The sequence below is a fragment of the Maribacter stanieri genome (assembly GCF_900112245.1).
In the GTDB taxonomy this organism is placed as follows: domain Bacteria; phylum Bacteroidota; class Bacteroidia; order Flavobacteriales; family Flavobacteriaceae; genus Maribacter; species Maribacter stanieri.
Map to the genome: position 1 here is coordinate 994242 of NZ_FOYX01000001.1, position 230686 is coordinate 1224927.

Below are 230686 nucleotides of genomic sequence, written 5' to 3' on the forward strand. Positions count from 1 at the left end.
GGCTCGTAACTTCTCTCAATGCGATTCTTTGTTAATGGGTAACGAATGTGGTGCACATACCTTCCCGTATATTGAGGCAAAGAACAAAACTGCAATGATAGAGCATGAGGCTACTACTAGTAAAATTGGTGAAGACCAAATTTTCTATTGTAACCAAAGAGGTATAGATACAGAAAAAGCAATTGCATTGATCGTTAACGGATTTAGTAAAGAGGTACTGAATAAACTACCAATGGAATTTGCTGTAGAAGCACAAAAACTATTGGAAATTAGTTTAGAGGGTTCTGTAGGATAAAAAGCAATTAAGATTATAATAAAACGCCGTAGGCACGAGAATATTTAAAGTAACATATTATGTTGAAAATTAAAGATCTACATGCTAATGTAGAGGGTAAGGAAATATTAAGAGGAATTAACCTAGAGGTAAAAGCAGGTGAGGTACATGCTATAATGGGACCTAACGGTTCTGGTAAAAGTACATTAGCTTCTGTAATTGCTGGTAACGATAATTTTGAAGTTACTCAAGGTTCAGTTGAGTTAGAAGGAGAAGATTTAGAAGATGTTTCTCCTGAAGAAAGAGCGCATAAAGGTGTTTTTCTTTCTTTTCAGTATCCTGTTGAAATTCCTGGTGTTTCTGTAACCAACTTTATGAAAACGGCTATTAATGAGTCTCGTAAGGCGAAAGGTTTAGAAGATATGCCGGCAAAAGATATGTTGAAATTGATTCGTGAAAAATCTGAGTTATTAGAGATTGATCGTAAGTTTTTATCAAGATCTTTAAACGAAGGTTTTTCTGGTGGAGAAAAGAAGCGTAACGAGATTTTTCAAATGGCAATGTTAGAGCCAAAAGTGGCAATTTTGGATGAAACCGATTCAGGATTGGATATCGATGCATTACGTATTGTTGCTAGTGGTGTTAATAAATTGAAGAGTAAGGATAATGCAGTAATCTTAATAACGCACTACCAACGTTTGTTAGAATATATCGTACCTGATTTTGTTCACGTTTTACACAATGGAAAAATTGTAAAATCTGGAGGTAAAGAACTTGCCCTAGAGCTTGAAGAAAAAGGATACGATTGGTTAAAGCAAGAAACTGCGGTATAATTAAGTATACAGTAGCAGCGAACATTCTGTAGAATGATTTTCTGCCACTGCCAACTGGCAATTGAAAAAATATGGATTTAAAAGATAAATTAATTTCCTCTTTTATGGCGTTTGAGAACAACGTGGATGTGGAGCATCCCGTACATGATGTTCGTATGGCCGCCATTAAGAATTTTGAGGAAAAAGGATTTCCTTCTAAAAAGGAAGAGGCTTGGAAGTATACTTCATTAAATAATATTCAGAAAATAGATTTTAGCATTTTTCCTAAACAGGAAAATTCGTTGGAGTATAAAGATGTAAAACGCTATTTTATTCACGAAATCGATACCTATAAAATTGTTTTCGTAGATGGTATTTACAGTTCTTACTTGTCTGAAACAACTCATGATGGTGTAGATATCTGTTTAATGAGTGCAGCGCTTACAAAGCCAATGTATAAGCAGGTAATTGATGTGTATTTTAATAAAATTGCATCTAAAGACGAGTCTTTAACAACTTTGAATACAGCATTTAGTAGAGAAGGGGCTTACATATATATCCCTAAAAATAAGATGCCTAAAAAGCCAATTGAGATTTTACATTTCTCAACAGGTAATGAGGCTTCTCTTTTGTTACAACCAAGAAATTTAATTGTAGTAGAAGAAAATGCCGAGGTTCAGATTATTGAGCGTCACCAGAGTTTAACTTCTAACGAAGTACTTACTAATGCGGTAACCGAAATATTCGCTGCTAAAAGTGCTATCGTTGATTTATATAAAATACAGAACGATGTTGCTACGGCATCATTGATCGATAATACGTATGTAGATCAGAAAGATAAGAGTCTTGTAAAGATTCATACCTTCTCTTTTGGTGGTAAATTAACGCGTAACAATCTTAACTTTTATCAGAATGGGGAGTATATAGACTCTACAATGAAAGGGGTTACTATTTTAGGAGAAAAGCAACATGTGGATCACCATACATTAGTACATCACATTCAACCTAACTGTGAAAGTCACCAAGATTATAAAGGTATTTACGGAGATAGTTCTACTGGTGTTTTTAATGGTAAAATTATAGTAGATAAGATTGCCCAAAAAACAAATGCTTTTCAGAAGAATAATAATATTCTTATTAGTGATAAGGCAAGCATCAATTCAAAACCACAATTAGAGATTTTTGCAGATGATGTAAAATGTTCTCACGGTTGTACTATTGGTCAATTAGATAAAGATGCATTGTTCTACTTGCAATCTAGAGGAATTCCAGAAAAAGAAGCTAGAGCATTATTAATGTATGCTTTTGCAAATAACGTATTGTCTTCAGTTCGTATTCCTGAATTAAAAGCTAGAATCAATAAATTGATAGCGAAGAAGTTAGGGGTAAACCTTGGGTTCGATTTGTAGAGACGTGAATTATTTAGTCAATAAAAATTAACGGTTCGTTAGGTTATTCTTAACGAACCGTTGTATTTTCCTACGCCAGTATAATCTATTTTAGCTTTGTTAATTGTCAACTAAACTAAATATGAACAAAGTTATTCTAGCCTCTTTTTTAGTTTTCTCTTCTTTTATAGTGCACGCTCAAGACCAGAAATGGAGTGTTGAGGCTAATTATCCATTAGTTGCTAATAGTAATCTGCAAAATGATTTCAACGGAGTTTTGGATTTGGGTATCAAATACAGATTTGCAAATCTTGGTCCTGTTATTTTGGGCGCAGGATTCAATGCAGCTTATTTGAAAAACTTTGACAGTTTTACTTACGGTGGTCCAGGATTTCAGGATCAAGAATTCGATTATAAAGCAAAACAATTCCTATTTCAACCCAAAATTTTTGCAGAAGTGGCGATACCAGGGTTGGCAAAACTTAAGCCTCAAATTGGAGTGGGTTACGCCAAAGTAATAGATGATGTTTATTTGAAAGATGGTGTCGATGTGCAGACAGATGATTCAAAAACAGATGGGGGATTGAATTTAAATTTTGGCATTAGTTATGACCTTTCCGATAAATTTTTTATACAAGTTCAGTATGATTTTTTAAATGTTCATAGAAAAGGAGAGAATACTAGGGACAATCAAACTTTTACCTACGATTTTAATGAGAAAATAGGTCTTATTAAAGCTGGTGTCGGTTTTCGATTCTAATTCTCTGTAAATACATATTATCACAAAAGGATAATGCACTATACCCAATATGTTTTCATTATCGGGTATCTTTGTATATAAGAAGATTGACTATGTTAGATATTAAAAAAATAAGAGAAGATTTTCCAATTCTTAAGCGAGAGGTAAATGGTAAGCCATTGGTCTATTTAGACAATGCCGCTACATCGCAAACTCCGCAACAGGTTATAGATGCGATTGTAGATTACTATCAAAACTACAACGCAAACATTCACCGTGGTGTTCATACACTTTCTCAAGAAGCTACGGATAAGTATGAGCAGGCTAGATTAAAGATTCAAAAGCATTTTAATGCTGCGAAGTCTTATGAAATCATATTCACGTCGGGAACTACCCACAGTATAAATCTAGTTGCTAACGGATTCTCTGCCTTGATTAAAAAAGGAGATGAGGTTTTAGTTTCTGCTATGGAGCATCATTCTAACATTGTGCCATGGCAAATGTTATGCGAACGAACCGGAGCAATCTTAAAAGTAATTCCGATGAACCAAGATGGGGAATTGCGAATGGATGTTTATGATGAATTACTTTCAGATAAAACAAAACTGGTTTTCTGTAACCATATTTCTAATGCGTTAGGAACCATTAACCCTATTGAAGAAATTATTGAAAAAGCTCATAAAGTTTGTGCTGCAGTTTTAATTGATGGCGCACAAGCTGCTCCACATTTGGTTGCCGATGTACAAGCTTTAGATGTAGATTTCTATACCTGTTCTGCACATAAAATATGTGGACCAACCGGTGTTGGTATGTTATATGGTAAAGAAGAGTGGTTAAATAAGTTACAGCCATACCAAGGTGGTGGTGAAATGATAGCCGAGGTTACTTTTGAAAAAACAACTTATGCCGATTTACCTCATAAATTTGAAGCTGGTACACCTAATATATGTGGTGGTATCGCTTTTGGTGCTGCATTAGATTATATGAATGCTATTGGCTTTGAAGAAATTGCCAAGTATGAGCATGAATTATTGGAATATGCTACACAAGAGCTATTAAAAATAGAAGGTTTAAAAATATACGGTACAGCAAAGAATAAAACATCTGTTATCTCTTTCAATATAGAAGGTATTCACCCATATGATATGGGTAGTATTTTAGATAAACTAGGTATTGCAGTGCGTACAGGACACCATTGTGCACAACCCATAATGGATTTCTTTAAAATACCTGGAACAGTACGTGCAAGTTTTGCTTTTTATAATACAATAGAAGAAGTAGATATTCTTGTTGCTGGTATTACTAAAGCTAAAAGTATGTTGTTGTAAACCAAAGAGTCATAGATAATGTTAAGGTTTGAAATGCTACAATTGTTATCGTATTTTTGCATAAAATAAAGCAATGGAAATTAAAGAGATACAGGAAGAGATTATAGATGAATTTTCTATGTTCGATGATTGGATGCAGCGATATGAGTACATGATCGATCTTGGCAAATCACTTCCATTAATTAACAAAGAGTTTAAGACAGACGATAACATTATTAAAGGTTGTCAAAGTAAGGTTTGGGTGCACGCCGAATTAGAAGATAATAAACTGATTTTCACTGCAGATAGTGATGCTATTATTACAAAAGGTATTATTGCCATTCTAATACGTGTATTTAGTAACCAAAAACCGCAAGATATCTTAGATGCCGATACGAATTTTATTGATGAAATTGGGTTGAAAGAGCATTTGTCGCCAACACGGGCAAATGGTTTGGTTAGTATGATCAAACAATTAAAATTATACGCAGTAGCGTATCAAACACAAATTGAAGATTAAGATTATGAGTGAAGAAAATATAGCTGAAGGCAGTGCAGATTTAGGGGAGAAAATCGTTAAGATTTTAAAAACCATATATGATCCAGAGATTCCTGTAGATATCTATGAATTAGGGTTAATTTATGATGTTTTGGTCAATGAGGATAATGAAGTTAAAATTCTAATGACGCTTACATCACCTAATTGTCCGGTTGCTGAGTCTTTACCTGCAGAGGTAGAGGAGAAGGTAAAATCGTTAGATGCGATAAAAGATGCAGAGGTAGAAATTACCTTTGATCCACCTTGGACACAAGATTTAATGAGCGAAGAGGCAAAATTAGAGTTAGGGCTACTTTAAGTTAGTGCTGATTTAAAAGAAGCTTATGCAAGATGAAATTGTAAATAAAGTTGCTCAAAGCAAACTGATTACTTTTAACCTAGAGGATTACTACCCTAAAGGAGACAGAATGGTATTGGATATCAAAGACTGGCTTTTTGAGGGTTTTATCTTAAAGGAGAAAGAATTTAGAGCTTTTGTAGAAGAACACGATTGGTCTCAATATGAAGGGGCTTATGTTGCTATGCATTGTTCTACTGATGCTATAGTACCTGGTTGGGCTTACATTTTATTAAGTGTTAAACTTAGCGGAATAGCCAAGAAAATTATCCAAGGTTCATTAGTAGATTTAGAGACTAGTATCTATCAATCAATCATAGAACATCTTGATATTTCTGAGTATCAAGATCAATTGATTATTATTAAAGGATGCAGTAAAAAGCCTGTACCTGCAAATGCATATCTATTTCTTGCTGAGCGTTTAAAACCAGTGGCAAGGTCCATTATGTATGGCGAAGCATGCTCTTCAGTACCGTTATACAAAAGAAAATAACATAATCCTACTTATAGAAGTTGCGACTTATTATTACCTTTGCGCCACTATAAACTATAAACATTAATTATTATGAAGAAAATTGTATTAACACTAGCACTTGCATTTGTTGCAACCGTTGGTTTTTCTCAGACAGAAGAAGAACTTAAAGGTCAATTAGGTGCTGCTAAAGATTCAATAGCTGCTATTCAAGGAAGAGCTGATGCTATTCAAGGCGCTATAGATGCATTACCAGGATGGAAAAAAGGTGCATTTGGTACTATTGGTGCTAACTTAAGTAGCTTTAACAACTGGTACGGTCAAGGTACTCCAGATTTATCTTCTGGTAACATTGGTGTAACTGTAAATGCTTTTGCTAATTTGAACCAAGAGAAATTCTTCTGGAGAAACTCTGGTAACATCAATTTAGGTTGGGTAAAGTTCGACGATAAGAATGACGATACTGACGATGACAGTTTCAAACAAGGTACTGATGTATTCAATATTAGTTCTCTTTACGGAAGAAAGCTTAATGAAAAATGGGCTATTTCTGGTTTAGGTGAGTACAGAACGACAATATTGAACAACTTTAACGATCCTGGATACCTTGATTTAGGTGTAGGTGCTACTTGGACTCCTATTGCTGATTTAGTTGTTGTAATTCACCCATTAAACTACAACTTTGTATTTAGTAATAACGATGCAGTTTTTGAATCTTCATTAGGTGCTAAGATTGTTGCTGATTATACGAGACAAATTGGTGCGGTTAACTTTAAGTCTAACCTTTCTATGTTTCAAAGCTATAAAAGCGGTGACCTTTCTAACTTAACTTGGATCAACTCTTTTGGTTACACGTTATGGAATGGTATCGGTTTAGGTTTTGAATTCGGTTTACGTGATAACAAGCAAGAAGCTTTAAATTTCGCATTAACTGATACGCCTACTGAAACGTTTGATACTGTTGACAACAAGTTACAGACATACTTCTTAGTTGGTCTTAACTACTCTTTGTAGTCTTAAAACGTATTTTTAGAAAATAGTGTATAATAAAAAAGCCCTCTTTATAGAGGGCTTTTTTCGGTTAAGTAATTATCGTAAAATTTGGGATTTTACTTTGTAGTTTTCATAAGTTAAATATCGATTTGGGGTCAAGACTTATACTTATTTACACTGTAAAATTAATGCATAAGGTCTTGTTGAGAACAATTTATGTTGTGAACTGAACTCAAAATGTGGTGAGATTTACCAACGGTTTCATTTCATCGATAAACTACACGAAATCCATTAAAATCGGCATTTAATACTCGTCTAAATGTTCTGGATAAAGGAAGTTGTTATATGGGAAACGAGTAATGTGAATATCTCTTACCTCATCATAAACACGTTTTCTAAATTCATCTAGATTTTCCTTATTTAAGGCAGATATAAATATAGCACGGTCACCAACCTTTTCCATCCATGTTTGTTTCCAATCATTAATGGTAAAATGTCTACCGGTACGTTCTGTAATTAAATCATCATCATCAATGGTTTCATGCTCATATTGATCAATCTTATTAAAGACCATAATCATTTTCTTATCAGAACTTTTAATTTCTGAAAGAATTTGATTTACAGAGGCTATATGCTCTTCAAACTGAGGGTGGGAAATGTCTACTATATGTAATAGCAAATCTGCTTCACGCACTTCATCTAAAGTACTTTTAAAGCTTTCTACTAGCTGTGTTGGTAGTTTTCTAATAAATCCTACCGTATCACTTAATAGAAAAGGTAGGTTGCCTATAACAACCTTTCTTACTGTGGTATCTAATGTTGCAAATAACTTATTCTCTGCAAAAACATCACTTTTGCTGACAACGTTCATAAGTGTAGATTTACCCACATTGGTATACCCTACCAAGGCAACTCTTACCAAAGCACCACGGTTACCTCTTTGGGTTTCCATTTGGCGATCTATCTTTAGAAGCTTCTTCTTTAATAAGGTAATACGGTCACGTACAATACGTCTATCTGTTTCAATTTCCGTTTCTCCAGGACCACGCATACCAATACCACCTTTTTGACGCTCAAGGTGCGTCCAAAGTCCGGTAAGTCTAGGTAATAAGTACTCGTACTGTGCAAGCTCTACTTGTGTTCTAGCATAACTTGTTTGTGCACGCTGTGCAAAGATGTCTAGTATTAAACTGGTACGGTCAATAATTTTACAACGCAATTGTTTTTCAATATTACGTTGTTGACCAGGCGTTAGCTCATCATCAAAAATTACAGATCCTATTTCATGCTCTTCTACATACTTCTCAATTTCTTCCATTTTCCCAGTTCCGATCATGGTTTTGGGGTTGGGTATATCCATTCGTTGGGTAAAGCGCTTGTACACTTCTCCACCAGCGGTATAGGTTAGGAACTCTAGTTCATCTAGATATTCTTTAACCTTTTCCTCATTCTGCTCTTTATTGATTATACCAATAAGAACCGCTTTTTCATAATCTACCTTCTTCTTTTCTATCATAATAATGTAAAGTGCAAAATTAAGCAATTACCGATAAGCTATTTCGTATTTTTATTGACTCGATAATCGAGATTTTATGCTCTGAAACTTATCGTGGCGTTTTAAATTAACTTTCCCCGATATTTTCTTTGCATCCTTGGTGCGAATTATTCATTAATATAATACATGCGATTTCCATTCTTCAAGAAAAAGACAAAAAAGCAGCGTTATACGGTTGCGTTCTACAATTTAGAAAATCTATTTGATCCAAAGCGTAATTCTAAAATTCTAGATAAGGATTATACGCCAGATGGTGCTAAAAAGTGGACTGTAGAGAGATATCAACGTAAATTGGCTAAACTCGCCAAAACAATTGTCAATATTGGTGAAAAGGATCATCCATATCCTCCTGCTTTAATTGGTGTTGCTGAGGCAGAAAATAATAGTGTTTTAACAGCGCTATTACATACAGATCCTATGGATGATTTAGATTACGGATTTATTCATTTTGATTCGCCAGATGAACGCGGTATAGATACAGGGTTAATTTACAGAAAACGTTTTTTTAAAGTTTTACACTCAGAACCATTGGTTTTATTGGTAGATAACCCAGGGGGCGTTAGAGATACTACTAGAGATATACTATATGTAAAGGGAGAATTAAATAAAGAATTGGTTCATGTATTCGTAAACCATTGGCCTTCTAGAAGAGATGGTGATGTAGCAACGGAGTATAAGCGGGTTATAGCTGCTAAAGAGATCGTTCTAAAAATAGAGCAAATTAGGTTGGAGGAATTAGATCCTAATATTATTGTTATGGGAGATTTTAATGATGACCCTTCTTCAAAAAGTCTACAAGATTTAAAAGAAGGTGCAGCGCTATTCAACCCAATGGAGACATTACATATTCCAGATAGCCAAGGTTCATCGGTTTATGGGAACAAGTGGAATATGTTCGATCAGATCTTGGTATCCAATTCCTTTTTCAACTATGAAAAGAATACACATAGTTTTGATTCTGCAGCTATATATGATGACAAATCGTTGAAGGAGAAGAAAGGGAAGTATAAAGGGTCGCCCTACAGAACATTCGTTTCAGATAGATATATGGGTGGTTACAGCGATCATTTTCCGGTCTATGCTATGTTTACATTTAATTCTTGATAGGTTTTAAAATAGAAAGAAAAATCTTACACAACAGAAATTGACGTTTTCACAACAAGGTCAACGTAATGTTTAGGTAATTCATCGAATAAAAGTGTTCATTCACCGAACACAGCATATGGTTTTTATATTTGTAGTCCAAATCCTACAATCTTAACCTAACGATGAATACCTATAATTTCACCTACCGTACAAGTAGTATTCTAATACTACTATTTTTAGTGTTTTCTGCAGCGAATATCGTTAATGGACAAACTTCTAAGCAACGATTAAGTATCGCAGCAAATGATAAGAAGACCGAATTGGCAAATTTCAAATCTAATTTAGTTTCTGAGTATGCTCTTGAAAAGACGCGTCTTCATGAGGTTGCAAAGCAAAACAATTGGAAATTAAAGGAAACACTTGCAAGCGGTAAAAAAATTGAATTGCAAGGTATTGGTACAGATGGTAGTCCTTTATACTATGAAACGTATTCAGATGAAGCTGGTTTGGTTTCTAGAGCAAGCACATTAAATACGGATGGTATGATGGGATTGCATTTAGATGGTGACGGAATGAAAGTTGGTGTTTGGGATGCTGGTGTTGCTTTAAGTAACCATATTGAATATACTTCTAGATTAACAATTGGTGATGAAAATGCTGATGTAGATCCACATGCTACAAGAGTTTCTGGTAGTATTATCTCAACCGGACTTAAAAAAGATGCTAAAGGTGTTGCTAGTATGGCTAAGATTGTTTCTCATGATTGGACAAGAGATAAAATAGAAGTTGCCGATGCTGCTGCTGATGGTCTTCTTCTTTCTAACCACTCTTACGGTATTAAAGCAGACCGTGTGCCAGATTGGTATTTTGGGGCCTATACTAAGGTTGCTCAAGATTGGGATAAAATAATGTATAATGCTCCTTATTATTTAATGGTAACCGCTGCTGGTAATGCACAGAAAAGTAGAGATAATGAAACACCTACTTATGGTAAGACTGCTGATGGTTTTGATGTTTTATTAGGCTTTACCATTTCAAAAAATAATATTACGGTCGCAGGTGCAAATTCTGATATAGATAAAAATGGAAATTTAAAAAGTGCCGATGTTTCTACTTACAGTAGTTTTGGTCCTGTTGATGATGGGCGTATTAAGCCAGACATTGCAGGTAACGGTGGTTCTGTTCTTTCTACAGATTCTGCTAGTAATACAAGTTATAACACATCTTCTGGTACTTCTATGGCAACACCGGGCGTTACTGGTTCTTTATTATTATTGCAACAGTACAACATGGAGTTATACGGTTCATATATGAAAGCAGCTACCTTAAAAGGGCTGGCTTTGCACACGGCAGATGATATAGATGCTCAAGGACCTGATTATAAAATGGGTTGGGGTATCATGAATTCTAAAAATGCCGCTGAGGTATTAAATAATAAAGATTTTTCTAGTCATGTTGCCGAGGAGTCTTTAGAAAATGGCGAAGAGTTTTCTTTTGAAATTACAGCAAATGGTAATGAAACATTAATTGCTTCTATTTCTTGGACAGATGTAGAATCTAGTTTTATCAATTCTGGTGAATTAAACAATACTACTGCTGCATTGGTAAATGACTTGGATATTAGAATTACTAAAAACGGACAAACATTTTTACCTTGGAAATTAAATGCTGGTCAGGCTAACAATGCTGCTACTAAAGGAGATAATAGAGTTGATCCTTTTGAAAGAATTGAAATTCCTAATGCAGAGGGTACATATACTATTACGGTATCGCATAAGGGAGACCTTGTAAATAACGCACAAGATTTTTCATTGATTGTTTCTGGTGTTCAAATGACTACATGTTCTATTAATGCTCCTGAAGATATTAGTCTTGAGGAAACTGAAGCATCTAGTGTAAACTTAACTTGGAATGCTTCTGAAGATGCGCTTTATGAAATTCAGTACAAAGAAGTACACCAACAAAATTGGACTACAGAATACATTTCAGTAAATAATTTTAGCTGGAATGGGTTATTACTTGATACTACGTATTCTTTTAGATTGAGAACTTTCTGCTCTCAGAACATCGCTTCTGAATTTAGCGAAGTAGCTACATTTACTTTTAGCGGAGAAGATACAGTATTAGAAACGCTTAATGCTTTGAGTGCAGATTCTGAAATTCCTTTCAGTGTGTATCCAAACCCTGCGGTAGATGAAATTCAATTAAACGTTCAAACTTCAGAAACCTCGGTTTATAGAATAATGAGCACTAGCGGCGTAGAATTGAAAATGGATTCAGCTACAAATGCAAGGATAAATGTTTCTGATCTTCCATCTGGACTTTATGTATTACAGATTCAAGATTTCAACGTAAACAAAAGCACTAAATTCTATAAGTACTAAATAGCGTTAATTTATTCTTCTTGATTGTGTAGTAAAAGAAAGACCTTGTTGACCAACGGTAGAGTTCATAACACCTTCAAATAATGGCTCTGGGCAATCTTTTGGTGCTTGCCATTCGAAAATAAAGTTAGAACCGGTACCACCTTCCACGTCCATTTCGTCAATAATAATTTCAGCCGTTTCTAAAGGTGCTAAATAAATAGGGTGGTTAAAGTAATTTCTTAACGAAACCCCATGTGTGTCAAAATACTCAGCTTTAGAAAGGTAAATAGTATCTACATCACTTGTATTTCGTAAACTGACCATAGCAGTTAGATTATGGGTTTTATGTTCAGAGCTACTATAGATTTGAGAATAGATAGATAAATAAGACTTACCATGCTCTAAAGAATCTTGAACCTTCATGGTAATTTTTCTCTTCGCCCAATTTTCAGGATGTATAGAGCTTATCTCTTTTTCTTGTATACAGCTAATAAATACGGTAACTATGGAGAATAATAAGATGATTTTTTTCATAAATATGGCTCGTTTTTGAACAAATGACGTTACTAACAAAATTACATCATTAGTGCTGTTTTTATATGGATAGATGCTAATTTTAACGCGATTCTATTCATTAGCAACTTTCTTTACTTCATTATCGGCTAAAAGTTCTTGATTTCTTAATCTTAAATAGACCTGTGCGGTAGTTAATACGTCTAATTCGCAATAGGTGACAATACGGTTTAAATCATTTTCTTCATAATAGACTACACGTACCATACTACCATCAATATCTTCTTTAGGGGAAGGTATACCCAACACATGCGCCATTAATTTTAATGAAGTAAAATGCTTGTAATCACCAAATTTCCATAGCTCCATGGTGTCTATATGCGGTATCTCCCATGGTTTTTTACCAAATAGATCTAGTTTTTGAGGTAAAGAAATACCATGGATAATCATTCTTCTAGCGATGTACGGAAAATCGAATTCTTTACCGTTATGGGCACAAAGCACGTTTTTAGCATGATTAAAGTGCTCGTCTAATAAGATTTTAAAATCAGCTAACAGCTTGGCTTCATCTCCGTGAAAAGTGGTTATTCTAAAATTTCTAACACTGTTTTGAAACGTAAAATAACCAACGGATATGCAAACAATTTTACCGAACTCCGCCCAAATACCGGCACGCTCGTAGAACTCCTCGGCAGTTATATTATCTTTTCTTTGATATTGAGATTTGTGTGCCCACAGTTCTTGCGTGGTTGCATCTAACTGGTCAAAAGAGCTTTTTTCTGGTACGGTTTCTATATCTAAGAAGAGTATATTTTCTAATTGTAATTTATCAGGCATAGAAAAGTAAGTTACTAATAAGTAGTAAATTATGATAATTTCTTTGCTATCCTTCTTAATATAATATAAAGTTCTTCAGCTCTTACTAATAGAAATTTAAAATATGTTGCCAAATTTGAGGTTAATGATTTGGATTCTGTAATTGAAATCTATTGTTCCTTTTGGATTGTTATTGCAGTTTTTCCATTTATTAAACCTGTATTAATCAATGTACCATAACCAAATTCATTATTTGTTATCGCAGCTAAAAAAATAGTTGGCATTCTTTTATCGCCTAAATAGGCAAATACCGCGTCATTTTGTTTTGATATGCCCATAGAACCTTGTATTCTTCCTTTAGAAACAGAGGCTTTAGAATTTAAATTGGTAAAATTTATTATTGTATTTGCAGGTATGACTTCATTTCCATTTATCCATATAAGGTCATTTTCATCAAAACCAAAATGATTTCCATTCCATTCAGAATCTGTAAAACGAATTTTTAAATTTGGTGAGATGTCTACGTTAGTTCTAATAGAAAATCCATCATTATTTGTTGATTGCATTGAAACGAAAGAAATACTTCCTGTTTTTAATAAATTATTAGTGCTATTGAAATTAATATTGGATAACATAATGATTAAAACTAGAAACACGGATATTATATTTAGTTCTTTCACTTGTAATAGTTATTTAAAGCGAAAATACTTGGCATTCTTAATTTGAAGGTTACGTAGAAATCATTAAATAATTAATTTATTTTCCAAGTGTTTCTTTAATGTTATTTAAATATAGACTTTGCTGTCTTATCAATGGATGATTTGAGTGTCCTTCCCAAAATTTTATAAATATTCCAAACACCAATTTCCTCATTTTGATATTTTATGTATAACCCTCAAATTATGAATGGTTTAGGTCAAAGAAAACAATTTCGTTTCGGTCTGTACCTGAAACTAAAGCTTATTGTTTAAATTTTTTTCTTGTCGATAGTTAAATCCATGAGATTTAGATGTAAAGTCCGCATTACGTTTTGGCTTTGTTGAACACGAGTTTTTTAACCCAATAAATCTGTTAAGTAAACAATTCCGAAAATCCAACCAAGATACAATGTCGTATAACCGAGAGAATAAATTGCTGAAATTCCTATATCTCCTTTAGTGTCTTTTGATTTAGAGAAAACAAATTTTAGCGCTCTAAAAAACACCCAATAGAGCATTGTCAAAATTATAAATATTGAAATCCAGAAAACTGCTTCTATAAGAATAAGAAGAACGAAGAGAATTATTGTCATTGCAATCCATAGTAGTATTGACATTATAACTCCGCTAATGCCATCACCAACCTCTATACTTGGTAAATTTGCTCCATTTCCTGAATTTGCAATCAACTCACCAGTTTTAAATTCTCTGAATTTTGGAAAGTTGTCAGTTAATCCTATTCCTTTATAAAGACCATAGGTGATAAACAAGAAAAGAGCTGTTCCAATTACAAACAAGGATAAATAAAGATTTGAAGTTATAGTTCTGTTATAGTTTTCGCCTGTTAGGTAAACGGTCGTTATTGTAATTACAATAACGACTAATGAAACTTTAAAAATTGACTTTCCTTTTAGATATGTTTGTTTGGCTTTCAATAGTTTTTTAGCTTGTGCTTTCGTTAATTTTCTGAATTGATTTTATCAATCTCCATAGTTGCCAATTCTAAGGATTCTAATTACCATTCTATTTGTTTGTAATGATGATAAACTTCATCAAGAAATTCAGTCAATTGTTCTGGTTCTATTTCACGAAATTTTCCAGTTCTTCTTTCGAAACTATATTTTTACTTTAAAATGCTATGCAACGTTCAGGTATGGCACGTGTTATATCATCTGTTAGTAGCATTACTTTTCAATAGTTATTTGTTCATTGAGCCAGTTGTCAATATTGTATTCTAAAACATCTAATGGAAGTGATCCACTACCAAGAACAACATCATGAAATGCTCTAATATCAAACTTATCTTTCAGAGTTGTTTCGGATCGGTTTCGAAGTTCTTTGATTTTTAGTTCACCAATCTTATAAGCTAAAGCTTGCCCTGGCCAAGCAATATATCGATCTACTTCAACCGTAATATCATTTTCGCTTTTTCCTGAATTCATTTTAAAATAATCTATGGCGTCTTGTCTAGACCATCCAAAAGAATGTATACCAGTATCAACAACCAACCGTATGGCGCGCCACATTTCATAAGTTAATTGTCCGTATTTAGAATATGGATCATTGTACATTCCAAGAGTTGGACCTAGGCTTTCGGAATAAAGTCCCCAACCTTCTATAAATGCAGTGAAGTTTAACATGGTTCTAAACTCTGGTACGTTCTCTAATTCTTGAGCAAGAGCAATCTGTAAGTGATGACCAGGAACTGCTTCATGAATACTTAAGGCTTCCATTTCCCATTTGGGGCGACTTTTTAGATTGTAGGTATTGGCAAAGAAATATCCTGGTATTCCCGCTTGCAATGAACCCGGATTATAATATGCCGTTGTGTTCCCTTGTTCCGAATATGCGGGAACTCTCTTTACGCCATAAGTGAGCCTTGGCAGTTTGCCGAAAAGTTTAGGTAAAACAGGGTCGATTCTTTTACATATATCGCGGTAAGCAGCTAATAATTCTTCAGGGGTATCAAAATAAAATTGAGGGTCTTCCCTTAAGAAATCGTTGAAATCATTAATATCTCCATCAAATTTAAGTTCTGATATAATCTTTTGCATTTCAAGTCTGATGCGTGCTACTTCAGAGAGTCCTAAATCGTGAATCTCCTTAGCGGTCATATCTGTGGTGGTATTATACTTTATGCGTTCATTGTACCATGCCTCTCCGTTTGGTAATTCCTTGAGGCCATAGGTTTCACGTGTGTTTGGCAGGTATTTTTCTTCTATAAAAGAGGTGAAGCGATTTAATGCAGGATTAATGCTCGTAACAATTATTTCCCTAACATTCTTTTGAATAGGCTCCTGGTCTTCCAGATTGGCGAAAGGCATATAAAACACACTTTCCTCTGGTTTTTCAGCATTGATGTTTCTTAATTGGTCAGGAACTAATTCCACCGTATTTTTTGGCATTACAATTCCTTTTTCAATTCCTTCTGAAAGGATCGTTTCAACTCCTTCTAAAAGAGCTGGAATCCCCTTAAGTCTAGATATGATGTTTTCAATAGCTTCTGGAGAATTGGTGGGCATCATTTGAATAATCGTAGGAATGATAGTATGAATGCCCTGAATTTGATCTAAGATTAAGTATTGTTCTGGAAATTGACTGTTAAGAGAATATTGGTTGCCTATGGATATATTAAAGATGTTGAAATTGACTTTGTCATCTTCTGTTAATTCATCGAGGTTAAACCAATCTTTAGATTCGTCAAAAATTTTCAGGACAGATAAATTTTTCTCAAATCCATCAGGTGAAATATCATCCCAAAGGTGATCATATCCGGGTTTGCCAAAAAATGTAGCCAGTACTGGAGAAGACTCTATTTGGTATTGAGAGTACGTTTCAAAAAGTAGTTTTAGACGCTCGCTCTCACTATTGAAATTCTTAGGATTCTTAATAAAGTTAAGCTTTTCAATAATTGTACCTTCTGGCAATGCTGTAGGTAGCGTACTTATTGGAGCATAAGAAAACAGTAGTAAAGCCAGTGCTACTACGGTAAGGTTTAAAAGGCGATTATTCATAAGATTTATTTTTTGCTGCTAACGCCTGAGCTAAGCATAGCGGGGGAGGTAAGGAAACTTTTCGTTTCCGTCTGTGCAAGGAGCTAAAGCTTACTGCCCGCCCGTATCGAAAAGGCACGTTCGGGCGGGTTTAGTTTTTTCTTGTCGAAAGCTAAATCCATAAGATTTAGCGGTCGTCATAAAAATACAAAAACCTTTCGATTATGTGCAAAGATCGTATTGTTTATATGTTGTGTTACAGGTGGTTATTCATTTTTATTAAAGGGCAGACAATAAATGACATATATAATTTCGCTATCTTCAATAAAAATAAAAATGGCAAAAAACTCGAAGGCAGACTATAAAGTAATTCAAATATTAATTGTGTTTTGGTTTACATTTATCAGCACACAAACCAATGCCCAAGATAGTGAAGCAGTAAGCATTAATGAAAAGCTTGATGTGATACGCAACTATCCATTTGATATGCCGTTCGAGCGAAGTGATATCAATCTCCTTAATTGGCAGTATTGGCCTTATAGCCGTTATGCAAGTCATCACCCACGAGAGTTTATACCAATGGCTACCATCCACGCTGACCCTGAAGCAGTAGCACTTGAAGAAATAAAAAATGACCCCTTCAATCTTATGGAGCTAAACGTTTCTGTTGATACGGAAAAAGATGTGCTATTACCAGACCTTCTGAAGTCAATACAAATGAAAGGTTTTGCAGTGATGCATGAGGGGAAACTAGTTTTTGAAACCTACGACCAAGGCATGCAAAAACATGATATTCAAATTTTACAATCTACTTCTAAAACATTCACCGGTATGTTAATCCATAAGTTGGCAAGCGAGGGCCTATTAGATTTAGGCGCTAATGTGGACGAATATTTACCTGACTTGAATGCCGATGTTTTCAAGGGTTCTACGCTGCAAAATATGCTTGATATGGAAGTGGGGTTTCCTGACTTTGGTAGCTACCACAAGACAGAAGATTTTGGCTTTATGAGTGAAGTTCATATGGGGCTGAAGCCAAAGGCGCTAGGCGTTGAACATCGTTCAACTTTGTTATTTATTCAACAGTTTCAAAAACCATCGTTCGCAGCTGGCAGCAAATTTTCATATAATGATATGAATACTCAGGTGTTGGCTATGATTGCTGAGCAGGTTACAGGTAAGCAATATGCACAGTTGATAGAAGAAAACTTCTGGCGCCCCTTACAAGCCCGCTATGATGCAGCTATTTCGATTGATGAAGACGGCAATGCAGGCGCTAGCTGGGGTATGGCAATAACACTAAGGGATGCTGCTAGGTTTGGCCAAATGATGTTAAATAGAGGTAGTTTTAAAGGTAAAAGGGTAATCCCCGAGAGTTATTTTGAAGCAACATTTGACCAACCACCTACAGAACCCTTATCGCCTTATTTCGTACTTGGACAACAGGAAGATTACAGAAATCAAGTCTGGATGCTGCGAGATGATGGGTTGATGCATACGATAGGTTCATTTGGCCAGTTTATTTTTGCGGATTACAAGAACGAAATCGCCATAGTTTTCATGGCAAATTGGAAGCATACTAGTCACTTAGAAAGCAAAGAGCATTTGATCCGAATTGTCCGTGCAGTAGGCGAACAAATTAATCGTTAACCATTTTATTAATACTTTCTCTATGCAGGGTTCTTTAGCGCTTTGTTAAGTTCTCTGATGTAATTTAGTATTTTCTAACCTGTAACGTCTCGGCTATGGCAAGTAGGGCAGGCAAGGAAACTTCTCGTTTCCGTCTGGTCTGCGAGCCAGAGCTTTTTGTTTTGTAATTATTTTTTCTTTTTTAATTGCCAAATCCAAAAGATTTTGCGGACTTAGTAAACAAGCCCAAGCCTTTAAATATAGCGCTTTTTGCCCTATTTGCTATAGCCATTGTTACCAACTGTTTTTCTCCGTGTGAGTGAGCACGTTTTAGTCCGTTTTAATTCCATCCGAGTGAAGTCCATCTTAGGTTCGATTGAATTCTAGTCATAACCTTCTACCTTTTTAACTTCAAGGTTTTGGATGTTTTTACGTTCAAAAATTTTATTTGACCCTTTTACACTATCATGCAAAAAAAGGAAGTTTTGCGTCTGTCCAATATATAAAATGCTGCTTGTAGTTGAGTATTCTTTATTTAAATATTCAAATTCCACTTGGTATTTTCCCACTTTTGAATATCCGATATCCTTTATAGCTGAAGATATAGAACCCCAAATAAAGAACATTAGAACATAGCTTAAAATAGAAAAATACGAGTGATTTTTAATCTTCTGTTCAGTTACTAGGTATATGCTAATTTCTTCCCAGATTATGGTCCAGAAAATAACTACAGGATATAGTAACAAGAAAGTCATTTCAAATTTTTCTCTAGGTTTATGTCCTGAAATATCAAAAATAAAGTCATGTGGTATTATGAAGAAAATTAAAATTAATACTGCCAAAGGAAACAGAAAGCTAGTTTTCTTTACATGAATTATTAATCTATTCCAAAAAGGCAAGGAACTAAGTTTGTCATAATCGGTACTAGTTTTATTTCCTATATGTCTTGTGAAAATTAAACCACCCACAATGCCTATAACTATCATTAGGAAATACTTTAAAATGTCGGGCATGAATAATGTCAATATTTCTTTTATTTCTAAATACTCGTTTATTCTTATTCCAAAATGTGAGTACACAATCCATAAATTCATGTAGCCACAAATAATTAAAAATCCTGTTAAGATTGGAATGGCAACTCCAAATTGTTTTAAAATATCATTCATTATTGGTTGTGAAGTTGGTTGCTTTAAAATAGTTGGTAACGTACGTATAAACTGACCAGGGAACGTTTATTTCTTGTTTTGGCGGTTAAAGCGTACCTAGCTAATATACTATTAAAGAATAAACCTACAATTAACATCTCAGATTCCAATACGGAAAACCATAATCGCTATAAAATCTATGGAGGTATTTGGTATTCATAGAACTCAGAATAGAATTGCTCTAAAAATAACGAACCGACCACGTAGTCGGTTTTATACTTGTAGCATATGTTTACAATTATGGATAGTAACGACAGCACTCGCAATTGTATCGATAAAATGCAACGAGTACTAGGTTTAGAGGGTGTTTTGGGCGCTTAACAAACCAGGTGGTTTGTTCTTTAATCGGCTAAACTGACTGTTTTAGAACAAACTTTGCTGTTTAAACGGACTCTCATGGTTTAATAACCACTGTTTTCTGTGTAAGCCTCCGGCATAGCCCGTAAGAGAACCATCAAGACCAATAACTCGGTGACATGGCACAACAATCCATAACGGATTTCGAGCATTTGCCGAGGCGGCTGCTCTGGTGGCATTGGGATCTCCTAAAGATTTTGCCAGTTCTAAATAAGATGTAGATTTCCCGTACGGGATGTTTTGCAACGCTACCCAAACCTTCTTTTGAAATGTTGTTCCTTCAGGGTTTAGTTTTAAATCGAAGTTGGTTCTTATCCCTTCAAAATATTCGTTTAATTGATAAACGGCATCTTCTAAAGATTCAGGAATAACATCGGTAAGAGGTTCGTCGGAATTCAGTACGGTTATAGAGGTAAGTCCGTCAGCATCGCCAATAATTTTGGCAACTCCTAAAGGTGTATTTATATAAGCAATATCCTCTTCCATGGCATTCTTGAAGTTTATTCGTCTGGCGAAGTAGGCTTTTCGATCACTCCGGTTGCCTGAGCACGTTTTTCCCAGTTTTTACGAGCAAGACTCTGCAAATCGGCAATATTGTCGCTCTCATCCATTATTTCAAGTCCTAGAAGCGTTTCTATAACATCTTCCATAGTTACAATTCCACTAACTGAACCATATTCATCAACAACCAACGCAATAGCTTCACGTTTTTCAATGAATATTTCAAATAGGGTAGGTATTGGCGTACTTCTTCGCGTTACCAGAATTTCGCGCTTAATATCTTTCAACGGAATTTCTCCGTTCTGATTGATCATTTCTTCTAGAACATTATCCTTCAAAACAAAACCGGTAATATTATCAATGTTTTCAGTATAAACAGGAATTCTAGAAAATCGCAATTTTGGGTTGTCATTAAAGAAATTTGCAATCGTTTTTTCGTCAGATGCTACTTTCATAACCGCTCTTGGCGTCATAATATCTTTCACCAAAACTTCATCGAACTTTAGTAAGTTTTTAATGATGGTAGATTCAGATTTTTCAAAAACACCTTCTTCATGTGCCATATCTGTCATGGCATGAAAATCTTCTCTACTTAAAACACTACCATGGTGTTGGCCACCGCCTACCATTTTGGTAAAAAGACGTAATAACCATAACAAGCCAGTGTATTTTAAGCCTAAAACCATAATGTTCAGAGCTTTTGTAGAGAAATTAGCAAGTTGTTTCCAGTATGTTGCTCCAATAGTTTTAGGTATAATTTCAGACGCTACCAAAATAAGTATGGTCATAATGGTAGAAACTACCCCAACCATTAGATCTTCTGTAAAAGATATACCAAGTATTGTTTTGGTTTCGCTACCGTATAATTCGGCGTATGCCACTTTTGCTTGTACACCAACTAAAATTGCGCCAACAGTATGGGCAATAGTATTTATGGTTAAAATAGCAATTAAGGGTTGGTCTACATCTTTTTTAAGTGCCTCTAAGGTTTTGGCATAAGAATGGCCTTCTTTCATTTTTACATTTATGAAAGTAGGAGTAATACTCAATAATACTGCTTCTAATATAGAACACAGAAAAGAGAAGAAAATAGAAATAAACGCGTAAAATAGTAGTAAGCCCATAGGGTTGTTTTATAAATCGAAGATATTAATAAATATACTAAGGTTTGTGCTGTTTTGATTTATCAAATGCCTGATAAAAAATTTGTTGTATTGCTGGTCTAATATTTAAGTCGTAAATATTACGATTTTCTCTAGTAGGATACACTCTATTCGAAAGAAATATATAAATCAATTGATTCTCTGGATCTGCCCAAACAAAGGTGCCTGTAAAACCACTGTGTCCAAAACTTGTTGCACTAACTTCTGGAGCGGGATAAGCATTTGCCAATGTAAATTGATGATTATTAAAATAAGGCTTATCGAAACCTAAACCTCTTCTATTGTCATTTTCTGGATATTGAACTTGAATAAATTCCTCGATGGTTTTTTTTGAGATGTATTGCTTTCCTGCATACAACCCATTTTGCGCGAACATTTGCATAATAATAGCCAGGTCATTTGCCGTACCAAAAAGACCTGCATTACCAGAAACTCCTCCTAATAATGATGCATTTTCATCATGAACCCAACCTTGTGTTAAGGTATGTCTGAAAATAGTATCTTCTTCTGTAGGGACAATTTTATTCGAGAAATCTTTAGTACTTGGTAGAAATCCAAAAGTTTTCATATCAAGTGGTTTGTAAAACTCCTCGTCCATATATTCTGCATAGGGCATACCCGTGATTTGAGAAATTAACTCGGGAAAGATTAGAAAAGATAAGCCAGAATATTTGTATTTTTTATCTGCTGAAACTTCAGAACGAATTATGATTCTGTACATTTTTCTATGGAATCTATTTTTTACGTAGATACCTTCAAATGCTTGGTTTTTGAATTTTTTATTCGATTTCTTACGAATAAACCTTTTTTTAAACCGACCGTTATTTTTTAAAGTTTCACTGAGAAAAACAATGTAAGGTTGCAAGCCAGCCTGATGTGCTAAAATCTCGCGAAGCGTAATATTTACTTTGTCTTTCTGTCTTCTCCAAGGTTTCCAGTAGGTACTAAAAGGAACATCTAAATCTAACTTGCCTTCATCAACCAATTTCATAATTGCAGGCAACGGACCTAAAATTTTGGTGATAGATGCCAGATCATAAATATCATTTAATGCAACTGGTTGAATACTATCATAAGTGTGAAAACCGTAAGCATTATGAAAAATAATATTACCCTCTTTTGCAACTAAAATTTGAGCACCTGGAAAAGCTTTATTTTTTATACCATTTGTTATAATGCTATCTACTTCTTTATAAATCTGCACAGAGTCTAGTGCGTATTTAGCCATGTTGGATTCCTGTAAACTGGAACCAATAGGTAGAAATAGCTGGTTATTCTTTTCTTCTTGTGCCACAAGAATTAGACTGAATAAACCAAATAGTATAAAAAATATTTTATTCATTAATTATATATGAACTTTATCCTAGAAGCTTAACGGCATCTTTAGCAAAGTAGCTTGCTATAATATTTGCCCCCGCTCGTTTAATAGCAGTTAGTTGTTCCATCATTACAGCATCATGATCTAACCATCCTTTTTCGGCAGCAGCTTTTACCATGGCATATTCACCAGAAACTTGATAAACGGCAACAGGTACATCTACTTCATTTTTAATTTCACGTACAATATCTAAATAGCAAAGTCCTGGTTTTACCATAACGATATCTGCGCCTTCTTCAATATCCATTTGGGTTTCTCGAATAGCTTCAAATCTATTCGCGTAATCCATCTGATATGTTTTTTTATCCTTAGGTACATTTTTAATATCTACAGGGGCAGAATCTAGCGCATCTCTAAAAGGACCATAAAAAGCACTGGCATATTTAGCGCTATATGCCATAATACCGGTGTTTAAATATCCTTCGTCTTCCAAAGCTTCACGAATGCTAAGAATACGACCATCCATCATATCGCTTGGGGCAACAAAATCTGCACCAGCTTTGGCGTGAGATACACTCATTTCTGCTAAAACTTCAACACTTTCATCGTTTAAAATCTGTCCGTCTGCAACAATACCGTCATGACCATAAGAAGAATAGGGGTCTAAGGCAACATCGGTCATCACCAACATTTCAGGACACGCATTTTTAACCGTTTTAATGGCTAATTGCATTAATCCGTTTTCATTCAGAGCTTCAGAACCGCTGTTGTCTTTTAAATTATCTGGGACTTTTACAAAGAGTAAAACAGAACGTAAACCCATTTTCCAAAGTTCTTTTACTTCTTTCGTTAAGTTGTCAAGACTTAAGCGGTAGTAATTGGGCATTGAGGCGATTTCCTCTTTAATACCTTTACCTTCAACAACGAAAAGCGGGACTAAAAAATCACTTGGCGAAATTATAGTTTCTCTTACCAAACTACGTATAGCTTCTGAACTTCTAAGTCTTCTATTTCTAATAAGTGGGTACATAATTCTATTATTATTTCAATATTTATTCAGATTCCTTACTTTTTCTGATAATGCTTTTTAACCGTTCTTTTCTAAGCGCAGCTTCTTTTTTCAATTTGTTCTTCTTCCTATCCATTAGCTTGGCATGCTTTGCTTTGTTCAACGTATTTTTAGCCTTGCCTTTTTTTGCCATATCCGAACATTTATATTCAAACGCTTTATTGCTTTTTGTCCGCAAAGTTTAGACTTTACTTCATCAAAGCATATATATCTTGAAGTTCTACAAAAATAGGGGAATTTGAATAATAGCTACAGCCGTTGTCACTTATTTTTATGTGGTAGTCGCTAAATGATTCTTATAAGAGATGCCTATTAAAGCAGTTTACTTTCAATTTAAATGACTTTTACGATTTGAATAAGAATAATTACCGCTATTTTGTAAGTGAAGTAATATGAAATAAGTAAAATTCTTATTCGCTGGTGTAACTTTTTGATAATTTTAAACACATATTAGATATCTAGATACTAACCTTGAAAACCAATTAAATTATGCTTTCAATTACCAATTTAAACAAAACCTATCCTAACGGAACAAAAGCCTTAAATAATGTCAACTTAGAAATAGGCACCGGTATGTTTGGACTACTTGGACCAAACGGAGCTGGTAAATCATCTTTAATGAGAACTATTGCTACGTTACAACAAGCAGATAGTGGTGATATTAAATTTAATGATATTAACGTTTTTACCGAGCCAGATGAACTTAGAAAGGTATTGGGGTATTTACCTCAAGATTTTGGAGTATACCCAAAAGTTTCTGCCGAGATGATGTTAAATCATATTGCGAAAATAAAAGGGATACAGAGTAAAACGGATCGTAAGGCATATGTTGCCGATTTATTGAACAAAGTAAACCTCTACAAATTTCGCAAACGTAATCTTGGTGATTATTCAGGTGGTATGAGACAGCGCTTTGGTATAGCGCAAGCATTGATAGGTAACCCTAAACTGATTATTGTAGATGAGCCAACTGCCGGTCTTGATCCATTAGAACGTAACCGTTTTCATAATTTATTAAGTGAGCTTGGTGAAGATGCCGTAGTAATATTATCAACACATATTGTTGATGATGTAATTAACTTATGTACGAATATGGCTGTTTTTAATGAGGGTAGTGTAGTGGTGCAAGGGCATCCGTTAGAACTCTCAAATACATTAAATAACAAAGTATTTCGTAAAAATATTGCTAAGGAAGAAGTTGAAATATACCAGTCAGAATATAATGTGTTATCTACTTATTTACGTAGTGGAAACCTATATATAAATGTATATGCAGAAGGCGTGCCAGGTGAAGGGTTTGAAGAAGTTGCCAATAATTTAGAAGACTTCTATTTCTATAGTATTAACCAACCTCAAACTGTTTAATATGAAAGAAATATTCTTATTTGAGCTAAAGTATAGGCTTAGACGACCGGTCACTTATATCTACATATTTATTATGTTTCTAATACCCTGCTTACTTGGTGTATTTGATGAATCTGTAACTGCAGAATTCACGAATAGTCCGAATAATATAACTGGTGTTTTTGGAGTGTTAAGTGTATTTGCATTGTTCTTTTATGCCGCGATTATGGGTGTACCTGTGTATAGAGATGAAGAACATAAAACTGCCCAGACCTATTTCACTTTTCCTATTTCTGAAAAGAACTATATATTGGGTCGTTTTTGGGGTAGTTTTACTATCGTCACTATAATGAACATTGCCGCTATGCTTGGTGCAATGTTTGGTTATGTATTAGGTGCATTATTAGATAGGCCCGACTATGGTACGTATATCGATTTTAATTTTTGGTCTTACTTTTTTCCCTTTTTATACCTATTAGTTTTTAACTCCTTTTTTATAGGTAGTCTTTTCTTTTGTCTGATGACGTTTTTTAAAAGAATGCCAATCTTATATTTAGGAGGTATTTTAATATTTATTGGTACATCGGTATCGGGGCAATTACTATCTAGTTTAGATACAGAATGGCTTAGTATTTATGTTGATCCTTTTGGGCAATCTGCTTATAGTTTTTTAACAAAATACTGGTCTGTAGACGAGTTAAACACTACCCAATTGGCTTTAACAGGTAAGTTTATGCTAAATCGTTTACTATGGTTGTCTTTAGGTATTTTGATATTTGTATTTACACTTTTTAAATTTTCATATAAAGGGTTTTTATCCTCTAAGAAAAAGAAGAATGTAAAAGAAGATAATGATCTAATGGGAACTACAGAAACAATTAGTGTTGTTCAAGAGTTTAGTGAAAAAGCGCAAAGACAAAATCTATGGTCTTTAAGTAAAATAGAATTTTTATCTATCGTTAAAGAACCTGTATTTCTTGTGTTAATCATAATAGGGGTTATAGTAGCAGGATTTATAACCTATCAAAATAATCAATATAATGGTACGCCGTCATTACCGCTTACTAGGTTTATGGTTGCCTATGTTTCTGGCGGGATAGCTTTATTTTCCACAATTATTCTAATTATTTATTCTGGTGAAGCAGTGCATCGTACAAGAAGTAATAAGACTTTTGAATTTTATGATGCGCTACCGGTAAGTAATACTACACTGTATCTTTCAAAGATTATTTCACTTATTGGTGTTGCCGTTTTGTTGACATTAATTAACATACTGGTTGGTATTATGTATCAGACAGGTAATGGTTATTTTGATTATGAATTGGGTATGTATCTTACCTATAATTTTACGACTCTTTTTCCTTTGTATGTTTCTACATTGTTATTGGCATTTTTTATTCATGTACTGGTAAACAATAAGTTTTTAGGTCATTTTATTGTGATTATAATTTATGTAGGTATACCTATTTTGGTGGGTTTAGTGTTAAAAATAAATAACCCACTTTTAGCTTTTGGAGAAACAACACCCGGTTTTATAAGTGATTTAAATGGATTCGGACATTACTTAACTGGTCAATTTTGGTTGAACTTATATTGGGTTCTTTTTACAGGTACATTGGCTGCTATTGGTAGTGTATTCTGGAGTAGAGGGTTTTATTCTTCAGCGAAAGAGCGCTTAAAATTAGCTAAAAGTAGATTTAAGGGTAAAACAGTTGCCTATACTTTATTCTTCTTATTCGCTTTTATTTCTGTAGGTGCTTATAGCTTTTATAATATAAAAGTTCTGAACCATATGGAAGATAGCGATTCTAGTGAGAAGCTTTCTGCTGATGCTGAAAAGACATATGGTAAGTATATAGATAAGCCCCATATTCAAGTAATCGATTTAAAAGCTGATATAGATATTTATACAGATACACGTGGTGTCGATGCAAAGGGAGTGTTTACAGTTATTAATCCTTCAGAAGTGCCAATTGATACGGTTTTAATGGAAATTATGTTTCCTACTTATGATACTAAGATTACAAAGGTGGTTTATAATGACCAAGAGTTAAAACCGTTTTTAAGCGATTCATTGTATCGTTTGTTCATTTACAAACTACCAGAATCTTTACAGCCGAAAGACACTGCTAATTTGGTTATTGAAACTAAGGCAAGAACACATGGGTTTGCTATGGATAGGGAAACTGCAGTGTTGAATAATGGTTCTTTCTTTAATGATGCTATTTTTCCAAGCTTTCATTATGATATTGCTTTGACAGAGAATGGTGCTCGTGAAAAATATGGGTTGGAGAAATTAGACTTTCTTTTTCCGCCAAGAACAGATAGCATTGCTTTGAAAAAGAATTTATTTAATGAGGATAGTAATTATATGGATTTTGAAGCAACGATTAGCACATCAAAAGGGCAAACAGCTGTTGCGCCAGGTGTATTAGTTGAGACATGGGATCATGAAGATAGAAGCTATTTTAATTACAAAATGGAAGATAAATCTGATTACTTCTTCAATTTTGTTTCTGCAACTTATGATATTGAAAAAGATGTTTGGATTGCACCTAGTGGAAAGAAAGTGACTATTGAAGTGTATCACTCTCCGAAACACAAGAAAAACTTAGCTTCATTTATAAAAGGGATTAAAGTTTCGTTAGATTATAATTCTAAAAACTTTTATGAATATCCATATTCTGTAATTAGAATAATTGAGTTTCCGGCACACACGACATTTGCACAATCTTTTGCGACAACGATACCTTACTCAGAAGATTTTGGCTTCGTAGCAGATTTTTCTAACGAAGGAGATTTTAATTATGCTTTCAGGGTAACAGCTCATGAAATTGCACACCAATGGTGGGGTCATATCGTTACGCCAAGTAAAACAAGAGGAGCAAATATTATTTCTGAAACTTTAGCAGAGTATGTTTCATTAATGGCTTTAAAGCATGAATATGGTGAAAATGGTATAAAAGGATTTTTAAAGCCTTCTTTAGATACCTATTTGTCTAGAAGATCATTCAGTTTTAAGCCAGAGCGTTCTTTGATGGATGTGGAAACTGGCCAGCATATTTGGTACCAAAAAGGATCAATGATTATGTATGATTTGCAAGATGTCATTGGTGAGGATGTTATAAATGCGGGACTTAAAACATTCTTGAATGAATATAAGTATTTTGAAAAGGGAGTATATGCTACTTCTGAAGATTTCTACAAAGCTATTTATAATGTTACTCCAGATTCCTTAAAATATAAGGTTGACGATGGTTTCAAAGAGATTGTTCTTTATGAGAATCGCGTAATGGATGCTAAAACCAAAAAGCTAGATAATGGCAAATGGGAAACTACATTCACGGTAAATTCTAAGAAAATTTATTATGATGATACGGGTAAAGAGAAATTGATTGATGATAAGAAGAACTTAGTAGATGTAGGTCTCTTTGGAGAAGATATTACCGGTGACGATGGTGTTACTATCAAGAACCCATTTTACTTCGAAATAAAGTGGCTTTCTGCGGGTGATAATACTTTTACTATCGTAACTGATGAAAAACCATTAAAAGCGGGTATAGACCCGTACAATAAATTAATTGATCGTAATTCTGATGATAATTTAGAAACGGTAGAAGAGTAATTTTTTCAATTTAGTTAAGTATAAACCTGTTCGTAAATGGCAATTGTCATAAAACGGACAGGTTTTTACTTTTTTATTGTACTATTTTCGTCGTTTTCATGTTTAATAGAAGTATCAAATCAACCATGTTGTATTGCAAAAATTAAGTGATAATCTAAAATTCAAATATACCTGGCGAAACTACCAGCAGAAGTTTTTAGATGGTTTTCAAGAGCATATAAAAGACGGACATTTACATGTTATTGCACCACCTGGTTCGGGGAAAACTATACTAGGTTTAGAAATTTTAAAACGGATAGGAAAACCTACCTTGGTTTTATCACCAACGTTGACCATTAGAAATCAATGGCGAAGTAGGTTGTTGGAGTTTTTTACGGTTAATGGCAATTTTGATAACTACTCATTAGACATAAAATCTCCTGAACTAATTACTTTTTCAACATATCAATCCTTATTTGCACTTTCTAAATCTTTCGGTGAAAATAGTAAAGAGCAATTATTGGCGTATATAAAAAAGCATCAAATTGAAACGTTGGTTCTAGATGAAGCACATCATTTAAAGAATGAATGGTGGCATTGTCTGTTTCACTTAAAAGCAATTGAGGGGTTAACCGTAGTATCGCTAACGGCAACGCCACCTTATGATAGTACGGCAACAGAAATTCATCGCTATTTTAGTTTGTGCGGTGCTATAGATGACGAAATCGCTGTTCCTGACCTTATTAAGAACGGAGACCTTTGTCCGCATCAAGACTTTATCTACTTCTCAAAACCAGAAGAGGCGCAAATTAAATATATTGTCAATTATCGTGAACGGATATTGAATTTTACCAATAACCTTCTTGCAAATACAGATTTGCAAGAAAAATTAATTACACAAGATTTCTACGTGAACCCTAAGAAGTCTCTAGATTATATTTATCAATACCCAACTTTTTTTTCGTCGATAATTATTTATCTGAATTCTTGTGGCTTTGCCTTAAATGAGATGAATCTTAAAATACTAGGCTTCGCTAATAACGATGTAACCTTTCCAAGTTTCAACTATGAATGGTCAGAAATTTTGTTACAGCATTTATTAGTAGATCAACGAGAAAAATTTATTTCTTTTGAGGATGTTTTAATGCCTTTGGAAAAGGATTTAAAGCGAATTGGTGTGCTTGAGAACAAGCGGGTCAATTTTATTGGTGATGAGGTTTTGTATCGAAATCTATCTAATAGCCCAAGTAAATTAGAAAGTATATTTAAAATTGTTAACCACACAGACCTTAGTTTACAAGAAGGTGCCCGAACCGTTATTTTAACTGATTTTATTCGAAAAGAATTTTTAAATCTTGAAGGTGACGATACTAAGCTTATAAATAAACTAGGCGTTGTTCCTATTTTAAAATATATACTTGCTAAGCAACCTAACAATGCTTCATTAGCGGTTTTAACGGGTTCTTTAGTAATTGTTAATGAGAATGCCCTATCACATTTAAAGGAATTACTGGCAATAGCGCAACTTGTTGTAAAACCTTTAGAAGGTTCTGCGGGGTATATGTTCATTCAAGTTCCTGATGCACTAAAGAATAAAATTGCGGAATCTGTTACCCAGCTTTTTAAGGAGGGAATCATTAAAACACTTATTGGCACAAAAGCTTTCTTAGGTGAAGGTTGGGATGCTCCGTGCATAAATACGTTAATACTTGCTTCTTATGTGGGCTCTTTTGTTTCTTCTAACCAAATGCGAGGTCGTGCTATTAGAGTTGATGCTGATAACCCAAATAAAACCGGTGCCATTTGGCACCTTGCCTGTTTAGACCCAACTGCAATTGATGGTGGTAAAGACATGGAAAAGCTTCAGCAACGTTTTGAGGCTTTTAACGGTGTTTCAATCCGTGATGAAGCTTATATTTCAAATGGAATAGACCGATTGGTATTACCTTTGAACTGGTCAGAAACATCCGATTTATCGGCGATTAATGAAGATATGCTCTCTAGAGCGCAACAAAAATCTGTTTTTACAGAAAGATGGAATGAAGCTATTGCTAATGGAAATGTTTTGGTACGCGAATTAAATATTCCGTTTTCCGAGGCACAGTCTTTTGCCAGACAAAAACAATTAAATGCATTAAATGCAGGCAAGTATGTAATACTTGAAGTTGTGTTAGGTGTTTCCTTATTTATTCCTGAATTTTTAATAAAGAATTTTGGTGCGGTTTTGAATAAAGGAATAGTTCAGGTTATTTATTTATTCTGTGCTGCTCTTATTTTTGGCTTTGGTCCTAAAACGTTTAAAGCATTGAAAATCTATTTCTTATTCGGTAATCAATACAAGAAAACTAAGAAAATAGGAAAAGCACTATTACATTATCTGTTGCATGAAAAAACATCAAATTTTGAGTCTAAAAACGCAAAAATTTTTGCAGAACAGAATTTGAAGGGAACTTTTTCTATTTACTTAAAAGAAGCTAGCCAGCATGACTGTAATGTTTTTATTTCTTTATTAGAGGAAGTTATTGCACCTATCGACAACCCTAGATATTTATTGGTCAATGGTAATTTTATAAAGAGAAGACTCGGTATTAGAAATTATTATGTAGTGCCAAAGGATATTGGAAAAAACAAAATCGAAGCATTAAGGTTCAAGGGATATTGGAACAAACATGTTGATGGTTCTAAAATTTTATTTACACGAACATTAAAGGGTAGAAAAGAGTTGTTGAAGGCTCGTTTTTCCCACCTTAAATATCAATTTGAAGAGGTTTCTAAAAAAACAATTACTTGGAAATAATTACGTGGAATATATTTCTATTTCACCTACTAAATAGCAAACTCCATGTCCAGATATTTTTACTCTATCTCCATGAAATTCACATTCTAATTCGCCACCACGTTCAGATAATTGTTTGGCGGTTAATATTTTCTTACTCAACTTCTCTGACCAATACGGTGTTAAAGTTGTATGCGCAGAACCGGTAACCGGATCTTCTGGAATGCCACATTGTGGCGCAAAAAAACGAGATACAAAATCAACATCGTTTCCCTTAGAAGAAACGATAACTCCTCTACAATCTAATTCATTTAATAAATGAAAATTTGGGGCAATAGCTTCTATTTCAACCTGAGATTCATAAATAAGCATGTAGTCAGTTTTGCCTTTATAGGTTTCTAAAGGTTGTTTTCCTATTGCTTTTGAAATGTTGAGTTGTTCTGGTACGGTAATTAAATCGTCCGTTGGGAAGTCCATTGTTAATAGTCCCTCGTTATTTTTTTGCACTAATAATTCTCCACTTCTTGGAGAAATAAACCTAAGCGTATTTTCTGTAAAACCGTAGTAGTTAAAGATAACAAAGGCAGTTGCTAGGGTTGCATGGCCACAAAGGTCAACTTCAATTTCTGGTGTAAACCAACGCAATTCATAATGGTCATTTTTATTGACAGCAAAAGCAGTTTCGGCTAAGTTATTTTCTGCCGCTATTGTTTGCATCAATTCAGTATCTAACCAGTTGTCAAGAATACAGACTGCTGCCGGATTTCCACCGTACAATTTAGTTGTAAATGCGTCTATTTGATATATTTTCTGTTTCATGGATAGCTAATATTATTCTATCCCAAATTTACGACTTATCTCATCGGCCTTGGCAATCCACTTTTTTGGAGCATCAAAACGGTATCCTACATAAAATTCTAGAAAACTAATAGAATCATCTAAAATAAAGTTGTCTGCTGAGGTGTGTGTTAGAAGTTGTGTATTAATATTTACGCCACTAAAAAAAGATTCTGAGTTATAACCGCCTGTTAATCGAAAAACCAATTGTGCCAATCCGTTAAAGGAAGTTACCCCTTGAGATTTTGATAGGTTAAAGCCTAAACCACCAGTTGCACCGGCAGATACAAGATAGTTCTCGTCAAAAACCCAATTGTAATAATATCCAGGACCAATAGCAAGTTTGAAAGAATGTTCCAATTGATTTTCTATGATAGGGTCTTCTAATTTAAACTTGGTGTAATAGTAAGAAATACTAGGGATAAAACTGCCTACACTTTCTTTCTGCCATTCGTTTTGAAACCCGATAGCACGAAAAGAAAAATCTGAATTAAAAATATAACTAGATGTCCCACCTATTTTAAACGTTTTCAAATCATTTATTGGCAAGGTCAGATCTGAGGTACGAATAAAGAACCCCTTCTGTTTATAGATATCTACGGTCTGCATGTATTGACCGAAAAAGGTGCGAATATTAAACGTAATTAACTTAGAGTCGCCGTTATCTTTGTTTTCTGATAAAAAGTTAGGAGCATAACCAAAATCGACTTCTAAAAACCGAAATAAAACGGACAAGCCTAAATAGCTTTTATCATTAGGTATAAATTCGGTTTTACTACGTGTTATCTTGTCTCTAAGCGTGAAATTATTAGAAGTGGTCTGTAAGGACAGTCTAAGGGTAATCTTATCAGGAAACGCTTCTTTGTAATGAGAGTTTTGGGCAGAACAAAAATGTAATGCGCAAAACATGCACATAAAAAGAACTGTTCTTATACCCATTCTTTTGGAGCACTTAGAATGTTCAATAACCTTTCTTCTTCACTTCCTTCCTCAGGTTGATGGTCATATACCCATTGCACATGTGGAGGTAGGCTCATTAGAATACTTTCTATTCTTCCGTTGGTCTTTAAACCAAATAAGGTGCCCTTGTCATGAACTAGATTGAATTCTACATATCTACCTCTTCTAATTTCTTGCCAATCCCTTTGTTCCTTACTGTATTCAAGGTCTTTTCTTTTTATAACAATTGGTACATAACTGTTTAAAAAGCTATTGCCAACTTCGGTAACAAAATTATACCAGTCTGGTATACTTGTAGTTTCGGTAGCTTTGCAATAGTCGAAAAATAAACCTCCAATACCACGCGCTTCGTTTCTATGTGTATTCCAGAAATATTCATCGCAGCGTTTTTTATAGGTGCTGTAAAATGTTGGATTATGTTTATCGCAGGCAGATTTGCAGATTTCATGAAAATGTTTGGCGTCTTCATCAAATAAGTAATACGGAGTTAAATCTTGACCTCCTCCAAACCATTGATCTACTATTTCTCCATTTTTTCCATACAGTTCAAAATAGCGCCAGTTCGCATGAACCGTAGGTACCATTGGGTTTTTTGGGTGAAGCACTAAGCTAAGGCCGCAGGCGAAAAAATTAGCATCTTCAACTTTGAAATAAGCTTTCATGCTATCTGGAAGTTCTCCATGTACACCAGAAATATTTACGCCACCTTTTTCGAAAACGGCACCATTTTCAATAACACGTGTACGGCCACCACCACCTTCTGGACGCACCCAAATGTCTTCTTTAAAAGTGGCTTTACCATCTACCTCTTCTAATTTTGCGGTAATGGTATCTTGAAGTTGTTCTATATAAGCGTAAAATCTATCTTTCATTCTTTAAAACGTAAAGTTCCATATCTAATGGGTCTTCATTAGGCGGAGTATGTTCTTTCAATAAGGTTTCTTTCCAAAGATAACCACATTTTTCTGCGACCCTAATGCTACCAATATTCGTTTTGTATACAATAATCCGTAGCGTATGGATATTCGGCAATTGTAATGTCCATTTAGAAATGGTTTCTACCGCAATAGTGGTGTATCCTTTATTGGCTTGGTTATAATCTATGCAATAGGCTAATTCTGCTTCATTTTTAGCAAGATCAATAGCTTTTACATACACCAGCCCAATTATGTTACGGTTTTGAGGCTCTTTTAGGGTGAATAGATATTCCTCGTTTTTAATAAACTCGCTGACTTTCTTTTCAACAAAGAGCTTGGACAAGGTTGGATTTAAATTTGACGCAAGTGTACTAGGGAAAAATCTGCTTAAGTGATTTTCGTTTGCACAGCAAAAATCGCATAATCGCCACCCATCTCGCTCCGATATAGGGTTAATTTCGAAAAAAGCAAATGTAAAGTTACCCATGCTTTATTTAAAGGTTATATTGCCAAATCCTCTTCGGATACAACATTGTATTTGTTCTTACTTTTTTTATACCATAGTGCTAATCCAAAAGTCAAAACTCCTAAGCGTCCTATAAACATTAATATAGATAGGATTATTTTACCAAAATTGTCCAAGTCTCCTGTAATCCCTGTACTTAGACCTACGGTACCCAATGCAGAAGCTACCTCAAAAAGAATATTTTCAAATTTAAAATTGTTGGTATAGCATACCAGCAGTGTACCCAATACTAATAGAAGTGTATAAAAAATGAAGGTGGATATGGCAATCTGTAAGCGTTCACTAGGAATTTTCCTACGCATAAAAGTAACGGTTTTTTTGCCTTGTAAACCACTTTTCATTATTGCTAAAACGGCGGTCAATGTGGTAATCTTGATTCCACCAGCAGTACCGGAAGGAGATGCACCGACATACATTAAAAATATTGTAACCATGAGTATGGCTTGAGAAAATAGACCAATATCTACCGTATTAAATCCTACTGTGGTCATAGCACTCATTGCTTGGAAGAATGATGCCATTAAACGTTCATTTTCATTTATAATGGAGAGCGAAGGCTCTGCAAAATACAGGAGTACAGTTCCCATTATCAATAAAATTATGAAACCATAGAAGATAATTTTGGTGGTAAAGCTCAATTGGTGCGATTTATTTTTTATCCATAAAAAGATGTCGGTAACAACAATGAATCCCATAGAACCACAAATGGCAAGCATACTGGTTGTGAAATTAATAAGTCCGTTGTCAAGATATGAGGTAAAACCATTAGGGTCTAGACTAAAGCCAGCAGTGCAAAAAGCACTGATACTGTGAAAAATTGATGACCATACTGCATTCCAAAAACTAAACCCTGCACCTTTAAAGGCAACAAAATACAATATTGCTCCAATAGTTTCCATGACCATTGTAAAAATTGCGACAGATTTTATGAAATCCTTTATATGTAAAGTATTGGGCAATGCAAATTCTGTCTTTAGAATTTTTTGATGCCAATGCGTCATTTTTCTAGTGGTGGACAATATTATAAAAGTGGTAAATGTCAAGTAGCCAATACCTCCCAACTGGAATAAAACCATTATGACCAACTGCCCTAAAAAGGTATATGATTCCGTTAACGGTATAGTAAGTAATCCTGTGGTTGAAACGGCAGAAGCTGCCGTAAACAGATTGTCTACCCAACTAACCGGTGTTTTTTGTAAAAGGGGTATGCACAGTAATATAAACCCAAATGTAATATAGGTAAAGAACCCATAAAACAAAGTTTGTTGTGGTGTTAAGCCTAATTTAAATTTCTTGTAGGTCTTTCCAATATTTTTGAAATACCCCATACGGTACGTATTAGCCTACTTTATATTCCTTTACAGCATCAATAAACGCTTTTGCATTTTCAACTGGTACATTTGGTAATATACCATGCCCTAAATTTACAACATAGCTATCCTTACCAAACTCATTGATCATTTGGTGTACCATCTTCTTAATATCGGAAGGTGGGGATAACAATCGTGCTGGATCAAAATTACCTTGTAACGTAATTTTTCCACCACTTAAGTAACGCGCATTTCTTGCGGAACAGGTCCAATCTACACCTAATGCAGAAGCACCTGATTTTGCCATATCACCTAAAGCGAACCAGCATCCTTTACCGAAAACAATTACAGGGGTTTCATCTTTCAGCGCGTCAATAATTTGTTGAATATACTGCCAAGAGAACTCTTGATAATCGATAGGAGATAACATACCGCCCCATGAGTCAAATATTTGCACAGCATTAACGCCTGCAGCAACTTTTGCTTTTAAGTATGCAATAGTAGTATCTGTAATTTTTTGCAATAATTCATGTGCAACTACTGGTTGTGTAAAACACAATTCTTTGGCTTTATCAAAAGTTTTGCTTCCTTGACCTTGTACGCAGTAGCATAAAATGGTCCAAGGAGAACCTGCAAAACCAATTAAAGGAACTTCATCGTTCAATTTTTCCTTGGTTGCCTTTATAGCTTCCATAACGTATCCTAATGTTTCATGAACATCTGGTACAATTACACTATCTAAATCTTTTTGAGTACGAATTGGATTTGGTAAATATGGTCCAAAATTAGGCTTCATTTCTACTTGAATGTTCATTGCCTGTGGTATTACCAAAATATCACTGAACAAAATTGCGGCATCCATACCATATCTACGAATAGGTTGTACGGTAATCTCTGATGCCAATTCCGGAGTCTGACATCTGGTGAAGAAGTCATATTTTTCTTTGATTGCCATAAATTCTGGCAAATATCTACCTGCCTGACGCATCATCCACACTGGTGGTCTTTCTACAGTCTCACCTTTTAAGGCTTTTAGAAATAAGTCGTTTTTTAAGCTCATATTCTTTTATTAGCTGCTAGCCATTAGCTTTTAGCTATTTTTTATTTTACTAATTAGACTATTAATCATTTTAGATTCTATTGAAATTAATTCAAAAATTACCTTCAAGTCTTTGCTGTCTAAAAATTTTAATTCTTTTGATATTATTAATTGAGTTTCAACTTCAAAAAGGGAACCTAGTGCAATCTCTAAAAAGCGTTTAAATTCAATTTCACTATTTCGACTGCATCCTTCCGCAATATTAGAAGGAACTGAAACTGCTGCTCTTGAAAGTTGACTTTTAAGTCCGAATTTTTCTTCGCTTGGCAATTTTTGCACTAAACCATAAACATGCTTAACTATGGTGATTCCATTTTTCCATATTTCAAGCTTTTTAAAGTCCCTCATAATTTATTAAAAAAGCCAAAGGCTAGCAGCGAAAAGCTAAAGGCGATTTATTGATCAACATAATCTCCATTCACCAATTCTATAACACTTTCTACAGTTGGTATTTTAGCAACCTTAACTTCCTTGAAATGTTCTCTAGCTACTTTTGCCGTGGTTTCACCAATACAATAAGCAACTTTATTTGTTGGATTCTCTTTTAGATAACTTTCAACATTAGACGGACTATAGAACATGATACCTTTTGTGGATTCTGGTATAGATTTACCAGAAAGTTTTGTTCTATACGCTTCTATTGCATTCACCGTAATATTGTTCTCTTCTAAAATGCTAGGCAATTCATCTAAACTTAAATTTCCGTGGAAATACGTAACCTCAGCACCATCAATGAATTCTACCAAGTGGTTTGCTAAATCTTTAGCATTGTTTTCAAAGTGAGTAATTTTCCCAAACTTGTTTTTAATGAATCGGCGGGTTTTTCTGCCAACACAGTAAATGTTTTCAAAGTCCAATTCTGCCGCACTTCTACTAGATAACACGGCCTCTACAGCATTTTTGCTGGTAAAAACAACATTTTTATGCGCCTTCTTAAGAATGATTGGTGAAATACGGTTCGGATTAATTTTTATAAAATCATCTGAATCTGCATTTACAGAAATGTTCAATAGTAATTGTTGTGGCGGAGTCAGCTTTTTAGTAGAAAAGATGTTTATTTCTAAATTAGCATTAGCCAACTCGGTCATAAGTCTTTTACCGCCTCTTGCTAAAATACTCTTAGCGCAATCAATACCTAAATTTTGATGTTTGCCTAAAGGTGCAGTTAATTCTGCCTCTAACTTTTTACTTCCATCAACATTAAGTAAGACACCTTTAAGGGTAACAATGTTTTCTTTATTGATATACGATAACGCTCCGATCGGTGCGCTACAGCCACCTTCCAGTTCTCTAAGAAATTCTCTTTCTAAGGTAACACAGGTATCTGTTTCTTCATGGTTTAATTGGGCGCATGCTTCACGGATTTCTTCATCCTCCTCCATTGCAACTACCATAATGGCACCTTGGGCGGGAGCAGGTAACATCCAAGTTAAACCAATAGTGTTTTCTGGTTCCAAGCCAATACGTTCTAAACCTACCGCAGCGAAAATAGCGCCGTTCCAGTCATTGGTATATAGCTTTTCTAAACGGCTATTAATATTTCCCCTTAAATCAACAACAGTATGTGTTGGGTATCTATTTAACCATTGTGCTTGCCTACGTAAACTACCAGTTGCAATTACAGCGTCACGAGAGCCTAAAAACTCTTCGTTATCATTGAACGCCATAATGTCCATGTAGTTACCGCGCTTTAAAACAGCGGCCTTTACAATACCTTGTGGTAATGCAGTAGGTACATCTTTCATGGAGTGTACGGCAATATCAATGTCGCCATTGATCATGGCAACATCCAATGTCTTTGTAAAAACACCTGTAACACCTAATTCGTATAGGGGTTTGTCTAAAATTAAGTCGCCAGTAGATTTTACCGGAACTAATTTAACAGTGTGTCCTAAATCTTGAAGTTGTTTTTTAACGGTATTCGCCTGCCATAGCGCTAATTCGCTATCGCGTGTGCCTAATCGTATTACTTTACTCATTTTTCGTCCAATTCTAATTGAAATACTTTTTGGATAAATTCTAAACTTGAATTGGAATCTACCGAGTCATCTTTAAGATGATTTGCAAATTGCTTGGTTATTTTTTGAATGATGCGATTTGTAACCACATCTGCTTGGTGCGAATTAAAATCGACCGTTTTTTTGGATTGGTAGTCAAGCTCCTCATCCTTTATAGTCTTCAATTTCTTTTTTAAAGCTTTAATAACAGGAGCAAATTTTCTAGTTTCTAACCATTGGTTAAAATCATTCTTAACTTCTTCGTTTATTGCTTCTGCCTCAGGAATAAATTGTTTTCTACGCTCTAAAGTTTCATCGGTCATTTGAGATAAATGATCTAAATGAATTACCGTAACATTTTCCATATCTGAAATGGATGCGTCTACATTTTTAGGAACCGAAAGGTCTAAAATCAATAACGGTTTGTTCGTATAGATCAATTCTTTGGTAATCGTAGGTTTTTGAGCTCCTGTGGCAACTACCAAAATATCTGAAGTCCTTATTTCCGATTGTAAATCTCCATAATTTTTTACCATAAGGTTAAACTTACCAGCTATTTGCTCGGCTTTACCTTTGGTTCTATTGATTAGGGTAATATGCGGATTTTTAGTGTGCTTAATTAAATTTTCACATGTATTGCGGCCAATTTTTCCTGTTCCGAATAAAAGAATATTCTTCTCCGCTACATTTTCAACATTGCGTAAAATATATTGAACCGATGCAAAAGCTACAGATGTAGCTCCGGATGAAATTTCGGTTTCATTTTTAATACGTTTACTTGCTTGTATAATGCTGTTGCAAAGACGTTCTATAAAAGGATTGGCAATACCCAATTCTTTTGAACGCTTAAAACTCTGTTTTAATTGACTTATAATTTCAAAATCTCCTAGAATCTGACTATCCAATCCTGTTCCTACTCTAAATAGGTGGTTGATAGCTTCTTTATTTTTATATACATATGCAACTTCTTGAAATGCCTCAACGGTTCCGTTAGAATGATCACATAATAATTTGATAAGTTGAAAAGGATGTTGAGCAAAACCGTGCAATTCTGTACGGTTGCAAGTAGACGTAGCCAGCAAACCATCTATACCTTGGTTCTTAGCTTCTACTAAAAGTGAATTTACAGCGACCTCGTCTAAACTGAATTTACCACGAGCCTCAGCATCAGCCTTCTTATAGTTGAGGCCAATGGTGTAAAAGGAGTTGTGTTTAGAAATGTGATAGTCCTTCATAAAGCGGATACAAAAGTATGGGCATACTTTCAATAAAAACAACGCTAGAGGTACAATTAATGTCGTCTGCCGAATTTTTAGACAAAAAATGATATTTATCAGTTAATTAGCTATAATTTTATGGAGCTGTCAGAGAATTTCATGTATTTTATTTAGATGCTTTCTAAATAGATTAAAATAGAATTAATAAAATGGAGGTTAAAAGTAACGCTCAAGGGTCGTATGATGAAGTTTTGATTGAGGACGGATTTTACGTACTCAAATTTCAAAATGAAGAGGATGCTGTAGTACAGTATACACGAGAAATTAATAAACGTTTCATTCAATTTCATTTCTGTTTAAAGGGTAGCGGAACCTATATTTTTAATCAGGGGAATTATAGTTTAAATGTAAAGGAAGAGAATTCTTTATTGTTGTATAACACGCAGTTAGACCTTCCTTTGAATTTAAAACTAGAACCAAAATCATCTTTGGTATCTGTGGTAATGACGTTGCGAAAATTTCATTCCCTATTTACTGCAGAAGCAGATTATATTCCGTTTTTAAGTGCAGATAATACAGAGAAAAAGTACTATGCTCAAGAACCTTTTTCACCTTCAATAGCAGTTATTTTAAGTCAGATTGTCAATTTCAACTTACACCCTTCCATAAAATCTTTATATGTAAAAGGGAAGATTTATGAATTAATAGCATTGTATTTTAATAGAAGCCCCAATGCAGATATTGAGCAATGCCCATATTTGGCAGATGAAGAAAATGTCAAGAAAATAAAAAAAGCAAAAGAAATTATTTTAGCGAATATGGCAGAACCTCCAACGTTAGCAGAATTATCTAGCGAAATAGGATTAAGCTTAAAACGCTTAAAAGAAGGCTTCAAACAGATTTATGGCGATTCGGTGTACAGTTTTTTATTTGATCATAAAATGGATTATGCGAAACGTCTTTTAGAAACCGGTCAGTATAATGTCAATGAAATTGGGCTAAAGGTAGGGTATAGTACCTCAAGTCATTTTATAGCGGCATTTAAGAAAAAGTACAATACTACGCCAAAGAAATATTTATTGGCATTAGCGGGTAGTTAGATTTTACAAGGGTCTTGCCACCATTATACCTGTATTGCTTTTAATGCCTTTAAGGTAATCTGCAAGTGGTAATTTGGAAACCTCAACTTCCATAGATCCGGTAGATGCATGTAATAAATGAATTCTACCATCTTTTTCGCGGGTTGCAATTCCTGTATGGGTAACATCTAGTCCATTTATTGATGTTGCCAAAGCTATTATATCTCCTGACTTAATTAAATGCTCGTTCTCGGCAATTTTACCTTGTGCTAATACACAAATAGCCTGGCTGTTCAAATAATTTTCTGAAGCTTTAATTTTACCAAAGTTGACATCATCACTTAAAAATGGATAGAGGTCTCTATGGGTACTCATGAAATTGATGTCTTTGGTAATTTCTGCACCACCAATTTCTCCGGTGATATCTTTAAGAAGTCCTTTCTCCGCATTGTTGGCAATCCATTCAGAAAAGTAATGCAATCTAGAGGCGTATCCATCTAGTTCCCCATCTTTATATCGAACAACTTCTAAGTTTTTTACGAATGCTTCAAAAGAATCATCCTCTTTTCTTAGCAGCTTTGAGAATGCCAGTACATTTTCTACAAAGGTTGTGCAATCTAAACCCTGAAGGTTTACTACAAGAGTTTCGGTATCACCAATTTCCAACGTTTTGGCTACATATGGCGTTTTCATGAAAGTTTTACCAACATTAACCATGGTTTCTCCGAAGTTGTCCTGATACATTCCGTCAATTTCTAAAAGCTTGTTTTCAACAGCTGCTTTGTCTTTTGGTGAACAGGTTATTTGTTGGGAATAGCTAAAAGAAAGGAACCCCAAAAGAAAGAAGAATGTTAATATCTGTTTCATTTTGCTAAATTATGAATTGTTACTTTCATCCGAAGATTTTTCCAACAAAACCCTGTTCCTCGCAATACTCTCTGGGTAGTTTTGTTGCAAGAAAGTGATTAATTTTTCACGTACAAGAACACGTAAATCCCATGCGGTAGGCGAATCTTTGGCACTCATTAAAGCTCTTATTTCTACACTGTTTTGTTTGCTTTCAGTTACTTGTAAAACATTTACCTCTTTGTCCCAAAGGTCTGTACTTTCCAATATTTTGGTTAATTCTTCACGAATAGCATCAAAGGGTACATTGTAATCGGTGTAAAGAAAAACGGTCCCTAAAATATCTGAAGAAGTCTTGGTCCAATTTTGAAAGGGTTTTTCAATAAAATAGGGGGTAGGGACAATCAATCTACGTTTGTCCCAAATTTTTACGACAACATAGGTCAGGGTTATTTCTTCAATTCTGCCCCATTCTCCTTCAACAATTACAACATCATCAATTTTAATAGGCTGTGCTATAGCAATTTGTATACCTGCTAACACTGTCCCTATCATTTTTTGGGCAGAGAAACCAATGATAATTCCTGCAACACCTGCAGAGGCAAAAATACTTACACCTAGCTCTCGTATACTTTCAAAACTCATTAATACTGCACCAATGGCTAATAGAACAATGACAAACATGAAAATGCGTTCCAGAATATTGAACTGTGTATATATTTTTCTTGCTTTTAAATTGTTTTCCACATGAACATCATAATTGCTAACGATAATTTTTTTGATGATTTTCAAAAGATTCAACATTAGCCAAGTAACCGAGAAAATAAATAGAATGGTACTTGTCTTTTTAAAGAAGTATTGGTGTTCGTTAAGATTTAATATGGTGCGTAATGCTTCAGAACGAATGAGTATTGAGATAAAAACGAAAAATATAGGCCAACTCAGTTTTCTGAAAGTGCCTTCTGGCAATAAGTATTTAGGGTCTCTACCAAATTTTCTAAGAAAGTAGGATATGAGCCAATACGCAAATAGGATGGCTATGAGGGAAACTAGAAAGAGATAAAGTTCACTTCTGGGGACGGTATCAAAAAATGTATTCATTTAAAATAAGTTGTGGTTTTTGATCTTCTACAACTTACTAAAATTAAATAGGACTAAAAATTTATTGGTCAGTTATTAGATTGCTTTATGAGAGTATAGAAAAACTATTGCCTAAAATTAAAATTTCATCGATTTGCATGTGTTATTTTTGCAATCGAATAACAAACATATACGCTATGAAAGGAGTATTATTGGTCAATTTGGGTTCGCCAGAGAGTCCTACCGCAAAAGATGTTAAGCCGTATTTAGATGAATTTCTAATGGATGAGCGCGTAATTGACGCTCCTAAATGGTTAAGAACTATACTTGTAAGAGGAATAATTTTACAGACTAGACCAAAAAAATCTGCAGAAGCATATGCTAAAATATGGTGGGAAGAAGGTTCGCCGTTAGTTGTTATTTCTGAGCGTTTCTCCAATAAACTAAAAACACAGACTGAAATGCCTGTGGCTTTAGGTATGCGTTATGGCACCATGTCTATTAAAAAGGCTATGCAAGAGTTGAAAGATAAGGGAGTTGATGATGTGTTATTGGTACCACTATACCCACACTACGCAATGTCTAGTTTTGAAACTGTAGTAGTAAAGGTTTTGGAAGAACAAAAGGCTGGTTTTCCAGAAATGAAAATTACCACATTACCTGCTTTTTATAAGCATCCAGAATTTATTAAAGCCCTCTCTGAAAGTATTAAGGACGGATTAGAAGGATTTGATTATGATCATATTTTATTTTCATACCACGGTATTCCTGAGCGTCATATCCGTAAAAGTGATCCTACCAGTTTCCATTGTAAAATAGATGGCACTTGTTGTAACGTAAATTCTGTTGCGCATAATACGTGTTATAGACATCAAGTATATGATACAACAGAAATGGTAAAAGCATATTTGGGATTAAAGGAAGAGCAAGTGAGTTCTTCGTTTCAATCGCGTTTGGCCGGTGATCCATGGTTGAAACCATATACCGATTATGAGTTTGAACGATTAGCAAAAGAAGGCAAGAAAAAATTAGCTGTTATTACTCCTGCCTTCGTAAGTGATTGTTTAGAAACCTTGGAGGAAATTGCTATGGAGGGTAAAGAACAGTTTATGGAAGCCGGTGGTGAAGATTATAAGCATATTCCTTGTATGAATGATAATGATGCTTGGGTTAATGTAATGGCTAAATGGGTGAATGACTGGCAAGCAACTAATAAATTAGATGTAGTGCCAAGCACCTAATAAAATTAAAATTCTAAGAAAATCACTGCTATGAAAATCGAAGAAATAGAAATTATATTACAACCGTTAAGAGAAAAATTAAGAAATCATGCGCTTTATGCGGAGTTGAAATCAGTATCTGATATCCAGATATTCATGGAGAGCCATGTGTATGCCGTATGGGATTTTATGTCGCTTTTAAAGGCATTGCAAATTAACTTGACCTGTACTTCATTGCCGTGGAAACCGGTAATCAACACAAATACCGCTCGGTTTATTAATGAGATAGTTTTGGAAGAAGAAACTGATGTTAATGAACTTGGAGTTTTAAAAAGTCATTATGAAATGTATTTGGACGCTATGGTTGAAGTAGGTGCAGATACTACTAAAATATCAGAATTTCTCAATAGCATTGATGAGTTGGATAGTGTTTTGAAAACAATTCAAAATTCTGATTTAAACGCTGCCGTTAAATCTTTCTTGAGCTTCACTTTTGAAATGATTAATACGCAACAACCACATAAAATTGCCGCTGCCTTCACTTTTGGTAGGGAAGAGTTAATACCAGATATGTTCTTGAAGATTGTAGAAAGTGCAGGTAAAGATGCATATCCTAAACTTGAATATTATTTAAGAAGGCATATAGAGTTAGATGGTGATGAACATGGTCCGCTTTCCATTAAAATGATAAAGGAGTTGTGTGGTGATGATGAGGTTAAGTGGCATGAAGTTCTAGAATGTTCAGAAAATGCATTACAACAACGCATCAATTTATGGAATCATATTGTAGAAGCTATTCAAGAACGTCAACAAATTACAGCCTAATTTGCGATGGTGTTTTAAACAAAATCAGTAATCAATAAATTCAACAAATAATGGCAAACGTTTCCGCAGAACAACTGGGTACGGAATCAATTTCGAGTTTGCTCATTAAACAAGCAGTACCCGCTAGTATAGGCATTTTGGTAATGTCGTTGAATGTTTTGGTAGATTCTATTTTTGTAGGTAATTGGATAGGGTCAATTGCAATTGCGGCAATCAACGTGGTTCTTCCAATTTCTTTCTTTATTGGTGCTTTAGGTATGGCAATTGGTATTGGTGGAGCCAGTATTATATCTCGTGCATTGGGTTCGGATAATAAAGAGAAGGCATTGCGCACTTTTGGTAATCAAATATCCTTTACCATTTTGATTACCACCATTATGGTTACAGTGGGTCTTACATTTGTAGATACACTAATTCCTGCATTTGGTGGCAAAGGTTCTATTTTCGAATTTGCTAAAATCTATTATGTTATCGTTCTATATGGTGTGCCTTTTTTGGCACTTAATATGATGGGTAATACGGTTATACGGGCAGAGGGCAAACCTAAATTTGCCATGATTGCCATGATAATTCCGTCCATAGGAAATCTTGTATTAGATTATCTATTTATTAATGTACTTGATTATGGAATGGAAGGTGCTGCTTGGGCTACTACTATTAGTTACTTTCTTTGCTTTAGTTATATCCTATATTTCTTTCTGTCAAAGCATTCAGAACTAAAACTGAATCTACAGTATTTTAGAATTGATTTTTCCATTTTAAAAGAAATTAGTTCCCTTGGATTTGTGACCCTTTCTAGGCAGGCGGTTGTAAGTATTATTTATTTGTTGATGAATAATATTCTCTTTGATTTGGGTGGCGAGGCAATGGTAGCGGTATATGCTATAATTGGAAGAATGCTAATGTTTGCACTGTTTCCGGTGTTTGGTGTTACACAAGGTTTTTTGCCAATTGCAGGATTTAATTACGGTGCGGGCAAATATGATAGGGTAAAAGAGTCAATTTACACAGCCATAAAATTTGCGGCTATATTAGCAACTATAGTTTTCACGGGACTCATGATTTTTCCGGCAGATATTGCAGGGCTCTTTTTAAGCCAAAAGGCAGACATGAGCGATTTGGAAATAGCAACAAACGCTTTTGTTCTTGAAAACACACCTTCTGCCATGCGTTGGGTGTTTGCCGCTACACCAATTATAGCACTACAACTTATTGGTGCTGCCTATTTTCAAGCAATTGGTAAGGCTGTACCGGCATTACTATTAACGCTATGCCGACAAGGTTTTTTCTTTATCCCATTAATTCTAATCTTGCCGAATTATTTGGGAGAGTTAGGTGTTTGGATCTCTTTTCCTATTGCAGATGTGCTTGCTACAATAGTAACTGGTTACTTTTTGCGAAAAGAAATCAATACCAATTTGGTTAAATCCACATAAAAAGCAAACCTAAGTGGACATTTATCGTAGATAGCTTTAGAAATACTAAAGAATACTATCATGAATTTTATTTTGTCACAATTAATCGCTGCTGCCATTTTCTTATTGATATGGAAACTTAAAGAATTGGTTAATAATCAAAATGTATATGTCGAACTACTAAGGGAAGAGTCCCCTAGCAATTCAAAATTTAAATAATGTGATTAGTTTGCTGGTTTAGCATGCAGCAACTCCATACCGGTTGAAGATCTAGGTTTAAAACCCGTCCAGTCCTTGTCATTAGAATTTTCTTGAATATCTAAGAACTTGGCATTATCTTGATTTTTAAGGTGTTTACCTATAAATGCAGTTACAAAATGTTGATTTACATTGTTTAGCTTACGCTGGTCCCATGAAGGTTCTGCATATCTATAGTATTCATCTATATGTAAACTTGGTGCCAATGCTTCTACTGGTGGAGGGTTTGGTGCAACATTATGTCTTGCATTTTTATAAGTCAATAAATAACGATCTGCATTTACAGCACCTTCGTAAATTGCTTTGATACCTTTTTCATAACCAGATATGTCATCTTGGCTTCCTGCAATAAAGAATGTGGGTGTTTTTAGCCCTTTTAATCCTTCTGCATCCCAAACACCACGTTCCATTCCCCATGGGGCAAAAGCTACGATGGCTTTAATTCTAGAATCAGCCTTTTTTTCGTATTCTGCGTTACCTGCTATATTTATCGTGATTGCAGTACTGCCACCTGTCATGCCTGTAAAAAACTGAGCTAAACCTTGACTATATCCCGCTCCGCCCACATTTAAAACTCCGTAACCACCCATAGAATACCCTATAATCGCCGTGTTATTGGCATCTACAAGTCCCGCTATTTTATTTTTGGAGCCTTTTGCTCCTAATTTTTCCATTTCGTTAATTACGAAGCGAATGTCATTTGGTCTATTTAAAAGGGTGCTTTGAAATGCGTTGGCATCTTTAAATGTTGAATCTGTATGGTCAATTGCTGCTACAATATATCCTTTAGATGCCAAATTTTCGGTCAGGTAAGTCATCAAATATCTTGAGCCAACATAACCGTGAGATACTACAACCAATGGAAATTTGCTTCCTTTTAAAGCTTCAGCATCTCTATATGCTCGTCCTTTAAAAGTAAATGGTGTTATGGGCCGCAATGTGTCGCCTGCTGTTCCCATTACTTCGTTGTAGATTACCGTTTTTGCGTTATTATCTACACTGGCAGGATACCAGATTTCTATAGTTATCGGTCTGTCGTAGCTAGGGTCTTTACCATCTTTAGATTTTAAAATATCGACTTGGTTTGTATTGATAAGGTTTACTGTTTGTACGCCCACAGCATATTCTCCTTTTTTACTTAATTCAGGCGCATCAGGTAACGCATCGCCGTACAAAAAGTCTTGAGTTTGGGCGTTAATTGAAGTAAGAGCAAGTCCGTTAAAAAGAAAGGCTAATAAGAATAAGGAAAATAATAGCGGTCTAATTTTCATAATTGTTAGTTTGTTGCCTTAAATATAGGAATACTTTAAATATCGAATATCTTTTTTTCATTTTGTTGAACTTAACTACTTTGGTTAAAAATGCTTTTAATTACACTTGACTATCACCAGCGGTTGAATGTATAATTTATTTAATCATATATCAGAATTTTAAAAACAGCTTTTGATAATTAATAACTAAAAGAATACTTAGATTGATGATTTGATAAATATGATTCTATACCACTCCCAATAAAATCTTAAAATCAACATTTTTACAACTATTTGTTTAATTTTAGAGGAGACTAATATCAAACTATCAAAATGAAAAAGCACCTTACCAATGCTAGCATTATCATGCTAGCACTTTTACTATTGCCCCTATCCTTGTTATCTCAAAGAAGGAATAAATCTCAAAATAACACACCAACGTATCCAGAAGAATTATATTCTAGTTTAGAGTATAGGTCCATTGGTCCGTTTCGTGGTGGTCGTTCTGCAGCAGTAACTGGTGTGCCAGGCGAGCCTAATTTATTTTACTTCGGTGCTGCCGGTGGTGGAGTATGGAAAACATTAGATGGAGGACGTTCTTGGGATAATATTTCTGACGGACATTTCGGTGGAAGTATTGGTGCTATTGAGGTTGCTAAAAGCGATCCAAATGTTATTTACGTAGGTGGTGGTGAAAAAACCTTAAGAGGTAACGTTTCTTCTGGCTACGGAATTTGGAAAACAGAAGACGGTGGTAAAACATGGGCTACCGCAGGTTTAGAAAAAAGTAGACATGTACCAAGACTTCGTGTACATCCTACAGATTACAATACTGTTTATGCAGCGGTCTTAGGTGATATTTATAAACCAACAAAAGAACGTGGTGTTTATAAAAGTACAGATGGTGGTAAAAACTGGAAGCAAGTTCTTTTTGTAAATGAACAAGCTGGTGCGGTCGATTTGACTTTTGATCCTAATAATCCAAGAATTTTATATGCATCTACATGGCATGCACAACGTACACCATATAGCTTAATTAGTGGTGGTGATGGCTCTGCATTATGGAAAAGTATGGACAGTGGAGAAACTTGGACAGAAATTTCTAAGAACGAAGGTTTTCCTAAGGACACATTAGGAATCATTGGTGTAGCAGTTTCGCCAAAAAATTCAGAGAAAGTTTGGGCTATAGTAGAGAATAAAGAAAAAGGTGGTTTATACCGTTCAGAAGATGGTGGTAAAACATGGGCTGTTGTTAATGAAGAGCGAAAAATTCGTCAACGTGCTTGGTATTATACTAGAGTATATGCAGATACACAAGACGAGGATGTAGTTTATGTGTTGAATGTAAACTACCACAAGTCTACCGATGGTGGTAAATCGTTCAATACGTTTAATGCACCACATGGCGATCATCATGATTTGTGGATATCTCCAGAAGACTCTCAACGTATGATTATTGGTGATGATGGTGGTGCGCAAATTTCTTATGATGGTGGAGAAACGTGGAGCACGTATTACAATCAGCCTACGGCACAGTTTTATAGGGTTACCACAGATAATTCTTTTCCATATAGAATTTACGTAGCACAACAAGATAACTCAACATTACGTATAGATCACAGAAGTGATGGGCGTACTATTGATGAAAGTAACTGGGAGGAAACTGCTGGTGGAGAATCTGCATGGATAGCTGTTGATCCTAAAAATGATGATATTGTTTATGGAGGTAGTTACGGAGGATTTTTAACTCGTGTAAATCATGAGAGAGGTACTGTTAGAGGTATTAATGTTTGGCCAGATAACCCTATGGGTGCTGGGGCAGAATCTATGAAATATCGTTTTCAATGGAATTTCCCTATCCTATTTAGTAGACATAATCCTAAAAAATTATACACCTTTTCTAACTACGTACATGTATCTGAAAATGAAGGTCAAAGTTGGGAAGTATTAAGTGGGGATTTAACCAGGAACGATCCAACAAAACTAGGGTCTAGTGGTGGTCCAATTACTCAAGATAATACGAGTGTTGAATATTACTGTACCATTTTTACGGCTAATGAGAGTCCTTTAAAAGAAGGTATTCTTTGGGTAGGTAGCGATGACGGATTAATTCATGTATCAAAAGATGCTGGTGCCACTTGGGATAATGTGACCCCACCTAATATGCCAGAATGGAATATGATCAATAGTATTGAGCCTTCTAATTTTGATGAAGGTACATGCTATGTAGCTGCTACTAGATATAAGTTGGGCGATTTTCAACCATATCTATACAAAACCACTGATTACGGTAAAACTTGGACAAAAATAACGAATGGTATTAATTCAGAACATTTTACAAGAGTAGTTCGTGAAGACCCAAAGAAGAAAGGGTTGTTATATGCAGGTACCGAAACAGGAATGTATGTTTCTTTTAATGACGGTGCTAGTTGGTCTCCTTTTCAGATGAATTTACCTATCGTTCCTATAACAGATTTAACCATTAAAGATGATAATTTAATTGTAGCGACCCAAGGTCGTAGCCTTTGGATAATTGATGATTTGACTGTGTTACATCAGTTAGATGATAGTAAGAAAAATGCTAATTCTATTCTTTTTAAGCCTAAAGATTCTTATCGTACAAAAGGGAGGTCGGCTAAAACACCATCTAAGACTAGTGGTCAGAATTTAGCAAATGGAGTAATTACTCATTTTATGCTTAAGAATTATACAGAGAAAGACACTGTTCAGCTTACTTATACAAGTATGGCAGGAGATACTTTGGCAAAGTATAGTACTTCGGCAAAGAAAAAAGAGGAAAAGTTAGCTATTAAAAAAGGTGGTAATACTTTTGTTTGGGACACTCGCGGTAAAGGTGCAGAGAAGTTAAAGGGTATGATTTTATGGGGTGCAAATTTAGATGGTGCAAAAGCAGTACCTGGTAATTATAAAGTCCATTTGAATGTTAATGGAAATAATAGCTCTGAAACATTTACAATTTTGCCTGATCCAAGAGCAGAAAGTACGGTTGCTGAAATGCAAAAGCAGTTTGATTTCATTACCGATGTTAATACTACTATAGATAATGCGCACCAATCTATAAAAAAGATTAGAAATGTAACCGAACAATTGACTGCGTTTATGGAGCAGTATAAAGATGATGAGAGAACGAAAGATTTAAGAGAGAAGGCTATGACCATGAAAGATAAGTTGGGTGAAGTTGAAAAGGCATTATACCAAACTCAAAATAGAAGTGGTCAAGATCCTCTGAACTTTCCTATTAAACTGACGAACAAATTAGGTCATTTGAATAGATTGGTTTCTATGGATAATTTCCAGCCTACAGATCAAGATGTTGCAGTTAAAAATGAGTTGACCACGGCAATTAACAAGGAACTTCAAATTTTTGATAATGTAATATCATCTGAACTTCAAGAATTTAATAAAGGGTTTAACGAACTGAAATTAAATTACTTGTTCATTGACGAAAGCAAATAATTAAAATTTAAAATCCTCTCCATTACAAGAGAGGATTTTTTATATAATCTATCCAGATAGTATTGACAACAACCAATCATTGAATAATGAAAAAACTACTACTTTTTTTTATGGCGGTTATACTGACTACCATAACATTCGCTCAAGCTGCTAATGATTATTTTCAGCCTTTAAAATATCGAAATATTGGTCCGTTTAGAGGAGGGCGATCGGTAACCGCAACAGGGGTTATTGGTGACCCAATGACCTATTATATGGGAACAACTGGTGGCGGAGTTTGGAAAACCGAATCTGCAGGGCAACGGTGGGAAAATATTTCTGATGGATATTTTGAAATGGGTTCCGTTGGTGCTGTTTCGGTATCGGCATCTAACCCTAATATTGTGTATGTTGGTATGGGTGAACATGCGCCACGTGGGGTAATGACTTCTTACGGAGACGGAGTATATAAATCTACTGATGCCGGTAAAACATGGAAGAAAATGGGTCTTGAAAAAACCCAGCATATTTCACGAATTATCATCCATCCTACAAATCCTGATATCGTTTATGTGGCTGCGCAAGGTGCACTTTTTGAAGGTAATGCCGAACGTGGAATATATAAAACTACAGATGGAGGTAAAACGTGGACAAATACCTTATTCGTAAACAATCTTACGGGTGCATCAGAACTTTCTATGGATGCGAATTATCCTGAAATTATGTACGCTGCCATGTGGGAGCATCAACGTATGCCAAATATGGTTGTAAGTGGAGGACCAGGTAGCGGACTTTATAAATCTACGGACGCAGGCGAGACATGGAAGAAAATTCATGAAGGTCTACCTGAAGAAAAAGGAAAAATGGCAATCGCTGTGAGTCCTTCGAATTCTAACAAGGTATATGCATTAATAGAAAGTGATTCAGATGCCGATAAAGGCGGGTTATTCGTTTCTAACGATGCAGGTGAGTCTTGGTCAATGGTAAGTGGAGATAATAGATTGGTACAGCGTGCTTGGTATTATATTGAGGTTTTTGTGGACCCTAATGATGAGGAGACTGTTTATGTTTTAAGTGCACCGGCATTACGTTCTGAGGATGGTGGAAAAACATGGGAGAATGTTGAGGTTGCCCATGGAGATACACACGATTTATGGATTAACCCTAGCAATTCTAAGAATATGGTTTTGGCAGATGATGGTGGTGCTTCTGTTTCTTTTGATTATGGTAAAACATGGTCTACACAAAGCAATATGCCTACTGCTCAGTTTTATAGAATTAGTGTAGATAATTTGTTTCCTTATAATATTTATGGCGGTCAGCAAGATAATAGATCGGTAAGAATAGCAAGTTTGTCTACCGGAAGCGGTAGTATTACAACAAGGGATTGGACAGATTCTGCAGGTGGTGAAAGTGCTTTTTTAGCATTTGATCCAGATAATCCAAGATATGTAATGGGCGGTCAATATTTAGGGACTGTTGAAGTTATGGATATGGAGTCTAAAGCTGCAACACAGATTATGCAAGCACCTATTCAATATTTAGGTCGTGAGGCGCGAGACATGAAATACTTGTTTAATTGGAATGCTCCTATTATTGCTTCTACTCATGAATTGGGCACCTTTTATCACGGAGCACAATATGTTTTTAGAACTCGAGATATGGGTCTAACTTGGGATAAAATTTCTGATGACCTTACTCGAGATATCGATGCAAAACAAGGCAATGGTGGCGAACCATATACGAACGAGGCTGTGGGTGCTGAGAACTATGGTACGCTTGCGTATATTTTAGAATCTCCACATGAAAAAGGATTTATCTGGACCGGTAGTGATGACGGATTGGTGCACTTGACAAAAAACGGAGGGGAGACATGGGAAAATGTAACGCCTAAAGGATTAAAAGAATGTTTGATCAATGCAATTGAGGTTTCTCCGCATGACCCTGCCACTGCTTATATTGCTACAACTAGGTATAAGTTTAATGATTATACGCCAGGTTTATATAAAACAACCGATTACGGTAAAACTTGGACTGCTATCAACTCCGGTATTCCTTACGGTGCGTTTACACGTGTAGTTCGTGAAGATGAACTTAAGAAAGACTTGTTATATGCAGGTACCGAAAAAGGAATATATGCCTCTTGGAACGGGGGTAAATCTTGGGAGCCATTTCAATTGAATTTACCAAAGACTCCAATAACGGATTTAAAGGTTCACAAAGGTGATTTGGTAGTTGCTACATCGGGTCGTTCATTTTGGATTCTTGATGATATTGTTGCTCTTGGACAGTATCAACCTTCAAAAACGGGACTTCAGATTTTGAAACCAAAAGACGCTTATAATGGTTCTTGGGGAAGCCCTTTAAATGGTAATTCTGAAAAGTTTACGGGTAGCGATGCTTTTGAAGGTATTAATCCTGCTAATGGTGTTGTGTTGTATTATGAACTTCCAAAGTTGAAGGACAGTACAGCTATAACTTTAGAAATATCAGATGCTAAAGGAAAAGTAATTAGAACTATAAGCTCAGAAAAAGACCCTAGTTATATTCCTCATAATGGTGGTGGTGCTCCACCTGCACCGGTTTTAAGCAAAGAAGAAGGGTTAAACCGTTTTGTTTGGGATATGAAATACCCAATTATGCCTAGTATACCAGGTGTTTATATTGAGGCAGGTTTTAGCGGACATAAAGTATCTCCTGGTACGTATACTTTTAAATTAAAGGTTGATGACCAAACAGTTTCTACTACAGGTACAATTAATGAAGTGCCCACCTATGAAACCAAGCCAGGTCAGTACGAAGAGTATGATACTTTTATGACCATAGCAGAAGCAGAAATGACCGAAATGCACAATATGATTAATCAGTTATATGCTGTACAAAACGATTTAGCTGAAGTATTGAAAAAGGTAACCGATACTACAGCCAAAGCAGCTGGTGAAAAACTACTTGCAGAAATGAAAACATGGGATGGTGATATGGTACAACGTAAATCGCAAGCGTATGATGATGTTGAGAATTTCCCTAATAAGTTTTCTGCCGAATATATATTTATGATTAATCAGACGAATAGTGATATTCCAAGATTGAACAAAGCGAGTAAAGACCGTAAGGCTGAATTAGACGCGCAATGGGCGGGTTTAAAAGCCAAAGGCAATCAATTCATAAACACGGCCATACCTGCATATAATAAAACATTGTGGGAAGCGGGAATTGGCGCTATAAGATTATAAACTAAGTTCTGTTCGCTTTTGTTAACTTTGGGCTTAGTTTAAGACTAGAATTGAAAAATAAGAATTGAGAAAAGAGAAATGAGTTTTACACTTGAACTTGTTTCTTGCTCTTGAACTTTTATTTTGCACTTGCACTTGCACTTGAATTTGTTTTTTAACTCTATGACAGAATATTACAATTATATAAAATCCCTGCATCTCATCTTCGTTATAACGTGGTTTGCAGGGCTTTTTTATATTCCTAGATTGTTCATTTATCATATTGAAGCCAATTTAAAACCCTCTCCTGAAAAGGAAATTCTATCAAAGCAATTGAAGTTAATGACCAAACGGCTATGGTTTATTATTACCTGGCCATCTGCAGTTTTAGCAATATTCTTTGCTATTTGGTTGCTTGTCATTTATCCTGGTTGGTTAACACAACCTTGGATGCATGTAAAACTTGGTTTTGTGCTATTATTGATTTTGTACCATTTAAAGAACCATCAAATTTTTAATAGATTTCAGCGTGATGATATTAGATATACTTCTAACTATATGCGTATGTGGAACGAAGGTGCAACTCTTATCCTTTTTGCTATCGTATTCCTTGTAATGCTAAAACATACCTTCAACTGGATTTTTGGAGTCGTAGGAATCATTGTATTGGGTATATTGCTAATGCTGGGGATTAAGCTCTACAAGAGAATTAGAAACAAGAACCCAGAAGCATAACAGATCTTAATTTTTTTCGCTTTAAGAAGTCAATGATATTTTTGCTAATTGTGCAGCAATTTTAGCTTTTGGTAGAATTAGCTTAAAGGTTGTTCCTTTTCCTTCACCTTCAGATTCTGCAATTATGGTTCCACCATGGGTAACAGCTATTTGTTTAACCATATAAAGTCCTAGTCCAGTTCCCTTGATATTCTCATGAAAACGCTCGAAAGGTGTAAATAGTTTTTTTAATGCACGTTCATTCATTCCTAGTCCGTTATCTCGTATAAGGAAGCTATTCGTTTCGCCATTATCCTCGTAATCTACAGATATTAACGGATTTGGTTGGTCTCCCATATATTTAACTGCATTGTCTAAGAAATTACCAAAAACTTGAATTATTCTATTGCGATCACCAAAAATGTCGGGTAAATTATCGGCTATATTAAGCGTTATGTTTTCCTTTTTAAGCTTACTCTTGATGAGGTTTCTTGAGAGGTCTAATATCTCATTGGTTTTTAATAACTCGTTTTTATTCTCTACTTTACCAAGTCTTGCTATTTCGGTAATATCTAAAATTAATTCGTTCATATTAGTACATGAAATATTAATAAGGTTCAGATACTCTTCTACATTTGGATACTCCTTAACCGGAATTTCTATAGGAATAAGACTAGCGAGTCCTTTTATATTATTTAATGGACTTTTTAAATCGTGAGAAACCGCATAGGTAAATCGTTGTATTTCCTCATTTTTTGATTCTAGATTACTTGCAGCTTCTATGAGTTTGTTCTTTTGAAATTCTAACTCTTTTGTTCGTTGTGCTACGTTAAGTTCAAGTCTTCGTTGATTTTTTTTAATGTTTCTCAGTTTAATATGATGGGCAATATAGAATAACAATAAAATTAGAGCAATCATTAAGAACTTAAACCACCACGTCTGCCAATAAGGAGGGGTTATGGTAATAAATAGGTCTTTTTCGTTATCGATCCAGACTCCATCAGAATTAGTAGATTTAATCTTTAATGTGTATTCTCCAGGATTTAAGTTTGTATATGTAGCACTCGGTTTATTGCCTACATAATTCCAATCCTTTTCAAAACCTTCTAAATAAAAGGCGTAATTAACACTTTCCGGATGCCTAAAAGTTAGTGCCTTGAAATCAATATTAATTACCGATTGTTCATAGTTAAAGGTCAGCGAATCTACTTGAGAGATATCCTTTTTTAATACTTTAAAATCGTCGTTAGGAAGCACAGGTTTATTGAAAATTTTAAGTCCAGATACAAATAATGTAAGTTTATCTTTCTGTTTTTCTACGTCGCTAGAAGTGAATATGTTAAATCCATTTATGCCACCAAATATATACTCCCCTTTACTAGTGGTTATAGATGAACTTGCAATAAATTCTTTAGATTGTAACCCATCGCCTACATCATAATTAATTGTTTCTCCTGTTTGGGTATTATATCTTATAATACCATTTTCTGTACTTAACCATAGGTGTTTGTCTTTATCGTCAATAATTCCTTTTATGGCATCATTCTTTAAGCCATCGGATTTTGTTATAGATAAGAAAGAATCGGTTTCGGGCAAATATTTGTTTAGACCTCCTTGTGTACCTACCCAAATGGTATTCTTATTATCTTGAATTATTGCATTAATGAATCGATTGCTTAGGCTATTATTGGTATGGTAGTGGGTACTTGACCATGTTTCGTTATTTTCGGTCAACTTGAATAAACCAGAGTTTAATGTTCCTATCCAAATGTTACCTTGGTTGTCTTCGAATATCTGATATAATGAATTAATGTCAGTTTTATCTATCTCTGACTTAAGAGTTATGTTTTCATGTGTATTTGTAGCAGGGTCGTACACTTGTACTCCCGAGAAGTAGTTTACAATCCAAATTCTTCCTTTTTTATCCTTTAAAAGGTCAATTATTATATTCGATTTTAGAAATGAATTTTCTGCTGTTAATACTTTAAATTTTTTGGTATTTGTGTTGAGTACGGCTATACCATGAGTCCATGTTCCCGCCCATAATTCATCTTCTTTTGTCTGTAAAATTGAGAGAACTACATTACTATTTAATGTTTTGTCCTTTAATGAGTAGTTGTCGAATGTATCTAAAGATCTGTTCCAGTAATCTATACCGCCACCATCTGTTCCAATCCATAAATTGCCCTTTTTATCTTCAATAAAACAGTTTACCAATTTATTACTTAAAGATTTAGGGTTGAAAGGGTCAGAATTTATATGTTGAAATTTGAAAAAGTCCTTATCATAAATATTAAGTCCGCTTTTATAAGGGGCTATCCACATGGTGCCATTGCGCGTACATAACAATGACCAAATTGAATCGCCTGAAAGTGAGTTGGGTCTTTTAACACTGTATTGAATGTGTCTAATAATTTCTAGGTCGTTAGAATAAATATATAGACCGTTGTTTTCAGTACCTATCCAAAGTTCATTATCTAAGTTTTTTTCTAAAGAGCGTATAGCAAAACCTGGACTCACATCTTTTTCTTTGGAAATAAATGTTGAATTGCCATTTATAATTAACTTATATAAAGAGCCCATGCCTGACCCCAGTAGATAGGTGTTTTTTGTTTTCTCAATACTGGTAATGATTTCATCGGTTTCTTTAATATCACTAATGATCTCCATGTCAAAATTCATGATCATGGTATTATAAGTGAAAACAACAAGTATTCGTTCAGAATCTAGAATCTCTATTTTTACAACTTTGTTTAACCTAGGATTTTCTAGGTTAACATGCTCATTTGGTGGTGGAAAATGTTTTAGTTCACCTGTTTTTACATCGTATCTGTAAAGACCCATAGATTCAGCACCTAGCCAAAGCATACCATCTTTTTTAACTATTGTTTCAAATACTACGTTTTTAATGGAAGTACCTTCATTCTTGAATGGGTAAGGAGTTATAATATTTAAACTGCGATTATAAAGACTTAGGCCTTCATTTGTGCCGATAATAATATTTTGACCATCCTCATATAAAGCAACAATGTATTCATGATTAAGACCAGTCTTGCCATCTAAACTTTTACTGTATATTTCAAAATCTTTTCCATCATATCTGTTCAATCCATTTCTGGTTCCTATCCATATAAAACCAAAATTATCTTCCAGAAGCACGGTAGCGCTACTTTGAGACATGCCTTCTTGAATATGCTGAAAATTAAGCGGTTCTGTATATTGAGATTGTGCTTTAAAGAGGGAAAGAACAACAATAAAAAGAATGATAAACTTAAAATAATATTTTGACCTCATGCCAGACCTTTAATGATATACATTATATTAACGTAAATAAATGTAAGAAATTACCTTCAATTATTTTTTGTTATGTAATTTTAACCTCTTATTATAAAAGAATTGATTCTAGAAATGAGTTTAATAATTATACCTAAGCGATATATGATTTAATTTAATCAATCTACAATTGATTAATCTGCTATTTTATAAGTGTCACAGACTTAATTCATTTCGCTATAAGGTATCCGATGATATCTGTTCCACTTTAACAAGTTGTTCTGTCGGATATACGAGCGGACCAAATTGATTGAAAATAGCAACATCGGCAGCATCACGTCCGAAACCAAGTATAACATACCCGCCAGGCGAATTTATTTGTGTTGCATCAAATGTATACCATCGATCTCCAACATAAGCTTCAAACCAAGCATGCATGTCCATAGGCTCTAAGCCATACAGATAACCAACAACAATACGGGCAGGAATGCTTAAACTGCGGCACAAGGCAATCCCCAAGTGAGCAAAATCTCGACAAACACCAAACCTTCTAATATTAACCTGACTTGCAGATAATGGTTGATTATTGCTTCCTGGTAAATAGCTAATATTGTCACGTAACCAATTGGTAATTGCAGAAACTTGATTATAACCGTATAAATGACCATTAGTTATACTTGAACTCATTTCATAAAAACAATCAGATTCGCAGTATCTGCTTGGTAATAGGTAACTAAGAACAGCATCTGGTAAATTCTGTATATCTACAAATGATGCACCAAAACCTTGGTCAATAAAATTTGAGGTTACAATTTCTGAAGAAGTCGATATTAAGAACTGCCCTGGTTGAGCAATTAATCGTTGACATAGATTGCCGTAGTTATCGGTAAATTCCATTACTGGAATACTCGGGGTGATTTTATATTCCTCTCTTTCTACCCATTGTTGGCTGCCACTACGCGGTCTCAACATAAGAATAAATGGTGTTGGTTCAGAAATCTCGAACTTTATAATGCAACTGGTACGTAAACGCATATATCTGAATTTTTGAATACTTAAATTATGGCGCATCGACGAACCTAGTATTGAAGATAACATTTAAAGTAACACCTTATACTTCTCGCCATTAAACCTTAAAAGCTTATTTAATATTTTTGGTGCGATATTTGCTAACTTTAAACGAAATAACAGAAACTTGTTAACGAGAGTATCTTTACGGTCACGCATTTTCTTATCCATGATATTTTTGGTGCTTATTGCATCGGTATTAATTGCCGGGGTAACGGTGTATCAATATCGCGAACAGTCTAAGGATTACCATGAAAATAGAATGGAACGTAAAGAGGAGCAAATACGACAAAGTATTGACCTCGCTATTCAAAAAACAACGTATCCCGTTACAACGGAGAACCTAGATCTAATTTTTAAGAATGAGATTTATGAAATTGCCGTAGTGCAGAACATGAATTTCAATATCTATAGTTTAGAAGGAGAACTTATAAAAAGTTCGCGACCTAAATTTGCCAACGATTCTATTTCTATGTGCTTAGATCCTGAGGTATTGAACAAATTGGAGATAAGTCCAGATAAACGTTACATACGTGAAAATGCTTTGGCAGGTGATAAATACCAAGCTTCATTTACCTATATCGCAGATCAAAAATTTAAACCTATTGGTATTCTTAACCTCCCTTATTTTGAAGACAATTCTTTCAACGATTATGAATTGAAAGAGTTTTTATTTCGCTTGTCTGGTGTGTACTTGTTAATGCTGTTATTGGCTATTGCATTTGCTTTTATCATATCTAAATACATTACCCGTTCCTTAGAAACCATTTCAACTATGATGGGGCGTACCAATCTAAATAAACAGAACAAAAAGATTTACATAGACAACCCGGGGGAAGAAATAGAAAAGCTAATTGCAGCTTATAATGGTATGATTGACGAGTTAGGTCAAAGTGCCGTAAAATTAGCTCGTAGTGAACGAGAACAAGCATGGCGCGAAATGGCAAAACAAGTAGCGCATGAAATTAAAAATCCGTTGACGCCTATGCGATTAACAGTTCAAAGTTTTGAACGAAAGTTTGATCCAAACGACCCGCAGATTCATGAAAAATTAAGGGAATACTCAGACACTTTAATTCAGCAAATAGATACTATGAGCAGTATTGCATCTGCTTTTTCAAATTTTGCAGAAATGCCAGCGCAGCAAAATGAGACATTAAATGTGGTGAAAATAGTAAAATTAGCGCTAGATATTTTTAACGAAGATTTTATACATTTCATTGCTGATGAAGAAGAAATTATTGCGAAATTAGACCGTACACAACTTATTAGGGTGGTTACTAATTTGGTTAAAAATGCCATACAAGCTGTGCCAGATGTGGAATCGCCTAGAGTTTTGGTAAGCGTAGCATCAGAAGGTGATATGGTTAAAATATCTGTAGCGGATAACGGTCATGGTATTGAAAAAGATAATGAAGAAAAAATCTTTGAACCTAAGTTTACTACCAAAACTAGTGGAATGGGATTAGGATTGGGAATGGTGAAAAATATTGTGGAAACGTATAAAGGAACCATCAAATTCACATCTCAATTAGGTAAGGGAACTGTTTTTTGTGTAAAGTTTCCAAAAGAGAACTTATAAAATTTAAAAATTACTGCTATGTCATACGAGACTATTTTAATAGAAAAAGATGCATCAACTGCAATAGTGACAATTAACCGTCCAAATAAATTGAATGCGTTAAACAAGGAAACTATTGGTGAATTACATGATGCATTTAAAGATTTGCAGAAAAATAAAAACATCAAAGCCATCATTTTAACGGGAAGCGGGGAAAAGGCATTTGTAGCAGGTGCAGATATTTCAGAGTTTTCGAACTTTAGTGAAAAGGAAGGAAAAAAATTAGCCGCAAAAGGTCAAAAACAATTGTTTGATTTTGTTGAAAATTTAAATACTCCTGTAATTGCTGCAGTTAATGGTTTTGCCTTAGGTGGCGGACTAGAATTGGCAATGGCATGTCACTTTAGAGTTGCAAGCGATAATGCTAAAATGGGTCTTCCAGAAGTGTCTTTGGGGGTAATACCTGGTTATGGTGGTACACAGCGCTTACCTCAATTAGTAGGTAAGGGTAGGGCTATGGAAATGATTATGACTGCAGGTATGATTTCTGCAGAACAGGCACATGCATATGGTTTAGTAAACCACGTAACTACGCAAGAAGATTTATTGCCGTTGTGCCATAAAATAATTTCAAGAATAACCAATAACTCATCAGTTGCTATTTCTCATGCAATAAAAGCAGTAAATGCTGGTTTTAAGAATACTGTAAATGGTTATGAGCAGGAAATTGAGGCTTTTGGTGCCTGTTTTGGAACAGATGATTTTGCCGAGGGTACTACTGCATTTTTAGAAAAAAGAAAAGCAGATTTTCCAGGTTCATGACATAAACCAAACTGGTTATGTTAAAACGTAGCGCTTTCTTATTTCTGTTCATTATCAATGTTTTAAGTTCCTTTGCTCAAGAAGAGCTTGTTTCCTATACCATTGGCGAAAAATTCCACGATAAATATCGATATTCAAACATGCTTGCCATCTCAGATGATGGAAATGAAGGTACCGTGGTAGTTCGTGCATATTACACGGGAATTGTTTTAAAGCCTAAGGGATATTTTATTGAGCATTACAATAAAGATTTAGAACTGGTTTCTGAGTATAACTATAAGTTGAAAAATGCCAATTTTATAGATGCATATGTTAGAAACGGTCAGGTCTACTTATTGTTCTTAGAGTACAATTATAATAACAGAAGCTACCAATACGAAGTTCATAGAAGTCCGTTCTCTCAATTTCAATTTACAAAAGAAACTATTTTATCTATTGCATCTGAACCTGTAGAGCAGCCTTTAGATAGAAATTTTTATAATAGAAATTTTTCATCTGGCTTTACAACATCTATTTTATTCAATGACGAAAAATCAGCATTTGCTATAACTACCCATTATAAGAAAAGAAAAGTAGATCAACACATTATTCATGTGTTCAATGCTAATTTGAACAAGATAATGGAGCATGATTTTTCTGATGAGGTGGAGGAAAAGAACTATGCTTTTGAAAATATAGCATTTTCTAAAGATTTACAGAATGTATACCTGGTAGGTAAAGCCTACTTCAAGAAAAAACGTTTTAATGCAACAGAGCGTAAGTTTCAATATGAAATGGTAAGAATTTCTAACAGTAGTAGAAGTGTACAGTCTTTCTATACTCCGGGGAAGTTCCCAGAAGCCTTGAAACCTATTTTTAGAGGTGACGAACTACTTTGTGTCGGGTTTTATGCAGATAGAAAAGATAGTAGATATAATGGTATTTCATTCTTTAGTTTAGATTCAAAATCTCTAGAAATCAAAACCGAAAAATTCAATCCGTTTTCTGAGCAGTTTATGATGGATAAATTTGGAAGGGAAGATGATAAGGCTATTAAAGATTTAGTTTTTAAAGGAATGGACATTACCAAAGAGGGAAACATCCTCTTTAATGCCGAAGAATATTTTACTAGTAATAGTGTACAGTCTAACTCTAGTGGAGGTCGTGTAATGGTAACTAGATATCACCATAATGATATTATTAGTGCAAAGCTTAGTGTTAATGGAGATTTGGTTTGGGCTAGAAATATCAATAAAACAGAAGTTACCCAAGGTGACGGTGCTTATGCATCTTACAGCTCTTACACTAAAAACAATACAACATACTTTTTTATTAGTACCTCTTCAGAAAATCCGCAGCAGCTCAGTGATGATCGTATTATGTTTAAACAAGGTTTAAGCAGAAACAGAAATGTTTTCTTAATACGTTTGGACGAAAACGGACATATGAAGTACAGTAAGGTTATAGATGATACTGAAGCTCGTTTACCTTTAATGGTTTCTGTACCATACATTAATCGCCTGAATGATGAATTAATGTTCTACGCTAAAAGAGGAACTAAAAAACAACTGGTTCAAGTAGGTGTTAAATAAGCACAATATTAGGATTTATTCCATAATTTTGGAATAAATCCTAATATTAATGAATTCTGTTTCTCCGGTTAAGGGCAGAGGTGCCCAAAAAAACACGAACAATAAATTTTCTGCGTACAGTTATGAAACCCGAGACGATTTTCTCGAATTCTGCCGTATAGAAGGGGAAATTGCCGATAGGAACAAAACTCAATACATTCCCATTTTTCCAAAATCAATAGTGAATAAAGTAACTAGCCCAGATGTGGGTATGAGTTACTCTATGAATATGTATCAAGGTTGTGAGCATGGGTGTATCTATTGTTATGCCAGAAACGCTCATGAATTTTGGGGTTATAGTGCCGGATTAGATTTTGAACGGAAAATTTTAGTAAAACATGATGCTCCAAAACTTTTAGAAGCGAAACTTAAAAGCAAAAAATGGAAAGCTTGCACTATTGTAATGTCTGGGAATACGGACTGTTATCAGCCAGCTGAACGGGAATTTGAATTAACTCGAAAATGTTTAGAGGTGTTTTTAAAGTATAGACACCCCGTAGGTATCATCACCAAGAATGCTCTTATTTTACGAGATTTGGATATACTTAAGGAATTAAATGCACACGGATTAATTGGAGTAAATATTTCCGTTACCTCATTATCTGAGGAAACAAGAAGAATATTAGAACCTAGAACTACAACAATAAAAAAAAGGCTTGAAGCTATTAAGGTGCTGTCAGAGGCTGGTATTCCTGTAAATGCAATGCTCGCTCCTATTATTCCGGGTATAAATAGTCATGAAATATTGAATTTGGCAAAAGCCGTTTCTGAACATGGTGCTGTTTCAATGGCATTTACCGTAGTACGATTAAATGGAGCTATCGGTGAAATATTCACAGATTGGATTCGTAAAACTCTACCTGACAAAGCAGAAAAAGTATTACATCAAATTCAAGATTGTCACGGTGGGTCTTTAAACGACAGTAGGTATGGGGTGCGAAGTAGAGGAGAGGGTATAATTGCTACTCAAATTCATGATATGGTAAGTTTAGCCAAACGTAAATATTTTAAAGGAAGAAACTTTCCTAAACTGAATGTCAGCTTACACGAGTCTTATAAAGACGGTCAATTAAAATTATTTTAAAACTATTGCATCTTTCTTGGGTGAATAGATTGGCCTACCAACTTCCAACTACCTTCTATTTTTTCCAGAATGCGTATTTCATAAGTGTAAGCTTTTATACCTTCTGTATTGGTAGATTCCTCATCATGACTGACCCAAGCATGATTACCATTAATATTCATTTTGTAATTAGAATTCTTAGATGTCCCACCTTGACCCATCATATTTTCTGATGGATTGATCATCATTGCTGGGGGTACATCTATACTATTTCCATCTCCCGTAGATACAAATATTCTACTATATGGTTGTATTGACCAACAATCTGCATGAGCAGCTACATCGCCAGAACGCCAAGTGGCAGATTCTTTCTCAAGAAGTGAAATAATCAGTTGTTCATCAGTTTGTCCATATCCCAAAGAAACGGTTAAAAGAAGTAGTAGAAATACGTGTTTCATTTAAAATTTATTTATGTTTTTTAAATATAGGTTAAAATGGGGTATTTCATAAACAATTGATTTAACTGTATGATAATGAGAGAAATATTTGGAATAAGTTAAAATTTTACTGTTTTAAATTAGCATGTTAAGATTAAATAGTGTGCAATAGTTTAGTACTAAAAAAATCTTTAAAAACTTTTGTTAAAATAAAGTCCAAAAGCGGAGTACGTGCGTAAATAGGTGGAATGTTATAAATATTAGAACTATTTATGAAAACCAAGAACACTACCAAAAACGATATGAAAACGTTAAAAAATAATACCGAAAAAAATGAGAAGAAATCTTTCTTTTCTAGAATCAAACATCTAATTGAAAATGCCAATGCATGGGGTATTTTCGTAATGGGTAGCACTTTTGTGCTAATGTTCGGTTCGGCTTACTTAGCTTATATATTACAAAACGATTTTACTCAATTACATCTAGAGAGAAGAAGCACAATGATTGGATTAATTTTCATGATTGTGGCCGCTGTTTTTTTCGTTTTTAAATTGAGTTTCTTCATTTATACTTTTATAAGATTTTTAAAATATAAAGCAATACCATCGGTATCAGACGAAGAATTACCAACGGTTACGGTAATTGTACCTGCATACAATGAAGGAAAACAAGTTTGGGCAACTTTAAAAAGTTTGGCTGAAAGTGATTATCCAGAACACAAAATTCAATTATTAGCTATCGACGATGGTAGTAAAGATGATACTTGGAACTGGATGTTAGAAGCTAAGAAAGAATTAGGAGATAGAGTTTCAGTTTGTCAGCAACCTAAGAATATGGGTAAGCGTCACGCCTTGTACAGAGGTTTTAATGAAGGTACAGGTGAAATATTTGTAACGGTTGATAGTGATTCTATTGTAGATAAGGATACGTTGAGGAATTTAGTAAGTCCTTTTATTGTAGATGAAAACTGTGGTGCTGTTGCAGGTAACATTCGTGTTTTAAATAATGACAAGATTTTACCTAAGATGTTAGACGTTAGTTTTGCACTTAGTTTTGAATTTGTTCGTTCTTCTGAAAGTACTTTAAATTCAGTTTTATGTACTCCAGGTGCTTTAGCAGCTTATAGAGCTACTGCAGTATTCGGTTGCTTAGATGAGTGGATCAATCAAACATTCATGGGTCAAGCATCAGATATTGGTGAAGATAGAGCAATGACAAACATGATTTTAAAGCAAGGTTTCCACGTATTATTTCAAAGAAATGCATTTGCTTATACTAATGTTCCTGAAAAATATCAAGGACTTTATAAAATGTTCATTAGATGGGGTAGAAGTAATGTACGTGAGAACATTCAAATGTCTAAGTATGTATTTACTAACTTTAGAAAAGGACCAAAAACTGGTACAAGATTATTATTCTTTAGCCAATTCTCAAGAATTGTACTTTGTTACCCATTTGTGTTGTTCATGTTAGTATTTGTACTTACACATCCATTATTATTCTTAAGTTCTACTTTCGTAAGTATATTGGTTTTATCAACTTTCCCAGTAATATTCTATGCAAAAAGATATTCTTTTTCAGAATCTATATGGGCATATTCTTACAGCGTACTTTTTACGTTCGGTTTATTCTGGATTACTCCTTATGCTATTGTAACGGCAAGTAGAAGTGGTTGGTTAACAAGAGAGTTACCACAGAAGTAAGATTACGATATAAAATTAGTAAAGGGTCTCAATGTAAATTGAGACCCTTTTTTTTATACTGTATTTTGAAAAAAATGAAACTAGCTTAGATTTTTTAAAGGATTCCATTCTTGATAAAACTGCTCTAGAAAGTCAATCATATATTGATGCCGTTCTGCTGCAAGTTGTTTTCCTGTATCGGTATTCATTTTATCTTGTAGCAATAACAATTTTTCGTAGAAGTGATTAATTGTTGGCGCTTCAGACTTTTTATATTCCTCCTTGGTCATGTCTAGGTTAGGTGGTATGCTTGGGTCATAAAGGGCTCGATTTTTAAATCCGCCATAATTAAATGCCCGTGCAATACCAATTGCGCCAATTGCGTCTAAACGATCCGCATCTTGTACTACTTTAAGCTCTTTAGATGAGAATAGTTTCTTCTTCATCTTACCATCGGTTAAACTAGCCTTAAATGAGCTATACTTGATAATATTAGTAACGTGGTTGATAGTTCTTTTTGGAACACCAAGGCTTAGTAAAAAATCTTCGGCCATTTTAGGACCAAGAGATTCGTCACCGTCATTAAATTTTGCATCAGCAATATCATGAAGAAGAGCACCAAGGCTTACAACCAAAATATTTACATCTTCCTCTTCCTTTGCGATTAACATGCTATTGTTAAAAACGCGCTGAATATGAAACCAATCATGCCCTCCTTCGGCATTTTTCAAAGTTTCTTTGACAAAGGTTATGGTTTCTTCTACAATTTCTGAGTTGGTCATTTAAAGGAATTTATCCCGCTAACTACGGAAGCTTCAATTTGTTCTATAAGTTCATCATAGTTTCCATTGTTTACAATGGGTTGTTGTACATCTAATTGAACTTTTGCACCTAAACCCATTGGAAACTGTCCAAAACGTACAAGCTTCCATGAATTATTAATGCTAATTGGAACAATCAATGCAGATGGCGCTTTTTTAAGAAGCATTTTAAGTCCCATAGGTTTAAATGGCTTTGGATGCCCGTCTCTGCTTCGCGTTCCTTCAGGAAATATTACTGCACTTCTCTTATGCTCTTCAATATAGGTACCTAACCTACCTATTTCAAGTAAGGCAGATTTACCATCGTTACGGTCAATAAGCACAGAGCCACCATGAACAAGATTAAAGGATACACTTGGTATACCTTTTCCCAATTCTTTTTTACTCACAAATTTTGGGTGGTGTTTTCGCATATACCAAATTAATGGTGGAATGTCATACATGCTTTGATGGTTGGTAACTATAATCAAAGGTCTGTCTGCAGGTAAGTCAAAGTTATTTGTAAACTTATACGTAGTTCCTAATATGTTAGTACTACGCATTAGGAAAAAATTTAACTTACTAACTACAGGTTTTAATCCGCCATACCCAAACATTTTAAAACCCAACCATTGTACGGGATGAAAAATAAGTAAACATAGCCCAAAGGACACGAAAAAAAATGGCGTAAGAATATAAGAAAGCAACTTCTGCATATTACAAAAATAAAAAACCGCTCTATTAGAGCGGTTTTTTAATCCTATTATTTTATTAGAATATAGCCTAAGCTATAAATTTTAGCAAAACTCGTCGTAAGCTTGTGCTAAATTCTGAGCTATCATTTCAGCTGGTCTACCTTCAATATGGTGACGCTCAATCATATGAACTAATTCACCATTTTTAAATAATGCCATAGAAGGAGAAGATGGAGGAAAAGGAACCATAAGGTTTCTTGCCGCATCAACAGCTTCTTTATCTACACCAGCAAATACAGTAACTGCAAAATCTGGTTTTTTATCGTTCTGTAGGCTCATTTTAGCCGCAGGTCTTGCATTAGCCGCTGCACAACCACAAACAGAGTTAACAACTACTAAAGTTGTTCCTTCCTTATTGATTGCATTTGCTACTGCATCTGCTGTATATAATTCTTCAAATCCGGCAGAAGCCAGATCATCTCTCATTGGTTTTACTAATTCTGCAGGGTACATAATCTTAAATTTTAATTAATCTATTACAAAGATAATCAATTAGTCGTAGGAGTGATCCACACCTTAACTTTTCATTGGCCTAACTTTCTATTGGTAATATTTTATCTTTGGCAAAATTGATAATACGAAATGATTAAATGGTTGGGAGCCGTAGTTGGTTTTTTTATAAGAGGTTTGTCCGGAGCGGTTTTAGGCTTTTTTGCCGGTAGTATAATAGATAATTTTTTTGGCTCGAGTAAAGGTAACGCACGTAGCGTATTTGAAGACTATACAAGACCTAATGTGACAGCTGCAGATTTTGAGCTTAATCTATTGTCATTATGTTCAATTGTCATTAAAGCAGATGGGCAAGTTAGCCAGACAGAAATGGACTATGTACGTCAGTATTTTGTGAGTACGTACGGTAAGGACAAGGCAAATGCTATTTTTAGAAGTTTTAATGAAATAAATAAAAAAGGACAGATATCTGCACAAAAGGTATGTACTTTTTTGGCACAGCGAACACGGTACGAGGTGCGTCTGCAATTGCTTCATTTCTTATTCGGTATAGCGCAGGCAGATGGTAGTATTAGTAATCCTGAAATTCAAAAAATTCGTGAAATTGCTGGTTACCTTAGGGTTTCGTTAAACGAGTTCGATAGTATTAAGGCAATGTTTGTGAAATCTGCGAACAACTCTTATAAAATTTTGGACATCTCAAAATCTGCTACAGATGCTGAGGTTAAAAAGGCATATAGGGAAATGGCTAAAAAATATCATCCAGATAGAGTAAACACTCAAGATGAGGCCATAAAAAAAGGTGCTGAAGAAAAGTTTAAACAAGTGCAGACAGCTTATGAGACTATACAAAAGGAGCGTGGTTTAAATTAAGGGAATAATCGTTTAAAATTAGAATAATGCAAGAATTTTGGTTTTATATAGAATTAGGGTTACAGCATGTGTTGGACATAAATGCATATGACCATATATTGTTTTTAGCAGCCTTGGCACTTCCTTTTACTTTTAAAAGTTGGAAAAATGTTTTGTTGCTAGCTACTGTTTTTACTTTTACACATTGTTTAGCCTTAGTGTTCTCAGCTTATGAGATATTAGTTATAGAAGCAACATGGATCGAGTTTTTGATTCCCGTAACCATAGTAAGTACGGCATTGTTCAATTTGGTTGATAGTAATGATAAGCAAGAAGATAGCACAATATGGTTCCATCTACTGGCAACAGGTTTTTTTGGACTGATACATGGTTTTGGATTCTCTAATTATTTTAAAATGATGATTATGGGAGCAGAAGATAAATTAGCGCCTTTATTGGGTTTTGCTGGCGGTATTGAAATTTCTCAAGTAATCATAGTTCTTTTGGTATTAGTGTTAGCATATGTAGTTCAAACTATACTAAAGGTCAAACAAAGTATATTCATATTGGTAGGTAGCATTTTAATTATATTAATAACACTTCCGTTACTTTATGAAACATTTCCTTTTTAAGACTGTTAAATTTTAGTTTAAGCTATTGCCTTGCATAGTAAAGCGGGTACCTTAGAGTTATGTGCTTTTTTAAAGCCGATTATAGATGAAGAAAGAAAAACAATTAAAATATGATAGGGCCTATTTAAGAATGGCCAAAGAGTGGGGTATGTTATCTTCTTGTAAGCGAAAGCAAGTGGGTGCCATAATTGTAAAAGATAGAATGATTATTTCTGACGGATACAACGGTACACCTACCGGCTTTGAGAATTATTGTGAAGATGAAGAGGGGTATACCAAATGGTATGTTTTGCATGCGGAGGCTAATGCCATACTTAAAGTAGCAGCTTCTACACAGTCTTGTCAAGGTGCTACTTTATACATCACATTATCGCCTTGTAGAGAATGTAGTAAGCTTATACACCAATCTGGCATTAAACGTGTAGTGTATCAAGTTGGGTATAAAGATGATTCTGGTTTGCAGTTTTTAGAAAAAGCCGGGGTCGAATTACAACACATGCCAGAAATAAATGTTACTATCTAACGTTTACACTAATGATGAATAAAAAATACAGTGCTCTATTCCCTTTAATTATCGCTTCTGCGCTTGCATTAGGGTTTTTTATTGGTGGAAAACTGAATTTTAACGATTCTCCAGAAAGGCTTTTTTCGACCAATTCAAAAAAGGATAAACTCAACCGACTTATAGATTACATTGACTATGAATATGTAGATGATGTTAATACGGATAGCATTGTTGATGTTACCGTAAATAGTATTTTAGAAAAACTAGATCCGCATTCAGTTTATATTTCTGAAAAAGAGATGTCTGGTGTAACTGAAAATATGAAGGGTGATTTCGTAGGTATTGGTATTAATTTTTACTCATATCACGATACTATTGCAGTTATAAAAACAGTTAAGGATGGTCCAAGTTTTGTAAAAGGCATACTACCTGGCGATCGTATCTTAATGGCAGATAAAGACACCTTATACGGTAAAGATTTTCCTAGCGAAATTATTGTAGATAAATTAAAAGGTATAGAAGGTTCTTCTGTTACTCTTACGGTATATAGAAAAGCAGAAAATAGAACGTTTGATGTAAAGGTTAGGAGGGGAATTGTTCCTTTAAAAAGTGTTGATGCGTTTTATATGCTAACCAAAGACATTGGGTATATTAAGGTCAACCGATTTGCAGAATCAACTTACAAAGAGTTTAAGGATGCCTTAGTAAGATTACAAAAGCGTGGTGCTAAGAAATTAGTGCTTGATCTGCGAGATAACCCTGGTGGCTATTTAGGTATGGCAGAGGAAATGGCAGATGAGTTTCTAGAGGATGGTAAACTTATCTTGTTCACCAAGAACAAAAAAGGTAAAATAAACAAGAGTTTTGCTACGGATGAAGGTAGTTTTGAAGATAAGCCTATTTATGTGCTTATCAACGAAAGGTCTGCATCTGCAAGTGAAATTGTTGCTGGAGCATTACAGGATAATGACGTGGGTACAATTGTAGGTCGTCGCTCTTTTGGAAAAGGATTGGTACAACGAGAAATGGCACTAGGCGATGGTTCGGCAGTAAGACTTACTGTTTCTAGATATTATACGCCTACAGGAAGAAGTATTCAAAAAACGTATGCTAACGGTACTAAAGATTATTATCAACGTTTTACAGATAGGTTCCATAGCGGAGAAATGATTTCTGTAGATAGTATTAAAGTAGCGGATTCACTAAAATTCACTACACCTAAAGGAAAAGTGGTTTATGGTGGTGGTGGTATTATTCCTGATGTGTTTGTGCCTATTGGAAGTAATGAAGAGGAAGCGGTTGAAAGTATGGATAATTTAGGTTTTCTTTCCTTCTTTGTATTTGAGCATTTAGAAGATGACCGTGAAAGATATGCTCAATATTCCCAAGAGGAATTTGTGAACGATTTTAGGGTAGATGATATTCTTTTTGAAAAATTTGTAGAGTATTCTGTAAATAGAAATTTAAGAATGAATTTTTATGACTACGAGAAAAGTATCAAGCAGTTTTTAAAAGCTAACATTGCTGAACAGTTATTTAATACCAATATACACGCTAAAATAAAAGCAGATGAAGACCTCATGCTTCAAAAGGTACTAGAATTAGATAGTGGTAGTATTATTGAGCAAGAAGAATCTAGCCGTATAAAAGCCAGTAATTAATCCTTATTTACTTTGTCTTGAATCTTTTTGCTGGTAATAAATACCAATAGAAGAACTATAGCGCATAAAGAAGCCATAATTCCTATAAGTGCTATTGTGCTGTTTTTTTCAAATGGGTCTGCAAAATTTACCAAGGTTACATTATAGGCTATAAGACCTATTGCAACTACTATAAAAATAATGGATATTGTCTTGCTCATAAACTTGTTTTTATAAAAATACAACCTTCTAGTGGTCTAGAAAAGTTCATTAATGTTTGCTGCAAATAATTTAACAGCAATTGCCATAAGAATTACACCAAATACTTTTCTAATAACATTTACTCCGTTTTTACCCAACATTTTTTCAATTTTTACCGACGATTTAAGTACGATAAAAACAAAAATAATATTCACGATAATTGCGATAATAATGTTTTCTACAAAGTATTCAGCTCTTAAAGAAAGTAAAGATGTTAGCGTACCCGCTCCTGCAATTAATGGAAAGGCAATAGGCACTATAGAAGCACTTTCAGGTTCATCATCTTTATATAGCTGAATGCCTAAAATCATTTCAATAGCTAAAAAGAATATGATGAATGCACCGGCAACAGCAAATGAATTTACATCTATTCCTATTAAATTTAAAATCTCTTCTCCAAGAAATAGAAACGCCACCATAATAACAGCGGCAACAACAGATGCCTTTTCAGATTGAATATGACCTACCTTTTTTCTAAGCCCAATAATAATAGGAATACTACCTAAAATATCAATTACAGCAAACAACACCATACTTGCGGTAGCGATCTCCCTTAAATCAAAATGAAATTCCATCCTTCAAATTTTTTGCAAATTTACGTTTATAAATATGCACTTGGATGTTTATTCTTAAAATTTTCTAAGACCATTGCCTTTTAAAAAAATGTATCTTGCGCCCTTTAAATTAGGTCATGTTTCAATTAGGGAAAACTATAGTATCGGAAGAAATAATCGAAAACGATTTTGTTTGCAATCTTAGTGCATGCAAAGGTGGTTGCTGTGTTGATGGTGAAGCAGGTGCGCCTGTAGAAGATTCTGAAACAGAAATCATGGTTGACATCTATTCAAAAGTTAAACCTTTTTTACGCCCAGAAGGTATTGCGGTTATTGAAGATCAAGGTGCTTTTGTAAAAGGTGAAGATGGTGAATGGGAAACCCCGTTAGTTAACGGAAGTGAATGTGCCTATGTAATTTTTGATGATAAGAAGATTGCTAAATGTGGTATAGAAGAGGCGTATAACCAAGGAAAGATTAAGTGGAAGAAACCTGTTTCATGCCATTTGTACCCAATACGTGTGCGTGAGTATACTGAACTGACTGCAGTTAACTACCATAAATGGCAAATTTGTGACCCTGCTTGTGCTTTGGGCGATGAGTTGAAAGTTCCGGTGTATAAATTCGTTAAGGAAGCCCTAATTAGAAAATTTGGTGAAGATTGGTATACTGAGCTAGAAGTGGTTGCAAAAGACCATCTTAAATAGTAGGTATATAAATCACTATTTGTGTTCCAATAGGTTTGGTATTGTCATCAAACTTGTCAATAATATCTACATGGAAGTAATTTTCATAATCCCGAGAAAAATTTGCCAATCGTTCTTTAGTAATATCGATACCCACAGATTTTCTCTTTAGCAGTTTATTGTCCTTAATTTTTTCTGCAGCATCTCTACCTACTCCGTTGTCTGTAATAACGATTTCTATAAAACCGTTTTTACCTTTTTTAATTTCTAAATCTATATTTTTTGATCCATCTTTAGAAGATAGCCCATGCCATAAGGCGTTCTCTAAAAAAGGCTGTAGAATAAGCGATGGTATTTTTATGTTATGTGTATCAATATCATCTTTAATATGAATATTAAAATTGATTTCATTTGAGAATCTAATATTCTCGATATTCATATATAATTCAACGGTCTCTAATTCGTCTGCCAATGAAATCTCTCGTTGAGATGATGCTTCTAATATCTTTCGTACCAATTTAGAAAACTTGTTTAAATAATGAACGGCATTCTTTTTTTCATTATTTATAATATATAATTTAATGGAGTTCAGTGAATTAAACAAGAAGTGCGGATTCATTTGACTACGTAGCATACTCTGTTCAAGGGTTAACAGCTTTTTATCTGCATTCAACTGGCTCTGTCGGTATAAAATGTATAAGATTCCTATTAGTAAAATTAAGAATATACCGATGATGGTCAGCATAGTCCTGTTTTTCTTAAGTTTTAAACGAACCGTTTCATTTTCTTCGGCAAGACGCTCTAATTGGTTGGCTCTCATTTGCGACTCATAACGCAAAATCATATCATTTACATAACGAAGGTTAAGTGAATTGGTAATGCGTTCCTCGTACTTCCTAGATTCCTTAAAGTAGCTCATCCCCTTTTCATAATCATCACGCTTAATCCAGAGTTCAGATAGAAACTTGTTTGCTTCTGCTATTTCGGAATTTAAATTATTAGTTTTAGCCAAGGCAAGACCAGATTCAAGATTAACCTCTGCGTTGTCATAATCTCCTAAGCGTATTAATGCCCAGCCTAAGTTTATATAAATGGTTGTAATTATTTTTTCGTCTCCAAGCGAAATAGCTTTTAATAGATTATTCTGTAATATAGTGGTTGCTTCGTCTATTTTTCCTAAATGAACATAAACATGAGCAATGCTATAATTACATATTATTTTCCCTCTATTAGAGCCAACCATTTCATTGTAGACAAGAGATTTTCTAAAGTTCTTTAATGCATCTTCTAATTTTGCTTGAGATTCATAGCATTCACCCAAATTTTGATGATTTACAGCTAAACCTTCCTTATCGTCTAATTGCTTTTCAAGAATCATAGAATTCTCGTATTTTTCAATAGCAAGATCATATTGTTCTAACATTTGATAGATGCCAGCAATACTATTAAGGGATGTTATGATACTTTTTTTTAAGCCAATATTTGGTTCAATTACAGTTTCCGCTAGTTCTAAGGCTTCTTGACTATAGTCTAATGCAGATTTAACAGCTTCTGTACGTCTGTAGACCGTACTGATCATATTTAGCGTATAAACTCTAAACTCAATATTATCTGCCTCAACAGATGCTCTTAAAGCTTTTTGATATAATTCTAGTGCTTTGGTGTATTGCGTTAAGTCCCTGTAGATACTTCCTAGTTGATTTAATGCATATGCTTGCCCTAATAAGTAATTTTTAGAGATAGATTTGGTTTCTATGTACCGTAAAGAAATGCTGTCATTGCTAAATGGTTCTAAAAACATATCAATCTCTTGGCATGTTTTTGGAGTTTTCAATAGCAGGCTATCTACTTTTTCCTTTAAAGTATCTGGTATTTCTTGTGAGTAACTAAGGTGTGGGAGCACTAAAGTGTACAATAAGAAGAATAGAAATTTGCACTTGGATTTATACACTATAATTTTTGAGAATATGCTTAATTGTTAGATGAATAAAAACCTTTTAAAGGATTATAACAAATCTAAGAAATCTGATTTTTTTTGTCTAGATACCGGTATTTTGTGGTTCGATTTCAACACGACATAACCATCGGTTTTTAAGAACTCTTTTATTTTATTGAGATTGATGATGTATGAATTGTGAATTCTAAAAAATGAGTCTGATGGTAGTAGGTCGTTTACCTCCTTTAATTTTTTGGTCAATACTATTTTTTGACCGTCCGTCAAAAAAATGGTACTATAATTTCCGTCAGATTCTGCATATAGAATTTCATCACTTTCAAGAAATAAGAGTTTACCATCCGTATTAAGGGTAATACGTTTATGTACAGATCTAGAGTTATAATTTAAAAGAGCCATTTCTAATTTTTCAACAGAGAAATTTTTGCTATTAAATTTTTTGATCTTAACGATTGTCTCCTCAAGATCATCTGTATCTATAGGTTTTAATAAATAGTCTAACGCTTGACTTTTTATTGCTTTAAGTGCATATTGGTTATATGCTGTTGTAATTACTACCGGAAAATTTTTGTTGGTTAGTTTTTTGATAAATTGAAAGCCGTCCATAGTCGGCATTTCTATATCTAAAAATAGACAATCTGGGGTGTTCTTATCTAAATAGGAAAGTGCTTCATTTGGATTTGTAAATGAGGCAATTACATTTATTTCATCACTAAAATTAGTAAGCTCCCATGTTAAGCTTTGTAGTGCTTTAATTTCGTCATCAACTATTACAGCTTGTAGCATAAAAGATTCGGTATCAAGTTAGAAAGTTATGAAATTTTAAGCGCTTGTACTGCTTTCATGAGCTATTTTGTATCAATGGATGTAATTATAGTGTAATCGGTATATTTTGGATTAAAGGTGTAAAAATTACAACTATCACCACTAAAAGAAAGAAAAATACTACAAATTATATATTTGATTCATTTTCTAAGATTTGTGCCTTCCGTTTATACATAAAAAGATGCAGGTTATACAAATTAGGGTAATGAGTTTTCAGCTTAAAATTACCTTTAGCAGAGAACATCAATATGTTATAGAGAAATTGATATGAGAAAGTGCAGCATAATGTTAGCATTGTTAATAGTAGTCTTAGTGATTGCTTCTCAGTTCATGAATGAAGATGAAAATTCGAATGAAAATTTAACCATTGCTTTTGAAGAGCAAAAACATCTAATAGATAAACCATAACTATAAATCTAATTTCATACCATGTTGAAAATGATACAGATTTTAGGAAAGTCTTTAAAAATGTTTTGCTTTGGTGTTATACCATTTATTCTTGTGTCAGGTGGTTCTAAATGTGATGTTAATAATTCTATTATAGAGATAGGTACTTGTAGTTTTAACGTTGACGGAAGTTTAAGTTTTCATATTGATGGTGCCGCAATATTCACAAGCAGTATTGAAGAAGATAAAGATGGTAATAAGATCGATAAGCTATTATTAAATTTTACCACATGTGGTGTTGATCAAATTCAGAAATTTGAATTTGTGATCGCAAATAATAAGAAAAAACAGCATGGCGTGCCAGCTGGGGTATATAAAATAAAAAAACTAGACCATCTAATTAATAATTTTAGAGGGGTCTATGGTTTTGCAGATTTAGCTGGTGTAAGCGAGCTGCCATATTTTGTGAAATCAGGTGATATTACTATTACTGAAAACTACACTGACAATGTTGGTGGAAAGTTGGAGGTGCAACTAGAAAATGCCAATGGAGAATCTTTGAAAGTCAAGGGTTCTTTTAGTGCGGATCTAAAAATTTAAATTTAGTACGGTTCTTTATAAGATAGTGTATGTTATCTTATATCTAATGTTTGAGCGCCAAAATAAGTAGAACTACGATTCGTCGTATGATTACGTTCTAAGAAAAGGTTTCGGGGGAACTACCTTTATTAGACTTGGTGGGCATTTTTCATAAAAGAAACATTAGTGGGACCGTACATTTTTTATCTCCACAATCAACTTAGCTACATTTTTATATTTTAATTCTTAAAAGCTTACCTCATAATTGAGGAGTTGACTATTCAGTTAACTAATTTGCTATTGACGCTTCTATCGCATAAGATTTTATAATCTTAAATCGTAGTGAAAAACTATTATATTATCAATAAATAATTATGGGGAAAGTTGATGCCATTGCATGTACTGTAGGATATTGTTACGTTTAAGTAGGTAATAATTAAAGAATAACTATTAGCTAAATTGGTGGAGGGATGATTTTTACTTTAGGAATATAACGTAGATAGAACAATTATTCCTTTATTCCATCAGATATGAAAGCCTCGCTCTAGGTTGTTAGCGTATATTTTAAGATAGAGAATAAAAAAGACCCCAAATTAAGGGGTCTTTTTTATATACGGCTAAGCCGAGGTTAAGTAAGGGGAATCTTATTTATCGTTTATGATATAGGGCTTTAATACTGTCGTAAAAATCAACGCAGCTGCATATATCATTAATATTGTTATATAGTTTTCCATAGCTTAAGTATTGGAGTATAAGTTATATACGGACAAATTTTCATTTTGGATTACGGAAACTTGATCGTATCATTAAATAAACTATGAAAACTTACTTTTAGTATATTTTTAAAGTTAAACCATTTAGCCATTAATTTCATTTGTAGTAATTCAAATGAATTTGACTTAATACCCTTATAGATATAAAAGGATAATTTTGAGGCTAGAAGCAATCCAGCGTAGACGAATAATGTTTGTAGGTATTGGGACATATACAAAAGAACGAATAAGTAAGGTAATTCTTACATACTGATATTGCATTTCATCGAATTGTGCTTATTTATTCGATGAAATGCATATTATGCTCTTTTGTACATTCTAAATATCAAAAAAATGATAGTTTTTGTTTATAGAAAATTATCTACTTTTTTATAAGCTTCTATGACTGCAAGTTCACCTTCTTTACCATCTCTAGAATTACCGTGTTCCATTCCTAAAACTCCATTGAACTCTTGTTCATGAATCCATTTGAATACATTATAATAATTAATTTCGCCTGTAGTCGGTTCATTTCTGCCAGGATTGTCACCAATTTGAATATATGCGATTTCTGACCAAGCGGCTTCCATATTCGGAATTAGATTACCTTCTTGAATCTGCTGATGATAGATGTCAAATAAAATTTTACAGGCTGGTGAATTCACTGCTTTGCAAATTTCGTAAGCTTGTGGCGAGTCGGTTAGAAACAACCCAGGATGATTTCTAAAGTTTAAGGGTTCCAATACCATAACTATACCATGAGGTTCTAATAAAGCAGATGCTTGTTTTAAGCTTTCAACTACGTTAGCTGTTTGGTGACCCATTCTTAGTTTTAAATCTAAATGTCCTGGCACTACGGTCATCCATTTAGCGTTAACTCGCTTGGCTACCTCAATGGAGCTTTTTATATCGTTTAAAAATTCTATACGCTTATCTAAATCCCCTGAGGCTAAATTTGGCTCTTTCCAGTAAATTTCATGAGCTACAAATACCCCCATTTCTAAACCACGTTTTTTCATGGTATCAGCCATTTTTTCTTGAACATCTATAGGGCGTTTACGCATTTCATTATCCTCAAAAGCAGTAAAACCTTGGTCTGCCATAAAATTGAGCTGAGCAATAGGGTCATCTCCTGCAAGGTGCTTGAACATGCCAATATGTGGTGCGTATTTTAAATTAAATTGATGTGCATTTGTAGTGTTGGTCAACGAGTTGGCGTATGTCAATGTACCGGTCATTGTTAAGGCACCTGTGCTTAATGCAGATTTTTGGATAAAACTTCTTCTTTTCATGAGTAGTGCATTTAAATAAAAATAGCCAAGAGCGATTAAAATTCACGCTCTTGGCTATTAAGTGTTAGCATATTATTTGGTTATAAGGACCATGCCTTACCGCCAGTAAGCTCTTGAGCATCTCCACATGGCACATATTCACCTGGCACAGGTAAATAAGCCAAAACTTCTTCACCAACATACTCAGAAGCCTTATAGCCCCATATAGTCATGCCTCTAAGATTGTTTGCAAATGCAAACCTCGTAATCTCGTCATCTAATTCGGCAGTTTTACCTTCGGCTATAGCTTCAGTATAACTATTAATAGACTCAAACATCTCAGTTTGCTGATCTTTTGTATATTTTAATGAGCTTGCTAAAACTGGTTCTAAATCTTCTACAGTTAAGTCTTCGACATTTTCTTTACCAGAATCTGCCAATGCTTTGTTGGTAAACTTATTCATTGACATTTTAAGGAAATCTTGTTGTTCCTTTTCCATGACATCTTTTGAAAATTTGTCAATAAAAACATGAACTTGAACTTCTGAAGCAGAAGGTGTATCTGTTTTAGGTAAAATGATGTCTACCAATTTAGAAAGTACAACACCTTCATTTGGAGCTAAAAATTCTGGTGTCCAGGTAATAGCTGGTTCACTTTTACAACTTTGAACGATTGATAATAATGTTGGGGTGGCCACCATATATCCAAGTGACATTCCCATATTTTTTAATACGCGTCTTCTATCCATTATATGTTTCCTTTTTTAAGTTCTTTAACCGCATGGTCTGCAGCTCTTGCCGTAAAGGCCATGTAAGTTAATGATGGGTTTACGCAACTTGCAGAGGTCATAAAAGATCCATCGGTTACATATACATTAGGTACATCGTGCAATTGGTTGTTTCCATTTAAAACAGATGTTTTTCTATCTCTACCCATACGAGCAGTTCCCATTTCATGAATACCTAAACCTAAGGCACTTTCATTATCATATCCTTGAACATCTCTAAGACCTGCTTTTTCTAGCATTTCAACAGCAGATTCTAAAATATCTTTACGCATCTTAAGCTCATTCTCTTGAAGCTCGGCATCAAATGTTACGGTAGGTAAACCCCAATCATCTAATTTGTCATAATCTAAGGTAAACCTATTGTTTTCATAAGGTAATACTTCTCCAAAGCCCATCATTCCGAATGTCCATCCACCAGGTTTTAAAACAGCTTCTTTTAAATCTTTACCATGGGAAAGTTCAGCAATAGATTCTTCCCAATTTCCTCTTGAGGCGCTACCTTGGTAACCAAATCCTCTCTTATAATCTTTTCTATCAGAATCTCCGCCTAAGTTTCTAAATCTAGGAATATAGATACCACTAGGCTTTCTACCTTTATAATATTTATCTTCAAATCCATCAAACTTACCAGAAGCTCCAACCTGTAGTTGGTGATCCATAATATTACGACCTAACTGATCAGATGCATTACCCATACCATTAGGGAATGTTTCAGATTTAGATTGCATTAAAATTGAAGTAGAAGCAATTGCAGATGCACAAAGGAAAATTACTTTCGCTTTAAACTCAAATGTTTCTTTTGTGTTCGCGTCTATGACTTTAACACCTGTTGCTTTTTTGGTTTTTGGATCGTACATAACTTCATGTACGATAGAATCTGGTCTAAGGGTCATATTTCCAGTTGCTTCTGCTGCTGGTAAAGTAGACGATAAACTACTAAAATAAGCTCCAAAAGGACACCCTCTAATACATCTATTTCTAAATTGACATTTACTTCTACCGTCAAATTGTTTAGTACCGGTAATATGTGCTGTTCTACCTGCAGTTACTACACGACCGTCAAAATTTTCGGCAACCTTTTCTCTAAACTCCTGTTCTACACAGTTAAGTTCCATCATTGGTAAAAACTGACCATCAGGTAATTGCTTTAAACCTAAATTTTCACCACTTACACCAATATATGTTTCTACTTTATCATACCAAGGTGCAATATCTTTATAACGTACTGGCCAATCTACAGCAATACCTTCCTTTTTGTTTGCTTCAAAATCGATATCACTTAATCTATAACTTTGACGACCCCATTGTAGAGAACGACCACCGAGGTGGTAACCTCTCATCCAGTCGAACCTCTTAGTTTCGTTATATGGATGTTTAAGGTCATTTACAAACCACATGCTACTTGCTTGGTTTGTTGTATAACCTGTTCTATTTTGCTTTGGTTGTTGTTCTATTATTTCTTTAGTAGGTGCACCTGCATTTGGAAAATCCCAAGGATCTTTATTTGCAGTTTCATAGTCTTCTATATGCTTTACCATTCGACCACGTTCTAAAACCAATGTTTTAAGGCCTGCTTCACATAATTCTTTTGCGGCCCAACCACCACTAATTCCCGTTCCTACTACAATTGCGTCGTAGGACTCCTGTTCTTCGTTATAATAAAATTTGCTCATGAAAGTTGTTTATTCTCTAAATTTATTAAATATAAAATTAATTCTATACATTTAATGCCCATTCTTCTTGCGAAATTCGCTAAACCAAGCTTCTTGTAAGATTAATGAACCAAACAATAATTTTAACGTTAACTGTTAAGGTTATATTTCAAACAACAACAAACTACCAAAAATGAAAAGAAAAAGTTTTATTCGATTTGCCTCAGCAGTAGGTATTGGAATCTCGTTACTAGGAACTTACGCTTGTAAGGAAACGAAAAAAGAAAAAGTAGAAAATTCTGAAGTCGTTGCAGATAACAGTGATGCTGAGCCATTTTTTGAATTGTCATTGGCTCAATGGTCAATGCATAAAATGATTAGAGAAGAAGGTGTTGATCCTTATTCTTTTGCAGAGAAGGCAAAAAATTGGGGGTTTACAGGGTTGGAATATGTGAGTCAATTATATAATCCTGAATTGGAAGATGCCGGTTACTCTGAAGAGGCAATGGCAAATTTCGTAGCAAAGTCTAATGCAGAGGCAGAAAAATACGGAATGAAAAACGTTTTGATCATGATTGATGGTCAAGGTAATTTGGCTGTAAACGATGAAGCCGAAAGAAATGAAACGGTTGAGAAACATAAGAAATGGGTAGATGCTGCTGCGGCTATGGGTTGCCATGCTATTAGAGTTAACCTTAATGGTAGTAATGTGCCAGATGAATGGATCAAGAATTCTGTAGACGGGTTGACGAAACTAGCTACTTATGCAAAAACCAAGAACATAAATATATTGGTTGAGAACCATGGTGGGTTATCCTCTAACGGCGAACTTCATGCAGAAGTTATGAAAACTGTTAATATGGATAACTGTGGAAGTTTACCTGATTTTGGTAATTTTTGTATAGAACGTAAACCAGAAAGTTGGGATTGTTTAAAGGAGTATGATAAGTACAAAGGAGTTAAAGAATTAATGCCGTACGCTAAGGCGGTAAGTGCAAAATCTAACAATTTTGATGCAGATGGATATGATACTGGTATAGACTATGTTGAAATGCTAAAAATTGTAAATAAAGCTGGATATACTGGTTTTATAGGTGTGGAATATGAAGGTTCAGAAATTAGTGAGGAAGAAGGAATAATCGCTACTAGAGATCTTTTATTAAAAGCCGCAAAAGAAATTCAGTAATCTAGAATATGATTTATGGAAGCTTTTTTTAATGAAATATTCGATTATAATTTTCACTGCAATAAAACATTAATAGAGGAATGTTTAGCGTTAAATACGTTACCGCCTAAAACAATGCGTTTATTTAGTCATATTTTAAATGCACATCATCTTTGGAACGCTAGAATTTTAAATAAACCTAGTGAATTTGAAGTATGGCAGGAGCACGATATAAAAGACTGGGCAGATATTCATTATGAAAATCAGCGCAGTTCTTTTGAAATTGTTTCCAATGCCGATAATTTTGATCGGCGTATTGACTATGAAAATACAGAAGGGCGTTTATTTACGAATACCTTGCAGGATATTTTATTTCATATCATAAATCATTCTACGAATCATCGCGGACAAATTGCTGTAGATTTCAGAAATAATGGCGCAAACCCTATTGGTTCAGATTACGTTTATTACAAAAGATAGATGAAAAATAAAGTCAGAGCGCAGCTTTGCTTCATGATGTTCTTAGAATTTTTTATTTGGGGAGCATGGTTTGTAACCCTTGGTACATTTTTAGGAAACAATTTAAAGGCAACGGACGGCGAAATAGCATTGGCATTTTCAACACAATCATGGGGAGCTATCATTGCTCCCTTTGTTATTGGAATAATTGCAGATAGATATTTTAATGCAGAGAAAATCTTGGGGATTTTACATCTTCAAGGCGCTGTTCTTATGTATTTTATGTACCAAAGTACAGCCTTCGATGGGTTCTATATTTTGGTATTGGCGTATATGATTTTATATATGCCAACCTTAGCGTTAGTTAATTCGGTTTCTTTTAATCAAATGACAAACCCGGCCAAAGAGTTTTCTATGGTTAGGGTATTTGGAACTGCTGGGTGGATAATTGCTGGTCTTTCCATCAGTTATGTTTTTAACTGGGATCAAGGTCAGAATATTGGAGAAGGACTATTGAGAAACACCTTCTTAATGACAGCTATTGCATCATTAATTTTAGGATTGTTCAGTTTTACATTACCTAAAACACCACCAAGAGCGGTTAGTACTGGTGAAGTCAATATCAAAGAGATTTTAGGATTAGATTCATTGAGCCTTTTTAAGGATAAGAACTTTTTAATATTCTTTATTTCTTCAGTGTTAATATGTATTCCTTTAGCGTTCTATTATCAAAATGCAAATCCTTTTCTAGTAGAAATTGGGATGGATAACCCGACAGGTAAAATGACATTAGGTCAAATTTCAGAAATTGCCTTTATGTTATTGTTACCCTATTTCTTTACCAAATTCGGATTTAAGAAAACTATTCTTTTTGCCATGGGAGCTTGGGTAGTGCGTTATTTATTATTTGCATTTGGGGATGTTGAAGAACTTGGTTTCATGTTGATAGTAGGTATTGCGCTACATGGAATATGTTATGACTTTTTCTTTGTCTCTGGGCAAATTTATACGGATAGTAAAGCAGGTGAGAAATTTAAAAGTTCTGCCCAAGGACTTATAACATTGGCAACGTATGGAGTTGGGATGTTGATAGGATTTTGGATTGCAGGAAAAATATCTACTGCTTACCTCTTGGAAGACGGAAAACACGTTTGGGAAACCATTTGGATGTATCCTGCTGGTTTTGCGTTAGCTGTGTTTATTTTGTTCGCTATTTTCTTTAAAACAGAGAAAATAGAATATCAGTCTTAGATAAATTCTTTAATTTAAACGCCTGAAAATTGTCACTTAAAGATTGCAGTACTTGTTTTTAACGAGTAAATGCGGCAGATAATTTTCAAATTATAATAATAGAATAAATCCTTAGGGATTTTGAACAATAATATTTTCAACTTAAACAACAACAAAAATGCCAAAGAAAATACGATTAGGAATATTAGGTGGCGGAGGAGATTCCCTTATTGGAGTGTTACATAGAGTAGCATCATTTATTAATGATAATTATCAAATTACAGGAGCTGTTTTTAATCCTGATTTTGATGCTAGCATGGCTTTTGCCAAGGAAATAGATGTCCCTTTAAATAGAATTTATAAGGATTTTGATACTTTAATAGAAGAAGAATTAAAATTGCCAGAAGATGAACGTATTCAAGTATGTTCAATTTTAACGCCAAACTTTTTACATTACCCAATGGCGAAGAAATTATTGGATAATGGTTTCCACGTAATTTGTGAAAAGCCAATGACCACTTCTTTGGCAGAAGCAAAAGATCTTCAAAAATCTCACGAAAAAGCAGGTACGGTTTTCGCTTTGACACATACTTATACGGGTTATCCAATGGTGCGTCAAATGCGTGAAATGATCAAAGCTGGGGCTTTAGGTAAAATTCATAAGGTTGATGCAGTTTACTATCAAGGTTGGATCAATACTATAATTCATGATAAAGAGAAAAGATCTTCTGTTTGGAGGTTAGACCCTAAGAAAGCCGGTATAAGCTCATGTATGGGAGATATAGGTGTTCATGCCTTTAATCTTGTAGAGTATACTACGGGTCTTAAGATCAATGAACTACTGTGCGACTTCAATTACCTTTATGAAGATAATAAAATGGATGTTGATGGTACTGTACTTGTGCGTATGGGAGATCATGTTAAAGGAGTAATTAGAGGTAGTCAAGTTGCAACAGGTGAAGAAAACGGATTAGCAATTTCCATTTACGGTGAGAAAGGAGCTTTTCGTTGGGAACAAGAGCGGCCAAACTTTTTGTATAAATTAAGTGATACGGAACCAACTCAAATTTACAAGCCAGGTCACGCTTATAATTCAGAGCTGTCTTTAGACGGAACTAAATTGCCAGCTGGTCATCCAGAAGGTATTTTTGATTCTATGGCTAATATTTATAAAGGTGTAGCCAAAGCTATTAGAGGTCAAGAATACAACGACGGCGAATTCCCTACAATGACAGATGGTGTTCGTGGTATGAACTTTATTGAAGCAACGGTAGATTCTCATAAAAGTGGAAATACCTGGGTAGCTTTAGAGAAATAATCAAGAACATTTTTGATATAAAAAGAGCCGCATAATGCGGCTCTTTTTGCTTTTTATAAAGAGATAACTTTTAGTATACTTTTTCAAATTCTTGGCATACAACTATCATACTTTCCCTAGGCTCTCTTTTAAATTTTTGAAGTTCATTGGTAAAAAGATTCCAATAATAACTTTTCCATTGCTCTAATGATTTATCACCATAACCCTCTTTTTGGACATATGTTGAGTCAATACTAAAATATGGTTTAAGGGAAACTGATTTTGTACGAACGATACATTGTGCTTCGCCGGCCCAATTTGTAAGTACAATAAAATCTCCTATTTTGGGTAAAGGCTCATTTCTATTTTGCAAACCTAATAACGAATGGGAAACTGCTTTTTTAGTCTCCTTTTTGGTCATTTCTGCAAAATTATTGGCATCTGTTTCATTGTCGCCAAAATAGCAAGTTTTAGGTGCGTGTTCAAAAACGTGCTCTAGGTGGGTTTTTAAATATTCTCCCCACATATTTTTGGCAGAAGCGTTTTCCATAAGTTGATATTTACTTTAATCTATTGGATTTACTAAACGTTATAGTTCGTGTTTAATTTTAAAATCATGAAAATTTACCTGATTTTAATTGTTCTGCAGCATGGTTTGCCGCTCTTGCCGTAAAAGCCATATATGTTAAAGATGGGTTTACACAGCTAGAGGATGACATAAATGCGCCATCGGTAACATAAACATTGGGAACTAAATGTACTTGATTATTCTTATTTATTATAGAAGTCTTTGCACTGTGCCCCATTCTTGCGCCACCCATTTCATGTATACCCAGTCCTGGTCCGCTTGCTTCTTCATATGATGATACGTCTTTAAAACCTGCGGCCTCAAACATAGAAACAATTTCTTTCTTTATGTCTTCACGCATTTTATATTCGTTTTCTTTAAACTCAACATCAAAAGCTAACTGTGGTAAACCCCATTTGTCTTTTTCCGTAGGGCTTAGTGTAACTCTATTATCATCATATGGTAAAAATTCACCAAAACCGGTAACACCAATGGTCCATCGCCCTGGTTTTAAAACTGTTTCTTTTAAATCTTTCCCGTATCCTAATTCACCTATTTCTTTAGACCAATCTCCTCTGCTAGCGGTACCTTGATAACCAAACCCACGCAAATAGCCTTCACGTTTGGTTTTTTCGTCTAAATTGACAAATCGAGGGATATAGAATCCGTTTGCGCGTCTTCCCTTATAGTATTTATCTAAATAACCATCAACCTTTGCAGTTGCACCTAATTTATAATGATGGTCCATAATACCTCTTCCTAAAGCATCAGAATCATTACCAAGACCATTTGGGAAACGTTCAGATTTAGACTGTAGTAAAATACCAACAGAAGCCATTGCAGAAGCACAAAGGAATATGACTTTGGCTTTAAAAACTATTTTTTCGTTTGTTTCTGCATCAATCACTCTTACTCCTGTAGCTTTTTTGGTAGTGTCATCATAAATAATTTCATGCACTATAGAATTTGGTCTTAAGGTCATGTTACCAGTTCGTTCCGCTGCTGGTAAAGTAGATGAGTTGCTACTAAAGTAACCGCCAAAAGGGCAACCACGCCAACAGCGATCTCTGTTTTGGCACGTTCCACGACCTTCAAACGTTGCTTTTGGATCAGTTATATGTGCTGTTCTGCCTATGGTCACTAAACGACCATCGTCAAACTTAGCTGAGGTAGTTTTTTTAAAATCTTCTTCTACACAATTTAATTTCATAGCTGGTTGAAAAATACCATCCGGTAATACTTCCAAGCCTAATGCTTCACCACTAACCCCAATATATTTTTCAACTTTATCGTACCAAGGCGAAATGTCTTTATACCTAACGGGCCAATCTACTCCAACACCTTCTTTTTTGTTGGCATCAAAATCAATATCGCTCCATCGGTAGCTTTGTCGTCCCCAAGTAAGTGATCTTCCGCCTACTTGATATCCACGTATCCAATCAAATCGTTTTGTTTCTACATATGGGTGGTCAAGATCATTTACAAAAAAGTGCTTAGAGTCTTCTGTAGGTGCCCAATTTACTCGTTTTTGTACATGATATTTTTTCTTGTCTTCTTTTGATAATTGTCCTTTTAACGGATAATCCCAAGGGTCATCATTCATGGTAGGATAATCTTCGATATGTTTTACCATTGGACCGCGTTCTAAAACAAGTGTTTTTAAGCCCTTCTCTGTTAATTCCTTAGCGGCCCACCCGCCGCTTATTCCTGTTCCGACAACAATTGCATCGAATATTTCGTCTTGATTCATGCTTGAATTTTTATCTTTTTTTGATGGTATTGCCTATATTTATGGCAAATCTCCAAAGTATTGAGAAGAACCCGATACAATTCTTAAATATAAGATTATTTGACACACTTTATGTGTCAAAACCAACAACTAATTCAAACAACAACAGATAGTATATTTTATGAAAACAATCAAAGGACCAGCCGTATTCTTGGCACAGTTTGTAGACAGTAAAGCCCCATTCAACTCATTGGACGGAATGTGTAAATGGGCATCTGATCTTGGATATAAGGGAATTCAAATTCCAACTTGGGAATCTTTTTTGATCGATTTAGACAAAGCTGCTGAAAGTCAGACCTACTGCGATGAGCTAAAAGCTAAAGTAAACTCTTATGGTTTAGAAATCACAGAGCTTTCTACGCATTTACAAGGGCAGTTAGTAGCGGTACACCCTGCATATGACTTAATGTTCGATTCTTTTGCTCCTAAAAATGTTCACGGAAATCCAAAGGCGAGAACTGAGTGGGCAATAGAAACCGTAAAAAAAGCAGCTACTGCAAGTAGAAGATTAGGGTTAAATGCTCATGCAACTTTTTCTGGTTCATTATTATGGCATACAATGCACCCATGGCCACAGAGACCTGCAGGTTTAGTAGAAATGGGTTTTGAAGAACTGGCAAAAAGATGGACTCCGATCTTAAATCATTTTGATAAAGAGGGCGTAGATGTTTGCTATGAAATTCACCCTGGTGAAGATTTGCATGATGGTGATACTTTTGAGCGTTTTCTAGAAGCTACTGGTAACCATAAAAGAGTTAATATTCTTTATGATCCTAGTCACTTTGTATTACAACAGTTAGATTATATTACATATATCGATCATTACCATGAGTTTATAAAGTCTTTTCATGTGAAGGATTCTGAATTTAATCCAACAGGAAAAAAAGGAGCTTTTGGTGGTTATAACGACTGGGGCGATAGAGCAGGTAGGTATCGTTCTTTGGGTGATGGCCAAATAGATTTTAAGACCATATTTTCTAAATTAACCCAATATGGTTGTGATGTTTGGGCAGTTATGGAATGGGAATGCTGTATTAAAAGTCCAGAACAAGGTGCTCGAGAAGGTGCTAAATTTATTTCGGACCATATTATAGAAGCGACGGAAAAGACTTTTGATGATTTTGCGGGTGCAGAGATTGATAAAGAGATGCTGAAGAAAATGTTAGGACTTTAAATAGAAGGAAAATGAAAAAAATTATAGTAAGTATAGCTTGTTTACTAGCATTTGTTGCATGTAAACAAGAGAAGAAAGAAACATCTGAGGTAACTGTTGAAGAAGTTGAAGTTGTTCAAAACGAATGGGAAGTTTTATTTGATGGAACATCTTTAGATCAATGGAAAGAATTCAAAACCGATGGTGTCAGCGATGCTTGGAAGATTGAAGGAGATGCTTTGGTTTATACTCCACCTGCTGAAGGGGAAGAGAAGAAAAATCATGATTTAGTTACTAAGAAAGAATTCACTGATTTTGTTTTAAGTTTAGATTGGAAGATTTCAGAGGCTGGTAACAGCGGTGTATTCTGGGGTGTTAGTGAAGATGAGCAATTTGGTACAGGTTATCAAACCGGTCCAGAAATCCAAATTTTGGATAATGATAAACACCCAGATGCAAAAGCAGGTACTACGCACCAAGCAGGTGCTTTGTATGACATGGTCTCACCAGCAAAAGATGTAACAAAACCTATTGGCGAATGGAATACTATGGTCATTACAGTAAATCATAAGGAACATGTTGGTAGTGTTACGTTAAACGATACGGTAATGGTTACATTTCCTGTTGCCAATGAGGAGTGGAATGCTATGGTAGCAAAATCTAAATTCGCAGGCTGGGAAGGATTCGGCAAGTTTACCACTGGTAAAATTGGGTTACAAGATCATGGAAACGTAGTTGCTTTCAGAAATATAAAAATCAAACAACTTTAATAGCAATAACATATGAAAAATAGAAACGTTTTAATTTTGATAGTTGCTTTTTTGGGTATTATATCCTGTCAAGAAAAAGTAACAGTTGATGCTGGTGGTGATGCTATAACAGCAAAGGACAGTGTCATAGTTTATGAGGAATATATGGGCGATGAGCCTACTACACCAGAAGAAACTGAGTTTTATGAACCAAAGGTTGCGGTAGTTAAGCCAGGCGGTGCTGGTTCTGCACCAAGTGATGCCATTGTCCTTTTTGATGGTACTAGCTTAGATAATTGGATCAGTGCAAATGATAGTACAGCGGCTAAGTGGCATCTAAACAAGGATGGCAGTATGACTGTAAATGACAAGACAGGAAATATACAGACCAAACAGAATTTTGGCGATGTACAATTGCATATTGAATGGAAATCTCCTTTACCCGTACAGAGAGAAGGTCAAAACAGGGCTAATAGCGGTGTTTTCTTAAATGGAATTTATGAAGTACAGGTTCTAGATCAGAATGATAATCCTACGTATGTAAACGGACAAGTAGGTTCTATTTACAAGCAACATGTGCCATTGGCAATGGCTTCTGTACCAACAGGTGAGTGGAATACGTACGACATCATTTATCATGCACCAGAATTTAATGTGGATGGCGGCAAGATAAAATCTGGCGATATTACTGTTATACATAACGGTGTGTTGGTTCAAGATCATGTTGAACTTAAAGGAACAACACCCTATGTTGGTTGGCCAAAGAATCCTGCCCATGGTAAAGGTCCTTTATTGTTACAAGATCACGGTGATGATAGCCGGGTTAGTTTTAGAAATATTTGGGTCAGAGAACTTTAATATGATTTAACTTGAAATAAAGGAGTAGACAAAAAAATACCTTGTTTGCTCCTTTATTATTTATGTTGGGTGACTGTTTTACATTAAATTTTTCAATTACCTTACCTTTGTCTTATTCTAAAATGTATTTATGATTCAATCCATGACCGGCTTTGGAAAGCATGTAGTTCAATTACCTAATAAAAAAATTACGGTAGAAATAAAATCTCTTAACAGCAAGAGCATTGATTTAAATGCACGTATGCCTTCTAGTTATCGTGAAAAAGAATTAGAACTAAGAAAATTGGTGGCTAATTCTTTGCTTAGAGGTAAAGTAGATTTTAATCTATATGTAGAGCTTACTGGTGATACTACTTCTACTCAAGTGAATGAAGTTGCCGTTAAACAATATATGAATCAGTTGAAAAACATTGCCGATGGTGATGATTTAAGATTGCTAGAAATGGCATTACGTTTTCCTGATGCTATGAAAACGGATAAGGAAGATATTGATGAGGAGGAGTACGAAGCTATCAAAGAAGCTTTGCAAGGTGCATTAGTAGAAATCAATGAGTTTAGATCTGAAGAAGGAAATGTATTAGAAAAAGACTTTTTAGATAGAATTACTTCTTTGAATAAATTGCTAGAAGAGGTTATTGCAATTGACCCAGATAGGCAAGCTACCATTCGTGAGCGCTTGGAAAAAGCGGTACAAGATTTAAAAGCAGATGTAGATGAAAATAGATTTGAGCAAGAGCTTATTTACTATTTAGAGAAGTACGATATTACCGAAGAAAAAGTTCGCTTGGCAAATCATTTAGATTATTTCAGTAAGACATTACAGTCAGACGATAGTAATGGTAAAAAATTAGGATTTATCTCTCAAGAAATAGGTCGTGAAATCAATACTATTGGTTCTAAGGCAAACTTTGCACCCATGCAACAGATTGTGGTACAAATGAAAGATGAGTTAGAGAAGATTAAAGAACAAATGTTAAACGTATTATAGATGAAAGGTGGAAAACTAATCATTTTTTCTGCACCCTCTGGAAGTGGGAAAACAACCATTGTTCGCCATCTTTTGGCACAACCCGAATTAAATTTAGCTTTTTCTGTATCTGCAACTTCTCGTCCTAGAAGGGGAAAAGAAAAAAATAAAGAGCATTATTACTTTATGTCTGTTTCAGAGTTTAAAAATCATATCAAGAATGATGATTTTTTAGAGTGGGAAGAGGTGTATAGAGATAACTTTTATGGCACTTTAAAAAGTGAAGTAGAACGACTGTGGGCTGAAGGAAAAAACGTAATTTTTGATATTGACGTTGTTGGAGGTTTAAGAATTAAAAAGAAATTCCCCGATCAAACATTAGCGGTTTTTGTAAAGCCACCTAGTGTTGATGAACTTAAGATCAGACTTAAGAAACGTAGCACAGAAAGCGAGGATAAGATAAATATGCGTATAGCTAAGGCTTCAGTTGAATTGGCTACAGCTCCGCAATTTGATAAGATTATAAAAAATTATGATCTTGACGTTGCATTAAAAGAAGCCGTAGATTTAGTTGCTTCTTTTATTGCTGAAGACAAAGAATAATTGCGCATGAAAAAGGTAGGATTATACTTTGGTACCTTTAACCCTATTCATATAGGTCATTTGGTCATTGCAAACCATATGGTGGAGTTTTCCGATCTGGATGAGGTTTGGTTTGTAGTAACACCACAAAGCCCGTTTAAGACCAAGAAAACACTTCTAGACAATCATCAAAGATTTGAAATGGTGTATGAAGCAACGAAAGAGTACGAGAATTTGAAACCTAGTAATATTGAATTTAATCTGCCACAACCCAATTACACTATAAATACCCTAGTTCATTTGAATGAAAAATACCCGAAGGGTTATGAATTTTCATTGATTATGGGTGAGGATAATTTAAAGGGACTTCATAAATGGAAGAACTACGAAACTATTTTAGAGCTGCATAATCTGTACGTATATCCAAGAATTTCTGAAGGAACTATAGATCACCAATTCAAAGAGCACAATAAAATAACGCGTGTAAATGCTCCTATTATGGAAATCTCTTCAACCTTCATCAGAAGAGAACATAAGAACGGTAAAAACATTAAGCCTTTACTGCCACCAGAAGTGTGGAAGTATATGGATGAAATGAATTTTTACAGATAGAAATTATCTTTGTTACTTTAGATTATTGAACAGGGACTAAATTTGTTGGAATAACATTCTTGATCTTGGCAAAAGCAAGGGATAATTGCCCATCTTGGATGTCATCTAAAACCCAGTTTCCATCGGTATATTCCATTACCCAAATTTTTTCTTCATCATCAAACTTACTACTACCTTGAACAATTTTATTGGTGTCTTTGTTTTTGAGATAATCCATAATGTTTGCTGTAATCAAGAAAGCGATTCTTGAACCTTCTAAGTTTGTGTCATCTGTAATCTCTAAGTAGAGCGGCTTAACAGATTTGATACCATCTACTTTACAAACATTTACAAGGTTTTCTTTTTTCCATTCATCCAAATGTACCAATTGTTGATTTTGCCAATACCAGTGACTTATATAGCTAGAAGCTTCTTTTAGGTCCTGATTATTCCATGCAATATACACTCGGCTAAAAATATTACGGACGTTTTTATCAAGGTTTAGCCAAGAGAAATCTCTATTTTTTTTACCTAAGACTAATAATTCCTTTTTACATTTTTTTATTGCAAGGAACTCTCTGAAGTAAACATAGATAATAAGCGGAAGCAGAATTATTCCTATAATGGACATAAGTACTTTTCCCCACCATGTCTTAAATATTGCTTTTACAACTGTACCGCCTGGACCGGCAAACATAGGGTCAATATCAAAAAGGACTAGGGTTATAATCAAAACTAGAATTATAAAATGACTCTTTCTCATTGTTAAATGGAATTAGGGTTCATTTAATAACTAATAAAGGCTACTATTTAGTATGTTTCTGCTAAACTAAAGAGAGTTTGCTTTACGTAAATTATCTGTAGCAAGAAATACATCTCCTTTATTATAATACCATTTGCGAACTTTAGGAATTTTAATTCCGTTTACGGTAATCATTTCTGAAAGTAAAATGTATTCTCCGTCGTTTTTGCTTTCGTCATGAAAGAATTGATATACTTCCATGGCATACGTCTTGGGGTCGAAATAGAAATACCAAGTATCACTACCTACTTCTTTGTCATAACCGGCTTTCAATACTAAATATTCTTTTCCTTTAAATGTTTTTTTAATGACCTTAGAATCTATTATAGTCCCAGGGTCCTTCAATTTCATAGGAAGTCCATATAGGTATGTATAATAGTTTTTCATCATTTTAGCGCGATCACAGCTAATGTTTAAACTATCTTTTATTTTAGGAAAAATAGAAGTGCTGCCATTTAATTTTAAGGTGCATTCACCATTATCCAATTCAGACTCTATAGTGTAATTGTCTTTTTTTACCGTTGTTTTAAAATAGTTGTTGGGTAGTTTCATTTCAACAACCGTAGATCTAGGGCTGCTTTTTGGATTTTCCATTTCTATCAACATCTTGCCTTTAAATGTAGACCAGTTATTTTCTGGGTCGTGATAGGAAATAGCTTTTTCAAGAAGTTGTTCTCCTGTAAGTTCTTGAGAAGAAAGAGTAATAGTTAGAAGTAGTGAAATGGATAAAAAAAAGTACCTGATCATCATTTTAGATTATGATGACAAGGTACTTATAATTTTAATTTTTAAAAATAGGTTTTACTTTTTTAACTGCTCTATTTTAGCTGGTGTTACAGAGCTATCGTGCTCGTTATGGTACTGTTGTAATAAATTCATAACAGAGGTCATTAAATCTTTCGTTTCTAAAAGTAAAGAGAAGTATAGTGTCGTGTTTTTCGGACTTGATTCTTCTGTTCGTGTTCTAGCAACTTGTGTTTGAATTTTATCAGAAACCATATCAAACAATTCTTGTTTTTTGTTTAATACAACTCCAATTTGTTCAAATGACTGATTGGAAAAAGCATCTTGAGTCTGATTTAATATTTCTTCTAATTTTAAATCAATTTGCTTAAGCTCTTTTATCTGATTGTATTTTAATTTTTTATGGTTGTTGTTAACGTGTTTATGGCTGACTTTACCAATGTACTCTAAAGATTGAGCGATATCGGTCAAATAACCAAGGGTGTTAATGTAAAAGTTACTTGCACCAATACTATTGTCATCAAGATTTTTAATGAAATAGAAAATATGGTCACGAAGATCATCTATTTCATTTGAAAGTTTCTCCCCTTGTTTCTTGTTCTTTTTCAATAAGCTAACATCTTGTTTAGCCAGTCCATTAATAGAGTTCGTGAAAATCTTATTAGTTCTCTTTAAAACGTTAGAGATATTCATGGCACTTTCAAATATCACCCCTTGAATAGAACTACTTTCTGCTCTGTTCAATGAATCTTCTGCTTTAAGCTCTTTAGCTTTTTTGTTATGAGAGATATAGTTTCTAGCCAATAACAATACTGCAGCAAATAATAATACAGCAAGTGCGGCACCTTTACCAAAGCTAATAAGCGTTAATATGATACCTGAAGCGATAAACGCTATAATAGCTGTACCAAACCATCCACCTATAACATTAAGTACGCCTGCTACTCTGTATACTGCGCTCTCTGCTCCCCAAGCTCTATCGGCAAGTGAAGTACCCATTGCCACCATAAAAGTAACATAGGTAGTAGATAACGGTAATTTATATGATGTAGCGATAGAAATCAAAATACCGGCAACCATTAAGTTTACCGCTGCACGAACCATGTCAAATGCAGGTAGTTCATGTACTTTATTCTTAGATAAGGCAATTACAGGTTTGTTAAATTGAGTGTCTATTTTAGCTTGTAATGATTTCGGCATTACCGATGTAATTATCTCTGAAGCTGAAATAGCTATGCGTACCAGCCCTCTTGATAAGAAATTGGGTTGAAATCTTTCTTTAGTATCCTCTTGACTAGATAAATCTATAGAGGTCTTAACAACGCTTTTTGCTTTGCTAGAAAACCATAAGGTAAGTACCATAACCATACCTGCAATGAATAAAAGTAGGGTTGGAGTAGGAACCTTTTTTGCTAAAATACCCATACTAAATTCTGAAGCTGCAACACCAGAGGCAACCCATGCTTCATACGATTGCCAAGCAGCAATAGGTACACCAATAAAATTAACTAAATCATTACCTGCAAAAGCCAAGGCTAGGGCAAACGTACCTACACCAATAATTAACTTGTAAATATTGACTTTGGCAGCTTTCATTAAAATAAAAGAAAGTAAAGACCATACTAAAAAGTTTACAAGTACCAGTGCAATCAATTGAGTCTCTAAGAATTCTTTAATTGTTATGCCTCCAATAATATCATAGCTTTCGCCGGCAAAAGCAGTACCTCCAATACCTTTCATTAATATGAAATAGGTAATTGATGATAAAGCAAAACCACCAAAAAGAGCACCTACCCAAGTTGGTTTTTTATCAAAATTATAAGATAATAGTAATCTCGATACCCATTGTACCAATGCGCCAATAGAAAAGGCAACTACGACAGAAAGTAGTATGCCGAATATAATTTGAATGGCTTTATCATTATTGATATAATTAACAACATCTATGAAGCTACCGTTATCTGCACCAATTTTAATTAATGACATAGCAACTGCCGCTCCTAACAATTCAAATACAATTGATACCGTTGTTGAGGTTGGCATACCAAGCGTGTTAAAGAAATCTAATAGCAAGATATCGGTAATCATTACGGCCATGAAGATGAACATAATCTCATCAAAGTAAAATTCACCAGGATTAAATATTCCTTTTCTGGCAACCTCCATCATACCGCTTGAAAATAGTGCGCCTGCTGCGATACCAAAACTTGCGACAATCATTATCGTTTTAAAAGAAATAGCTTTAGAACCAATAGCTGAATTTAAAAAATTCACTGCATCATTACTAACTCCAACAACAAGATCCGCTACAGCTAAAACAGCTAATGCGATAAGCATTATAAAATAAATATTATCCATAATTGAATTACTCTATTAATTTGCAAATATCATTATCGCTATTTGCTATTGTGTTATGTTAAGGTTATTATTTTCTAAAAATGAACTTCTAATTGTAATCTATACATTAAGCGATCTTGACCACCATCTTCCGATAGGTAACTAAGATCTGTTTGTACTTTTAATTTATGGCCTACAATGTATTTTGAAAACCCTAAAGTATATTGGTCTTGAGGGGTTCTACCCGTTATTTCTTCGCTTAATTTAATGTTTGTATATCGACCGGATATTTCCCAGTTATTATTGAATAAATACCCTGTTTGAAGATTAAGTCCGTCTCCTATTAGAACTACATCACCAGTTAATGACCCATCTAAATTTGTAGCTATAGGATTGTCGGCAGTTCTATGTGCATACTCCCCCATGAAGGAAAATCCATTGTATTTAAACATGGCATCAATGAATAATGTGTTGATATCGGTTTCGAAAAAACCACCATCGGTAAACATATAAGACCCTTGGTTGCTTCTGGTTTTTACTGCATTTTGATTACTGTCAAAAGTAGCTGCCAGCATTAATTTAGGTGTTTTTTCCCTTTTTTGATCACTGCCCTTATATTCACCCTTGCTTAAAAATTCACCAAAAGGTAATAGCTCTAAACGTGTTGTAAATTGATGACCTCCAATATTTCCGCTTGTAATATTTCTTCCTTCTCCTTGCGAAACTGCAAATATTTCACGGATTAAGAATTTTTCAGAAAGGTTAAAATGATGTCTTAGTTGAAAGCCCATGTCGCGATCAATATTAAACCTGCTGTTTAATAAAGAGCGGTCTACTTGCATTAAATTTGCCGATGAAATAACACGTTCAATATTACCTGGCAATTTGGTTTGTCCAAACCATAGTACAAAATTCTCGTAGAAATTCCATTTTACTACGGCATCTAGTATATATCTGGGTGCATTGCTAGTAAACTGGGAAGCTCCTGAAATATCTCTGTTAGATAGACCAAGTTCTATTTTGTATTCTAGTTTTGGTGAATAAGCGAATCCGTCGAACTTAAGACGTGCTCTGCGAACAAGAAAGTTTTGCTCGGGATTTTGTAGACCTCCATCGGTGGCATCCCAACCAGAAATTGCTAAAATTTGCATTCTAGCACTAACAATCATTGTCCATGTACTGTCTTTACCAACAAGGTTGAACAGACCTTTTCCAAAAGTTGGAGCGTTAGATTCTTGGCTTTGACCTATAATTGAAATTAAAAAAAATAGGCATACCCAGAACGGATTGATTTTCATCAAGTATTAGTTTTTGTCGATTGCAAATTACTTAAATGAATGTTAAGTTAATGTATTCTTAATATTAACTCTTGGCGTGTGTAATATTATTAGGTAAGAATATTGGTAGAGGATAAGAGAAATTGGGAACAAAAAAAGCTACCTTGTACAAGGTAGCTTTAGGATTTCTAAAAACTAGTCGACAAAAACTAATAGTAACAGAAATCAATTGTGTCTTTAGACAATTACGAAGATCAGATATATTGTTTACCTGTGTGTAACGCTAATATTAAGTAATCTTTAATTCTTGAACTTTGCCTTTAGGGACAATAGTCCTTTCATTAGCTAGATTTTTATCTATTTTGATGCGGTTTTTACAGCCATCAAATCAGTAATGTTTAAGGTTTTTGCTTTTAAGCTAGCTTGAATATTTGTTGTTTCACCTGGGGCAACAGTTACAGGTAGCTCAATTGTTTCATATCCTAGAAACTGAACTACAATATTATATGAGCCTGGTGTTAAATCATCAAATTCAAAATTTCCTCGAAAGTTAGTGTGTGTAGAAATAGATGTGTTTTCTATGGAAACATTTGCCATTAGCAATGGTTCGTTAAATAGCTCCCCGTCTAAGATGTTACCTTGAATAGAACTGGTTTCTTGACCAAAAGTTAAAGAGCTAATGATAAGCGTAAATACGAAAAATATGGTTTTCATGGTTGCTTGTAAATTTCTTTTACAAAGAAACTGTGACAACGTTAACTTAAGGTTAGCTAGTGATTATCAATATATGTAGAAATTGTTAAGGTATTGTTTATCATTTTGCATTTATAGATTGTTGATCCTATAATGAAATAGCAAAAAATGTATCTTGCAGTCTTCAAAAAAGATGTACATGAATTGGGAGCAATTACTTTCTCTGCGCAGACAAGGCGATACAAATAAACGTTTACGAAATGAACAAGATGAAACTCGTTTAGGGTTTGATGTTGATTATGATCGTATCATATTTTCTGCTGCATTTAGGAGTCTTCAAGATAAAACTCAGGTAATTCCGCTCTCAAAGACAGATTTTGTACATACCAGATTAACTCATAGTCTTGAGGTTTCTGTAGTAGCTAGAAGCTTGGGGAGATTAGCTGGTAAAAAAATAATAGAAAAGCATCCTTATCTTAAAGAAGTTCATGGTTACCAATTTAATGATTTTGGTGGAATCGTAGCTGCGGCAGCACTAGCGCATGATATAGGTAACCCACCTTTTGGACACAGTGGGGAAAAAGCAATTGGAGAATATTTTAAAACGGGTAATGGACTTAAATTCAAGGACCAGTTATCTGAGGTTGAATATCAAGATATAATCGATTTCGAAGGTAATGCGAACGGATTTAGATTAATGACACAAGACAGGGCAGGAGTTCTGGGAGGTCTTCGTTTAAGCTATGCTACATTGGGTGCTTTTATGAAATACCCAAAAGAATCTTTGCCTAAAAGACCCACAAATCATATTTGTGATAAGAAATTCGGATTCTTTCAAAGTGAGAAATACATATTTGAAGAGGTAGCCAAAGATTTAGGTTTGCCAACTAGAGAAAATGAAGGAACGGTTTCTTACGGCAGACACCCTTTAACTTTCTTAGTTGAAGCTGCCGATGATATTTGCTATACTATTATTGATTTTGAAGACGGTATAAATTTAGGACTCATTTCTGAAGACTATGCTTTAGAATATCTAATTAAACTAGTGAAGGACACCATAAATACCAAGAAGTATAATTCTTTGGAATATATGGAAGATAGGCTTAGCTACTTGCGGGCACTGGCTATTAATACACTAATACAAGACGCTGTTTCTATTTTTATAGAGAATGAAGAAAGTATCTTAAATGGAAATTTTGAGGTGTCTTTATTGGATAAAAGCGGATTTAAAGCGCAGATAGAAGATATCATAAGCTTAAGTGTTCAGAAAATATACCAATCTCAAGAAGTTGTTGAAAAGGAGATAGCGGGTTACACTATTATTTCTGATATTTTAGATGTGTATATAGATGCTCTTATTGGTAAAAGAAACAATAATGCATCTAACTATCATAAACTTATTTTAAGAACTTTACCGGGCTTTTATCAACAAACCGATGCGTCTCTTTATGAAATAATTTTGAATACGTGTTGTTATGTTGCTAGTCTATCTGATAGCGCTGCCGTACACATGCATAATAAGATAAAAGGGAAACAACTTTAGAACCCGTATAAGATACCTACGCCTAATACTTGTTTGAACTGTATTTTAGGAACACCTGGGTTAACAATGGTACCATTATCATTTTTAACGATATCAAAAAGTATGTCGTCGTCATAAATAACTTGTGTACCTAAACTAGTGCTTATAAACTTATTCACTTTCATGTTTAGGGTAAGCTCCCAATCAACATCTACGTTTCCAAAACTTTTTATATAGTCTGTATATAAATTAAGTCTACTTTTTAATTCAATATTATCAGCAACGTTGATGTTAAGGTTATTGGTAATTAGAATACCTAATTCTAATAAATGATTTTCCCCAGGCGTAATAACATTGCCGTCTGCATCTAAAATCGCCTCTTGTACACCAAAAGAACCACTATCTGCTAAATCTTGATCTAGTACAAATGTCGATTTTTGTGTTAATGGTGATAAGTAAAGATTGAACTTTTCATCCTTGGTAATGTAAGATGTACCAGCACCAAATAGTAAATAACCTGGAGCCATAAATCTAGAAATAGGCACGTCCCTATCAGGATATTTGTAACCGTTAGAAAATTGTGTATTGAAATTTAACTGAACGGAATAAAACCAATTACTAGTATTGCTTTTTTTGAAACCCAGATTTGAACTCAAACGTATTACATCTTCTGTTTTTCTAAGTTTGCGTCCTTCTTGTGCATTTAAACCATAGCGTAGTTCTAGGTTATTATCCCATTGAAAATTACTGAACTTATACTTTCTGGCAAATTTTAAAAACCCTAAACCACTAACGGCATTATCACCACCGGCGTTCCAGTTAACAAAGGCAACTTCGCTAATATTAATACCAAAGCTATTTTCGGTTTCCCAGAAAGAAGGTACTCTAAACCGCTGAAAACCTTTTTGTAAAGTTTTTGTCTTTTTAAAATCTATATTGGGTATTTGAAGATTTACATCTTTCCTAGGAGAATAAATTTTATCTACTGTTCTGCGGATAACAATAGTATCTACAGCAATGCTGTCTACAGTAACACTATCAACAATAATAGGTGCTGGTATTGTATCTTGACCTTTAGCGACTAAGGTTACCAGAAATAGTAACGGAAATAAAGATTTAAGCAATTTTGAAGCCATTATTTTCATAGAAATTGTTGTACATATTGTTTTACGGACATCTTATCTATCCCTGCTTTTTTATACAGTTCTTGGGTAGCACCGTGAGTTATAAAGCTATCAGGAATGCCAAATATCTTAATTATTTTATGGATTCCAATATTATTTGCGAATTCTAACAAACCACTTCCAAATCCGCCAATTGCTGAACCATCTTCTAATGTAATAATATGATTAAATTTCTGTAGTATTTCTTCCAATAAAGCCGCATCTATTGGTTTTATAAATGGGAAGTTATAATGGGCGATTGCAGGGTTATTATCCAATTCATTTAGTATTTCAGTAACCATATTACCGATAGGTCCTGTACTTAGAATGGCAATTTCACTACCTTCTTTTAGAAGTTGACCTTCGCCAATATTTAGCTTTTTCATTGGTAGTTGCCAATTGACTTCTTGTCCACGACCACGTGGGTATCTTATGGCTATAGGATGATCTAAACCAAGCTGAGCTGTGTACATGATGTTTCTAAGCTCAATTTCATTTAATGGAGAACAGATAATTAGGTTTGGTATACATCTTAAATAAGAAATATCGAATACACCATGATGCGTTGGTCCATCTTCGCCAACTAAACCCGCACGATCTAAACAGAAAATTACGGGTAAATTCTGTATAGCTACGTCGTGTATGACTTGGTCATATGCCCGCTGTAAAAAAGTAGAGTATATATTACAGAACACAATTAAGCCGTCAGTTACCATACCTGCAGCCATAGTTACTGCATGCTGTTCTGCAATACCAACATCAAAAGCTCTTTCTGGTATAGTTTCCATCATATACTTTAATGAGCTACCAGTTGGCATGGCAGGTGTTATTCCTACTATCTTCTTATTATTTAAGGCTAGTTCTACCAAAGTCTTTCCAAATACATCTTGAAATTTAGGGGCTTCAATAGTATTCCCCTTTTTTTGTAACTCGCCCGTCTGCTTATCAAATTTGCCAGGGGCGTGATAGGTTACTTGGTTTTCTTCTGCCTTTTGTAACCCTTTACCTTTGGTGGTAATTACATGTAACAATTTAGGGCCTTCTATCTTTTTTAATCGTTCTAATTCATTAACTAAAGCTGGTAGGTCATGTCCATCTATTGGACCAGAGTAGTGAAAATTTAAGCATTCAAAAATGTTCTCTTCTTTTGCCGTTCCTGTTTTTACATTGGTGAGGTATTTTTTTAATGCACCTACACTAGGATCTATACCCATGGCATTGTCATTAAGTACTACCAACATGTTTGCATTGGTAACACCTGCATGATTAAGTCCTTCAAAAGCCATACCACTTGCAATAGAGGCATCGCCAATGACGGCTATGTGTTGCCTCTGAAATTTACCTTGCAATTGTGCAGCTAGCGCCATACCTAACAATGCAGAGATAGAGGTAGAGCTATGGCCAGTACCAAAAGCATCATATTCACTTTCTTGCATTTTTGGGAACCCACTAATTCCACCAAATTGTCTATTGGTTTCAAAAACGTCTTTTCTACTAGTAAGTATTTTATGTCCGTATGCTTGGTGACCTACATCCCAAATTAATTTATCAATGGGAGTATTAAATACATAGTGCAGGGCAATGGTTAGTTCTACTACGCCTAAACTGGCACCTAAATGCCCTTCTTTAACTGAAACAATATCAATAATAAACTCACGTAGTTCAACAGCCAATTGTTCTAAATCCTTTATACTTAAAGTTTTTAGGTCAATAGGTGAATTGATATGTTCTAGAATTGATTTCAAATTGCGGGTATAATGGACACAAAAATACTTTTTTAAAAATGAAACTATCGTATTTTTGAAGCTATGGTTTTACCTTACGATGATACTTATTTTATGAAGAAGGCACTACAAGAAGCAGAATATGCACTTGAAGCTGGTGAAGTGCCCGTTGGTGCAGTAATTGTTGTACAAGATAGAATTATAGCAAGAGCACATAATTTAACTGAAAAATTGAACGATGTTACCGCCCACGCAGAAATGCAGGCAATTACTTCGGCAGCAAATTTTCTTGGCGGAAAGTACTTGAAAGATTGCACGTTGTATGTAACCCTAGAGCCTTGTCAAATGTGTGCAGGTGCCCTATATTGGAGTCAAATAGGTAAGATTGTGTATGGCGCTAAAGATTTGCAACGTGGTTACGGTGTAATGGGTACTACTTTACATCCTAAGACTAAAATAACGGGTGGTATTCTTAAAGATGATGCTGCGCGTTTACTACAAGAATTCTTTGCAAAAAAAAGAACATAGAAAGTTAGGTCTAAATGTAAAACCACGCAAGAGCGTGGTTATCTAATTTTTAATAAAGCGAGAATTATTATAGTACTTGCACTTGTCCGGCAACGGTACCTTTTCTTCCTTCTTCCTCTTCATAGCTCACTTTATCACCTTCTCTAATTTCAGTGCCATGTAAAGCAGTGGCATGAACAAAAATATCTTTTCCAGTTTCTTCATTGGTTATAAATCCATAACCCTTAGATTCATTGTAAAATTTAACGGTGCCAATCATTGTATTGAAATTTTAATATTATCATTCTAATTTAATATAATTTTACGTTGATTGGTAGAGAATTGGACTATTAATTTTTTGGAGTATATTGATTATCAGTGTTTTTAGGCTTTTTGCCTTGCATTTTTCTTACATTTTCATCGGTAAGCATATAGTCGTTAAATTTTTTACCCTTACTCTCTTTTATTAGAAATAGCGGCATAGCCACTAAAAATAGAAGCAAAGTACCTGATCCAATATATTTATGCGATAAATTTTCTTGACTAACATCTAAGTTGAATCCGTAAATAATTAGCCCAAAGGAGATTAAAACTATAGCAATAATAATGTATTTCATGACGGTCTCTTTTACTTGGTAAATTTTATCAATTCTCTTCTGTAAGCGGTCAATAATTTAGATTTAGAAACAAAACCCATATATTTTCCGTTTTTTACTACAGGTAGATTCCATGCACCACTATCTTGAAATTTTTGCATTACAATTTGCATACTATCCAATCCGTAATATATATGGTCTGGAGCTTTATGTGTAAAGGTCTCAACCTTTGTGGTGTCGTACAACTTGGTGTCAAACATAAATTCTCTAATATCATCTAATAAAATAATTCCAAGAAATTTATGGTCAACATCTACAACGGGGAAAATGTTTCGTGTAGATTTTGCAACAGAATCGTGCAGCATTTCACCAAGGGTCATGTCTGGGTGCACAATTTTGAAATTAGTTTCTATAACGGTATCTAAATCCATAAGAGTTAATACTGCTTGATCTTTATTATGGGTTAAGAGGTCTCCGCTTTCTGCCAATTCTCTAGTGTAAATAGTATAATCGACCGTATTTTTTGTAATAATATATGAGATAGAAGCAGTAATCATTAAGGGTACAAATAATGCATAACCACCGGTAATTTCCGCAATTAAGAATATTGCGGTTAAAGGTGCATGTTGCACACCGGCAATTAGACCTGCCATGCCTATTAAGGTGAAATTACTTTCAGAAACAGAAAAACCTAAACCAGAATTATTAATTAGTTTGGCTACAACATTTCCTAATGCACTGCCCATTACCATAGTGGGGATAAAAATTCCACCAGCTCCACCTGCGGCCAGAGTTGTAGTCATCGCAACCGCTTTAAAGATGGTTATGCCAAATAGTAAAGCTATTACTACCCAAATATTACCAATGTAAGCGTCAAAAGGAGTTTTGCCCAGAGCTTGAATATGGTCACCAATTAGTAGGTTGTTAATGAAGGTAAAACCTTCACCATATAGTGGAGGAATCATATATAGCATGATTCCAATAGCTAGCCCGCCTACTAGAAGTCGATATTTAGGGCTTTTTAATGGTTTAAACAGATTAATGATGCCAAAGTACATCTTGGTAAAGTATATAGATGCTACGGCTGTACCTATGCCTAGAAGAACGTAAAACAATGTATCCTTCACTTCAAATGGCTCACTAATGGAAAAATTGAACAATACCTCGTTACCCATAAAAAAATAGGAGGTAAGTACACCACTAATTGATGCCAATAAGAGCGGAAGCATAGATATCATCGTTAAATCTAAACTGAACACTTCTACTGCGAAAATAATCGCGGCAATTGGCGATTGAAAAATAGATGAGATAGCACCTGCAGAAGCACAGGCAATCAATAATGACCGTGTTTTGCTGTTGATGTGAAAAAGGCGACCTAAATTGGAACTTATAGCGGCACCAGTAGCCACAGCAGGACCTAATAACCCCACAGATCCACCAAACCCTACCGTTAGTGGAGCTATAATTAATTGGGTATATACCTGTTTTACATCTATACGACCCTTATTTTTTGAAAGGGAGAATAGAATGGAAGAAACGGCATGTTTCAATTTCTCTTTATGAACATATTTTACGTACAGGTAAACTAGCGTAAGACCAATGATAGGTAGAATGAAATATAAATGATTACTTGAAAAAATGATTCCAGTTTCAAGAGATGCTTCAATGAAGTACGTAATATTTTTAAGTGTTACCGAGGCTAAACCTGCCAACAGACCAACCACAACACTTAATATATATACAAAGGTCTTTTGGGAGATATGTTTATATCTCCACTTGTAAATACGTTTTAAAAGTTTGTTTTTTTGAATGGGCATTTTCTAACCAAATCAGTAATGGTATTCAAAGGTATTTAATTACTAGCTATGATTTTGGTTTTGAGTTCTCCTAATTCTTTAATATAAGTTTGGCTTAAAATTTTATCTAGCCTCTATTGTTCAGGTTTGTATGTTAGGACAAAAAAAATCCTGCACAGAGGCAGGATTTTTTTTCAATATGATTTTGTCAAGATTAACTATTCTTGAATATCTAACTTCAAATTCAATTCTTTCAATTGCGCATTATCAATTGGTGCAGGAGCATCGATCATTACATCTCTACCGCTGTTGTTTTTAGGGAATGCAATAAAATCTCTAATGGTTTCTTGTCCGCCTAAAATTGCTACCAATCTATCTAAACCAAATGCTAGTCCGCCATGTGGTGGTGCACCGTATTGGAAAGCATCCATTAAAAAGCCGAATTGTGCTTTTGCTTCTTCTGGAGTAAAACCTAAATGCTTGAACATTGTTGCTTGCATGTCCTTATCGTGAATACGTATAGAACCACCGCCTATTTCATTACCGTTCAGTACCAAGTCATATGCATTAGCACGTACTGCACCTGGATCGGTATCTAACAATTCTAACTGACCTGGTTTTGGTGATGTAAATGGGTGGTGCATTGCATGGTAATGACCTGTTTCTTCATCAAGTTCCAATAAAGGGAAATCTACTACCCATAATGGTGCAAATTCGTTTGGTTTTCTTAGTCCTAGTCTGGTAGCCATTTCCATTCTCAAGGCACTTAACTGCGTTCTTGTTTTATTGGCATCACCAGAAAGTACGCAGATTAGGTCACCTGGTTTAGCACCAGTTGCTTCTGCCCATTTAGTTAAATCGTCTTGGTCGTAGAATTTGTCAACGGTAGATTTAAAGCTTCCGTCTTCATTACATTTTACATAAACCATTCCGTTAGCACCAACTTGTGGACGTTTTACCCAATTTACCAAGGCATCCAACTCTTTTCTAGTATATGATGCGGCACTAGGTACTGCAATACCAACTACCAACTCTGCAGAGTTAAAAACTCCGAATTCTTTATGCTGGGCAACGCTATTTAATTCAGCGAATTCCATCCCAAAACGAATGTCTGGCTTATCATTACCATATTTAGCCATGGCATCGTCATAAGTCATTCTAGGGAAAGATTCTATTTCTACACCGTTTACTTCTTTTAAAAGGTACTTCGTTAAGTTTTCAAAGACATTTAAAATATCTTCTTGCTCTACAAACGCCATTTCACAATCTATCTGAGTAAACTCAGGTTGTCTATCGGCACGTAAATCTTCGTCTCGAAAACACTTTACAATCTGAAAGTATTTATCCATACCACCAACCATCAATAATTGCTTGAAGGTTTGTGGCGATTGTGGTAAGGCATAAAACTGTCCTTCGTTCATACGGCTAGGTACAACGAAATCTCTTGCGCCTTCTGGTGTTGATTTTATTAAGTACGGAGTCTCAACTTCTATAAATCCTTCGCCAGATAAAAACTTACGAACTTCCATAGTTACCTTACTTCTAAAAATAAGGTTGTTCTTTACAGGATTTCTACGGATGTCTAAATACCTATATTTCATACGAAGGTCTTCACCTCCGTCTGTTTCATTTTCTATAGTGAATGGTGGAGTTTTAGATTCGTTTAAAATTGTTAATTCAGAAACTAAAACTTCTATATTCCCAGTAGGGATATTAGCGTTTTTTGAAGTTCTTTCAATAACCTCTCCTTTTATCTGAATAACGAATTCGCGACCTAAATTTCTTGCTTGCTCTAATAATTCTTTAGAAGTACGATCTTCATCTAAAACAAGCTGTGTAATGCCATAACGGTCTCGTAAATCTACCCAAACAACGAAACCTTTGTCTCTAGTCTTTGCTACCCAACCAGAAAGGGTAACTGTTTTGCCAATGTGTGATTCTCTTAACTCCCCGCAGGAATGGCTTCTATACATAATACGTGCTTTAATGAAAGGGCAAATTTAAGAAGTCTATTTCATTATAGGTCTATTTAGTACATAGGTTTTGCTTAATGATCGGTATCGTAATTATTAATAAAAATACTATACTTAACACATTAAGATTCAGTATGTTATAACCTCAATGTTAATTTAATGTTATGTAATGGTTATCTTAACATTGATTAATTAGGAAATAAATGTATATTTGTAACGTTACTGTTAAGCAAATTATCAATTTAAAAATATATACTATGAAAAAAATTCTAATTATAGCCGTATTGGCATTGTCTTTTGGAGCATATGCTCAAGTTGATCCAACCTTTGTAAAAGATGGAGAAAAAGTGAAAGCTACTTATTTTCATGCCAATGGGGAGAAATCTCAAGAAGGTTACTTTTTAAACGAAAAGTTAGATGGACAGTGGAAAATGTTCAATGAAAAAGGAGATAAAATTGCTATGGGTAATTATGAGAACGGTGTTAGAACTGGAAAATGGTTATTCTGGGAAGGTGATGTGAAAAGTGAAGTAAATTTTGACAACAATAAAATAGCTAGCGTTTCTAAAGCAAATTCTAAATCGCCAGTTGTTACTAATTAATAAACTCAACTAACTCAAATAAAAAAGCCCGTATCAATTTTGATACGGGCTTTTTTATATTCATTATTGTAAAGGTGCAATTAGGCAACACCTTCTAGTTGTTCATTACTTTCAGCACTTTTGTTTCCGATGTTACTGAACTTAATTTTAATACGGTACACAATATTAAATAATACCGGAACTATAATTAAAGTCAAGAATGTTGCGACGATTAATCCGAAGATTACCGTCCAAGCCAATGGTCCCCAGAATATAACATTATCACCACCAATATAGATATGGGGATTAAATTCTGAGAATAGGGCAAAGAAATCAATGTTAAGACCTATTGCAAGAGGTATTAAACCTAATACTGTTGTAATCGCGGTCAAAATAACCGGTCTTAATCTAGCCTTACCACCAACAATCATAGAATCTGTTGCATCTTCAATGCTCAATAGATCACTATCTTCCATGCCTAGTCTTAACTTTTTACGGTCAACCAAAATTTGGGTGTAATCTAGCAGAACCACCCCGTTATTTACCACAATACCTGCCAATGAGATAATACCCATCATTGTCATCATAATTACGAAAGACCATCCTGTAATCATCAATCCACCAAATACACCGATGAAGCTTAAGAAAATGGCAATCATTATAATTAACGGTTTTGAAATTCCACCAAATTGAAAGATTAGAATAAGCATAATCAATCCTAAACCAGAGAAGAACGCACCTACCAAGAATGCCTGTTGTTTTGCTTGTTCTTCTAATTGACCTGTGTAATCAATTTTAACTGTTGTTGGTGTCCCTTCAAAACTATCCATCTCTCTTTGAATTTCAGCAACAATAGCACCTGCATCTGTAAAGCCAGGTTTCAATCCGGAGTAAATAGTAACTACACGTTTACCATCACGGTGCTTTATGGCACTAAATCCTGATGTATTTTTCTCCGTAGCAACAGCAGAAATAGGAATTTCCTTAATCTGACCATTCGCAGGATCTCTAAAAATGATATTCTGATTGAATAAGGCACTCTTATTATACCTTAAATCTTCATTAAATCTAATGTTGATGTCATAATCCTCACCATCTTCCTTATAAACTCCTGCTTTTTCTCCAAAAATAGAGCGTCTTAATTGGTTACCAACTTGACCAACGGCAACACCAAGCTCACCTGCTTTCTCACGATCTACAATTACTTGCATTGCTGGTTTACCTTTGTTTACATCAATTTTTAATTCTTCAATACCAGCTATATTTTTGGTATTAATAAAATTCTTAATGTCTTCTGCAGTGTTGATCAATTCATCATAGTCGTTACCCTCTAACTCAATGTTAATAGGGAAACCTGCTGGCGGACCATTGGCATCTTTCTCTACGGATATGGCAACACCAGGATATATACCTTGTAATGCTGCTTGAACACGACCACGAATATCTTCGGTATTTAAACCATTACGATATTTATACTCACTAAAGTTTACGGTCACCTTGCCTTTATGTGGCATTTCTGCAGAAGAACCGCCATCTGTAAGTGGATTACCAGCACCTTCACCAACTACTGAAACAGCAGAAGTCATCATAAAGTTTTCTCCGTCCTTATTTTTGTATTTAGGGTCATCCATTATGGCGTACACCTGGTTTTCAACCTCTTTGGTGATTTCGTTGGTTTTCTCTATAGATGTTCCTTCAGGATATTCTACATACACATAAATTTCATTCGGTTTGTTATCCGGGAAGAATTCAATTTTAGTACGACCGCTACCTACAGACATACCAAATAGCATAAATACACCAATTAACATTAAGAATGTGATACCAAAATACCAGTACACGTTACTTCCTCTTAGGGCATGCTTAAGTCGTCTCTCATACCAATTCTCGAAACGAGACATGGTTCTCTTTTGAAATCTTATAGCAGAACCTTTAATAATGTATTTATAAGCCCAGAACATAATTCCTGTAAGAATTAGGACAGAACCTAAACCGCGCATAGCACCACCGAAAATTAAAATTAATGTACCTAGAACTCCTAGAATAACACTCATTCTAATCAATTGCTTAAGAGTAAGCTCCTTTTCATCGGTACTCATGAATTTAGAAACTAACATAGAGTTCATGAATATTGCTACGAACAGAGAGGATCCTAATACCACAGAAAGTGTGATAGGGAAGTAAATCATGAATTGTCCAAATATACCTGGCCAAAGACCTAACGGTACAAAGGCAGCAACAGTTGTCGCTGTTGATATAATTATTGGGTAGGCTATTTCACCAATACCTTTTTTAGCAGCCTCTGTTCTTGACAACCCTTCGTCCATTAAACGGTATACGTTTTCCACTACAACAATACCGTTATCCACCAACATACCAAGACCCATGATCATTCCGAAAAGAATCATAGTATTAAGTGTGTACCCAAGCCATGACAGTATTACGAAAGACATGAACATGGACATAGGTATGGCGAAACCAACAAATAGTGCATTTCTAAAACCTAAGAAGAACATTAGTACGGTTACCACCAAGATGATTCCGAAAATAATATTGTTTACTAAATCATCTACTTGATTTAATGTACGGGTAGATGAATCATTGGCAATAGAAATATTTAAATCTGGCGGAAAGTATTCGGCTGTTTCTTTCTTTACCAATTCCTTTATTTTATCTGAAGCGGAAATGGAGTTTCTACCAGCTCTTTTTTTCACATCTAGCATCACTACATTTTTCCCGAATTCACGAGCATAAGTAGTTTTGTCTTTTGCCTGAAAGTTGATTGTTGCGATGTCTTTTAAATAAACAGCACCATTTTCTGATTTTACAACAAAATTGTTCAATTCTTTAGGGTCTTCAACTTCACCAAGAATACGAATGGTACGTCTTTGCCCTACGGTTTTTAAATTACCTGCAGACATCGTCATATTACCATTGCTAATGGCACTGATAACATCTTGAAAGCTGATTTTTGCAGCCATCATTTTGTAAATGTCAACACCCACTTCAACTTCTAAATCTTGTGCTCCTCTAATATCGGCCTGTTTAATTTCAGGAAGATCTTCTACTTCATCTTGTAAGTATTCAGCAAATTCTTTCAGTTTCTCTACAGGGTAGTCACCTGTAAAATTGATGTTCATAATTGGAACTTCTTCAGAGAAATTCAAGTCAAAAACATTAGGTTCTACCTTGGCACCATTAAATGTTGGCCAGTCTTCACTTGCCTTCTCACTGTCTACTTCATCTTTAACCTTTTGTTTTGCTTGTTCAACTGTAATTTCCTCATCAAACTCTACAGTTAAAATGGCATAATCTTCTTGAGACGTAGAGGTTACTTCTACTACGTTACTAATATTCTTTAACCTATCTTCTAAAGGATCTGTAATCAGTTTTTCAATATCCTCAGCAGTGTTACCTGGGTACGGTGTGCTAATGTAGATTTTGGTCTCTATTATTTCAGGAAAATCTTCTCTGGGCATAGCCATATAGGCGCTAAATCCCAACCAAAGAAAAATGGCTATCATGACATAAATAACCGAAGGGTTATCAATGGCCCAAGACGATAGACCGAATTCCTTATCGGCGTTCTTTTGTACTTTGCTCATCGATCTTTATTTTTTTATTTTAACTTTTTGACCATCTTTAACACTTCTTGCCCCTTCTTTGATAATATGATTTCCGTCCTCTAAACCAGATAAGACTTCTATATTGGCACCTTGTGTTTTTCCTGTGGAAATGATTACTCTTTTTACGATAGATTCACCATCGGCATTTGGCTCTTCCGCAACAAAAACATACTGTTCTCCATCAGCATTCTCAGATATTATACTGGTTGGTATAAGTATTGCATCTTCACTAGTATAGTCGTTGATGTTAACTTTAGCACTTAAGTTCGGTTTTATCTTACCTTCTTTGTTAGGAACTGCAATTTCAGCTTCAAAAGATCTATTTGAAGGATTAATGAAGTTGCCTGTTTCTCTAATTTTAGAAACAATGCTGTCACCTAAAACTGGAAAATAAACTACGGCTTCTTTCCCTTTTGCAACACTACCTAAATATGATTCTGGTACTTCTACTTCAATGTACATGTCTGATAAATTTACAATACGAAAAACCTCAGAACCTTGCCCTGGAGCCACTACGGTTCCTTGATCTTTAATAACTTTATCTATAATACCTGAAAATGGTGCTCTTATAGTAGATTTTCCTAATTGACTTTGTGTTTGAGAAACCATATTTTCAGAAGCTTCGTAATTGGTCTTAGCCTGTAGATATTGAATCTCTGAACCAATGTTCTGGTTCCATAAACGCTCTTGGCGCTCAAAAGTAGTTTTGGCTAAAGCTGCTTGTGATTTTAATTGACTTAATTGACTTGACATACCGCCATCATCGATAGTAGCTAAAATTTGACCTTTAGATACTTTATCGCCCTCTTTAACATATACTTTTTGAAGTGTACCTGCCATTTCTGGGTAAATTAGAACATTCTGTTTTGTACTAACATCACCTTGTAATTCTAGATAATGATTAAATAGCTCTTTTTTAGCGGTCAATGTATTAACCAACGGCAACTTTTCTTCATTTCCTAAAACTGCAATTGCAGAGTCTAATGATTTTAGTTGTGTTTCAATTAGTTTTTGTTGAGCTGTGATTTCGTTCTTTTTGGCTCTAATGGCTTCAAGATTCTGCTGCTCAATAATTTCATTTACCGATTGCTCTCCTCCGCCACAAGAAAATAGGCCGATGCTTGCAATTAATAATACTAGTATTTTTTTCATGATTGTATTTTTAATGATTGATTGTTTAGGCTTTCGTATTTAAAATAATTTCCAATTCGGTTTTTTTGTTGATGACCTCTACCATAGACTGTAAGAACTCTTGTTGAGTGGCATACAATTGAGTTTGCGCTTGTCTTAGCTCAAAACTGGTAGCAAGACCTTCCTTGTATTTTATTTGATTTTTATTTTCAATACGCTCAGATAACATGAGATTTTGTTTTGCTGTTTCATAATTATCGATGGCTAGCGTATAGTTGTTCTTTGCGTTTTCTAACTGCAATCTAATTTGTTGTTCAGCTTCGGTTAGTTGCGTTTTCGCCTTTTCTAAAGCAATTTTTGCACGCTGAGTAGAAGCACTCCTTTTAAAAGAGCTGAAAATAGGAATGCTAAGATCAAACCCTAAAATAGAAGAGTCAAACCATTGTTGGTCACTGCTCAGAAAATCAAAATCGTTTGAATATGCGGAGCTACCGTAATTAACAAAGGCATTTAATGTTGGTAGTGCACGGCTTCTTGCCAACTTCCATTCAAAAAAACGTTGTTCGTTTAAATTTTCAGCTAGCTTATAATCAACATTGTCGTTAATATTAAAATCTGTACCGAGAATACTTAAATCCATCTTAGATAGCGTTAAGTCTTCTAACTCTTCTTGCAATTGTGTTGGGGCATTCAAATCTAGACCCATGCTAACATTTAGCATTTGTAGCGTAATCTGCTTAAGTCTAATTGCATTTTGTAATTGATTTTCTATAGACGAAAGCGTAATTTGAAGTTGATCTACGCTCTCTTCTTCTCCTAGTCCATTTTCATACAGCTTAGAAGTTTCATATAGATTCTTTTCAAGTGTAGCTTTGTTTTTCTCCAAGATTTCAACACTTTCTTCTGCTAACAGTACATTGCCGTATGCTTCAACAACTTGTTTTCTAACATCTAATTCTGTTTTTTCCTTGTTGTTAGCACTATAGCTTAAGAATGCTTTTGTCGCTTGAACACCAACGATATATGATCCATCAAAAATTTGTTGGGTTAAGGTTGCGGTTGCTGTAGCTGACTGCGGTTGAGAGAATACAACTGGTATAAATTCCCCCGCTGCACCACCTGCAAGTTCGGCAGGTAGTAAAGACACTGGTTGTTTCAATTGGTTTTGATAGCTAATAGCACCGTTTACCTGAGGTAAACCACTTGCTATGGTTTCCCATTTCTGTTTTTGTGCATCTATAATATCCCTATCTGCATTTATGGCGGCATAGTTATTTTCTAACGCAAATTGTATAGCCTCTTCGAGTGTAAAACTATTGGCTTGCTCTTGTGAATACCCCAAGCTAATGCTTAGAAAGGTAATGAGTATTAAGAATTGATTTCGCATTTATTCTTGATTTGAATTGATGATTTTATTTAAAATTGCTTTGCCTTTTGGGGTGACGATACCTCTAATGTGGTATTCTAAAAAAGAGTCCATTAATTTTCCTATCGGAAATTGTTCTAACGGAAACATGTTTTGGTCCTTAATACTATTAAGACCGGTAAAATATATTCGAGCAACAAACTCCGGATTTATATTATCTCTAAACAAGCCTTGTTTTAAACCACCTTCAACATTCAATAATATGCATTTATGCATTTTTTCGAATTGCATTAGCTTCAGGTTTTTATGAATTTTCGGATAGTATTTCATTAATTGGTACTGTGGAGAGCTCTTTTCATCATTTAAATGAGACATTACATACTTTTTTATCTCATACAATTCTTCAATAGCGTTTTTCTCCATCGCTATAATTAAGTCAATACCATTGCTTAAATCACAGAACTTATTCATTACGCAATCTTCTACTAACGAAGTCTTATTACTGTACTCGCTGTAAATGGTTTTTTTAGACATGCCAATTTCATTGGCAATATCGTCCATGGTAATACTCTTAAAACCACGTTCTAAGAAAAGCTGTGAAGCTGTATCCCTAATTTTTTCTTTCATAACGGCTGCAAATATACATCAGGAAACTTTAGAAACTACAAAAGTTTCCAAAGTTTTACAATTTTTTAATGTTGACTATCACTTAATTACAAACTTTTAATAGTATATTTTGTGCTCAATCGATTAAGAGGCAGGGTTTTCACTGCTTTTTTTAGTGTTTAATTTATCAACATAATTTTTATAGGATTGTTCTCCTTCAGCTTGCCAAAATTCATCGTAATGTTTCCATTGAGAAAAATCCTTCCTCGTTGTAGAGCATACATTTACTCTATTTTTATTTTTGGATTTCTTGCCTTTACTACGACCATCTCCACCGCCACCACCAAAACCAAAAATGATTTTAGATAATAGAAGTATTCCAAGTGCTTTCCAATAATCAATTTGCGGTAGTCCAAATAAATCTGGCATTAACCAGTTCCATAAGCGCATAACTATATAGCCTACTAAGAATGCTATACATATGCCAAGTATGATATAACCTAGAATTTTGAATGCTTTATAAACATAAAATTTAACTGTGTTCTCCATGTTTTTTTCAATTTTAGATTTCATAAGTATGTTTTTTAATGTTTTGTATTTCAATATCTTTTAATAGAATAGACAATGCCCTGTGTCTTCTAGACATCAATGTACCTTGAGGTATGCCTGTTTCTTCCGAAATTTCTTTATAGCTATAATTTTCAAAATCGACAGCTATAATAATATCTCTATATGCTGGTTTTAAATTGGAAATTGCAGATTGTAACTTTTTCCGAATATTATCGGAGTATTCTTGTGAAGAATTATCATAAAAATTTTGGGTAAAGTCTATCCAAAGGTTTTCTAATTCATCTTGATTATCAAGACGTTTTTTCTTGGATCGCAGTATATCTGTAATTTTATTTTTAACTGCGTTGTACACAAAACCACCAATATTATGAATAGGTAAGGCATCAATTGGTCTTGAGAAAATACGTAACGCAACTTCTTGGATTATATCTTCGGCGTCACTTTCTGAAGTTTGTTTAATTTTAGATTGAACATAGCGCTTAAGGGAGCTATACTCTTCTTCAAAAAAACTGTTCAGGTTATTATTATTTTGTTGGTTGGATGCCATCCAAAGGTTTTTCAATTGGTCTTCATTAATAAAGACGAGAATTTTGAAGGCTATTGCATTTTGGGGAAATTTTTTAATTTTTTTTCACCTTTTCAGAAAAGTAAAGGTTTTTTAATTGCCTGGCCACCTCATTCTATAAAATATGAATATTACTAAAATAGCTAATAAAACAGCGCTTAAAATGTACCAAGTAAAACTAGATTCTTTTTTAGATGGATTAATCTCAACAATTTCTAATTGTTGGTTGGTATTTAGATTGGTCAGTATTTGAGTATTACCACCTGTCCAGTTTACAATAACCGAATCAACTACAGTAGTGGCTCCCAAACCAAAGTGAGCTATCACAGAATTTTGAGATAAGTGGCTAGATCCACCACCATCTATTTCTCTAATTATTCTTTTCCCGTTCGCAACTACGGTTACTCTAGAACCAATACCATTTGCTTCTGATGCTTGCCCTATAAGTGCAACTTTTAACCAATTACCCTTTGTTAAATCATTTCTAAAAAGGCGTGTAATTGATGTTATTGGGTAATTTAAAATAGGTTTTTGATTTACAACCAATAAGTCCATATCTCCATCATTATCCACATCAAAAATTACCGATCCTCTACCTATTCCATAATCATTAATGGCTAGTTCCCTTCCTTTTTCGGTGTATGTGTTATCATTGTTCTCAAAATAGAAATTACCCATAGGCGTGCAATTTGGATTCAGATCTCCGTTAGAAACAAATAGATCCAAATCTTCATCATGGTCAAAATCTGCAAAATTTGCGCCCCAACTAATGGCCAAATTATAGGTGCCCAATTCTTTTGCTTTGTCAATAAAAGGCTTGCCAATGCCTTGATTTTCCATTAGCATATTGAACTTAATGTTGGTAATGTAGTAATCCATCCAACCATCACCATTATAATCACCAACCGCCGCTCCCATGGCGTTAATTTTCAAGTCCATTTCAGTTTCCTTACTAACATCTATAAAATTGTCATCAGGATATTCATTTTGGTATAGAAAATTGGGTACTGCTTTATACCCAAAATCTTGGTTGACCAATAAATCTTGGTCATTATCATTATCATAATCGGTGAAAACACCTCCAAAACCAAAGCCTTTATGACCTAAACCGTAATCCTTATATACGTTTTTAAATTTTTTACCTCCTTTATTTTCTAGTAAATAACTTTTAGCCGTTTGGTTGGCACTTACAATGGTAGCATCTTTAATAATACCGAGTTTACCGGTAAATTCTTGAAAATAATTACCTACAAACAAATCAGGATATCCATCTGAATTAAAATCACCAAAACTTGGTCCCGTACTAAAGGAATTTAAATCTTCTAAGCCATATTGATTGGTGACATCTTTAAATGTTGCATCTCCATTATTTAAAAACAGTAAATTTTTAGCTCTAGGTATAACACTTTTACCGTCTGTAGTAGTTATGGTGGTGATGAATAGATCTCTATATCCATCTTTATTAATATCGGCACTTACAACACCTTGGGTAACATAAGTATTGGTGATTTCTAAACCAGAACCATTGAAAGTATTTTTGAAAGTACCGTCGCCATTGTTGAGATATAGTCTATCCGATTTTATACCACTCGTTATATATAAATCTTCAAAGCCATCATTGTTGACATCAAAAACTGTAACGCCACCACCAAAAGTACCCTCGTAGACTTCATACTGGTGGTCTATGCCAGCATCTTCGGTGACATCAATAAATGTTTGTTGTGCATTACTGATCCATCCATAGAAAAAAAGGAGTATACCTAAGTTTTTTATAAATATTGAGATGTTATTTTTCATTTTTGATCTTCCATTCTAAGGCGTAAACATTTTTTGCTATTTCTACTCCTTTTTCTAACCCTACATCGTTATCTAATTGTGTGTGAATTCCGCCGTAAAATCTTGAATCTGCGGTTTCTTGAGCAGCATCCCAAAAGGTGTTAAACGAGCGGATGACAAAATCTGTCTCTTTTAACTCGTCGCGCTTCCTGCCTTCATGTGCCCTATCTGTAAAAGTAAATTCTTTTCCAAAATTATGCTCTAACACTGTTGCCGCTGCCGCCGCTTGTATGGCATGTCCTGACGGAAAAGATGGAAAAGGAGGGTCTGGCCAAAATGATTCCCATTCTTCATCAATAAATCTTGGTATAAAGGTATTAGGACGTTCAGTAAAAAACTGATATTTCCATTTCCAGCAATTAACAAATGCATCAGATACCGCCATACCTACTTGGGCATATGTTTTTGCGCTTTCAATCATAGAGATATCATGACCATCAATAGCTAGCGTGGCAAAATAATAGGAGTGACCTGGTGGTGTAAAACTGACATCAGGATCATCGCCCCACCAAATAGCCGCTTCTTTTTCTAACTGGGTTAACTCTTGATCTTTTAGATATACATTTTCGAATTGTTGGTAGTATGGAGATCCAGGGGTAGTATCATACGGAATCATCTTTGGGTCTTCAAGTTGTTTATTCTTTGAAGCAAAGGTTCTATTTTCTCCCCAGTGTGGATGCAATGGATAATGACTGAAAGATTGAGCAAATAATGGAGGTTTCCAAGCACCCGGTCTGTTCGGATGCACCATAGTTTTGTCAAAATTATTCAGATATCCTCTATGACCGCCATCGGTTTTAGACCATTCAAAAATAATTTGCGCAACAGATTTACCAAAAGCTACTGATCTTGAAACAGTTTCTTTATCTAAGGTTGAAGCAAGTTGATTGTAAATTACCTGCTCAAGAGAATCAATTTTTTTAATATTTTCTTCGGATGTTTGAACGTAGATATTCTTTAAAATTTCTGACTGACCAGCGTTTAATGACAAAACCCAATTGTATTCTTTTGAATCATCTGCCACAGGAAGTAATTCTAAACCCTTTAATTGCCCACTCATTGATTTGTAATCAGGAAACCCTTGCACTATAGATTCGTACATTGTGAGACCGGTATATCCAAATGCTCTAGAGGCGAAAGTGGGGGAGTTTGATGGTGTATATCTTGTAATAAATAAGGTCATATTAGCCCATTCTATAGCAACTTCTTTATCGCTCATTTTTGGCTCCTCTTTTGTAGAACACGCAGTAATGGTCAAAAATACTAGGGATAAAAGAGTAATTGTATAAATCAGTTTTTTGTAAATAGTCATGGTTTAATTAAATACTATTTTAAAAGTTTATAGGTTTCGGTAGCTGTGCCGTAACTAGTTAGAATAAGTTGGTTATCTATAAGCAGCGCATGAGTGTTACTTCCTTTAATTGATAGCCCAGATTTGGTTTGGGTTAAATAGTTGAAAGTATTATTGTCAACACCTAAAAGCACTGTACCATAGTTGGCATCAAATTTCCCTATTCTAAGTTTGTAATTATCATTGTTGCCCAGAAGAAGTAAATCAATAATACCATCATTATTAAAATCTGAGCTTATGATTTCTGAAATAGGGGAGTATTGAGCTTCAATTGGCAGTGAAATGTTTTGATATATGTCGCTATTAGTGCTCATTAAAACTGTAGTTTTTTGATGTTTAATCGTTAATTTATTCCCCTTCTGTAATTCACTTGACTTGAAAATATCGTTTACAGTTGCATTAGCATATTTTTCATAGCTATTGAATTGTTGTCTTTTGCCTGAAAGTTGACCCAATAGTTCATCTCTAGTTACATATGGGTAGCTGACACTATCCATGTAGAAATTTAAAATAGGATCTACCGAACCATTATTATCAAAATCAGTATAGTATAATTCAGCGGGTGTATCATTACTCACTTTAAATTGAGTATTGGTTCCAATATTACCCGCAATAATATCTGGTTTGCCGTCTTTATTGAGGTCGGTTATATGGAGACTCGTCCATAAACCAGATAAAGATTTATCAAAAAACCGATCTGTTTCATTAACTAATTTGCCATTTTTATTGAGATAGATAGAAATTGGCATCCATTCACCAACTACAATTAAATCCTCTTTTTTGTCACCATTCATATCTTCCCATACAGCATCTGTGACCATACCCAAATTGTTCAGTTCTGGCTGAATATTATCTGTCTTGTCCGTGAAATTTCCTTTCCCATCATTTATTAATATATAACTTTTAGATGATTCTGGAAATCGTCCTGGAGTTACATATCCACCAACGAAAATATCTAAAAATGCATCGTCGTTTACATCAGAAAAAGCAACTGAACCAGAATTTGTTAGCATGCTTGGTAGGGCAGATTCAGATTTTTTAAAATTTCCTTTCCCGTCTCCTAAATATAGTCGGTCTTGTAAAAGTGGGTCGTTTTTAGTAAAATTATGATAACCAGCACTAGCAATATATAGATCTAAGTTACCATCATTATTTACATCAGAAAGTGCGATATCTGAATCGAACTGTTCTTTGTCTACATCAAAACTAGTATTTATCTTTTGAGTAAATTTCTTATTCTTAGTTTGTATGAATATGGATGTTGGTTGCCCAATGCCACCACCAATTACAAAATCTTCTAATCCGTCATTATTAATATCACCCTTAGCCATTGGCGGACCATCATGCGAGAATTGTTTCAATAAAAGCGACTGCCTTTTAAAGTCATTTACTGATGATGATTGGTGCTGATATGTAATAACATTCGCGATCTTTGAAAATAAGACTTCTTTTTTATCTTTTACTAAATTTGATTTTTTTGCGTTGCTTTCTTCAAGTACTAATAATTGGTTTGTTGAAACTTGTGAAAGAGTTTCTGTTTTACCAGAATTCCAACTAATTATTAGAGAGTCTATTGTAGTGTTATCAGCCAATCCAAAATGTAATATTGGTGAAACAGTTGAAAGGTAACCTTGGGTTGGCATTTGTTCAACTACTTGTGTTTTTCCATTATTGAAAACACTTACTTTAGAACCTATGCCATTTGTATTTTTATCGGAGCCGTAAAGTTTTACGTTCAAATAATTGTTCCCTTCTTTGGCTGTATCATTTCGGTATATAAATGCGGGTTTGTTAATGTTGTTTATTACTAAATCTAAATCACCATCATTATCTAAATCAACATAGATTGCGCCATTACTATTAGCTGGTTGATCCATACCTGCAACTTTAGTATTGTCCGTGAAATTTATACCATCTTTATTACTGTAGTAGAAATTGGTAAGGTTAGAGGACGGCATTTCTTTTATCAACTCTAAAACATCTTGTCTTTGTAGTCTTCCTTTAGATTTTACATAACTATCCATGTAGTTGATGAAATCTAAATTGGTATAGTCTCTAAAATATCCGTTAGAAATAAACAAATCTTTAAATCCGTCATTATCAAAATCTGCAAATAGGGGAGCCCAGCTCCAGTCTGTATTCGAGATACCAGATAGCTGTCCAATTTCACTAAAGGTGTTATCACCATTGTTTAATTGCAACATGTTACGCATGTACTGATGGTGAAATCCGCTTCTAATATTCAAATCGAATTTTTCATAATTATCTGGTGATAATAAAAGTTTTTGGCGTTTGTTGTCTTTGGGTAACATGTCTAAAGTGAATATGTCTTGTAAACCGTCATTATTAATATCCGCCACATTATTTCCCATAGAAAAATGACTTGTGTGACCCATTTGTGACCCTAATTGGTCTGTAAATGTTCCGTTTTGATTATTGATATATAAATAATCTGGTACAGTGTAATCATTGGAAATGTAAAAATCTTGCCATCCGTCATTATTAATATCACTTATGGCGATACCTAATCCGTAGGTTAGGGCAGAACCGCTAATGCCTGCTTTTTCGGTGATGTCATAAAACTTATTAGCTCTTTGTTCAAACAGTCGTGTACCTTGATGTGGGTCGTCTTTTTTTAAAAATTCTTTTGTGCTAACTTCATTTAAAACTGGTAAAGATTTTGGATTATGATTTAGTAACAGCATATCTAAGTCGCCGTCTTTATCATAATCAAAGAAATAACCTTGATTGCTGAATGCTGCACTTGCTAAACCATATTCTTCAGCTTGTTCTTTGAAAATAGGAATGTTATTGGCATCGTTTCCCTGATTAATAAATAGTTGATTTTTACGTTTAGCATCAGGTAATGCTCCTGAATAACATAAGTAGAGATCTAATTTTCCGTCACCATTTACATCTGCAGAAGTAATCCCTGTTTTCCAGGGTCCAGGTCTGCCTTCGACTTTAGAAATTGTGGTAACATCTATAAAAGATAAATCACCTTTATTCAAATAGAACTTATTTTTACCCATGTTAGAGGTGAAGTATAAATCTTCTAATCCGTCGTTATTAAAGTCTCCGGTAGCTACCCCACCGCCATTATATAGATACTCATATACCAATACATTAGCATTAAGTCCTTCTTTTAATGTGTTCTGGAATGTAATATTTGTTTCACTTTCAGGTAAAAGTGTAAATAATGATGGTTTTTCAACGGTATTAATAGTAGGTGTTACTTGATCTTCGATAGCCTTCTCTTTGCAACTTTGAAGAAGTATACATACTATAAATAGATAGAGAGTTAGATTTTTTGTCATTTCCTTAAAAGTAAAAGATCTATCCTAAAAAGGGATAGATCTTTAAATTAACTCAATTTAAACTAAACTAATAACCTGGATTCTGAATCAATAGGTTATTTCTGTTGATTTCATCTCTGCTAATAGGCATGAAATACATTTTGTCATCCCAAGTTCTTGTTTCATTATCATTGTTATCAACAACGGTATATGTATAATCATATACTGTTGGATCATATTGATAAGGTGTTCTTGGTGTAGCACCTGCTTTAAGCGTTGCAGTTACTTTCATCACCTTAATACCTCTGCCAAGTGTTTGGTCTGCGATCATCCATCTTCTGGCATCATGGAACCTGTGTTCTTCATAAGCTAATTCAACCCTTCTTTCATTGATGTAAGCATCTAAAAGTTCTGAACCAGATGCAGTAATTGCTGGCATGCCTGCTCTAAAACGAATTTTGTTCAACCAATTTCTAGCTTCACCTTCATCCCCTAGGGCAATAGATGCTTCAACATAATTTAAGATTATCTCAGTATATCTAATAAATGGCCAAGGCACCACTTGAGCGCTAGATTGATTGTCAACCAAAGATGGATCTGGATCAATAAATTTACGCACGTAATAACCTGTTCTACTACCGTTCCAGTTTTCAATTGGTGAATCGCGCATGTCAACCCCCGCAATTATACCACCGCTACCATCTGAGTACGTACCTGTTTGAATTTCATCATAAGGATCTATTGCAGCTACATCATCTGGTCTTGGTTTCCAAGCAGCTCCATCATAAAGAACTGTTGCGGCCAATCTTGGATCTCTGTTTTCATAAGGAGCCGAAGCCTGCTCAGGATTGCTCCAATCGAAATCGGTTCCATCCATCATTTGGTAATCGTCTACCAATTGTTGAATAGGTGTATTACCCGCCCAGTTATGATACCCGTTAGGACCGTTATTTATTCCTTGGTGAATACCACCTAAAGGCCAGTTACTTTCAGCAGTAAATAAAGGAGAATGTGTTCTTTCAAACAATAGTTCTGATCTTGCGGCAGCATCGCCAACAGCACTACCACCTCCCATAGCAATGGAGATATAGGTTTGTTTAGCTTCTTCAGCAGTTGCTGGTGCTGTTAAATCTAATTTGTAACCAGTTGTTGCATCTAATACTGCCTTGGCTGCAGTTTTAGCTAAAGTCCATCTGGCATCTCTATCTCCAGAAGTATAAGCAACTAGTTCTAGATTTGAATAGCCACCTAAAACAGATGATTTTGCGCTAGCTGTTGGGCCATCTCGTAAATCACTTGCTGCATAGGTAAGTACTCTAGATTTTAAGCCCATAGCGCTTAACATTGATGCTCTACCAGGTGTAACATCTTTACCATCTAATAATGAAATTGCTTTGTCTAAATCATCGGTTACGAATGTTACGTTATCGGCGTAAGTATCTCTAGCTATTGTATAATCATCATCTAGCCCGTAAGGAGCATCTATTAATGGTGCGCCGCCATAATAACGCATTAGTTGATGATAGTAATAAGCTCTTAAAAAATAAGATTCACCTAATAATCTATCCTTTAAGGTTTGGTCATCAAAAGCAGCGTTAGGCAATTCTTGTATGGCGATATTCGCTTTACGAATAGCTAAATACAATTCATTCCATTGCGGAATTATATTTACATTCCCCGTACCTGACGGTGAAAGTGAACCTTCTGTGATTACATTTACTCCTCTACCAGAGTGGGTAAACATTGCTTCGTCTGTTAATGAAGATAAACCTTCTTCCTCAAACCCTCCATAGCCTAGAGATGAGTAAACATTAAATACAAAAGCTTCTGATAATGATCCATCTGCCCAAGTAGCATCAGCTGAAATTGCATCTAACGGGGAAGTTTCTAAAAAATCTTCATTACACGAAATAGGAACTAACGCGAGCGTTAGTATGCCTAAGAGTACTAATTTTCTTTTTTTCATGATTTTTTTTTAAAATGTTAAACTAAAACCTGTGTTAATAATTGACTGTTGTGGATAGAACTGACCACTATTACTAGTCGACTCAGGGTCATAGATATCTTGAGCTGCCCATGTAGCCAAGTTAAGCCCGCTCATATATATCTTGAATTTGGAAAGGCCAAATTGGTCTATTAATTCTGATGGGAAATTATATGCCAATTGTACGTTTTTAAGTCTTAAATAATCCTTACTAAATAGATTGTAGGTATTGTTCCCATAATCACCGCCTGTGTAATATGTATCTCCACGACTTGCTAGTCTTGGATGAACACTACTTGGGTTTTCTGGACTCCATCTATTATCATAACTATACTTTAGAAAATTACCGATATCACCCGATTCTGTTTGTATAAACAATTTAGCACCAGTGGCACCTTGCAACAAAACGGAAAGGTCAAAATTCTTGTAAGAAGCATTGAACGTAACACCAAAATTAAAGTTAGGATTAATGCTATTCTTTAATCTTACTTGATCTAAATCATTGATAGCGCCATCACCGTTGATATCTTTAAATTTCATATCACCAGGCTCTAATTGTGGCTTAACTGCGCTGTAGTCCAAAGTATTTGCATTAACTGCCGCTTCATCAATGAATACACCATCTGATTCATATACCAAGTATGATCCAATTGGTTTTCCTTCTTGTAATTGATAGTCTGGAGCTCCAGGAATTTCATCTAAAAATACTACACTGTTTTGAGCATAACCTCCGTTTACACCAACATCCCATTTGAAACCATCTACACTTCCACCGAAATAATTTAAAGCAAATTCAAAACCTTCGTTATTAACTTTACCTGCATTTACAGGAGGCAATAAGTCGGAAATACCGGAAGAACCTGGTGTAGATCCTGTTTTTTGAATAAGAATTTGATCACGCTTGTTTAAAAAGTATTCTAATGTGAAACTTAGTTTACCATCTAGCACTATACCATCCAAACCAATGTTATAATTTTTAGCGCGCTCCCATGTGAAACTTGGGTTAGCTAAAAGGTTTTCAAATAAAGTCGTTTGAACTTGTCCGTTTATTGGATACTGCCCAAACTCATAAATTGACTGATATGCATATTCTTGTAATTCATCATCCGTAATTTCTCCATCACCATTAGTGTCAAATGAAACTTGATCATTACCCATTTCTCCGTAAGATGCTCTTAGTTTTAAATAACTAATGGAATCAACATTGAACCAATCTTCGTTATTTATGTTCCAACCAACTAATAAACCTGGGAAGAATCCGAAACGGTCATTACCTGGAAAAATATAAGAACCATCATATCTCCATATAAACTCAGCTAAATACTTTTCTTTAAAATTATACTGAGCACGCCCATAATAACCTAAACGAGTTCTATTATATCCAAATCCATCCGTTTCTTGTGCAATTTCGCCACCAACGCCTAGTTGATCTACAGCTGTAGATAGATAGTTTCTTCTAAATGCTGAGAAAAATTCACCTTGAAAATTTTCACGGGTTATACCAGCTAAAAGACCAATGTTGTGGTCCTCACCAAAAGTTTTGTCATAGGTTAATATACCAGTAAGGTTAGTGTTCAGTATATTATTAGATGATTGTAATAATCTTGCGTCAGTAAAATTAGAACGAATAGATCCACTTAGTTCAGGAACACCTGTAGCGATATAATTCGCACGGTCTAAAGAATATAGTGTCCAAGGTGTTTGCCATAATTTTCTACGTAACTGGCTTTGATCCACACCTGCGGTTAAGTTTAGCTTAAGACCTTCAACCCATGGGTTTGTAATATCAACAGATCCTGTGAATTGTAGGTAATCTGTTGGTTGCTTGTCATAACCAGTAGCATTGGTTGTTACCACAACTGGTTGTTGTCCATTTTCAATATCTGGACCAGGTAATCCGTTTGGCCATATTGCAGGTTCGTTAGGTCTACCTCTCATTAACATTCTAAAAATAGCACCTGCGCCTTCAGTAGGGAAAGTTCTATCTTCCTTTCTATAAGCCATGCTTAATTTGGTAGAAATGTAATCGTTAATTCTTGCATCGGTATTCAATCTAAAATTGTATTGCTGATACCTGTTCGCTGAATTCTTGTATATAGCGCCTTGGTCTGAATACCCTAAGGAAGCATAGTATTTTAAATCTTCATTACCACCACTTATAGATAGATTGTGTCTTTGTTGTTCTGCCCAATCTTTAAAAGTTGCACCGAACCAATCCGTATCAGGATATAACCATGGATCCGCACTAGTTCTGTAATTATTAATTGTCTCTGGACTAAAAGCTGCATTTACAGTTTCTGCAGGACTGCTGCCAGGTATTGTATAGCTACCAGAAGTTTGAAATGCAGTGTTTGCTGTACCCCATTGCGATGCTGGTATGTTACTATTGTAAATTGCTAGTTCGTTCATTATGGTTTGGTACTCTACGGCACTTGCCATTTCTGGAGTTCTTGTCGGTCTTGTAAGTCCGAAATCGGCTTTATAGTTTATTTGCATTTTGCCAACTTTACCAGTTTTAGTGGTAACGATAATTGCACCGTTAGCTGCTCTAGCACCATAAATTGCGGCTGAAGCATCTTTAAGTACAGAAATATTGGCAATGTCATCTGCATTTATACGCCCAATACCACCATCTCTATCAGGGATACCATCTATTACTACTAATGGTTGGTTGTTTCCCAATGTATTTGTACCACGAATACTTATGGTTGATTCGTCGTTACCAGGCTCACCACTGGTTTGTACAATTACTACCCCTGGTAGTCTACCCGCAAGTGAGTTAGATACGCTTATTGCAGGAGAACTTTCAAGTACGGGACCTTGTACTGCTGTTACCGCACCCGTTACAGTTGCTTTTTTCTGAGTACCATAACCAACAACAACGACTTCGTCAAGGTTGGCAACATCTTCTTCTAAAGAAACATTGATAGTACTTTGATTGTTTACAGGTACAACCACGGCTTTAAAGCCAATGTAGCTAAAACGTAAACTAGAGTTGCCATCTTGGATAGTAATAGTAAAATTACCATCAAAATCTGCTTGTACTCCCGTTGTTGGGTTGTTTGCATCAATGACTGATACCCCGGGTAACGGCATGTTATCTGAAGCAGATGTTACTGTTCCAGAAACGGTTGTTTGTGCGTGGAGACTTGTTAAGAGAAATCCACTAATAAATAAAATCATCGTTAAGCCTACATGATTCCGAACCATGGAAAACTTAGGAAAGTTTTTTTGATAATTCATAAAGTTAGTCGTTACAGTTGTTAGTTATTCTATGTAGGCATAAGTATTAAAATCTCTTTTGGTAGCTTTTTGAGGTCAAGAGACTATGATACACTATGCTACTATAAACAAATATATAAATAAATGTTAATTTAATAAATTTTGTAAGTATATTTTTTGAGATTGATATTTATATCATAAAATATTATTAATATATTATATTTTAATAAATGCAATATTTAATGGTAGAAAGGGCTGATGTTTGGTGAATATTTTAATGATTAGTTAGGTGTTTTATAGTTATGGGTGATGTAGTTTTATGTTCCTTTTTTTGAGTACAATAATTGTGTTTTATTAGCTTTAATTTCTAAGTTTCTTTTTTGTTCTTTACACTCTTGTCATATTCAATAAAAGGTCTAGGATTTTAAAATCTTCTTTTATATTGTATATTGACCGATACAAATTTCATCTATTAATTATGCCGGTTATTAGTAATATTTTAAGCTTAACCCACAATAATAACCTTACAAAACATGAGCAATTGGTTCAAGGAGTTATTGAGTCTATTGAAGATGGGAAATTAGCTGTGGGAGATCAGTTACCCTCTATAAACATTATGGTTGAAGAGATTGGTTATGCAAGAAAGACCATCTTTAAAGCATATGAAGAACTTAAGAATAGAGGCTTAATTGAGTCCAGACAATTAAAGGGGTATTTTGTGATTAGCCAAGCTACAAATATTACAAAAAGAATGGCCTTATTATTGTTCGCTTTTCAAAGCTATCAAGAAGAATTTTACAAAACATTCAGAAAAGAAATGGGTAAACGATTTCAAATTGATGTTTTTTTTCACCATAATAATCTTAGTGTTTTCGAAACTATTATTACCAATATTAATGGTAAATATGGAATGTATATAATTGCTCCAATTCAAAACCAAAAAGTTGCACAGCTATTACAACATATTGAACCTAAAAAATTATTATTAGTAGACCGATACTTAAATTTAGGTAAATCGTATTCTTATATCTCTCAAGAATTTGAAAATGTAATCTATAAATCATTGGTTCAATTGCTTCCTGACATAAAAAAGTATTCTAAAATCATACTATATTTTAATGAGGAGAGCGATTTTTCTCCTGTTTCCATAAAAAATGCATTTGAAAGATTCTTAGAAGAATATTCTGTAAACGGTGAGGTGAAAAACCATTATGTTATAGGTTCTGCAGCTAAGGGTAATCTTTATTTTGCTTTAGGAGACACTATACTATGGCATATTCTTCGAGATTCGGTTCGTAAAAAGTTGAAAATAGGCGAGGATATCGGTATTTTATCTCAAAATGACAATGTTTCAAAAGAGATTGTTTTTGGGGGTATTACTACCATTTCTACAGATTTTTATGAAATGGCTAAGTTGGCAGCAAGACATATAAAAAATGAAAATACCACTCAGGTAATTATGCCATCTAGATTAATTAAAAGAGCTTCTTTGTAATATATTCTCATTCATCTTTTAAGCTTAAACGATTCCTTTAAATTGTCTAGGTAATATTTTGGTATAGCGTTTTGTTTCTTCTAGTAACAAAAGCACCTTATTTCAATCTTATTTATTCTATTTTTGAAGAAAATTGCTAGTAATGCATACTATTGAAGAATATCGAGAAGAGTTTATTGCTTATTTGGACTCAAAGAAAATTACGAAGGAACCTAGAAACCTTTACGAGCCCATTACCTATATTCTTGGTTTAGGAGGCAAAAGATTAAGGCCAGTTTTGGTTTTGATGACCGCAGAAATTTTTAAGGCTGATTATAGAAAAGCATTGGATGCAGCTTTAGCAGTTGAAGTCTTTCATAATTTTTCTTTAGTGCATGATGATATAATGGATGACGCCCCTGTTCGTAGAGGGCAAACCACGGTTCATGAAAAATGGGATATTAATACGGGTATTCTTTCGGGTGATGCTATGCTAATTATGGCTTATCAGCTTTTTGAAAATTATGAGCCAAATGTTTTTAGAGATTTGGCTAAACTTTTCAGTAAAACGGCATTAGAGGTTTGTGAGGGTCAACAATATGATGTTGATTTTGAGACAAGAGACGATGTAATGCTGCCTGAGTATTTAAAAATGATTGAATATAAGACAGCCGTACTTGTTGCTGCAGCATTGAAAATGGGTGCTATTGTTGCCGGTGCATCTGACGCTTCACAAGAACAGATGTATAATTACGGATTAAACCTTGGAATTGCCTTTCAATTACAAGATGATTATTTAGATGTTTTCGGAGATCCAGAAACTTTTGGAAAGCAAGTTGGGGGAGATATTATTGAAAATAAGAAAACATATCTTTATCTAAAAGCCTTGAATTCAGGTTCTGAAGTAATGTCAAAAGAACTGGAGCATTTATATTCTATACAACCAAAGGAGACAGATTCTAAGGTTAAAGCGGTGCGTTCTATTTTTGAAAAGACAGGAGCGGACAATGCTACCAAAGGAGCTATTGCAGATTATACCGCTAAGGCTTTTGAGGTTCTTGTTGACATGGATATTGAACAAGAAAAGAAAGATCTTCTGCGTCAATTTGGTAAAAACCTTATGAATAGAACTGTTTAAAAAAGACGCTTAAAAAATGCTTTTATAAATGGAGCTTTCGGGCAAGAATTTATATAAACGATATCTTCTTTTAAACTTGTTTTTTCATCAAGAAATTTAAATACCATTTGTGGTTTTAAAGATTTAAAAATAGATTCGAAAATGGCATGTCCGTTGCCATTATTATGATGTAAAACATCTAAAAAGAGCATATCATAAAACCAGAATTTATTTTTTAATTTCATTTTCTGAAGTGGCTTCCCTTGTTTTATAAGTTCAATTAATTTAGGAATCTTATTTGCAGTGCTCATTAGGGTGTAGCCTGTACTGGGTTTTGCCCAACCGCCAGCGGTACCTATATAGCGTATTCTATTGGTGTGATGTTCTCTAAAATCATACGCTGTCATGGGAATACTGCCGGCTTCTTTTTCTATGATTTCATACGTTTCCAATTTAAAACGATTTAAAATATATTCCTTAATCGCTACTTCGTATTCCTCTTTAGGTAAAAGTTTGTCTGAAAATAAAGTATATTCAATTAATGCAGTATTGTTAGAATAGGGTAGTACATACATAAACCGAGTATTACCTTTTTGAGGAATGGAAAAATCCATATATGTAACCTCTGAAGCATTGAAAATGGGTTTTTCGGTTTTTATGACCCAACCTACGAAATGCTGTTGCAACACCGGATATTTTTTTTGCCCCATTGCCATTTTATAGTCAAAAAGGCTATTGAATATGAACTTGCCAGAATACGTGTTATTCGTAGTTTTTACGGTAACCTCGGTGGCTGACTCATTTAAGTCAACCATACCTTCTTGAACAAAAGTGATATTAGATGATTCTTTTATACGACCTAAGTAATATTTGTAAAAATCAACACTACTAATCATCTTATAGGAATAAGGACTTATGTTCGTTCTTTTTAAAACGTCATCACCTTGAAAATGAATAGCGTCCCATTTTTTATGGACAATTGCCTCAAACTGACCATTACCTTCTTCCCAGAAACACCATGTTCTATCATTGGTATTTTTAGCGTCTTTGTCAAGAAGTAATATCTTCTTATTATCAAAAAACGAATCATTAAGCATGGCATCAGCCAGTAATAAACCAGATGCACCTGCCCCTATAATAATATAATCGTATTCGTTCATGAACTTTTAAAACTTTGCTCAGGGTATTAAATACTGAGAATCCCAAAAATACGAAATAGCAGTTGGCTTTTGTGCTTAATTCAATGTGTAACGTAATCCGAAAAATGTACGTATGCCTTGGTTGGGTCCGTATACGTAAGATGGGTCAAAAGTTAACCCATTTGGGTTGTTTAGTGTAGCCACAGCGTTGCCATTAGTATCAAAAGTAACTTCTTTGTCAAATGGGTCATTTGCACGTGCTATTATAAATGGATTTCCTCTATTAGGAGTCCAGTCTAATAAGTTTTTAACTCCGCCATAAAATTCGAAATTCTTAATTCCATCATACGTAAATTGAATGTTTTGAATACTCCATACTGGTGAAAAATCACTTCTAGGATCGCTTTCGCCTAAGGTTGGTAAACGCATTGGTCCATATAAATTACCGGTGTAGTCAATGTTTAGGTTCCAGGTACGAATATCATAGCTAACACTCCAGTTCGCAGAATAACTTTCTGTAAGAATTTGTCTTTCTTTTACACCGTCTTCTGTATTACTTACATTTTGTATGGTACCACCTAGCATGAATTTTAAACCGTTGTAAAATGAAACATCAACATTGGCGCTCACTCCTTTTGAAATAGAGGTGCCGTTTAAATTATCATATATAATCTGATTAGGGTTTGTATCGTAATCAGGGATAATCACATTCTGAAAATTGGTATAAAATACAGAGGCGTCTAGACTAACAAAAGTGCCATTGTCGCCATAAATTTTCTTCAAGTAATTTAGGTTTACATTAAATGAACGCTCTGGTTTTAATTCTTCGGCAATAATAACATCTCGTGAGCCCGTTAATGCAGCATGATCTTCGGTAAATAGATTTACAACCCTAAAACCTGTGCCAGCGTTTAATCTAATAATATCATTGTCAGTGAATTTAAAACGATACGCACCTCGCGGAGTAAAAATGTTACCGTGGCGGCTGTCATAATCATAACGACCACCTAACAGTAAAGAATGCTTTTTGTTGAATGCTATTTCATCTTGTACAAAAATACTCGGTATTAAAACTTCGTCTGGCTGGTTAGCATTACCATTGGCATTTAAGGTAGCTGGTGTGTTGTCATCATAGTAATTATAACGTAATGCTGTACCTGTTAAAAGGCTATGTTTACCTATAGTTTTATCCCAAGTTAATTGTGTAAAACCTATGCGTTGATCGGCTAGGTAAGGTACGTTGCCGTAAACTGAATTTTGCTTATGGTCGTTATAAGAAAAAGACAGCATCAATTGTTCTTCTACGGGTAATTGATATTTACCTAATATTTCCCATCTACGGGTATAGATGCTTTCGCCATAAATTTCATCCCCTCCTCTAAATTCAGGAGTCCATTGCATTTCCCCACCCCATCTGTCTTCGTAAAAAAAGCGTCCGGCTAAAGAGAGAATTCGAGAGTTTTTTCTAGTGAAATTCCACTTCTGAAAAACTGAAATTCGGTCTTGTAAGGTTAGGTCGGTAAAATTATCTCCGTTATTATCTATTGGGTTATCAAATTTAAAATAGTTTACTCCTAAGAGCACATTAGTCTTTTTGCCAATATTAAATTTAGTACCTACATCAAGGTTAAATTCTCCCCATGAGGTAACAAAACTATCCGCGAAAAAATCTGGTGCAGATAGGTTATTTTTTGTGATGATATTTATGAGTCCGCCAACAGCTTCACTTCCGTAAAGTGTAGAAGCAGGTCCTTTTACAACTTCAATTTGTTCTATTAGGGAATTTGGTATGCCAGATAGCCCATATACGGTTCCTAGACCGCTAACAATTGGCATGCCGTCTATAAGTACTAAAGTATAGGGACCTTCTAAACCATTAATATGAATGTCGCCGGTATTACAAACGTTACAGTTTATTTGAGGGCGTACACCATTTACATTCTGTAGTGCTTCAAAAATACTTGCAGTAGGGTTTTTCTTGAAGAAGGTAGGCTTGTAGACTTCTACCGGAACGGGACTTTCTAATCTACTTACAGGTTTTAGCGTTCCTGTAACTACCATTTCATCTAAAGATTCGGTCGTAGGTTCTATTTTAATGTTGATTACTTGGTCTTCGCCGTTAGAAATCGTAATTGTTTTATAATACTTCTGAAAACCAATGGTAGAGGCGATAATGGTGTACTTGCCCTTTGGTATATTTCTTAAGATATAATAGCCATTTTCATTTGAAGCAGTACCTACTTCGGTTCCCTTTAAATAAATATTTACATAAGCTTCTGTACCGTCAGTTGAGGAAACAGTACCAGATATAGTAGAATTTTGCGCACTTATGATACCGAAAGATAAAATAGAGCAGGCAAAAAATATTATTTTAATCATCTAAATATAATTTTAGACAAACCTAAAAAATTGTTTTTACATATAAAAATGTATTTTTGCACCTATATTGTTTTTACATGACACTATCAGAAGAAGATTACATTAAAAGTATTTATCACTTAAGCGAGTTTAATAGTAAGTCTGTTGCCACCAATGCAATAGCAGAACAAATGAAGACCAAGCCATCTTCTGTAACGGATATGGTTAAAAAACTATCTGAGAAGTCTTTAGTTAATTATAAAAAATACCAAGGTGTTTCGCTATCGGAAAAAGGGAGATTGGTGGCTTTATCTATTATAAGAAAACATCGTTTATGGGAGGTGTTCTTGGTTGATAAATTAAATTTTTCTTGGGATGAGGTACATGTAGTGGCAGAGCAATTGGAGCATATAAAAAGTGATGCTTTAATTGATAAATTAGATGCTCATTTAGGGTATCCTAAAGTAGATCCGCACGGCGATCCAATTCCAAATAAGGATGGTGTATTTACAAAATCAGTTAAAAAATTGATTAGCGAATTACCCGTTGGAAGTCAAGGGGTGTGTGTTGGAGTCAATGATTCTTCGGCAGCTTTTTTAAAGTTTTTGGATAAGAATAAAATTGCTCTTGGCGATACTTTTAAAATTTTGGAAAGAGAAGAGTTTGATGGATCTGTAACGATTTCTACAAGGTCAGGATCTATTAATATTTCCAAACAAATAGCAACGAATTTATTTTTAGAGATAGTAGATGAAGAATAATGTTTTAATTAATTAACATTTAAATTATGGATCAAGTTATAGCATATTTTGAATCGATTGACCCAGTATTGGCAGCGTTTTATGCGACGTTATTTACATGGGGACTTACTGCCGCTGGGGCTGCATTGGTTTTTTTGTTCAAAACAATGAATCGAGCCGTATTAGACGGAATGTTAGGGTTTACCGGTGGAGTTATGGTAGCCGCTAGTTTTTGGAGTTTGCTGGCACCTGGTATTGAAATGAGTCCAGGTGAAGGGTTTGTAAAAGTTATACCAGCAGCGGTAGGCTTTTTTCTTGGTGCAATGTTCATTTTTGGACTAGATAAAGTGTTGCCTCATTTACATATAAATTTTAAAGAGAGCGAAGCGGAAGGTGTAAAAACCCCATGGCGTAGAACTACATTGTTGACTTTGGCAATTACACTACATAACATTCCTGAGGGTTTGGCGGTAGGTGTTCTATTTGGTGGAGTAGCTGCGGGTTTTGATGGTGCATCTATTGGTGGTGCCGTTGCCTTGGCGTTAGGTATAGGTTTACAGAATTTTCCAGAAGGTTTTGCAGTAGCAATGCCGTTAAGAAGACATGGTTTAAGTAGAACAAAGAGTTTTATGTTCGGTCAGGCTTCTGCACTTGTAGAGCCTATTGCTGCTGTTCTTGGTGCTTGGGCGGTTATGACCTTTCAACCTATTTTACCATATGCGCTTTCATTTGCAGCTGGTGCAATGATTTTTGTTGTAGTAGAGGAAGTAATACCAGAAACGCAACAAGATAAATATACAGATATTGCCACTATGGGCTTCATTGGCGGATTCATAATTATGATGACATTAGATGTTGGTTTAGGCTAAGGTCAAAGTGTTTTTGTGATTTAATAATTTAATGTCATTTTTACCGTTTAAGGCAATAGTATTGTTAACTTGATACTTTAAATTTTTATGCACTCTTCTAAGAAAAATTGGGTCTGGACAATTGCGTTGGTAATAACTGTAATCGTTTGTGCTTTTGTTTTAATACTTCATATTAAAAACTGGGTAGATGATGATGTAAATAGCCTAAGTCTTCGCTCAGGATTTTACAATGTTGAAATTCCGTTAAATGAACTTGACAGTGTTGTTTTGGTAGAGAGGATTCCCCCAATGCAGCGATTACATGGCTTTTCTGCATTTGATAAGGAGAAAGGTGTTTTTAGAGAGTTTAAAGATTCTTTGACAGATAAGAAAGTGCGTGTCTTTGTTGACAATATCAATCAGAACAAGGTAAAGTTAGTCTATAAAGATTCTGCTTATGTATACTTTAATTTAAAAGATTCTGTTGAGACGGTTCAATTATTTCAAAAGTTAAGTACCAGAATAAGTTCTTTGAGTACGCCTAATTAGGAATTTATAAAACGCTAAAGCAGCAATAGCTTTGGCATAACTATTGAATCTGTTTTGGTTTTAAAATTTATAGAATGATTAAAAGAAATCTACTGTTGCTATTGTTTATAGGGTTGATGTCTACTGGAGTTTTTGCACAGCACAAGCTTAGTTTAAACATCGAAGGTGTAGCCTCTGAAGATGGTAATATCTGTTTTGCCATTTATAATGATGAGGTATCTTTTTTAAAGTTTGATAAAGTCTATAAATCTGGATCAGAAAAGGCGGTGAAGGGAAAGACAGCTGTTAATATTACAGATTTACCCGATGGAGATTATGCTATTGCAATTTTTCATGATGCAAACGGAAATAAGAATTTGGATACCAATATGCTAGGTATTCCAAAAGAACAGATTGCTTTTTCTAAAGGCAAAATGAAAATGTTTGGTCCTCCAAAATTTGATGAATGTGTCTTTACATTAAATTCAAATATGGAAATGTATATTAGTCTACAGTAATTTATTTTTAATAGCTGGTTATTTTAATAACTCCGTTAGACCCTTGTGTACCATAACTTGCAGCATCTGCACCAGAAAGAATTATGATTTTCTTTACGTTATAACTATCAATTAGTTCATTGACGGAATTAAATGAATTTCCTATAACTTGATTGTTTAGAACATATAAAGGTTCTTGATTACCACCGGAGTCAAAAGAATTGGTTGTTTTATTTAAAATAGGAACATTATTTTGAAGTATTACACCTGGCTTTTGTCTTATTCTTTGTAAAAGCGAAAGATTGGCTCTATTTTTTTCTCTTAATTCTGTATCTAAGGATGTATTGTCGCTTTTGCTGGTATTTGTGGCGCTACAACTAACCATTAATATGATAGCGACTATACAAGCAGATGTATATATTTTCATTTTTCAAAGATTAATGATTTTAGTAAGGTATACATTTAATTTGATGCAGTTATCTTTGAAATAAAAATTATATGGTATTAGTAGCACAATTAGCAGGAGCTTTATTAGGGTTATTGGCAGTTATTTTTGGTGCTTTTGGAGCACATTTATTAAAGAAAACTTTCACCGCAGATCAATTAAATAGTTTTGAAACAGGAGTGAAATATCAAATGTATCACGCACTGTTGATATTAATGCTAAGTTTTAATCTTAACCTAGAAACGAGCTTAGAGAAAAGTATAATCTATTGCCTAGTTATCGGAACCATCTTATTTTCTTTCAGTATTTACGGATTATGTATTACAGCATCCAAAGGAAAAAAAATGAAAATATTGGGTCCTATAACCCCTCTTGGCGGACTCTTTTTAGTAATAGGTTGGGGATTGTTATTCTACAACTTCATTAAGAACTTTGTGTAGCCTATTTCGATGAAACAGACTTAAATTCCTTAATAGCCGAATTAGGTTCCATAATAGCATAACCTTCCCAGAAAGTTGGGTCATATTTTGGTAAATAAGTAGGCAATACGGCATTATTTTCTGTAAAACCATCAAATATAGCCTGAGATATATTTTCTGTCTCAAAAACTATCATTTCATTTTTTTCAACATTGATAAAAACAAAATCCATATCTCCAGATAGCTCGTTCTGCTTATTTTTGCCTTTTACTATTTTGTTCTTTTCAATAATTTTCAAAGGTCTTCTAACACCAATTCGTTCTCCTACTTCAGACTCATAGTACCGTAGTCCATAAAAACCATCTGTACCTTTGTTAAATATGACTTTTCCTTTAGACAGGTATTTATTGGTGGAAATACCCAATAAATTAAATTTACTAATGGGTTTAACGTTGCTATAATCTACTTGTATTACTGCAAAATCATCTGCATTTATATACAATGTGCCTTCAAAATCTGCAGAGCCACTAGGTTTAAATGAAATTACATATACGGCATCATTGCCCAAATATGTAAACTCGTTTAGAGTAAAGTCATACTTCCTAGATTTGGTAATAAAGTTTAAATCACTGTCTTCTTGGGTTGGTAATCCATTTAAAATGGAACCCAAATTATTTCTTTTCCAGTAGGCAAAGTTTTTCTGTCTTTCTTCTTTTTCCTTTTTCTTTTTTTCTAGTTCTGCATTAACAGCTGCAACATCTGTAGAATCTATATCTTCTTCAAACAGCTCGCTAACCTCATCAGCATCTATTTTAAAAGATAGTAACCCAGATTTAATTTTAAAATAAGAACCAGGCTTAACGTTCTCTTTTAGTATACTATTAAATTTTTCTTCTATTTTTTCCTGATCAAGTGCAGTATTTTTATCGTATAATTTAGATGCTTTTAATAAATCTAGTTTTTGTACCTCTTCGTCATAATTACCGTAAAGATCACCTACTAATTCTTGATAATAAGCATCATTTTTGGGAACGGTAGATATGATGCTATCAATAAATTTCTGGTTTAATATATCTATGGAAGACTTTTTAACTTTGAAATTACTCTTTGTCCATCTATCAAAATAAGATGATCTATGAAACAACCTCTTTTTAGTAAGGTCATTGTTATAGTTCTTTTCTAGATTATCCTCAACTAAATCTATTATCTCTTCTGCTGTATAGTTTTTGTTAGAGACTATAACTTCTCGTAGTTCTATTGCTTTAGGTACAAGTAAAATTTTAGCTGTAGTAAATTCAGATATAGTTTTTGAAAGGGTTTCGTAACCCATTGAAGAAATGGTTAGAGAATCAGACTCTGTAATGGTCTCGTTTAGTATGAAATTGAAGTTGCCTTCTTCATTTGTAATAACACCTTTTTCTTTTAATTGTACGGTGGCAAAGGGTATAGGCTGTTGGCTAATACTATCAATAACAAAGGCGGTTAGGTTCTGCGCATTGGTATTAAATAGGTTGAGAAATAGTAATGTAAAAAATGAAAGAAGAAATTTTTTAGTGTTCATGGTGTTAGATTATTCCTACGCAATCTAAACGAACCAAAGAAAGAAACGTTACAATTTTAGAAACTGTTATGAGTCTTTTTTATTTAATTTAACTAAAACCTGAAATTTAGTGGCAACCGCAATCGTTTTGTCCACAAGCTTTTGAACTACTCTTTTTGCTAGACCAAAGAGATTTTGGAATAAAAAATTTTGTAGCTATATAACCTACAGAAATAGCTAAAGTGATGTAAACTAAAATGTGTTGAAGTATATCCATTTTATTTTAATAATTGATAAGCAATGAAAGCAACAATATAAGCAAATAAGCTCATAAAAACTAGTTGTCCGGCAGGCCATTTCCAAGAATTGGTCTCTCTTTTTACTACTGCTAAAGTGCTCATGCATTGCATTGCAAAAGCATAGAATAGAAGCAGGGAAATTCCAGATGCTAAATTAAATAAAGGTTTTTTTGTTCTTGGGTTTATCTCGGCAGCCATTCTGTTTTTAATGGTTTCTTCTTCGTCGTTACCAACACTATAAATAGTAGCAAGGGTGCCTACAAAAACTTCTCTGGCAGCAAAAGACGTTAGAACGGCAATACCAATTTTCCAATCGTAGCCCAAAGGTCTTACAATTGGTTCTATAGCTTTACCCATATAGCCCATATAGGAATGTTCTAATTTATAACCAGCTATTTCTTGGGCCAAAGCTCGTTCTTCTAATTCTTTTTGTTGATCGGTTGCGCCTGGATCGTTTATATCCAAACCATTTTGGTGCGTTTCAAAATAAATTTCACTGCTACTACTAAAACCTTGTTCATTTACTCTATTAGTAACAATGGTTTCTGCGTTTTTGAATTCATCTGAAAATCCGTTAGAACCTAAAAACCAAAGTATAATTGAAATAGCTAGAATAATTTTACCCGCTCCAAAAACGAAACTTTTAGTTTTTTCAAGAACAGTATATCCTACATTTTTAAGTAAAGGCAATTTGTAGTTTGGCATTTCAACTACAAAGAAAGATTTGCTCTTGATATTTAATATTTTGTTTAAGATAACAGCAGATAAAATAGCCGCCCCAAAACCCATTAGGTATAACGACATTAAAGTAAGTGCTTTATAGCTTAATCCTAAAAAGCTGCCTTCTGGTATTACCAATGCTATAATTATCAAGTAAACTGGTAAACGTGCAGAGCATGTGGTAAACGGAGTTACCAATATCGTAATTAGTCGTTCTTTCCAATTCTCTATGGTTCTAGTAGCCATTACAGCAGGTATGGCACATGCAGTACCGGAAATTAATGGAACAACACTTTTACCGCTTAATCCAAACGGGCGCATTATTCTATCCATCAAAAACACCACTCTACTCATATAACCTGTTTCTTCTAACAAGGCTATAAATAGAAACAAGAAGGCTATCTGAGGGATAAATATGACAATACCACCTATGCCGGCTAAAATTCCTTCAGCAATTAGATTAGTAAATACGCCTGGGGGTAATGTATCTTTTACCCATTCTGTAGCCGAAGCAAAGAATCCATCAATGAGATCCATAGGGTATTCACTCCAACCATAAATGGCTTGAAATATGGTTAAAAGGATCAAAAAGAATATTACATAACCAAAAACCTTATGGGTAAGTACTTTATCTAAAGTAGCCCTAAAACCTTTCGCGGCATTAACATCAATCTTATAGGTCTCTTTTAGAATACCATTAATAAACTGGTATCTAAGAATAGTTTCTTTTTGTTGTAATCGTTTAAGCTCAGATTTTGATTTGGTGGCGAACGATGATGCGTCTTTAAACAACTTCTTCTCAAGAGGCATAAAGTTGACATCTTGGGTAATAACCAACCACAGTTTGTAAACATCCTCTTTTGGAAAAGTCTCTCTAAGTTTTGCAAAATATTCAGGTGCAATTACAGAAGTATCTACATTTTGTGTTTTTGATAAATTCTTGTAATCGGCAATTAACTCTTTTAATTTATCAATACCTGTTTCTTTACGGGTACTGACTAAGGCAATTTTAGAGTTTAGCTTTTTTTCTAATAAATCAATATCAATTGAAATACCTTTTCTAGACATGCGATCGGACATGTTAATGACCAATATTGCAGGTATTTTTAAATCTTTAATCTGAGTAAAAAGGAGAAGATTTCGTTTTAAATTTTCAACATCGGAAACAACTACGGCAACATCTGGGTGATCCTTGTCATTTTTGTTCAACAATAACTCTACAGCTACACTTTCATCTAATGATGTTGTATTTAAACTATAGGTGCCTGGTAAATCTAAAATATGCGCCTTTACCCCACGTGGTAACTTACAAATACCTTCTTTCTTCTCTACGGTAATACCTGGGTAATTACCAACCTTCTGGTTAAGTCCGGTTAATTGATTAAATACAGATGTTTTACCAGTGTTTGGATTTCCAATTAGGGCTACATTAATTTGTTTGCTCATATAGCTACATTATCTTCAATAATATCAAGTGCTATATGTAGCGCCATTTCTCTTCTAATGGCAATATGCGACCCATTAACGTTTATGTAAATAGGGTCTTTTAAAGGAGCTACTTGCACAAGTTCCACTACATTGCCAGGCAAACAACCTAGTTCAAGTAATTTAATAGGCAGTAAGTTCTCGGTGAATTCTTTTATGATTCCCTTTTGACCTCTCTTTAAATGTGCGACTGTAGTTTCCAATCTTTATTTAGATTCATTATAAGTAAGGCAAAAGTAAAGGAAATAATTCAATTAGGAAATTAATACATCCTAAAACTAACGCTGTCCTAATGTCTTATTAGTTTGTGCTATTTACTATGTTCGTCGTAAGACTTTTTCAAAATTTCAATGTCGGTCAAAATCTTCTCAATATCTTCTTTTTTGGTGCCGTCATAAAAACCTCTAATTCTTTTCTTCTTATCGACTAAAATGAAGTTTTCGGTATGTATCATATCAAACGGTCCGCCATCACCATCAGTTTTTACGGCTAAGTAAGACTTACGGGCAAGATCATAGATTTGTTTTTTATCACCTGTCACTAAATTCCATGTAGCATCATCCACTCCTTTTTCTAGAGCATATTTTTTCAATTGTGCTACAGAATCAATTTCGGGGGTTACTGAATGTGATAATAACATTACCTCGCTATCGCTGCCCAATGCTTTTTGTAACTCCGCCATATTTTTTGTCATTATAGGGCAAATAGTGGGGCAAGTGGTGAAAAAGAAATCGGCAACGTAAATTTTATCCTTGTAATTTTCTTGTGTAATAGTTTCTCCGTTCTGGTTGGTCAGCGAGAAGTCGCCAATTGTGTGGTATTTTCTAACATGCTGAATCTCTTCAGAAACCAATTCTGCATTTACCATGGCGGGTGAATACACCGGTAGCAGTTTTACAGGTTTTAATGCATTATAGAATAGGTACATTATTACTGCAGAAATTGGCAGTAGCACCAGACCGAATAACTTGAATTTAGCAAAAAAAGAACGCATACAAATTTTTTACAAAGGTACGCTAGGGTGCTTTATTTTTCAAGCAAATAGGTAGTTTCAGGTTATAAATTATTCATAAAATACCACTACCTCAGTGTGTTTCTTTTTTTTAGCGGTTGTAAAAATGTACTTTTGTCCGATTTTAATTTTCAGGAAAAAAGAATGAGCCCTATTATTATAAAGACAATACAATTTTTTTTAAGCCTATCTATACTTATTGTACTACACGAGTTAGGTCATTTTATACCAGCAAAATATTTTAAAACTAGAGTAGAGAAATTCTACTTATTCTTTGATGTGAAGTTTTCACTTTTCAAAAAGAAAATAGGGGAAACTGAATACGGAATTGGTTGGTTGCCATTAGGCGGATATGTGAAAATATCTGGAATGATAGATGAAAGCATGGATAAAGAAGCCATGGCAGAAGAACCTAAGGAATGGGAGTTTAGAAGCAAACCGGCTTGGCAACGTTTAATTATCATGTTAGGTGGTGTTACTGTAAATTTTGTGCTAGCGGTAATTATTTTTATTGGTTTAGCATATGCTTATGGAGAGCAATATATTGCAAACGATAGTTTAAAAGATGGTGTTTGGATAACTGACACAACGTTAGGAAATGCACTTGGAATAGAAACAGGAGATAAGGTTATAGCTGTTGATGGTAAGAAGATTAAGGCATTAAATAATATTATGCCTGAAGTTGTTTACGGAGAAAAAATAACCTTGGAGCGTAATGGTAATACTATTGAAAAAGATATTCCAGTAGATTTTATAGAAACTATATCCGATAATAGGGAGAATGCTAGATTTATTAAACCAAGATTACCATGGATAATTAGTCAAGTTCCTGAGGAATCACAAAATGTAAGTGTAGGTTTTGAGGTTGGTGATATCTTAACAACTATTGCGGGTACAAATGTTATATATCAAGATCAAGTTTTTCCTATTCTAGAAGCTAATAAAGGAACTACAGTTGATGTAGTAGTAAAACGTAATGGAGCAAATGTGCCTTTACAAGCAAAAGTTTCTGAAGATGGAAAACTAGGATTGATGATTGGCTTGACTACAATGGATGCAGAAGAACAAGGATATTTAAAAATAAATACAACAGACTATACGTTCATAGAATCCATCCCTGCAGGATGGAACAAAGGAGTTAAGACCCTTACGGATTATATAAAAGGGATGAAGAAAATCTTCAATCCTGATACTGGTGCTTATAAAGAGGTTGGTGGTTTTGCTGCCATAGGTGGTATGTTCCCAGATACTTGGAACTGGCCACAGTTTTGGGCAACAACTGCTTTTATATCCATTATTCTAGCATTTATGAACATATTGCCGATCCCTGCTTTAGATGGCGGACACGTCATGTTCTTGCTCTATGAAATGGTTACCGGTAGAAAACCAAGCGATAAGTTTTTGGAGTATGCACAGATCACAGGATTCTTTATTTTAATAGCTCTATTGCTGTTCGCAAACGGTAATGATGTTTACAAATTGATATTTAAATAAAAAAAATAATTTATTTATTTGGCGACTTTCAAAAAACCACTATATTTGCACCCGCTTTAGGAAACTAAAACGGGTTATTTTCCTCCTTAGCTCAGTTGGTTAGAGCATCTGACTGTTAATCAGAGGGTCCTTGGTTCGAGCCCAAGAGGGGGAGCAAAAAGCGAAATCCAATCTATTTATTTAGGTTGGATTTTTTGTTTTTGGTCAATACTGCTGGTGGTTAGCGCTGTTTTGTTTTATACGTCTACTCTTTCTTATATAATTAATTTCTCGCTGTTATATTAATAATTGTGTTTTGTATTAGGTTTATCAATTTAAATTCTAGTAATCCATTTTATTCAAATGATAAACAGAAAGGTTCATTATAATTAGCCTTAATCTATCCCCAATCTTTTTCGATATATTTGATTTACTTAACTATTGTATTTATAAGATCCAAATATGTCAAATTACCTGATTACCGTAAATAAAGAAGAATTACAATGTAGCACTAGTAACGTAGATTCTTTAGATAGTATAATGGTCAATGAGAATACGTTTCATGTTTTAGATAAGAATAGCGCTTTTGACGTAGAAATAATTCATTCCAATTTTTTGAATAAGACCATCTCACTTTCAATTAACGGAAATATTTATGATGTTAAACTTGAAGATAAGTACGATCAACAAATTAAAAAGATGGGATTGCTGGCAGTAACCACTCAAAAACTAAATGAAGTGAAAGCACCCATGCCCGGTTTAATTGTTGATGTTTTGGTAGAGGTGGGGCAAAAGGTTATAGAGGGAACTCCTTTACTAGTACTCTCAGCTATGAAGATGGAGAATGTTATTCTTGCTCAGGGCGAAGGCAAAATAAAATCAATTGAAGTTAAAAAAGACGATGCAGTAGAGAAAGGACAGTTGATTATTGAAATGGAATAAGAACAATACTATAACCGCCATGGTTGAAAAAGAAAATTAAGTTCTAATGAAAAAAGTACTAATAGCCAACAGAGGTGAAATAGCATTACGGATAATGAAGACTGCCCAAAAAATGGGTATAAAAACCGTTGCTGTATATTCTGAAGTTGACCGTCATTCGCCACATGTAAAGTTTGCAGATGAGGCAGTTTTACTTGGTCCTGCTCCTTCATCAGAATCTTATCTAGTGATGGAAAAAGTAATTAATGCAGCTAAGGGTACAGGCGCAGATGGTATTCACCCAGGCTACGGATTCTTAAGTGAAAATGTGGCTTTCGCACAAATGGTAGAGGACAACGGTATCACTTTTATTGGACCAAAGCCTCATGCCATTAAGGTAATGGGAAATAAACTGGCAGCAAAAGAAGCGGTTCGTGATTATGATATTCCAATGGTGCCTGGTATTGAAGAAGCCATAACAGATGTTGCCTTGGCTGAAAAGGTAGCAAAGCAAATCGGTTTTCCTATCCTAATAAAAGCATCTGCAGGTGGCGGTGGTAAGGGAATGCGCGTAGTTGAAAATTTGAAGGATTTACCGGAGCAAATGCAACGGGCTATCAGTGAGGCACAAGCTGCTTTTGGCGATGGTTCCGTATTTATCGAAAAGTACGTGGGCTCGCCTAGACATATAGAAATTCAGGTCTTGGCAGATACGTATGGTAATATTGTTCATTTATTTGAACGTGAGTGTAGTGTTCAAAGAAGGCATCAAAAAGTAGTGGAAGAAGCCCCATCGGCAGTTTTGACTCCAGAAATTAGAAATGCCATGGGAGAAGCTGCAATTAAAGTAGCTAGAGCTTGCGATTATGTTGGTGCAGGTACGGTTGAGTTTTTGTTGGATGAACAGAAGAATTTTTACTTTTTGGAAATGAATACTAGGCTTCAGGTTGAACATCCTGTATCTGAGTTAATATCAGGTATTGATTTAGTTGAGCAGCAAATTAAAGTAGCACGTGGCGAAAAATTGGCATTTACACAAAAGGATTTGAAAATTAAAGGTCATGCACTTGAGGTACGTGTATATGCAGAAGACCCATTAGCTGATTTTATACCGAGCATTGGTACGCTATCAACCTATAAAACTCCCGTTGGTGATGGTATTCGCGTTGATGATGGTTTTGAAGAAGGTATGGAGGTTCCTATTTACTATGACCCAATGCTTTCTAAGTTGATTACCTATGGTAAAACTAGGGAAGAAGCTATACAGTTAATGATAACAGCAATTAATAATTACAAGGTAGAGGGTGTTGCCACAACCTTGTCTTTTGGAAAGTTTGTTTGTGAACATGAAGCCTTTACTTCTGGGAATTTTGATACTCATTTCGTTAAAAACTATTATTCTCCAGAGCTTTTAGAAAAACAGTATGCGGAAGAAAGAAGAATAGCGGCCTTAGTAGCATTGAAATTGTATTTAGAAAATGATAAGACATTAAAAATGCCGACTAAGGTTGCTTCTAATTGGCAGAAGAGTAGGATGTAAAATTGCAATAAGGATTTGAACGATTACAATGAAAAATAATAAAGAGATATTAGCAGAGAAACTGGCGTTGGGTAAAATGGGTGGTGGTCAAGAACGTATTGACAAACAGCATGCCAAAGGAAAGTTAACTGCATATGAACGTATTCATTTTTTGTTAGATGAAGGGTCATTTGAAGAAATGGGTGCTTTAGCAACCCACCGTACTAAAGATTTTGGTATGGAAAAACAAGTCTTTTATGGTGACGGAGTAGTAACGGGATATGGAACCATCAATGGAAGACAAGTTTGTGTTTTTGCACAGGATTTTACTGTTTTCGGTGGTGCGTTATCTGAAACCCATGCCGAGAAAATCTGTAAGATTATGGATATGGCCATGAAGATTGGTGTGCCTATGATTGGTTTAAACGATAGTGGTGGTGCACGTATTCAAGAAGGAGTTCGTTCTTTAGGTGGTTATGCTGATATTTTTCATAAGAACGTAATGGCATCAGGAGTAATTCCACAAATTTCTGCCATAATGGGTCCATGTGCCGGTGGTGCTGTATATTCACCTGCAATGACCGATTTTACTTTGATGGTAGAGAACTCCAGTTATATGTTTGTAACTGGACCAAATGTGGTTAAAACGGTTACAAATGAAGAGGTGACTTCAGAAGAACTTGGTGGCGCGTTGATCCATGCTACTAAATCTGGGGTAACACATTTAACGGCTGCTAACGATATTCAGTGTATCAACCAAATTAAGCAGATAATTAGTTACATGCCTCAGAACTGTGAGGATAAACTAGCTGATATTCCATTTGTACTTGGTAATGAGGTTCGTGAAGTATTAGAAGAAATTATACCTGAGAATGCAAATCAACCATACGATATGCGTAACGTCATCAACGGGATTATTGATCAAGATTCATTCTTTGAAATACACGAAGCCTATGCTGATAATATTGTGGTAGGTTTTGCAAGACTTGGAGGTAAAAGCATTGGTGTTGTTGCCAATCAGCCTATTAGTTTGGCTGGTGTGCTTGATGTCGATAGTTCTAAAAAAGCAGCACGTTTTACTCGTTTTTGCGATTGTTTCAATATTCCGCTTTTAGTATTGGTAGATGTTCCAGGATTTTTACCGGGTACAGATCAAGAATGGAACGGTATTATTACAAACGGTGCTAAATTGTTGTATGCGTTAAGTGAAGCAACAGTACCTAAAGTAACTGTTATTACGCGAAAAGCATACGGTGGTGCGTATGATGTTATGAACTCCAAACATATTGGAGCCGATTTAAATTATGCGTGGCCAGGTGCAGAAATTGCGGTTATGGGCGCAAAAGGGGCAAGTGAAATTATATTTAGAAAGGAAATAAGTGCTGCTGATGATCCAGAAGCAAAACTCGCCGAAAAAGAGGCGGAGTATGCAAAGTTATTTGCTAATCCGTATAGTGCTGCGCAAAGAGGATTTATAGATGAGGTTATTCTGCCGAAAGATACTAGGAGAAAACTCATAAAAGCGTACACTTTGCTCGAAAACAAAGTAGCGGTTTTACCTAAAAAAAAACATGGCAATATTCCATTATAGTAGTATGGTGGCATTTTAAACTCGTAATGAAGAATCCCTTACTATAAGGCTAGTCTTAATTTCTACCGTTTTAGTCATTACATCATTACTAGGGGCTTCAATCTCCTCTATTAAGAATCGTACGGCTGTACGCCCAATTTTATCTCCTGGCTGGTCTACCGTAGTTAATGAGGGACTAATTATGGTTGAGTTAATAGAGTTACTGAACCCTACCACAGCAATTTCTTCAGGTATTTTGACCTTAAATTTATGTAGCGCTTTAATGGCACCAATTGCGGCATTGTCGGTAATTGCAAAAATAGCATCCGGGCGTTTTTTCATGCTTAATAGAATATTCGTCAATCGTCTACCATTGGCTAATGAAATATCTTCGGTACTTAAAATTAGCTTGTCCCGTACAGGAATATTGTATTGGTTTAATGCACGTAAGTAACCGGCATATCTCTTTTCAGAATTATATGAGTTTTCTGTTTCTTTAATAATGGCAATTCGTTCTTTTCCTAATTCAATTAAATGTTCAACCGCATTAAATGCAGCTTCTTCTTCATTGATAACTATTTGTGTACATGGAATTTTACTAGATACTTTATCAAACAATACTAATGGAATCCTATTAAAAACTTTTAGTACCTCTTCTAATTTAGTTGTTTTACGAGCCAAAGACATTAAAATACCATCAACTCCAAATTGGGTCATCGTATTCAACATTTCTACCTGTTTTATTTCATCATTGTTAGATTCTGATATAATAACCCTGTAACCGCGTAGTTCTGCTTCTTCTATAACCCCTTTTAAAATAGTGGATGTGAATAGATGGGAGATGTTGGGTACTATAACTCCTAATATATGTGTTTCGCGAGAACGGAACCCTCTTGCAAATAAGTTAGGAACATAATTCATTTGCTTTGCCAACTTTTTCACTCTATCCTTTGTGTCTTGGCTTATATCTGGGTGGTCATTTAATGCCCTAGAAACTGTTGAAATAGAAAGATTTAGCTCTTTTGAAAGTTCCTTTAAAGTGGTATTTCTCTTTTTGCTCATAATTGTAAATCAGTTAATTATGATGTTTTCCTCTGAAATACAATACTACAAAATAAATTGCAAACGTTTTCGCAATCGTTTGCATAGGTATCTCGTTAATTTTTGGTTAACAGAATATCATATTCGTATAATTTAGCTTCATAATCAACGATTTGACAATATTAATCGACTCAACTTAAAAAAAACTCAAACATTATGAAGAAAATTATTTTTGCGGTAATCGGACTTCTTTTAAGTGCAAGCTCCTTTGCACAGACCGATATTTCAGGAACTATAACAGACAGTTCAGGAGCACCAATTCCCGGTGCTAATATTTTAATTGCAGGTAGTACATCGGGTACAACATCAGATTTTGATGGTAATTTTACTTTTTCTACAGACTTAACTGGTGCTCAAGTATTGCGTATATCTTATATAGGGTTTACATCGGTAGATAAGCCGTTAACTTTAGACGGCACTTCACAAACTGTAAACATTGTACTTCAAGAAGGTGGTCAGTTATTAGATGAGGTAGTTTTAACCGCATCCAGTACTTTTCGTTCTCAGAAGCAGGCTCCTTTATCTATTAGCTCTGTGAAGATGAAAGAAATTACTAAGCTATCCGCTAACAGTCAGGCAGATATTCTTAGAAGTGTGCCGGGTATTACCGCTGAAGGTGGTGGAGGTGAAACGGCAAGTAACATATTTGTTAGAGGTTTGCCTTCTGGTGGTCAGTATGTTTTCAATCCTTTACAATATGATGGTATGCCTTTGATTAGTTCTTTTGGACTAAATTCTTCTGCGCATGATGTCTACGCAAGGCCCGATATTGGATTTAAAGGTGTTGAATTTGTGCGTGGTGGTGCAGCTGTATTATATGGTGCAGGTTCTGTTGCCGGTATTATCAACTACACTAGTAAAACAGGTGATACAAACCCGGGTAATATTATCAATATAGAAGTGGCTAACCAAGGTAGAATTAAAACGGATTTTTATTCTGGTGGTCAATTAGGTGGCGAAGATTCTAACACGTACTATGCATTTACAGGTTTTGTTCGTCATGATAGAGGTCCTATAGATGTTGGTCTTCCAACTAAAGGGGTTCAGTTTAGAGGTAATATTAAAAAGAAATTTGATAATGGTTCTTTTACTTTAAGCGGACAGTTTATTGATGATAAGGCACAATTTTATCTTCCAATTCCATTAAGTGGTGGTAGTAGAGAACGTATAAATGGTAATGATGGAAACCCTGTAGAGCAACTTTTGACTGGTGCTTTAGCGAATACTTCATTTAATACGCCTGGTGGAACATATAACAGTCCAATAGCGGATGGTGTTGCAACTACAGGTGGTTATTTAATGGGTGATTTCAATTACAGATTCGAAGACGATCTTAAGTTGACTTCTAAAATTAAGTATGCTAATTACAAGCATAATTTCGCTCTTTATGTAGGTGGTAATGGTGTTAACGGAAACCCTATCACACTTGATAATTATGTGGAAAGTATTGCTACTGGTAATTTAGGGTATACTGGAGCTTACCAAAGTGGTTCGGGTTCTCAAATTAACGGTAACGATCTAGTGATTGATAATTTACATGTGGATCGTTTACGTCCGATGACAGATTACTCTGGTGAAATCAATTTGACAAAATCTATAGAAACTGCAAATGGTGGTAACCATAACATAACTGTAGGTTCTTACATTGCTCGTACAGAGGCTGAAGATGTTAACTATCAGTATAGAGTATTGACAGAATTCAACAATAACCCTCAATTGGTAAACTTAAATTATACCGATGCTAGTGGTAATAATGTGGTGTATTCGCAAGGCGGACTTTATAATCGTATTGGTCAAACAGCTAATAACTTTCTATCTCAAAATAGAGTAGCATTATATGTTACAGACGAGATGATTTTGGACAGATGGCGTTTTGATGTTGGTTTCAGATGGGAGCATACAGGTGGTATAAATAGTCGTGGTGGTATAATGAGCGAAACAGTTTATACTACACCAGATATTACTACAGAATTAAGCGATGTACAAACTGCAGATGGTACTTTCTTAAGAACGGAAGTTAATGCAAATGCATGGGCATTGTCTTTAGCTGGTTTATATGAGCTAACTGAAACAACCAACCTTTATGCTAACTTCTCTAAAGGATATTTCTTTCCGCAATTAAGAGGTTTTGCTCCTGTAGCCGGTATTTCTGAAAGTCCTTATGATGCAGAAAATATTATACAGTTTGAAGCTGGTGCCAAGTTTGGAAATCAAAAATTCTCTGGTTCGGTAGCTGGTTACTACGTAGGTCTTAAAGATCGTATTTCTATTCGTCAGGCAATTGTTGCAGGTCAATTAATAGATGAGACAAGAGCGGAGCAAAACACAAGAACAATAGGTATAGAGGCTACTTGGGATTACAACCTTGCACAGTATTTAAATCTTCGTGGTAATGTAACTTATCAAGACCATGAGATTACAAAAAATACCGATTTCGATTTAGTTAACGGTACTTCTACAGAGGCTAATGTTGGTAATGAGTTGGCAAGACAACCTAATTTATTGGGTGGTTTAGGTCTGTATTATGATAATGCAGCATTTGATGCCAATTTCGGATTCAACTATACGGGAGCAAAGTTTACAGATGATACGAATAATATAGAATTAGATGCCATTACAATTGGTAGGTTAGGTGCCGGTTATACATTTTCTAAAGAGGATAACAACCAATCGGTTCGTTTAGGGGTATCGGTTTTCAACCTTTTTGATAGCGACGGTATTACAGAAGGTAACCCAAGAGCAGGTTCAGCAGGTCAAACAGAATCTGAATTTTTTGTTGGACGACCCATTTTACCTAGAAGATTGTTTTTAACGGCAACTTTCAATTTTTAAAAAAGTTTGTTAGTTTAAGTTTAATTGATTGCACATTGGCAATTGGAGAATTGTCAATGTGTTTTTTTACCAGTAAAATATGAAGGAAGATTTATATAAGAAAGCTATTGCAGTATTAGATGCAAATTTTCAAGATGGAGGTTTTACCATACCAAGCGCAGGTTTATATCCTTTTCAATGGAAATGGGATTCTGGCTTTATAGCCATTGGTTTTGCCCATTATGATGTGGAAAAAGCAAAAACAGAAATGAGGACTTTGTTAGATGCCCAATGGAAAAATGGCTTTATACCACATATTGTTTTTCATACAGAAAACGATTCTTATTTTCCTGGAGCAGATTTTCATCATTCAGAATTACACCCATTATCTTCTAAAAGATATAGATCTACGGGTATGACGCAACCACCGGTAACAGGTTTTGTTTTGCAGGAAATGTATCGTATTGCCGACGATAAAAAAGACATGCTGAATTTTATCAAAGAAGAAATTGATAAGGTGTATGCAAATCATGAATATTTCTATAAAAATAGAGATCCACAAGATGAAGGTTTAGTGTACATCTACCATAACTGGGAATCTGGTACTGATAATTCTCCGGTTTGGGATGATATATGGAAAACCATGAATCCGCCAGAATACGATTTTGTCCGAAAGGACACCACCCATGTAGATGCTTCTCAAAGACCTTCTAAGAGGGAGTACGATCATTATTTACATATTATAGATATTGCTAAGCAAAACAATTATAACGATGCTAAAATAGCTGAGCTTTCTCCGTTTTTAGTTCAAGATCCATTGTTCAATGCCATGTTGATCAAATCTAACCAGGCATTAATAGATCTGTATATACAGATAGGTGGTAATGAAGAAAGGATAAAGAATATTATAAAATGGCAATCTAAAAGTATTAAAAGTTTTAATGATAAGTTATTTGATGCCGACTTGGGTGCTTATGTTCATTACGATTTAAGAAATGAAAACCCAATTCGTCATATCACGTCATCATCTTTTTCTCCACTTTTCGCAAACATACCAAGTCCAGAGAGGGCTGACGTTTTAGTGAACACTATGATGGATAAGTTTGGCGGAGAGGATAAATATCTATGTGCTTCATTTGATCCTACTAATGACCGCTTTAATCCCAGAAAATATTGGAGAGGTCCCGTATGGATAAACATGAATTGGATGCTCTTTTTAGGACTTAAAAATTATGGTTTTACTGATGTTGCTGCACGTATGAAGCAAGATAGCATTGAGCTTATCGAAAAATATGGTTTTTACGAATATTTTGATTGTAGAAAGGATACTGGAGATGAAAACCCTACTGGCTACGGCGGTAATAATTTTTCATGGAGTGCTGCTTTATTTATTGATATGGTAAATACGGATTAAAGCTTTCGTATACCTCTAAAAAGTTAAATTATGAATTACATTGACTACATTATAATTGCATTTTATATTCTTGGGATCTTAGGAGTTGGTTTATTGATCAAAAAGAATAAAAGCTAGATTATGAATTATATAGACTATATCATTATCGTTGTTTACCTAGTGGGTTTTTTAGGACTGGGTTTTATGTTCAAAGACAATAATACTGGAGGAGATTATTTTTTAGGAGGCCGTAAAACATCTTGGTTGCCCTTAAGTTTATCTGCAATGGCAACCCAACTGTCTGCAATCAGCTTTATTTCAGCTCCTGCATTTGTAGGTCTCAAAGAAGGTGGTGGTATGCAATGGCTTACCTATGAATTAGGTGTCCCCTTGGCTATGGCCTTTTTGTTAATTGCAGTATTGCCAACGTTATATAAATCAGGTATAGTTAGTGTTTATGAATATTTAGAAACACGATTTGATGCTTCTTCTCGTTTATTGATAAGTTTTGTTTTTCAAATAAGTAGATCGGTAGCTACCGGAGTTATGGTGTATACTATGGCATTGATTTTACAAGCTACTATTGGATTAGAATTTTGGATATCTATTTTGATAATAGGTCTTATTACCATGGTCTACTCTTTTCAAGGAGGAATGAAGGCAGTTATTTGGGGCGATGTTATTCAAATGAGTATTCTTTTTATTGGTATTATTATCTGTCTTTATTTCGGATTTAGCGAGCTTGGCGGAGTAGATAATTTTCTTACTCATGTAGATACCGATAGAATTACTGCTGTAGATTTTAATAAATGGGGTTTCAATAATGCCGATGGAAATGATGAATTTGGGTTTTGGCCCATGGTCATTGGTGGCTTTTTTCTTTACGCTTCTTATTACGGTACAGATCAAACTCAGTCGCAACGATTGTTGTCTTCTAGTAGCATGTCTAACCTGAAAAAGTTGATGATGGCGAACGGACTTCTGCGTTTTCCTTTTACATTGACTTACTGTATTATGGGGCTTGTATTAGGTACATTGTTATTACAAGATGTAAGTTTTCAAGAACAGATGGAAACTGTTTATCAAGCTAATATTGGTTCTCTACAAGGAAAAAAAGCCGATTTAATGGTGCCTGTTTTCATTATCAAATATTTACCTAATGGTGTTATTGGAATTTTAATTGTGGCTATTATGTCAGCAGCAATGTCAACTTTAAGTTCAACGGTAAATTCATTATCTGCGGTAACTATGGAAGATTTTGTCAAAAGATTCAATCCTAATATGCCCGATAAAAAATACATGACGTATTCAAAATTATTGTCCATTTTTTGGGGTCTGGTATGTTTGTTCTTTGCATTTTTTGCAGGTAATATAGAAGGTACGGTAATAGAGGTAATCAATAAAATAAGTTCTGTCTTCTACGGTCCCATTTTAGCAGCTTTCATTTTAGCGATTCTTACCAAGAGAACACATGCACTTGGTGCAAATATTGGTATCGTAGTAGGGGTGTTGTTTAATGTTTATCTATGGCTTTACGTACCTCAAATATTTTGGTTCTGGTGGAATGCTCTTGGTTGCTTAGTAACTGTAGTGGTTGCTTTAGCAGTTAGTTACACTGTTAAAAGACAGGTTAACGAAGGTTTAGAAGTAACGTACTATTCTGGTAAAAAAGAGGTTGCCATTTTACTCGCTTATTTTGTGGCTATTGTTCTGTTCAGTATCTCTCTACCAAATATGTTGAATTAATACGATAGCTATGAAATTTGTAATTGCACCAGATAAGTTTAAAGGATCCTTAACCGGATTCGAGTTTTGCGATGCGGTAGCAGAAGGACTTCAAATGGTTTTTAAGGATGCTGAAATTATCAATAAACCTTTGGCAGATGGTGGTGACGGGACTATTGAAGTTGCCAAATACTATATTAATGGAGAGAAGATTACCATAACCGTAAGCGATCCGCTTTTTAGACCCATTAATGCTTCTTATTTGTATTCAGAAGAGACTAAAATCGCATATATAGAAATGGCAGAAGCATCTGGCTTAAAATTATTGGGCGATGATGAACGTAATTGTATGATAACTACAACATCTGGTACTGGGGAATTAATTTATGATGCACTTGATAAGGGTGCTAAAGAAATTATTCTTGGTATAGGCGGCAGTGCTACCAATGATGGTGGTATGGGTATGGCAAATGCATTGGGCTATCAATTCTTAGATGAGCATGGTAAAGAATTGGTACCTATTGGTCAAAATCTTTCTAAAGTAAAATCGATAGATGATTCAAACAAACACGTAAGACTAAAAGAAGTAAAAATAAAAGTCGCTTGCGATGTTACTAATCACTTCTACGGATTAAATGGAGCTGCCTATATTTATGCAGCACAAAAAGGAGCTTCTGAAAATGAAATTATAGTATTGAATAATGGTCTGCATAATTTAGCTGAAGTTATTAAAAGCAACTATAATATAGATTTACAAAAAATAAATGGTGCCGGCGCAGCTGGTGGCGTAGGAGGTGGTGCACTTACTTTTCTTGATGGGGAACTAATTTCTGGGATTAATCTTATAAAAGAATTGGCAGATTTTGATACCACAATAGATGGTGCAGATTGGATTATTACGGGTGAAGGTCAGCTAGATGAACAAACGCTGTCCGGTAAAACTATAGATGGTGTAATAACTTCAGCCAAAATAAAAAATATACCCGTGGCAGCATTATGTGGTTCCGTGAGTATAAGTGTAAATCAGCAAAATAAATTTGGTCTCACATATGTTTCTTCAATTGTGAGAGGTATTTCTACGTTACAAGAAGCTATGAATAATAGTCATGAAAACCTTGTAAACGCTACTTACAATTTCGCTAGTTTACTTAAATGATTTTTTATTGTTTTAGAATATTTGCGATTCTGTAACTTGATATATCAGAAATTATAATCCATGAACTACAAACTTTTTTGGCTTTTAAAACATCGTTTTGAAAGAAATCTATCCTTAGGTATTTCTGCGTTTACATTTCATATTCTACTATTGACAACGTTTTATTAATGGGCTGGTGCCCTAGCATTACCTATAAAATACATATGTAATCAGTATGCGCAGATGGTGAACAAAAACAAGTTAGCGGATAATTTTGAACATTATGCGTATATGGGTAATGAATCTACCTATGAAGAGTCAGATTTTGCTCCGTCATTTAATAATAAGTTCTTAGTGTTTTATACGGGTAGAGACTTAGAAACTACCTCTAGAAGTTCTACACCTTATTTAAATCTGTATAAAACTACAATGCCAGGAACATTAGGGGCTTCAGATATTTTTATGGTAGAGGTATATAATGTTGGTAGCTATGGTATTCCTCAAAATTTAGGTTCTAAGATTAATACGGAGAGTAAGGAAACCTTTCCTTTTATTTCCGATTCTGAAGTTCTGTATTTTGCATCAGACGGTCATCCGGGTTTAGGAGGTTTAGATATTTTTTCCATCGATTTGAAAAACCAAGGAAAGGTTAAGAATTTAGGAAACCCAATCAACAGTCCTAATGACGATTTTTCATTAATATTCGATGATGAAACCAGTTCGGGTTTCTTTGCTTCTAACCGAACAGGTGGTATTGGTGGCGATGATATTTATGCTTTAAAAACTATTGACTGTATAGTAAGTATTTCTGGGAATGCTGTTGATAAGGATTCTGAAAAACCATTGCCATTTGCAACTATTAATGCGAAAAAAATATCAAGAGGAAATATCGGTGAAGCACAAACAGATGCGCAAGGTAATTATACTATAGAAATACCGTGTCAAGAAAGTCAGTACTCCATTGTCGCTAATTTAGAAGGGTATGAAGAAGGGTCGCTTTTTATGATTACTACACCTGATGAAAAAAAAGTTAAGAACGCACGTGTAATTCTTGAAGAGAGCAGTAAGGTTGCGGTTATTGGTGCAGATTTAGTAAAAGTTCTGAAACTAGCACCTATATATTTTGATTTGAATAGTTCTTACTTACGTAATAATGCTTTTGAGAATCTAGATAAAGTAGTGGCGTATATGAAGAAAAGACCAGAGGTAAAAGTGGAAATAGGGGCGCACACAGATAGTCGCGAAGAGGATGACTATAACTTATGGCTTTCTGACCGAAGAGCTAAGAGAACAGTTGCCTATATTATTTCTGAGGGTATAGACAGTAGTAGAATTACCGGAAAAGGATATGGGGAGACCGAATTGATTAATAAATGTGTAAACGGTGTCATTTGTTCGGACAGAGACCATCAATTAAACAGGCGTTCTGAGTTTATTCTTATAGAGTAGGTCTATAAATGTTAATCTCAAAGATTCTTTAGTCTCCTTTTAATACTTCAATTTCCTTAATTATACTTAAAGGTTTTCCGTATGTAGTAAAGCCGTTTAAAATTATTTCATAGGTACCTTCTAGATCAGAGGTGTAAAATTCAAAATCATAAGTACTATTGGCAATATTAAATTGTGGATTCCAGTATAACAACCTTCTGTAATCTGGTACTCGGTCAAAAGTTGTATCACCTAATTGGTATGTTTGAACGAAGTAGTTTTTTTTAGATATAGGTTGTTTGAAAGGTACCACTAAACTGTTTTTTGAAGTATAACTATCTAGAAAATTACCTTTAAAGGTTTCTATTGAAATAATACCTTGATACTCTTTTGAACCTAAACGAAATTGATCCCTTGTCAAACTTATTTTTTCAATCTTACGTGCGTCATATGTTCTTATTTGCTCGTGATTGGGAATGTACACTCCATCAATTAGAACAATTGCAGGAAAGTCGTTATACTCTTCGTCATATGATTTAAAATCTTGCCCAATTCTAATATATGCATCATTAGTATTTCCTTTTCTAAACCCTGCAAATTTGACCACTTCTACCAACGACTCTTCCAGCGTAGGAAATCGAGTATAATCATCTAAAATAATTACTTCTGGTATGCCTCCATTAAAGATATCTATAGGATTACTCTCTAATATCGAATCTGGTTTTGAACCAAAAAATTGATTTTCAATTTGATTTAAAACACTTCTATTTTTAATATATTCTTCTTGATTTCTCGATAGATTAAAATCTGAAAATTTTAAATCGCTTAGGTCTATATTTTCTGGCTCACCTTTTTCTATTATATATGTTCCATCTTGGTTTTCAACTTGTATTACGGCAAAAGGATTTTTACGGTCTTTACGTATGTAAGAATAGAAATTTCCGTTTTGGTCCGTTTCTGAGAATTTAAGTAACGATTCTTTTCCAGGTATAGAAATAACTACAGGAAGGTTTTCTGTCGGTAATCCTGTTTCAGTATTTTTTACCGTTCCGTATATCAGTTCTCCTCTTTGTTCCGGTAAAAAAATACTGTCTCCAATGGTTTGTTTTATTTCTTTATCGGCATTGAAGTATGCGTTACCATATGTGATGGAGTTTATAGCCGATGCTATGGCTATTTCTTCTTTTCTTTTCACTTTTATGGTATAAGAACCATGACCTAACCCCCCTTTGAAATTTTTGATATTGAGATTTACTATTTCCCTTGGGAGATAAGTAGATTTATTTGTGCGAATGGTTAGTGTTGACGAATCTGAAATTATAGTTGATTTCACAGTATTGGGCAAGACATCTCCACGAGATATGTCTAACAATGTGGATTGGTCTGCTAAATACGGATTAATGATTACGATGTCATCTTTAAATACTTGAGATAATCCTGAATTTTTCATCCACTGGGTATATCCTAATAATTTATACCTGCCTGAAGGGATTTCTGTTGAAACAAAAAAATCGCCATAGCCATGTCCCTTTTCTAATTTTACTTTATGCTCAAATATAAATTCTTTAGATTCGTTTACTAGAGCAACATATCCAATCTTACTAACATTGGTAGGGTTGTTGGTTTGAGCATTAAAGCAATGCAAAGAATAAACTAAATATTCCCCAGAAAATACCAATGGTCCGTTATGGTCAACATATGATTTTTCTTGAGGTACTTTTTTTAAATTTAAAAGATCTGATCTATCTTTTATTACATATTGGGCATGGCTCAAACTGGTGAACATCAATATAATAACGGCAAGTATTTGTCTTTTTTTCATAATACTTTTATTCTTCCATCCAAAAGTCTGGTACTATATTACTTCCTAATAATGTGCAATCTCCGCATATTCTGGGAACAAAGATATATGGGCCGGGGCAACTTGCGTCTGGGACTAAGCCTTCATTGTAATCAGAATAATAACTTACTGTAGCCTTATCTATTCTTTCAAGCAATCCTTGGGGGCATCGATCCGTTGGAAAGTTAAATAATTTTGCAGTTTCAAAACCACAATTGAATGCAAAAGGAGGTATTTCTTCTGGAAAAAAATCTTCGTAATTTAAAAAGATGCGCTGGTTGGCAACACCCACTGCTTCTACTTGGCCATACACATTTTCAAAGGCTCCGTCCTTGCGATGTACATTGGCATAGATGGCTCCTGGTTGTATTTGGGAAAATACATTATCGGATTGGGAAAAAGATTGAAGGATTTTATAAAAAGAATTAGCATCTGCAGATTGTACTTGTTGTTGTACCAGTATGCTATAGCGTTGGGCGATAATGAAATTATCCTTAGTAATAAAACGTACTTTATGTTTAGAAACATTCCCCTCAGAAACCCCAGCTGTACTGAGAACATCAATAGTATTTGAGGAAACGGTATTATAGCAAATACGATCTTCTTTTTCTTTTTCAACAACCTCTAAATCATAATCGACAACATCATCAATGCCGTCATAATTTGTTAGTTCAAACTCAAAATTCTGCCATAAAGGTGCTACAATTTTATAAGTTTCGGCATAAGTATATTTGAAATATTCGGTATTACCTTCTAATGGTTCACTATCTACATAAATGGCAATACCTTCTTCTCCGCTATCATTTTCAGCTTTTTCAGCATACACATTTGTGATTCTAGAGGTTCCTTGAATAGTGATAGCATCAGATATATATTCTTGTCCATTATTTCTTTTGATGTCTAAGGTATAATTGACGCCCATTTGTAAAGCGAACGGAGAGTTGGAATGATAAATGCCATCTTCAGATTCTGTGAATATATATTCTTCGCCATTTTCACTTTGTAACTTAACGGATGCACCAATTTCCCAATCAACGGAATCAAAAGGTCTAGTGCCTAACGGAATATACGGATTGTAAATGGTATCAGTTTCTAAATCTAAACGATTTGAACTTCGGCTTAAATAAACTTTTTGAATGATAGCTTCATTTGTAAGAACAGCTTCAACTACTAAAGAAGTTGAAGAATCATTTTCGTTTAAGGTATCAATTTCAATTTCTTCAACACAAGCACTAAAAATAGCAGAGACTAATAAAATCAAAATACTATTATGTAAAAATCTATTTCTAAACATTTATGTATCGATTTTAAAATTTAAAATTATAAGTGATAGATGGAATCGGAATAGAGAAAATAGAACTTTGTAGCGCCTTTACCTCACCGTCATCGGTTACAAAAAATACCGAATACGGATTGTTTCTTCCTAATACGTTATATACCGATATGGTCACGAAACTATGAGCCAATTTCTTTTTCTTGTGATTTCCCTCAATATTCAAGCCCAAGTCTAGCCTATAGAAATCTGGAATTCTAAATTCATTTCTTTCGCTAAACGCAACAAAATCTGAATTATTGAATCTAAATGTACCTATAGGGTAAGTGATCGGTCTGCCAGTCTGGTAAACAAAATTTGCTGAAATACTATATCTTTTGGTAAATCGATAGTTGGTTATAACGCTAACATCATGTGGCTTATCAAAATTAGAAGGAAAAAACTCTCCGTTGTTAATTCGCTCTTCGCTAAATTCACTGTCAAAACGGTATAAAGACCTAGAGTAGGTGTAACTCAACCACCCATTTAACTGTCCGCTTTTTTTCTTTAATAAAAATTCTACTCCGTAAGCTTTACCGTCGCCTTGTAGTACTTGAGTTTCTACATTTTCATTTAGAAATAAATTAGCTCCTGTTTTAAAATCGAGCACATTCTCCATTTTCTTGTAATACGCTTCAACACTTACTTCGTACTCATTTTCTTTAAAGTTTTTGTAAAATCCTAGCGAAGCTTGATAGCCTTTTTGTGGCTCAATATTTAAATCTGATAATTTCCATGTGTCTATCGGTGAAACGGTTGTGTTATTTGAAAGAGTGTGTAAAAACTGATAAGAATTATTTAAGCTTGCTTTGACCGAAAAATCTGGGGTAAATAAATATCTTGTTGATAGCCTAAGTTCAGGTCCGCCATACGTTTTAATATTTTCACCGCTAGAATAAGAGATAGTGTCTTGCACGGTAGATTCATTCTTGGGCATGCCGTTTTCGTACGTGCGTTGGGTAGATTTGCCCATGGCGGCAAAAAAAGCATAACGTACACCTAAATTTACCGATAGTTTATCATTGAAAGTAATTTCATCACCTACATAAAGAGCCCCTTCTATGGCTTGTTCATTATCAATAAACTGACTGTTTACATCAGATTGGTCACCATCAGGTTCAATGCTCCCAGGATTAACGGAGTAGTATTTTGCAGATCCCCCATAATCTAAGGTGTTCTTATCATTCAATAAGGTACGAAGTTTGTATTTTAATTCTGTCTCGTTAATACTATAGTCTAAATTAAAATCTGTATTGGTTTCTCCGTCAAAATCAATTCCAAAGCCATAATTGCTATTATCAACAATTAAGGCGCTATTGGTTTTGTCGTTTATTCTGTGGTCCCAACGAACGGAAAATAGACGGTTATCATAATTGTACAGTGAATCTGAAGTAATGCTAAAAGCATCTCTACTGTAATATGCAGTGGCTTTCACCTCATTTTTCTCATTTATTTTATTGTGATACTTTAGAATACCGTCAAAAAAAGAAGCGTTACTATTACTTAAAGCTTCATCATCTAAAGATCTTAAAATCCAATCTGCATAAGCACCCCTTGCACCTACAATAAGTGAAGATTTATCTTTTTCTAACGGAATTTCTAACGCCAAATTTGCGGTAACAGGACCAATAGAACCTTCACCTGATACTTTTTCTTCATTTCCATTTTTTGTTCTAATGTCAAAAACTGAAGAAAGTCGCCCACCAAACTCCATGGGTATTGCACCTTTATAAATATCGACACCTTTTGTTGTAAACGGATTTAATGCCTGAAAAATTCCAAAAAAGTGCTGAGGGTTGTAGATGACGGCATCATCTAATAACACTAAATTTTGGTCTGTTTTACCGCCACGAACGTTAAGACCCATTGCACCTTCACCTGCAGATGAAATACCTGGCAAGGCTTTAGCCACTTGAAGAATATCTCGTTCACCTAAAACTAAAGGAATGTTTTTTGAATTTTCAGAATCTATCTGTTCACTACCAGTTATTGCTTCTTCAACATTTTTAAAAGCGTCTGCCTCAACTACAACTTCATCTAATTGTTGCAACCCTTCTTCCATCAGTAAATCTAAATTACCATTATTGAACATTATGAGTTCACGCTCAGTAGATTCAATCCCCATGGCACGTACACTTAATATATTGTAGCCTGCAGGTAGTTCTAGTTTATAGTTTCCAGTGACATCGGTTACGGTAATTTGGTTTGTTCCTTTTACTCGAATTGCTAAATCCTGAATTGGATCCCCGGTTTTAGAATTTATTGCCCTGCCTGTAAGAAGGTATGTCTCTTGTAAATTATTAGGATCACTTTTGCCTATTTTGGCAACATCATATTCTCGTTTTGTACGCTTGGTAGTGTTATAAAAAGTAGGTGGTGGAGCATTATTCCTGTCCTGTGAATTGCTATTTGCGCTAACAATTTCTTCATTTCCAAAAAAACCTTTAGGTAGTTCATCATACACGATTGTATTTTCTAAGAGAATAATCCGTTTAGATGAGGTTAATATGTAGTAGTTTAAAGTGGTATTGTCAAGAATTGATTGTAAAACACTGTTTAAACTCTCGTTCTTATAGCTCGATGAAACTGTAATGCCTCTTGTCCATGAGTCTAAAAAATAGAATTTGTAGTCGGTTTGTTTTTCTATATCTAGAATGACTTCTTCTAAAGGTGCAGCTGCATATTGACCACTTATAGTGCTTAAATCTTGAGCATGACTATAAAATAGTGGTGCTAGCAATAGTAAAATTAAAAGCAGGTTTGCATTAAGTTTTAAAATTCTAAATGACAAATTCTGCGTAATAATTGCATGTGGTTTACAATCATTGTTGCGATGGTTGATCATGTTGGTTGGTTGGATTGTTACAAGATATGAAAAAGTAGAAGATCATGAAATTGGATGCTTAAAATAATATGCCTGTTTTTTTGCGAAAAAGAAAATTAGAGACTTGGTTTATATGAATTTAATAATTTGTTCTTAACCCATTTGCTTGAAGGTGATTAAAGGGTGTTCGTTTAGTTGTTGATATGTCTTATTTTACAAAAACATATTAAAAAGCAAGCTCTGTTTTTAGATTAGCAAAATTTTATTTAGTACAGATTTTTAATACAGTATCAATTTTGCATTTCATTATATATCAGTAATTTATTACTATTTTTAACAGATATTCTTGTTAAAACATAAAAATTGGGTCAATCTCATTCTAATATAATGCTTCAAGAAAAGCACCATCAAATATTTATAGAACAAACACCTACAGCTATAGCTATGTTAGATGTTAATATGGTGTACCTAGCAGCTTCTAAAAGGTGGATAAAAGATTTTAAATTAGAGGATGAGGGTATTGTAGGAAGATCTCATTATGATATTTTTCCTGAAATAGGAGATGATTGGAAAGAGAAACATAAAGAATGTCTTAACGGTGCCATTGATATTTGTGATGAGGCACCTTTTTACCGAAAAGATGGCTCTTTGCAATGGATATATTGGGATGTTCGTCCGTGGTATAAACAAAATGGTGAGGTAGGCGGTTTGTTAATGCATACAGGTGATATTACAGTCCGTAAAGAAAATGAATTAAAAGAAAAAAGGTTTAAGTCGATCTTGAGTGATACTAGTGAAATTGCACGTATTGGTACTTGGGAAATTGACCTTATTCTGGAAAAAGTGACCTGGAGTAGTATGGTGTATGAAATTCATGAGGTTCCACCAGAATATGAGCCAACAATAGCTTCGGGATTAACATTTTTTGAAGATGAAGCAAGTCGTAATAGCATTCTACAGTCTCTTGAACAAGCTAAAGAAAAAGGTAGTTCTGTTAATTTAAATTTAAAACTCAAGACAGCGAAGGGTAATAGTCGTTGGATAAAAATTATAGGAAAAGTAGAGCTTACCAACAATATTCCCACAAAAATTTTTGGAATAACTCAAGATGTTACTTCATCAAGGCTTTCAGAGCAAAAATTGAATATTGCACATGCAGAATTGGAAGCTATTTTTTACTCAGAATCTGCAGCAGTTATTTCTACTAATGAGATTGGTTTAGTTAATCGTTTTAACAAAGGGGCCGAAGAACTTTTAGGTTATAAAGCAGAGGAAGTTGTTGGTGTAAAAAAAACACAAGAATTTCTTTTTACACAAGAAGTTGAAGATTTTAGAAAGGATATCATAAAGAGATTTAGAGGAGATATATCCTCAGTTGGTCCCGATTATGATTATAGAAATGAGAATATTAACGACACTAGGGAGTGGACTTTTCGACGCAAAGATGGTTCTACTTTTCCAACGTTAACTACAATTACAGCGGTAAATAGTGTTGAAGGTATTAATGGTGGCTTTATTTCTGTTATTACAGATATTTCTAAAATAAAGAATGTAAAAAACGAACTGAAAAAGAAAAACGATCTTTTAAATTTAGCTGAGAAGCTTAGTTTAATTGGGCATTGGCAATGGAATACAGATAAAGATAAAGTAGAATGGTCACAAAATCTTTACACGATTTTTGAACTTGAAGAAAGTGTTACAGAACTAGAATTTGATACATATTACAATTTTGTGCATCCAGATGATAAAGATTTGGTTACTGAATATTTTAATAAATCAGCTAATGACAAAAAATTCTACAGTTTTACCCATAAAATTATAACCGGAAACGGAATAGTTAAAACCATTCATTTAACTGGAAAAGTAATTACGGACATAAATGGTAAAATGTTCGAAATGTTTGGTACTTGCCAAGATGTTACCGAAGCTAAAAAAGAAGAACGTAAGCTTATTGATGCTAAAGAAGAATTGGAAATTATTGCTCAAAAATTGTCATATCAAAATAAGCAATTAGCAGATTTCACACATATAACCTCCCATAACCTAAGGGCTCCTGTAGCTAACTTAAATTCATTGATGGAGATATATAAATTAACTGAAAACGAAACTGAACGTTTAGATATATTTTCAAAGTTTGATACCGTAATTGATCGCCTTACACTTACGTTGAATACATTAATAGAAGCTTTAAAAACAAAAATAAGCGATAAGGAAGAAGAACTAGAGCAAATTGATTTAAACGAAATTCTTGACAATACAATCCAAACTTTAAGCGGTGTAATTCTAAAATCAGGGGCGGTTATTAATGGGGACTTTAAAGAATTTTCATATATTATTTATAATAGAATTTATTTGGAAAGTATTTTTCTCAATTTAATAGGAAATTCAATAAAATATAAGGCTGAGGATAGAACTCCAGAGATAATGATAACTGCTAAAATAAAAGATGGTAGAAATATTATTATATTTAAGGATAATGGACTTGGAATTGATTTAAAAAAACATGGACATAAACTTTTTGGACTTAATAAAGTTTTTCACAGGCATCCGGATGCAAAGGGTGTAGGTTTATTTCTGACAAAAACACAAATTGAGTCAATGGGAGGTACTATTACAGCTACCAGTGAGGTTAATGTAGGTACTACCTTTATAATAAAATTTAATTAGGCTTGCTTATGAATGACGTTTTAAAAACTTGTATTGTCGATGACGATTCTATATATCGCTTTACAATGGTTAAAGCATTGGAATCGACAAAATTACCTATGGAAATCATGGCTTTTTCTGATGGGGAAGAGGCTATAGACTTTATGTTAGATAACCTAGATCAAAACTCTGTATTTCCAGATGTAATTTTCTTAGATATTGACATGCCAGTTATGGACGGATTTCAATTCATGGAAGAATACGTGAAAATTAAACCTAGGGTTGGTAAAAAAATTACCATTTATATGGTGTCATCTTCTCTTGATCCAGTAGATATTGAAAGAGCCAAAAAGATAAGTGCAATTTCAGATTACATAGTTAAACCAATAGGTCTAAGTAGGTTAAAATCGATTATTGAAGAATTGCTTGAAGACCGAAAGAATTAGGTTTTTAAAAGTAGGGTAATGCTATTTTTAAGGTTATCATTCAAATGATTTGAGTTAAGCGTAAGTGCATAATTCAAGTACTTTTGAATGAACCAAAAAAAATAAAATATGTCATTACTTACTATAATCTTAAATATATTATTACCACCATTAGCTGTTTTTATGAAACATGGCGTTGGTACTACCCTTTTAATAAGTATTGTTTTAACCTTATTAGCGTGGTTACCGGGTGTAATTCATGCCTTTATCGTAAATCAATAATGTAGTTATCTATACCTCAAGTAGAGGTATTACAAGAGAAGCCGAAAAGCCATCAAAGACTTGATAGCTATTCGGCTTCTTTTTTTTGATAAACATTTTATAATGGTTCGGCTATTCATGTTAACATTTATTGTGAATAGGTAATTGCCACCTCATTAATTTAAAATATAACTTTGAAGCGTTAGTAGTTACCAACTAATTCGACTATTTTCTTTTAATCGTTAATTTTGGTTGTAGTAACTTCTAATCATTCAACCCTTAATTTTTATTTCAAAGAAATGAGCAAATTTTTTAAGATAGTTTTCGGCATCGTTTTTATTACAATTGTTAGTTGTAAAGACCATAAGAAAAATGATAAGAATTCAATGGTTAATGAGAAATCTACAGAAGAGATTAATCAAAATAATACGGAGTCTATTGTAAAAAATGCTATTATAGCGCATGGTGGTTCCTCTTATGATACAGCTAATTATGAATTTGTTTTTAGAGATAAATTGTATAGGTTCAATAATACCAATGGTTATGCTTACCAAGTTAATTTCAAAGATAGTTTAGGGAATAAAATTGAAGATAATATTCTTAATGGGGAGTTCAATAGAACTGTTAATGAAGAGCAGGTAGAACTATCAGAGAAGGATATCGCAAAATATAGCAACGCTTTAAATTCGGTTATATATTTCGCAACTCTACCACATAAATTAAGTGATAAGGCGGTTCATAAAGAAGGAATTGGTGAAACCGTTATTAAAGGTGAGGATTATGATGTGGTTCGTGTAACCTTTGGTAAAGAAGGTGGCGGCACTGATCACGATGATATTTTTATGTACTGGATAAATAAAAAATCACATTACATTAATTACTTGGCCTATAGCTACAGTGTTAACGAGGGCGGTGTACGATTTAGAAGTGCTTATAACCCTAGAACTGTTGATGGTATCCGTTTTCAAGATTACATAAACTGGGAAGCTCCTGTTGGCACACCTTTAAATGAATTACCAGCTTTATTTGAAAAGGGTGAATTGAAAGAGTTATCTAGAATTGAAACACAGAACGTGCGGAACCTTAATGCCACTGAGCCTGTAGAATAATCTACTTTGTAGAACACAATTTACTTATCGTATCTTTGAAAGACTGTGTTTGATTTGCGTATAATACGATTATCAAACTAACTAGTTTTATAATTAAACTCCGTCTTATATGAAGGGTGAAACCTTGTTCGAAAATTTTAGGGCCATTTCTGCAAAAGAGTGGAAACAAAAAATTCAATATGATTTAAAGGGAAAGGATTATAATGAAGAGGTCGTATGGAATTCCCCAGAAGGTATAAAAGTAAAACCTTTTTACCATGCAGACGATTTAGAACATATAACTAGTGAGCCCACAACTGTTACTTCTTGGAAATTAGGCCAGATTATTTATGCAGGTAATGTGATAATGGCTCATGAAAAAGCGCTGAAATGTATTGGAAAAGGAGCAGAAGCGTTAAGGTTTTTAATTCCGTCAGAGAATATAGATATTTCTATTATTTTGAACAATATTGATTTAAATACTATAAAAGTGTATTTAGATATGCAATTTTTGTCTAATAGCTTTATTTCTAATGTGCTTAATACAATTCCCTTTTCTAATACTATTAAATTTCAAGTAGACCCAATAGGCCATTTGGCAAGAACAGGAAATTGGTATGAATCTTTGTCTTCAGATTTTAAGGTTTATAATGAATTATTAGCATTAAATGCGGATAATATTACAAGTATAGATGTTGGTCTTTATGAAAATGCCGGCGCAGATATGGTACAACAATTGGCATACGCAATATCTCATGCCAATGAATATTTAAATACATTAGAGGAAAAGGAGAACCTTAATAAACTTAAAAGTATAACGTTTAAAGTAGCAATTGGCGGTAATTATTTTTTTGAGATAGCAAAACTGAAAGCACTTAGAAATCTCTGGAAAATTCTTGTTGAAGCATACGGTATTTCAATTCCATGTCATATTACATCAGCACCATCTAAACGTAATAAAACGATATATGATTATAACGTAAATATGCTTAGAACTACTACAGAATGTATGTCTGCAGTATTAGGAGGGTCTGATTCCGTTTTTAATATGAACTATAATTCTGTTTATAAAAAAGACAATGATTTTGCAGAACGTGTTGCTTTAAATCAATTAATATTATTGAAAGAGGAAAGCTATTTCGATAAGGTTGAAAATCCTGCGGAAGGCAGTTACTACATTGAAACTTTAACGAATCAATTAGCGGAGAAAGCTTTGATTTTATTTAAAGCTATAGAAAAAGATGGAGGGTTTCTTAAACAATTAAAAAATCATACAATTCAAAATAGAATTGCTGATAGTGCTAGAAAACAGCAAGATAGATTCAACACTAAAAAATCAGTTTTAGTTGGTACCAATGCATACGTAAATGTTGATGATAAAATGTCTCAAGAATTAGAATTGTATCCATTTGTGAAAAAAAATCCACGAAAGACATTGATTACACCAATAATAGAAAAACGTTTGGCAGAAGAATTAGAGCAAAATCGATTGTCACATGAGTAGAAAAGACTTGCAACATATTTGTTTAGATACTACCGATTTAAATAGTTCAAAAACTAAGAGAAAAAACTCAGAAGCATCGACTTTTACAACTGCCGAAACAATAGCTCTTAAAAACAGATATTCGGCGGAAGATATTTCGGATGCCGAGCATTTGAATTTTGCAGCGGGAATGCCACCATTTCTACGTGGACCGTATGCAACAATGTATGTACAACGACCATGGACAATTAGGCAATATGCAGGTTTTTCCACAGCCACCGAAAGTAATGCCTTTTATAGAAAGAACTTAAAAGCTGGTCAAAAAGGATTATCGGTAGCATTTGATCTGCCTACACATAGAGGTTATGACAGTGATCATGAACGTGTAGTTGGTGATGTTGGTAAAGCTGGTGTTGCTATAGATACCGTGGAAGACATGAAAGTGCTTTTTGATGGTATCCCATTAAATGAAATGTCCGTTTCTATGACCATGAACGGTGCCGTGCTTCCTATTATGGCGTTTTATATTGTCGCGGCAGAAGAGCAAGGTGTGTCGCTAGATAAATTATCCGGAACCATACAGAATGATATTCTTAAGGAATTTATGGTGCGTAATACGTATATCTATCCGCCAAAACCTTCTATGCAACTAGTGGCTGATATATTTGAGTATACCAGTAAATACATGCCTAAATTTAATAGTATAAGTATTTCTGGCTATCATATGCATGAAGCTGGTGCTCCTGCTCATTTAGAACTGGCATATACCTTGTCTGACGGGCTCGAATATATTAGAACAGGAATTAAAGCAGGCTTACAAATTGATGATTTTGCACCTCGGCTTTCTTTTTTCTGGGGTATAGGAATGAATCACTTTATGGAAATTGCTAAAATGCGCGCTGCAAGAATGCTTTGGGCAAAAGTGGTAGCGAAATTTAATCCGAAGAACGAGAAATCATTAATGCTTAGAACGCATTGCCAAACCAGTGGTTGGAGCTTAACAGAGCAAGATCCATTCAACAATGTAGCAAGAACGACAATAGAGGCTGCAGCGGCTGTATTTGGTGGTACGCAAAGCTTACATACCAATGCGCTAGATGAAGCCATTGCGTTGCCAACAGACTTCTCTGCACGTATAGCAAGAGAGACGCAATTGTATTTGCAGCACGAAACCAATATCACTAAAACGGTTGACCCGTGGGCAGGCAGTTATTATGTTGAAAAGCTTACCCACGACCTGGTACATAAAGCTTGGGAGTTAATGGAAGAGGTTGAAAATCTTGGTGGTATGACCAAGGCTATAGAAACCGGAATACCAAAAACAAGGATAGAAGAAGCAGCGGCAAGAAAACAAGCAAGAATAGATAGCCAACAAGATGTGATTGTTGGGGTTAATAAATATCAATTGACCGAAGAGGATGAATTACAAATTTTAGAGGTCGACAATAAAGAAGTGCGTAGGCAGCAATTACAACGATTAGATGATGTAAAAGCTTTCAGAAATACAGAAGCGGTTAATGAAAAACTAAAAGCGCTTACCAATACAGCCAAGAATAAATTGGCAGGTAGAGATTCAGAAGAAAATTTGCTAGCTTTAGCAGTAGCTGCAGCTAGGGAAAGAGCAACGTTAGGCGAAATCAGTAGTGCTTTAGAAGAAGCCTATGGCAGACATAAAGCTATTATCAATTCATTTACAGGAGTGTATTCAAGAGAAATCAAAGAAGATGTGAGTTTTAAAAAAGCACAAGAACTAGCAGATCGTTTTGCAGAACAAGATGGTCGTAGGCCTCGTATTATGGTTGCTAAAATGGGGCAAGACGGTCATGATCGTGGTGCAAAAGTAGTTGCTACGGGTTATGCGGATCTTGGGTTCGATGTAGATATAGGACCACTTTTTCAAACACCAAAAGAAACTGCTAAACAAGCGGTAGAGAATGACGTGCATATATTAGGAATTTCTTCTCTTGCTGGCGGACATAAAACCCTAGTACCTGAAGTAGTTAAAGAGCTTAAAAGCTATGGTCGCGAAGATATAATGGTTATTGTTGGCGGGGTAGTGCCAAAACAAGATTATGAATTTCTAAAAGAAGCTGGTGCTACCGCTGTATTTGGTCCTGGTACTAAAATTAGTGATGCAGCGATACAATTATTAGAATTGCTTTTAGAATAATAAACAATACAATTTTAAATAAAAAAGCCCAAGCATATATTTGCTCGGGCTTTTTTATAAATGAAATACGTTACGCTGCGGCAACTTCATTATTACTCTCTTTATTCTTTAACCAGAAATATAGAATGGTAAAAAGAACTATTAATATGGCAGGAAAAAGAACCATGGTTCCTAACGTTTCTTGACCAGAAACTAGTTCTAATTCATCACCTGTAAAACCTTGTGCTTCTGCCGCTGCTCTATCAGCATCGATCCATCCACCAATAATCGGTTGAAAAATTGAAGTAGAGAACATACCAATTGCACCAATAATAGACATTCCTAGTGCACCTGTTTTAGGAGTTTTAGTTGCTGCAAGTCCAATCATATTTGGCCAGAAATACGCAACACCAAGTGCAAAAATAATAGCAGCAACGTAAGCCATTGCTCCCGTTTGTGTACTAAATAAATAGATACCTAAAGTGGCTAATACGGCAGAACCTAAAAGTACACCGGTTTGGTTAAATTGTGCTACCATACTACCACCAAAGAATCTTGCAACAGCCATTAAACCTGCGGTCAATGCTAGTATTAAAGTTGGTTCAGCACCACTTTTAGAAAGAATAAGTCCTACCCATTGGTTAGGTCCAAATTCAGATATCGCGGTAAGTGCCATACAAATAGCTATAAATAAGAATAATGGAGTAAGCATCCCTTTTAAGTTTCCACTAATTGTGGCAGCTTCTTCAATTTTTGCTTTAGGCCAAGTTTGACCATAGAATAAATAAGCATATATAACTGCTGGTATTAATAACAACCATACTTGACTCTGACCAATAATGCCAAAATCTGTCATAAAGCCAGATAACAAGCTACCTACCGCAATACCACCAGGAAACCACATGTGAAAACGGTTTAGCATAGTACTCATTCTATTGCCCTTGTAAGCATCTGCGATCATTGGGTTACAAGCAGCTTCAGTACACCCATTACCTAAACCTATAAGTAAGTTGGCTACCAAAAGACCTGTATAACTTCCAGAAAAGATTAGTAATAAAATACCTATAGCATGTGCGAAAAAAGCAAATTGCATAATTACTTTACCACCTACTTTGTGATATATTAAACCACCAATAACCATGGCTATTGGAAAACCTGCAAACCACATAGAGGTTATTAATCCGGCTTGACTTGCACTTAATTCTAGTTCTGTTTTAAGTTGATCTAGAATACCTGCTGCAATGGCAAATGAAAATGCCGTGGTAATTAAAGCGAAACAACTGGCGTAAAACAGCCTGTTCGCATTTACTTTAGAAGTTGAGTTAGAACTTTCCATATTTAAATTGATTTAGTTGTTGTTTTGGTTAATTTGCTAAACTAATGAAAATGAAATAATATCAATGCTTTTTTAGCAAAATGATACCTTAAGTGCGACAGAATGCACAAAAAATAGTATTTATATAATTTTTCATGTTTTTTATGCAATATGAATTTAATGGTTTTTGCCTTATTGTGTTGATACTGAAGTATTAGCTAACTTGTAAGTCTAAATTCCATCTTTAAATTTATAATTATGAAATACTTTATTCTAATGTTTTTGCCTTTTTTTATGTTTAGTTGTGGCGATGTAAATCAAAAAACCACCAAAGATTTAAAAAATCCTACAAGCGAAGTAGATACAAATTACAATCCTGAAGCTGTTTTAGATAGTTTAGGAATTATATTAAGAGATCAAGGTATTCCTGTAGCAAATTATGTACATGCGGTAAGAACAGGCAATCTTTTGTTTTTAGCTGGTAAGGGTCCAAAACAGGCTAATGGTGAAAATATTATAGGGAAGCTGGGCGATAGCTTAACTATTGATCAAGGTTATCAAGCTGCTCGAGAGGTTGGTATTAATCAGTTGTCAGTTTTGAAAGCAGAACTTGGCAATCTTAACAAAGTAAAAAGGATTGTAAGCGTACATGGCATGGTCAATGCCTCACCAGATTTTACGGATCATTCTAAAGTAGTTAATGGATATTCAGATTTAATGGTAGCGGTTTTTGGTGAAAGTGGAAAACACGCAAGAGCTGCAGTAGGTATGGGTTCATTGCCAGGAAATATGGCCGTTGAGGTTGAGATGATTGTAGAGGTCTATGAGTAAAGTAGTTAGCTTAGCTTGTTTTTATTATAATATAGTTTAATAGTAATGCTATAAAAGACTAAAATTTCATATTATAATATAAAAAACCGAGAGTTAACTCTCGGTTTTTACTGTTTAAATGAGAATGAATAGGGTTAGATTAAACGACCGTTATGTGATATTGCAATAGTATAAGGGGGCACATCTTTAGTTACTGTTGCATTGCTGGCAATTATGGTTCCATCACCAATGGTGACTCCTGGCATAATGGTGGCGTTGTAGCCGATCCACACATAATTGACAACTACGGTGTTTCCTTTGGTAGGGTACGTTTTTCCGTTCATGGCATGTTGCCAATCTTTACCAAAAATAGCAAAGGGATACGCCGAAATTGAATTACTCAAATGATTGGCTCCGTTCATAATAAAAGTAACACCTGAAGCAATCATACAGAACTTACCAATTATAAGTTGGTCACATATAAAATCAAAATGATATTTTACATTTTTCTCAAAGTTGGCTACATCTTCAAAATTATCATAATAAGTATAGTCACCAACATAAATATTTGGGTTTTTGATAATATTCTTTAAGAAACATAACCTATCATAATTTGCTAACGGAAATAAAGTGTTTTTGTCAGGTATGTTCATAATTGATTTTGAAAGTTGGTACAAATGTTTTTTATGGTTTTAAGACATCTATTTCATGCTGAAAAAATGTTGCTAACCGCTGACTGCCATATCTTGGGGCAACGGCATCTTCTGCCATTAAAGTTAAGAAAAACTCTATAGGTCCGTAGTTTTTTGATGAGGTGAATGTTCGTACTATTTTTAAAATAGATGTTCTTATCCAATGAGGTAAGTGAATAATATCAATTGGTTTTCCACACGCTAAGAGCGCTAATTCTGCTATTTCATTATGTGTTAGAATTTCAGGACCTCCAATATTAATTTCTTGGTTAGATATCTTTATGCTGTCTACACAAGCAATAGCTAAATCTTTTCCATGAATAGGATTTATTTTTTTCTTACCGCTACCAAAAAGATACACTTTTCCCTTCTTGGCCATATCTAAAAAGTCTTTCATATCTGAAAAGAATCCGTTTGGGCGTATGATGGTATAGTCCAAACCAGAAGCAATCAATTCATCTACAAATAACTCTTTAGCTTCAATAATTTTTAAATTTCTATGTTGTTTTCCGTTTAGGACAGAAACATATACGAACTTTTTAACGCCGGCTTTCTTAGCTTCTTGTAGCAGGTTTTTATTGGCTTGGTAATCAACATCCATATACGTTAAACCATCTTTTTGGCGTGTAATGCCAACAGTTGAGATTACTGTGGTTACTCCTTCAAAATACCCATGCAAAGTTTCGCTATCGGTTACTTCTGCTTTTATAATTTTAGTATGGCTATTGGCTAAATGTGCCGCTTTTTTGGTGTTTCTTGCAAGAATTATGGTCTTTATATCACGTTGGTTAAGTTCTTGGGCTATGTAATCGCCTAAATAACCAGTAGCTCCTGCAAGTATTACGGTCTCATCTTTTTCCATTTCTTTTGCTTTTTACTTTGGACAGATTTTTTAATTGTGATAAAACAGATACCATAAAATCAACATGTTTTTTTTGATAGGCTGTTTGGTTAAAAGTACCAGTTAAATACACGTCTAATTCTGGACAGTAGTACATAAATGAACCAGAAGTACCCGAATGACCTATGAGCGTTAAATTTGGTAGATATTGATATAATTTTCTCAATTGAAATTTTCTGAGTCCGTATCCATACTCCAACCCATAAGATTCATCGGTCCAACTTTGCATTGACTTAAAGCTTTTTTTAGAAATAATTTCAGCATTATGTAAAGCGCGATAAAACGTAAGTAATTCTTTTGAGGTCGTAGCCAATCCTCCGCCGGCCCAATCGGCACTTAAGCTTTTAAATAAACTTATATCAGTGTCATCAATATAAAATTCCGATAATTTTCCAGTAGTTGTATTTGCCGGTTTTGACCGTAACGGCATATAGGAATGTTCCATTTTTAACGGATTAAAAATTTTTTCCGAAATAACTTCATGATATTGTTTACCTGTTAGTTCTTCTATCAATATCCCTAATAACACATACTCGGTATCACAATAGTTGTAACCAGTGCCAGGTATAAAATGGGCTTGTAGCTGGGACTTTGAAAAATCTATTAGCTCTCTAGGTTGCCAAAACCTATCAGGATGTGTAAATAGTTGCTCCATAAAAGGCGAACCTGTTTCTGGGGTATCCATAAAATAATCTGGTAGTCCAGAAGTGTGTTGTAGCAGATCCTTTATCAGAATTTGCTTTGAATAATCTTTACCGTTATACACGTGCAGTGCTTTTATAATATCGCCCGCTAGATATTCGGCAATAGGGTCATCTAAATCTAACTTACCATCTTCCTGCAATTGCATTATTAAGACTGCAGTAAACGTTTTGGCAACGCTGGTGCTATGAAAAGGGTTGTTTTTAGTTACTTTTTCGCCGTATTTAAATGCTCCATTACTATAATTCCAATCTATTTCTAATTTATCTGAATAAACGGTAAGAAAGGCGTTGTGTACCAAATCTTGCTGCAATTGTGCATTAAAAATGGAGTCTACTTGCGTTTTAACCTGTGCCGCTTTTTGTCCATAGTTTAATCCATAAATGAATAACCCTACTATGAATAAAATTCTAATTTTCATAACTTTTCATTTTGTGATAAAAGGCTTAATAATGAGGAAATTATTAAGCCTTTTACTAATTAATTGCTTTCTAAATAGGCTTGTATCCCTGCTTCTATCTTTTCTTTTACCTGTAAATATTTAGATTCGTTAGAACCAAACACAGCATCCATATTAGATAACATGGAGTACCCCCAAGAGCCATCTTCAGCTAATTCTATGTATGTAGATACACCTGGGTCATTTCCACCATGTGCCCAATGATTGTTGTGGGAATACCAGAACAAACCGTGGTTTTCGGCAAAATTGCTAGGAACTATACCGTCCGCTAATTGGTAATTAAAAAGCATATTGTAAAAAGATGTATTAAAAAGTGTGGTAGCATCACCACTTAAGCCATTGCTCATTTCCAATAAATAGTTGCCTATGTCTTCATTATTGGTGTACAGACCGCCTTCTGGGTAAGAATCAAAGGTATATTTGGGTAATGGAATGCCTTTTTCTAAATAACATGTGGCAGTTGCGTTCGTATTTACTTCATCTATATTAAATGTAGACGCATTCATTTGAAGGGGAGCAAGTATTGTTTGCTTAACATAATCATCAAACGACTGTTCTGTTACGGTTTCAATAATATACCCCATTAATGCGGTGCCGGTGTTAGAATAATTCCAAACCTCTCCGGGTTTTACATTGGCAAAATTAGCGGTACTGTATAAATCTCCATCTTCAAGAAAATAATTTGCTAAAAAATCTTCCAATGATTCACCAGCTCTTTGTTCTAATCCCGTGGCATCTTTTAAGATGTTTGCTCCTGTGGTTGAACTATTCTCTCCCGGAAGAATATAATAGTTGTGAGCTAAATAACTTTCTACATTGTCAATTAATCCAGAGGTATGTGTAACCAAATGCCTTACTGTAATCACAGCATTAGGTTGTTTTGGATTGGTAATAGGTACCGGTAATAGTTCATTAATATTAGTGTCTAACGTAAAATGCCCGTCTGAAATAGCTTTTGCGGTTGCAGCACCAACAAATGTTTTGCTTATTGATGCTATGAAATTTACAGTTTGGTTTGTGTATGCTACCTCATTTTCAATATTCGCATAACCTACCGCATTTTGATATACGATTGCTCCATCTTTTACTATACTTACAGCAAAGCCAGGTATTTCTGAGTCTTCTGCCAGGGTTGTAAAATAGGTGGTTAATGCGGCACTAGTCATTGCTTCATCTGGTTCTGGCAATGTGGAAATGTTGTCGTCGTTGCTTGAACAAGATGTCAATAGCGCTATAAAGGCTAAAAGTAATATTCCGATGATTCTTGATAATGTTGTCATAATTGTTTTTTTTTGATTGATGTTTTAATTATTATTTGATGCAAATGTTTGGTATTATGGCGTACCAATCGTTCTGATTTATGATTCGGTACTTTTTAATTTAATTCCGATTACCAGAAGGTATATGCACAGACTGATTTCTCCTAAATCTGCGGGAGCGGTTATATACTCCGAAAGGTTTTTATTTACCACAGGTGATAAGAAGTAGAGCGTAAAATCTAATAGGTAACCTATACAACCTATCATAAGTAGGTATCCAATAATTTTTGGGAAGCCTTTGTATTTCAGTATTAAATAACCTAAAGGTAGTAGACAGAAGCCAAAGAAAAGTTGCGCAATGTGGTAACCATGGTTATGCATTTGTACATAGAATATAATTAAGTTGTTGGTATTAGCTGTGGACTTAATAGTTGAACTTAACAAAAGCAAAGGCGCATAATGGTTCAGCATATTAATACACATTATGGCTACGGCAATACATACACTTAAGAGCATGGTTTTAGCTACCCAATCATTGATGTTCTTTAGGATACGGTAAAGAAACATGGCAAGTAAAAAGTAAGCGAATTGCATACCTAAATCACTTAGAAAACCTAAGCGAAATAAAAACTCGTGCTCAAGAATATTCGCGATCGTTTTTTCGTTGTTTTCTACATCTATAAGACTTGCACGAACATACTTTTCTGCAAATACACCAAATATGATGACCAACAGATATAGTGCACCCGCAATTTTAGCAGTGTTTTTGATTGATTTCATGATGAATAAACCCTTGTAGTATTAATTGTTATGAAGTGCAAACGGATTTCTGTCAACGGCTTCCCAAAGAGCCATATCTTTTGTCTTGGCTTTTGATAATGGATTTCGCTTCCACTTTTTTGCCAGTAGTATATTCATATTAAAATACCGGTTGTAGATGTCTGTGCCATTGCCCATATCTACCATACCGTAGTGATAGCGGAAATCTAAAAGTAATCGTGATTTTTTCAGTTGAATTTCATAACCTAAGCCAAATTGAAGTCCGGCATCCCAACGGCTATAACTCTCTGCACTGGTTCCAAAATTCATTTTGGTTTTACTCGCTTCTAATGTTTCAGTGCCTTCTGTTTTTACTCTTCCTCCTAAATTATAACTTACTACAGGTCCGGCATTCAAGTATATGTCACACAAATGCAAACGAGCTAAAAGCGGTACGTCTAAGGTGTTGAAACGTATTCGTGTTTCTTGGTTCGTTAAAGGGTTGTTCTGACTTAATTTGGTACCCTTCATTACAAAGTACATTTCAGGTACTACAGAGAAATAATCTGTAATACCCAGTTGTAAAGACGCGCCTGCTTGTAGTCCCCAATACCCTTTTTTAAAGTCTTTTATGGCATCGTTATTATCCCCAAAACTCATGGTGGTGGGTGTGTAATTCAATACTACGTCTAAGTAGGTTTCTTGGGCAATTGTTTTCCATGCCAGGAGCCCTAAAACCATTAATAATACTACTTGTTTTCTCATGATTTGATTGTTTTTTGATTGATTGTTTTATTATTCGAACTGCTTTTTAAATTGTCACACTTTTTATTGAAAAAGATATAATCAATTCATTTTCAGGTGCAAGTTACCGGGCTAAACCTTTTTAAAAGTTCGCATACACACGTGTTGGTTCTAAAAAATAATTCAGAACCTTTTAAAATGAGTGAATGATTTAAAGAAGAACGGTGAAGACTAAAATAATAGAGTTATGAATTTGCCTTAACCCATTGTTTAGGTGTTGTACCGGTTTCTTTTTTGAAAAAAGTATTGAAAACGGTTTTAGAATTAAAGCCGCTATCATACGCCAAACCTAATAGTGTAATGTGTTTATTTTCTGGTAAAATTGCCAGTTGCTGAAATTCTTTAATTCTATAATGGTTTATAAAGTCGTTGAAATTTTTACCAAAGTGATTGTTTAACAACCAAGATAGTTTGTTAGGGTGTAGATCGATTTCATAAGCTAATTGCTTTAGCGATAATTCAGGATTGCAAAATCGCTTGCTATTTGTCATTGTATTTTCTAATGCTGTGGCAAAATCATTTAATTCTTCGCCTTCAAAGAGAGTTTCAGAATTGTTACTTTTCCCTTTTTCAATATTACTAGGTAAAACCGTGCTGCTAAACAATTCGCTTACTAGGTCTTTGTAATTTGGTAGTTGGCGTAGCGGAGCTAAAAATGGGTCATTGGAGAAATTTATAAACTGACCAGTTTTTAATTCCGTATGGTGTTTTAATGTGTTTAAAGCACTATTCTTATCCTCATGTATTAAAATATAAAAATTCCAAGGTAAGTGTGTACTGTTTTCGTTTTTAACATCAATTGCTACCCCTATATTTTGGTTTTCAAAATGATTGCTACGGTTTACCAAATCGAACAATTTTTTGCAAAGATTGGGTCTTTCTAAATGCTTATTTATTTCAATATACCTAATAAAAGAGCTGTAATTATTTTGGTGTATGTAGCAAGCTGTTTTTAGTTCCATTGCCAAAACAAAGGTTGGGTCTATTTTAAGAGATACATCTAATGAAATAATTGCATTATCAAAATCTCCCTGTAAATAATAGATGTTTCCTTTGGTGTAGTGGTGGTTTGGTGATAACGGATTTATTTCCAAAGCCGAATCAATGGTCGTTTTAGCCAAAATAAACTTGCCTAAAGCCGTTAAAATTTCGGATTTAGCCTCTAATGCTTCGGTGTACTTTGGGTTTATGTTTAAACACTTTTCTAAATAGGATAAGCCTTCATTATACAACCAATTTCCCCAAAAACTAATGGTTGCTTTTCCAAAATAACCAACATGGGAAGTTGGGTTTAAACCAACCCCTTTATCTAAATAAAATGCGGCTTTTGCAATACCATCTTTGTGGTCTATATATTGCCAGCTTGCCAAAATACCATAACACCAACCAATACCTACATAGGCATCTGCAAATAAAGGGTCAATGACAACACTTTCTTCATAATAAGTAATGGCAGTGTTAATGTCCTCTAAACGCCAATTTAATTGAAATGAACGTCCTTTTAGAAATAGTTTATAAGCTTCAATATTATTCGTTGCTGATGCTACCAGATGTTCTTGTAACTCAAAATGACCGAAATTTTCACGTATTTTATCAGCAATTAGTAAACTAATTTCATCTTGTAGTTCAAAAATATCAGTAAGCTCACGGTCAAAATTTTCAGACCACATATGAAACCCGTTATCGGTACGTATTAACTGTGCGGTAATCCGTACTCTTTCTTTAATAATACGAACGCTACCTTCCAATAGAGTTTCAACGCCAAGTTCATTTCCTATATGGCGTGCATCTAACGATTTGTTTTTATAGAAAAATGATGAGGTTCTAGCGGTAACTTTTAGCCCATCAATTTTGGTAAGGGCATTGATGATTTCTTCAGAAATGCCATCAGCAAAGTATTCATTTTCATCACTTCCAATGTTTAAAAAAGGAAGCACAGCTATAGACTTTGAATTAAAAACAGCTTGCACGGGTCAATTAGTATTTGATTCTCGGGGATGGTTTGGTTATTCGGTATTTTAAAAATACCAATTTTTTATAGAAAACTACACGGTAATGTGATATAGAACTCAGATATGAAAATCAGAACATTTACTTGTAGGATACAGGCTACATTTATATTGAAAATCAAACATTTATAAAAATAATTGTTGAAAAGTGTGATTTTATTCAGTCGAGTGCGAATCATATTGTAAACAATCAAAAAAATCAAACAGTCATGAAAAAATTAGTCAATCATTTAATGTTGTTCGCCTTTCTGTTTTCGATGTCATGTATTATGGCTCAGGAGAATTGGGAGCAATTTGAAAAAACACAAAGCGAAGTTACTAAACTGATACAATTGCCTGATCCTACTTTTCAACCGCAACAACATCAGAAACCTTTGGATGCTAAAGCCATAGCTGATTTAGGTTTGGAGCAGCTATATAAAAATGAGCCTAGAAAATTTACTGCTAAAGATGGAAAACAATTGTTCGCTTATAAATACAATAGCGATAGTGATACCACCATTCTACTTTTGCACGGAATTTTATCTAGTGCCTATATGATGAATAGAACAGCAGGGTTGTTACAAGAGGCTACACACAGCGAAATTGTAGCTCTAGATTTTAGGGGTCATGGGCAATCTGAAGGAACTCCTGGTGATGTATCATACATAAACCAATATGTAGATGACGTCATAGATGTAGTTACCAGTATAAAAAAGGAAAAACCAAATCAGAAAATTATACTTGCCGGGCACTCCATGGGTGGTGGTATTATTCTAAGATATGCCATGGCTAAAGACGCTATAGCAGTAGACGGATATTTACTTTTTGCACCACAATTGGGCGCAAATTCTCCCACACTAAAAATTGCTCCAGTAGAAGGGGATCAAGAACCATTTTTAAAACTGCATTTAAATAGAATTATTGGCATAAAAATGATGAACGCTATTGGTGAGACTAAGTATAATGACCTGCCTGTGCTATTCTTTAACTTGCCAGAATCTATGCCTGTAACCAAGTATAGTTATCGTGCTAATGAAAGTATGTACCCTGCAGATTATAAAGAAGGATTACAACATATGACCAAGCCTTTGCTTGTGGTAGTTGGCGCCAATGACGAAGCATTTGTTGCTGAGGAGTTTCATACTGCAGTTACTGAAAATAGTAATGGGAAGGTTTTTGTGATTCCTGATGAAACCCACAACGGAATTCGCCATAACAATAAGGCCATGAAGATTATTGCTAACTGGTTCAATAACCATAACTTACAGTAACCACCAACCAACTCATGGAACCGACCAAAAAGGAAAAATTCATACGAGTGATAGATGAGCATAAACGTATCATTTATAAAATTGTGAACTCTTATTGCCCGCAAAGAGAGGATAGGAAGGATTTGGAACAAGAGATTGTCATTCAATTATGGAATGCTTTTGATAACTATAACCCCCAATACAAGTTTACCACCTGGATGTACCGAATTGCCCTGAACACGGCTATTTCATTTTATAGAAAAGAAAAGAAATGGTATCGAAGAAATGATTTTTTTAACGATGAATCTGTGTTTCGCCTAGAAGATGGTAATACAGTAGAAGATCTGGCACTGTCGGCAAATGTAAAATTGTTGCAGGAATTTATTCAAAAACTAAAAGAGCTAGATAAGGCAATAATGCTATTGTACTTAGAAGAAAATAGCTATGAGGAAATTGCTGATGTACTGGGGATTTCTACCACTAACGTCGGCACCAAAATTGGAAGAATTAAAATAAAAATTAAGAAAGAATTTGATAAAATAAATAATCATGGAAGATAATGAGCTAAAGGAAATTTTTGCAGAATACAACACAAAGTTGGATAGTGTTCTGAGTTTAAATATGGCTTCGTTAGAAAAAATGAAGCTTGATAATACCAAAAAACAAACGAATAAAATTCTACTTTTAAGAAGTATAGAGGTAGCGTTTTTTTTAATGGTGATGATAGTGCTTGGTAAATTTACCGCCAATCATTGGGGTGTATTGCATTTGGCTGTTAGCGGAGTTATATTACAGGTATTTGCGTTAATAGCTCTTATTGGTAGTATTGGCGAAGTGGTTTTGGTGACGCAAATTGATTACGCTAAACCCATAGTTGAAATACGAGCTAAAATAGAGAAGATAAACATGCATAGTTTGCTGTTCATTAAACTCGCATTGTTATCTGCACCGGTCTGGTGGGCGTACCCATTGGTAGCCTTAGCTTACTTTTTTGATTTTGACATTTTTCCTCATTTAGATAGTGCTTTTGTAGTAAGGTATTTGGTTATTAATGCAATGCTATTGCTACCGCTACTATATTTTCTTAATAAGTTAAGCTATAAAAACATGCATATTAAGTGGGTTAGAAAAATTATTCAAGTGCTTTCAAGTACTAAGACTCAAAAAGCGATTGCATTTTTGAACGATATTAAAGAATTTAAAAAATAGTGATGGCCAACGTAAATAGTACTGCGAAAATTAGAAAGTTAATTGCCATTAGTTTTGGTGTGATTGCTCTAGTAATAGGTGTAATACTCTTTTTAAAAGTCGATACACCTGAACATTTTGGAGTATATTTTACCAAGGCATATTATGGTCAGTTTGGCGCCATTGCTATCTGTGTAGAATTATTGGTAGCAGCTTATTATCTCTTTATAGGTCATAAGAAAACCAATTTTGCAATGGCGCTGTTTGCATTTACAGCGGTGTTGGATATTGCCATTAATCTGCTTGGGTTCGCTACAATTGCAGTTCCGTATTTAATTATGTTGGCATTTTTGGTCTGCGCTATAGTTGCTTTTTATATCGCATTTTCCAATGCCTTTAATTTGGGCAAGATATCTTTAGTAAATGTAATTTTCAGTTTTGTATTGGGTAATGCTATCGCCTTTTATTTTAATTACTTCTAGCAATAGTAAACAGTTCCATTTTCTCCTCTTTTCCTTTTAATTCAGTAATGCCCATAGACTTTACCTTAAAACCATGCTTTGGTTTTAGCTCTTTAATAAGCTCTTCTGAAATTAGAATATCTACGTTGTGTGAATTACAGAGTCCTTGAATTCTTGCGGTAGTATTTAGAACATCACCCGTAAAAATGATTTCTTTTTTTAAAGTGCCTATTTCTCCGGTGGTTACCTCTCCTAAATGAAATCCAGATTTAAAGGTAGGTTCTAATCCGAAATTATCTTTATACCAATCTGCCTTTTTGTGAAGGTCTTGCTTCATGGTCAAGAAACAATTTATCCAGTTGTTATTTTTTATACCCTCTTCATACTTCCAAGAGATAATGATTTCATCACCAACATATTGATATACGGCTCCTGAATGGTTTATAATGGCATTGGTAAAATCTGCATAGTAAGCTTTTAGCATTTTAAAATATTCAATATGCCCCAAATGTTCTGCAATGGTTGTAGATGACTTCATATCGCAAAAAAGAAATATGCGCTTTTCTTGAATAGGTTTATGGTACTTTCCTGTAAAGAAATTCATAAGTACTGCATCACCCACATTATAACTAATCTCAGAATAAAAGAGACTCACAAAAAGACTTACCGCGATAGATATCATGGTGCTTAAAAAATCAATACTAATTAAAAAATTAGATAGTTTGTTTAAAACCTTTTCATTTGATGGGGGCACACCAAGCTCTATTGAAGCCGCAATAGGATAAACGATAATAATGGTAATAATTAGAAAAAATGAATAGGTGCTGAGTTTGTAAAAGATTTTTTTATAAAAACTTTTATTATTGAATAGTTTTCCAAGCCATAATATTTCAACCGCACCTACTAAGAGACCAATTAATGTAACCGAAATTATGGCAAAAGCGAGGACCTTGGGAGTTAATGTAATTACTACATTAGGGTTCAGGTTTTGGTGGCTGGTAGCTGCCTCTTGAATAAAAAGCACGAAAAAACCGATAAGGCACCAAATGATACCGAATGGTAGAATTCGTTGTAATCTTCTTTTTGATTTCGGAGTTAAACTCATGCCCGCTTCCTATAAAATCTAGGTTGCAACTAAAATAGCAAAGAATTTAAGAAAAGGAAGATTTGTATTGTTTTAAGTAGTTTGTAATGTGGAGTTGATATGAAAATTGACAATGTTTATTAAGATTTAAAGCATAAAAAAACCGAGATAACGACCTCGGTTTTTGATATATACTAGGCAAATTAAGTATTAAATAAGTTTTCCTCTGTGTGATATTGCAATAGTATAGTACACAGTTTTTGTATTATTAGATTGTGTGCCGGTTATAAAATATCCAAATCTTTCTTTTGTAATATTTACATTAGAAAGTTCTACATTTTGGCTCCAGGTATGAAATTGCATTTTTACTTTCACATTGTTTCCTGAAGAAGAAATAGACATACTTTCTACGGTCTTTTTACTTTGAAAATTGTTACGGTCATTGAAGGAAGTTTCAATATTTTCAATTTTAATGATATCGCCTTTAGTCAAATTTAGAGGTCCAGAACCAAAAGTGGTAAACGGTAATTCTACATTGCCATCTTTTTTAACTGTTGAAGAACTTACATGGGCGTTGAAAATAAAACCTTCATTTATTTTAGAGACCAAACGCGCAAACACCGCATTGGTATAATCTGAATTTACAAACGGTAGCGTTGATTTCATTACTTCTGAGTTATCTGCTGCCTTGATAACGTTGAAAGAACATACTGTTAAAGCGAATACCCCTAATAAAATGGTTTTCTTGTAATTTTTCATAATTTCTGTTTTTATAGTTTATTAAATATTTATTCGAACCAAATTTTTGATATTGCCATGTTACAACCGGTTTTACTTTTAGAATCGAATTGTAACCTTATAAAATCAATATCAGAAAATGTAAAATCATCGCCGGTCGGCTTTATTTCTGAAAACGGAATGGTAAAGACGAACTTACCTTCACGAGCCGGTACATGTTTGCCGTATGCGGCATAAGTGGTATTTGTAAAAAGATTCAAGTTGATGCCGTTTACCGTACTTTTAGCCTCAAATTCTACTTTTAAAGACTTGTATTTGCTGGCATCTATATTTAATGGCGCATTTCCATTTTTATTGACTCCGTAGTTTAAATAAGTTGTTCCCCTAGTATCATAACCGTAGCTCATAACAAGTAGCCCTTTTTTTATACTTAATTGCATGTTGTGTTCAAAAGGGTTTTGATTGAGCTTTGCAAAAACCTGTCGGTGCTGACCTATGATGTGATTGCCTGTTTGTAGTTTTCTATTTTCATTCATATCGGTAAATGTCAAATGGCTGATTTCACCAGTAGTAAAATCATCAAGTACTAGTTGCGCATTCATAGCAATTGATGCTGTACATATAAATAGGAGGGTTGCTATTTTCATTTTAATTTAGTTTTTGGTTGCAACTATTCATGCTGTTTGGAAGAAAAGGTTAACATTCACTTTAATTTTTTTACTTTTAAGTGTTAACTATTTATCCATAAATACATTAAATGGAAAATCATTCAGATACATCTTTATTTGATGCACTAAAAAAAGGCTCTGAATCTGCTTTTAAAAAAGTGTATGAAGACAATAGAGAACTGTTTCTAAATTTTGCGAAACGATATTCTCTTGCAGATGAAGAAGTATTAGATGCTTATCAAGATGCCTATGTGGCGTTATATGAAAATATCCAAAATGGAAAGTTGGTAACGTTGAATAGCTCTTTGAGTACATATATAATAAGTATTGGTAAGTACAAGATTATGGAGCGATTAAGAAAGAAAAGCAAGCATACCAATAATGAATTATTATTGAATAGGATAGAAGAGGTAGATGCTGAAATTGAAGAATTTGATATTGACTCGGAGGAGCTTTCTCCTGAACAAAAACTATTGCGTATGTATTTTGGGAAATTAGGAGAAAAATGCAAGCAAATTTTGAAGCTGTTCTATTATCAACGGTACAATATCAAAGAAATAATGACAGAAGGAAATTACAATAGTGAGAATGTGGTAAAAAGCCAGAAATCTAGATGTTTAAAAACATTAAAGGAAGCCATTAATAATGCCCCCAAACTATGATGGACAAAGAAATTTTATTATTAAAATATTTTGACGGTTCATTATCCGAAGAAGAGAAGGTTGTATTTAACCAGTTTTTAGAAGAGGATGATGAGTTTAAGTCGCAATTTCTTCTTGAAAAAGATGTTCAAGCGGTAATTAGAGAAGAGAGCCGAATTGGATTAAAGAAAAAATTACAGCGTTTTGAAACAGAAAGAGACACCGTTTCTACTGCCAATAAACGAACCTGGTGGAAACCATTAAGTATTGCAGCAAGTATTATACTTTTATTAGGGGCAAGTTGGTTACTGTTTAATTCTAATGCCTTTAATGCACAAGAACAATTGTTTGCTAATAATTATGAAAAATACCCAAATACGGTATATACAATTACACGTAGCGATGTTTCAGATGATTCTTTAGAACGTATGGCTTTTGAAGCCTATGAAACCAATAATTATGATGCAGCGATTGAATATCTTCTAGACTTAAAAGAAAAAACTAGATTGGATTATGTAGATTTCTACCTAGGGCAATCATACCTGGCTATTGAAAACTATTTAAAAGCCATAGATAGATTTCAGGAAATTATAGAGATTAATAGTGAATTTAAACAGGAAGCATATTGGTATGCTGCTCTCGCAAATTTAAAACTTGATCAAAATAAGGAAGCCAAGCAGTTATTAGAGGAGCTTGTGCAGAACAAGAAATATAAATTTAAAGAAGCCTCTGAATTACTTAAAAAGTTGGACTAATTGCTTTCTACCTAAAAAAAGAAGCAAGATTACTATACTGCCATAAAGAATCCACTGCCATTTTGAAGATGATACTAAAGGTTTTGTGTTTCCTTGAATAATATAGCCAGACCACCAGTATGGATGAGATAAACCGTTCTCTTTATTCTTTTCTAGAAAAGTAAGCTTGGCTTCTCTTAAAGATTCGTCCTTCGCTTTTCCATCAGCAAGATTTAAATAAAAATTCCCCATTAAATCCGAAGAAGAGTTGTCGTTTATTTTCCAAAGTGTACTGGTAATGCTAGCTGCACCGCTATAGAAAAATCCTCTAGCTAGACTCAAAAAACCTTCTCCACGTTTGAGTTCGCCAATACCACTTTCGCATCCACTTAAAGTAACGAGACTAGCATTTAAGGTTAAGTTATATAGGTCTTTTACAAAAAGCAAGTCGTCAGATGCTGTATTAGGTGTAAAGGCTAAATAAGAATATTCTGGATTTTTATCATCAAATACAGCATGTGTTGCCAAATGTAAGACCGAATAATCAGATAAAGTAGCAGTGAAGTTTTGAAGCGTAGCTTGGTCATCAATAAATGACTTACCACTAAAAGATGTCAATATCTGCTGGACTTCATTTCTGTTGTGCGGTAAATTACCTAATAGTTGAGATCGGGAGTCGTCTGAAGGTATATTAGCATCAAAACTAGGTGCAAATGCTAGAAGCTTAGCACTGTTTTGCTTTTTGCCATTTAATTGAGTCCATAATGTGGCTGAGTTCACATAACTGATTATTTTATCTTCTATCAAGTAGCGACGCTCTCTCTCATTAGTAACCAGACTGCCAAAGGGAATATAATTTAACAATCCATCTGGGGCAAGTATAATTCTTTCTTGAGGATGCAATTTTAAAATTGGCCCTAGTATCTTTTGATACAGTTTATGACTCAACTTGGAAAGTAAATCTGGGTTCGATTTAGCATTCGAGAGCATAGCATGAACTTCACTAATATGGTTTTCAAGCTCCTCTGTAATCGTAATACTATGAAAGAACTTGTCATTCTTTGAAATAGCAATTGTATAAATATTCTGGTTACCGTAGAAGTAGGAAATAAAGAGGTCATTTTCTGTGAGGTTATCTTGTACTTCAGTTAGTGTTTGTATTTTATTATTGTACTTTAAGTCATAGTATGCCGGGTAGTTGGTTTCTAAATCTACAATTAAATTAATATGTTCTTGACGTAAATTGAAAAGCTTGTCTTCAAGCCCAACTTCAATATTTCTCGAAGAAGAAAGTTCTTTTTCAATATTTGTAATTTCAGATTTCAGCTGATTTTCATAAGTCACTTTTTCTTTTGGAATCTTGGCGAAAGTCGTTGCTTGTGAAGATAATAATGCTTCTAATAATAATACTGATTTACTTTTTTCAAAGTATCTAAAAGCTTCTTCAATATAATAATCATTTTTAGAAGATTCGTACAAACTATGAGCAGCTATTAGTCCTGATTCAAAAAGAGGAAACGCATTTTCAATTAATCTTAATTTATCATTATTATTTAGGAAACCTGTTTTAAGATCATCTAAAATTTTGATACTTAAATCAGTGGTGTTAAATGCTGATAAATGACTTTCACTTGTGTTTAAAGTGTTTAACACAATAGCCTTATTTCTATATACTTGAAATAGTTTATTTTGACTATTTTCTGAACTTGAATTAGAGAGTAATAATATTGCCTTGTCGTAAGTGTTAAGAGCTTTGTGATAATACTGATATTGGTTTTGTAACAATCCTATTTTATTAAGTATATGCGCCTTCTTAAAAGAACTATTTCCGCCCCAATTTGTACTGACTAATGTTAAAGCCTTTTGAAATTCTTTTAAGGCTAAATCGTAATTGCCATTTTTTTGTTGAGTTTCGGCACTGACTTGATAAAAACTAGATTCTTCTGGATCATTTTTCTTAAGTAAGCTTCTAGCTATATTGACATAATATTTTGCGCTATCAGACTGTGAAAGAGAATTGTAATTCTGGGCAATATTCAAGACTGTCAATAAATCATTGTCTTTACTGTTTTTTATATTAAAACGATATGTTTTAAAAAGGAATGAATTCGCTTCTTCGTAGTTTTTTTGCCTTTTTAATACTTCTGCTAAAAGATTATAATTCGCGTGCAGCGAAGATTTATCCTCTGAGTTATTCTTTTTTAAATTTCGAATATTTCTTTCGTAATATTTTCTAGCAAGATTTAGTTTTCCTTCATTGCTATACATTTTGGCTAAATAACCATAAGCTGTAGATAGATACGTATGTAAATCAACATCCATTAATTTTTTTGGTTGTTGCTCTATAATATTGATTATTTCATTGAAAAAGACACGCGATTTTTCAAATCTATTTGTAATGTAATAGTAGTTTCCTTTTTGGTATGCAAAATGAACTCTATAAAAAATACCATCATCAACGTTGGTTATAAAATTGTAATGGGTTTTAAAAAGAGAATCAAGCTCAATAAGTGTTGAATCAAGTTCAGATAGATCACGATGGTATTCTAAAACTTCAGCTTTGGCAGTTTTGGCATCAATGATTGATTCAATATCATCTAATGCATAAGTCTCCATTAAATCAAAATAAAATAAAGCGGAGTCTTTATTTATATAGAAATGCTCATATCCTTTTTCATAGATTAAATCTAAATTTTCGGTTTTATCTTGAGCTTTGGCAACGATTATAACAAAAAATGCAAATACTATTAAATTGAAATTTTTAATAATGAGATAGCCTTCAATCCTAAGGTTGAAGGCTATCATTAAACTTTGAATGCTCATTTATTTTTGAACTATAGTTGAAATTGAATATATGAAATTCATACCATTTTTATCTTTTCGTTCTATACTTAAAGTAATATTTTCATTTACTATTAATTCATTCACATTCACTTCTTGAATTTGTATATATCCCTCAGTTCCGGGTAATGGAGAAAGGTACCCATTATCAGATTCTAACACGACTTGATTATTTTCATTAGATCCTTGAACTAGGATCGATTCTAAGTTGTACCCTAAAATGTATCTTAGTTCATTTGGTAAAACATCTGGGCGAGGAGGTCTTGGGATATTGGGGCCTCGACGACCTAATTCATCAAGTATATCTGAAAAAGATGGTACTGTTCCATTAAATGCTACTAACTCTGCATGTAATTGATTAGTTTTTTCCAACTCCTCTTCTAATGACAAACCTTTGCCAGAAATTGATTTAAGCTCCTTAATACGTGCTTCAAGTGAATCAATATCTTTATTTAAAACAAATTTTAGAAGCTCTCCTTCATAAATGTAGTTGTTTTCGGTTAATATGATTTCTTCATCTTTACCAATGTCCTCTTTACCTATATCTCCATATGGTAATTTTGAACATGCGCATAAAACAATACTGCACATTACTATTAATAATAATTTTGATTTCATGATGTAGTTTTTAAATTTAATAAATAGATTTAATTAGAGTTTAAAGGTCAGTTGGTTATACTCAAAAATATATGGTTTGCCATCTAGTATCTATGAAATATGTAACAGGTGCTATATGGTATGTAACACTGGTAGGTATTACGGAATGTTTGATATCAGCTAAGTTTTTTTAACATCAAGAAAAAGTACTTTTAGACTTTCTTGTTCTAGATGTCTCTGTAACTGAAATACCATTATGGTAACTTGAATTGTGCGTAAAATTGTTTTCATCTTCCTTGTTTTAATTGTTATTTACAATTAATGCAGTTAGGTGAAAAAGGTTAACATTGTTCAGAAAAAAATCAAGAGCATGTTGACGCTACATTGCTTTTTCTAGGACATGATTATTATTGTCTTTTAGTTTAAAAGAGGCTTGATTAAAAAAAGTTTCAAACGCTTGTCTTAAATCTTTTCTTAAGTTTTTGGAGTACTCTTTATGAATTGGTTTTTGGTCTTTTCTTGCAAATTTTCCACTTATGGTTATACCCTGTACCTTAAATTGAATGGTATCGGCAGTTTTCATAGGGTTGAGTAAAAAACTAATATAGGTGTCACCAGACCATTGAACTATATGTGATGACGAATCTGAAGTTCTGTGAACACATGAGTATTCATTTAGTTGACTTCTAATGTTTATAGTGTCTTGCGTACTAAATTTTAAAGTCAAAAAAATATTTCCGTATTTATTAGCTCTAAAATTGGTTTCAATACTGGTGGCAGGCTCAAAATTGTATTTGAAGTATATTGGACCAGCTTGTCTATTTTTCGTTTGTTGTATTGGTTTTTTTATTGTGGTAGAGTCAATTTCTGGTGAATTATCTAACTTATTTTTAATAGAAAGAACAGTAGTTTCTTGGTGCCATTTTAGTTCGGCCTTATTATCTGTAAAAGTCACTTGAATGTTGTTTGTCGCCTCATTATTTAAAATTTCAACAAGATCTAGAACTTCATTTTGTGTCATAGATTGACAGTAGCAACTAAATGTTGATAGTATCAGAAGTATATGTGATATTACTCTTTTCATTATTTAATACGTTTCTTTTTTTAGTAATTGGTCTATTTTCTCTCTTGAATATATTCTTCGGTATACATGGGTGAAACCATCATGCATTTCATCACGTATATATAATATATTGTTGTAAACAGTAAATGAGCCCCAAAAAGTAAATTTATCATCTATTTGAATATTGTACACGCTATCTGTACTACTATATATTGATGTGGATTTCCATAAATTAAAATTTGAAGAGGATTTTAATGTGTTTTTTAAATAGGCCTTGAATTTGCAGTCAGATGAAAATATAATAGCATTGTGATTTGGTTTTGAATGGTCATTTCCACCTAATCCACCACTTATTTGTATAAGTTTCCAAGCACCAAATAAACTGTCTGGTAAAGATTGTGAGTATGCAGATTTTGTGCAGATGAGACTTGTTATTAAGCTTATATAAAAAAATGTTTTTGACATTTTATACTATTTATGTGCTAATTAGGTAAAATCAAAACGTCTACTCTTCTATTCTTGGCCCTATTTTCATCGGTATCATTTTCGACCATGGGTTGTGATTCTCCAAAACCTTTTTCTTTCCAACGGAAACTACTGCTAGGAATTAATTTTTTCAATTCAGCAGATACACTTTTAGCTCTTGCTAATGATAATTTTTGATTAGTTTCTGCGCTTCCCACATCGTCGGTATGGCCTTCTACAATTACATTGCCTTTTTTTAGTACAGCGATATTATGTGCCAACTTTTTTAAGGCTGCTATCCCTTCAGGTTTCAAAATAGATTTACCCGACTCAAAAAGCACTTTGCTATCCAAATTTAAACGCATGGCTGCACCAATTGCTGCAATAGCATCAACATCGGCACCTGGTAATCCACTTTCTTTCTTTAAATCGGTAAGACGTACATAATAGAAAAGTTCCCCTTGTTTTACAAAAGGTGAAATATCTACTTCGGCCACACCGCCATCAATTTTACCAACATGAATCCAATTTTTTCCGTCTTTGGATATTTCTAAATCAGTAGGTTCTATTTGTCCGATTTCAAAAATGTAAAGGTCAGGACCATTAACATCTGTCAATGCATTATCTGTAAATTGAACTGTAATGGTACCGCCTAATCCAAGGCTATGAATTCCCGTAATATCTTCTATGTCATAACCTTGTAGCACATCTGGTTCACCAAGTACATTCTTTACTTGCTGTGTTAGTAATAAGGGATGATTGTAGGCTACAACAGCATCAGCGAACGATAATTCTCCTAGAGGCAGGTATACTGCCTTTTTCATATGTCCAACATATGTTTCACCGGCTTCATCACCAAAATAGAGATCAGGATTTAATTTTTGGAATTTATCCTTCGCTGCTTTAGCCTTTCTCTCGAAATCTTTTTGGAATACCTTGACAATTTTCTTGCGATATTGTATGGTTTCTTGATATCTAGAACTCGCTATTAATGTGCCAGAGTTGATGTCATTTTCAGTTTTTTCAAGATCAGTCAAAACGCTATTTGCTTCTTTGACACTATGTAACTGTCCCGTTACTTTTTTCAGCACTTCAATTTTCTTGGTTTCTTCGACAGTAGGTGGTTCTTCATTTTTGCGTTCAATATCGCGCATAACATATCCTGCTTCGGTCAAGTCCAATTTTTCCATAACATTGGTGCCCGCTAAAGAATCAATAGTCTTTAGTTTTGCCATGGTAGCTTCAGGTCCAGATTCTGCTTGTACTATTAAAATAGCTTCTTCAAGTGAAACTCCCGTTGGTGTATTTTTAGAAGTCAACTGTTCTTTTGATAGCTTACCTTTTAATTCTGGTTCGTTTTTAAGCTTTAACTCTCTATTCCTCATCGCTTCTTGAGCTAGAAGCTTTAGACTATCTGGGTTGTTTATCAATTTTTGCATTTCTTCTCTAGACACACCGCTTGCTTCTAATAAATCAAGTATGGCATCTGATTTTAGCATATCACCAAAAGAACCTAGGTCTTGTGAGCCATGAAAATCAGATCCGCTCATTTCTAAAAGCTTCTTTAAGGCATTTGTTTCTGGAGAACCTTCATCTGTACTCTCTTCATCACCGCCCATATTAAACATACCACCCAATTGCTCCATTGATTTTTCTAAATCATCAGATGATATATTGGCTTCTACATCGCGGTCTGATTGTAGTTCTAGCTGTTCTTCAGAAATTTCTCCATTTTTTTTAGTCTCACCGCATGATAGTATAAGTACGAACGATGTCAGATATATCAAATAATTTCTCATGATTATTGTCTTTTGTATTTATCCGCCATAAATTGAAAGTAAATGAAGCCAGCATGGTTATACCAATTGTCATAACCCAACATGGATTCACAATTCTCAATTGCCCTTAAATTTTCTTCAAGTGCGTGAATCATTTCGGCATATTTGTCATCATATGCTTTGTTTAAGGTGGGAATAGATTTTGTTAGAATAATCATTTTTTGACTTTGCCAAGCTAAGCCAGATACACCATGAACGCCAGATACGTTATCGCCAAATGCTATACCCGCATTTATTTTTTTCATGGCATGGGAGTATATTACACGCAGTCGTTCTAAGTTCAATCGTCTGTTATTTAAATTGGTATATTCTTTTTCTAAACAAGCACAACCTGCTTCATTGTCGTTTTCATTTGGCATCATTGCAGTAATCAATCCTAAAACATTTGCTTCTTCATAGGTTTTATTAAAGACCTTATATTTTTCGATATTTAAACTGACTTCTATATTATTAATGGCATCTGATGTTTTCAATGCTGCCATCGGTATTCCATTAGGAGGGTTTTTTTTAGTTTTTTCAATGTTTTCTTTATTATTTACAGGGAAACCACTATCCTTATTTTGTTTTGGAGGATTTGAATTATCATCTTTATAATAGTCTATAGGATTGCCATTGTTGTCATATTTAGGGCGGTCATAATTATCATATTGAATAGGCTTCTTATTTGCATCTAAAGCTGGTCTAGACTGTGTTTCACCTTCTGCATATCGGATGGGGTCGCCATTAATATCATATTTAGGACGCTTATCGTCTCCAAAAACAGGGTACTCAATAGGTTTGTTGTTTCTGTCATATACGGGTCTTCCATAAGGACCAACTTCATCATTATGAACTGGCTCACGATACTGAATAAGATTACCGTTAATATCATATTTCGGGCGACCTGCATCGGTGGTTATAGGGTAATTTATACGTTCGTTGTTGCTATCATATACTGGAAGTCCTGAAGAGTTATATTCATCATAGTTAATATTATCACTACCATCAGAATTAGAATTTGATGATGATGTAGTAAGAGGTTCATAAGATGAATCTGAGCTTGATGAATTGCTAGAGCCTTGCATACCTGGGTCAGAAGTGTTGTTGTCACCATTTCTGTTAGTTCCAAATTGCGGTGGTATACATGAAGAGGGTAACCTTGGGCCTCCTCTAGGATCTGCGTTTGCTTGAGCATCGTCGTCGTCGGCACTTAACCGCCTCATGATTTCGTTCGCAACATTATTTGCCCCCTCAAAAAAATCTTGAATTCCGTCATGATTTTCATGAACAAATTTCAATGCTCCAGTAAATACTTCAGAAAGGGATGGTCGAGCACCAGCAGAACTAATTTGTTGACCTAGAACAAAGCAAATTAAAATGAGAAGCGTTTTTGCAGATTTCTTTTTAACCAATAGTAGTACTAATAAAATAGTGATAATGCTGAAAAACCCTATTACAACGTAAAGTATTGTATTCGTGCTATTTTGTACGATACTATTTTGTGCAGGAGAATTAGAGTTTGAGGCATTAAGTACTTGACCACTTCTCTCAGCAGCTGCTTCATTGGCAGGATAATACAAATTACCCATGAACGGTATCTTTTCACCAGTAGTCCAAACGGCAAGTTGAAAAGGAACATTAAGTTTTGGACCGGTTACTACAATACCAAATTTACCTGCTGTTTCAAAAGCTTCCTGAAATATACCGTTGTTGGTCAGCCCGTTAATTTTACTGTCTGTCCAGTTATCTTTAACGATATCCACTTTAATATCAGAATTTTTATCGGTAATTACCGTAACCATTACTTTTTGTAATAGCGTAGTACCTTCTGCCCAAAACCGCAAAGAATCTTTTTCAGTTTCACCTTGCATATAAGCAGAAATCACTTCTTCATTCTGTGAATCTGGACTAAACTCTAAGGTATAGACTTGATTGCCCGTATCTAGTTCGGGCATTTTTATTTCATCTTGTGCGAATGCAACAAAACTGAACAATAGAATAATATGGAGTAGTAGTTTTTTCATGACATTGCTATTTTCTATGTTTTTGTAATAAATAGTTCGCTAGGTTGGTCATTTTAAGACGTAGCTCTTCATGTTGCTCTTTGGTGCGATTGGTATTTGCGCTTTTAATTCCGTAATGCATTAAAAATGCTTGGTCATAATTTTCATTGTAAATGATTATTCTTCCATGAGCGGGTTGTTGGGCGATATAAGAATCTCCGGTTTCAGCTAACTCTATGTCCATCCCCATAATCTTTAACCCAGATTCTTTACGTTCCAAATAGCTGGCAATTTCTTTTTTGTTTTGTTTCTTTGAACTAGGTGTAGACCTCCATGAAATTCTTGAGTCACCATCTAAAGTATTTGTACCAAACCCTTTCAAGTCAAAAGAACATTTGTTTTCACCGATTTTGTCAAGCATATCAAGGTTTGATTCCGGTACTTTGAGCACTTCGGCCAATTCAGCAATACTCATATCACAATCGTCATTATTATATAGAGAACTGTAATCGCCTGAAGTATTTGAACTACTTTCTACTTTTTCTGATAAAACCTGTTTAGAATCAGGTTCGCTTGTATCTTGTTTTTTAGGGGTATCGTTACAGGCTATCAAAAGTGAAATAAAAAAAAGCGCTAATGTGTGTCTCATGGTGAATGTTTTAAAATGGTTTTTCATAATCTAAAGTGTTAATGCTAAAGTCTTTCTCTATAAGTTGTGTACAGATCATATGAACTGGTTTCGCATTTTTCTGTGAATAATCGATCATATCCATTTCAAGTACTAAACCGTCTATAATACTTAACCATGATGGGTCAATTCCCTTTTTTATGTTTTTAAATTTCTTTTTTCGTAAACTTGAATATGCGGTATTGAATGAAATATCTGCATCTTGTGTTATCCAAACAGTACCAGATAATTGTGGACCGGTAACTTGATATTCATCACACTCATATCCTAAAATATCTTTGGTTTGGCCTGTGTTCGATACTGAATAATCATCGCTATCCATGTCCAATTCAGGCGCATCTTCTAAATCTAATTGTACCGAATTTGTTGTTCGCTGTCCGCCCATGTTCATAAAGGTGTGTATAGCCTCATTGGGTAAATCCATTACGGTTACGAATTCAGAAGCATCTTTCATATTAAAAGAGCTTCCTATATATTCATCATCATTGGTTAAATAGTAGGTGATGTCGGTCGTGCTTCCATCACTCTCAATTTCCATTACATATTCGTGGCTAAATGAATAAAGCTCTAGCTTTTCGGCTTTTTTGTTTTTAAACATTCTACCTTTATTGTTAAAGACAGTGTCGAAAGATTTTTCTGTTTCACGCTCTGTTTTTTCAGCTACTTTTCTCTCTATAGTTTGTGCTGCAGCTTCCTGTGCACGTTCTTTAAGTTTTTTAAAAAATTGTGCGTTAGCATTGGTAGTTATGCTGAATACAAACAAAATCGCTATTAGTTTACATGTTTTCATGATGTTCTTTTTTAGTCGTTTGTCTTTTAATGACACGATTTAAAAAAGGTTAACATCAATCTTTTTTTCGGAACGATATTTTTTTGATCACCTTACTGTCATGAAGGATCTTTAATATGTAAAGCCCTTCTTTTAAATGATTAATATTCAAGTAAATCTGTTTTTCAGGTAAACTGTCAATTGAGCCTTTAAGACTATTATCGTCTTTCTTCATAGTCAGTTTGACTTTGCATTTTGAAATACACGAGTTTTATTAAATGTGAAATTAATACAGGTGTTTTTATGGTACTACATTGTATGTAACAATTACTATATAATATGTAACCAATTGGTAGGTAGTCTGTTATTGTATTTTAGTGTTGTGCGAAGCAATATATTCTGAAGGAGTGCAATGATATACTTCTTTAAAGCATTTGCTGAAATATGCGTGATTATTGAAACCAACGCTATAGCCGACTTCTGATATATTTATACCAGGTTTTTTTAGCATTTGTGTAGCTAGTTTTAAACGTTGAGAACGTATGAATTCTGTAGTGGAGAGACCTGTAAGCGCTTTTAGTTTTCTGTGAAGTTGCATTCTGCTCATGTGAATTGCAGCACTAAAATCAGCTGCGTTAAAGGCGGGGTCTATGAGTTTGTTATCAAGAATTTTTTGAAGTTTGCTCAAGAATTTTTCGTCTACAGACGATATCGCAATTTCTTTTGGTCTTAGAATTATTTCTTGACTGTACCTTGATTGCAACTTTTTTCTAAGCGCTACCAAAGAAGCGGTTTTACGCTCTAGTATTTTTTGATTAAATGGTTTTGTAATATAATCATCTGCACCAAATTCTATACCCGTTAATTCGTTATCTTCACCAGCTTTTGCCGTTAAAAGTATAATGGGGATATGACTGGTACGTTCATCATTCTTTAAGGTTTTTGTTAGCTCTAGACCATCTTTTTTAGGCATCATCAAGTCTGAAATAATAATATCGGGTATTTTATTAAGTGCTATTTGAATACCTTCTTCACCATCAGATGCCTGTATAATATAGTACATGTTTTTAAAGGTGTTATGAAGAAAAGTTCTTACATCTTTATTGTCTTCCACTATAAGTAAAATGGGCAAATCGTTCTTAGGTAAAATTTCTTCTTGAGTAGTTTTAGATTCAGTAATCGTGGTAACTTTTGAATGTCTAGGCTCAATACTTTTAATGACCTCTATATTTTTAAGCTTTTTCTTGTCGATACATAGAGATACATCGAAAAGCGTCCAGTTTAGTTTGTCGCTGCTAACGTTTATTTTACCACCATGTAGTTCAGTAAGTTCTTTTACTAGTGATAAACCAATACCAATACCTTCGTTATGATCACTGGTCTGATAAAATCTATTGAAGATGGTTTTCATCTGTATAGTAGAAATGCCATTACCGGTGTTCTTTATTGTTATCTTTAAGTTATTTTGAACGATCTTCGAACTAAGAAGAATGGTACCTCGCTCTGGCGTATATTTTATGGCATTACCCAATAAATTTATGACAATGTTCTCTACAGCATTATGATCAAACCAACACAGTTTATCGGTATCTGAAATTTGAAGTTTAAAAGCTATATTCTTTTGCAAGGCAAGAAATGAAAAAGACTCGCTCCAAGCTGAAATCAGTTGGGTGGCATACCCTTGTTGTATACGTAATTTTCTATTGCCGCTATCAATTTTAGATAATTCTAGTAGTTGATCTACTAAAGAAGATAGTCTTACAGTACTTTTTTGAGCAATCTCTAAATGGTTTCTTTGATCATTGCTGAGTTTTGTATTGGTCAGTGCTTCTTGAATTGGTGCCGAGATTAAATTTAAAGGAGTTCTAAATTCATGAGATATATTCGTAAAGAAGTCGGTTTTTAAGGCGTCAACTTCTTGTAATTTGCGATTCACTTTTATTCTGTTACGATATAGAACAAATACTAACAGCGCAACTAAAGAGGTAAAGGCTATGATCCCGAATAGAAAATTACGCTGTGCTTTTTGTAACATATCGGTCAGTTCGTACTGTGCTTTTAAAAGGGCTACTTCTTGTTGTTGCTGCTCCTTAAAACGTAATTGTTGATTTAATATAAAACCGTTGGCGTTTTCTTGCTGATTGAGATACTCGACTTGTTCGTCGTAAGCTAGTTTAGTTCGGTATGCGTTGGCATAATCCTTCACTAAATCATAATACTTAATTTCTACCCTATTTAGTTCTGTTTTAAAACCTAATCGATCTGTAACATCAGGATGCAATCGGGCTTTTTCTAAATGAAACAAGGCTTCTTTTGGTTCATTGAGCGCTATAAAAAGCTCTGCCCAATGTAAGTGAACTACTCCTGCTAAAGTAGAAGCTTGTGGTTTCTCTATTAAATAACTTACGTTGGTCAGGTATTTTTCCGTTTTGGCATACTCCTTTTTTTTAAAATGCATTTTGGCAAGTCCTATGGTTGCTACTACTATTGCTGTTGGATCACCAATATTGTTGCCCTGAGTTAATAGCTGTTCATATAATTGAATGGCTACATCAAAATTATTCTCTTGAACGGCAAGTTTAACCAAAAGTCTATTGGCTTCATATTCACCAGGCGGATAATCTACTTCTTTAGATATGGCTATGCATTGCTCTATGTAGTTCTTTGCTAAATCATTATTTCCTTTGGCATCCAAATAAATTTCCGCCATATATCCTTTTACCCTTGCCAATAAAGAAGTTTGAATATTGTTGGTTGTGTAAAGGGAATCTATCTTTAAATAAAGATTCATTTTTTTGCTAAGATCTGGCTCTGCCGAAGCAAACATGCTGTATGCCGAAGCTATGCCTTCTAAGTAGTCTACTTTTTTAGAAAGCGCAAGAATAACTTCATATCTCAAGAGACTCTTTTCCATTTCACCTTTAAAGTATTCATGGTTTGCCAACCAAATATTACTGTTTATGGCTAAAGAGTCATTGCCTTGTAAACTACTAATATCATATGCCTTTTTATAATGATGTTCAGAAGAGTCTAATTGACTTACAAAGAAATAATATTGACCAAGGTCTTGGTGATAATAGTAAGATGGAAAAAATGAATTTGTTGCATCTTTTTCAATCTTTAATTTTTTAACATAGTGCAAAGCCGAATCCGGATTTTTGAAAATTAAATCTTTGAAGTTTTTATGATTGACTGTATAATTATTTGAATTTTGGCCATAGGAAACTAGAGAGCAGAAAAATATAAGTATAATTAGTAGTTTCCTCATACTATGATGATTTGTACTAAATATAAGAATAGGATATAAAAGGAGAAGCCTAGAATTTATTTTTCGACCTTAAATTGACTTATGAAACAATTAGCGTATAAGCGAAATCAACTCTGTGGCATATAGCGGCATCAATTTGGTAACACATTCTTTACCTACAAATTACTTTATAGCTAGGTAAGAGCAATAGTTTTGTAGCGCCTTTTAGGAGGATACGTTCTTAGTTTGAGTTAGTTTGGTAAAGCCGATTTATTCAATCGGCTTTTTTATTGCGATATAGTGAAGACCAATGTCTTTAAAACAACTAACCTGTGCAGATTTAATTCTTGTTCTCACTAAAAAAGAACACCCATAAAAAGGCGACAATAAGACAAATAGCGAAAAACCCAAAGAGATTAATGTAATTAGACATAAGTAGGAATTTTCGGCTAAACTATAAAAACTAACATGGGGAAAGGTCCATATCAAATTATTTTCGATGAACGGTACGCTGGCATAAGTTATGTTTAATTGCCTAGTAATCAGTCAGTATTAGGTATTAACAAGCTGAATATTAGTGATGTTTTCATATTTAATTCTTCGTAAAATGCAGACTAAAGTCTTTTACTCCAAATTTCATACATGGGTTCTCCTTTACTGTTCTTACCCGTATGGTGCCAATCGTTACCCTTAAGTTTGTAATTGAATTCTAGCTCTGCACCAACTCTTGAGTTGTCTTTTGAGAAAAACTCAATTTGTTCTTTATATATTTCATTTAGGGAACTGTAGCTGCCGCCTCCGGTTCCAGAGAATTTAAAATATTCTGTATCGTAAGCAATCCATTGAAATGTATTGTCCATTAAAAACTTTAAAGTTTTTCTTGAACTTTCTTCACCTCTTCTGTCTTGTCCAGTATCTGGTCCTCTAGTAGCAAATAACCATGTTCCATCTAAATCTTGAGTACTTGGAAATTGAGGTTTAAGGGCAAATTTTTTGAACCAATTCATTTTAAGTATTTTACCAACCATTTCAATAGGTATAGAAAGTTTTTGAATTTTGTCTTCACTGTAATTAGAATTGAATTCTAAAAGTACTACCAAAAGACTGTGCGCTGAAGTCTCTTCTATTTGTATAAATCCTCCTAAAGTTCTAATGAAATTTGCGGGTTCAATTTCATACTCGTTATAGATGAAATAATCCTCATTTATTTTTACTTGATGCACTCTTTTAGAACCATTAATTTCTAGGGTATCTGCATAAATTCCAGTTGGAATTTGGCTGTTAGCGACAAAACTTACAGCAAAAAAGAAGAATGCAATTATGAAATGACTTTTTATATTGAAATTATTCATTTTATTAATTTTGGAAATTTATTTTTAATAATCTAAAAATAAAACAGTTATGCTTTATTTTATAGTTTTTTTTAAACAATAATTTAAAATTTCACCATAGGTCGTAAAAAAAATAAAAACCCTTGTTTTTTCAATTTTTTTGATTTCATTTGTCCTGTCCTAATACACTACTTAGTGCGTTAGGGATTTCAAGCTTTTAGCTGAACATTATGTATCGTTATTCTATGTTCGGGTTTGAGGGAAATTGGAAGTTTTTCCCACAAATGGCTTATAAGATAGGTTGCCGATTAGTAAAGCACACTTCCATTACTTATTCTACAATCATGCAAAGTCAGCATGATTACTTCTTTATTCCTACCACACAGATGCAAATCTTGGTGTGATCCTTTGCTTAAGATGGTTACGTTTTCTTAACTTTAAGTCTTTAGGCTTGTTACTATATTTAACAAATATCAAATTTCATTATAATTCAATTTCATGAATACCAAATACATTGATCTAATTGATCAAACTTATTATTTTCCCCAAGAAGAGTTTAATTTAGATGGTGAGCACTTACAATTTCACGGCATACCATTAAATGAATTAGTTAAGGAATACGGGAGTCCTTTAAAATTCACGTACCTGCCAAAAATTTCTGATAATATACTTAGGGCTAAAAATTGGTTTGCAAACGCTATAGAAAAAAACAACTATAAGGGTAAATACCATTATTGTTATTGTACAAAAAGTTCTCATTTTCAGCATGTAATGCATGAGGCTTTAAAAAACAATATACATATGGAAACCTCCTCTGCTTTCGATATTAATATTATTGAGAAGCTTAAAGCAGATGGCAAACTAACAGATGAAACATATGTCATCTGTAACGGATTTAAACGCGAAAAGTACATTGACAACATTGCTAGATTAATTAATAATGGTCACCAAAATTGTGTTCCTATTATTGATAATTACGAAGAAATAGATTTGCTGTCAGAGGTTATAAATGACACTTTTAAAGTAGGTATCCGTATTGCATCTGAGGAGGAGCCTAAATTCGAGTTCTATACGTCTCGTTTAGGTATTGGCTACAAGAACATTGTACCTTTTTATGAAAATCAAATAAAGGATAATGATAAGGTTGAGCTTAAAATGCTTCACTTTTTTATTAATACCGGTATACGTGATAATGCGTATTACTGGAACGAGCTTGTAAAGTGTTTAAAAGTATATGTTCGTTTAAAGAAAATCTGTCCTTCTCTAGATAGTTTAAATATTGGTGGAGGTTTTCCTATTAAAAATTCATTGGCTTTTGAATATGATTATCAATACATGATCAATGAAATTTTAAACCAAATCAATATTACGTGTTCAGAAGCAGATGTGCCTGTTCCTCATATTTTTACAGAATTTGGAAGCTTTACTGTAGGTGAAAGTGGTGGTGCCATTTATGAAATCTTATACCAAAAACAACAGAACGATCGTGAAAAATGGAATATGATAGATTCTTCTTTCATAACCACGTTGCCAGATACTTGGGCGATTAATAAAAGATTTATCATGTTGCCAATTAACCGTTGGAACGATGAGTACGAAAGGGTGTTGTTGGGCGGACTTACTTGTGATAGTGATGATTACTACAATAGCGAACAAAACATGAACGCCATTTATTTACCCAAATATAAAAGAGAGAAGCCATTGTACATTGGGTTTTTTAATACTGGTGCATATCAAGAATCAATTGGTGGTTATGGAGGGCTGCAACACTGTTTAATTCCGCAACCAAAACATATTTTGATTGATAAAGATGAAAACGGTAACTTCACTTACAAACTTTTTAGAGCCCAACAAAAGGCAGAAGATCTATTGGGTATTTTAGGTTATGATGTTGAAGGAGGGACTGAATAAAATTAGTTTGGCGGCAAAGGCCGATGAACATAGAATTACGTATATAAAATTAAATAGATTACTAAAAAACCACTTAACAATAGCTAAAATATCATGAGTACATCTAAGAATTATGCCGGAATTTCCGATGAATTCGCACAACTAGAAAAATCCAAAGTTATCTTAATACCTGTTCCTTATGACGGAACAAGTACTTGGGGTAAAGGAGCGGATAAAGGTCCTGAAGCTTTTTTAGAAGCATCAGAAAACATGGAATTGTATGATATTGAAACCGATTCTGAAGTTTATAAACAAGGAATTCATTTAACAGCGCCAGTTACAGAGAACAGTTCTCCAGAGGCAATGGTTAATGCGGTTCATAACATTACAAAAGACTTTATTAAACGTAATAAGTTTGTAACCTTGTTTGGCGGTGAACATTCTATTTCTATTGGTTCTATACGCGCCTTTAATGAATGTTTCGATAATTTAACGGTATTGCAGATAGATGCTCATGCCGATTTAAGAGAATCTTACGAAGGTACAAAGTACAATCATGCTTGTGCAGTGTATGAAGCTAACCAGACCACTAATTTGGTTCAGGTAGGTATACGTTCTATGGATATTATAGAAAAGACCTTGATGGATGAAGAAAAAACATTCTTCGCCCATGATATGATAGCTGATGAGTATTGGTCAGATAAAGTGATTGAGGCAATGACAGAAAATGTGTTCATTACTTTTGATCTAGATGCTTTTGATCCTTCGATTATGCCTTCTACCGGTACTCCAGAACCAGGCGGTTTGCTTTGGTATGAGACTTTAGAATTCTTAAAGCAGGTTTTTGCCGATAAGAATGTTGTAGGTTTTGATATTGTAGAGCTATGTCCTAACAAAAATGAAAGGTCGTCAGATTTCTTGGCCGCAAAATTATATTACAAAATGCTTAGCTATAAGTTTGCTGGGCAAGACATAGATCAAGAGTATGATAATACTTTTGATGTAGATTATAAAGCAATCACAAATTCAAAATTTGAAGATGACGAAGACTAAAGGTGCAATCACCAATTTTATAGAAAAATATTATTTACATTTTAATGCTGCTGCCTTGGTAGATGCCGCTAAAGGGTATGAAGAGCAATTAGATAATGGTGCCAAAATGTTGGTGTCCTTAGCTGGTGCAATGTCTACTGCAGAATTAGGTAAAATCTTCGCAGAGGTAATACGTCAAGATAAAGTTCAGATTATATCATGTACAGGTGCCAACTTAGAAGAAGATATCATGAATTTGGTAGCGCATTCTCATTACAAACGAGTACCTAATTACAGAGATCTTACGCCGCAAGACGAGTGGGATTTGTTGGAAAAAGGTTTAAACCGTGTAACCGATACTTGTATTCCAGAAGAAGAAGCATTTAGAAGATTGCAAGAGCATATCTTCAAAATCTGGAAAGATGCAGATGATAAAGGAGAGCGTTTTTTACCGCATGAATTCATGTACAAAATGCTACTTTCAGGTGTTCTAGAGGAATATTATGAAATAGACCTTAAAGACTCTTGGATGTACGCTGCTGCAGAGAAGAATTTGCCTATTATCTGTCCAGGATGGGAAGATAGTACTATGGGTAACATTTTTGCCAGTTATGTAATGAAAGGGGAGCTGAAGGCTAGCACTATGAAATCTGGTATCGAATACATGACTTTCTTGGCAGATTGGTATACTGCAAATTCAGAAAATGGAATTGGATTCTTCCAAATAGGTGGTGGTATCGCAGGCGATTTCCCTATTTGCGTAGTACCAATGTTATACCAAGATATGGAGCGTACAGATACTCCGTTTTGGAGCTATTTCTGTCAAATAAGCGACAGTACAACTAGTTATGGTTCTTATTCTGGTGCCGTACCTAATGAAAAGATAACTTGGGGTAAATTAGATATTAATACTCCTAAATATATTATAGAAAGTGATGCGACGATAGTTGCGCCCTTAATTTTTGCTTACCTATTAGATATGTAATTATGGACAAGAACGCACATTTAAATAGAGTCATCGTTGACTTTAAAAAATTGACGCCAGAAGTTCTTAAACTTTTGGTAGAAAGATATCCAGATGGATATGACGACCGTAACATTATCTCCTTTAGAAATGCACAAGGAGAACGTATAGAAGCTGTTGAGGTTTTAACCGAGGATACTAAGTATTTGGTAAAGATCAGTGCTAAGCTTGAGTATACTATGGAGAATTATGACGAGGATGATTATGAAGATTTCGATGATGATGATCCAACAGCAGTAGTAGAGCCAGACCCAGAAGATATGGTCGATGGTGAAGACGAAGATTAAATCTTTCGTCTGGTTAAAAGAATAGTTCACAAATTACAATTCCGGTTTGCAATTAGTAAACCGGATAATATAGTATTACCATAAAAAATAAATTAAATATCGTTGTGCTTACAACAGGTATATGAAAATTGATGAAATTGAAAATATTGAATTAAAGTTTTTAGATCTTGATGACTATCAAGAATTGAAAACAGCTATGATTTCTGCGTACACCAATATGCCAGGTTCATATTGGAAAGAGGAACATATAAAATCTTTAATCGATAAATTTCCAGAAGGCCAAGTAGTTATAAAAATTAATGGTCAATTAGCGGGTGTAGCATTATCTATTGTTGTTGATTATGATGCTTTTGATGATACCCATACCTACGAGCAAATTACAGGTAAATATAGTTTTGATACTCATGATGATGAAGGCGATGTACTTTATGGTATTGAGGTTTTTATAAAACCTAGCTTTAGAGGTCTTCGGTTGGGTCGTCGCTTATATGATTACAGAAAAGAACTTTGTGAGAAGTTGAATTTAAAAAGTATTGCTTTTGGTGGTCGTATGCCAAATTATCATAAGTATGCATCAGAACTATCGCCAAAAGAATATATCGATAAGGTTCGTCGTAAAGAAATTCAAGATCCAGTACTCAATTTTCAAATCAGCAATGATTTTCATCCTGCCAAGGTAATGAAGGGGTATTTAGATGGTGATAAGGCATCACAAGATTTTGCTATTTTGATGGAGTGGGACAATATCTATTATCAAAAACCTTCAAAGAAAGCGGCAACTAAGAAAACGGTTATTCGCCTTGGATTGATTCAATGGCAAATGCGACCTTATAAGGATTTAGATGAATTGTTGGAGCAGGCGGAGTACTTTATAGACGCCGTATCTGGCTATCGTTCAGATTTTGCATTGTTTCCAGAATTCTTTAATGCACCGTTGATGGCAGGTAATAATCATATGTCTACGGCAGATGCTATTAGGGAACTTGCAAAACATACACAGGCAATTGCTCATAAATTTTCAGAATTCTCCATTTCATACAACATAAATATTATAACTGGTAGTATGCCAGAAATGATAGACGGTCGTTTGTATAATGTTGGATATTTATGCAGACGTGACGGTACTATGGAGCGTTATGAGAAACTTCATGTTACACCAGACGAAGCCAAAGTTTGGGGTATGCAAGGTGGCAATCAAATTAAGGCGTTTGATACGGATTGCGGTAAAATAGGGGTGTTGATATGTTATGATTCTGAGTTCCCTGAACTTAGTCGTTTATTGGCAGATGAGGGCATGGATATTTTATTTGTTCCTTTTTTAACCGATACGCAAAATGGGTATTCTAGAGTTCGTCATTGTGCACAGGCTAGGGCTATTGAGAATGAATGCTATGTGGCTATCGCAGGTAGTGTAGGAAATTTACCAAATGTTCAGAATATGGATATTCAATTTGCGCAATCTATGGTATTTACTCCGTGTGATTTCTCTTTTCCTACTAACGGAATAAAAGCGGAGGCTACACCTAATACCGAGATGATATTAATTGCAGATGTAGATATAAGTTTACTTCGCGAGTTAAATCAATTTGGGGCAGTACATAACCTTCGTGATAGAAGAACTGATTTATTTGAATTAAAAAAGAAATAAGATAATTCCGGTAAATCGGAGTCAAAAAAAACAAATATTGGATAATTTACAGATTATAGGTAGTGAAGAATGGTGTGTGTTTAATGAGTTAGGCATTCCTGCAATTAAGGCAAGAGTAGATTCTGGCGCAAAAACATCTTCTATTCAAGCAACCAATTTAAAAATAATTATAAAAGGCGGTCATGAATGGGTAAAGTTTGAGGTTAGTCCTTTACAAGAAAACCGAAGTATTGGTATTGAATGTCAAGCAAGATTGGTAGATCGCCGTATGGTTAAAAGCTCATCGGGTATTTCTGAAGAGCGCTTGGTTATTAAAACACCCGTTACAATTGGCGATTCTACTTTTGATATAGAATTGACATTGGCAAATAGAGATACAATGGAGTTTCGCATGCTATTGGGTAGGGAAGCTTTAAATGATCGTTTTATAGTAAACCCAGCTTTAAACTATCAATTACAATCTTTTGAAGACAGTGAGGTAAATAAAAAATACGCTCCTTATTTTAAGGAAAAAACGGGATTGAAAATTGCATTATTGGCAAGTAACCCAAACTTGTATAGCAATAAAAGAATTATGGAAGCCGCTCAAGCAAGAGGTCATGAAATTGATTTTTTAAATGTAGAGCAAGCCTATATGAAACTTGATGCACATTCTCCAGAAATTAGATACCGTGGTGGTATTATTTTAAAGGATTATGATGCGGTTATTCCACGTATTAAGCCTTCAGTAACTTTTTATGGTTGTGCATTAATTCGTCAATTCAACAATCTAGGTGTGTATTGTCAAAACTCTGCAGAGGCTATAACGCAATCTAGGGATAAGTTGTTCGCTTCTCAGTTATTCTCGAAAAATGATATTCATATACCTATAACTGGTTTTGCAAAGTCTCCAATGGATACCAAAGACTTGATTAAAATGGTTAATGGTGCTCCTTTGATTATAAAACTTTTAGAAAGCACTCAAGGTAAAGGTGTTGTTTTAGCAGAAACGAATAAGGCTGCAGAAAGTGTTATTAACGCCTTTAAAAGTGTTAATACTAATATTTTGGTACAAGAGTTTATTAAAGAAGCAAACGGTCAGGATATACGATGTTTCGTGGTAAACGGAAAAGTAGTGGCTAGTATGCAGCGTCAAGCTCAAAAAGGCGAGTTTAGAGCCAATATTCACCAAGGCGGTACGGCTTCTATTATTAAAATAACTGCAGACGAAAAGAAACTGGCTTTAAAGGCAGCAAAGGTTTTAAATCTAGCAGTTGCCGGTGTAGATATTATTCGTTCAAACAAAGGTCCTTTATTGTTAGAGGTAAATTCTTCTCCAGGACTTGAAGGTATAGAAAATGCTACAGGTAAAGATATCGCCAATGCTATGATAGTAGCTATTGAAAAGCGATTGAAGTTTATAATTTAAAAATTAAATAAATTTGAAGAACAGGCTAAACTCTGTTCTTCAAATTTTCTAACATTGTTTCCGTAGTTTTTTGAAGGTTGAATTCTGCCTTCCAATTCCAATCTTTCTGTGCAATTGAATCATCAATACTACTTGGCCATGAATTGGCAATTTCTTGTCTAAAATCTGGCTCGTATGCTATTTTGAATTTTGGGATAACAGTTTTAATGCTTTCCGCCATTTCTTTAGGCGTAAAACTCATTGCAGCTAAGTTATAAGCAGATCGTTCTTTAATTTTTTCTGCAGGGGTTTCCATAATCTGTAACGTGGCGCGTATAGCGTCGTCCATAAACATCATTGGTAAATTAGTGTCTTCTTCTAAAAAACACGTGTATGAGCCTTCAGATAAAGCTTTGTGGTAAATTTCAACTGCGTAATCTGTCGTTCCGCCACCTGGCATAGTTTTCCAACTTATAAGTCCTGGGTAACGAATGCTACGGACATCAACATTAAATTTATTAAAATAATATTCGCACCATCTTTCACCACTCTGTTTACTTATACCGTAAACAGTACTAGGTTCCATAATGGTATTCTGTGGTGTATTCTCCTTTGGAGTAGTTGGTCCAAATACAGCAATACTTGAAGGCCAGAAAATCTTCTCTATTTTTTTCTCCTTTGCTAAATTCAATACATTGAAAAGTGTATTCATGTTAAGATTCCAAGCACGCATAGGAAATTTTTCTGCAGTAGCGCTTAACATCGCCGCCATTAAATAAACCTCTGTAATATCATGATAGGCGATGACCTCTTCTAAGGCATCATAATTGGTGGCATCTAAAATTTCAAACGGTCCAGACTCCATTAAATCGTCGTTACCTTCTCTAATGTCACTTGCAATAATCTGATCATTGCCATATTTTTCTCTAAGTGTTAAGGTAAGTTCTGTTCCTATTTGACCACAGGCCCCAATAATCAATATATATTTTGACATTAAAATTTGCGTTAAATGAATTTGAGATAAAGATACCTTTTCTTAAAATTTGTACATTCGCTTATGTCCAAAATTTTATATTTTTTAGTACTAGTAACCTTGGTCGCATCTTGTAAAGATGCTGTATCGGATACTGCAATTGTTCATGAATCTCGTTGGGAAGATGTTACGGACAGCTTACCAGGTAAGATTAGAGTTGATGCAAAAGCCCAAACCATCTTAAATGATTGGCTTGAATACAATGCATTGGAAAAGAGTTTTGACAAGATATATACTTCTGAATATATAGAGGATTTTGAGCTTGTAATGGATGAGCTGGTTGAGAATCAAAAGAAAATGGAGATGGGTGAATACCCTAAAAAATTTGATATTCAGCAAATAAAAGGGCGTCAGAAAGTATTCAAGACCTATATTTTAAAAACGAAGGGTGATTTGGAGTACAGACAAAACCCTAAGGAATCTATGCTGCAAATGATTACTGCTTTCAACGATTTAAGAAATCAATTTAATGTTGTAATCAATAACACCTTACCAGATGAATTACTCGCAAATGAAGAAAATTAGCCTATTACTAGTTCTTGTTTCAACCGTACTTTTTGCTCAAGATGACAAGAAAACACAGATTATTAAGACATTAGATAATTGGCACGCTGCTGCTGGTACTGCGGATTTTGATACTTACTTTGAACTAATGACCAGTGATGCCGTGTTTATTGGTACTGATGCTACTGAAAATTGGCAACGAGATGAGTTTATGAGTTTTTCTAAACCTTATTTTGATAAAGGTAAAGCTTGGAATTTTACAGCTGTAGAACGAAACATTTATATAGATGACACTGCAGATATAGCTTGGTTCGATGAATTGTTAGACACACAGATGAAAATTTGTCGTGGATCTGGAGTTCTGAAAAAAGAAGATGGAGAATGGAAAGTAGCCCATTACGTATTATCCATTGCCGTGCCAAATGACTTGGTAGATAAGTTGGTAGAACTCAAAACCGAAAAGGATGATGCTCTTTTAAAAGAGCTTAAAACAAACTAATAAAAAAAGCGAATCTTAATGATTCGCTTTTTTTATTTCAATAACACTCGGTTGTTATTTTTTTTCTTCCGGAGCCTCTTTTCTAGAGGTTAAAGCTTGCTTGCTTAAACTTGCCAAATTAAAACTTGGGTCTATTGCTAAAGCTTCGTCCAAGGTAGCAATGGCTTGATCAATATTATTTTTGTCCATGTTATACTGTATAAGTGCCTTAACATGAATGAAAGCTGCTTTCAAAGAAACTTCATAGGGTTGTTGACGCTCATAAAAGGCATATTTCATATCATCTGTTGCATTGGCAATACCATATTCAACATGTTTCATAGCACCAACGTTATCGCCTGTTTGTACTTTTAAGTCGGCTAATTCATAAGCTAAGTAAGCATTAGGCTCTCTTGCATTTAAGGCTTCAAACTGCTCTAAAGCTCTTTTTGGTTGATTTAGCGCTTTTAAAGAAACGGCTTTAACTTGAACCGCTAGGTCAGAATCAGTGTCTAACTTCTCAATGCCAATGATATTTAAAGCTTGTAAGTGCTGATTGTCATTTGCGTAGATATACGCAAGTGTATCATTTCTTTCTTGTGATGGAGATAGAATATTTAAATGGGTAAGTGCATTTATTACACCATCAACATCGCCTTGTAATCGCATTTGATCATAAAAGGCTTCGTAATGTTTTAGTAATTCTGAATTTGTCTGTGAGTATCCATAACTACCGGAGAATAAAACGGCAATGATTACTATTAAAACTGATTTTTTCATTTTTATTGTTCTTTTTAAAGTGCGCTAAACTATTAAAATATTCTGTATGATCTTGTTAAGGAAAGGTTTAAATGTTATAAATGAAAAAAGACGCCTATTAAGGCGCCCTTTTATAACTACTATAACTTTAAATTTTTTAAGCTAATTCTAACCTATTGTTAGATTTTTTGAATGTGCTCAATAACTGTGTGTAAAAACCAATACTCTTATTGTCTTTTTCTACACAAGATATTAGAAACTTACATAAATTATTAAACAATAGATTCGTGTAAAAAGTTGGTAAATAAGTGTTTACCTTTTTAGGATCGTAGAAACTATCATCTTCAATTACCTCCATTTTTATTCTATGGCGGTGATAATCTATTGTTACACTAGTGGCATTATAGTATTTTTTTAATAATGCGATATGTAAATCTTCATACTTTTTAAACCCATTTGGGTTCTTGCAACTTAGGGAGATGAGCTTCTCTAATTCAACCAAAACCTTCTCCCGTAATTTATCTTTCTTCATGATATTATGGTTTTATATTGTTATACAAAGGTATGTCATACGTCGATAAGTAACTGAAAACCAACAATATATTAACGCTGTTTTCGCGTATTTGTTGTCAAAGGAAGGTTTTATGTTGTAAAGGCTTAATTTATAGTTGTAAGAAACTTAAACTTATTAATAAGAAAAGGACTACAAAATGTTATTAATTTATCCGTTTTCCCAGAAGGTGAGGTGTATTGAGGTGCCGCTATACCTCTTTTTAGGGCTTCTTTGGTATAATATTCTTTTTTTGTGGGATGTGCGGGATAGACGGCATTTAGAACATCGTTAAAATGCTGATGTTCTATGATAGTTTTTATAATACCGATACAATCAACTAAATGAATTAAGTTAATAGGTGCATCACCACCAGAAAGGTTCTCTCTTCCAGAAAGCATGGTTACAGGATGCCTGCTTGGACCAATTAAACCTCCAAAACGAATTATAGTGGTTTGTAATTCAGAATCGTTTTTCAATAATTCCTCGCACTGTAATAATTGAATGCCAGACTCTGTATTTGGTTTTGGTTCTGTTTGCTCTGTTATTACACCTTTTGCATCACCATACACTGCTGTACTACTAGCAAATATTATCTTTCTTACCTGAGATTTTTTAATTGCTTTATGTAATAATTCTATTTTTGAAATGTAACTTTCCTTTGGTCCTTTTCCTCTTAATTTGGGAGGAATGTTAATAATTAGAATATTCAACGAATCTAAAAATCCGTCAATATTTCCGGTTATACCATTCTCAGATAGTGAAATATGAAATGGAACAATACCTCTTTCTTTCAGCAGAGCTAATTTTTCTTCTGAAGTAGAAGTACCATTTACTCTATGCCCTTGATCAATTAAACTTTCAGCCAAAGGTAGTCCTAGCCATCCACAACCAATAACCCCAATTCTATTATTCAAATTTTACTTTTTGTATCGTTAATATAGCATCGTTCAAAACAAATGGCATAGGAATTTGATCTTCCTTCCGTTCTGGAATGGTAAACAATGCATTATCAAGAAGGTCGTTAGAAGCTTCATAAATGGTAAGTTCAAATTCCTTGTCTTTAGGTACCTCAAGTGTTATATCTGTATAATTCTTATCGCTAATATAATTGGTTATTAACCTACCGCTATTTCTATTTTGTAGAAAGTGCTCTGATAATTCTACACCATTTACGTTTGCCTTTAATACATCAATATCGTTAGTGAATAATTCTAAACGATTAATTGGTCTATTAGGGGTAATGCAAAGTCGAATGTTACGTATTGCATTAATTACCGTATCTAATTGTACTTCTATGGTAGGTTTTGGGACATTTTTTAGAGGAGCATCATTAGTATATGTAAAATTAGACCCGTATTTACTGCTAATGACCTTTTTGGTAAGTTTATTATCCACGACCTTTTTGGTTATGTATTGTGAGGTCCAATCTGATAGTTGATGCTCATACGTCGCCCACATGGCTTCATCATCATCTACATTTAATACGTACAGTAAACTGGTAGGCTTTGGGCGTTCTTTTGAGAAGCTAGAGTTCATATGGGCAGAAACCATAAGTCCTGCAAACAACAAGAAACTTAGAAATGCCAAAGCACCTTTTTTTCTGTATTTGGTTACTAACGGTAATAGTAAAAAGAAAATCATTGTCGTTAAAAGGGTAGAAGCGACCATCATCTTAAGTCCCAATCCGACCGGGAACATTTGCACTAAGGGCGCGAATATGAACAACGCCGGAATTCCTAGAAAAACCAATAAAAACGGATTTGGATTCTTTTGATTAATATGCACGTAAAAAGCAACTAAGAAACTGTAGAGTGGTATTATAAAAAATGCAGCTCCCTTCAAGTATATAGCTACTAGACCACAAATAAGTATCCAGATGATAAATGGCGCCACTAATAGGTTTGCTGTTTTTATCACTTTAAACCTGTAGTAGGCGTAAAAACAAGTTCCTAATGAAAATAAGGTGAATGCTAAAATATATGCATGACCATTGTAAGTAAATCCGTGTAGAATATCATTGTAAGCTGGGTACACCCATTTTAAAAACGTCCAGCTGTAGTAACCTACAATTCCGTTGATAATCAATGTAAAGAGCACCGGTATAAACCCCTTTAGAATATCTTTTCCTTTTAATACTTTTTTCTTAAATCCGGATATTAGAAGGATTATAAAAAATATGATCGCAAGAATAAGCATAGGCATAATCCAAGTAAATGGATAGGATACCATTTTAAAAAACGGAACATTAAAATATACATTATCATCCAAGCTTTTTAAATTGGTTAGATCAGCATTACTAAAGTGTATTAATAATGGCATTAGGTAACTACCTTGATGTGCTAAGGTCTTTCGGTCTAAACGTTCATAATTATCCATAGCGGTATGGTAGTCAAAATGATCATCTATAAAAGCGAAATTAAACCCCTCAACATCACCCTCTTCTCTAAAAACTGTTAGATCGGTATCATTAGGCAACATTTTATAAATGCTGTATGCAAGTGAATTAGCTACAGGAAACTCAGGATTTGCAGCAATAAATTCAGATATAAGTTTGCTGTTACCTTTGTTCGTTTCCATGAGCATGTAACTTGGGCCACCACTACCACGAGCTTCAAAATTTAAAACAAGACCAACATCTTTCAACCATTCATGCTTGTTAACGAATAAATCTGCACCGTTAAGCCCTAATTCTTCAGCATCGGATATTAGGATGATAATATCGTTCTTTGGGGTTGTATTGGTTTTTAGAAATGCTCTTACACTTTCTAGAATTGTAGCAACGCCACTACCTGCGTCACTTGCACCATGAGAAGAATGCGGACTACTATCATAGTGACTAAGTAATAATAAGGCTTTGCCAGACTCACTACCTTTTATTCGGGCAAGTATATTCTCTGCTTTGCTCAAATTTCCCCAATCACCAGATGTATATCCTTCTTGTAAAGAAGTTTCCAAGCCCAAATTTTTGAGCTCATTGGTAATATAGTTACGTACCGTAGTATGAGCAGGGAAACCAACACCATGCGGTTCTTTTGAAATTTCTTTTACGTGTTGTAATGCCCTATTTGTCGAGAATTCGGTATCGACAACAACTTCATCTGGATTATAATGCGGTAATAAAACTCTAAAACTCCAATAAGTGGCAAGAATAACAAGTAGTAAGGTTAGTACGGTTGGTGTCTTTTTCATGATTACGGTATTCTTTTAATTAAGCATAAAATATTAAAAATAACACTATAAATATTGACTTTTATTAGCAAATGTCAATTATTTTATTATCTTTAGTAATTAACCTCTAAACAAACTATCATGGGAATCAAAAGCTTTCAAGGCGTTAGAAAGGTATTTAAAAAGGAATTTGAAGCCCCAATTTTGGTAGCGGATTACATGACTACTAAGTTAATCACTTTTTCGCCAGAAGAATCAATTTTAGCCGTAATGGAAAAATTTGCCAAACATCGTATTTCAGGTGGACCGGTTTTAGATAAGAACGGTTTTCTCGTTGGTATCATTTCAGAAGCGGATTGTATGAAGCAAATTTCTGAAAGTAGGTATTTTAATCAACCAATTTTAGATAAAAGTGTTGAAAGATTTATGACTAAAACCGTAGAAACCATTCCACACGATATTTCGATTTTTGATGCTGCTGGTATTTTTGCCCAGCACAACAGAAGAAGGTTGCCGGTTATGCGAAATGATATTTTAGTCGGTCAAATTAGTAGAAAAGATATTGTTATTGCAGCCTTAAAACTAAGCGGTCATAACTATAAATAAGAATTTTCTTTTAAAGAGTTATATAAAACACTAAAAGCTTGCCTACTGGAAAGCTTTTGGTGTTTTTAGTAGTCCTTAGCTTATTCCCTTTTCACGATCATATAAAAATCATTGTCTAACGGTAGATATCCTAAATCGTATAAAAAGTAATAGGTAGTGCCTTTTTTGGTTGTGTATAGGTTAGTGACATAATCAAAATCGAATCCTTTATCCAACAAGCGGGTACGTGTTGTTTTTGTCTTACCATCCGTTAATTTGTAACTATCAAGAACGCGGTAATTTTTACGTAGTCTGTTGTTGATGTTTCTAATAAGATTTTTACTATCTGGGTTTACTTTGTTGTTATAGGCATTGCGACAGTAGTCATTGCAGAATTTTTTATCAATTCTACCAATGACCTCTTTACTGCATTCTAAACATTGCTTATTCATCTATTGTCTGTGGTAGTTAAATTTTACTTCGTTTGAAGTTCCGTTTTCATCCCCAACTTCAACATACATATTAATTTCCTTGTCAGATATATATTCAATAGTAAAATCATCAAAATAAAAGCGGTTCTCTTCAACTTTTACTAACTTGAAATCAATGTTTTCATCTCTTTCTTCCCAACCGCTTAAATTGGCATCAAAATGTTTTAGTTGAAGAATTAAAGTGGCATCTATTTCAATTAAATGTCCGAATTCATAAAAGCTTACTTCACCTTTATCAAGTAAACGAAAAGAGAACATCATAGAGCCATCTAATGGTGGACTCCATATTTCTTCTGCAATTCCGCCAAAGGCTTCTCCTTTCCAATGCCCCGCTAACCATTCTATATCGTTTAAAGTTGCGGCAGGGCTCATCATCATACCTTCTTCAAAAGAAATTGTGTTTTGTGACTGTAGTAAACAAGTAGTAGAAAGAAAGAATAGCAATAATAATTTCATGTTATCGTATTTGTAACAAGATACAAATTAAACGTTTACAAACGCCTTTGTTTACTTTTCGTAAAATTCAATAGGAAGGTCGTCAGGATCAGCTATGAATGTAAATCGTTTATTAGTGAATTCATCTATTCGAATAGGTTCTGCAATAACATTATATAGTTTACACTTAGCAATTATATCTTCTATTTTATCCACTTCAAAAGCTATATGTCGTAATCCGCATGATTCTGGTCTAGATGGTCTTTGCGGCGGATTAGGGAATGAAAATAACTCAATGATATATTCGCCCTGTAATGCCAAATCTAACTTGTATGATTGCCGTTCTTCGCGATATACTTCACGAATAATTTCTAAACCTAAGACTTCAGTATAGAAGTGTTTAGAAACCTCGTAATTAGAGCAGATTATAGCGGTGTGGTGTACTTTGTTCATAGTTTTAATTTAGAACCATTTATCTAAGAAATATAATAGAATTACTGTTAGAACAGGAATTCCGCAACAAATAAGAAATAGGGGATACCCTTCTTTAATGCCTTTTGTAATCTTTTTATGGAATTTGCTTTTGAAGAGCATATTAAATTATATAGTTATAAAATAACAAGGGCGGTTTACAAATTTGTAAACCGCCCTTGTTTATTAATATGAAAATTGTTCTTATAACTTATAAGTGATTCCGATTCTACCTCCACTTACAACGTTTCCTCCACCAACTTGAAGGTTAATGGCAAAGTTATCATCAAAGAAATAGCGACCACCTACTTGTAGACCTATGCCAAAATTATCTGCGCCACCATAATCAAAGGTGTCACCATCAAGTTTGGTGCTCCAGCTATAATAACTCAAATTAGCACCTGCATACAAATCCCACTGACTTGGAATTTCAAAAACTTCATTAAAGTGGTAATTACCATTTCCTGTAATACCAAATATAGAACTCTTAAAATCATTACCAAAACCACTACCATGATTGTAGGTTTGATACGATAGTTCGCCGCCAACAGAGATATTTGGTGCTACGCCATATTCTAATCCTGCGTAAATTGGAGTTCCCCATCCAGAAAAGCCAAATCCTGCATTTGCCTGTAATGCCCCTTCTTCTAATGGTGATTGTGCATACGTAAAGCCAATAGTAAATAGGGCTAATAATAAAGTGATTTTTTTCATGGTTAATGTTTTGATTAACAATTAGTTAATTAATGTTGTTTTGATATTTAAAGTGTAAATATCTGCGAAAGATAATTAAATATTTCAATTGTTAAAGTTTTAACCTCGTCAAAATTTAAAGGAGATAAAGGCAAAAGCATATCATAGTTCAGATAGTCATATCTATTTTAAATATTGGTTTTTTGAATGCATTATAAAATTATTTTCTGCCAACCTGAATATTATTCAAGGGCTTCGTACAATTCAATAGCTTTTATATAATTGATTGCGCCTTTCATAGTCATGTCATTAATAAATCCATTTAAAGTCTGGTGATTTAATTCTACCCAATTCTCTAACGAATCTCTTTTTTGTGTCCAATCATTCCAGTTGACGTCAATGTATTCTAACTCTTCAATTCGTGAGATTTTTTCATTCTCAAAGGTTACTTTGACCTTAAATTTTAGTGGGTTGTTTTTTAAAAACTCATTACGAATATTTTTCTGAGTAATTGTAACGATGACATCAGTGTTCTTTTCCTCTAAATCTAAAATCTGATATGAGGGTTTAAATATTGAATCCCATTTAAAAAAAACATGAAAACTGTCATGATTGTAATTGGTGGCAAAATCACCGGAAACTATGGTGATGCTATCATTTATTACCGCATTTAATGCATTGAAATTGCCAGCATCAAATGCGTGGTAATATTGTTTGACTGTTTCTTTGTGGTTTAATTGTAGATTATCGCAACTGGTTAATATACCTATTGTAACCAGTAAAATAAATATGTTTTTCATTATGCGATTTTATCAACTAAAACTAAATCCTTAATTTTTTGTGCTTTTTGAAAATGATCTAATTTGTGCTCTTGAATCCACCAGGTGGCGACTTCCATTAAGAGCTTTGGATTGTCATTTTTGTTCTTGAAAAAGGCATAGAACGAAAGCCCTACGTTTTCTCCTTTTGTAGCAATTTTGGCATCACATACATCAATGATTTTTAGTCTGATTTCTTTGTTCATTTTCCTATTTGGTTTTTTTCTCAAAAATCAATTCAAAATAAGCTGCTTTACCATAACCTGATATTGCAGGAGCAAATATTTGAACAAAACGCCAACCTTCTTTAGCATGGTTCGCTATTATAGTTTTGTAATCAGTATTTGGATTTGTAGTAAATAAACCAGACAAACCTATTTTTACATATTTGTATTCGAACATGGGATATTATTTTAATAATTCAAAAGCAAGTTTTTATCATTTCACAATCTTTAGCTTATACTTCTCTAAAAGTCCACTAAGATTATCGGTAGAGAAAATGGCTCCTGTCATTGTATTGTTTTCTGGGTCAAGACTATAATTGGTAGCGGAACTAAAATCGGCTTTTTGCAGATTGGTTCTTGAAAAGATTGCACGATCTAAATTGCATTCATCGAATTTTGCTTTACTAAGGTCGCAGTCTCCGAAGTCAACCTCGTTAAGTTTGCAAAGCATGAATAATTGCCCTATAAGTTTCAATTCTCTGAAGATTGCAAAGCTTAAGTTACAATCAAAAAAAGACAGGTCCATTAAAAAAGTATTACAGGTGTTGAATGCTAAACCTACAAGCTTACAATGCGAAAATTTCACTTCTTTAAACGTAGTATTAACAATATTTACATTGCTTATATTACAGTCAATAAACTCACATTCCAAAAATGTCTGATTGTTTAAATTTCCTTTAGAGAAATCACATCCTTCAAAAATGCAATTTTCGTATTCCGCCCTTGGTAATGGGGTGTCTGCATATTTTTTTCCTTTAAAAGTTTGATCTAGAATTAATTTATCCACTATTTTTTAATGTTGTTTTTTAGATAATATAATCGCAGGAATTTCTAAACTTTGAAATAGTGAATTATATGCTTTCATTTCAGTATTAATAATTGCGTCGTGTTCTGTTGAAAATGTTCTCCATGTGTTCAACAAGTCAGTTAAACGCTCTTTTGCGCCAGCGGTAACTTTGGGTTCGGCAGCATCAATATAACCTCTTAGATTCAGTAATTGTGCATTCAGTTTATTTTCAAAATTTATAACATCTTGAAAAGTTTTCTGGTTAGGCTGTATCAAATTTTCTTCCCAGATGTTTATTCGTTTTACTAATGAATCTCCTTTCTGTAAAAGTTCTGTAGCTTCCGCATTGCTAGAAAGTAGTTTGTTGTATTGGTTTAATTGAGATTTGGCCGATCGCATATCATTGACAGAGGTGTGTATATTAAACACGGTAGACTCAATGGTCTTCATTATCGCTTGTTGCTCTGCATAATCTACCATGCTAGCGTTTACTTTTGGGTGAGGTAATATGGTAACCATTGTTTCAGTAGTTGATTCCCCTAAAGTTAATTTTAGTTGGTAATCACCAGGACCAACTGTTGAACCATTTAAGCCTCCAAGTACAAATACTTTTTCCACTGAGGGTAAAGCGTTTCTTTTAAAGTCCCAAGTAAAACGATTGTATCCTTTTTTAGATGTTAGTACAGAAGGTTTAGAAGGTCCTCCAGGCCAAGATTTAAAATCTTTATCTTTTTGGTTGGTAATAGTACGTATTACTTCACCATCTTTTAGAACTTCTAGCTTTAGTTCAGTACTGTCTTGTGCTTCACTCAAATAATAGTCAAAAGTTACTCCGCTTTTAGGATTGCTTCCCAATCCAGGAATTGGTTTATAACTTGACCCTCCTATAAACAAATACGTGTCTTTAGGTTTAAAAATATTTACCCTTTGCTTTGGTGTAGTGCTATTCTGTAATGCAGCAAGATCATCTAATATCCAAAAAGCTCTACCTGCAGTTGCCGCCACCAAATCATTATCTTGAATGATAAGATCATTGATAGGGGTTAGTGGTAAGTTTAATTGTAATGGCTGCCAGTGCAATCCATTATTCAAGGAAACGAAAAGTCCTGTTTCCGTACCTGCATATAATAGGCCTTTTACTTTTTTGTCTTCACGAACAACACGTGTAAATGTGTTGTCACCGTTTATGCCATTGACAATTTTTGACCAAGTAGAACCATAGTCGGTAGTCTTGAAAATGTAGTTTCCAAAATCCATCGATTTGTATCTCATCAATACTATGTAGGCAGTCGCTGGGTCATGCGGAGAAACTTCAATACTATTAATTATTCCTTCTTTAATTCCGGTTGGTGTAACGTTCGTCCAATTGGTACCTCCGTCTTTAGTAACGTGTACCAAACCGTCATCACTACCAGACCAAATAACACCTTCTTCATGTGGAGACTCTGTTAAATAGGTGAGCGTATTATATATTTCACCACCTGCGGCTTCATTAGTAAAAGGACCGCCCCCTAAACCATGCTTGTCTTTTTCGTCTCTTGTTAAATCTGGACTAATGACTTGCCAACTATGACCTTCATCTGTTGATTTGAATACTACGTTACCACCATGATAAATAGTTTTTCTATCGTGTGGTGATGTGATAATGGGAGCATTCCAATTATAACGATACCTAGCATCTTCAGGAGAGATGCTTAAACCTAGCTCCGGATACTCTTTTATAGACTTAGACTCTTTTGTTTCTGCATCCCACTTATCAATATTACCTTGATATGTGCCACCGTATATTAGTTTTGGGTTATCTGGGTCAAAAGCTAAAAAGGCACTTTCACCACCGGCGACTGCATACCAATCTTTCCAATCTATACCAGCGTCATTAGTTCTAGAGGCTATCGCAACGGTAGAGTTGTCTTGCTGACCTCCATAGACATTGTAAGGCACTAGGTTATCTGTAATAACTCTATAAAATTGCGCTGTATTTTGATTCTCTTGTGTACTCCAACTTTTTCCGCCGTTGTTTGAAACATTAGATCCACCATCATTTGAATTAATCATACGTTGATTGTTCAAAGGGTCTATCCACAAATCATGATTGTCACCATGTGGAGTTGATAGCGTTGAAAACGATTTCCCCCCATCTATAGATTTTGTTACCGGTGCATTTAGAACATAAACGATATCTTCATTTTGGGTATCTGCAAAAATTTCCATGTAATACCATGAACGTGTAATGTTGATACGGTCTTTATTAATTAAGGTCCATTTTTTACCAGCATCATCTGACCTATAAACGCCTCCTTTTTCTCCTTCGGCCTCTATTACCGCAAAAACGCGTTCTGGATTGGCACGAGAAACAGAAATACCTGCTTTACCCATTTCCTTGGGTAAGCCTTCTGTCAATTGTTTCCAAGTATCTCCACTATCGGTAGATTTATAGATGCCCGAATTTTTTCCACCAGACTCCATGGTCCAAGGAAATCGCCTGTGTTGCCACATAGCGGCATATAGAATGGTTGGGTTGGTCATATCCATTGATAATGCCGATGCTCCTGTGATATTATCTACAAAAAGTACGTTTGTCCAAGTTACACCACCATCTATAGATTTATAGATTCCTCGTTGAGAGGAGGGACCATATTGTGCTCCTTGCGCAGAAACAAAAACAATATCAGGATTGGTTGGATCTATAATAATATCAGAGATATGTCTTGTTTGCTCAAGACCCATATGTTTCCATGTTTTTCCGGCATCGGTAGATTTGTAAACTCCGTCGCCCATAGAAGTCATTACACCTCTTGCGGCATGCTCGCCCATACCGGCTATTATAATATTCGGGTTGCTTTCAGCTACCGATATGGCGCCAACGGTTGCTGTTTTTAAAAATCCGTCAGAGATATTTTTCCAACTAATTCCGTCATCTGTGGTTTTCCAGATTCCGCCACCTACGGTACCCATGTAATATACCATTGGCTGACCAACTACCCCAGTTGAAGCAACACTTCTACCACCTCTAAACGGACCAATATTTCGCCACTTTAACCCTGTATAAAGAGAATCTTCTAGCTTAATTGCTGGTTCGGTTATTTTACTCTTTTTTCTTTGAGATTGTAATGTCAATGGAGCTAAGATAATTAGCACTAGCAGAAGTCTAATGGTTTTCATGGTGTGGCCTGTTTGGTTGTTGAATAAGGGAAGGTAATAAAAGCTTAGGTAAAATGGTAGTACTGAATTTGAATTCGCTATTTCTGATTTTAAAGGGCGAATTTTTATGGTTTTAAACAATATAGATTTATTAAAATGATAAATTGGTTTTAATAGGTCTGCAGTTTCTTTTTTTACTTTAAACTGGCTAAGTTAGAAGCTGTATGGCACACCAGACTAAACTTTTAAAACAAGAATTAAGTACAGAAAAACTAAAAGAATACTTCCCTAACGGGCAAGTCAATACCTATTCTAAAGGATATATAATTAGTTATATCCATAAAAAAGTAAGCACATTTAGGTGGTTATTAGAGGGTGGTGTCAACTATTATATTTCGTTTGAAAACCCAGAGAGCGATATTTTGGTTTGTCAAAATTCAGAGCCTTTTTCCACCATAGGTTTAAATGGTTTTAATACACCGCAAAGGTTTACTTATAAAGCTGTGGTCTCATCGCCAAAAGCTACATTTTTTGAAATACCTTTTATAGCGCTTGAAGCATATTTAAAGAAAGGGCATCAAAACATTCTTTTAAAGAATATAGGTGCTAAATTATATCGTGTTCTACAAACAGCTTTATTAAAGCAGACCGAATTATTGAACCCGGTAAGGTTTCAGCCTTTTGTAGAAGATCGTCAATTCTTTATTTCGCCAGTTGCAGAACACGAAGAGATTGTATCGTTAATGAGACGTTCTCCTTTTCTCGATTATTTTGAAGAGGAAAATCTAATGGCATTGGCAGGCTTGGCAGAACGTAGAGAATATGAACCAGATGAGGTTTTGTATGTACAAGATGGTTCAAGTAATGGTTTGTTTATATTAATTCACGGAGAGGTTACTATAAAACGAATAGAGAATACCATTGAAATTAAGCAACGTTCCATAAAAAATGCTGGCTTTGTTTTCGGTTGGTCATGTTTATTGAAAGAAAAGGATATCTGCTCTGCCATTACAAATACTAAAACATCTGCCTATTTTATTCCTGATGGGGAACTCATGAAATTATTTCGTAAGGATGATGCTTTTGAAGGTCAATTTTTTAAAAGGCTTTTATGGCTAATGGGCAATCAACTTAACGCAGCTTTTGTACGTTATATTGGTTTGTTGGGTGAGCACAGTATAGAAGCGGTTTATCAACTTATTAGTAATAACAAATCTCGCTTATTGTTATCATCTCCATTACATCAAGTACCACACCTATTAAAAAGTAATACTACCAAGCAATTTGCTTATGATGCCTTAATTGGCTTAGTTAAAAAAGGGACTTCTTTAGAGAGACATATTGCGTCTTTAAGTTTAGAGTTGTTAAGCGAAGACCAGAAAGAGCATGAGTTTATCAGTGGGTTACAACAGATATATGAAAATGTTGCAGAAAAGGAAAGTCAGAACCCGAAAATGAACAGGAAAGTATGTGCAGAACTTACCGTAAAGGTTTTTGATAAAGTACCCTACATAATTGAAGGATTGGAGAATTTACCAGAAAGTACCGGTAATATTTTCATTTATAATCATTTGGTAAACGATCAACATTATGTGCTGAATAATAATTTTCAAATAACTCTAGACTCTCATTTTCTAAGTGCCATGGTGTTATATAAAAAATATAATGAACCGGGAATTAGAACAGTTAGAATTGGAAAAGGGCAAGAATACGGACACCAGAATTACTACGATAATTTAGGGTATATCAATGTATACACGCAAGAATCTGAACAGCAAACAGCTACCTGCAAAAAAGAATCTCGAAGTATTTTTTACAGTGAAGCTTCTAAGTACCTTCAAAATGATTATAATCTAATTATTAGTCCAGAAGGAACTTCCTACAGAACAGATGAATCTCCTGGCCCATTTAAAATGGGAGCATTTAAATTAGCCTTGAATACAGTGCCAGAACCTTATATAATACCTGTGGTAATGGTAAATTTTGACCATAGAATAGGTAAGTCGTTATACTACTGTGCTATAAAGGAACCTTTTAAATTGAGTGAAAAAGTGCCTTCTAGAAATAATGCCGATTTGTATGCCTTTGTACAGCAGTATGAAAACAATTATAAAGGATATGTGCAAACTGCGATTAAAAGAGCAGAACAGTTGAATGTGTCATCTTCAGGAGCTGATAGTTTAGAAGAGCCACCTGCTATATGGTGCAATGAAATAAAAAGACTGAAGAGACGTGTTGATAAACTGGAAACGCAAGAAAATCTTATTGCTTTCTACGGTAGTTCGTCTGTGCGTTTATGGGTGAATATGAAGCGTGATTTAAGTCCGTTCAATGTAGTGAATCTTGGCTTTGGCGGATCTACATTTGCGTGGTGTATTCATTATTTCGATGAGATTTTTAAAGAAGCAAATCCTTCAAAAATTGTTTTGTACGCAGGCGAAAATGATTTGAATGATGGTAAGACACCACAAGAAGTATTATCAGGATGTATGGAATTGGTGCAGTTGGTTAAAAACAAATATCCTGATATAGAATTGGCATTAATAAGTTTGAAGCCAAGTGTAGAGCGCGAACATCTAATTCCTTTAATTATGGAAACAAACCTCATGTTGTCCAAGTATTTTATCACCGAACTTAATGCACAATATATCAATGTATTTGCACAAATGATTACTACGGATAATAGACCTATTCCAGAATTATATCTTTCTGACGGATTGCATTTAAATAAGCAAGGCTATGCGCTGTGGAGTACTGCTATTAAAAAAGCACTACAAGCAGCGGATAGCCTTGAACTTGAAATCTAATTATTGTTTGGAGAACCTATTCGTCTTGGCCACCTTTACGTTGTGGAGATCTTGGCGTTGGCCATTCTCCTTTTTCGCCAGATCTAGGATTAATACCTAAAACGGCTTTTTCACGAGATGTTTTTTCAGGATCCTCACATGCCATATAGGTTAAAATTGCAGTAAGAATTGCGTTGTTACGCACATCATCAAATACAATTTTATCATAGGTGTCTAAATTTGTATGCCACGTGTAATTCCAGTAGTCCCAACTTAAAGAGCTTAATGAAAAAGCAGGAGCACCCGCCGCTACAAAAGATGCATAATCTGATCCACCACGACCAGGCGAACCTGGGAAAGTAGTTTCAATCTCATTCTTGTATGTTTCAGGAACTGCTTCTAACCAACGTCCTAAATAATCATAGGCATGTAAGAAACCTTGTCCAGATAAACGAACAACTCTTCCTGTTCCATTATCTTGATTGAAGACAGCTTGTACGCCGGCAACAATTTCTGGATGATCTTCTACAAAAGAACTTGAACCGTTTAAACCTTGTTCTTCACTACCCCAATGTCCAATTAAGATTGTTCTTTTTGGATTTGGGTATACTTTCTTTAAAATACGGGCAGCCTCTAACATGGTAATGGTACCTGTACCGTTATCTGTTGCTCCTGTTCCTCCATCCCAAGAATCAAAATGCGCAGACAAAATCACATATTCGTCAGGGAACTCGGTTCCTGGTATTGTTGCAATTGTATTGAACGTTGGTACTACACCAAGATCTTTTGATTCGGCTACTATTTTAATTTTGGTATCGGCACCATGTTCTACCATTCTGTATAGCATTCCGTAGTCTTCTAAAGAGATATCTACTGCAGGAATTTTTTTTGTACCTGCACTAAATATTTTGTTTGCTCCAAAACCTTCAGACCATCTAGATTGTGCAATACCAACAGCACCCGCTCTTTCAAAAGCCGAATTAATATTTCTACTGTTATAGCCAGTATTACTAATATTCTGTCTCCATTCTTTTTCTATTGAATCACGTTCCGATTTCATTTTCTCGAACGATTCTTTAGTAGCATACTCTTCCCAGTTTTCATCTGGTCTACCCGTTGGTTGCAACATGCTTACCATAACTATTTTTCCTTTAACGTTAGGAAGCCATTTTACGAAAGCTAAAGAGTCGGTAAAAGTAGGTAGTGTAATTAATGATGCCGTAACGCCTTTAGAACTTGTGCCTGGGTTCCAGGCTAATTGTGTAGCGTGTAGTGAAGCTACTCGTGGTGATACCATATCTACATGGGTAATGCCTCTTTGCCAACCTTTCCAGGTTCCCCATTGTTGGTTTTCTGAGGAAATACCCCATTTTTTATAGGTATTTATTGCCCAATCATGTGCGTTTTTCATTTCTGGAGTACCTACCAAACGTGGACCGTTGAGGTCCATTAATTCGTAAGCCAATTGCTCTAATTGAGAGTTTTCAATACCTTCTTTTTCGATGGCAGTAATAATGTCTTTTGTGGTTTGTGAAATTGCAAATGTGGTGCATAGCATATATGCACAAATGAGTAGTCCTTTTTTCATGTTCAAGATAGTTTGTTAGATGAACTAAGGTACTAATTTAAGGTCGTAAGAAGGATGTTAAAAGTTAATGGATTTCTCTATGAATTTAGGAAGACTTTCCTTAATTAAATATTCCCAACCAGCTGCACCACTTTCTCTTTTAAATTCTGGGATATCGGTTGGAAAATCTGTTATGATTTCACTTTTAACCGTTAGAAGGGTTTGTTCCTCTTTTTTTGATATTTCAAAGGTAGAAATACTCTCTCCAGGGTATTCATTGAAGGTCCAGTGATAG

General features: G+C 34.4%; 194 protein-coding genes, 1 tRNA gene and 1 pseudogene (2 of these 196 only partly in view). 87 read left to right on the forward strand and 109 right to left on the reverse strand.

Going from position 1 to position 230686, the window contains the following annotated elements; all coding sequences use genetic code 11:
• The 9 genes from sufB to BM296_RS04390 all read left to right on the forward strand — a co-directional run.
• Positions 1-295 carry the final stretch of a Fe-S cluster assembly protein SufB gene (gene sufB, locus BM296_RS04350; RefSeq protein WP_027065384.1) on the forward strand. The gene continues 1151 nt to the left of window position 1, outside the view, so 295 of the gene's 1446 nt are visible here — the last part of the coding sequence; its start codon lies off the left edge, out of view; its stop codon occupies positions 293-295.
• A gap of 59 nt (positions 296-354) precedes the next feature.
• Complete coding sequence (gene sufC, locus BM296_RS04355; protein ID WP_027065383.1) at positions 355-1107, forward strand: Fe-S cluster assembly ATPase SufC; 753 nt, start codon at positions 355-357, stop codon at positions 1105-1107.
• Positions 1108-1178: 71 nt separating this feature from the next.
• A complete protein-coding gene (gene sufD, locus BM296_RS04360) occupies positions 1179-2495 on the forward strand; it encodes a Fe-S cluster assembly protein SufD (protein WP_027065382.1) in 1317 nt (438 codons plus the stop codon).
• A 121-nt stretch (positions 2496-2616) separates the two neighbouring features.
• Complete coding sequence (locus tag BM296_RS04365; protein WP_091901701.1) at positions 2617-3234, forward strand: outer membrane protein; 618 nt, start codon at positions 2617-2619, stop codon at positions 3232-3234.
• A 92-nt stretch (positions 3235-3326) separates the two neighbouring features.
• Positions 3327-4541, forward strand: a complete 1215-nt coding sequence (locus BM296_RS04370; RefSeq protein ID WP_091901703.1) for an aminotransferase class V-fold PLP-dependent enzyme — start codon at positions 3327-3329, stop codon at positions 4539-4541.
• Between the two features lie 73 nt (positions 4542-4614).
• Complete coding sequence (locus BM296_RS04375; protein WP_091901704.1) at positions 4615-5040, forward strand: SufE family protein; 426 nt, start codon at positions 4615-4617, stop codon at positions 5038-5040.
• Between the two features lie 4 nt (positions 5041-5044).
• The gene (locus BM296_RS04380) at positions 5045-5377 is read left to right on the forward strand and encodes an SUF system Fe-S cluster assembly protein (RefSeq protein ID WP_027065378.1); all 333 of its coding nucleotides are present in this window, start codon (positions 5045-5047) and stop codon (positions 5375-5377) included.
• A gap of 25 nt (positions 5378-5402) precedes the next feature.
• Complete coding sequence (locus tag BM296_RS04385) at positions 5403-5909, forward strand: DUF2480 family protein (protein ID WP_091901706.1); 507 nt, start codon at positions 5403-5405, stop codon at positions 5907-5909.
• Positions 5910-5981: 72 nt separating this feature from the next.
• Positions 5982-6902 (forward strand): DUF3078 domain-containing protein, encoded by a 921-nt coding sequence (locus BM296_RS04390; RefSeq protein WP_027065376.1) that lies wholly within the window; start codon positions 5982-5984, stop codon positions 6900-6902.
• 283 nt (positions 6903-7185) lie between these two features.
• Here BM296_RS04390 and hflX read toward each other — a convergent pair whose 3' ends face one another.
• Positions 7186-8397, reverse strand: coding sequence for a GTPase HflX (gene hflX / locus BM296_RS04395; protein ID WP_091901708.1), 1212 nt, complete (start codon positions 8395-8397; stop codon positions 7186-7188).
• 165 nt (positions 8398-8562) lie between these two features.
• Between hflX and BM296_RS04400 the strand changes: the two genes are divergently transcribed.
• On the forward strand, positions 8563-9540 hold the full coding sequence (locus BM296_RS04400; RefSeq protein ID WP_091901709.1) for an endonuclease/exonuclease/phosphatase family protein: 978 nt from the start codon (positions 8563-8565) through the stop codon (positions 9538-9540).
• Positions 9541-9704: 164 nt separating this feature from the next.
• Entirely contained in the window at positions 9705-11906 is a 2202-nt protein-coding gene (locus tag BM296_RS04405) for a S8 family serine peptidase (protein WP_091901711.1), read from the forward strand.
• Positions 11907-11912: 6 nt separating this feature from the next.
• Here BM296_RS04405 and BM296_RS04410 read toward each other — a convergent pair whose 3' ends face one another.
• The 5 genes from BM296_RS04410 to BM296_RS04430 form a co-directional block, all read right to left on the reverse strand.
• Positions 11913-12422, reverse strand: a complete 510-nt coding sequence (locus tag BM296_RS04410) for a DUF3124 domain-containing protein (RefSeq protein WP_091901713.1) — start codon at positions 12420-12422, stop codon at positions 11913-11915.
• Between the two features lie 93 nt (positions 12423-12515).
• Positions 12516-13238, reverse strand: coding sequence for a 3'-5' exonuclease (locus tag BM296_RS04415; protein ID WP_091901714.1), 723 nt, complete (start codon positions 13236-13238; stop codon positions 12516-12518).
• 149 nt (positions 13239-13387) lie between these two features.
• On the reverse strand, positions 13388-13852 hold the full coding sequence (locus tag BM296_RS04420) for a hypothetical protein (RefSeq protein WP_091901716.1): 465 nt from the start codon (positions 13850-13852) through the stop codon (positions 13388-13390).
• A 419-nt stretch (positions 13853-14271) separates the two neighbouring features.
• Positions 14272-14850 (reverse strand): hypothetical protein, encoded by a 579-nt coding sequence (locus BM296_RS04425; protein WP_091901717.1) that lies wholly within the window; start codon positions 14848-14850, stop codon positions 14272-14274.
• 249 nt (positions 14851-15099) lie between these two features.
• Positions 15100-16929 carry a DUF885 domain-containing protein gene (locus BM296_RS04430; protein WP_091901720.1) on the reverse strand — a complete coding sequence of 610 codons (1830 nt, stop codon included), beginning with the start codon at positions 16927-16929 and terminating at the stop codon, positions 15100-15102.
• A gap of 315 nt (positions 16930-17244) precedes the next feature.
• On the opposite strand from BM296_RS04430, the gene BM296_RS04435 reads away from it, so the two are divergent.
• A complete protein-coding gene (locus tag BM296_RS04435; RefSeq protein WP_177214918.1) occupies positions 17245-18558 on the forward strand; it encodes a serine hydrolase domain-containing protein in 1314 nt (437 codons plus the stop codon).
• A 362-nt stretch (positions 18559-18920) separates the two neighbouring features.
• Here BM296_RS04435 and BM296_RS04440 read toward each other — a convergent pair whose 3' ends face one another.
• The 6 genes from BM296_RS04440 to BM296_RS19390 form a co-directional block, all read right to left on the reverse strand.
• Positions 18921-19703 (reverse strand): hypothetical protein, encoded by a 783-nt coding sequence (locus tag BM296_RS04440; protein ID WP_091901723.1) that lies wholly within the window; start codon positions 19701-19703, stop codon positions 18921-18923.
• A 402-nt stretch (positions 19704-20105) separates the two neighbouring features.
• Complete coding sequence (locus tag BM296_RS04445) at positions 20106-20585, reverse strand: methylated-DNA--[protein]-cysteine S-methyltransferase (RefSeq protein ID WP_027065365.1); 480 nt, start codon at positions 20583-20585, stop codon at positions 20106-20108.
• 14 nt (positions 20586-20599) lie between these two features.
• Positions 20600-21724, reverse strand: a complete 1125-nt coding sequence (locus tag BM296_RS04450; protein WP_027065364.1) for a CNNM domain-containing protein — start codon at positions 21722-21724, stop codon at positions 20600-20602.
• A 37-nt stretch (positions 21725-21761) separates the two neighbouring features.
• Positions 21762-23105 (reverse strand): serine hydrolase domain-containing protein, encoded by a 1344-nt coding sequence (locus BM296_RS04455; protein ID WP_091901725.1) that lies wholly within the window; start codon positions 23103-23105, stop codon positions 21762-21764.
• A 16-nt stretch (positions 23106-23121) separates the two neighbouring features.
• Positions 23122-24111, reverse strand: coding sequence for a porphobilinogen synthase (gene hemB, locus BM296_RS04460; RefSeq protein ID WP_091901728.1), 990 nt, complete (start codon positions 24109-24111; stop codon positions 23122-23124).
• Between the two features lie 22 nt (positions 24112-24133).
• Complete coding sequence (locus tag BM296_RS19390) at positions 24134-24283, reverse strand: hypothetical protein (RefSeq protein ID WP_177214919.1); 150 nt, start codon at positions 24281-24283, stop codon at positions 24134-24136.
• A gap of 356 nt (positions 24284-24639) precedes the next feature.
• On the opposite strand from BM296_RS19390, the gene BM296_RS04465 reads away from it, so the two are divergent.
• From BM296_RS04465 to BM296_RS04475, 3 genes are all read left to right on the forward strand, one after another.
• Complete coding sequence (locus BM296_RS04465) at positions 24640-25515, forward strand: ABC transporter ATP-binding protein (RefSeq protein WP_036145802.1); 876 nt, start codon at positions 24640-24642, stop codon at positions 25513-25515.
• Position 25516: 1 nt separating this feature from the next.
• On the forward strand, positions 25517-29119 hold the full coding sequence (locus BM296_RS04470) for an ABC transporter permease/M1 family aminopeptidase (RefSeq protein WP_091901729.1): 3603 nt from the start codon (positions 25517-25519) through the stop codon (positions 29117-29119).
• Between the two features lie 133 nt (positions 29120-29252).
• The gene (locus tag BM296_RS04475) at positions 29253-31895 is read left to right on the forward strand and encodes a DEAD/DEAH box helicase family protein (protein WP_091901731.1); all 2643 of its coding nucleotides are present in this window, start codon (positions 29253-29255) and stop codon (positions 31893-31895) included.
• Here BM296_RS04475 and BM296_RS04480 read toward each other — a convergent pair whose 3' ends face one another.
• The 9 genes from BM296_RS04480 to hemA are packed head-to-tail and all read right to left on the reverse strand — an operon-like array spanning position 31896 to position 40755.
• Positions 31896-32693 carry a PhzF family protein gene (locus BM296_RS04480; RefSeq protein ID WP_091901733.1) on the reverse strand — a complete coding sequence of 266 codons (798 nt, stop codon included), beginning with the start codon at positions 32691-32693 and terminating at the stop codon, positions 31896-31898.
• Positions 32694-32705: 12 nt separating this feature from the next.
• On the reverse strand, positions 32706-33650 hold the full coding sequence (locus tag BM296_RS04485) for a DUF4421 family protein (protein WP_091901735.1): 945 nt from the start codon (positions 33648-33650) through the stop codon (positions 32706-32708).
• Positions 33641-34543: an oxygen-dependent coproporphyrinogen oxidase gene (gene hemF, locus BM296_RS04490; protein ID WP_091901736.1), complete on the reverse strand. Its 903-nt coding sequence runs from the start codon at positions 34541-34543 to the stop codon at positions 33641-33643. The genes BM296_RS04485 and hemF overlap by 10 nt, the downstream gene beginning before the upstream one ends.
• Entirely contained in the window at positions 34533-35075 is a 543-nt protein-coding gene (locus tag BM296_RS04495) for a GNAT family N-acetyltransferase (protein WP_091901738.1), read from the reverse strand. Before BM296_RS04495 ends, hemF begins: the two co-directional genes overlap by 11 nt.
• A 14-nt stretch (positions 35076-35089) precedes the next feature.
• Positions 35090-36442 carry a TrkH family potassium uptake protein gene (locus BM296_RS04500; protein ID WP_091901740.1) on the reverse strand — a complete coding sequence of 451 codons (1353 nt, stop codon included), beginning with the start codon at positions 36440-36442 and terminating at the stop codon, positions 35090-35092.
• A gap of 10 nt (positions 36443-36452) precedes the next feature.
• Entirely contained in the window at positions 36453-37484 is a 1032-nt protein-coding gene (gene hemE / locus BM296_RS04505) for a uroporphyrinogen decarboxylase (protein WP_091901742.1), read from the reverse strand.
• A 30-nt stretch (positions 37485-37514) separates the two neighbouring features.
• On the reverse strand, positions 37515-37871 hold the full coding sequence (locus BM296_RS04510; RefSeq protein WP_091901744.1) for a four helix bundle protein: 357 nt from the start codon (positions 37869-37871) through the stop codon (positions 37515-37517).
• A gap of 47 nt (positions 37872-37918) precedes the next feature.
• Positions 37919-39502, reverse strand: coding sequence for a hydroxymethylbilane synthase (hemC, locus tag BM296_RS04515; protein ID WP_091901746.1), 1584 nt, complete (start codon positions 39500-39502; stop codon positions 37919-37921).
• A complete protein-coding gene (hemA, locus tag BM296_RS04520; protein ID WP_091901748.1) occupies positions 39499-40755 on the reverse strand; it encodes a glutamyl-tRNA reductase in 1257 nt (418 codons plus the stop codon). The genes hemC and hemA overlap by 4 nt, the downstream gene beginning before the upstream one ends.
• Before the next feature lie 191 nt (positions 40756-40946).
• Between hemA and BM296_RS04525 the strand changes: the two genes are divergently transcribed.
• Positions 40947-41837, forward strand: a complete 891-nt coding sequence (locus tag BM296_RS04525) for an AraC family transcriptional regulator (RefSeq protein ID WP_091901750.1) — start codon at positions 40947-40949, stop codon at positions 41835-41837.
• A 3-nt stretch (positions 41838-41840) separates the two neighbouring features.
• On the opposite strand, the gene BM296_RS04530 is transcribed toward BM296_RS04525, so the two are convergent.
• Positions 41841-42683, reverse strand: coding sequence for an N-acetylmuramoyl-L-alanine amidase-like domain-containing protein (locus BM296_RS04530; RefSeq protein ID WP_091901751.1), 843 nt, complete (start codon positions 42681-42683; stop codon positions 41841-41843).
• A 9-nt stretch (positions 42684-42692) separates the two neighbouring features.
• Positions 42693-43763: a mechanosensitive ion channel family protein gene (locus BM296_RS04535; protein ID WP_091901753.1), complete on the reverse strand. Its 1071-nt coding sequence runs from the start codon at positions 43761-43763 to the stop codon at positions 42693-42695.
• 176 nt (positions 43764-43939) lie between these two features.
• Here BM296_RS04535 and hemH point away from each other — a divergent pair, with 176 nt between their 5' ends.
• Genes hemH through BM296_RS04550 form a run of 3 tightly spaced genes read left to right on the forward strand, consistent with a single transcriptional unit; the run spans position 43940 to position 47223 of the window.
• Positions 43940-44983, forward strand: coding sequence for a ferrochelatase (gene hemH, locus BM296_RS04540; protein ID WP_091901755.1), 1044 nt, complete (start codon positions 43940-43942; stop codon positions 44981-44983).
• A gap of 30 nt (positions 44984-45013) precedes the next feature.
• On the forward strand, positions 45014-45787 hold the full coding sequence (locus tag BM296_RS04545; RefSeq protein ID WP_091901756.1) for a DUF3050 domain-containing protein: 774 nt from the start codon (positions 45014-45016) through the stop codon (positions 45785-45787).
• Between the two features lie 50 nt (positions 45788-45837).
• Positions 45838-47223, forward strand: a complete 1386-nt coding sequence (locus BM296_RS04550) for an MATE family efflux transporter (RefSeq protein ID WP_091901758.1) — start codon at positions 45838-45840, stop codon at positions 47221-47223.
• Positions 47224-47426: 203 nt separating this feature from the next.
• Here BM296_RS04550 and BM296_RS04555 read toward each other — a convergent pair whose 3' ends face one another.
• On the reverse strand, positions 47427-48731 hold the full coding sequence (locus BM296_RS04555; protein ID WP_091901760.1) for an alpha/beta hydrolase family protein: 1305 nt from the start codon (positions 48729-48731) through the stop codon (positions 47427-47429).
• A gap of 312 nt (positions 48732-49043) precedes the next feature.
• Here BM296_RS04555 and BM296_RS04560 point away from each other — a divergent pair, with 312 nt between their 5' ends.
• The 3 genes from BM296_RS04560 (at position 49044) to BM296_RS04570 (ending at position 56113) form a co-directional block, all read left to right on the forward strand.
• Complete coding sequence (locus BM296_RS04560; protein ID WP_394365295.1) at positions 49044-52187, forward strand: WD40/YVTN/BNR-like repeat-containing protein; 3144 nt, start codon at positions 49044-49046, stop codon at positions 52185-52187.
• An 86-nt stretch (positions 52188-52273) separates the two neighbouring features.
• On the forward strand, positions 52274-55399 hold the full coding sequence (locus tag BM296_RS04565; protein WP_091901762.1) for a VPS10 domain-containing protein: 3126 nt from the start codon (positions 52274-52276) through the stop codon (positions 55397-55399).
• 162 nt (positions 55400-55561) lie between these two features.
• Positions 55562-56113: a CopD family protein gene (locus BM296_RS04570; RefSeq protein ID WP_091901764.1), complete on the forward strand. Its 552-nt coding sequence runs from the start codon at positions 55562-55564 to the stop codon at positions 56111-56113.
• Between the two features lie 21 nt (positions 56114-56134).
• Here the strand turns inward: BM296_RS04570 and BM296_RS04575 are convergent, their stop codons facing one another.
• Both BM296_RS04575 and BM296_RS04580 read right to left on the reverse strand, forming a co-directional pair.
• Positions 56135-59386, reverse strand: a complete 3252-nt coding sequence (locus tag BM296_RS04575; RefSeq protein ID WP_091901766.1) for a ligand-binding sensor domain-containing protein — start codon at positions 59384-59386, stop codon at positions 56135-56137.
• A gap of 216 nt (positions 59387-59602) precedes the next feature.
• Positions 59603-60400, reverse strand: a complete 798-nt coding sequence (locus BM296_RS04580; RefSeq protein ID WP_091901768.1) for a transglutaminase domain-containing protein — start codon at positions 60398-60400, stop codon at positions 59603-59605.
• Positions 60401-60602: 202 nt separating this feature from the next.
• Here BM296_RS04580 and BM296_RS04585 point away from each other — a divergent pair, with 202 nt between their 5' ends.
• The 4 genes from BM296_RS04585 to BM296_RS04600 are packed head-to-tail and all read left to right on the forward strand — an operon-like array spanning position 60603 to position 65510.
• The gene (locus tag BM296_RS04585; RefSeq protein ID WP_091901770.1) at positions 60603-62015 is read left to right on the forward strand and encodes a sensor histidine kinase; all 1413 of its coding nucleotides are present in this window, start codon (positions 60603-60605) and stop codon (positions 62013-62015) included.
• A gap of 18 nt (positions 62016-62033) precedes the next feature.
• The gene (locus BM296_RS04590; RefSeq protein ID WP_091901772.1) at positions 62034-62816 is read left to right on the forward strand and encodes an enoyl-CoA hydratase/isomerase family protein; all 783 of its coding nucleotides are present in this window, start codon (positions 62034-62036) and stop codon (positions 62814-62816) included.
• A gap of 17 nt (positions 62817-62833) precedes the next feature.
• Entirely contained in the window at positions 62834-64387 is a 1554-nt protein-coding gene (locus tag BM296_RS04595) for a hypothetical protein (RefSeq protein ID WP_091901774.1), read from the forward strand.
• 49 nt (positions 64388-64436) lie between these two features.
• Positions 64437-65510, forward strand: a complete 1074-nt coding sequence (locus BM296_RS04600; protein ID WP_091901776.1) for a PA0069 family radical SAM protein — start codon at positions 64437-64439, stop codon at positions 65508-65510.
• A 2-nt stretch (positions 65511-65512) separates the two neighbouring features.
• On the opposite strand, the gene BM296_RS04605 is transcribed toward BM296_RS04600, so the two are convergent.
• Positions 65513-65947 (reverse strand): endo-arabinase, encoded by a 435-nt coding sequence (locus BM296_RS04605; protein ID WP_091901778.1) that lies wholly within the window; start codon positions 65945-65947, stop codon positions 65513-65515.
• A gap of 251 nt (positions 65948-66198) precedes the next feature.
• Here BM296_RS04605 and BM296_RS04610 point away from each other — a divergent pair, with 251 nt between their 5' ends.
• Complete coding sequence (locus BM296_RS04610; protein WP_394365296.1) at positions 66199-67629, forward strand: glycosyltransferase family 2 protein; 1431 nt, start codon at positions 66199-66201, stop codon at positions 67627-67629.
• Positions 67630-67709: 80 nt separating this feature from the next.
• On the opposite strand, the gene BM296_RS04615 is transcribed toward BM296_RS04610, so the two are convergent.
• The 3 genes from BM296_RS04615 to BM296_RS04625 form a co-directional block, all read right to left on the reverse strand.
• Entirely contained in the window at positions 67710-68390 is a 681-nt protein-coding gene (locus tag BM296_RS04615; RefSeq protein ID WP_091901780.1) for an HD domain-containing protein, read from the reverse strand.
• On the reverse strand, positions 68387-68971 hold the full coding sequence (locus tag BM296_RS04620; RefSeq protein WP_317041476.1) for a lysophospholipid acyltransferase family protein: 585 nt from the start codon (positions 68969-68971) through the stop codon (positions 68387-68389). Before BM296_RS04620 ends, BM296_RS04615 begins: the two co-directional genes overlap by 4 nt.
• A gap of 234 nt (positions 68972-69205) precedes the next feature.
• Positions 69206-69616, reverse strand: a complete 411-nt coding sequence (locus tag BM296_RS04625) for a BrxA/BrxB family bacilliredoxin (protein WP_027065332.1) — start codon at positions 69614-69616, stop codon at positions 69206-69208.
• Positions 69617-69745: 129 nt separating this feature from the next.
• On the opposite strand from BM296_RS04625, the gene BM296_RS04630 reads away from it, so the two are divergent.
• The 4 genes from BM296_RS04630 to BM296_RS04645 all read left to right on the forward strand — a co-directional run bounded on the left by BM296_RS04630 (position 69746) and on the right by BM296_RS04645 (position 73263).
• Complete coding sequence (locus BM296_RS04630; protein WP_027065331.1) at positions 69746-70486, forward strand: TerB family tellurite resistance protein; 741 nt, start codon at positions 69746-69748, stop codon at positions 70484-70486.
• Positions 70487-70512: 26 nt separating this feature from the next.
• Entirely contained in the window at positions 70513-71097 is a 585-nt protein-coding gene (locus BM296_RS04635) for a HupE/UreJ family protein (RefSeq protein WP_091901784.1), read from the forward strand.
• An 85-nt stretch (positions 71098-71182) separates the two neighbouring features.
• Entirely contained in the window at positions 71183-71620 is a 438-nt protein-coding gene (locus BM296_RS04640; RefSeq protein WP_027065329.1) for a deoxycytidylate deaminase, read from the forward strand.
• Positions 71621-71634: 14 nt separating this feature from the next.
• A complete protein-coding gene (locus BM296_RS04645) occupies positions 71635-73263 on the forward strand; it encodes a S41 family peptidase (RefSeq protein WP_027065328.1) in 1629 nt (542 codons plus the stop codon).
• Here the strand turns inward: BM296_RS04645 and BM296_RS04650 are convergent.
• Both BM296_RS04650 and BM296_RS04655 read right to left on the reverse strand, forming a co-directional pair.
• Positions 73260-73463 (reverse strand): hypothetical protein, encoded by a 204-nt coding sequence (locus BM296_RS04650; protein ID WP_091901786.1) that lies wholly within the window; start codon positions 73461-73463, stop codon positions 73260-73262. The genes BM296_RS04645 and BM296_RS04650 overlap by 4 nt on opposite strands.
• A 36-nt stretch (positions 73464-73499) precedes the next feature.
• Entirely contained in the window at positions 73500-74078 is a 579-nt protein-coding gene (locus tag BM296_RS04655; protein WP_027065326.1) for a MarC family protein, read from the reverse strand.
• 116 nt (positions 74079-74194) lie between these two features.
• Between BM296_RS04655 and BM296_RS04660 the strand changes: the two genes are divergently transcribed.
• Entirely contained in the window at positions 74195-74764 is a 570-nt protein-coding gene (locus BM296_RS04660; RefSeq protein ID WP_027065325.1) for a DUF3109 family protein, read from the forward strand.
• On the opposite strand, the gene BM296_RS04665 is transcribed toward BM296_RS04660, so the two are convergent.
• Together BM296_RS04665 and BM296_RS04670 are read right to left on the reverse strand one after the other, a co-directional pair.
• Entirely contained in the window at positions 74757-76646 is a 1890-nt protein-coding gene (locus BM296_RS04665; protein WP_245786964.1) for a tetratricopeptide repeat-containing sensor histidine kinase, read from the reverse strand. The two genes, BM296_RS04660 and BM296_RS04665, sit on opposite strands and share 8 nt — an antisense overlap.
• Before the next feature lie 102 nt (positions 76647-76748).
• The gene (locus BM296_RS04670) at positions 76749-77483 is read right to left on the reverse strand and encodes a LytR/AlgR family response regulator transcription factor (protein ID WP_027065323.1); all 735 of its coding nucleotides are present in this window, start codon (positions 77481-77483) and stop codon (positions 76749-76751) included.
• Between the two features lie 306 nt (positions 77484-77789).
• Between BM296_RS04670 and BM296_RS19395 the strand changes: the two genes are divergently transcribed.
• Both BM296_RS19395 and BM296_RS04675 read left to right on the forward strand, forming a co-directional pair.
• On the forward strand, positions 77790-77930 hold the full coding sequence (locus BM296_RS19395; RefSeq protein WP_177214920.1) for a hypothetical protein: 141 nt from the start codon (positions 77790-77792) through the stop codon (positions 77928-77930).
• 30 nt (positions 77931-77960) lie between these two features.
• Entirely contained in the window at positions 77961-78509 is a 549-nt protein-coding gene (locus BM296_RS04675) for a hypothetical protein (RefSeq protein ID WP_091901791.1), read from the forward strand.
• 1099 nt (positions 78510-79608) lie between these two features.
• On the opposite strand, the gene BM296_RS04680 is transcribed toward BM296_RS04675, so the two are convergent.
• The 3 genes from BM296_RS04680 to BM296_RS04690 form a co-directional block, all read right to left on the reverse strand.
• Positions 79609-80532 carry a hydroxypyruvate isomerase family protein gene (locus BM296_RS04680; RefSeq protein ID WP_091901792.1) on the reverse strand — a complete coding sequence of 308 codons (924 nt, stop codon included), beginning with the start codon at positions 80530-80532 and terminating at the stop codon, positions 79609-79611.
• A gap of 80 nt (positions 80533-80612) precedes the next feature.
• On the reverse strand, positions 80613-81260 hold the full coding sequence (locus tag BM296_RS04685) for a gluconate 2-dehydrogenase subunit 3 family protein (RefSeq protein ID WP_027065319.1): 648 nt from the start codon (positions 81258-81260) through the stop codon (positions 80613-80615).
• Positions 81260-82972, reverse strand: coding sequence for a GMC oxidoreductase (locus tag BM296_RS04690; protein WP_027065318.1), 1713 nt, complete (start codon positions 82970-82972; stop codon positions 81260-81262). Before BM296_RS04690 ends, BM296_RS04685 begins: the two co-directional genes overlap by 1 nt.
• Positions 82973-83144: 172 nt before the next feature.
• Between BM296_RS04690 and BM296_RS04695 the strand changes: the two genes are divergently transcribed.
• From BM296_RS04695 to BM296_RS04710, 4 genes are all read left to right on the forward strand, one after another.
• The gene (locus BM296_RS04695; protein ID WP_091901794.1) at positions 83145-84137 is read left to right on the forward strand and encodes a sugar phosphate isomerase/epimerase family protein; all 993 of its coding nucleotides are present in this window, start codon (positions 83145-83147) and stop codon (positions 84135-84137) included.
• Between the two features lie 15 nt (positions 84138-84152).
• A complete protein-coding gene (locus BM296_RS04700; protein ID WP_091901796.1) occupies positions 84153-84596 on the forward strand; it encodes a DinB family protein in 444 nt (147 codons plus the stop codon).
• Complete coding sequence (locus BM296_RS04705; protein ID WP_091901798.1) at positions 84597-85826, forward strand: nucleoside permease; 1230 nt, start codon at positions 84597-84599, stop codon at positions 85824-85826.
• A gap of 157 nt (positions 85827-85983) precedes the next feature.
• The gene (locus BM296_RS04710) at positions 85984-87123 is read left to right on the forward strand and encodes a Gfo/Idh/MocA family protein (protein WP_027065314.1); all 1140 of its coding nucleotides are present in this window, start codon (positions 85984-85986) and stop codon (positions 87121-87123) included.
• 70 nt (positions 87124-87193) lie between these two features.
• Here the strand turns inward: BM296_RS04710 and BM296_RS04715 are convergent, their stop codons facing one another.
• Positions 87194-87652, reverse strand: coding sequence for an ASCH domain-containing protein (locus BM296_RS04715; protein ID WP_091901800.1), 459 nt, complete (start codon positions 87650-87652; stop codon positions 87194-87196).
• Positions 87653-87716: 64 nt separating this feature from the next.
• The gene (locus BM296_RS04720) at positions 87717-89420 is read right to left on the reverse strand and encodes a GMC oxidoreductase (protein ID WP_091901802.1); all 1704 of its coding nucleotides are present in this window, start codon (positions 89418-89420) and stop codon (positions 87717-87719) included.
• A 160-nt stretch (positions 89421-89580) separates the two neighbouring features.
• On the opposite strand from BM296_RS04720, the gene BM296_RS04725 reads away from it, so the two are divergent.
• From BM296_RS04725 to nadD, 6 genes are all read left to right on the forward strand, one after another.
• Positions 89581-90633, forward strand: coding sequence for a sugar phosphate isomerase/epimerase family protein (locus BM296_RS04725; protein ID WP_027065311.1), 1053 nt, complete (start codon positions 89581-89583; stop codon positions 90631-90633).
• Between the two features lie 11 nt (positions 90634-90644).
• Positions 90645-91382: a 3-keto-disaccharide hydrolase gene (locus BM296_RS04730; protein ID WP_027065310.1), complete on the forward strand. Its 738-nt coding sequence runs from the start codon at positions 90645-90647 to the stop codon at positions 91380-91382.
• Between the two features lie 12 nt (positions 91383-91394).
• A complete protein-coding gene (locus tag BM296_RS04735; RefSeq protein WP_091901804.1) occupies positions 91395-92219 on the forward strand; it encodes a 3-keto-disaccharide hydrolase in 825 nt (274 codons plus the stop codon).
• Between the two features lie 130 nt (positions 92220-92349).
• Positions 92350-93207, forward strand: a complete 858-nt coding sequence (locus BM296_RS04740; RefSeq protein ID WP_027065308.1) for a YicC/YloC family endoribonuclease — start codon at positions 92350-92352, stop codon at positions 93205-93207.
• Positions 93208-93789 carry a guanylate kinase gene (gene gmk, locus BM296_RS04745; RefSeq protein ID WP_027065307.1) on the forward strand — a complete coding sequence of 194 codons (582 nt, stop codon included), beginning with the start codon at positions 93208-93210 and terminating at the stop codon, positions 93787-93789. It abuts the gene before it with no gap.
• Between the two features lie 6 nt (positions 93790-93795).
• A complete protein-coding gene (gene nadD / locus BM296_RS04750) occupies positions 93796-94380 on the forward strand; it encodes a nicotinate (nicotinamide) nucleotide adenylyltransferase (RefSeq protein ID WP_091901806.1) in 585 nt (194 codons plus the stop codon).
• A gap of 22 nt (positions 94381-94402) precedes the next feature.
• On the opposite strand, the gene BM296_RS04755 is transcribed toward nadD, so the two are convergent.
• The 5 genes from BM296_RS04755 to BM296_RS04775 form a co-directional block, all read right to left on the reverse strand.
• Positions 94403-95122 carry a Tim44 domain-containing protein gene (locus BM296_RS04755; protein ID WP_143099040.1) on the reverse strand — a complete coding sequence of 240 codons (720 nt, stop codon included), beginning with the start codon at positions 95120-95122 and terminating at the stop codon, positions 94403-94405.
• 66 nt (positions 95123-95188) lie between these two features.
• Positions 95189-95911: a DUF6503 family protein gene (locus tag BM296_RS04760; RefSeq protein ID WP_027065305.1), complete on the reverse strand. Its 723-nt coding sequence runs from the start codon at positions 95909-95911 to the stop codon at positions 95189-95191.
• Between the two features lie 51 nt (positions 95912-95962).
• Positions 95963-98263, reverse strand: coding sequence for an inorganic phosphate transporter (locus BM296_RS04765; protein WP_091901810.1), 2301 nt, complete (start codon positions 98261-98263; stop codon positions 95963-95965).
• Positions 98264-98337: 74 nt separating this feature from the next.
• A complete protein-coding gene (locus BM296_RS04770) occupies positions 98338-99540 on the reverse strand; it encodes a porin (protein ID WP_091901812.1) in 1203 nt (400 codons plus the stop codon).
• A 336-nt stretch (positions 99541-99876) separates the two neighbouring features.
• The gene (locus tag BM296_RS04775; protein ID WP_091901814.1) at positions 99877-100233 is read right to left on the reverse strand and encodes a carboxypeptidase-like regulatory domain-containing protein; all 357 of its coding nucleotides are present in this window, start codon (positions 100231-100233) and stop codon (positions 99877-99879) included.
• A 178-nt stretch (positions 100234-100411) separates the two neighbouring features.
• Here BM296_RS04775 and BM296_RS04780 point away from each other — a divergent pair, with 178 nt between their 5' ends.
• Positions 100412-101755, forward strand: coding sequence for a deoxyguanosinetriphosphate triphosphohydrolase (locus tag BM296_RS04780; RefSeq protein ID WP_091901816.1), 1344 nt, complete (start codon positions 100412-100414; stop codon positions 101753-101755).
• Here the strand turns inward: BM296_RS04780 and BM296_RS04785 are convergent.
• Both BM296_RS04785 and BM296_RS04790 read right to left on the reverse strand, forming a co-directional pair.
• A complete protein-coding gene (locus BM296_RS04785; protein ID WP_091902948.1) occupies positions 101752-102870 on the reverse strand; it encodes a DUF3078 domain-containing protein in 1119 nt (372 codons plus the stop codon). The genes BM296_RS04780 and BM296_RS04785 overlap by 4 nt on opposite strands.
• Positions 102871-102875: 5 nt before the next feature.
• Complete coding sequence (locus BM296_RS04790; protein ID WP_091901818.1) at positions 102876-104642, reverse strand: 1-deoxy-D-xylulose-5-phosphate synthase; 1767 nt, start codon at positions 104640-104642, stop codon at positions 102876-102878.
• A gap of 63 nt (positions 104643-104705) precedes the next feature.
• Between BM296_RS04790 and BM296_RS04795 the strand changes: the two genes are divergently transcribed.
• Positions 104706-105149, forward strand: a complete 444-nt coding sequence (locus BM296_RS04795; RefSeq protein ID WP_091901820.1) for a nucleoside deaminase — start codon at positions 104706-104708, stop codon at positions 105147-105149.
• Between the two features lie 67 nt (positions 105150-105216).
• Here BM296_RS04795 and BM296_RS04800 read toward each other — a convergent pair whose 3' ends face one another.
• The 4 genes from BM296_RS04800 to aspS form a co-directional block, all read right to left on the reverse strand.
• On the reverse strand, positions 105217-105408 hold the full coding sequence (locus BM296_RS04800) for a cold-shock protein (RefSeq protein WP_027065298.1): 192 nt from the start codon (positions 105406-105408) through the stop codon (positions 105217-105219).
• Positions 105409-105478: 70 nt separating this feature from the next.
• On the reverse strand, positions 105479-105745 hold the full coding sequence (locus BM296_RS04805) for a hypothetical protein (protein WP_091901821.1): 267 nt from the start codon (positions 105743-105745) through the stop codon (positions 105479-105481).
• Positions 105746-105756: 11 nt separating this feature from the next.
• Positions 105757-107541, reverse strand: a complete 1785-nt coding sequence (locus tag BM296_RS04810) for a chloride channel protein (RefSeq protein ID WP_091901823.1) — start codon at positions 107539-107541, stop codon at positions 105757-105759.
• Between the two features lie 197 nt (positions 107542-107738).
• Entirely contained in the window at positions 107739-109493 is a 1755-nt protein-coding gene (gene aspS, locus BM296_RS04815; protein WP_091901825.1) for an aspartate--tRNA ligase, read from the reverse strand.
• Positions 109494-109750: 257 nt separating this feature from the next.
• Here aspS and BM296_RS04820 point away from each other — a divergent pair, with 257 nt between their 5' ends.
• A complete protein-coding gene (locus tag BM296_RS04820) occupies positions 109751-110095 on the forward strand; it encodes a toxin-antitoxin system YwqK family antitoxin (protein ID WP_027065294.1) in 345 nt (114 codons plus the stop codon).
• Positions 110096-110175: 80 nt separating this feature from the next.
• Here BM296_RS04820 and BM296_RS04825 read toward each other — a convergent pair whose 3' ends face one another.
• From BM296_RS04825 to BM296_RS04875, 11 genes are all read right to left on the reverse strand, one after another.
• Positions 110176-113679, reverse strand: coding sequence for an efflux RND transporter permease subunit (locus BM296_RS04825; protein WP_091901827.1), 3504 nt, complete (start codon positions 113677-113679; stop codon positions 110176-110178).
• Positions 113680-113685: 6 nt separating this feature from the next.
• Complete coding sequence (locus BM296_RS04830) at positions 113686-114852, reverse strand: efflux RND transporter periplasmic adaptor subunit (protein WP_091901829.1); 1167 nt, start codon at positions 114850-114852, stop codon at positions 113686-113688.
• A gap of 25 nt (positions 114853-114877) precedes the next feature.
• Entirely contained in the window at positions 114878-116218 is a 1341-nt protein-coding gene (locus BM296_RS04835; RefSeq protein WP_091901831.1) for a TolC family protein, read from the reverse strand.
• Positions 116219-116824, reverse strand: a complete 606-nt coding sequence (locus BM296_RS04840) for a TetR/AcrR family transcriptional regulator (protein WP_027065291.1) — start codon at positions 116822-116824, stop codon at positions 116219-116221.
• Between the two features lie 123 nt (positions 116825-116947).
• The gene (locus tag BM296_RS04845) at positions 116948-117376 is read right to left on the reverse strand and encodes a hypothetical protein (RefSeq protein ID WP_091901833.1); all 429 of its coding nucleotides are present in this window, start codon (positions 117374-117376) and stop codon (positions 116948-116950) included.
• Positions 117366-117920: an RNA polymerase sigma factor gene (locus BM296_RS04850; protein WP_091901835.1), complete on the reverse strand. Its 555-nt coding sequence runs from the start codon at positions 117918-117920 to the stop codon at positions 117366-117368. Before BM296_RS04850 ends, BM296_RS04845 begins: the two co-directional genes overlap by 11 nt.
• 111 nt (positions 117921-118031) lie before the next feature.
• Positions 118032-119735 (reverse strand): CRTAC1 family protein, encoded by a 1704-nt coding sequence (locus tag BM296_RS04855; RefSeq protein ID WP_091901837.1) that lies wholly within the window; start codon positions 119733-119735, stop codon positions 118032-118034.
• A complete protein-coding gene (locus BM296_RS04860) occupies positions 119725-121086 on the reverse strand; it encodes a phosphatase PAP2 family protein (RefSeq protein ID WP_091901839.1) in 1362 nt (453 codons plus the stop codon). Before BM296_RS04860 ends, BM296_RS04855 begins: the two co-directional genes overlap by 11 nt.
• Positions 121087-121100: 14 nt before the next feature.
• Positions 121101-124442: a VCBS repeat-containing protein gene (locus tag BM296_RS04865; RefSeq protein WP_091901840.1), complete on the reverse strand. Its 3342-nt coding sequence runs from the start codon at positions 124440-124442 to the stop codon at positions 121101-121103.
• A 67-nt stretch (positions 124443-124509) separates the two neighbouring features.
• A complete protein-coding gene (locus tag BM296_RS04870) occupies positions 124510-126387 on the reverse strand; it encodes a RagB/SusD family nutrient uptake outer membrane protein (RefSeq protein WP_091901842.1) in 1878 nt (625 codons plus the stop codon).
• A gap of 9 nt (positions 126388-126396) precedes the next feature.
• Positions 126397-129648: a SusC/RagA family TonB-linked outer membrane protein gene (locus tag BM296_RS04875; RefSeq protein ID WP_245786965.1), complete on the reverse strand. Its 3252-nt coding sequence runs from the start codon at positions 129646-129648 to the stop codon at positions 126397-126399.
• Between the two features lie 457 nt (positions 129649-130105).
• On the opposite strand from BM296_RS04875, the gene BM296_RS04880 reads away from it, so the two are divergent.
• Positions 130106-131122: a GntR family transcriptional regulator gene (locus BM296_RS04880; RefSeq protein ID WP_091901846.1), complete on the forward strand. Its 1017-nt coding sequence runs from the start codon at positions 130106-130108 to the stop codon at positions 131120-131122.
• Between the two features lie 142 nt (positions 131123-131264).
• Entirely contained in the window at positions 131265-132239 is a 975-nt protein-coding gene (locus BM296_RS04885; protein ID WP_027065284.1) for a polyprenyl synthetase family protein, read from the forward strand.
• Here BM296_RS04885 and BM296_RS04890 read toward each other — a convergent pair.
• Both BM296_RS04890 and BM296_RS04895 read right to left on the reverse strand, forming a co-directional pair.
• The gene (locus BM296_RS04890) at positions 132236-133378 is read right to left on the reverse strand and encodes a lycopene cyclase family protein (protein WP_091901849.1); all 1143 of its coding nucleotides are present in this window, start codon (positions 133376-133378) and stop codon (positions 132236-132238) included. The two genes, BM296_RS04885 and BM296_RS04890, sit on opposite strands and share 4 nt — an antisense overlap.
• Positions 133379-133453: 75 nt before the next feature.
• Positions 133454-135736: a TonB-dependent receptor gene (locus BM296_RS04895; RefSeq protein WP_091901852.1), complete on the reverse strand. Its 2283-nt coding sequence runs from the start codon at positions 135734-135736 to the stop codon at positions 133454-133456.
• Between the two features lie 77 nt (positions 135737-135813).
• Between BM296_RS04895 and BM296_RS04900 the strand changes: the two genes are divergently transcribed.
• The 4 genes from BM296_RS04900 (at position 135814) to BM296_RS04915 (ending at position 138349) form a co-directional block, all read left to right on the forward strand.
• A complete protein-coding gene (locus BM296_RS04900) occupies positions 135814-136476 on the forward strand; it encodes a metal-dependent transcriptional regulator (protein ID WP_027065281.1) in 663 nt (220 codons plus the stop codon).
• Positions 136477-136502: 26 nt separating this feature from the next.
• Positions 136503-137324: a ZIP family metal transporter gene (locus BM296_RS04905; protein WP_091901853.1), complete on the forward strand. Its 822-nt coding sequence runs from the start codon at positions 136503-136505 to the stop codon at positions 137322-137324.
• Positions 137325-137411: 87 nt separating this feature from the next.
• The gene (locus BM296_RS04910) at positions 137412-137852 is read left to right on the forward strand and encodes a hypothetical protein (RefSeq protein ID WP_091901856.1); all 441 of its coding nucleotides are present in this window, start codon (positions 137412-137414) and stop codon (positions 137850-137852) included.
• A 74-nt stretch (positions 137853-137926) separates the two neighbouring features.
• Positions 137927-138349: a DUF2141 domain-containing protein gene (locus tag BM296_RS04915; protein ID WP_091901857.1), complete on the forward strand. Its 423-nt coding sequence runs from the start codon at positions 137927-137929 to the stop codon at positions 138347-138349.
• Between the two features lie 7 nt (positions 138350-138356).
• Here BM296_RS04915 and BM296_RS04920 read toward each other — a convergent pair whose 3' ends face one another.
• A complete protein-coding gene (locus BM296_RS04920) occupies positions 138357-138755 on the reverse strand; it encodes a TonB-dependent receptor (protein ID WP_091901859.1) in 399 nt (132 codons plus the stop codon).
• Positions 138756-138826: 71 nt separating this feature from the next.
• Between BM296_RS04920 and BM296_RS04925 the strand changes: the two genes are divergently transcribed.
• A complete protein-coding gene (locus BM296_RS04925; protein ID WP_091901861.1) occupies positions 138827-139213 on the forward strand; it encodes a DUF423 domain-containing protein in 387 nt (128 codons plus the stop codon).
• 1 nt (position 139214) lies between these two features.
• Here the strand turns inward: BM296_RS04925 and BM296_RS04930 are convergent, their stop codons facing one another.
• From BM296_RS04930 to BM296_RS04945, 4 genes are all read right to left on the reverse strand, one after another.
• Complete coding sequence (locus tag BM296_RS04930; RefSeq protein ID WP_091901863.1) at positions 139215-140753, reverse strand: carboxypeptidase-like regulatory domain-containing protein; 1539 nt, start codon at positions 140751-140753, stop codon at positions 139215-139217.
• A gap of 257 nt (positions 140754-141010) precedes the next feature.
• Complete coding sequence (gene feoB, locus BM296_RS04935) at positions 141011-143197, reverse strand: ferrous iron transport protein B (RefSeq protein WP_027065274.1); 2187 nt, start codon at positions 143195-143197, stop codon at positions 141011-141013.
• On the reverse strand, positions 143194-143439 hold the full coding sequence (locus BM296_RS04940) for a FeoA family protein (RefSeq protein ID WP_027065273.1): 246 nt from the start codon (positions 143437-143439) through the stop codon (positions 143194-143196). Before BM296_RS04940 ends, feoB begins: the two co-directional genes overlap by 4 nt.
• 107 nt (positions 143440-143546) lie before the next feature.
• Positions 143547-144230: an SCO family protein gene (locus BM296_RS04945; RefSeq protein ID WP_091901864.1), complete on the reverse strand. Its 684-nt coding sequence runs from the start codon at positions 144228-144230 to the stop codon at positions 143547-143549.
• A gap of 162 nt (positions 144231-144392) precedes the next feature.
• On the opposite strand from BM296_RS04945, the gene rseP reads away from it, so the two are divergent.
• The 5 genes from rseP (at position 144393) to BM296_RS04970 (ending at position 149752) form a co-directional block, all read left to right on the forward strand.
• Positions 144393-145742 carry an RIP metalloprotease RseP gene (gene rseP, locus BM296_RS04950; protein ID WP_091901866.1) on the forward strand — a complete coding sequence of 450 codons (1350 nt, stop codon included), beginning with the start codon at positions 144393-144395 and terminating at the stop codon, positions 145740-145742.
• An 80-nt stretch (positions 145743-145822) separates the two neighbouring features.
• Positions 145823-145896 (forward strand) — tRNA-Asn (locus BM296_RS04955).
• A 287-nt stretch (positions 145897-146183) separates the two neighbouring features.
• Positions 146184-146663 (forward strand): biotin/lipoyl-containing protein, encoded by a 480-nt coding sequence (locus tag BM296_RS04960; RefSeq protein WP_091901867.1) that lies wholly within the window; start codon positions 146184-146186, stop codon positions 146661-146663.
• 46 nt (positions 146664-146709) lie between these two features.
• Positions 146710-148182 (forward strand): acetyl-CoA carboxylase biotin carboxylase subunit, encoded by a 1473-nt coding sequence (locus BM296_RS04965; protein WP_091901869.1) that lies wholly within the window; start codon positions 146710-146712, stop codon positions 148180-148182.
• Positions 148183-148210: 28 nt separating this feature from the next.
• The gene (locus BM296_RS04970) at positions 148211-149752 is read left to right on the forward strand and encodes an acyl-CoA carboxylase subunit beta (RefSeq protein ID WP_091901871.1); all 1542 of its coding nucleotides are present in this window, start codon (positions 148211-148213) and stop codon (positions 149750-149752) included.
• A 15-nt stretch (positions 149753-149767) separates the two neighbouring features.
• Here BM296_RS04970 and BM296_RS04975 read toward each other — a convergent pair whose 3' ends face one another.
• Positions 149768-150793: a LacI family DNA-binding transcriptional regulator gene (locus BM296_RS04975; protein WP_091901873.1), complete on the reverse strand. Its 1026-nt coding sequence runs from the start codon at positions 150791-150793 to the stop codon at positions 149768-149770.
• Between the two features lie 195 nt (positions 150794-150988).
• Here BM296_RS04975 and BM296_RS04980 point away from each other — a divergent pair, with 195 nt between their 5' ends.
• The 5 genes from BM296_RS04980 (at position 150989) to BM296_RS05000 (ending at position 159345) form a co-directional block, all read left to right on the forward strand.
• On the forward strand, positions 150989-153664 hold the full coding sequence (locus tag BM296_RS04980) for a TonB-dependent receptor (RefSeq protein WP_091901874.1): 2676 nt from the start codon (positions 150989-150991) through the stop codon (positions 153662-153664).
• Positions 153665-153743: 79 nt separating this feature from the next.
• Positions 153744-155057, forward strand: a complete 1314-nt coding sequence (locus BM296_RS04985; RefSeq protein ID WP_091901876.1) for an MGH1-like glycoside hydrolase domain-containing protein — start codon at positions 153744-153746, stop codon at positions 155055-155057.
• Between the two features lie 120 nt (positions 155058-155177).
• Entirely contained in the window at positions 155178-156782 is a 1605-nt protein-coding gene (locus tag BM296_RS04990) for a sodium:solute symporter family protein (protein WP_091901878.1), read from the forward strand.
• 10 nt (positions 156783-156792) lie between these two features.
• Positions 156793-157917, forward strand: a complete 1125-nt coding sequence (locus BM296_RS04995; protein WP_091901880.1) for a glycerate kinase — start codon at positions 156793-156795, stop codon at positions 157915-157917.
• A 222-nt stretch (positions 157918-158139) separates the two neighbouring features.
• Positions 158140-159345, forward strand: coding sequence for an OmpA family protein (locus tag BM296_RS05000; RefSeq protein ID WP_091901882.1), 1206 nt, complete (start codon positions 158140-158142; stop codon positions 159343-159345).
• A 28-nt stretch (positions 159346-159373) separates the two neighbouring features.
• On the opposite strand, the gene BM296_RS05005 is transcribed toward BM296_RS05000, so the two are convergent.
• From BM296_RS05005 to BM296_RS05015, 3 genes are read right to left on the reverse strand one after another with little or no spacing between them, the layout of a single operon-like run.
• A complete protein-coding gene (locus BM296_RS05005; protein ID WP_091901883.1) occupies positions 159374-161146 on the reverse strand; it encodes a hypothetical protein in 1773 nt (590 codons plus the stop codon).
• 7 nt (positions 161147-161153) lie between these two features.
• Positions 161154-162458, reverse strand: a complete 1305-nt coding sequence (locus tag BM296_RS05010; RefSeq protein ID WP_091901885.1) for a DUF4249 domain-containing protein — start codon at positions 162456-162458, stop codon at positions 161154-161156.
• A gap of 13 nt (positions 162459-162471) precedes the next feature.
• Positions 162472-165321: a TonB-dependent receptor gene (locus BM296_RS05015; protein WP_091901887.1), complete on the reverse strand. Its 2850-nt coding sequence runs from the start codon at positions 165319-165321 to the stop codon at positions 162472-162474.
• 342 nt (positions 165322-165663) lie between these two features.
• On the opposite strand from BM296_RS05015, the gene BM296_RS05020 reads away from it, so the two are divergent.
• From BM296_RS05020 to scpA, 6 genes are all read left to right on the forward strand, one after another.
• Positions 165664-167967 carry a PAS domain-containing sensor histidine kinase gene (locus BM296_RS05020; RefSeq protein WP_218157861.1) on the forward strand — a complete coding sequence of 768 codons (2304 nt, stop codon included), beginning with the start codon at positions 165664-165666 and terminating at the stop codon, positions 167965-167967.
• Positions 167968-167975: 8 nt separating this feature from the next.
• Entirely contained in the window at positions 167976-168392 is a 417-nt protein-coding gene (locus BM296_RS05025) for a response regulator (protein WP_027065258.1), read from the forward strand.
• A 108-nt stretch (positions 168393-168500) separates the two neighbouring features.
• The gene (locus tag BM296_RS05030; protein ID WP_027065257.1) at positions 168501-168653 is read left to right on the forward strand and encodes a YqaE/Pmp3 family membrane protein; all 153 of its coding nucleotides are present in this window, start codon (positions 168501-168503) and stop codon (positions 168651-168653) included.
• A 278-nt stretch (positions 168654-168931) separates the two neighbouring features.
• Positions 168932-169741: a DUF6503 family protein gene (locus BM296_RS05035; RefSeq protein ID WP_091902949.1), complete on the forward strand. Its 810-nt coding sequence runs from the start codon at positions 168932-168934 to the stop codon at positions 169739-169741.
• A gap of 109 nt (positions 169742-169850) precedes the next feature.
• Positions 169851-171224 (forward strand): methylmalonyl-CoA mutase subunit beta, encoded by a 1374-nt coding sequence (locus BM296_RS05040; RefSeq protein ID WP_091901890.1) that lies wholly within the window; start codon positions 169851-169853, stop codon positions 171222-171224.
• Positions 171217-173373 (forward strand): methylmalonyl-CoA mutase, encoded by a 2157-nt coding sequence (gene scpA / locus BM296_RS05045; RefSeq protein WP_091901892.1) that lies wholly within the window; start codon positions 171217-171219, stop codon positions 173371-173373. Before BM296_RS05040 ends, scpA begins: the two co-directional genes overlap by 8 nt.
• Positions 173374-173443: 70 nt before the next feature.
• On the opposite strand, the gene BM296_RS05050 is transcribed toward scpA, so the two are convergent.
• Positions 173444-174688 (reverse strand): MFS transporter, encoded by a 1245-nt coding sequence (locus BM296_RS05050; RefSeq protein ID WP_091901894.1) that lies wholly within the window; start codon positions 174686-174688, stop codon positions 173444-173446.
• A 237-nt stretch (positions 174689-174925) separates the two neighbouring features.
• Here BM296_RS05050 and BM296_RS05055 point away from each other — a divergent pair, with 237 nt between their 5' ends.
• Entirely contained in the window at positions 174926-175498 is a 573-nt protein-coding gene (locus BM296_RS05055; RefSeq protein WP_218157862.1) for a RidA family protein, read from the forward strand.
• Between the two features lie 164 nt (positions 175499-175662).
• Here BM296_RS05055 and BM296_RS05060 read toward each other — a convergent pair.
• The 7 genes and pseudogenes from BM296_RS05060 to BM296_RS05090 form a co-directional block, all read right to left on the reverse strand.
• Positions 175663-176130 (reverse strand): annotated as a pseudogene (locus tag BM296_RS05060) (CatB-related O-acetyltransferase); the annotation flags it as partial.
• 31 nt (positions 176131-176161) lie between these two features.
• Entirely contained in the window at positions 176162-177031 is an 870-nt protein-coding gene (locus BM296_RS05065) for an SDR family oxidoreductase (RefSeq protein WP_091901900.1), read from the reverse strand.
• Entirely contained in the window at positions 177018-178193 is a 1176-nt protein-coding gene (locus BM296_RS05070; protein ID WP_091901901.1) for a serine hydrolase domain-containing protein, read from the reverse strand. The genes BM296_RS05065 and BM296_RS05070 overlap by 14 nt, the downstream gene beginning before the upstream one ends.
• 59 nt (positions 178194-178252) lie before the next feature.
• The gene (locus tag BM296_RS05075) at positions 178253-179512 is read right to left on the reverse strand and encodes a serine hydrolase domain-containing protein (protein ID WP_091901903.1); all 1260 of its coding nucleotides are present in this window, start codon (positions 179510-179512) and stop codon (positions 178253-178255) included.
• 78 nt (positions 179513-179590) lie between these two features.
• The gene (locus BM296_RS05080; protein WP_091901905.1) at positions 179591-180271 is read right to left on the reverse strand and encodes a DUF4386 domain-containing protein; all 681 of its coding nucleotides are present in this window, start codon (positions 180269-180271) and stop codon (positions 179591-179593) included.
• Between the two features lie 21 nt (positions 180272-180292).
• Positions 180293-181015 (reverse strand): porin family protein, encoded by a 723-nt coding sequence (locus BM296_RS05085; protein ID WP_091901907.1) that lies wholly within the window; start codon positions 181013-181015, stop codon positions 180293-180295.
• 224 nt (positions 181016-181239) lie between these two features.
• Positions 181240-183024 carry a helix-turn-helix domain-containing protein gene (locus tag BM296_RS05090; protein WP_091901909.1) on the reverse strand — a complete coding sequence of 595 codons (1785 nt, stop codon included), beginning with the start codon at positions 183022-183024 and terminating at the stop codon, positions 181240-181242.
• Between the two features lie 248 nt (positions 183025-183272).
• Between BM296_RS05090 and BM296_RS05095 the strand changes: the two genes are divergently transcribed.
• From BM296_RS05095 to BM296_RS05110, 4 genes are read left to right on the forward strand one after another with little or no spacing between them, the layout of a single operon-like run.
• Complete coding sequence (locus tag BM296_RS05095) at positions 183273-184316, forward strand: alpha/beta hydrolase (RefSeq protein WP_091901911.1); 1044 nt, start codon at positions 183273-183275, stop codon at positions 184314-184316.
• Between the two features lie 14 nt (positions 184317-184330).
• Entirely contained in the window at positions 184331-184855 is a 525-nt protein-coding gene (locus tag BM296_RS05100) for an RNA polymerase sigma factor (RefSeq protein ID WP_091901913.1), read from the forward strand.
• Positions 184845-185504, forward strand: coding sequence for a hypothetical protein (locus BM296_RS05105; protein ID WP_091901914.1), 660 nt, complete (start codon positions 184845-184847; stop codon positions 185502-185504). Before BM296_RS05100 ends, BM296_RS05105 begins: the two co-directional genes overlap by 11 nt.
• Positions 185505-185506: 2 nt before the next feature.
• Positions 185507-185965: a hypothetical protein gene (locus BM296_RS05110; protein ID WP_091901916.1), complete on the forward strand. Its 459-nt coding sequence runs from the start codon at positions 185507-185509 to the stop codon at positions 185963-185965.
• On the opposite strand, the gene BM296_RS05115 is transcribed toward BM296_RS05110, so the two are convergent.
• The 3 genes from BM296_RS05115 to BM296_RS05125 form a co-directional block, all read right to left on the reverse strand.
• Complete coding sequence (locus BM296_RS05115; protein WP_245786966.1) at positions 185952-187049, reverse strand: adenylate/guanylate cyclase domain-containing protein; 1098 nt, start codon at positions 187047-187049, stop codon at positions 185952-185954. The two genes, BM296_RS05110 and BM296_RS05115, sit on opposite strands and share 14 nt — an antisense overlap.
• Positions 187050-187238: 189 nt before the next feature.
• Positions 187239-187787, reverse strand: coding sequence for a hypothetical protein (locus BM296_RS05120; RefSeq protein WP_091901918.1), 549 nt, complete (start codon positions 187785-187787; stop codon positions 187239-187241).
• Positions 187788-187816: 29 nt separating this feature from the next.
• A complete protein-coding gene (locus BM296_RS05125) occupies positions 187817-188413 on the reverse strand; it encodes a hypothetical protein (RefSeq protein ID WP_143099041.1) in 597 nt (198 codons plus the stop codon).
• Positions 188414-188523: 110 nt separating this feature from the next.
• On the opposite strand from BM296_RS05125, the gene BM296_RS05130 reads away from it, so the two are divergent.
• Both BM296_RS05130 and BM296_RS05135 read left to right on the forward strand, forming a co-directional pair.
• On the forward strand, positions 188524-189096 hold the full coding sequence (locus BM296_RS05130; RefSeq protein WP_091901921.1) for an RNA polymerase sigma factor: 573 nt from the start codon (positions 188524-188526) through the stop codon (positions 189094-189096).
• A complete protein-coding gene (locus BM296_RS05135) occupies positions 189093-189830 on the forward strand; it encodes a tetratricopeptide repeat protein (protein WP_143099042.1) in 738 nt (245 codons plus the stop codon). The genes BM296_RS05130 and BM296_RS05135 overlap by 4 nt, the downstream gene beginning before the upstream one ends.
• Here the strand turns inward: BM296_RS05135 and BM296_RS05140 are convergent.
• The 10 genes from BM296_RS05140 to BM296_RS05185 all read right to left on the reverse strand — a co-directional run bounded on the left by BM296_RS05140 (position 189810) and on the right by BM296_RS05185 (position 204651).
• Positions 189810-192632, reverse strand: coding sequence for a CHAT domain-containing protein (locus BM296_RS05140; protein WP_091901924.1), 2823 nt, complete (start codon positions 192630-192632; stop codon positions 189810-189812). The genes BM296_RS05135 and BM296_RS05140 overlap by 21 nt on opposite strands.
• Positions 192633-193268 carry a hypothetical protein gene (locus BM296_RS05145; RefSeq protein WP_027065247.1) on the reverse strand — a complete coding sequence of 212 codons (636 nt, stop codon included), beginning with the start codon at positions 193266-193268 and terminating at the stop codon, positions 192633-192635.
• 358 nt (positions 193269-193626) lie between these two features.
• Positions 193627-194268: a hypothetical protein gene (locus BM296_RS05150; RefSeq protein WP_091901926.1), complete on the reverse strand. Its 642-nt coding sequence runs from the start codon at positions 194266-194268 to the stop codon at positions 193627-193629.
• A 66-nt stretch (positions 194269-194334) separates the two neighbouring features.
• On the reverse strand, positions 194335-194775 hold the full coding sequence (locus BM296_RS05155) for a hypothetical protein (protein WP_027065245.1): 441 nt from the start codon (positions 194773-194775) through the stop codon (positions 194335-194337).
• 17 nt (positions 194776-194792) lie between these two features.
• A complete protein-coding gene (locus BM296_RS05160) occupies positions 194793-196574 on the reverse strand; it encodes an OmpA family protein (RefSeq protein WP_091901927.1) in 1782 nt (593 codons plus the stop codon).
• Between the two features lie 2 nt (positions 196575-196576).
• Complete coding sequence (locus BM296_RS05165) at positions 196577-198616, reverse strand: hypothetical protein (RefSeq protein WP_091901929.1); 2040 nt, start codon at positions 198614-198616, stop codon at positions 196577-196579.
• Between the two features lie 7 nt (positions 198617-198623).
• On the reverse strand, positions 198624-199244 hold the full coding sequence (locus BM296_RS05170; protein ID WP_143099043.1) for a hypothetical protein: 621 nt from the start codon (positions 199242-199244) through the stop codon (positions 198624-198626).
• 10 nt (positions 199245-199254) lie between these two features.
• Positions 199255-200073, reverse strand: coding sequence for a DUF4412 domain-containing protein (locus tag BM296_RS05175; protein WP_091901933.1), 819 nt, complete (start codon positions 200071-200073; stop codon positions 199255-199257).
• A 343-nt stretch (positions 200074-200416) separates the two neighbouring features.
• Complete coding sequence (locus tag BM296_RS05180) at positions 200417-203320, reverse strand: hybrid sensor histidine kinase/response regulator transcription factor (RefSeq protein WP_091901935.1); 2904 nt, start codon at positions 203318-203320, stop codon at positions 200417-200419.
• 593 nt (positions 203321-203913) lie between these two features.
• On the reverse strand, positions 203914-204651 hold the full coding sequence (locus tag BM296_RS05185) for a hypothetical protein (protein WP_036145761.1): 738 nt from the start codon (positions 204649-204651) through the stop codon (positions 203914-203916).
• A 477-nt stretch (positions 204652-205128) separates the two neighbouring features.
• Between BM296_RS05185 and BM296_RS05190 the strand changes: the two genes are divergently transcribed.
• The 6 genes from BM296_RS05190 to rimK all read left to right on the forward strand — a co-directional run bounded on the left by BM296_RS05190 (position 205129) and on the right by rimK (position 211919).
• On the forward strand, positions 205129-206541 hold the full coding sequence (locus BM296_RS05190; RefSeq protein WP_027065239.1) for an arginine decarboxylase: 1413 nt from the start codon (positions 205129-205131) through the stop codon (positions 206539-206541).
• Positions 206542-206634: 93 nt separating this feature from the next.
• On the forward strand, positions 206635-207573 hold the full coding sequence (speB, locus tag BM296_RS05195) for an agmatinase (RefSeq protein WP_027065238.1): 939 nt from the start codon (positions 206635-206637) through the stop codon (positions 207571-207573).
• Positions 207560-208537: a deoxyhypusine synthase family protein gene (locus BM296_RS05200; protein WP_027065237.1), complete on the forward strand. Its 978-nt coding sequence runs from the start codon at positions 207560-207562 to the stop codon at positions 208535-208537. The genes speB and BM296_RS05200 overlap by 14 nt, the downstream gene beginning before the upstream one ends.
• A 2-nt stretch (positions 208538-208539) precedes the next feature.
• Positions 208540-208863, forward strand: coding sequence for a hypothetical protein (locus BM296_RS05205; RefSeq protein ID WP_027065236.1), 324 nt, complete (start codon positions 208540-208542; stop codon positions 208861-208863).
• A gap of 121 nt (positions 208864-208984) precedes the next feature.
• On the forward strand, positions 208985-210511 hold the full coding sequence (locus BM296_RS05210) for a bifunctional GNAT family N-acetyltransferase/carbon-nitrogen hydrolase family protein (RefSeq protein WP_027065235.1): 1527 nt from the start codon (positions 208985-208987) through the stop codon (positions 210509-210511).
• A 34-nt stretch (positions 210512-210545) separates the two neighbouring features.
• A complete protein-coding gene (gene rimK, locus BM296_RS05215; protein ID WP_394365303.1) occupies positions 210546-211919 on the forward strand; it encodes a 30S ribosomal protein S6--L-glutamate ligase in 1374 nt (457 codons plus the stop codon).
• Between the two features lie 25 nt (positions 211920-211944).
• On the opposite strand, the gene BM296_RS05220 is transcribed toward rimK, so the two are convergent.
• Positions 211945-212892 (reverse strand): NAD-dependent epimerase/dehydratase family protein, encoded by a 948-nt coding sequence (locus BM296_RS05220; RefSeq protein ID WP_027065233.1) that lies wholly within the window; start codon positions 212890-212892, stop codon positions 211945-211947.
• A gap of 63 nt (positions 212893-212955) precedes the next feature.
• Between BM296_RS05220 and BM296_RS05225 the strand changes: the two genes are divergently transcribed.
• Positions 212956-213456 carry a hypothetical protein gene (locus BM296_RS05225; RefSeq protein WP_091901937.1) on the forward strand — a complete coding sequence of 167 codons (501 nt, stop codon included), beginning with the start codon at positions 212956-212958 and terminating at the stop codon, positions 213454-213456.
• Positions 213443-213934 carry a nuclear transport factor 2 family protein gene (locus tag BM296_RS05230; RefSeq protein WP_091901939.1) on the forward strand — a complete coding sequence of 164 codons (492 nt, stop codon included), beginning with the start codon at positions 213443-213445 and terminating at the stop codon, positions 213932-213934. Before BM296_RS05225 ends, BM296_RS05230 begins: the two co-directional genes overlap by 14 nt.
• A gap of 54 nt (positions 213935-213988) precedes the next feature.
• On the opposite strand, the gene BM296_RS05235 is transcribed toward BM296_RS05230, so the two are convergent.
• The 4 genes from BM296_RS05235 to BM296_RS05250 all read right to left on the reverse strand — a co-directional run bounded on the left by BM296_RS05235 (position 213989) and on the right by BM296_RS05250 (position 218414).
• The gene (locus BM296_RS05235) at positions 213989-214693 is read right to left on the reverse strand and encodes a tetratricopeptide repeat protein (RefSeq protein ID WP_027065230.1); all 705 of its coding nucleotides are present in this window, start codon (positions 214691-214693) and stop codon (positions 213989-213991) included.
• 136 nt (positions 214694-214829) lie between these two features.
• Positions 214830-215204, reverse strand: coding sequence for a hypothetical protein (locus BM296_RS05240; protein WP_027065229.1), 375 nt, complete (start codon positions 215202-215204; stop codon positions 214830-214832).
• A gap of 125 nt (positions 215205-215329) precedes the next feature.
• Entirely contained in the window at positions 215330-216139 is an 810-nt protein-coding gene (locus tag BM296_RS05245; protein WP_091901941.1) for an SDR family oxidoreductase, read from the reverse strand.
• Entirely contained in the window at positions 216132-218414 is a 2283-nt protein-coding gene (locus tag BM296_RS05250; protein ID WP_091901942.1) for a M28 family peptidase, read from the reverse strand. The genes BM296_RS05245 and BM296_RS05250 overlap by 8 nt, the downstream gene beginning before the upstream one ends.
• Positions 218415-218534: 120 nt before the next feature.
• Here BM296_RS05250 and BM296_RS05255 point away from each other — a divergent pair, with 120 nt between their 5' ends.
• The gene (locus BM296_RS05255; protein WP_027065226.1) at positions 218535-218999 is read left to right on the forward strand and encodes a CBS domain-containing protein; all 465 of its coding nucleotides are present in this window, start codon (positions 218535-218537) and stop codon (positions 218997-218999) included.
• 80 nt (positions 219000-219079) lie between these two features.
• Here the strand turns inward: BM296_RS05255 and BM296_RS05260 are convergent, their stop codons facing one another.
• From BM296_RS05260 to BM296_RS05300, 9 genes are all read right to left on the reverse strand, one after another.
• Positions 219080-219430 carry a hypothetical protein gene (locus BM296_RS05260; protein ID WP_091901944.1) on the reverse strand — a complete coding sequence of 117 codons (351 nt, stop codon included), beginning with the start codon at positions 219428-219430 and terminating at the stop codon, positions 219080-219082.
• Positions 219431-219925 (reverse strand): DUF6265 family protein, encoded by a 495-nt coding sequence (locus BM296_RS05265; RefSeq protein ID WP_091901945.1) that lies wholly within the window; start codon positions 219923-219925, stop codon positions 219431-219433. It lies immediately after the preceding gene.
• A 51-nt stretch (positions 219926-219976) separates the two neighbouring features.
• Positions 219977-220357, reverse strand: coding sequence for an SMU1112c/YaeR family gloxylase I-like metalloprotein (gene gloA2 / locus BM296_RS05270; RefSeq protein ID WP_394365297.1), 381 nt, complete (start codon positions 220355-220357; stop codon positions 219977-219979).
• A 222-nt stretch (positions 220358-220579) separates the two neighbouring features.
• The gene (locus BM296_RS05275) at positions 220580-221089 is read right to left on the reverse strand and encodes an outer membrane beta-barrel protein (RefSeq protein ID WP_091902952.1); all 510 of its coding nucleotides are present in this window, start codon (positions 221087-221089) and stop codon (positions 220580-220582) included.
• 221 nt (positions 221090-221310) lie between these two features.
• Positions 221311-221868 carry a hypothetical protein gene (locus tag BM296_RS05280; protein ID WP_091901948.1) on the reverse strand — a complete coding sequence of 186 codons (558 nt, stop codon included), beginning with the start codon at positions 221866-221868 and terminating at the stop codon, positions 221311-221313.
• Entirely contained in the window at positions 221868-222092 is a 225-nt protein-coding gene (locus BM296_RS05285) for a DUF6500 family protein (protein WP_091901950.1), read from the reverse strand. Before BM296_RS05285 ends, BM296_RS05280 begins: the two co-directional genes overlap by 1 nt.
• Before the next feature lie 4 nt (positions 222093-222096).
• On the reverse strand, positions 222097-222288 hold the full coding sequence (locus BM296_RS05290) for a DUF4177 domain-containing protein (RefSeq protein ID WP_027065219.1): 192 nt from the start codon (positions 222286-222288) through the stop codon (positions 222097-222099).
• Positions 222289-222324: 36 nt separating this feature from the next.
• A complete protein-coding gene (locus tag BM296_RS05295; protein WP_036145757.1) occupies positions 222325-222897 on the reverse strand; it encodes a pentapeptide repeat-containing protein in 573 nt (190 codons plus the stop codon).
• A 6-nt stretch (positions 222898-222903) separates the two neighbouring features.
• Entirely contained in the window at positions 222904-226059 is a 3156-nt protein-coding gene (locus tag BM296_RS05300) for a WD40/YVTN/BNR-like repeat-containing protein (protein ID WP_091901952.1), read from the reverse strand.
• A gap of 203 nt (positions 226060-226262) precedes the next feature.
• On the opposite strand from BM296_RS05300, the gene BM296_RS05305 reads away from it, so the two are divergent.
• Complete coding sequence (locus BM296_RS05305) at positions 226263-228845, forward strand: cyclic nucleotide-binding domain-containing protein (RefSeq protein ID WP_027065216.1); 2583 nt, start codon at positions 226263-226265, stop codon at positions 228843-228845.
• A 16-nt stretch (positions 228846-228861) separates the two neighbouring features.
• Here the strand turns inward: BM296_RS05305 and BM296_RS05310 are convergent, their stop codons facing one another.
• Both BM296_RS05310 and BM296_RS05315 read right to left on the reverse strand, forming a co-directional pair.
• Positions 228862-230412, reverse strand: coding sequence for a M20/M25/M40 family metallo-hydrolase (locus tag BM296_RS05310; protein ID WP_091901954.1), 1551 nt, complete (start codon positions 230410-230412; stop codon positions 228862-228864).
• Positions 230413-230469: 57 nt separating this feature from the next.
• Positions 230470-230686, reverse strand: the final stretch of a protein-coding gene (locus BM296_RS05315) for an SRPBCC family protein (protein WP_027065214.1). It continues 227 nt past the right edge of the window; only the last 217 of its 444 coding nucleotides appear in the window; its start codon lies beyond the right edge, outside the window — the gene reads right to left on this strand; it ends in the stop codon at positions 230470-230472.

Bases quoted from the DNA above. Each gene is read 5' to 3' on its own strand.
- BM296_RS04640 (WP_027065329.1), top strand. From the start codon at position 71,183: ATGAAGAAAGAAAAACAATTAAAATATGATAGGGCCTATTTAAGAATG.
- BM296_RS05235 (WP_027065230.1), bottom strand. From the start codon at position 214,693: ATGAAAAAATCAGTTTTAATAGTAATCATTGCCGTTTTATTCTCCGGT.
- BM296_RS04675 (WP_091901791.1), top strand. From the start codon at position 77,961: ATGATACAGATTTTAGGAAAGTCTTTAAAAATGTTTTGCTTTGGTGTT.
- BM296_RS05170 (WP_143099043.1), bottom strand. From the start codon at position 199,244: ATGAGACACACATTAGCGCTTTTTTTTATTTCACTTTTGATAGCCTGT.
- BM296_RS05095 (WP_091901911.1), top strand. From the start codon at position 183,273: ATGAAAAAATTAGTCAATCATTTAATGTTGTTCGCCTTTCTGTTTTCG.
- BM296_RS04855 (WP_091901837.1), bottom strand. From the start codon at position 119,735: ATGAAAAATAACATCTCAATATTTATAAAAAACTTAGGTATACTCCTT.
- BM296_RS04400 (WP_091901709.1), top strand. From the start codon at position 8,563: ATGCGATTTCCATTCTTCAAGAAAAAGACAAAAAAGCAGCGTTATACG.
- hemC (WP_091901746.1), bottom strand. From the start codon at position 39,502: ATGAGTAAAGTAATACGATTAGGCACACGCGATAGCGAATTAGCGCTA.
- BM296_RS05250 (WP_091901942.1), bottom strand. From the start codon at position 218,414: ATGAAAAAGACACCAACCGTACTAACCTTACTACTTGTTATTCTTGCC.
- BM296_RS05015 (WP_091901887.1), bottom strand. From the start codon at position 165,321: ATGATCAACCATCGCAACAATGATTGTAAACCACATGCAATTATTACG.
- BM296_RS04385 (WP_091901706.1), top strand. From the start codon at position 5,403: ATGCAAGATGAAATTGTAAATAAAGTTGCTCAAAGCAAACTGATTACT.
- BM296_RS05155 (WP_027065245.1), bottom strand. From the start codon at position 194,775: ATGTCAAAAACATTTTTTTATATAAGCTTAATAACAAGTCTCATCTGC.
- BM296_RS19390 (WP_177214919.1), bottom strand. From the start codon at position 24,283: ATGGCAAAAAAAGGCAAGGCTAAAAATACGTTGAACAAAGCAAAGCAT.
- BM296_RS05070 (WP_091901901.1), bottom strand. From the start codon at position 178,193: ATGAAAATTAGAATTTTATTCATAGTAGGGTTATTCATTTATGGATTA.
- hemF (WP_091901736.1), bottom strand. From the start codon at position 34,543: ATGAAAGATAGATTTTACGCTTATATAGAACAACTTCAAGATACCATT.
- BM296_RS04575 (WP_091901766.1), bottom strand. From the start codon at position 59,386: ATGAGGTCAAAATATTATTTTAAGTTTATCATTCTTTTTATTGTTGTT.
- BM296_RS04705 (WP_091901798.1), top strand. From the start codon at position 84,597: ATGAAAAATAAAGTCAGAGCGCAGCTTTGCTTCATGATGTTCTTAGAA.
- BM296_RS04525 (WP_091901750.1), top strand. From the start codon at position 40,947: ATGGAGGTTAAAAGTAACGCTCAAGGGTCGTATGATGAAGTTTTGATT.
- BM296_RS04375 (WP_091901704.1), top strand. From the start codon at position 4,615: ATGGAAATTAAAGAGATACAGGAAGAGATTATAGATGAATTTTCTATG.
- BM296_RS04765 (WP_091901810.1), bottom strand. From the start codon at position 98,263: ATGGATAATATTTATTTTATAATGCTTATCGCATTAGCTGTTTTAGCT.
- BM296_RS04885 (WP_027065284.1), top strand. From the start codon at position 131,265: ATGCATACTATTGAAGAATATCGAGAAGAGTTTATTGCTTATTTGGAC.
- BM296_RS05240 (WP_027065229.1), bottom strand. From the start codon at position 215,204: ATGAAGAAAGATAAATTACGGGAGAAGGTTTTGGTTGAATTAGAGAAG.
- BM296_RS04420 (WP_091901716.1), bottom strand. From the start codon at position 13,852: ATGTTATCCAATATTAATTTCAATAGCACTAATAATTTATTAAAAACA.
- BM296_RS04915 (WP_091901857.1), top strand. From the start codon at position 137,927: ATGATTAAAAGAAATCTACTGTTGCTATTGTTTATAGGGTTGATGTCT.
- BM296_RS05065 (WP_091901900.1), bottom strand. From the start codon at position 177,031: ATGGAAAAAGATGAGACCGTAATACTTGCAGGAGCTACTGGTTATTTA.
- BM296_RS05150 (WP_091901926.1), bottom strand. From the start codon at position 194,268: ATGACACAAAATGAAGTTCTAGATCTTGTTGAAATTTTAAATAATGAG.
- BM296_RS04590 (WP_091901772.1), top strand. From the start codon at position 62,034: ATGTCATACGAGACTATTTTAATAGAAAAAGATGCATCAACTGCAATA.
- BM296_RS04670 (WP_027065323.1), bottom strand. From the start codon at position 77,483: ATGCTACAAGCTGTAATAGTTGATGACGAAATTAAAGCACTACAAAGC.
- BM296_RS04900 (WP_027065281.1), top strand. From the start codon at position 135,814: ATGACACTATCAGAAGAAGATTACATTAAAAGTATTTATCACTTAAGC.
- BM296_RS04880 (WP_091901846.1), top strand. From the start codon at position 130,106: ATGCCGGTTATTAGTAATATTTTAAGCTTAACCCACAATAATAACCTT.
- BM296_RS05210 (WP_027065235.1), top strand. From the start codon at position 208,985: ATGAAAATTGATGAAATTGAAAATATTGAATTAAAGTTTTTAGATCTT.
- BM296_RS05110 (WP_091901916.1), top strand. From the start codon at position 185,507: ATGGCCAACGTAAATAGTACTGCGAAAATTAGAAAGTTAATTGCCATT.
- BM296_RS04870 (WP_091901842.1), bottom strand. From the start codon at position 126,387: ATGAAAAAAAGAAAATTAGTACTCTTAGGCATACTAACGCTCGCGTTA.
- nadD (WP_091901806.1), top strand. From the start codon at position 93,796: ATGAAAAAGGTAGGATTATACTTTGGTACCTTTAACCCTATTCATATA.
- BM296_RS05275 (WP_091902952.1), bottom strand. From the start codon at position 221,089: ATGAAAAAAATCACTTTATTATTAGCCCTATTTACTATTGGCTTTACG.
- BM296_RS04925 (WP_091901861.1), top strand. From the start codon at position 138,827: ATGGTATTAGTAGCACAATTAGCAGGAGCTTTATTAGGGTTATTGGCA.
- gloA2 (WP_394365297.1), bottom strand. From the start codon at position 220,357: ATGAACAAAGTACACCACACCGCTATAATCTGCTCTAATTACGAGGTT.
- BM296_RS04680 (WP_091901792.1), bottom strand. From the start codon at position 80,532: ATGAAAAGAAGAAGTTTTATCCAAAAATCTGCATTAAGCACAGGTGCC.
- BM296_RS05190 (WP_027065239.1), top strand. From the start codon at position 205,129: ATGAATACCAAATACATTGATCTAATTGATCAAACTTATTATTTTCCC.
- BM296_RS04550 (WP_091901758.1), top strand. From the start codon at position 45,838: ATGGCAAACGTTTCCGCAGAACAACTGGGTACGGAATCAATTTCGAGT.
- BM296_RS04585 (WP_091901770.1), top strand. From the start codon at position 60,603: ATGATATTTTTGGTGCTTATTGCATCGGTATTAATTGCCGGGGTAACG.
- BM296_RS04770 (WP_091901812.1), bottom strand. From the start codon at position 99,540: ATGAAAATCAATCCGTTCTGGGTATGCCTATTTTTTTTAATTTCAATT.
- BM296_RS05030 (WP_027065257.1), top strand. From the start codon at position 168,501: ATGTCATTACTTACTATAATCTTAAATATATTATTACCACCATTAGCT.
- BM296_RS05115 (WP_245786966.1), bottom strand. From the start codon at position 187,049: ATGAGTTTAACTCCGAAATCAAAAAGAAGATTACAACGAATTCTACCA.
- BM296_RS05055 (WP_218157862.1), top strand. From the start codon at position 174,926: ATGAAATACTTTATTCTAATGTTTTTGCCTTTTTTTATGTTTAGTTGT.
- BM296_RS04840 (WP_027065291.1), bottom strand. From the start codon at position 116,824: ATGAAAGAAAAAATTAGGGATACAGCTTCACAGCTTTTCTTAGAACGT.
- rseP (WP_091901866.1), top strand. From the start codon at position 144,393: ATGAGCCCTATTATTATAAAGACAATACAATTTTTTTTAAGCCTATCT.
- speB (WP_027065238.1), top strand. From the start codon at position 206,635: ATGAGTACATCTAAGAATTATGCCGGAATTTCCGATGAATTCGCACAA.
- BM296_RS04800 (WP_027065298.1), bottom strand. From the start codon at position 105,408: ATGATTGGCACCGTTAAATTTTACAATGAATCTAAGGGTTATGGATTT.
- BM296_RS04450 (WP_027065364.1), bottom strand. From the start codon at position 21,724: ATGGGCTTACTACTATTTTACGCGTTTATTTCTATTTTCTTCTCTTTT.
- hemA (WP_091901748.1), bottom strand. From the start codon at position 40,755: ATGAAGGACTATCACATTTCTAAACACAACTCCTTTTACACCATTGGC.
- BM296_RS04605 (WP_091901778.1), bottom strand. From the start codon at position 65,947: ATGAAACACGTATTTCTACTACTTCTTTTAACCGTTTCTTTGGGATAT.
- BM296_RS04415 (WP_091901714.1), bottom strand. From the start codon at position 13,238: ATGCCTGATAAATTACAATTAGAAAATATACTCTTCTTAGATATAGAA.
- BM296_RS04445 (WP_027065365.1), bottom strand. From the start codon at position 20,585: ATGGAAGAGGATATTGCTTATATAAATACACCTTTAGGAGTTGCCAAA.
- BM296_RS04850 (WP_091901835.1), bottom strand. From the start codon at position 117,920: ATGGCATCCAACCAACAAAATAATAATAACCTGAACAGTTTTTTTGAA.
- hemH (WP_091901755.1), top strand. From the start codon at position 43,940: ATGAAAGGAGTATTATTGGTCAATTTGGGTTCGCCAGAGAGTCCTACC.
- BM296_RS05080 (WP_091901905.1), bottom strand. From the start codon at position 180,271: ATGAAATCAATCAAAAACACTGCTAAAATTGCGGGTGCACTATATCTG.
- BM296_RS05305 (WP_027065216.1), top strand. From the start codon at position 226,263: ATGGCACACCAGACTAAACTTTTAAAACAAGAATTAAGTACAGAAAAA.
- BM296_RS04465 (WP_036145802.1), top strand. From the start codon at position 24,640: ATGCTTTCAATTACCAATTTAAACAAAACCTATCCTAACGGAACAAAA.
- BM296_RS04685 (WP_027065319.1), bottom strand. From the start codon at position 81,260: ATGGATAGAAGACGCGTATTAAAAAATATGGGAATGTCACTTGGATAT.
- BM296_RS04835 (WP_091901831.1), bottom strand. From the start codon at position 116,218: ATGCGAAATCAATTCTTAATACTCATTACCTTTCTAAGCATTAGCTTG.
- BM296_RS05010 (WP_091901885.1), bottom strand. From the start codon at position 162,458: ATGTTTAGAAATAGATTTTTACATAATAGTATTTTGATTTTATTAGTC.
- BM296_RS04595 (WP_091901774.1), top strand. From the start codon at position 62,834: ATGTTAAAACGTAGCGCTTTCTTATTTCTGTTCATTATCAATGTTTTA.
- BM296_RS05205 (WP_027065236.1), top strand. From the start codon at position 208,540: ATGGACAAGAACGCACATTTAAATAGAGTCATCGTTGACTTTAAAAAA.
- BM296_RS04440 (WP_091901723.1), bottom strand. From the start codon at position 19,703: ATGAATGATATTTTAAAACAATTTGGAGTTGCCATTCCAATCTTAACA.
- BM296_RS04755 (WP_143099040.1), bottom strand. From the start codon at position 95,122: ATGAGAAAGAGTCATTTTATAATTCTAGTTTTGATTATAACCCTAGTC.
- BM296_RS19395 (WP_177214920.1), top strand. From the start codon at position 77,790: ATGAGAAAGTGCAGCATAATGTTAGCATTGTTAATAGTAGTCTTAGTG.
- BM296_RS04920 (WP_091901859.1), bottom strand. From the start codon at position 138,755: ATGAAAATATATACATCTGCTTGTATAGTCGCTATCATATTAATGGTT.
- BM296_RS04700 (WP_091901796.1), top strand. From the start codon at position 84,153: ATGGAAGCTTTTTTTAATGAAATATTCGATTATAATTTTCACTGCAAT.
- gmk (WP_027065307.1), top strand. From the start codon at position 93,208: ATGAAAGGTGGAAAACTAATCATTTTTTCTGCACCCTCTGGAAGTGGG.
- BM296_RS04735 (WP_091901804.1), top strand. From the start codon at position 91,395: ATGAAAAATAGAAACGTTTTAATTTTGATAGTTGCTTTTTTGGGTATT.
- BM296_RS04780 (WP_091901816.1), top strand. From the start codon at position 100,412: ATGAATTGGGAGCAATTACTTTCTCTGCGCAGACAAGGCGATACAAAT.
- BM296_RS04390 (WP_027065376.1), top strand. From the start codon at position 5,982: ATGAAGAAAATTGTATTAACACTAGCACTTGCATTTGTTGCAACCGTT.
- BM296_RS04380 (WP_027065378.1), top strand. From the start codon at position 5,045: ATGAGTGAAGAAAATATAGCTGAAGGCAGTGCAGATTTAGGGGAGAAA.
- BM296_RS04410 (WP_091901713.1), bottom strand. From the start codon at position 12,422: ATGAAAAAAATCATCTTATTATTCTCCATAGTTACCGTATTTATTAGC.
- BM296_RS04875 (WP_245786965.1), bottom strand. From the start codon at position 129,648: ATGAATTATCAAAAAAACTTTCCTAAGTTTTCCATGGTTCGGAATCAT.
- BM296_RS04655 (WP_027065326.1), bottom strand. From the start codon at position 74,078: ATGGAATTTCATTTTGATTTAAGGGAGATCGCTACCGCAAGTATGGTG.
- BM296_RS05200 (WP_027065237.1), top strand. From the start codon at position 207,560: ATGACGAAGACTAAAGGTGCAATCACCAATTTTATAGAAAAATATTAT.
- BM296_RS04830 (WP_091901829.1), bottom strand. From the start codon at position 114,852: ATGAAAAAAATACTAGTATTATTAATTGCAAGCATCGGCCTATTTTCT.
- BM296_RS04715 (WP_091901800.1), bottom strand. From the start codon at position 87,652: ATGGAAAACGCTTCTGCCAAAAATATGTGGGGAGAATATTTAAAAACC.
- BM296_RS04860 (WP_091901839.1), bottom strand. From the start codon at position 121,086: ATGACTATTTACAAAAAACTGATTTATACAATTACTCTTTTATCCCTA.
- sufC (WP_027065383.1), top strand. From the start codon at position 355: ATGTTGAAAATTAAAGATCTACATGCTAATGTAGAGGGTAAGGAAATA.
- BM296_RS05135 (WP_143099042.1), top strand. From the start codon at position 189,093: ATGATGGACAAAGAAATTTTATTATTAAAATATTTTGACGGTTCATTA.
- BM296_RS04435 (WP_177214918.1), top strand. From the start codon at position 17,245: ATGGCAAAAAACTCGAAGGCAGACTATAAAGTAATTCAAATATTAATT.
- BM296_RS05230 (WP_091901939.1), top strand. From the start codon at position 213,443: ATGAAGAAAATTAGCCTATTACTAGTTCTTGTTTCAACCGTACTTTTT.
- BM296_RS04615 (WP_091901780.1), bottom strand. From the start codon at position 68,390: ATGACCAACTCAGAAATTGTAGAAGAAACCATAACCTTTGTCAAAGAA.
- BM296_RS04495 (WP_091901738.1), bottom strand. From the start codon at position 35,075: ATGGGTAACTTTACATTTGCTTTTTTCGAAATTAACCCTATATCGGAG.
- BM296_RS05185 (WP_036145761.1), bottom strand. From the start codon at position 204,651: ATGAATAATTTCAATATAAAAAGTCATTTCATAATTGCATTCTTCTTT.
- BM296_RS04545 (WP_091901756.1), top strand. From the start codon at position 45,014: ATGAAAATCGAAGAAATAGAAATTATATTACAACCGTTAAGAGAAAAA.
- BM296_RS05290 (WP_027065219.1), bottom strand. From the start codon at position 222,288: ATGTTCGAATACAAATATGTAAAAATAGGTTTGTCTGGTTTATTTACT.
- BM296_RS04990 (WP_091901878.1), top strand. From the start codon at position 155,178: ATGAATTATATAGACTATATCATTATCGTTGTTTACCTAGTGGGTTTT.
- BM296_RS04895 (WP_091901852.1), bottom strand. From the start codon at position 135,736: ATGATTAAAATAATATTTTTTGCCTGCTCTATTTTATCTTTCGGTATC.
- BM296_RS04995 (WP_091901880.1), top strand. From the start codon at position 156,793: ATGAAATTTGTAATTGCACCAGATAAGTTTAAAGGATCCTTAACCGGA.
- BM296_RS05145 (WP_027065247.1), bottom strand. From the start codon at position 193,268: ATGAAATCAAAATTATTATTAATAGTAATGTGCAGTATTGTTTTATGC.
- BM296_RS04620 (WP_317041476.1), bottom strand. From the start codon at position 68,971: ATGCGTAGTACTAACATATTAGGAACTACGTATAAGTTTACAAATAAC.
- BM296_RS05265 (WP_091901945.1), bottom strand. From the start codon at position 219,925: ATGAAATTATTATTGCTATTCTTTCTTTCTACTACTTGTTTACTACAG.
- sufD (WP_027065382.1), top strand. From the start codon at position 1,179: ATGGATTTAAAAGATAAATTAATTTCCTCTTTTATGGCGTTTGAGAAC.
- BM296_RS04930 (WP_091901863.1), bottom strand. From the start codon at position 140,753: ATGAACACTAAAAAATTTCTTCTTTCATTTTTTACATTACTATTTCTC.
- BM296_RS05180 (WP_091901935.1), bottom strand. From the start codon at position 203,320: ATGAGGAAACTACTAATTATACTTATATTTTTCTGCTCTCTAGTTTCC.
- BM296_RS04530 (WP_091901751.1), bottom strand. From the start codon at position 42,683: ATGAAACAGATATTAACATTCTTCTTTCTTTTGGGGTTCCTTTCTTTT.
- BM296_RS04805 (WP_091901821.1), bottom strand. From the start codon at position 105,745: ATGAAATACATTATTATTGCTATAGTTTTAATCTCCTTTGGGCTAATT.
- BM296_RS04580 (WP_091901768.1), bottom strand. From the start codon at position 60,400: ATGCGTTTACGTACCAGTTGCATTATAAAGTTCGAGATTTCTGAACCA.
- BM296_RS05165 (WP_091901929.1), bottom strand. From the start codon at position 198,616: ATGAAAAAACTACTACTCCATATTATTCTATTGTTCAGTTTTGTTGCA.
- feoB (WP_027065274.1), bottom strand. From the start codon at position 143,197: ATGAGCAAACAAATTAATGTAGCCCTAATTGGAAATCCAAACACTGGT.
- BM296_RS04570 (WP_091901764.1), top strand. From the start codon at position 55,562: ATGACAGAATATTACAATTATATAAAATCCCTGCATCTCATCTTCGTT.
- BM296_RS04500 (WP_091901740.1), bottom strand. From the start codon at position 36,442: ATGGGGTATTTCAAAAATATTGGAAAGACCTACAAGAAATTTAAATTA.
- BM296_RS04635 (WP_091901784.1), top strand. From the start codon at position 70,513: ATGCAAGAATTTTGGTTTTATATAGAATTAGGGTTACAGCATGTGTTG.
- BM296_RS04695 (WP_091901794.1), top strand. From the start codon at position 83,145: ATGAAAAGAAAAAGTTTTATTCGATTTGCCTCAGCAGTAGGTATTGGA.
- BM296_RS05040 (WP_091901890.1), top strand. From the start codon at position 169,851: ATGAAGGGTGAAACCTTGTTCGAAAATTTTAGGGCCATTTCTGCAAAA.
- BM296_RS05285 (WP_091901950.1), bottom strand. From the start codon at position 222,092: ATGAACAAAGAAATCAGACTAAAAATCATTGATGTATGTGATGCCAAA.
- BM296_RS04480 (WP_091901733.1), bottom strand. From the start codon at position 32,693: ATGAAACAGAAAATATATCAAATAGACGCATTTACAACTAAATTGTAC.
- BM296_RS04405 (WP_091901711.1), top strand. From the start codon at position 9,705: ATGAATACCTATAATTTCACCTACCGTACAAGTAGTATTCTAATACTA.
- BM296_RS05005 (WP_091901883.1), bottom strand. From the start codon at position 161,146: ATGAAAAAAAGACAAATACTTGCCGTTATTATATTGATGTTCACCAGT.
- BM296_RS04730 (WP_027065310.1), top strand. From the start codon at position 90,645: ATGAAAAAAATTATAGTAAGTATAGCTTGTTTACTAGCATTTGTTGCA.
- BM296_RS05260 (WP_091901944.1), bottom strand. From the start codon at position 219,430: ATGAATAAGCAATGTTTAGAATGCAGTAAAGAGGTCATTGGTAGAATT.
- BM296_RS04910 (WP_091901856.1), top strand. From the start codon at position 137,412: ATGCACTCTTCTAAGAAAAATTGGGTCTGGACAATTGCGTTGGTAATA.
- BM296_RS04510 (WP_091901744.1), bottom strand. From the start codon at position 37,871: ATGAGGGACTTTAAAAAGCTTGAAATATGGAAAAATGGAATCACCATA.
- BM296_RS04370 (WP_091901703.1), top strand. From the start codon at position 3,327: ATGTTAGATATTAAAAAAATAAGAGAAGATTTTCCAATTCTTAAGCGA.
- BM296_RS05220 (WP_027065233.1), bottom strand. From the start codon at position 212,892: ATGTCAAAATATATATTGATTATTGGGGCCTGTGGTCAAATAGGAACA.
- BM296_RS04485 (WP_091901735.1), bottom strand. From the start codon at position 33,650: ATGGGTATAAGAACAGTTCTTTTTATGTGCATGTTTTGCGCATTACAT.
- BM296_RS04985 (WP_091901876.1), top strand. From the start codon at position 153,744: ATGAAGGAAGATTTATATAAGAAAGCTATTGCAGTATTAGATGCAAAT.
- BM296_RS04690 (WP_027065318.1), bottom strand. From the start codon at position 82,972: ATGAGCAAATTTTATTATAACGAAGAACAGGAGTCCTACGACGCAATT.
- BM296_RS04810 (WP_091901823.1), bottom strand. From the start codon at position 107,541: ATGCCCATTCAAAAAAACAAACTTTTAAAACGTATTTACAAGTGGAGA.
- BM296_RS05225 (WP_091901937.1), top strand. From the start codon at position 212,956: ATGTCCAAAATTTTATATTTTTTAGTACTAGTAACCTTGGTCGCATCT.
- BM296_RS04365 (WP_091901701.1), top strand. From the start codon at position 2,617: ATGAACAAAGTTATTCTAGCCTCTTTTTTAGTTTTCTCTTCTTTTATA.
- BM296_RS04710 (WP_027065314.1), top strand. From the start codon at position 85,984: ATGCCAAAGAAAATACGATTAGGAATATTAGGTGGCGGAGGAGATTCC.
- BM296_RS05130 (WP_091901921.1), top strand. From the start codon at position 188,524: ATGGAAAATCATTCAGATACATCTTTATTTGATGCACTAAAAAAAGGC.
- BM296_RS04650 (WP_091901786.1), bottom strand. From the start codon at position 73,463: ATGAGCAAGACAATATCCATTATTTTTATAGTAGTTGCAATAGGTCTT.
- BM296_RS04625 (WP_027065332.1), bottom strand. From the start codon at position 69,616: ATGTACCCTGCAGAATTAGTAAAACCAATGAGAGATGATCTGGCTTCT.
- aspS (WP_091901825.1), bottom strand. From the start codon at position 109,493: ATGTATAGAAGCCATTCCTGCGGGGAGTTAAGAGAATCACACATTGGC.
- BM296_RS04820 (WP_027065294.1), top strand. From the start codon at position 109,751: ATGAAAAAAATTCTAATTATAGCCGTATTGGCATTGTCTTTTGGAGCA.
- BM296_RS04560 (WP_394365295.1), top strand. From the start codon at position 49,044: ATGAAAAAGCACCTTACCAATGCTAGCATTATCATGCTAGCACTTTTA.
- BM296_RS04660 (WP_027065325.1), top strand. From the start codon at position 74,195: ATGTTTCAATTAGGGAAAACTATAGTATCGGAAGAAATAATCGAAAAC.
- BM296_RS04645 (WP_027065328.1), top strand. From the start codon at position 71,635: ATGAATAAAAAATACAGTGCTCTATTCCCTTTAATTATCGCTTCTGCG.
- BM296_RS05105 (WP_091901914.1), top strand. From the start codon at position 184,845: ATGGAAGATAATGAGCTAAAGGAAATTTTTGCAGAATACAACACAAAG.
- BM296_RS04865 (WP_091901840.1), bottom strand. From the start codon at position 124,442: ATGACAAAAAATCTAACTCTCTATCTATTTATAGTATGTATACTTCTT.
- BM296_RS05025 (WP_027065258.1), top strand. From the start codon at position 167,976: ATGAATGACGTTTTAAAAACTTGTATTGTCGATGACGATTCTATATAT.
- BM296_RS04555 (WP_091901760.1), bottom strand. From the start codon at position 48,731: ATGAAAATTAGACCGCTATTATTTTCCTTATTCTTATTAGCCTTTCTT.
- BM296_RS05255 (WP_027065226.1), top strand. From the start codon at position 218,535: ATGGGAATCAAAAGCTTTCAAGGCGTTAGAAAGGTATTTAAAAAGGAA.
- BM296_RS04965 (WP_091901869.1), top strand. From the start codon at position 146,710: ATGAAAAAAGTACTAATAGCCAACAGAGGTGAAATAGCATTACGGATA.
- BM296_RS04455 (WP_091901725.1), bottom strand. From the start codon at position 23,105: ATGAATAAAATATTTTTTATACTATTTGGTTTATTCAGTCTAATTCTT.
- BM296_RS05300 (WP_091901952.1), bottom strand. From the start codon at position 226,059: ATGAAAACCATTAGACTTCTGCTAGTGCTAATTATCTTAGCTCCATTG.
- BM296_RS05050 (WP_091901894.1), bottom strand. From the start codon at position 174,688: ATGGAAAGTTCTAACTCAACTTCTAAAGTAAATGCGAACAGGCTGTTT.
- BM296_RS05140 (WP_091901924.1), bottom strand. From the start codon at position 192,632: ATGAGCATTCAAAGTTTAATGATAGCCTTCAACCTTAGGATTGAAGGC.
- BM296_RS04975 (WP_091901873.1), bottom strand. From the start codon at position 150,793: ATGAGCAAAAAGAGAAATACCACTTTAAAGGAACTTTCAAAAGAGCTA.
- hemB (WP_091901728.1), bottom strand. From the start codon at position 24,111: ATGTACCCACTTATTAGAAATAGAAGACTTAGAAGTTCAGAAGCTATA.
- BM296_RS04980 (WP_091901874.1), top strand. From the start codon at position 150,989: ATGAAGAAAATTATTTTTGCGGTAATCGGACTTCTTTTAAGTGCAAGC.
- BM296_RS04610 (WP_394365296.1), top strand. From the start codon at position 66,199: ATGAAAACCAAGAACACTACCAAAAACGATATGAAAACGTTAAAAAAT.
- BM296_RS04720 (WP_091901802.1), bottom strand. From the start codon at position 89,420: ATGAATCAAGACGAAATATTCGATGCAATTGTTGTCGGAACAGGAATA.
- BM296_RS04470 (WP_091901729.1), top strand. From the start codon at position 25,517: ATGAAAGAAATATTCTTATTTGAGCTAAAGTATAGGCTTAGACGACCG.
- hflX (WP_091901708.1), bottom strand. From the start codon at position 8,397: ATGATAGAAAAGAAGAAGGTAGATTATGAAAAAGCGGTTCTTATTGGT.
- BM296_RS04535 (WP_091901753.1), bottom strand. From the start codon at position 43,763: ATGAATACATTTTTTGATACCGTCCCCAGAAGTGAACTTTATCTCTTT.
- BM296_RS04960 (WP_091901867.1), top strand. From the start codon at position 146,184: ATGTCAAATTACCTGATTACCGTAAATAAAGAAGAATTACAATGTAGC.
- BM296_RS04970 (WP_091901871.1), top strand. From the start codon at position 148,211: ATGAAAAATAATAAAGAGATATTAGCAGAGAAACTGGCGTTGGGTAAA.
- scpA (WP_091901892.1), top strand. From the start codon at position 171,217: ATGAGTAGAAAAGACTTGCAACATATTTGTTTAGATACTACCGATTTA.
- BM296_RS05075 (WP_091901903.1), bottom strand. From the start codon at position 179,512: ATGACAACATTATCAAGAATCATCGGAATATTACTTTTAGCCTTTATA.
- BM296_RS05100 (WP_091901913.1), top strand. From the start codon at position 184,331: ATGGAACCGACCAAAAAGGAAAAATTCATACGAGTGATAGATGAGCAT.
- BM296_RS05085 (WP_091901907.1), bottom strand. From the start codon at position 181,015: ATGAGAAAACAAGTAGTATTATTAATGGTTTTAGGGCTCCTGGCATGG.
- BM296_RS05035 (WP_091902949.1), top strand. From the start codon at position 168,932: ATGAGCAAATTTTTTAAGATAGTTTTCGGCATCGTTTTTATTACAATT.
- BM296_RS04565 (WP_091901762.1), top strand. From the start codon at position 52,274: ATGAAAAAACTACTACTTTTTTTTATGGCGGTTATACTGACTACCATA.
- hemE (WP_091901742.1), bottom strand. From the start codon at position 37,484: ATGAGCTTAAAAAACGACTTATTTCTAAAAGCCTTAAAAGGTGAGACT.
- BM296_RS04795 (WP_091901820.1), top strand. From the start codon at position 104,706: ATGGTTTTACCTTACGATGATACTTATTTTATGAAGAAGGCACTACAA.
- BM296_RS05160 (WP_091901927.1), bottom strand. From the start codon at position 196,574: ATGAGAAATTATTTGATATATCTGACATCGTTCGTACTTATACTATCA.
- BM296_RS04890 (WP_091901849.1), bottom strand. From the start codon at position 133,378: ATGAACGAATACGATTATATTATTATAGGGGCAGGTGCATCTGGTTTA.
- BM296_RS04630 (WP_027065331.1), top strand. From the start codon at position 69,746: ATGATTAAATGGTTGGGAGCCGTAGTTGGTTTTTTTATAAGAGGTTTG.
- BM296_RS05120 (WP_091901918.1), bottom strand. From the start codon at position 187,787: ATGAAAAATTACAAGAAAACCATTTTATTAGGGGTATTCGCTTTAACA.
- BM296_RS04760 (WP_027065305.1), bottom strand. From the start codon at position 95,911: ATGATGATCAGGTACTTTTTTTTATCCATTTCACTACTTCTAACTATT.
- BM296_RS05125 (WP_143099041.1), bottom strand. From the start codon at position 188,413: ATGAAAATAGCAACCCTCCTATTTATATGTACAGCATCAATTGCTATG.
- BM296_RS04905 (WP_091901853.1), top strand. From the start codon at position 136,503: ATGGATCAAGTTATAGCATATTTTGAATCGATTGACCCAGTATTGGCA.
- BM296_RS04775 (WP_091901814.1), bottom strand. From the start codon at position 100,233: ATGAAAACCATATTTTTCGTATTTACGCTTATCATTAGCTCTTTAACT.
- BM296_RS05310 (WP_091901954.1), bottom strand. From the start codon at position 230,412: ATGAAAAAAGGACTACTCATTTGTGCATATATGCTATGCACCACATTT.
- BM296_RS04430 (WP_091901720.1), bottom strand. From the start codon at position 16,929: ATGAATAATCGCCTTTTAAACCTTACCGTAGTAGCACTGGCTTTACTA.
- BM296_RS04945 (WP_091901864.1), bottom strand. From the start codon at position 144,230: ATGCGTTCTTTTTTTGCTAAATTCAAGTTATTCGGTCTGGTGCTACTG.
- BM296_RS04600 (WP_091901776.1), top strand. From the start codon at position 64,437: ATGAATTCTGTTTCTCCGGTTAAGGGCAGAGGTGCCCAAAAAAACACG.
- BM296_RS04725 (WP_027065311.1), top strand. From the start codon at position 89,581: ATGAAAACAATCAAAGGACCAGCCGTATTCTTGGCACAGTTTGTAGAC.
- BM296_RS05000 (WP_091901882.1), top strand. From the start codon at position 158,140: ATGGTGAACAAAAACAAGTTAGCGGATAATTTTGAACATTATGCGTAT.
- BM296_RS04845 (WP_091901833.1), bottom strand. From the start codon at position 117,376: ATGAAATCTAAAATTGAAAAAAACATGGAGAACACAGTTAAATTTTAT.
- BM296_RS05175 (WP_091901933.1), bottom strand. From the start codon at position 200,073: ATGAAAACATGTAAACTAATAGCGATTTTGTTTGTATTCAGCATAACT.
- BM296_RS04740 (WP_027065308.1), top strand. From the start codon at position 92,350: ATGATTCAATCCATGACCGGCTTTGGAAAGCATGTAGTTCAATTACCT.
- BM296_RS04785 (WP_091902948.1), bottom strand. From the start codon at position 102,870: ATGGCTTCAAAATTGCTTAAATCTTTATTTCCGTTACTATTTCTGGTA.
- BM296_RS04825 (WP_091901827.1), bottom strand. From the start codon at position 113,679: ATGAGCAAAGTACAAAAGAACGCCGATAAGGAATTCGGTCTATCGTCT.
- BM296_RS05280 (WP_091901948.1), bottom strand. From the start codon at position 221,868: ATGAAAAACATATTTATTTTACTGGTTACAATAGGTATATTAACCAGT.